This is a genomic window from Cryobacterium sp. Y82 (genome assembly GCF_002929495.1).
In the GTDB taxonomy this organism is placed as follows: domain Bacteria; phylum Actinomycetota; class Actinomycetes; order Actinomycetales; family Microbacteriaceae; genus Cryobacterium; species Cryobacterium serini.
Window position 1 is genome coordinate 228,183 of the sequence record NZ_PJJJ01000037.1, and the last position, 225,771, is coordinate 453,953.

211 protein-coding genes, 4 tRNA genes and 1 pseudogene (1 of these 216 cut by a window edge) are annotated in these 225,771 nt (G+C 63.7%); 61 read left to right on the plus strand and 155 right to left on the minus strand.

Annotated features, from left to right (window positions below; genetic code table 11):
- From ptsP to CXY70_RS16355, 3 genes are all read right to left on the minus strand, one after another.
- Positions 1-22, minus strand: the start of a protein-coding gene (gene ptsP, locus CXY70_RS16345; protein ID WP_104193389.1) for a phosphoenolpyruvate--protein phosphotransferase. 1,694 nt of this gene lie to the left of the window's left edge; the window shows 22 of its 1,716 coding nt (coding positions 1-22); the start codon lies at positions 20-22; the stop codon falls past the left edge of the window.
- A gap of 9 nt (positions 23-31) precedes the next feature.
- Positions 32-298 (minus strand): HPr family phosphocarrier protein, encoded by a 267-nt coding sequence (locus tag CXY70_RS16350; RefSeq protein WP_104193390.1) that lies wholly within the window; start codon positions 296-298, stop codon positions 32-34.
- A gap of 62 nt (positions 299-360) precedes the next feature.
- Positions 361-672 carry a PTS sugar transporter subunit IIB gene (locus CXY70_RS16355; protein ID WP_104193391.1) on the minus strand — a complete coding sequence of 104 codons (312 nt, stop codon included), beginning with the start codon at positions 670-672 and terminating at the stop codon, positions 361-363.
- 159 nt (positions 673-831) lie between these two features.
- On the opposite strand from CXY70_RS16355, the gene CXY70_RS16360 reads away from it, so the two are divergent.
- Entirely contained in the window at positions 832-2,745 is a 1,914-nt protein-coding gene (locus CXY70_RS16360) for a transcription antiterminator (RefSeq protein ID WP_104193392.1), read from the plus strand.
- Positions 2,746-2,748: 3 nt separating this feature from the next.
- Here the strand turns inward: CXY70_RS16360 and map are convergent, their stop codons facing one another.
- The 51 genes from map to CXY70_RS16615 all read right to left on the minus strand — a co-directional run bounded on the left by map (position 2,749) and on the right by CXY70_RS16615 (position 44,961).
- Positions 2,749-3,531, minus strand: coding sequence for a type I methionyl aminopeptidase (gene map / locus CXY70_RS16365; protein ID WP_104193578.1), 783 nt, complete (start codon positions 3,529-3,531; stop codon positions 2,749-2,751).
- Positions 3,532-3,702: 171 nt separating this feature from the next.
- Positions 3,703-4,299 (minus strand): adenylate kinase, encoded by a 597-nt coding sequence (locus tag CXY70_RS16370; protein WP_104193393.1) that lies wholly within the window; start codon positions 4,297-4,299, stop codon positions 3,703-3,705.
- Entirely contained in the window at positions 4,296-5,618 is a 1,323-nt protein-coding gene (gene secY, locus CXY70_RS16375; RefSeq protein ID WP_104193394.1) for a preprotein translocase subunit SecY, read from the minus strand. The genes CXY70_RS16370 and secY overlap by 4 nt, the downstream gene beginning before the upstream one ends.
- A gap of 144 nt (positions 5,619-5,762) precedes the next feature.
- Entirely contained in the window at positions 5,763-6,323 is a 561-nt protein-coding gene (gene rplO, locus CXY70_RS16380; RefSeq protein ID WP_104193395.1) for a 50S ribosomal protein L15, read from the minus strand.
- Positions 6,323-6,505 (minus strand): 50S ribosomal protein L30, encoded by a 183-nt coding sequence (gene rpmD / locus CXY70_RS16385; RefSeq protein WP_066597599.1) that lies wholly within the window; start codon positions 6,503-6,505, stop codon positions 6,323-6,325. The genes rplO and rpmD overlap by 1 nt, the downstream gene beginning before the upstream one ends.
- Positions 6,505-7,212, minus strand: coding sequence for a 30S ribosomal protein S5 (rpsE, locus tag CXY70_RS16390; protein ID WP_369827303.1), 708 nt, complete (start codon positions 7,210-7,212; stop codon positions 6,505-6,507). Before rpsE ends, rpmD begins: the two co-directional genes overlap by 1 nt.
- The gene (gene rplR / locus CXY70_RS16395) at positions 7,209-7,580 is read right to left on the minus strand and encodes a 50S ribosomal protein L18 (RefSeq protein WP_092107252.1); all 372 of its coding nucleotides are present in this window, start codon (positions 7,578-7,580) and stop codon (positions 7,209-7,211) included. The genes rpsE and rplR overlap by 4 nt, the downstream gene beginning before the upstream one ends.
- Before the next feature lie 2 nt (positions 7,581-7,582).
- Positions 7,583-8,119 (minus strand): 50S ribosomal protein L6, encoded by a 537-nt coding sequence (gene rplF / locus CXY70_RS16400; RefSeq protein ID WP_092339429.1) that lies wholly within the window; start codon positions 8,117-8,119, stop codon positions 7,583-7,585.
- Positions 8,120-8,125: 6 nt separating this feature from the next.
- On the minus strand, positions 8,126-8,524 hold the full coding sequence (gene rpsH, locus CXY70_RS16405; RefSeq protein ID WP_104083772.1) for a 30S ribosomal protein S8: 399 nt from the start codon (positions 8,522-8,524) through the stop codon (positions 8,126-8,128).
- A 209-nt stretch (positions 8,525-8,733) separates the two neighbouring features.
- Positions 8,734-9,342, minus strand: coding sequence for a 50S ribosomal protein L5 (gene rplE / locus CXY70_RS16410; RefSeq protein WP_104193396.1), 609 nt, complete (start codon positions 9,340-9,342; stop codon positions 8,734-8,736).
- Entirely contained in the window at positions 9,342-9,701 is a 360-nt protein-coding gene (rplX, locus tag CXY70_RS16415; RefSeq protein WP_092107244.1) for a 50S ribosomal protein L24, read from the minus strand. Before rplX ends, rplE begins: the two co-directional genes overlap by 1 nt.
- 2 nt (positions 9,702-9,703) lie before the next feature.
- Positions 9,704-10,072 carry a 50S ribosomal protein L14 gene (rplN, locus tag CXY70_RS16420; protein WP_092451145.1) on the minus strand — a complete coding sequence of 123 codons (369 nt, stop codon included), beginning with the start codon at positions 10,070-10,072 and terminating at the stop codon, positions 9,704-9,706.
- Positions 10,073-10,106: 34 nt separating this feature from the next.
- Positions 10,107-10,406, minus strand: a complete 300-nt coding sequence (gene rpsQ / locus CXY70_RS16425) for a 30S ribosomal protein S17 (protein WP_035834619.1) — start codon at positions 10,404-10,406, stop codon at positions 10,107-10,109.
- 2 nt (positions 10,407-10,408) lie between these two features.
- Positions 10,409-10,753, minus strand: coding sequence for a 50S ribosomal protein L29 (gene rpmC, locus CXY70_RS16430; protein ID WP_104193397.1), 345 nt, complete (start codon positions 10,751-10,753; stop codon positions 10,409-10,411).
- Entirely contained in the window at positions 10,753-11,172 is a 420-nt protein-coding gene (gene rplP / locus CXY70_RS16435) for a 50S ribosomal protein L16 (RefSeq protein WP_035880247.1), read from the minus strand. The genes rpmC and rplP overlap by 1 nt, the downstream gene beginning before the upstream one ends.
- Positions 11,172-11,942 carry a 30S ribosomal protein S3 gene (gene rpsC / locus CXY70_RS16440; protein ID WP_104127853.1) on the minus strand — a complete coding sequence of 257 codons (771 nt, stop codon included), beginning with the start codon at positions 11,940-11,942 and terminating at the stop codon, positions 11,172-11,174. The genes rplP and rpsC overlap by 1 nt, the downstream gene beginning before the upstream one ends.
- Complete coding sequence (rplV, locus tag CXY70_RS16445) at positions 11,942-12,307, minus strand: 50S ribosomal protein L22 (protein ID WP_035880249.1); 366 nt, start codon at positions 12,305-12,307, stop codon at positions 11,942-11,944. The genes rpsC and rplV overlap by 1 nt, the downstream gene beginning before the upstream one ends.
- 26 nt (positions 12,308-12,333) lie before the next feature.
- A complete protein-coding gene (gene rpsS, locus CXY70_RS16450) occupies positions 12,334-12,615 on the minus strand; it encodes a 30S ribosomal protein S19 (protein WP_092107237.1) in 282 nt (93 codons plus the stop codon).
- A 9-nt stretch (positions 12,616-12,624) separates the two neighbouring features.
- Positions 12,625-13,464, minus strand: coding sequence for a 50S ribosomal protein L2 (gene rplB / locus CXY70_RS16455; RefSeq protein ID WP_092339441.1), 840 nt, complete (start codon positions 13,462-13,464; stop codon positions 12,625-12,627).
- Positions 13,465-13,486: 22 nt separating this feature from the next.
- Positions 13,487-13,789: a 50S ribosomal protein L23 gene (gene rplW / locus CXY70_RS16460; protein WP_092107233.1), complete on the minus strand. Its 303-nt coding sequence runs from the start codon at positions 13,787-13,789 to the stop codon at positions 13,487-13,489.
- Entirely contained in the window at positions 13,789-14,439 is a 651-nt protein-coding gene (rplD, locus tag CXY70_RS16465) for a 50S ribosomal protein L4 (RefSeq protein WP_104193398.1), read from the minus strand. The genes rplW and rplD overlap by 1 nt, the downstream gene beginning before the upstream one ends.
- Positions 14,440-14,444: 5 nt before the next feature.
- Entirely contained in the window at positions 14,445-15,104 is a 660-nt protein-coding gene (gene rplC / locus CXY70_RS16470) for a 50S ribosomal protein L3 (protein WP_092107229.1), read from the minus strand.
- Positions 15,105-15,112: 8 nt separating this feature from the next.
- Positions 15,113-15,421 carry a 30S ribosomal protein S10 gene (gene rpsJ, locus CXY70_RS16475; protein WP_035834607.1) on the minus strand — a complete coding sequence of 103 codons (309 nt, stop codon included), beginning with the start codon at positions 15,419-15,421 and terminating at the stop codon, positions 15,113-15,115.
- Between the two features lie 483 nt (positions 15,422-15,904).
- The gene (locus CXY70_RS16480; RefSeq protein ID WP_104193399.1) at positions 15,905-16,342 is read right to left on the minus strand and encodes a hypothetical protein; all 438 of its coding nucleotides are present in this window, start codon (positions 16,340-16,342) and stop codon (positions 15,905-15,907) included.
- A gap of 160 nt (positions 16,343-16,502) precedes the next feature.
- Entirely contained in the window at positions 16,503-17,696 is a 1,194-nt protein-coding gene (gene tuf, locus CXY70_RS16485) for an elongation factor Tu (protein WP_104127849.1), read from the minus strand.
- Positions 17,697-17,830: 134 nt separating this feature from the next.
- Positions 17,831-19,945 carry an elongation factor G gene (fusA, locus tag CXY70_RS16490; protein WP_104193400.1) on the minus strand — a complete coding sequence of 705 codons (2,115 nt, stop codon included), beginning with the start codon at positions 19,943-19,945 and terminating at the stop codon, positions 17,831-17,833.
- Positions 19,946-20,080: 135 nt separating this feature from the next.
- Positions 20,081-20,551, minus strand: coding sequence for a 30S ribosomal protein S7 (rpsG, locus tag CXY70_RS16495; RefSeq protein ID WP_092107221.1), 471 nt, complete (start codon positions 20,549-20,551; stop codon positions 20,081-20,083).
- Positions 20,551-20,925: a 30S ribosomal protein S12 gene (gene rpsL, locus CXY70_RS16500; protein ID WP_035834602.1), complete on the minus strand. Its 375-nt coding sequence runs from the start codon at positions 20,923-20,925 to the stop codon at positions 20,551-20,553. The genes rpsG and rpsL overlap by 1 nt, the downstream gene beginning before the upstream one ends.
- Before the next feature lie 429 nt (positions 20,926-21,354).
- Complete coding sequence (locus tag CXY70_RS16505) at positions 21,355-22,071, minus strand: spermidine/putrescine ABC transporter substrate-binding protein (RefSeq protein WP_104193401.1); 717 nt, start codon at positions 22,069-22,071, stop codon at positions 21,355-21,357.
- Positions 22,072-22,134: 63 nt separating this feature from the next.
- Complete coding sequence (locus tag CXY70_RS16510; RefSeq protein ID WP_104193402.1) at positions 22,135-22,626, minus strand: hypothetical protein; 492 nt, start codon at positions 22,624-22,626, stop codon at positions 22,135-22,137.
- 134 nt (positions 22,627-22,760) lie between these two features.
- Positions 22,761-23,867: a hypothetical protein gene (locus CXY70_RS16515; RefSeq protein WP_104193403.1), complete on the minus strand. Its 1,107-nt coding sequence runs from the start codon at positions 23,865-23,867 to the stop codon at positions 22,761-22,763.
- Between the two features lie 88 nt (positions 23,868-23,955).
- Positions 23,956-24,612 (minus strand): hypothetical protein, encoded by a 657-nt coding sequence (locus CXY70_RS18060; protein ID WP_199183465.1) that lies wholly within the window; start codon positions 24,610-24,612, stop codon positions 23,956-23,958.
- 2 nt (positions 24,613-24,614) lie between these two features.
- On the minus strand, positions 24,615-25,283 hold the full coding sequence (locus tag CXY70_RS16525) for a hypothetical protein (protein ID WP_104193404.1): 669 nt from the start codon (positions 25,281-25,283) through the stop codon (positions 24,615-24,617).
- Positions 25,280-26,395, minus strand: coding sequence for a type IV pilus assembly protein PilM (gene pilM, locus CXY70_RS16530; RefSeq protein WP_104193405.1), 1,116 nt, complete (start codon positions 26,393-26,395; stop codon positions 25,280-25,282). Before pilM (CXY70_RS16530) ends, CXY70_RS16525 begins: the two co-directional genes overlap by 4 nt.
- A gap of 37 nt (positions 26,396-26,432) precedes the next feature.
- A complete protein-coding gene (locus CXY70_RS16535; protein ID WP_104193406.1) occupies positions 26,433-28,223 on the minus strand; it encodes a hypothetical protein in 1,791 nt (596 codons plus the stop codon).
- Complete coding sequence (locus CXY70_RS16540) at positions 28,223-28,897, minus strand: prepilin-type N-terminal cleavage/methylation domain-containing protein (protein ID WP_104193407.1); 675 nt, start codon at positions 28,895-28,897, stop codon at positions 28,223-28,225. The genes CXY70_RS16535 and CXY70_RS16540 overlap by 1 nt, the downstream gene beginning before the upstream one ends.
- Complete coding sequence (locus CXY70_RS16545; protein WP_104193408.1) at positions 28,897-30,294, minus strand: prepilin-type N-terminal cleavage/methylation domain-containing protein; 1,398 nt, start codon at positions 30,292-30,294, stop codon at positions 28,897-28,899. Before CXY70_RS16545 ends, CXY70_RS16540 begins: the two co-directional genes overlap by 1 nt.
- A 152-nt stretch (positions 30,295-30,446) precedes the next feature.
- Entirely contained in the window at positions 30,447-30,911 is a 465-nt protein-coding gene (locus CXY70_RS18720; RefSeq protein WP_104193409.1) for a prepilin-type N-terminal cleavage/methylation domain-containing protein, read from the minus strand.
- A 272-nt stretch (positions 30,912-31,183) separates the two neighbouring features.
- On the minus strand, positions 31,184-32,413 hold the full coding sequence (locus tag CXY70_RS16555; RefSeq protein ID WP_104193410.1) for a type II secretion system F family protein: 1,230 nt from the start codon (positions 32,411-32,413) through the stop codon (positions 31,184-31,186).
- Positions 32,413-33,822, minus strand: a complete 1,410-nt coding sequence (locus CXY70_RS16560; RefSeq protein ID WP_104193411.1) for a type IV pilus twitching motility protein PilT — start codon at positions 33,820-33,822, stop codon at positions 32,413-32,415. The genes CXY70_RS16555 and CXY70_RS16560 overlap by 1 nt, the downstream gene beginning before the upstream one ends.
- A 219-nt stretch (positions 33,823-34,041) precedes the next feature.
- Positions 34,042-34,707 (minus strand): hypothetical protein, encoded by a 666-nt coding sequence (locus CXY70_RS16565; protein WP_104193412.1) that lies wholly within the window; start codon positions 34,705-34,707, stop codon positions 34,042-34,044.
- A gap of 4 nt (positions 34,708-34,711) precedes the next feature.
- Positions 34,712-35,368: a hypothetical protein gene (locus CXY70_RS16570; RefSeq protein ID WP_104193413.1), complete on the minus strand. Its 657-nt coding sequence runs from the start codon at positions 35,366-35,368 to the stop codon at positions 34,712-34,714.
- Positions 35,365-36,417 carry a type IV pilus assembly protein PilM gene (gene pilM / locus CXY70_RS16575; RefSeq protein WP_104193414.1) on the minus strand — a complete coding sequence of 351 codons (1,053 nt, stop codon included), beginning with the start codon at positions 36,415-36,417 and terminating at the stop codon, positions 35,365-35,367. The genes CXY70_RS16570 and pilM (CXY70_RS16575) overlap by 4 nt, the downstream gene beginning before the upstream one ends.
- Positions 36,418-36,488: 71 nt before the next feature.
- Positions 36,489-37,331, minus strand: coding sequence for an A24 family peptidase (locus CXY70_RS16580; RefSeq protein ID WP_104193415.1), 843 nt, complete (start codon positions 37,329-37,331; stop codon positions 36,489-36,491).
- Complete coding sequence (locus CXY70_RS16585) at positions 37,324-38,898, minus strand: hypothetical protein (protein WP_146066167.1); 1,575 nt, start codon at positions 38,896-38,898, stop codon at positions 37,324-37,326. Before CXY70_RS16585 ends, CXY70_RS16580 begins: the two co-directional genes overlap by 8 nt.
- Positions 38,889-39,425, minus strand: coding sequence for a hypothetical protein (locus CXY70_RS16590; protein ID WP_146066168.1), 537 nt, complete (start codon positions 39,423-39,425; stop codon positions 38,889-38,891). The genes CXY70_RS16585 and CXY70_RS16590 overlap by 10 nt, the downstream gene beginning before the upstream one ends.
- 128 nt (positions 39,426-39,553) lie before the next feature.
- Positions 39,554-39,976: a prepilin-type N-terminal cleavage/methylation domain-containing protein gene (locus CXY70_RS16595; protein ID WP_146066169.1), complete on the minus strand. Its 423-nt coding sequence runs from the start codon at positions 39,974-39,976 to the stop codon at positions 39,554-39,556.
- An 80-nt stretch (positions 39,977-40,056) separates the two neighbouring features.
- A complete protein-coding gene (locus tag CXY70_RS16600) occupies positions 40,057-40,515 on the minus strand; it encodes a prepilin-type N-terminal cleavage/methylation domain-containing protein (protein ID WP_104193419.1) in 459 nt (152 codons plus the stop codon).
- A 156-nt stretch (positions 40,516-40,671) separates the two neighbouring features.
- A complete protein-coding gene (locus CXY70_RS16605) occupies positions 40,672-41,901 on the minus strand; it encodes a type II secretion system F family protein (RefSeq protein ID WP_104193420.1) in 1,230 nt (409 codons plus the stop codon).
- Positions 41,902-43,080 carry a type IV pilus twitching motility protein PilT gene (locus CXY70_RS16610; protein WP_104193421.1) on the minus strand — a complete coding sequence of 393 codons (1,179 nt, stop codon included), beginning with the start codon at positions 43,078-43,080 and terminating at the stop codon, positions 41,902-41,904.
- A 159-nt stretch (positions 43,081-43,239) separates the two neighbouring features.
- Complete coding sequence (locus CXY70_RS16615; RefSeq protein WP_104193579.1) at positions 43,240-44,961, minus strand: GspE/PulE family protein; 1,722 nt, start codon at positions 44,959-44,961, stop codon at positions 43,240-43,242.
- A 382-nt stretch (positions 44,962-45,343) separates the two neighbouring features.
- Between CXY70_RS16615 and CXY70_RS16620 the strand changes: the two genes are divergently transcribed.
- Positions 45,344-46,912 (plus strand): HNH endonuclease signature motif containing protein, encoded by a 1,569-nt coding sequence (locus CXY70_RS16620; RefSeq protein ID WP_104193422.1) that lies wholly within the window; start codon positions 45,344-45,346, stop codon positions 46,910-46,912.
- Between the two features lie 102 nt (positions 46,913-47,014).
- Here CXY70_RS16620 and CXY70_RS16625 read toward each other — a convergent pair whose 3' ends face one another.
- The 12 genes from CXY70_RS16625 to CXY70_RS16685 form a co-directional block, all read right to left on the minus strand.
- Complete coding sequence (locus CXY70_RS16625; RefSeq protein WP_104193423.1) at positions 47,015-52,342, minus strand: VWA domain-containing protein; 5,328 nt, start codon at positions 52,340-52,342, stop codon at positions 47,015-47,017.
- Positions 52,343-53,581, minus strand: coding sequence for an NPCBM/NEW2 domain-containing protein (locus tag CXY70_RS16630; RefSeq protein WP_104193424.1), 1,239 nt, complete (start codon positions 53,579-53,581; stop codon positions 52,343-52,345).
- Positions 53,582-53,682: 101 nt separating this feature from the next.
- Positions 53,683-55,563 (minus strand): hypothetical protein, encoded by a 1,881-nt coding sequence (locus CXY70_RS16635; RefSeq protein WP_104193425.1) that lies wholly within the window; start codon positions 55,561-55,563, stop codon positions 53,683-53,685.
- Between the two features lie 69 nt (positions 55,564-55,632).
- Positions 55,633-57,195, minus strand: coding sequence for a hypothetical protein (locus tag CXY70_RS16640; RefSeq protein ID WP_104193426.1), 1,563 nt, complete (start codon positions 57,193-57,195; stop codon positions 55,633-55,635).
- Between the two features lie 75 nt (positions 57,196-57,270).
- Entirely contained in the window at positions 57,271-57,870 is a 600-nt protein-coding gene (locus tag CXY70_RS16645; RefSeq protein WP_104193427.1) for a hypothetical protein, read from the minus strand.
- The gene (locus CXY70_RS16650) at positions 57,857-58,711 is read right to left on the minus strand and encodes a PP2C family serine/threonine-protein phosphatase (protein WP_104193428.1); all 855 of its coding nucleotides are present in this window, start codon (positions 58,709-58,711) and stop codon (positions 57,857-57,859) included. Before CXY70_RS16650 ends, CXY70_RS16645 begins: the two co-directional genes overlap by 14 nt.
- 3 nt (positions 58,712-58,714) lie before the next feature.
- Positions 58,715-60,253 (minus strand): DUF5684 domain-containing protein, encoded by a 1,539-nt coding sequence (locus CXY70_RS17640; RefSeq protein ID WP_146066170.1) that lies wholly within the window; start codon positions 60,251-60,253, stop codon positions 58,715-58,717.
- The gene (locus CXY70_RS16665) at positions 60,254-62,803 is read right to left on the minus strand and encodes a transglutaminase domain-containing protein (RefSeq protein WP_104193430.1); all 2,550 of its coding nucleotides are present in this window, start codon (positions 62,801-62,803) and stop codon (positions 60,254-60,256) included.
- Positions 62,800-64,059 (minus strand): DUF58 domain-containing protein, encoded by a 1,260-nt coding sequence (locus CXY70_RS16670; RefSeq protein ID WP_233206013.1) that lies wholly within the window; start codon positions 64,057-64,059, stop codon positions 62,800-62,802. The genes CXY70_RS16665 and CXY70_RS16670 overlap by 4 nt, the downstream gene beginning before the upstream one ends.
- 125 nt (positions 64,060-64,184) lie before the next feature.
- Entirely contained in the window at positions 64,185-65,150 is a 966-nt protein-coding gene (locus tag CXY70_RS16675; RefSeq protein WP_104193432.1) for a MoxR family ATPase, read from the minus strand.
- Between the two features lie 30 nt (positions 65,151-65,180).
- Positions 65,181-71,180 carry an Ig-like domain-containing protein gene (locus CXY70_RS16680; RefSeq protein WP_104193433.1) on the minus strand — a complete coding sequence of 2,000 codons (6,000 nt, stop codon included), beginning with the start codon at positions 71,178-71,180 and terminating at the stop codon, positions 65,181-65,183.
- Positions 71,181-71,196: 16 nt separating this feature from the next.
- Complete coding sequence (locus CXY70_RS16685; RefSeq protein ID WP_233205992.1) at positions 71,197-72,360, minus strand: serine/threonine-protein kinase; 1,164 nt, start codon at positions 72,358-72,360, stop codon at positions 71,197-71,199.
- Positions 72,361-72,638: 278 nt separating this feature from the next.
- Here CXY70_RS16685 and CXY70_RS16690 point away from each other — a divergent pair, with 278 nt between their 5' ends.
- Positions 72,639-73,049, plus strand: coding sequence for a hypothetical protein (locus tag CXY70_RS16690; protein WP_146066171.1), 411 nt, complete (start codon positions 72,639-72,641; stop codon positions 73,047-73,049).
- A complete protein-coding gene (locus tag CXY70_RS16695) occupies positions 73,034-73,399 on the plus strand; it encodes an EAL domain-containing protein (protein ID WP_233205993.1) in 366 nt (121 codons plus the stop codon). Before CXY70_RS16690 ends, CXY70_RS16695 begins: the two co-directional genes overlap by 16 nt.
- Here the strand turns inward: CXY70_RS16695 and pilO are convergent.
- The 12 genes from pilO to rpoB all read right to left on the minus strand — a co-directional run bounded on the left by pilO (position 73,386) and on the right by rpoB (position 90,760).
- The gene (gene pilO / locus CXY70_RS16700; protein ID WP_104193436.1) at positions 73,386-74,066 is read right to left on the minus strand and encodes a type 4a pilus biogenesis protein PilO; all 681 of its coding nucleotides are present in this window, start codon (positions 74,064-74,066) and stop codon (positions 73,386-73,388) included. The two genes, CXY70_RS16695 and pilO, sit on opposite strands and share 14 nt — an antisense overlap.
- Positions 74,063-74,731: a hypothetical protein gene (locus tag CXY70_RS16705; protein ID WP_104193437.1), complete on the minus strand. Its 669-nt coding sequence runs from the start codon at positions 74,729-74,731 to the stop codon at positions 74,063-74,065. The genes pilO and CXY70_RS16705 overlap by 4 nt, the downstream gene beginning before the upstream one ends.
- Entirely contained in the window at positions 74,728-75,816 is a 1,089-nt protein-coding gene (pilM, locus tag CXY70_RS16710; protein ID WP_104193438.1) for a type IV pilus assembly protein PilM, read from the minus strand. The genes CXY70_RS16705 and pilM (CXY70_RS16710) overlap by 4 nt, the downstream gene beginning before the upstream one ends.
- A 6-nt stretch (positions 75,817-75,822) precedes the next feature.
- A complete protein-coding gene (locus tag CXY70_RS16715) occupies positions 75,823-77,229 on the minus strand; it encodes a polymer-forming cytoskeletal protein (RefSeq protein ID WP_104193439.1) in 1,407 nt (468 codons plus the stop codon).
- Positions 77,220-77,747, minus strand: coding sequence for a hypothetical protein (locus CXY70_RS16720; protein ID WP_146066172.1), 528 nt, complete (start codon positions 77,745-77,747; stop codon positions 77,220-77,222). Before CXY70_RS16720 ends, CXY70_RS16715 begins: the two co-directional genes overlap by 10 nt.
- Positions 77,748-77,794: 47 nt before the next feature.
- Positions 77,795-78,226 (minus strand): type II secretion system protein, encoded by a 432-nt coding sequence (locus CXY70_RS16725; RefSeq protein ID WP_104193441.1) that lies wholly within the window; start codon positions 78,224-78,226, stop codon positions 77,795-77,797.
- 111 nt (positions 78,227-78,337) lie between these two features.
- Complete coding sequence (locus CXY70_RS18560; protein ID WP_104193442.1) at positions 78,338-78,778, minus strand: type IV pilin protein; 441 nt, start codon at positions 78,776-78,778, stop codon at positions 78,338-78,340.
- Positions 78,779-78,927: 149 nt separating this feature from the next.
- A complete protein-coding gene (locus tag CXY70_RS16735; protein ID WP_104193443.1) occupies positions 78,928-80,157 on the minus strand; it encodes a type II secretion system F family protein in 1,230 nt (409 codons plus the stop codon).
- Positions 80,157-81,386: a type IV pilus twitching motility protein PilT gene (locus tag CXY70_RS16740; RefSeq protein WP_104193444.1), complete on the minus strand. Its 1,230-nt coding sequence runs from the start codon at positions 81,384-81,386 to the stop codon at positions 80,157-80,159. The genes CXY70_RS16735 and CXY70_RS16740 overlap by 1 nt, the downstream gene beginning before the upstream one ends.
- Before the next feature lie 18 nt (positions 81,387-81,404).
- Complete coding sequence (locus tag CXY70_RS16745; RefSeq protein WP_104193445.1) at positions 81,405-83,075, minus strand: GspE/PulE family protein; 1,671 nt, start codon at positions 83,073-83,075, stop codon at positions 81,405-81,407.
- A gap of 227 nt (positions 83,076-83,302) precedes the next feature.
- Complete coding sequence (locus tag CXY70_RS16750) at positions 83,303-87,226, minus strand: DNA-directed RNA polymerase subunit beta' (protein ID WP_104193446.1); 3,924 nt, start codon at positions 87,224-87,226, stop codon at positions 83,303-83,305.
- A 42-nt stretch (positions 87,227-87,268) separates the two neighbouring features.
- Positions 87,269-90,760 (minus strand): DNA-directed RNA polymerase subunit beta, encoded by a 3,492-nt coding sequence (gene rpoB, locus CXY70_RS16755; protein WP_104193447.1) that lies wholly within the window; start codon positions 90,758-90,760, stop codon positions 87,269-87,271.
- A gap of 341 nt (positions 90,761-91,101) precedes the next feature.
- On the opposite strand from rpoB, the gene CXY70_RS16760 reads away from it, so the two are divergent.
- Positions 91,102-91,986 (plus strand): spermidine synthase, encoded by an 885-nt coding sequence (locus CXY70_RS16760; protein WP_104193448.1) that lies wholly within the window; start codon positions 91,102-91,104, stop codon positions 91,984-91,986.
- A gap of 78 nt (positions 91,987-92,064) precedes the next feature.
- Here the strand turns inward: CXY70_RS16760 and CXY70_RS18435 are convergent, their stop codons facing one another.
- Complete coding sequence (locus CXY70_RS18435) at positions 92,065-92,340, minus strand: hypothetical protein (RefSeq protein WP_233205994.1); 276 nt, start codon at positions 92,338-92,340, stop codon at positions 92,065-92,067.
- Between CXY70_RS18435 and CXY70_RS18440 the strand changes: the two genes are divergently transcribed.
- From CXY70_RS18440 to CXY70_RS16775, 3 genes are all read left to right on the plus strand, one after another.
- Complete coding sequence (locus tag CXY70_RS18440) at positions 92,329-92,616, plus strand: hypothetical protein (RefSeq protein WP_233205995.1); 288 nt, start codon at positions 92,329-92,331, stop codon at positions 92,614-92,616. The two genes, CXY70_RS18435 and CXY70_RS18440, sit on opposite strands and share 12 nt — an antisense overlap.
- 160 nt (positions 92,617-92,776) lie before the next feature.
- Complete coding sequence (locus CXY70_RS16770; RefSeq protein WP_233205996.1) at positions 92,777-93,943, plus strand: sorbosone dehydrogenase family protein; 1,167 nt, start codon at positions 92,777-92,779, stop codon at positions 93,941-93,943.
- Positions 93,944-93,980: 37 nt separating this feature from the next.
- Entirely contained in the window at positions 93,981-94,493 is a 513-nt protein-coding gene (locus CXY70_RS16775; protein WP_104193450.1) for a SprT-like domain-containing protein, read from the plus strand.
- A 73-nt stretch (positions 94,494-94,566) separates the two neighbouring features.
- Here the strand turns inward: CXY70_RS16775 and CXY70_RS16780 are convergent, their stop codons facing one another.
- Both CXY70_RS16780 and CXY70_RS16785 read right to left on the minus strand, forming a co-directional pair.
- A complete protein-coding gene (locus CXY70_RS16780) occupies positions 94,567-95,832 on the minus strand; it encodes a hypothetical protein (RefSeq protein ID WP_104193451.1) in 1,266 nt (421 codons plus the stop codon).
- A 37-nt stretch (positions 95,833-95,869) separates the two neighbouring features.
- Positions 95,870-96,310, minus strand: a complete 441-nt coding sequence (locus CXY70_RS16785; protein WP_233205997.1) for an EVE domain-containing protein — start codon at positions 96,308-96,310, stop codon at positions 95,870-95,872.
- 58 nt (positions 96,311-96,368) lie between these two features.
- Between CXY70_RS16785 and CXY70_RS16790 the strand changes: the two genes are divergently transcribed.
- The 5 genes from CXY70_RS16790 (at position 96,369) to CXY70_RS16810 (ending at position 101,176) form a co-directional block, all read left to right on the plus strand.
- Positions 96,369-96,920, plus strand: a complete 552-nt coding sequence (locus tag CXY70_RS16790; protein WP_199183467.1) for a hypothetical protein — start codon at positions 96,369-96,371, stop codon at positions 96,918-96,920.
- A 46-nt stretch (positions 96,921-96,966) separates the two neighbouring features.
- Positions 96,967-97,605, plus strand: coding sequence for a DUF1684 domain-containing protein (locus CXY70_RS16795; protein ID WP_104193583.1), 639 nt, complete (start codon positions 96,967-96,969; stop codon positions 97,603-97,605).
- Between the two features lie 272 nt (positions 97,606-97,877).
- Positions 97,878-99,482, plus strand: coding sequence for a DEAD/DEAH box helicase (locus tag CXY70_RS16800; protein ID WP_233205998.1), 1,605 nt, complete (start codon positions 97,878-97,880; stop codon positions 99,480-99,482).
- 105 nt (positions 99,483-99,587) lie between these two features.
- The gene (locus tag CXY70_RS16805) at positions 99,588-100,079 is read left to right on the plus strand and encodes a GNAT family N-acetyltransferase (protein WP_104193453.1); all 492 of its coding nucleotides are present in this window, start codon (positions 99,588-99,590) and stop codon (positions 100,077-100,079) included.
- 101 nt (positions 100,080-100,180) lie between these two features.
- Positions 100,181-101,176, plus strand: a complete 996-nt coding sequence (locus CXY70_RS16810; protein ID WP_104193454.1) for a nucleoside hydrolase — start codon at positions 100,181-100,183, stop codon at positions 101,174-101,176.
- A gap of 131 nt (positions 101,177-101,307) precedes the next feature.
- Here the strand turns inward: CXY70_RS16810 and CXY70_RS16815 are convergent, their stop codons facing one another.
- Positions 101,308-101,892 carry an NUDIX hydrolase family protein gene (locus CXY70_RS16815; RefSeq protein ID WP_104193455.1) on the minus strand — a complete coding sequence of 195 codons (585 nt, stop codon included), beginning with the start codon at positions 101,890-101,892 and terminating at the stop codon, positions 101,308-101,310.
- 295 nt (positions 101,893-102,187) lie between these two features.
- Here CXY70_RS16815 and CXY70_RS16820 point away from each other — a divergent pair, with 295 nt between their 5' ends.
- Positions 102,188-102,850 carry an alpha/beta hydrolase gene (locus CXY70_RS16820; protein ID WP_104193456.1) on the plus strand — a complete coding sequence of 221 codons (663 nt, stop codon included), beginning with the start codon at positions 102,188-102,190 and terminating at the stop codon, positions 102,848-102,850.
- A gap of 48 nt (positions 102,851-102,898) precedes the next feature.
- On the opposite strand, the gene CXY70_RS16825 is transcribed toward CXY70_RS16820, so the two are convergent.
- Positions 102,899-103,336, minus strand: coding sequence for a DUF5997 family protein (locus CXY70_RS16825; RefSeq protein WP_104193457.1), 438 nt, complete (start codon positions 103,334-103,336; stop codon positions 102,899-102,901).
- Between the two features lie 83 nt (positions 103,337-103,419).
- On the opposite strand from CXY70_RS16825, the gene CXY70_RS16830 reads away from it, so the two are divergent.
- Complete coding sequence (locus tag CXY70_RS16830; RefSeq protein WP_158251011.1) at positions 103,420-104,271, plus strand: LysR family substrate-binding domain-containing protein; 852 nt, start codon at positions 103,420-103,422, stop codon at positions 104,269-104,271.
- A 4-nt stretch (positions 104,272-104,275) separates the two neighbouring features.
- Here CXY70_RS16830 and CXY70_RS16835 read toward each other — a convergent pair whose 3' ends face one another.
- From CXY70_RS16835 to CXY70_RS16845, 3 genes are read right to left on the minus strand one after another with little or no spacing between them, the layout of a single operon-like run.
- Positions 104,276-104,674, minus strand: coding sequence for a VOC family protein (locus CXY70_RS16835; protein WP_104193459.1), 399 nt, complete (start codon positions 104,672-104,674; stop codon positions 104,276-104,278).
- Between the two features lie 31 nt (positions 104,675-104,705).
- Positions 104,706-105,638 (minus strand): ABC transporter permease, encoded by a 933-nt coding sequence (locus CXY70_RS16840; RefSeq protein WP_104193460.1) that lies wholly within the window; start codon positions 105,636-105,638, stop codon positions 104,706-104,708.
- A complete protein-coding gene (locus CXY70_RS16845) occupies positions 105,635-106,699 on the minus strand; it encodes an ATP-binding cassette domain-containing protein (RefSeq protein ID WP_233205999.1) in 1,065 nt (354 codons plus the stop codon). Before CXY70_RS16845 ends, CXY70_RS16840 begins: the two co-directional genes overlap by 4 nt.
- A gap of 259 nt (positions 106,700-106,958) precedes the next feature.
- On the opposite strand from CXY70_RS16845, the gene CXY70_RS16850 reads away from it, so the two are divergent.
- Entirely contained in the window at positions 106,959-107,420 is a 462-nt protein-coding gene (locus tag CXY70_RS16850) for a hypothetical protein (RefSeq protein ID WP_104193462.1), read from the plus strand.
- Between the two features lie 36 nt (positions 107,421-107,456).
- Here the strand turns inward: CXY70_RS16850 and CXY70_RS16855 are convergent, their stop codons facing one another.
- Entirely contained in the window at positions 107,457-108,743 is a 1,287-nt protein-coding gene (locus CXY70_RS16855) for an ATP-binding protein (RefSeq protein ID WP_104193463.1), read from the minus strand.
- A gap of 231 nt (positions 108,744-108,974) precedes the next feature.
- Positions 108,975-110,753 carry an aldehyde dehydrogenase family protein gene (locus CXY70_RS16860; RefSeq protein ID WP_104193464.1) on the minus strand — a complete coding sequence of 593 codons (1,779 nt, stop codon included), beginning with the start codon at positions 110,751-110,753 and terminating at the stop codon, positions 108,975-108,977.
- Between the two features lie 432 nt (positions 110,754-111,185).
- Here CXY70_RS16860 and CXY70_RS16865 point away from each other — a divergent pair, with 432 nt between their 5' ends.
- A complete protein-coding gene (locus CXY70_RS16865) occupies positions 111,186-111,626 on the plus strand; it encodes a MarR family winged helix-turn-helix transcriptional regulator (protein ID WP_104193465.1) in 441 nt (146 codons plus the stop codon).
- Positions 111,627-111,673: 47 nt separating this feature from the next.
- Here the strand turns inward: CXY70_RS16865 and ald are convergent, their stop codons facing one another.
- The gene (gene ald / locus CXY70_RS16870) at positions 111,674-112,789 is read right to left on the minus strand and encodes an alanine dehydrogenase (RefSeq protein ID WP_104193584.1); all 1,116 of its coding nucleotides are present in this window, start codon (positions 112,787-112,789) and stop codon (positions 111,674-111,676) included.
- A gap of 149 nt (positions 112,790-112,938) precedes the next feature.
- On the opposite strand from ald, the gene CXY70_RS16875 reads away from it, so the two are divergent.
- Together CXY70_RS16875 and CXY70_RS16880 are read left to right on the plus strand one after the other, a co-directional pair.
- Positions 112,939-113,424 carry an Lrp/AsnC family transcriptional regulator gene (locus CXY70_RS16875; RefSeq protein ID WP_104193466.1) on the plus strand — a complete coding sequence of 162 codons (486 nt, stop codon included), beginning with the start codon at positions 112,939-112,941 and terminating at the stop codon, positions 113,422-113,424.
- Positions 113,425-113,447: 23 nt separating this feature from the next.
- Complete coding sequence (locus CXY70_RS16880) at positions 113,448-114,074, plus strand: LysE/ArgO family amino acid transporter (RefSeq protein WP_199183468.1); 627 nt, start codon at positions 113,448-113,450, stop codon at positions 114,072-114,074.
- Positions 114,075-114,079: 5 nt separating this feature from the next.
- Here CXY70_RS16880 and CXY70_RS17900 read toward each other — a convergent pair whose 3' ends face one another.
- The 4 genes from CXY70_RS17900 to CXY70_RS16895 form a co-directional block, all read right to left on the minus strand.
- Positions 114,080-114,253, minus strand: coding sequence for a hypothetical protein (locus CXY70_RS17900; RefSeq protein ID WP_158251012.1), 174 nt, complete (start codon positions 114,251-114,253; stop codon positions 114,080-114,082).
- Positions 114,254-114,410: 157 nt separating this feature from the next.
- Positions 114,411-114,749: a hypothetical protein gene (locus CXY70_RS16885; RefSeq protein WP_104193467.1), complete on the minus strand. Its 339-nt coding sequence runs from the start codon at positions 114,747-114,749 to the stop codon at positions 114,411-114,413.
- Entirely contained in the window at positions 114,749-115,396 is a 648-nt protein-coding gene (locus CXY70_RS16890; RefSeq protein WP_104193468.1) for an Asp23/Gls24 family envelope stress response protein, read from the minus strand. Before CXY70_RS16890 ends, CXY70_RS16885 begins: the two co-directional genes overlap by 1 nt.
- Positions 115,393-115,968, minus strand: a complete 576-nt coding sequence (locus CXY70_RS16895; protein ID WP_233206000.1) for an RNA polymerase sigma factor — start codon at positions 115,966-115,968, stop codon at positions 115,393-115,395. Before CXY70_RS16895 ends, CXY70_RS16890 begins: the two co-directional genes overlap by 4 nt.
- A gap of 130 nt (positions 115,969-116,098) precedes the next feature.
- On the opposite strand from CXY70_RS16895, the gene CXY70_RS16900 reads away from it, so the two are divergent.
- The 8 genes from CXY70_RS16900 to CXY70_RS16935 all read left to right on the plus strand — a co-directional run bounded on the left by CXY70_RS16900 (position 116,099) and on the right by CXY70_RS16935 (position 120,487).
- Positions 116,099-116,578, plus strand: a complete 480-nt coding sequence (locus tag CXY70_RS16900; protein ID WP_104193470.1) for an Asp23/Gls24 family envelope stress response protein — start codon at positions 116,099-116,101, stop codon at positions 116,576-116,578.
- Entirely contained in the window at positions 116,575-116,769 is a 195-nt protein-coding gene (locus tag CXY70_RS16905; RefSeq protein ID WP_104193471.1) for a DUF2273 domain-containing protein, read from the plus strand. The genes CXY70_RS16900 and CXY70_RS16905 overlap by 4 nt, the downstream gene beginning before the upstream one ends.
- Before the next feature lie 2 nt (positions 116,770-116,771).
- Entirely contained in the window at positions 116,772-117,212 is a 441-nt protein-coding gene (locus CXY70_RS16910; protein WP_146066173.1) for a hypothetical protein, read from the plus strand.
- Complete coding sequence (locus CXY70_RS16915; RefSeq protein ID WP_104193473.1) at positions 117,209-117,817, plus strand: DUF6286 domain-containing protein; 609 nt, start codon at positions 117,209-117,211, stop codon at positions 117,815-117,817. The genes CXY70_RS16910 and CXY70_RS16915 overlap by 4 nt, the downstream gene beginning before the upstream one ends.
- On the plus strand, positions 117,814-118,419 hold the full coding sequence (locus tag CXY70_RS16920) for a hypothetical protein (protein WP_104193474.1): 606 nt from the start codon (positions 117,814-117,816) through the stop codon (positions 118,417-118,419). Before CXY70_RS16915 ends, CXY70_RS16920 begins: the two co-directional genes overlap by 4 nt.
- A 76-nt stretch (positions 118,420-118,495) precedes the next feature.
- Positions 118,496-118,669 carry a CsbD family protein gene (locus tag CXY70_RS16925; protein ID WP_104193475.1) on the plus strand — a complete coding sequence of 58 codons (174 nt, stop codon included), beginning with the start codon at positions 118,496-118,498 and terminating at the stop codon, positions 118,667-118,669.
- A gap of 77 nt (positions 118,670-118,746) precedes the next feature.
- A complete protein-coding gene (locus CXY70_RS16930) occupies positions 118,747-119,268 on the plus strand; it encodes a hypothetical protein (protein WP_104193476.1) in 522 nt (173 codons plus the stop codon).
- Positions 119,269-119,428: 160 nt separating this feature from the next.
- On the plus strand, positions 119,429-120,487 hold the full coding sequence (locus CXY70_RS16935; RefSeq protein WP_104193477.1) for a YihY/virulence factor BrkB family protein: 1,059 nt from the start codon (positions 119,429-119,431) through the stop codon (positions 120,485-120,487).
- A 75-nt stretch (positions 120,488-120,562) separates the two neighbouring features.
- Here CXY70_RS16935 and CXY70_RS16940 read toward each other — a convergent pair whose 3' ends face one another.
- The gene (locus CXY70_RS16940; protein WP_104193478.1) at positions 120,563-120,946 is read right to left on the minus strand and encodes a hypothetical protein; all 384 of its coding nucleotides are present in this window, start codon (positions 120,944-120,946) and stop codon (positions 120,563-120,565) included.
- 310 nt (positions 120,947-121,256) lie between these two features.
- Between CXY70_RS16940 and CXY70_RS17905 the strand changes: the two genes are divergently transcribed.
- A complete protein-coding gene (locus CXY70_RS17905) occupies positions 121,257-122,534 on the plus strand; it encodes a hypothetical protein (protein WP_158251013.1) in 1,278 nt (425 codons plus the stop codon).
- 179 nt (positions 122,535-122,713) lie between these two features.
- On the opposite strand, the gene CXY70_RS16955 is transcribed toward CXY70_RS17905, so the two are convergent.
- The 3 genes from CXY70_RS16955 to CXY70_RS16965 form a co-directional block, all read right to left on the minus strand.
- Complete coding sequence (locus tag CXY70_RS16955) at positions 122,714-123,232, minus strand: CarD family transcriptional regulator (protein ID WP_104193480.1); 519 nt, start codon at positions 123,230-123,232, stop codon at positions 122,714-122,716.
- Positions 123,233-123,243: 11 nt separating this feature from the next.
- Positions 123,244-123,915: a TetR/AcrR family transcriptional regulator gene (locus CXY70_RS16960; RefSeq protein WP_104193481.1), complete on the minus strand. Its 672-nt coding sequence runs from the start codon at positions 123,913-123,915 to the stop codon at positions 123,244-123,246.
- A 101-nt stretch (positions 123,916-124,016) separates the two neighbouring features.
- The gene (locus CXY70_RS16965; protein WP_104193482.1) at positions 124,017-126,374 is read right to left on the minus strand and encodes a trehalase-like domain-containing protein; all 2,358 of its coding nucleotides are present in this window, start codon (positions 126,372-126,374) and stop codon (positions 124,017-124,019) included.
- 258 nt (positions 126,375-126,632) lie between these two features.
- Between CXY70_RS16965 and CXY70_RS16970 the strand changes: the two genes are divergently transcribed.
- Complete coding sequence (locus CXY70_RS16970) at positions 126,633-127,643, plus strand: heparan-alpha-glucosaminide N-acetyltransferase domain-containing protein (protein ID WP_104193483.1); 1,011 nt, start codon at positions 126,633-126,635, stop codon at positions 127,641-127,643.
- Between the two features lie 89 nt (positions 127,644-127,732).
- On the opposite strand, the gene CXY70_RS16975 is transcribed toward CXY70_RS16970, so the two are convergent.
- Positions 127,733-128,503 (minus strand): hypothetical protein, encoded by a 771-nt coding sequence (locus CXY70_RS16975; RefSeq protein ID WP_104193484.1) that lies wholly within the window; start codon positions 128,501-128,503, stop codon positions 127,733-127,735.
- A 23-nt stretch (positions 128,504-128,526) separates the two neighbouring features.
- Here CXY70_RS16975 and CXY70_RS18530 point away from each other — a divergent pair, with 23 nt between their 5' ends.
- Positions 128,527-128,661, plus strand: a complete 135-nt coding sequence (locus CXY70_RS18530) for a hypothetical protein (protein ID WP_255412060.1) — start codon at positions 128,527-128,529, stop codon at positions 128,659-128,661.
- Positions 128,662-128,968: 307 nt separating this feature from the next.
- Here CXY70_RS18530 and CXY70_RS16980 read toward each other — a convergent pair whose 3' ends face one another.
- From CXY70_RS16980 to CXY70_RS16990, 3 genes are read right to left on the minus strand one after another with little or no spacing between them, the layout of a single operon-like run.
- On the minus strand, positions 128,969-129,691 hold the full coding sequence (locus tag CXY70_RS16980) for a GntR family transcriptional regulator (RefSeq protein ID WP_104193485.1): 723 nt from the start codon (positions 129,689-129,691) through the stop codon (positions 128,969-128,971).
- 4 nt (positions 129,692-129,695) lie between these two features.
- A complete protein-coding gene (locus CXY70_RS16985) occupies positions 129,696-130,181 on the minus strand; it encodes a PTS glucose transporter subunit IIA (protein ID WP_104193486.1) in 486 nt (161 codons plus the stop codon).
- The gene (locus CXY70_RS16990) at positions 130,178-130,516 is read right to left on the minus strand and encodes a glucose PTS transporter subunit EIIB (RefSeq protein WP_255412061.1); all 339 of its coding nucleotides are present in this window, start codon (positions 130,514-130,516) and stop codon (positions 130,178-130,180) included. Before CXY70_RS16990 ends, CXY70_RS16985 begins: the two co-directional genes overlap by 4 nt.
- An 80-nt stretch (positions 130,517-130,596) precedes the next feature.
- On the opposite strand from CXY70_RS16990, the gene CXY70_RS16995 reads away from it, so the two are divergent.
- From CXY70_RS16995 to CXY70_RS17030, 8 genes are all read left to right on the plus strand, one after another.
- Positions 130,597-131,877: a PTS transporter subunit EIIC gene (locus CXY70_RS16995; protein ID WP_104193488.1), complete on the plus strand. Its 1,281-nt coding sequence runs from the start codon at positions 130,597-130,599 to the stop codon at positions 131,875-131,877.
- Positions 131,867-133,120, plus strand: a complete 1,254-nt coding sequence (locus tag CXY70_RS17000) for an N-acetylglucosamine-6-phosphate deacetylase (protein WP_104193489.1) — start codon at positions 131,867-131,869, stop codon at positions 133,118-133,120. Before CXY70_RS16995 ends, CXY70_RS17000 begins: the two co-directional genes overlap by 11 nt.
- Positions 133,101-133,868 carry a glucosamine-6-phosphate deaminase gene (nagB, locus tag CXY70_RS17005; RefSeq protein WP_104193490.1) on the plus strand — a complete coding sequence of 256 codons (768 nt, stop codon included), beginning with the start codon at positions 133,101-133,103 and terminating at the stop codon, positions 133,866-133,868. The genes CXY70_RS17000 and nagB overlap by 20 nt, the downstream gene beginning before the upstream one ends.
- Before the next feature lie 136 nt (positions 133,869-134,004).
- On the plus strand, positions 134,005-134,736 hold the full coding sequence (locus CXY70_RS17010; RefSeq protein WP_104193491.1) for a hypothetical protein: 732 nt from the start codon (positions 134,005-134,007) through the stop codon (positions 134,734-134,736).
- Between the two features lie 22 nt (positions 134,737-134,758).
- Positions 134,759-135,262, plus strand: coding sequence for an SRPBCC family protein (locus CXY70_RS17015; RefSeq protein WP_104193492.1), 504 nt, complete (start codon positions 134,759-134,761; stop codon positions 135,260-135,262).
- Positions 135,263-135,373: 111 nt separating this feature from the next.
- Entirely contained in the window at positions 135,374-136,702 is a 1,329-nt protein-coding gene (locus tag CXY70_RS17020) for a M20 family metallopeptidase (RefSeq protein WP_104193493.1), read from the plus strand.
- A 57-nt stretch (positions 136,703-136,759) separates the two neighbouring features.
- The gene (locus tag CXY70_RS17025) at positions 136,760-138,334 is read left to right on the plus strand and encodes an AbgT family transporter (protein ID WP_104193494.1); all 1,575 of its coding nucleotides are present in this window, start codon (positions 136,760-136,762) and stop codon (positions 138,332-138,334) included.
- A gap of 72 nt (positions 138,335-138,406) precedes the next feature.
- Positions 138,407-139,369, plus strand: coding sequence for a RimK family alpha-L-glutamate ligase (locus tag CXY70_RS17030; protein ID WP_104193495.1), 963 nt, complete (start codon positions 138,407-138,409; stop codon positions 139,367-139,369).
- Positions 139,370-139,432: 63 nt separating this feature from the next.
- Here the strand turns inward: CXY70_RS17030 and CXY70_RS17035 are convergent, their stop codons facing one another.
- Positions 139,433-140,308, minus strand: a complete 876-nt coding sequence (locus tag CXY70_RS17035) for an EamA family transporter (RefSeq protein WP_104193496.1) — start codon at positions 140,306-140,308, stop codon at positions 139,433-139,435.
- Between the two features lie 44 nt (positions 140,309-140,352).
- Between CXY70_RS17035 and CXY70_RS17040 the strand changes: the two genes are divergently transcribed.
- The 3 genes and pseudogenes from CXY70_RS17040 to CXY70_RS17050 all read left to right on the plus strand — a co-directional run.
- Positions 140,353-140,844, plus strand: coding sequence for a MarR family winged helix-turn-helix transcriptional regulator (locus CXY70_RS17040; RefSeq protein ID WP_104193497.1), 492 nt, complete (start codon positions 140,353-140,355; stop codon positions 140,842-140,844).
- Positions 140,845-141,089: 245 nt separating this feature from the next.
- Complete coding sequence (locus CXY70_RS17045) at positions 141,090-141,545, plus strand: hypothetical protein (protein WP_104193498.1); 456 nt, start codon at positions 141,090-141,092, stop codon at positions 141,543-141,545.
- Between the two features lie 274 nt (positions 141,546-141,819).
- Positions 141,820-142,536: pseudogene (locus CXY70_RS17050) on the plus strand (IS256 family transposase); the annotation flags it as partial.
- Positions 142,537-142,597: 61 nt separating this feature from the next.
- Here the strand turns inward: CXY70_RS17050 and CXY70_RS17055 are convergent.
- Both CXY70_RS17055 and CXY70_RS17060 read right to left on the minus strand, forming a co-directional pair.
- A complete protein-coding gene (locus tag CXY70_RS17055) occupies positions 142,598-144,823 on the minus strand; it encodes a fibronectin type III domain-containing protein (protein WP_233206001.1) in 2,226 nt (741 codons plus the stop codon).
- Between the two features lie 762 nt (positions 144,824-145,585).
- Positions 145,586-145,675, minus strand: a tRNA-Ser gene (locus CXY70_RS17060).
- 86 nt (positions 145,676-145,761) lie between these two features.
- Between CXY70_RS17060 and CXY70_RS17065 the strand changes: the two genes are divergently transcribed.
- The gene (locus CXY70_RS17065) at positions 145,762-146,541 is read left to right on the plus strand and encodes an SGNH/GDSL hydrolase family protein (protein WP_233206002.1); all 780 of its coding nucleotides are present in this window, start codon (positions 145,762-145,764) and stop codon (positions 146,539-146,541) included.
- Between the two features lie 53 nt (positions 146,542-146,594).
- Positions 146,595-147,959, plus strand: coding sequence for a DNA repair protein RadA (radA, locus tag CXY70_RS17070; protein ID WP_104193500.1), 1,365 nt, complete (start codon positions 146,595-146,597; stop codon positions 147,957-147,959).
- A 58-nt stretch (positions 147,960-148,017) separates the two neighbouring features.
- Here the strand turns inward: radA and CXY70_RS17075 are convergent, their stop codons facing one another.
- From CXY70_RS17075 to tilS, 21 genes are all read right to left on the minus strand, one after another.
- Positions 148,018-148,425, minus strand: a complete 408-nt coding sequence (locus CXY70_RS17075) for a dehydrogenase (protein WP_104193501.1) — start codon at positions 148,423-148,425, stop codon at positions 148,018-148,020.
- A gap of 80 nt (positions 148,426-148,505) precedes the next feature.
- Positions 148,506-149,153 (minus strand): hypothetical protein, encoded by a 648-nt coding sequence (locus CXY70_RS17080; RefSeq protein ID WP_104193502.1) that lies wholly within the window; start codon positions 149,151-149,153, stop codon positions 148,506-148,508.
- Positions 149,154-149,281: 128 nt separating this feature from the next.
- Positions 149,282-154,009, minus strand: a complete 4,728-nt coding sequence (locus tag CXY70_RS17085) for an ExeM/NucH family extracellular endonuclease (RefSeq protein ID WP_104193503.1) — start codon at positions 154,007-154,009, stop codon at positions 149,282-149,284.
- Positions 154,010-154,198: 189 nt separating this feature from the next.
- Complete coding sequence (locus CXY70_RS17090) at positions 154,199-154,714, minus strand: amino-acid N-acetyltransferase (protein ID WP_104193504.1); 516 nt, start codon at positions 154,712-154,714, stop codon at positions 154,199-154,201.
- A 205-nt stretch (positions 154,715-154,919) separates the two neighbouring features.
- On the minus strand, positions 154,920-157,445 hold the full coding sequence (locus CXY70_RS17095) for an ATP-dependent Clp protease ATP-binding subunit (protein ID WP_104193505.1): 2,526 nt from the start codon (positions 157,443-157,445) through the stop codon (positions 154,920-154,922).
- A 140-nt stretch (positions 157,446-157,585) separates the two neighbouring features.
- Positions 157,586-159,049 (minus strand): cardiolipin synthase, encoded by a 1,464-nt coding sequence (gene cls, locus CXY70_RS17100; protein ID WP_104193506.1) that lies wholly within the window; start codon positions 159,047-159,049, stop codon positions 157,586-157,588.
- A 5-nt stretch (positions 159,050-159,054) separates the two neighbouring features.
- Positions 159,055-159,234, minus strand: a complete 180-nt coding sequence (locus CXY70_RS17105) for a hypothetical protein (protein ID WP_104193507.1) — start codon at positions 159,232-159,234, stop codon at positions 159,055-159,057.
- A gap of 34 nt (positions 159,235-159,268) precedes the next feature.
- Positions 159,269-159,415 carry a hypothetical protein gene (locus CXY70_RS17910; RefSeq protein ID WP_158251014.1) on the minus strand — a complete coding sequence of 49 codons (147 nt, stop codon included), beginning with the start codon at positions 159,413-159,415 and terminating at the stop codon, positions 159,269-159,271.
- On the minus strand, positions 159,415-160,938 hold the full coding sequence (lysS, locus tag CXY70_RS17110) for a lysine--tRNA ligase (protein WP_104193508.1): 1,524 nt from the start codon (positions 160,936-160,938) through the stop codon (positions 159,415-159,417). The genes CXY70_RS17910 and lysS overlap by 1 nt, the downstream gene beginning before the upstream one ends.
- Before the next feature lie 47 nt (positions 160,939-160,985).
- Complete coding sequence (gene panC / locus CXY70_RS17115; RefSeq protein ID WP_104193509.1) at positions 160,986-161,858, minus strand: pantoate--beta-alanine ligase; 873 nt, start codon at positions 161,856-161,858, stop codon at positions 160,986-160,988.
- Positions 161,855-162,616, minus strand: coding sequence for a Rossmann-like and DUF2520 domain-containing protein (locus tag CXY70_RS17120; protein WP_104193510.1), 762 nt, complete (start codon positions 162,614-162,616; stop codon positions 161,855-161,857). The genes panC and CXY70_RS17120 overlap by 4 nt, the downstream gene beginning before the upstream one ends.
- Positions 162,613-164,247 carry a PH domain-containing protein gene (locus CXY70_RS17125; protein WP_104193511.1) on the minus strand — a complete coding sequence of 545 codons (1,635 nt, stop codon included), beginning with the start codon at positions 164,245-164,247 and terminating at the stop codon, positions 162,613-162,615. Before CXY70_RS17125 ends, CXY70_RS17120 begins: the two co-directional genes overlap by 4 nt.
- Positions 164,244-164,789 carry a PH domain-containing protein gene (locus CXY70_RS17130; protein WP_104193512.1) on the minus strand — a complete coding sequence of 182 codons (546 nt, stop codon included), beginning with the start codon at positions 164,787-164,789 and terminating at the stop codon, positions 164,244-164,246. The genes CXY70_RS17125 and CXY70_RS17130 overlap by 4 nt, the downstream gene beginning before the upstream one ends.
- Positions 164,782-165,252, minus strand: coding sequence for a DUF3180 domain-containing protein (locus CXY70_RS17135; RefSeq protein WP_104193513.1), 471 nt, complete (start codon positions 165,250-165,252; stop codon positions 164,782-164,784). The genes CXY70_RS17130 and CXY70_RS17135 overlap by 8 nt, the downstream gene beginning before the upstream one ends.
- Complete coding sequence (gene folK / locus CXY70_RS17140) at positions 165,249-165,788, minus strand: 2-amino-4-hydroxy-6-hydroxymethyldihydropteridine diphosphokinase (protein WP_104193514.1); 540 nt, start codon at positions 165,786-165,788, stop codon at positions 165,249-165,251. The genes CXY70_RS17135 and folK overlap by 4 nt, the downstream gene beginning before the upstream one ends.
- Positions 165,785-166,147: a dihydroneopterin aldolase gene (folB, locus tag CXY70_RS17145; protein ID WP_104193515.1), complete on the minus strand. Its 363-nt coding sequence runs from the start codon at positions 166,145-166,147 to the stop codon at positions 165,785-165,787. The genes folK and folB overlap by 4 nt, the downstream gene beginning before the upstream one ends.
- Positions 166,140-166,997, minus strand: coding sequence for a dihydropteroate synthase (gene folP, locus CXY70_RS17150; RefSeq protein ID WP_104193516.1), 858 nt, complete (start codon positions 166,995-166,997; stop codon positions 166,140-166,142). The genes folB and folP overlap by 8 nt, the downstream gene beginning before the upstream one ends.
- Entirely contained in the window at positions 166,994-167,563 is a 570-nt protein-coding gene (folE, locus tag CXY70_RS17155; protein WP_104193517.1) for a GTP cyclohydrolase I FolE, read from the minus strand. The genes folP and folE overlap by 4 nt, the downstream gene beginning before the upstream one ends.
- Before the next feature lie 6 nt (positions 167,564-167,569).
- Positions 167,570-169,579: an ATP-dependent zinc metalloprotease FtsH gene (gene ftsH, locus CXY70_RS17160; RefSeq protein ID WP_104193518.1), complete on the minus strand. Its 2,010-nt coding sequence runs from the start codon at positions 169,577-169,579 to the stop codon at positions 167,570-167,572.
- Positions 169,580-169,663: 84 nt separating this feature from the next.
- The gene (gene hpt / locus CXY70_RS17165) at positions 169,664-170,236 is read right to left on the minus strand and encodes a hypoxanthine phosphoribosyltransferase (protein ID WP_104193519.1); all 573 of its coding nucleotides are present in this window, start codon (positions 170,234-170,236) and stop codon (positions 169,664-169,666) included.
- 22 nt (positions 170,237-170,258) lie between these two features.
- On the minus strand, positions 170,259-171,239 hold the full coding sequence (gene tilS, locus CXY70_RS17170) for a tRNA lysidine(34) synthetase TilS (protein WP_104193520.1): 981 nt from the start codon (positions 171,237-171,239) through the stop codon (positions 170,259-170,261).
- Positions 171,240-171,283: 44 nt separating this feature from the next.
- Between tilS and ppa the strand changes: the two genes are divergently transcribed.
- Positions 171,284-171,775, plus strand: coding sequence for an inorganic diphosphatase (gene ppa, locus CXY70_RS17175; RefSeq protein ID WP_104126063.1), 492 nt, complete (start codon positions 171,284-171,286; stop codon positions 171,773-171,775).
- An 81-nt stretch (positions 171,776-171,856) separates the two neighbouring features.
- Here the strand turns inward: ppa and CXY70_RS17180 are convergent, their stop codons facing one another.
- Together CXY70_RS17180 and CXY70_RS17185 are read right to left on the minus strand one after the other, a co-directional pair.
- Positions 171,857-173,278 carry an NlpC/P60 family protein gene (locus CXY70_RS17180; RefSeq protein WP_233206003.1) on the minus strand — a complete coding sequence of 474 codons (1,422 nt, stop codon included), beginning with the start codon at positions 173,276-173,278 and terminating at the stop codon, positions 171,857-171,859.
- Positions 173,271-174,611 carry a M23 family metallopeptidase gene (locus CXY70_RS17185; protein WP_233206004.1) on the minus strand — a complete coding sequence of 447 codons (1,341 nt, stop codon included), beginning with the start codon at positions 174,609-174,611 and terminating at the stop codon, positions 173,271-173,273. The genes CXY70_RS17180 and CXY70_RS17185 overlap by 8 nt, the downstream gene beginning before the upstream one ends.
- Positions 174,612-174,877: 266 nt before the next feature.
- Between CXY70_RS17185 and CXY70_RS17190 the strand changes: the two genes are divergently transcribed.
- From CXY70_RS17190 to CXY70_RS17205, 4 genes are all read left to right on the plus strand, one after another.
- Positions 174,878-174,950: transfer RNA gene (locus CXY70_RS17190), tRNA-Glu, on the plus strand.
- An 85-nt stretch (positions 174,951-175,035) separates the two neighbouring features.
- Positions 175,036-175,109, plus strand: a tRNA-Asp gene (locus tag CXY70_RS17195).
- A 68-nt stretch (positions 175,110-175,177) separates the two neighbouring features.
- Positions 175,178-175,253 (plus strand) — tRNA-Phe (locus tag CXY70_RS17200).
- A 290-nt stretch (positions 175,254-175,543) separates the two neighbouring features.
- On the plus strand, positions 175,544-176,209 hold the full coding sequence (locus CXY70_RS17205) for a hypothetical protein (RefSeq protein WP_146066174.1): 666 nt from the start codon (positions 175,544-175,546) through the stop codon (positions 176,207-176,209).
- A gap of 253 nt (positions 176,210-176,462) precedes the next feature.
- Here the strand turns inward: CXY70_RS17205 and CXY70_RS17210 are convergent, their stop codons facing one another.
- Positions 176,463-177,512: a dipeptidase gene (locus CXY70_RS17210; RefSeq protein ID WP_104193522.1), complete on the minus strand. Its 1,050-nt coding sequence runs from the start codon at positions 177,510-177,512 to the stop codon at positions 176,463-176,465.
- 485 nt (positions 177,513-177,997) lie between these two features.
- Between CXY70_RS17210 and CXY70_RS17215 the strand changes: the two genes are divergently transcribed.
- The 5 genes from CXY70_RS17215 (at position 177,998) to CXY70_RS17235 (ending at position 184,175) form a co-directional block, all read left to right on the plus strand.
- Positions 177,998-179,545, plus strand: a complete 1,548-nt coding sequence (locus CXY70_RS17215; protein ID WP_233206005.1) for a sugar transferase — start codon at positions 177,998-178,000, stop codon at positions 179,543-179,545.
- A 1-nt stretch (position 179,546) separates the two neighbouring features.
- A complete protein-coding gene (locus CXY70_RS17220; protein WP_104193524.1) occupies positions 179,547-180,800 on the plus strand; it encodes a DUF1972 domain-containing protein in 1,254 nt (417 codons plus the stop codon).
- On the plus strand, positions 180,797-181,570 hold the full coding sequence (locus CXY70_RS17225) for a CDP-alcohol phosphatidyltransferase family protein (RefSeq protein WP_104193525.1): 774 nt from the start codon (positions 180,797-180,799) through the stop codon (positions 181,568-181,570). Before CXY70_RS17220 ends, CXY70_RS17225 begins: the two co-directional genes overlap by 4 nt.
- A 128-nt stretch (positions 181,571-181,698) precedes the next feature.
- Entirely contained in the window at positions 181,699-183,165 is a 1,467-nt protein-coding gene (locus CXY70_RS17230; RefSeq protein WP_104193526.1) for a polysaccharide biosynthesis tyrosine autokinase, read from the plus strand.
- Positions 183,165-184,175 carry a glycosyl transferase gene (locus tag CXY70_RS17235; RefSeq protein ID WP_233206006.1) on the plus strand — a complete coding sequence of 337 codons (1,011 nt, stop codon included), beginning with the start codon at positions 183,165-183,167 and terminating at the stop codon, positions 184,173-184,175. The genes CXY70_RS17230 and CXY70_RS17235 overlap by 1 nt, the downstream gene beginning before the upstream one ends.
- A gap of 24 nt (positions 184,176-184,199) precedes the next feature.
- On the opposite strand, the gene CXY70_RS17240 is transcribed toward CXY70_RS17235, so the two are convergent.
- The 4 genes from CXY70_RS17240 to CXY70_RS17255 form a co-directional block, all read right to left on the minus strand.
- On the minus strand, positions 184,200-185,279 hold the full coding sequence (locus tag CXY70_RS17240; protein WP_104193528.1) for a glycosyltransferase family 4 protein: 1,080 nt from the start codon (positions 185,277-185,279) through the stop codon (positions 184,200-184,202).
- Complete coding sequence (locus tag CXY70_RS17245) at positions 185,272-186,246, minus strand: glycosyltransferase family 2 protein (protein ID WP_104193529.1); 975 nt, start codon at positions 186,244-186,246, stop codon at positions 185,272-185,274. The genes CXY70_RS17240 and CXY70_RS17245 overlap by 8 nt, the downstream gene beginning before the upstream one ends.
- 78 nt (positions 186,247-186,324) lie before the next feature.
- Positions 186,325-189,912: a PKD domain-containing protein gene (locus tag CXY70_RS17250; RefSeq protein ID WP_146066175.1), complete on the minus strand. Its 3,588-nt coding sequence runs from the start codon at positions 189,910-189,912 to the stop codon at positions 186,325-186,327.
- A gap of 119 nt (positions 189,913-190,031) precedes the next feature.
- Positions 190,032-190,766: a hypothetical protein gene (locus CXY70_RS17255; protein WP_104193531.1), complete on the minus strand. Its 735-nt coding sequence runs from the start codon at positions 190,764-190,766 to the stop codon at positions 190,032-190,034.
- A gap of 201 nt (positions 190,767-190,967) precedes the next feature.
- Here CXY70_RS17255 and CXY70_RS17260 point away from each other — a divergent pair, with 201 nt between their 5' ends.
- Positions 190,968-192,041: a glycosyltransferase gene (locus CXY70_RS17260; RefSeq protein ID WP_104193532.1), complete on the plus strand. Its 1,074-nt coding sequence runs from the start codon at positions 190,968-190,970 to the stop codon at positions 192,039-192,041.
- Between the two features lie 95 nt (positions 192,042-192,136).
- On the opposite strand, the gene CXY70_RS17265 is transcribed toward CXY70_RS17260, so the two are convergent.
- Positions 192,137-193,969 (minus strand): hypothetical protein, encoded by a 1,833-nt coding sequence (locus CXY70_RS17265; protein ID WP_146066176.1) that lies wholly within the window; start codon positions 193,967-193,969, stop codon positions 192,137-192,139.
- Positions 193,970-194,235: 266 nt separating this feature from the next.
- Between CXY70_RS17265 and CXY70_RS17270 the strand changes: the two genes are divergently transcribed.
- Positions 194,236-194,754, plus strand: a complete 519-nt coding sequence (locus CXY70_RS17270) for an adenylyltransferase/cytidyltransferase family protein (RefSeq protein WP_104193534.1) — start codon at positions 194,236-194,238, stop codon at positions 194,752-194,754.
- Between the two features lie 92 nt (positions 194,755-194,846).
- Here the strand turns inward: CXY70_RS17270 and CXY70_RS17275 are convergent, their stop codons facing one another.
- The 5 genes from CXY70_RS17275 to CXY70_RS17295 form a co-directional block, all read right to left on the minus strand.
- Positions 194,847-196,085, minus strand: a complete 1,239-nt coding sequence (locus CXY70_RS17275; protein ID WP_146066177.1) for a right-handed parallel beta-helix repeat-containing protein — start codon at positions 196,083-196,085, stop codon at positions 194,847-194,849.
- 261 nt (positions 196,086-196,346) lie between these two features.
- Positions 196,347-197,207 (minus strand): hypothetical protein, encoded by an 861-nt coding sequence (locus tag CXY70_RS17280; protein WP_104193536.1) that lies wholly within the window; start codon positions 197,205-197,207, stop codon positions 196,347-196,349.
- Positions 197,208-197,510: 303 nt separating this feature from the next.
- Positions 197,511-198,569: an acyltransferase family protein gene (locus CXY70_RS17285; RefSeq protein ID WP_104193537.1), complete on the minus strand. Its 1,059-nt coding sequence runs from the start codon at positions 198,567-198,569 to the stop codon at positions 197,511-197,513.
- Complete coding sequence (locus CXY70_RS17290; protein ID WP_104193538.1) at positions 198,566-199,636, minus strand: acyltransferase family protein; 1,071 nt, start codon at positions 199,634-199,636, stop codon at positions 198,566-198,568. Before CXY70_RS17290 ends, CXY70_RS17285 begins: the two co-directional genes overlap by 4 nt.
- Positions 199,633-200,955, minus strand: coding sequence for an O-antigen ligase family protein (locus tag CXY70_RS17295; protein ID WP_146066178.1), 1,323 nt, complete (start codon positions 200,953-200,955; stop codon positions 199,633-199,635). The genes CXY70_RS17290 and CXY70_RS17295 overlap by 4 nt, the downstream gene beginning before the upstream one ends.
- Positions 200,956-201,189: 234 nt before the next feature.
- Here CXY70_RS17295 and CXY70_RS17300 point away from each other — a divergent pair, with 234 nt between their 5' ends.
- A complete protein-coding gene (locus tag CXY70_RS17300; RefSeq protein ID WP_104193540.1) occupies positions 201,190-202,143 on the plus strand; it encodes a hypothetical protein in 954 nt (317 codons plus the stop codon).
- A gap of 109 nt (positions 202,144-202,252) precedes the next feature.
- Entirely contained in the window at positions 202,253-203,530 is a 1,278-nt protein-coding gene (locus CXY70_RS17305; protein WP_158251015.1) for an oligosaccharide flippase family protein, read from the plus strand.
- Here the strand turns inward: CXY70_RS17305 and CXY70_RS17310 are convergent.
- Positions 203,527-204,480, minus strand: a complete 954-nt coding sequence (locus CXY70_RS17310; protein ID WP_104193542.1) for a glycosyltransferase family 2 protein — start codon at positions 204,478-204,480, stop codon at positions 203,527-203,529. The genes CXY70_RS17305 and CXY70_RS17310 overlap by 4 nt on opposite strands.
- A 50-nt stretch (positions 204,481-204,530) precedes the next feature.
- Positions 204,531-205,487: a prolyl aminopeptidase gene (pip, locus tag CXY70_RS17315; protein WP_104193543.1), complete on the minus strand. Its 957-nt coding sequence runs from the start codon at positions 205,485-205,487 to the stop codon at positions 204,531-204,533.
- An 87-nt stretch (positions 205,488-205,574) separates the two neighbouring features.
- On the opposite strand from pip, the gene CXY70_RS17320 reads away from it, so the two are divergent.
- Positions 205,575-205,961, plus strand: a complete 387-nt coding sequence (locus tag CXY70_RS17320; RefSeq protein WP_104193544.1) for a TraR/DksA C4-type zinc finger protein — start codon at positions 205,575-205,577, stop codon at positions 205,959-205,961.
- 16 nt (positions 205,962-205,977) lie between these two features.
- Here CXY70_RS17320 and CXY70_RS17325 read toward each other — a convergent pair whose 3' ends face one another.
- The 15 genes from CXY70_RS17325 to paaA form a co-directional block, all read right to left on the minus strand.
- Positions 205,978-206,673 carry a response regulator transcription factor gene (locus CXY70_RS17325; RefSeq protein WP_104193545.1) on the minus strand — a complete coding sequence of 232 codons (696 nt, stop codon included), beginning with the start codon at positions 206,671-206,673 and terminating at the stop codon, positions 205,978-205,980.
- On the minus strand, positions 206,670-207,932 hold the full coding sequence (locus tag CXY70_RS17330; RefSeq protein WP_104193546.1) for a sensor histidine kinase: 1,263 nt from the start codon (positions 207,930-207,932) through the stop codon (positions 206,670-206,672). The genes CXY70_RS17325 and CXY70_RS17330 overlap by 4 nt, the downstream gene beginning before the upstream one ends.
- Before the next feature lie 16 nt (positions 207,933-207,948).
- Positions 207,949-208,797, minus strand: coding sequence for an ABC transporter permease subunit (locus CXY70_RS17335; protein ID WP_104193547.1), 849 nt, complete (start codon positions 208,795-208,797; stop codon positions 207,949-207,951).
- Positions 208,794-209,726, minus strand: coding sequence for an ABC transporter ATP-binding protein (locus tag CXY70_RS17340; protein WP_104193548.1), 933 nt, complete (start codon positions 209,724-209,726; stop codon positions 208,794-208,796). Before CXY70_RS17340 ends, CXY70_RS17335 begins: the two co-directional genes overlap by 4 nt.
- A 149-nt stretch (positions 209,727-209,875) precedes the next feature.
- Positions 209,876-211,969, minus strand: coding sequence for an acyl-CoA dehydrogenase (locus tag CXY70_RS17345; RefSeq protein ID WP_104193549.1), 2,094 nt, complete (start codon positions 211,967-211,969; stop codon positions 209,876-209,878).
- Positions 211,970-212,152: 183 nt separating this feature from the next.
- Positions 212,153-214,237 carry a DNA helicase RecQ gene (gene recQ / locus CXY70_RS17350; protein WP_369852845.1) on the minus strand — a complete coding sequence of 695 codons (2,085 nt, stop codon included), beginning with the start codon at positions 214,235-214,237 and terminating at the stop codon, positions 212,153-212,155.
- Between the two features lie 71 nt (positions 214,238-214,308).
- Entirely contained in the window at positions 214,309-215,079 is a 771-nt protein-coding gene (locus CXY70_RS17355) for a copper resistance CopC family protein (protein ID WP_104193550.1), read from the minus strand.
- Between the two features lie 103 nt (positions 215,080-215,182).
- Positions 215,183-215,809, minus strand: coding sequence for a hypothetical protein (locus CXY70_RS17360; protein WP_104193551.1), 627 nt, complete (start codon positions 215,807-215,809; stop codon positions 215,183-215,185).
- A gap of 110 nt (positions 215,810-215,919) precedes the next feature.
- Positions 215,920-218,217, minus strand: coding sequence for a 5'-nucleotidase C-terminal domain-containing protein (locus CXY70_RS17365; protein ID WP_104193552.1), 2,298 nt, complete (start codon positions 218,215-218,217; stop codon positions 215,920-215,922).
- 124 nt (positions 218,218-218,341) lie between these two features.
- Positions 218,342-219,115 carry an enoyl-CoA hydratase/isomerase family protein gene (locus tag CXY70_RS17370; RefSeq protein ID WP_104193553.1) on the minus strand — a complete coding sequence of 258 codons (774 nt, stop codon included), beginning with the start codon at positions 219,113-219,115 and terminating at the stop codon, positions 218,342-218,344.
- Positions 219,116-219,136: 21 nt separating this feature from the next.
- A complete protein-coding gene (paaE, locus tag CXY70_RS17375) occupies positions 219,137-220,297 on the minus strand; it encodes a 1,2-phenylacetyl-CoA epoxidase subunit PaaE (protein ID WP_104193554.1) in 1,161 nt (386 codons plus the stop codon).
- On the minus strand, positions 220,297-220,842 hold the full coding sequence (gene paaD, locus CXY70_RS17380) for a 1,2-phenylacetyl-CoA epoxidase subunit PaaD (RefSeq protein ID WP_104193555.1): 546 nt from the start codon (positions 220,840-220,842) through the stop codon (positions 220,297-220,299). Before paaD ends, paaE begins: the two co-directional genes overlap by 1 nt.
- On the minus strand, positions 220,836-221,690 hold the full coding sequence (gene paaC / locus CXY70_RS17385) for a 1,2-phenylacetyl-CoA epoxidase subunit PaaC (RefSeq protein ID WP_104193556.1): 855 nt from the start codon (positions 221,688-221,690) through the stop codon (positions 220,836-220,838). Before paaC ends, paaD begins: the two co-directional genes overlap by 7 nt.
- Positions 221,687-221,992 (minus strand): 1,2-phenylacetyl-CoA epoxidase subunit PaaB, encoded by a 306-nt coding sequence (gene paaB, locus CXY70_RS17390; RefSeq protein ID WP_092106867.1) that lies wholly within the window; start codon positions 221,990-221,992, stop codon positions 221,687-221,689. The genes paaC and paaB overlap by 4 nt, the downstream gene beginning before the upstream one ends.
- Entirely contained in the window at positions 221,989-222,993 is a 1,005-nt protein-coding gene (gene paaA / locus CXY70_RS17395) for a 1,2-phenylacetyl-CoA epoxidase subunit PaaA (protein ID WP_104193590.1), read from the minus strand. The genes paaB and paaA overlap by 4 nt, the downstream gene beginning before the upstream one ends.
- Before the next feature lie 193 nt (positions 222,994-223,186).
- Here paaA and paaI point away from each other — a divergent pair, with 193 nt between their 5' ends.
- The 3 genes from paaI to CXY70_RS17410 are packed head-to-tail and all read left to right on the plus strand — an operon-like array spanning position 223,187 to position 225,593.
- Positions 223,187-223,615 carry a hydroxyphenylacetyl-CoA thioesterase PaaI gene (paaI, locus tag CXY70_RS17400; RefSeq protein ID WP_104193557.1) on the plus strand — a complete coding sequence of 143 codons (429 nt, stop codon included), beginning with the start codon at positions 223,187-223,189 and terminating at the stop codon, positions 223,613-223,615.
- Between the two features lie 17 nt (positions 223,616-223,632).
- Entirely contained in the window at positions 223,633-224,952 is a 1,320-nt protein-coding gene (gene paaK, locus CXY70_RS17405) for a phenylacetate--CoA ligase PaaK (protein WP_104193558.1), read from the plus strand.
- A 41-nt stretch (positions 224,953-224,993) separates the two neighbouring features.
- Positions 224,994-225,593, plus strand: coding sequence for a TetR/AcrR family transcriptional regulator (locus CXY70_RS17410; protein WP_104193559.1), 600 nt, complete (start codon positions 224,994-224,996; stop codon positions 225,591-225,593).
- Positions 225,594-225,771 lie beyond the last annotated feature (178 nt).

The window sequence follows — 225,771 nt, forward strand, 5'->3', positions numbered from 1 at the left end:
TTCCGATTCCCTGCAGTTCCATGCGCAGCCCCTAAGCGTCGTGGTCGACGAGCAGCAGCCGGGCCAGCTCGTCGAGGATTGTCTCGGCCGTGTCCCCGTCGGCTGCAAGGGTGACCTCGTCACCGTGGCCGATGCCGAGAGAGATGATGCCGAGAATGCTCGCGGCGTTGACGGTCTTGCCGCCGGTCTTGGTGAGCGTAATGGGGACACCCGCAGCCGCGGCGGCCTGGCTGAAAAGTTTCGCCGGACGAGCGTGCAGTCCGTGGGTCGATCCGATGAGAACGGTGCGTTCGAGCATTGCGGTACCTTTCGTTGCGTGTGCGTTATGCGGCAGGTGCTGGGAGTACTGGTCTGCCACAGTCATGAACGTGTGCTGGCCGTTGCGAGGGCCAGGTCGAGGGCCTCTTCGCCATCGCGAGCGCTGAAGACCGTCGCGGGCATCAAGCTGGCCAGCACGCCGGCCACTGCGGCTTGCTGCTGGATCTGGGCGAACATCCCTTGCAGATGCGGACCCACGAGAAGCACATCGATGACCGGCAGCATGCTCGCCAGATCGGATTCGCTTCCGGCGGTCACGTGAGCGGACATCCCACGGGCCGCCGCGCTCCTGCGTAGCCGCAGCGCCACGAACGTGCTGGACGCACCGGCACCACACACAATATGAATCCTCATCGATTCACCCTTTCGTCGTCGACGCACAGCAGACTTGTTACAGTCTGCCGGGCACCCCTTCCGGGGGCCACCAGACTCATTGCCGCACCCCCGGAAACCCTCGGGTTCGGCAGATAAGATCTACTCGATGGGACCGCGCACGACACAGAACAAGGCACAATGAGCGACAACCAATCGAGGATGCTCGACTACCTCTTCCGTTCCCCCGGCTGGGTCACGGCAGGTGAATTGGCCGAACACCTCGGTGTGACTCCGCGCACCGTACGCAGTTACGTCACGATTGTGAAGACGGCGGCGGACCCGCTCGAGGTGATCGAGTCGGGACCGGCCGGCTACCGCGTCAACCGTGAGGCCTACGCGGCATTCCGCACAGCACCGCCGCGGCAGCACGCGGAGTCGGACACACCGCAGCGCCGTCTGTACCAGCTGGTTCGTCGCCTCACCGACTCGGCAGAGGGCCTCGACGTCTATGAGCTCGCGGCCGAGACCTTCGTGAGCGACTCCACCGTCGAGGCCGACCTGTCTCGGGTGCGCGCACTCCTGCCCGACACGGGACTCTCCCTGGCCCGCCACGGCAGCCGAGTGACTCTTCTCGGATCCGAAACCGACCGGCGCCGCCTGATCAGCCGGATGTTCCGCGAAGAGTCCGCCCGCGGTTTGCTCGAACTTGCGGCCATCCAGAAGGAATTCCCGTCTGACAGCCTCGGTGCGTTCAAGACCGACCTGATCGCCATGCTCGACGCCCAGGGTTATTTCGTGAATGAGTACGGCACCAACAATGTTCTGCTGCACGTGGCCATCGCCGTCGACCGGGTGAGCAAGCGCGCCGCTGCCAGAGCCGACGAAGCACCAGACGTCGGCGAGCACCTCACGGTTGCGTTGGCCAGTCTCATCGACACCCATTTCGGCGTCGTGCTTGATCTCAGCGACCTTGCCTACCTCGTGCTCCTCCTGCAGACCCGGGTCGTGACGCCCGGACACGACGAGGCCACCGACGCGATCAACGCAACCGTCGCCCGTGCCGGGGACCTCGAGGTCATGCGACGCATCGTGGCTCAGGCCAGCGAGGAATATCTTGTCGACCTGGCCGACGAGGATTTCATCACCCGACTCACGCTGCACGTGCGCAACCTCATCGACCGCGCACAGGTGCGGGATTACTCACGCAATCCGCTCACCCGGTCGATCAAGACCGCCTATCCGATGATCTACGAACTCGCCGTGTACATCGCGAGCGAACTGCAGCGCCAGGAGCAGATCCACATCAACGACGACGAGATCGCCTACATCGCGATGCACGTCGGCTCATACCTGCAACAGCATTCCCAATCCGAGCAGCTCGTCACCTGCGTGATCGTCTGCCCCAATTACTACACGATGCACGTGCAGTTGCGTCAGCGCATCGAACGGGTTCTCGGCGACGACTTGACCATCGTGGACCAGATCACGCGCAGTGACGTGCCGTGGGCAGACCTTCGTGCCGACCTCGTTCTCACCACGATCGAGCCGCCTGTCCCGGCCGACTACGTGATCGTCATCCAGCCGTTCCTCACGGAGCGCGACGTGCACCGAATCCGCGAGGCGGCCATCCGTGTGCGCCGCCTTCGTCGGCGGTCGCACATTAAAAAGGATCTGCTGCAGTTTTTCGACGAGTCCCTCTACCTGCGCAACTTCGCCGCCCCCAACGAGGAAGCGATGATCCGCGAGCTCGGCGGGCGCATGGTCGCGCGCGGACTCATCGATCCCAGCTACGTCGACGGCGCCATTGAACGCGAGCGGATGTCGTCGACCGCGTTCACCGACCACCTCGCCGTGCCACACGCCATGACCATGACCGCGCAGCAGACGTCCATTGCCATTGCCGTCAACAACTCCCCCATGCCCTGGGGTGACAGCCGCGTCAACGTCGTCGCCCTGATCGCGTTCAGCGCTGACGGGCGGGCGTCGTTCCAGTCCATCTTCGACCAGTTCGTCGAGGTCTTCACCGAACGGGCCGACGTGCAGCGTCTCATCAAACGCTCGGTGGACTTCCCGTCTTTTATCGACGAGCTCGTGCACCTCATCGACCAGTAGAGCCTAGGCGATCGGAACGGGAACGATGCCGAATTGGGCGAGACCGGCGGCCCCACCATCGTCGGCGGTGAGCACCCAGATGCCGTCCTCGTGCACGGCAACGCTGTGTTCCCAGTGTGCGGCGGCCAGGCCGTCGCTCGTGGCGACGGTCCAGTTGTCTTCGCGGGTGTAGGTGTCGATCGAGCCGAGAACGACCATCGGCTCGATGGCTACGACAAGTCCCGGCTTGACAGAAGGCCCCTTCTGGCGCACGCGGTAGTTGAACACGGGCGGGTCTTCGTGCATGGACCGGCCGATGCCGTGGCCGACATAGTCCGTCAGTATGCCGTAGCTGCCCTGCGACTCCACATAGTCCTCGATGGCTTCGCCGACCTCGTTCAGGTGACGGGCGGTGTGAAGACGGGCAATACCGTGCCACAGCGACTGCTCGGTCACGTCGGAGAGCTTCTGGCGTTCGGCCACGAGCTCGGGGCGCGTCGCGTCGGGCAGCACGAAGCTGAAGGCGGCGTCGCCGTTCCAACCCTCGATGATCGCGCCGCTGTCGATCGACACGATGTCACCGGCGCCGAGGCGGCGCGCGGACGGGATGCCGTGCACGACGTCGTCGTTCACCGACGCGCACACGGTGTGGTGGTATCCCTGTTCAAGCTTGAAGTTGGGCTTGCCACCGAGCGCGACGATCGCAGCCTCGGCCGCAGCATCGATGTCGAGGGTGGTGGCGCCGACGACTATGGCCGCGCGGGCAGCCGTGAGCGACGCCGCGGTGGCCAGGCCGGGCGCGACCATGAGGCGCAGCTGGGCCGGATTCTTGTAGATGGAACGTCGAAGACTCACTGATTTTCCTACAAACTAGCTCCGAACAAGGGAGCGATATTTTATGTATTGGTTGTTCACATGCTGATGGGCCGGGCCGAAAGGCCCGGCCCGAAACGGTCAAAGCGGCTCAGAAAAACCGGTTCAGAGCGTGGTCGTGCTGGCGCGCAGGCCGCGTTCGGCCAGTGCGGCCAGGATGCGTTCGGTGACCTCTTCCACGGCGCCGAGTCCATCAATCGTGACGACGAGGCCGCGGGCACTGTAGACATCAATCAACGGAGCGGTCTGCTCGGCGTAGACGTCAAGCCGGTGACGGATGACATCGGCCGTGTCGTCCGCGCGGCCTTGCTCGGCGGCACGCTTGAGCAGCCGGGTGACCACCTCGTCGGTGTCGGCGGTGATCAGCACGACAACGTCGAGCTGGGTCCCTTCGGCGTCCAGGAGACGGTCGAGCTCAGCGACCTGATCGGTTGTGCGCGGGTAGCCGTCGAGCAGAAAGCCGCTGGCAGCATCCGCTTCTTGCAACCGGTCAGCAACGATCGCGTTGGTGAGGGTATCTGGCACGTAGGCGCCAGCATCCAGGTACGACTTGACCTCGAGTCCGAGCGGGGTCTCGTTGGTCACGTTGTATCGAAAAATGTCCCCGGTGGAGACGGCAGGAACACCGAAAGCGAGAGCGAGACGCTCGGCCTGGGTACCCTTGCCAGCACCGGGCGGGCCGATCAACAGCAAGCGCGTCATTTGAGAAGCCCCTCATAGTGTCGCTGTTGCAGTTGCGAGTCAATCTGCTTAACCGTCTCGAGCCCCACGCCGACGATGATGAGAATGCTCGCGCCGCCGAACGGGAAGTTCTGATCGGCACCGACAACGGAGAATGCGACGAGCGGAATCAGTGCGATCAGGCCCAGATAGAGCGAGCCGGGAAGGGTGATGCGCGTCAACACGAAGTCGAGGTACTCAGCGGTCGGGCGGCCGGCGCGAATGCCGGGAATGAATCCGCCGTACTTCTTCATGTTGTCGGCGACTTCTTCGGGGTTGAACGTGATGGCCACGTAGAAGTAGGTGAAGCCGATGATCAGCAGGAAATACATTGCCATGTATAGCGGCTGATCGCCACCGGTGAGGTTCTGCGAGATCCACACCACCCAGGCCGGGGCTTCAGCGCCCGCTGCCGGCTGGTTGAACTGCGCGAGCAGGGCCGGCAAATACAACAGCGAGGAGGCGAAGATCACGGGAATCACGCCGGCCATGTTGACCTTGATCGGAATGTACGTGTTGTTGCCGCCGTAGGTTCGGCGACCGACCATGCGTTTGGCGTACTGCACGGGAATTCTTCGTTGCGATTGCTCCACGAAGACAACGCCGGCGACCACCAGAATGCCAACGATCAGCACAATGATGAGGGTATCTGGTCCCTGCTGCTGGCCGATAGCGCTGAGCGAGCCGGGAAACAGTGCCGCGATCGAGATGAAGATCATGAGCGACATGCCGTTGCCGACGCCGCGCTCGGTGACGAGCTCACCCATCCACATGATGACGCCGGTGCCGGCGGTCATCGTGATGACCATGAGCATGATGGCGTACCAGGCGTCGTTGGTGATCAGCTGCGTGCATTCGGTGCTGGCGGATGTGCCGAAAAGGGCGCCGCTACGGGCCACCGTGATGAGCGTGGTCGACTGCAAAATGCCCAGGGCGATCGTCAGGTAGCGGGTGTACTGGGTCAAGGTGCTCTGGCCCGATGCACCTTCTTTATACAGGGTGTCAAAGTGCGGGATGACCACGCGCAGCAACTGCACGATGATCGAGGCCGTGATGTACGGCATAATTCCCAGTGCGAAGACGCTCAACTGGAGCAGAGCTCCACCACTGAAGAGGTTGACGAGCTCGTAGAGGCCGCTCGTGCCCTGGTTGGCTGCGAGACACAGCTGCACGTTGGCGAAGTCCACAAATGGGGTCGGAACAAACGAGCCCAAGCGGAACAGAGCAATGATGCCCAGGGTGAAGCCGATCTTCTTGCGAAGGTCGGGTGTGCGGAAGATCCGCGCAATGGCGCTAAACAAAAAGGCCTCCAGATTTTTACGCAGATCGACAGTGCAGATCGATATAGAGCGGCAACTCGACTTAAAACGATCGAGCTTGTCGAATCACACCAAACGATTTACTCGATTGACGGATTCGACAAGCTCGACTGAGCGTCTACGGACTTACTTTACAGATCCACCCGCGGCGACAATTTTCTGCTCAGCTGAAGCAGAGACCTTGTCGACCGTCACGTTCAGCTTAACGGTAATTTCACCGGTTCCGAGAACCTTGACTTTTTCGTTGTCACGAACTGCACCCTTGGCAATCAGGCTGGCGATGGTGACATCGCCGCCGTTCGGGTAGAGCAGCTCGAGCTTTTCCAGGTTGACAACCTGGTACTCGACGCGGAACGGGTTCTTGAATCCACGCAGTTTCGGGGTGCGCATGTGCAGAGGCATCTGCCCACCCTCGAAGCCGACGCGCACGCTGTAGCGTGCCTTCGTGCCCTTGGTTCCTCGACCCGCGGTCTTACCCTTGGATCCTTCACCACGGCCAACGCGCTGGCGAGCCTTCTTCGCTCCGGGCGCCGGGCGAAGGTGGTGTACCTTCAGCACGTGCTCGCGGGGCTCAGTGGGCTCAGCTGCAACAGCGACCTTCTTCGGGGCAGCGGCCTTTTTGGGGGCAGCTGCCTTTTTCGTGGCAGGCTTGTCGGCTACTTTGGTAGCTTCCTTCTCGTCAGCCATTAGTCAATCTCCTCGACCTTTACGAGGTGAGCGACGGTGTTGACGTAGCCACGGTTCTGCGAGTTGTCCTCGCGGATCGTGACGGCGCCAATGCGTCGCAGACCCAGGCTGCGAAGAGTGTCGCGCTGGTTCTGCTTCTCACTAATTTTGGACTTGATCTGTGTGATCTTCAGCTGGGCCATCAGGCACCTGCCTTCGCGGTTGCGGCCGCTGCAGCTGCAGCAGCGTCGGCACGAAGAAAACGGGCCGGAGCCACGTCTTCGTAGGCGAGGCCGCGGCGAGCCGCAACCGCACGCGGCTCTTCGAGCTGGTGCAGTGCCTCAACCGTGGCGTGCACGATGTTGATGGTGTTCGACGAGCCGAGCGACTTGCTCAGCACGTCGTGGATGCCAGCGCATTCGAGTACGGCGCGCACCGGGCCACCGGCGATAACGCCGGTACCTGCTGCTGCCGGACGAAGCAGAACGACGCCGGCTGCGGCCTCACCCTGCACGGGGTGCGGGATGGTCAGGCCGACGCGAGGAACGCGGAAGAAGTTCTTCTTCGCCTCTTCAACGCCCTTGGAGATAGCGGTAGGGACCTCGCGGGCCTTACCGTATCCAACGCCGACCAGGCCGTTACCGTCGCCGACGACAACGAGAGCGGTGAAGCTGAAGCGCCGACCACCCTTGACGACCTTCGACACGCGGTTGATGGTGACGACGCGCTCCAGGAACTGGCTCTTGTCGGCATCGCGGCTTCCGCGGTCCTTGTTCGGGTTGCGCTCACGTCCACCACGACGAGCCTCGCGAGGCTCATTCTGAGGCGGGGTGGTGGAGGCGGCGGTTTCAACCGGCGCCTCGGCAACGGCAGCAACAGGTGCTGTGGTTTCGATCTTTTCAGTGCTCACAGGTTCAATCCACCCTCTCGAGCTCCTTCAGCGATGGCTGCGACGCGTCCTGCGTACTTGCTGCCACCACGGTCAAATACAACGGCTTCGATGCCGGCGGCTTTCGCACGCTCAGCAACAAGCTCACCGACCTTGCGGGCCTTGGCGGTCTTGTCACCATCGAAGGTGCGCAAGTCCGTTTCGAGCGTGGATGCCGACGCAAGGGTGAAACCCTTGCTGTCGTCGACGACCTGCACGAATACGTGGCGAGCGGAGCGCGTGACGACGAGGCGCGGGCGAAGCGCCGTTCCCTCGATCTTCTTGCGAAGACGTGTGTGACGACGTCCGCGGGCTGCGGCCTTGCTCTTGCCTCTAGTTCCGAGTCCCATGGTTACTTACCGCTCTTTCCGGCCTTGCGGCGAACAATCTCGCCGGCGTAACGCACACCCTTGCCCTTGTAGGGCTCTGGCTTGCGAATCTTACGGATGTTGGCGGCAACCTCGCCGACGGCCTGCTTGTCGATTCCGCTGACCGTGAGCTTGTTGACACTCTCAACGGTCAAAACGATTCCAACGGGCGGCTCAACGACGACCGGGTGCGAGAAGCCGAGGGCGAACTCAACAGAGGTGCCCTTCTGCGCCGCGCGGTAACCGGTACCGACGATTTCAAGACCCTTGGTGTAACCAACGGTTACGCCGATGATCTGGTTGTTGATCAGGGTGCGGGTCAGACCGTGCAGCGAACGCGACTGGCGCTCGTCGTTCGGACGGGTGACGAGAACGTGACCGTCCTCGATCGACACCGAGATGGGGTTGGAAACAACGAGCGCGAGCTCGCCCTTCGGGCCCTTGACGGAGACGGCCTGGCCGTCAGCCACAACCGTGACCCCAGCGGGGATCGGGATGGGGAGTCTTCCAATACGTGACATTCTCGGTTACCACACGTAGGCGAGAACTTCTCCGCCTACGCCCTTCTTCTCAGCCTGGCGGTCGGTGAGCAGACCGCTGGAGGTGGACAGGATGGCAACGCCGAGGCCGCCGAGAACCGTGGGGATCTCGGTCGACTTTGCGTACACGCGCAGGCCAGGCTTGGAAACCCGCTTGATGCCTACGATGGAACGCTCGCGGTTCGGACCGAACTTGAGGTCCAGCGTGAGGGTCTTGCCTACTGTTGCATCCGTGACGGTCCAGGCGGAAATGTAACCCTGAGCCTTGAGGATGTCAGCGATGTGCGCTTTCAATTTGCTATGCGGCATGGACACGGTGTCGTGGTACGCCGAGTTCGCGTTGCGCAGTCTGGTCAGCATGTCTGCGACCGGATCTGTCATTGTCATTTTGTGGTGCCTTTCTCGCCTGGTTTCGCCCATCCGTTACACGAATGACGACCTGTGGTGGTGAGGAAACCGATCGGTTGATCGGCTTCCGGGGTGAAAATCTGTGTGCGCCCGGTGTTTACGTGCTCAGCGGGCGTTGCCAACCGGAGTTGGGAGCCTGCAAGCGCAAGCTCCCCACTCTAGTTGAAATTGTTCCTGCGTAGTGCGAACTACTTCTGTGCGTCGTCGGTCTTGAACGGGAAGCCGAGCGCCTTGAGCAGCGCGCGACCCTCGTCGTTGGTCTTCGCGGTCGTGACGACCGTGATATCCATACCGCGAACGCGGTCGATGCGGTCCTGGTCGATCTCGTGGAACATGACCTGCTCGGTCAGACCGAAGGTGTAGTTGCCCGCACCGTCGAACTGCTTGTCGGACAGACCGCGAAAGTCACGGATACGAGGAAGGGCCAGGCTGAGCAGCCGGTCCAGGAACTCCCACATGCGGTCGCCACGAAGAGTGACGTGGGCGCCGATGGGCTGTCCTTCACGCAGTTTGAACTGCGCGATGGACTTGCGAGCCTTGGTGACCTGCGGCTTCTGGCCGGTGATCTTGGTGAGGTCAGAAACCGCACCGTCCATCACCTTGCCGTCGCGTGCTGCTTCTCCAACACCCATGTTGACGACAATCTTCATCAGGGTGGGGATGCGATGCACGTTGGTGAAGCCGAGTTCCGTCGAGAGCTTGGCACTGATCTCATCGCGGTACTTCTGCTTCAGACGCGGCAGGGCCTTGACGGGCGCGGCGCCCTCAGTGCCTTCAACAACTGCGGTGTCAGTCATTAGAGGTCCTTCCCTGACTTCTTGGCGTAACGAATGCGGACCGTCTTGGTGACGCCGTCCTTCGTTACCTCTTCCTGGCGGAACCCGACGCGGGTCGGCTTCTTGGTCTCCGGGTCGACGATGGCAACGTTGGACACGTGGATGGGGGCTTCGAAGGTCTCGATGCCGCCCGTCTTGGTGCCGCGCTGGGTCTGGCCAACACGAACGTGCTTGGTCACGAAGTTGATGCCCTCAACGAGGACACGGTTCTTCTCGACATCGACGGAGATGATCTTGCCCTGCTTGCCACGGTCTCCGCCGCGAGCCTGGCTGCGGCCGCTGATGACCTGAACCAGGTCACCCTTTTTGATTCTGGCCATGATTAAATAACCTCCGGTGCCAGCGAGATGATCTTCATGAACTTCTTGTCGCGAAGCTCGCGACCGACCGGTCCGAAGATTCGGGTGCCGCGGGGGTCACCGTCTGCCTTCAAGATCACTGCAGCGTTCTCATCGAACTTGATGTAGGAGCCGTCTGGACGACGGGTCTCCTTCTTGGTGCGAACGATGACAGCTTTGACGATGTCACCCTTCTTGACGTTGCCGCCCGGGATTGCATCCTTGACCGTCGCGACGATGACGTCGCCGAGGCCGGCGTAACGACGGCCGGAGCCACCGAGAACGCGGATGGTCAAGAGTTCCTTGGCGCCGCTGTTGTCGGCAACCCTGACTCGTGATTCTTGCTGAAGCACTTTATAACTCCTTTACGTCAAGTAAGCGCGAGGCTTACTTGGCCTTCTCAAGAATCTCGACCAGGCGCCAGCGCTTGGAAGCGCTAAGCGGACGGGTCTCACTGATCAGGACCAGGTCGCCGATTCCGGCGGAGTTCGCCTCGTCGTGCGCCTTCAGCTTGGATGTACGGCGGATAACCTTGCCGTACAACGGGTGCTTTACGCGGTCTTCGACCACGACAATGATGGTTTTGTTCATCTTGTCGCTGGTCACATAACCACGCAGCGTCTTGCGGTAACCGCGTACGAGCTCGGTGGCTTCGCCCGCGACGACCGTTTCGTCAGTCTTCGCCATGACTAGGCCTCCTTCGTCTCGACGGCCTCAGCTGCAGCGTCGTCGGTGGACTCCACTTTTGCCTTAGCCTTCTTGGTCTTCTTTTCAGCCTTCTCAGCCTTGGCCGGAGCCTCCACTGCAACCGGCGTGGCACGAATGCCCAGCTCGCGCTCACGGAGAACCGTGTAGATGCGAGCGATGTCGCGCTTGACCGCGCGGAGGCGGCCGTGGCTCTCGAGCTGACCGGTGGCCGACTGGAAGCGCAGATTGAACAGCTCTTCCTTGGCCTTCTTCAGCTCATCGAACAGCTTTTCATTGTCAAAAGTATCGAGCTCGACTGGGGCGAGCTCCTTGGTTCCGATCGCCATTATGCGTCGCCCTCCTCGCGCTTGATGATGCGTGCCTTGAGGGGCAGCTTGTGAATTGCGCGGGTCAGCGCCTCTTTCGCAACGGCGTCGGTGACACCGCTGAGCTCGAACAGAACGCGACCCGGCTTGACGTTGGCAACCCACCACTCGACTGAACCCTTACCGGAACCCATGCGGGTTTCGGCCGGCTTCTTGGTCAACGGGCGGTCGGGGTAGATGTTGATCCACACCTTTCCGCCACGCTTGATGTGACGCGTCATGGCGATACGAGCGGACTCGATCTGACGGTTGGTCACATAAGCGGGGGTCAGCGCCTGGATGCCGTACTCACCGAAGGACACCGTGGTGCCACCGGTAGCGTGGCCGGTGCGACCCGGGTGGTGCTGCTTACGGTGCTTGACTCTGCGTGGAATCAACATTATTTAGCCTCCGCGACTGCTGCGACCGGTGCCGCTGCCGGAGCATCTGCACGAGGTGCACGGCGCGGTCGATCGTCACGACGCTCGGGGCGGGACGACTTAGCGTTGGCCTGCTCGCGAGCGAGTTCCTTGTTGGTGATGTCGCCCTTGTAGATCCAGACCTTCACGCCGATACGGCCGAAGGTGGTCTTGGCTTCGTAGAAGCCGTAGTCGATGTTCGCGCGCAGGGTGTGCAGGGGCACACGACCTTCGCGGTAGAACTCGCTGCGGCTCATCTCGGCGCCACCCAGACGGCCAGACACCTGGATGCGAACACCCTTGGCGCCGGCGCGCTGTGCGCCCTGCAGGCCCTTACGCATCGCGCGGCGGAAGGCCACACGTGCGGAAAGCTGCTCGGCAATACCCTGCGCGACGAGCTGGGCATCCTGCTCGGGGTTCTTGACCTCGAGGATGTTCAGCTGGATCTGCTTGGCGGTGAGCTTCTCAAGGTCAGAGCGGATGCGCTCGGCCTCCGCGCCGCGGCGACCAATCACAATGCCCGGACGGGCAGTGTGAATGTCAACGCGAACACGGTCACGAGTGCGCTCGATCTCGATGCGGCTGACGCCGGCACGGTCAAGGCTGGTGCTCAGCAGGCGACGGATCTTGACGTCTTCTGCAACAAAGTCAGCGTAACGCTGACCAGGCTTGGTCGAGTCAGAGAACCAACGCGATACGTGATCGGTGGTGATTCCCAGACGGAAGCCATAGGGATTTACTTTCTGACCCATTACTTCGTACCCTCCTCAGGAGTGGTGAGCACAACCGTGATGTGGCTGGTGCGCTTCTTGATTTCGAATGCGCGGCCCTGGGCACGAGCCTGGAAACGCTTGAGGGTCGTACCCTCGTCAACGAATGCCCGACTGATGAACAGGTCCTGCTCGTCCAGATACGTATTGGCTGCATCTGCCTTGACCCGGGCGTTGGCGATGGCCGAGGCCACCAGCTTGTACACCGGATCGCTCGCACCCTGCGGCGCGAACTTCAGAATTCCCAGCGCTTCATGCGCCTGCTTGCCGCGGATCATGTTGACAACGCGACGAGCCTTCTGGGGGGTAACGCGGATGTGACGCACGCGTGCGATCGACTCCACCATTTCTTCTCCTCCTTCACGTCACCGCGTTAGCGGCGACGGCCCTTCTTGTCGTCCTTCACGTGTCCACGGAAGGTGCGGGTAGGTGCAAACTCACCGAGCTTGTGACCGACCATGCTCTCGGTGACGAACACCGGGATGTGCTTGCGTCCGTCGTGCACTGCGATGGTGTGTCCGAGCATGTCGGGGATGATCATCGAGCGGCGCGACCAGGTCTTGATTACGTTCTTGCTCTTGGCTTCGTTCGCCGCGAACACCTTGCGAAGCAGGTGGTCGTCAACGAAGGGGCCTTTCTTAAGACTTCTTGGCATCGTCTACTCCTACTTACGCTTCTTGCCGACGGTACGGCGACGAACAATGAGCTTGTCGCTTTCCTTATTCGGGTGGCGGGTGCGCCCTTCCTTCTGGCCCCAGGGGCTGACGGGGTGACGTCCACCGGACGTCTTACCCTCACCACCACCGTGCGGGTGATCGACCGGGTTCATGGCAACACCACGAACGGTCGGGCGAACGCCTTTCCAGCGCATACGTCCGGCCTTGCCCCAGTTGATGTTCGACTGCTCGGCGTTGCCGACCTCGCCGATTGTCGCGCGGCAGCGAGCATCCACGTTGCGGATTTCACCAGACGGCAGACGAAGCTGGGCGTAGACGCCCTCCTTCGCGACGAGACGAACCGACGAACCGGCGGAGCGGGCCATCTTGGCGCCACCACCCGGACGCAGCTCGATCGCGTGAATGATGGTACCGGTGGGGATGTTCTTCAACGGCAGGTTGTTACCGGGCTTGATGTCAGCCCCGGCTCCCGATTCGATGATGTCGCCCTGGCTGAGCTTGTTCGGCGCGATGATGTAACGCTTCGTGCCGTCGATGAAGTGCAGGAGCGCGATGCGCGCCGTACGGTTCGGGTCGTATTCAATTTCAGCGACGCGGGCGTTGACGCCGTCCTTGTCGTTGCGCTTGAAGTCGATCACGCGGTACTGGCGCTTGTGGCCACCACCGATGTGACGGGTCGTGATGCGGCCCTGGTTGTTACGTCCACCGGTCTTGGAGAGCGGACGCAGAAGCGACTTCTCCGGGGTGGAACGCGTGATTTCCGCGAAGTCGGCAACGGATGAACCGCGTCGACCCGGGGTCGTGGGCTTGTACTTACGAATAGCCATTAGTTATCCCTCTGCCTGTCGCTTAGCCGACGGCCGTGAAGATGTCGATGGAGCCAGACTTGAGCGTGACAATGGCACGCTTGGTGTCCTTGCGCTTGCCCATGCCGAACTTGGTGCGGCGAGTCTTGCCCACGCGGTTCAGGGTGTTGATCGAAGCGACCTGCACCTTGAAGATCTTTTCGATCGCGAGCTTGATCTCCGTCTTGTTCGAGCGGGGGTCAACGATGAAGGTGTACTTACCCTCGTCAATCAGGCCGTAGCTCTTCTCAGAGACAACCGGAGAGATGATGATGTCGCGGGGGTCCTTGTTGGTCGCGATAGTCATTATGCAGCCACCTCTTCCTTCTTGGTCTTGCTCTCCACGAACGCGTTGAACGCGCCGGTGGTGAAGACGATGTCGTCGCTGACGAGCACGTCATAGGCGTTGAGCTGATCCCACGAGAGGATGTGCACCGTCGGGAGGTTGCGAATGCTGCGCAACGTGGTCTCGTCGGTGCGCTCGAGAACAACCAGCACGTGCTTGCTCGTGGCGATCTGCGTGAGCAGCTCCAGGGCAACCTTGGTGTTGGGGGTCTCCGCCGTGAACAGTGCCTCGACGATGTGCAGGCGGCCACCGCGGGCGCGGTCGCTCAGTGCACCCTTGAGGGCTGCGGCGATCATCTTTTTCGGGGTGCGCTGGTCGTAGCTGCGCGGGGTCGGTCCGTGGACGATTCCACCACCGGTCATCTGAGGAGCACGGATCGAGCCCTGGCGAGCGCGACCGGTTCCTTTTTGCTTGAACGGCTTGCGGCCGGCACCGGAAACTTCTCCACGGCGCTTGACCTTGCTCGTTCCCTGGCGTGCGGCAGCGAGCTGCGCAACAACGACCTGGTGGATGAGAGGAATGTTGGCGGGAACGTCGAAGAGTTCGTCGGGAAGCTCAGCTGAGCCTGCCTTCTTGCCCTTGGCGTCAATGATGTCGAGTGCTGTAGCCATGGTGACTAGGCTCCCTTCACTGCGTTGCGAACGAATACGAGGCGGCCACGAGCACCGGGAACGGCACCCTTGACGAGCATGAGGCCCTTGTCGGCGTCAATAGCGTGCACCTTGAGGTTCAGCACGGTTACGCGCTCGCCACCCATACGACCGGCCATGCGCATGCCCTTGAAGACACGGCTCGGGGTCGAGGAAGCGCCGATGGAACCGGGCTTGCGGTGGTTGCGGTGCGAACCGTGAGAGGAGGAGACACCCTTGAAGTTGTGACGCTTCATAACACCGGCGAAACCCTTACCCTTGCTGGTGCCCATGACATCAACCTTGGTGCCGGCAGCGAAGACACCGTCAACGGTGAGCTCCTGTCCCAGGTTGTAATCAGCGGCATCCGCGGTGCGGAGCTCGGTGATGTGGCGACGCGGCGTGACGCCGGCCTTGTCGAAGTGACCGGCAAGGGGCTTGTTGACCTTGCGCGGGTCGATGGGGCCGGCGGCGATCTGAACGCCGTTATAGCCATCCACTGCCTTGGTGCGAATCTGCGTGACAACGTTCGGCGCGATCTCAATGACGGTGACGGGAACAAGCTTGTTGTTCTCGTCCCAGACCTGAGTCATGCCGAGCTTTTTGCCGAGGAGACCCTTGGTGGTCTTGGTGTCGGAGTAAGACATCGCGGGCCCTAGAGCTTGATCTCGATGTTGACGTCGGCCGGAAGGTCGAGGCGCATGAGCGAGTCAACAGCCTTCGGGGTCGGGTCAATGATGTCGATCAGACGCTTGTGGGTGCGCATTTCAAAGTGCTCCCGGCTGTCCTTGTACTTGTGAGGAGAACGGATGACACACACCACGTTCTTCTCGGTCGGAAGCGGCACCGGGCCGACGACTGTAGCGCCCGCACGGGTCACTGTGTCGACGATCTTACGCGCCGAAATGTCGATGACCTCGTGGTCATACGACTTAAGTCGAATGCGGATCTTCTGTCCCGCCATGTCGAACTCTCTCTCTGTCGAGGCGTCTTACAGACAACGGCAGGATTTGCCGAGGTTGCATTGGACGCCGTAGTAGCACTGCTGCTATTAGCACCACTGTTCATATGTCAATTTCGATTCACGTCAAATAATCGACGCTCATCGTCAACGTCGACTCCCAGAAGCAGAACCTGGGGGACGGCACGGTTTTACCCAGGCCGACCAGATCGTTGATTTGTACTTCGCTCTGCTCCCTGCGGCCTAGCCTGCAATCTGCGCTCATCCGACAATGTGTTTTTCGAATGAGCGTGACGCGACTATGCACTGCCTGGCAGTGATTCCGGCGACGCATAGCGCACGCCGAAAGTGTTGAACTAGAAGAGTCTGCCACACAGTTGCCACTTCATGCAACCCGGGCGTGTCGCATTCGGCGTGTCGCACGATTTCGAGACGCAAGGCCCAACCAAGAGGCCGTGGGCGTCGGCTTTACTGCTACTTGGACGGCTAGCCTGCGGTGATGCCGGCAGCAACGCGCGGACTCTGGTCGGGGCAGCTTTTGGCAGTGGATTCGCTGAGGACGCGCTGGGCCATAATCTGTCGTGATTGGTCAGACAAACCGGTAGTTGGGTATTCAGCAAGCACCTTGTTGATGATTTCGGGAATCGTCAGGGAGGCATACTGCGTGAGGCTGTCGCAGACCAGCACGCTGTACACACTGACGGTACTCGCCACCATGCTGTCGAGAACCTGCTGTTCAGACTGAGCGGTCGGCGTTGGCGTGGCGATCGGTGATGGAGTGATAATCGGCGTGACCTGGGCGAGCAAGGGTTCAGCGACGGGGGCAGACCCGACCAGGCGTGGCACGATCACCACGGCAAGGATGGCGATGACGACAACCGCAATCCCTAACAGGATGCGCATTTCCAGTTTCGATATCTGCATGCGCAGAACATAACCGGATATCCACTATCCCGCGTCGGACAGGTGAGTATCGTCAACCACTTAAAGTATTCGACTTCGTGTGGGGTGCAAAAAAGGGGCCGGACTCGAAGGCCCGACCCCCTTTAGGAGATCGAAGTAGAAAAGACTACGTAAGTATTTACTACTTGATGATCTTGGTCACCGTGCCGGCGCCGACGGTGCGGCCACCTTCACGGATAGCGAAGCCGAGGCCCTCTTCCATGGCGATCGGCTGAATCAGCGCGACAGTCAGGTCGGTGGTGTCGCCAGGCATGACCATCTCGGTGCCCTCTGGCAGCGTGATGACGCCGGTGACGTCCGTGGTGCGGAAGTAGAACTGCGGGCGGTAGTTCGCGTAGAACGGGTTGTGACGGCCACCCTCGTTCTTGCTGAGGATGTACGCGGTGCCCTCGAAGTCGGTGTGCGGCGTAACCGAACCCGGCTTGACGACGACCTGGCCGCGCTCAACGTCTTCGCGCTTGGTGCCACGAAGAAGAAGTCCACAGTTCTCGCCGGCCCAAGCCTCGTCGAGCTGCTTGTGGAACATCTCAATACCGGTAACCGTGGTCTTCTGCGTCGGGCGGATGCCGACGATCTCGATCTCGGAGTTGATCTTGAGGGTTCCACGCTCGGCGCGGCCCGTAACAACGGTGCCACGGCCGGTGATCGTGAAGACGTCCTCGATCGGCATCAAGAACGGCTTGTCCTTGTCGCGGATCGGGTCCGGGATGAAGTCGTCAACGGCCTGCATGAGAGTCAGGATGTTGGCGGTCCACTTCTCGTCGCCCTCGAGCGCCTTGAGTGCGGACACCGGAACGACGGGGGCGTTGTCGCCATCGAAGCCCTGGCTGGAGAGAAGTTCACGAACTTCAAGCTCAACGAGCTCCATGATCTCTTCGTCGTCAACCATGTCGGCCTTGTTCAGCGCGACGAGCAGGGTCGGAACGCCGACCTGCTTGGCGAGAAGAACGTGCTCACGGGTCTGAGCCATCGGGCCGTCAGTGGCGGCAACCACGAGGATTGCGCCGTCCATCTGAGCAGCACCGGTGATCATGTTCTTGATGTAGTCAGCGTGGCCCGGAGCATCGACGTGCGCATAGTGACGCTTGTCGGTCTCGTATTCAACATGCGAAATGTTGATCGTGATGCCGCGCTGGCGTTCTTCCGGAGCCGAGTCAATCGACGCGAAGTCGCGCTGAACGTTGATCTTGGACGGGAACTTATCGGCAAGAACCTTGGAGATCGCTGCAGTCAGCGTGGTCTTTCCGTGGTCAACGTGACCGATCGTTCCGATGTTTACGTGCGGCTTTGTCCGCTCGAACTTGGCCTTGGCCACTGTGGGTCCTCCTCAGGACTCGCGTGCAAATTCACGGCCGCCGTTATGAGCGGCCGGTATGCGCTGGATGTGTCTACTTATATTACTAGGGCCAGGTGGCCGAAGCGATTCGGCCCGAAGGCCAGAACAGTGGGCTATTCGCCCTTGTTCTTGTTGATGATCTCGTCGGCAACTGCCTTCGGGACCTCCGCATAGCTCTCGAACGTCATCGAGTACACCGCCCGGCCTGAGGTCTTCGACCGCAGGTCACCGATGTATCCGAACATCTCCGACAGTGGAACGTGGGCGCGAATTACCTTCACACCCTGCGCATCCTCCATGGTCTGGATCTGCCCACGACGCGAGTTGAGGTCTCCGATTACGTCACCCATGTATTCCTCAGGGGTACGAACTTCGACGGCCATCAGCGGCTCGAGCAGAACGGGGTTCGCCTTACGAACGGCTTCCTTGAAGCCCATCGAGCCGGCAATCTTGAAGGCCATCTCCGAGGAGTCAACGTCGTGCGCAGCGCCGTCAAGCAGGCTGGCTCGAACGCCCACCATCGGGTAGCCGGCCAGGACGCCTACGCGCAGCGCATCCTGAATTCCAGCATCCACCGAGGGGATGTACTCACGCGGGATACGGCCACCGGTGACCTTGTTGAGAAACTCGTACGACTTCTCAGCAGTGATTTCCATCGGCTCGATCGCGATCTGAATCTTCGCGAACTGGCCGGATCCACCGGTCTGCTTCTTGTGCGTGTAGTCGTGACGCTCAACGGCCTTGCGGATCGTTTCGCGGTACGCCACCTGGGGCTTGCCGACGTTCGCCTCAACGTTGAATTCACGCTTCATGCGGTCGACCAGGATGTCCAGGTGAAGTTCACCCATTCCCTTGATTACCGTCTGGCCAGTTTCCTGGTTCTGCTCGGTACGGAAGGTGGGGTCTTCTTCGGCAAGCTTCTGGATGGCAAGGCCCAGCTTTTCCTGGTCCTGCTTGGTCTTGGGCTCGATGGCGACCTCGATAACCGGGTCAGGGAAGGTCATGGACTCGAGTACGACCTGCTGGTTCGGGTCGCACAGGGTGTCGCCCGTGGTGGTGTCCTTGAGGCCGATGACCGCGTAGATGTGACCGGCGGTGACGAAACCGACCGGGTTCTCCTTGTTGGCGTGCATCTGGAAGATCTTGCCGATGCGCTCCTTCTTGCCCTTGGTCGAGTTAATGACCTGGGCTCCGGAGTCGAGACGGCCCGAGTACACGCGCACGTAGGTGAGGCGACCGAAGAACGGGTGCACCGCAACCTTGAACGCGAGAGCCGTGAACGGCTCCTCGGCGTGCGGGTGACGCATGATGACCTTCTCCTCGTCGCGAACGTCGTGCGCCTCGATGGCGGCCACGTCGAGCGGGGTGGGGAGGTAGTCAACGACAGCGTCGAGCATCGGCTGAACGCCGCGGTTCTTGAACGCAGAACCACAGAGAACCGGGTAGATCTCGCTGTTGATGGTGAGCTTGCGGATGGCGCCCTTGATCTCGGCAACCGTCAACTCTTCGCCGGCGAAGTAACGCTCCATGAGGTCGTCGTCGGTTTCGGCGACGGTCTCGAGCAAAAGCTTGCGGTACTCGGCAGCCTTCTCCACGAGGTCGGCGGGGATCTCTTCGATGGCGTACTTCGAGCCCATCTCCACGTCACCCTTGGAGTCGCCACGCCAGGTCAGCGCGCGCATCTGAACGAGGTCAACGACACCCTCGAAGTTAGATTCTGCACCGATCGGCAGCTGGATGACCAGCGGCTTCGCGCCGAGGCGCTTGATGATGGTGTCGACCGTGAAGTAGAAGTCGGCGCCGAGCTTGTCCATCTTGTTGACGAAGCAGATGCGCGGCACGTCGTACTTGTCGGCCTGACGCCACACGGTTTCGGACTGGGGCTCAACGCCCTCCTTGCCGTCGAACACGGCAACGGCACCGTCGAGAACGCGAAGCGAACGCTCCACCTCCACGGTGAAGTCCACGTGTCCGGGGGTGTCGATGATGTTGATCTGGTTGTTGTCCCAGAAGCACGTCGTCGCAGCGGAGGTGATCGTGATGCCACGTTCCTGCTCCTGCGCCATCCAGTCCATCGTCGAGGCGCCGTCGTGGGTCTCGCCGATCTTGTGGTTGACACCCGTGTAGAACAGGATGCGCTCAGTTGTGGTGGTCTTGCCAGCATCAATGTGAGCCATGATGCCGATGTTGCGGACCTTACTCAGGTCGGTGAGCACGTCAAGTGCCACGGGGGTCCTCCGGAAGGGTAGGGGTGGAATTGTTGGAACAGAGTCCTGCGACCGAAGTCTTACCTCGGTCGCAGGCTCCCTCGGCGCTGGCGTCGCGCAATCGCTGGCGCGATTGCCATAGCTCCAGCGCGCTAACTACCAGCGGTAGTGAGCGAAGGCCTTGTTCGCTTCAGCCATTTTGTGAGTGTCTTCACGACGCTTGACAGCGGCACCGAGGCCGTTGCTCGCGTCGAGGATCTCGTTGGTGAGGCGCTCGGTCATGGTCTTCTCGCGACGCGCTTTGGCGTAGCTGGTCAACCAGCGAAGGGCCAGCGTGTTGGCGCGGTGCGGCTTGACTTCGACGGGCACCTGATAGGTGGAACCACCGACGCGGCGCGAACGCACCTCGAGGGTCGGACGAACGTTGTCGAGTGCCTTCTTCAGCGTGACAACGGCATCCAGCTCGTTCTTGGCGGAGACACCGGCGAGGGCATCGTAAACGATGCGCTCGGCGAGGCCCTTTTTGCCATCGAGAAGGATCTTGTTGACGAGCTGGCTGACGATGGGTGCACCGTAAACCGGGTCGGCAATGACAGGGCGCTTGGGAGCGGGTCCTTTACGGGGCATTACTTCTTCTCCATCTTTGCGCCGTAGCGGCTGCGAGCCTGCTTACGGTTCTTGACGGCCTGGGTGTCCAGTGCGCCGCGAATGATTTTGTAACGCACACCGGGGAGGTCCTTAACACGGCCTCCGCGCACAAGCACCATGGAGTGCTCCTGCAGGTTGTGGCCCTCGCCGGGAATGTAGGCGGTGACCTCTGTACCGTTGGAAAGCTTGACGCGGGCGACCTTGCGCAGAGCCGAGTTCGGCTTCTTCGGGGTGGTCGTGTACACGCGGGTGCAAACGCCGCGCTGCTGCGGGTTGGACTTCAGGGCGGGAGCCTTGGTCTTGGTGACCTTGGGGCTACGGCCCTTCCTGACCAACTGCTGAATGGTGGGCACTAATTACTCCTTGTTATTGCTGCACGGTGACAGCTTTGTGATGGTTAGCATTCGACCACTTCTTACGATTTGGTCGAGTTCATCTGGACCCGCTTGAACCCACACGATTGCTCGCGCGTGTTTTGGTGGGTATGCCGTGGGGGCTACTCGTTGAGTAAACCCTGCATGTGTGGAATCTTGCCCCGACCTGGTGCTTCCACGATGCGAACATCGTGCGGGCATAATTCAGGCGCACGACAAAGCGCACACCGGATAATACTAGCCCGGCGCGGCCGCCACGGTCAAATGGATTGCGGACACCGCCCGGCCGCCATTTTCGTGCCGTGGATGCGGACCGGGCCCGGGCCCCGTCCGCGGGCCCAGTTAATAAACTGGGCCCGGGTTCATAGGGTGGGCCCGGTCGGCATACAAGCGGATAGTGCGGCGCGACTAGGGATTGCGCGGCCACAGCGGGGAATCAAGGGTGCTCCCGAGGTCGACGAGCAGGGCCTGCACCTGGGGCTCGACGAATTGCGCGATGGCCTCGAGCAGGCGGGGCCTCTGTTGGGTGAGCTGGGCGCAGACTCGCAGGCCTACCTGGGTCGCGAACTCGTCGGCAAGTTGCATCTCGGCTTTGAGCGCTTGCTTTTCTGCGGGACTGAGCGGCGGAAGGGGGTCGGAGGACGGCGGAAGACTGTGCTCGTGCCTGGCGCTGTCGGATTCCGCGGCGGGTAGAGACGGTGATTGCACGGCGGGGAGGTGCTGGTCGGCAAGTTCACCGAAGGTGAAGAGATAGGGGGTGTCTGCTGCCGGTTGCGGGTCGAGGTCCAGGCCGCGAAACTCCGGGTCGAGACCCTCGGCGGGACGGTAGGCCTGGGCGGATTCGCGTCGCTCGCTCAGATTGAGTTCGTGCGCGAGCCGGGGCAGGTTGAGCTCGGTGTATTCGTCGACGGAGGCATCGATGACGATCTTCATGCGCATTGATAGGGCATGCTGAACGACGTGGGGGACGTCGACCGCGAGTCCGGCGGAGGCGACGATCGGCGATCCAAAGCACTGACGGCAGAGGCGCGCCCGACCGCGGTGTGTCGCGGGGCGCCACCTTGTGATCCAACGCAGCCAGTTCTCAACCTCGTGGTTGACGCGCGACTCGATGGACCTGTCCATAGTGCATAAGGGTACTCGTAACGCTTGCTGCGCGAGATGCCAAGATTGCACCCTCGTCGCGGGCTAGTTGTCGTCGTTCTTCTCCCACGGCCACTCCGGGGCGCCGGATCCTGCCGGTTTAGCCAGCAGTACCAGAAAGAACAAAAAGGCGATGAGCCAGCCGCTCACGGCGACGGCGATCGCGAATGGGCTCGTCAATTCGGCGCCAATGAAGATGACCGAGCGAAAGAGTTCGCCGGCGCCGAGGCTGTAGACGACTCCCCCGGAGATGCAATAGCCGAGATAGGCGGCGACGCCCGCGATGAAGATCGGTAGCGGAGGAATTTGTGTCAGTCGCTCTGGGGACCGCAACACGGCATTGAGGATGACCCAGACCAGTGCAAGCACCGCGATGGTGACCATGATGGGGCCAAGGAGGGCGCCGGCATCCGTTTCGTTGATGACATCGCGATCGAGCAACAGGCTCAGTATGCCGAACGCCGCCACGATGAACGCGACATAGAGCGCGACCGAAAAGGCCGCCATGGTGATCGCGTACTTTCGGTATTCCCGCATGGCTCCAGCGTAGGCCCGCTGGGTGTATCGCGCTGCCGGGGGACGGCGCCCCGTCCCCCGGCCCAGGTTATAACATGGGCCCACGTTCCGGGCCCGGGCCCCGTCCGCGAGAGGGGGCCGCGCCGGAATTCGGGTTAGGCGCGGGTGACGTGTGGGCCGTCGGCGAGGAGGCGCTCGTACTCGGTGCGGGCCTCAAGGTTCCTGGCGGTGACACGGCGCCCGCGGCGGGCGATCCAGGCTCCGGCCCAGATCGGTACCTCGCGGGCGATCAGCCCGGCAGCGATCGCACCGGGATTTAGCCACAGGGTGCCAACGAAGCGGTTAAGTTCAGCCGAACTGATGCCGTCCAGGCTGCCATCAAGCATGAGGCCGAGCAGCGCACCGCCGATATAGGAGAAATAGACCACTACGGCCACGAGGAACCCGAACAGCACGTAGGCCCACCAGCCGCCCCGATTGACCAGGGAGATCAGCCCGATGAAGGCGAGGAAGAAGAAAATGATGGGAATGTAGAAGAGTGGAAGAAGGGCGACGGTGCTGAACCCGTCTACGGTCGCCGCCATGGTCGTGCTCGTCAGGCCGATGATAACGAAGGCCGCAATGGCATAGAGCACGGCAAACACGACTGTGGCGAGCAGGGCGATCAGAATGCCGCCGCCGCGGTTGCTGCGGTCTTTAGGTTTCGTGGGTGCCTGCACGTAGATCGGCGACTGGTCCGGAGGTGTATACGACGACGGGGTCGAGGCCGGCACGTCACGCGGGGCATCGACGATGGCGTAGTCAATAGGTGACTCCGCGGCGGTGGTTCCCACAACGAGCGCGACGGGCACAACTGGCGACGTCGGCTCGGAGTCAACGCCGGCACTTTTCGCCGGAACAGTTTCGGCGGGCGTATAGGAGTCGGCGTAGTCGTCGGCGAGGCTCGGCGCGACGGCATCCGTCGACGCGACCGGAGCGGCCGTCGACATGCGCGCCAGGTTGTGGGCTGCGGTCGAAGCGGTCACCGCGTCGGCGCGCTCGGCCGCACTCAGGTTGGCGTTGATGGCGTCATAGTCGATGACGATGGGCTCCTGCACGGCTTCCGGCGTAACCGCAGATCGCTCCGAGGTCGACTCCGCTTCGGCGTGCTCGGGGGCACCGACCTGGTCGCTGGAACCCTGCTCTGACGGGGTCAGATCGGGCGCTGCGGCAGCATCCGTTTCAGGATTCTTCTTGCCGTCGGTTGGCGTGTTGTCGCTCATGCTGAACTCCTCGTGGCCTTCGCCGTGACTGACTTATATTGTACCAAGGGCACGGCAAATGCCACGGAGACTCGGCGCGCCACCCGTATTATCCCGCGGATGCCGGCGCCGCTGCCACGAGCGAATACACCAGCCCCGAGATCGTCGCGTTCACCGTGCCCGGCAGTCCAGGCGCCGCTGCAGTGCTCAGCCCGTCGACGAGAAACAACCGGCTCCCGGATTGCAGGCGCGAGACGAAATTGAGCACCTGGTCATAGCTGCCCGTGACCGTGACCTGCAGCGGGAAGGCGGCGAAGTTGGTGTTGTTGATGTCTGTGGCACTGGCCGCCGGAGCAACGGCCGGAACGACTGCTGGAGCTTCGGCCACCACCGGTGCCACCGGCGCGATTGGCGCGACCGGCGCGTACGCCACCGCCTCGCTCACCGTCATCCCGGTCAGGGTAAGGCCGGTGGCCAGAGCCTGGGCGTCGAGCTGGTCGACCAGATCCGGCATAGCCGAGCCACTGGGCACCGATTCGGCGAGCGCCTCTGCGTTCGTGGTGAGCGCGTCGAGGTTCTTGAAGTCATGCTTGAGGCGGGCAAGCAGCGCGACGTGTTCGGCATTCGTCGCCTGCATGATGGTGCGGCTCGCCTGGGCGGAGTTCATGCTCGCAAGCTGCGGCTGAATCCCCAGCACGACGCCGAGAACGACGATGACGCTCGTCACCAACACAGAGCCGATGAGCCAGAGTTTGTTGCTGTCCATGGCTACTTCTTTTCGGTCGGGTCGAAACGATGCGCGAACGCGGAGTCGTTGATGTGCATGGTGATGGTGACCGTGTAGGTGCCCGTGGTTTGCTCGAGGGTGACCGATCCGGGCAATGCGTCGGCGAACCCGTCGAGGGTGCCGAGCGCGGTGAGCCAGGCCGGGATGTCCGGCAGTACGGTGCTGCTGGCGGTGAAGGAGACCGTCGCTACTCGTGAGCCCTGCAACGGAGCAGTCGCCTGGGTGTAGGCGACTAGCGGTGTGGCCGAATCAACCTGAACGGTGGCGATCGCTACGCTGCGCGGCAGGGTGTTCTGCACGGCATCGAGGTAGGTCTTCCAGTCGATTTCGGTGGAGGCTCCGACCCTCTGCGCCGCCTCGGCCAGCGTGACCTGATTTTGCAATGCGCGCACGGCAAAATATTGACCCTGGTCGGTCAGAAGGGTTGCAGTTCGGTCCTGCTCGCTGGCCAGATTCATCTGGGCCCTGTGCGAAAGGGCGCTCGCCGACGCGACGAGCAGCGCGACGACCGCTGCGACCCCGGCGACACCGAGGCTCAGGCGCCGTCGTTGCTGCTGGCCACGACGTTCAGCGCGTACCTCGGGCGGGAGCAGGTCCAGCCGATGGTCGCCGCCGATGACCAGAACGTCTTCTTTCGCTCTGCGCCTCATGCTGCACGCCCGAGCGCAAGTCCGAGTGCCACGGTGTAGGCGGCACCGCTGTGGCGCAGCTTTTCCGCATCGATAGCGGATGCCAGCGCCACCGTCGACAACGGTTCTCCCGCCGACACCCCCAGGCGGGTCAGTTTCGACACGGCCTCCGGCAGCCCCGGCATCTGGGCTCCCCCACCGCTGAGCACGATCGAGGTCACCGGATCGCTGGGCCGAGTGTTTGCGTAGTAGTTGAGGGTGTTGAGCACACTGCCGAGCTGATCATTCATGACCTCCGCGATGATATCGGCGCCGACCGTATTGATCGGGCCCGATTCACCAGCGATGACTGCGTGGAACGGAACCGCGCTGCGGGAGGACCCCGGTCGGGCATCGGCTGCAGCACGCGCCAGCAGGCCGACGCGACGTTTGAGGAGGTCGGCGGTGCCGACATCCGTTTTCACGCCGGTAGCGATGGCCCGGGTGACGTCGTCGCCGCCGGTGGGGATGATGCGCACGAACTGGGGCACACCCTGCCGGGTGACGACCACGCTCGTGGTCGAGGCACCGAGGTCGATCACCGCGATGACACCATCGATACCGGGCCGGGTGACCAGCAGTCGGCTGACTGCGAACGGAATCAGGTCGACGTCGATCGTGGTGAGTCCGGCCAGCCGAACCGCAGAAACGTTGGCGACGACCGCTGCCTTGACCGCCGCAATGAGAAGACCGTTCACGATGGGGCCGTGCTCTGTGGTGGATTCCGAAATGGGATAGAAGTCGAGCAGGGCATCAGCGACGGGCACCGGCAGAAGGTCCTGTACCTCGAATGGAAGCGACTGGCGGATGCGCGCGAGCGACATTTTGGGCACGCTCAGGTCGCGGGCGAGCACCCGCTGACTGCCCATGCCGAGCACGACCTGGCGAGAGCGGAACCCGCCACTTGACCACAACGTTTTCAGTGCGGCTGCGACGGTATGCGGCTCGAGTACCTCGCCGCTGACAACGGCGCCGACGGGCAGCGGAACCTCGTGATAGCGCAGCACCAGTGGCCGAGTTTTGCCGGGATTGCGCACCTCGACGGCACGCAGGTGCGCCGTGCCGATGTCAATTCCTACGATGTTTGAGGACACGCGACATGCTCCTTTATATAGGGGTCGAGAATGATGCTCATGGAACCAACGCTCCCGCGGCGGTGAACGCCGAGCTGACTTCCACCAGCAGGCTCACGCCGTAGGTCGCCGCCACCGGCGAAAGATACTTGGGCGGTGCGATGTAGCGAAAGCGTGGATCGTAGGTGTAGTTCTTGCTGTACCCGTTGACGCCGCTGCTGTTGGTCACCCGCACGATGCCGCGGTATTTCTGGGCGAGCGATCCGTTGACGGTCAGCACGCCTTGGCTGCCGCCGCGATCGTTGTTCTGCACCTGCACGGTGTGGTCGAGCGAGAGCATGGCCGCATCGATGCGGCGGTTGTCGGGTAGAAGGGCTCCGCCGCCGCCAGGGCAGCCGCTGCCGGCACAGACCGGGTTCCAGATCCACAGTGCGTTTTGCGCGACCAGACCGAGCACATCGACTGCGGTATCGGCATAAATGATGTCGCCGGTGACGTAGAGAAAATTGTCGGTGGCGACGGTCATGGTGCCGGCGAGGGTGCCCTTGATGAAGGCGTCACCGTGGCGGCAGCCGTACGAGGTGGGAATGGAAGCCACGTTCTCGTTCGACCGGGGAAAGCCGATACCGTTGCCGGCAGCGCAGGTCGCGGCGCTCTGGCCGGTCGGCCAGGTGGTATCGCTCCTGAAATTGGGGTCGGCCGTCAGCAGGGGCACGCTCTGCACGAACAACAGGTTGGCCTCCAATACCGGCACGGTGGCACCGCCAGACGATCCGAGTGCGCCAGTGCCGGTGCCGGGCATACCGCAGGCGGCGGGACTGCTGCCCGACGTAGCCGGTTCGCCGACAACCCGGGTGGCCCTACTCCACGGTGAGCGGATGGTCATGGTGCCACCGGAGTTCAGCACGATACTGGTGGGTCCGGTGTAGAGGCAGCCGGGTTCGGCGACGCCGGCGTCGGTACGGGTTTCACCGCGCAACGACGCGTTCGTGGCGGGCATCGCGATGACCGGGCTGTTGGTAGGCAGGCCGCCGTTGAACACCTGCCCGCCGCAGTTCGATCCGGCGGAGGTCCGGCGCAGGTAGTTGGCCCCGACCGCGCCAGGATTGCCCGTGGTGACTTTTCCATTGAACGTCGCGTCGCACACTCGAATGGTGTCGTTGGAGTGCACCGGGCCGTTCACCACGTCGCCACCACCGAACGCGACATCGCTGCACACGCTCCAGCCGCCGCTTGGCGCTGGCCGTCCCGCCCAAGCGTAGGTGTCGGCGCAGGAGAGGTTGGTCACGCCGCTTTGTACCGGATCCTGAATCTCATACATGGTGAAATACAGAAAATCGATGAAGCCTGCTTGTTTGAGGTTGGCGACGACGCTGCGGGTTTTGGTTCCAACCCGACCCGTCGAGCGGATGCGCAGCACCCCCGACGACGAGTAGGCCGAGTTATCGACCTCGTAGCGAAACGACGCGGTGCCATCGCTACCGGCAACGCTCGCCCAGCCGCCGGTGGCGCCCGTCCCGAAGGCTGGATTGGCCGCGGCGGGCGTGATCAGCGTGCTGCCGGAGCTGAACGCGGCAGCGGGGTTGCCGAACCGATAGTACGTGTTGTCGTTGGCGAGCCGGCTCTCGTATTCGTCGATCCCGGCGTAGGCGGCGGCCATCGCACCGTTCCAGTTCTGGTCGCCGGTGGCTTTGAGGCTGCCGCTGACCGAGAATGTCATGGCCGTCGCGACGAGGGTGAGCAGCACGAGGCCGATGCCGATCACGACGAGCAGGGCTGCTCCGCGTTCAGGTTTCTCCGCTAATCGTGCGGTGCGCGAGAGCCACGCGCGACGAACTGCGCCGCCCATCACGGCCCGCCCACGGCGAGGCGCACGTTGGGCATACCGACCGTATTGCTCAGGGTGACCGCGTTGTGGGCATCCGTTGTGCTGGGCTGCACCGTGAGGGTAACCGTGACCGTGACGATGCTGCGCAGCTGCACCGGCGTGGGCGCCACATCGACCGGCACACTAACGCCCGCCGAGTCGGCAAAGCTGAACAGCGGCAGACCACTGCCGGAAGGCGACACGGTCTGGGCCAGGATGCGGGAGGACAGCGCAGTGGTCTCAAAGGTGAAGAGGCCGCCGGAGTGCGGAATCGACGCCCAGCGCGTCTCGACCAAACGTCGCTCGGCGTCGACCGCGAGGCGAATTTTCACCGGTTGCTGGGTGGACAAACCGAGGTTGACGTAGGCATACAGGGTGAGGGATTCGTTGCTCGCCTCGGAGATGGCCGGGTCGGCGAGAGCGGGGCTCGCGACGGGGTTTGCCGTGGCGGCGCGAATCGACCGCGCTATCGCATTCATGCCGTTGGACGCTTCACGGGTGCTGGTGCCCAGCGCCGTGGCCGCACCGAGCGCCCGGGTCGCGCTCACATAGAGACCCGAAATCATGACCAGGCACACGCCGAGCAGCACCACCGACACGAGCAGTTCCACGAGAGACAGGCCGGTCTGATCGGTTCGAATTCTGCGCCAGCGCATCACGGGATCACCACGCGTGGATCGAGGGTGAGAACGGCGCCCGCACTCCCCCGGGTTTGCACGGTCACGCTCGCAGCGATGACCGGAATGATTTGGGTGCTGCTCGTCACTCCGGAGAACAGGGTGAACGAGCCAAACGGCAGTCCGAGCTGCGCCGTGGCCCCGACCGGAAGCGGCCCGAAGGTGTAGGTAGTGCCGAGCGCGCAGCCGGGGTCATCTGGCGCTGCCCCTGCGGGCTGGGACACGGCCCGGATGTACTGCCCGGCCAGGCCAGTGACGGTGAAGACACCGAGCGGCACGTTCACGGTCTTGGCACCGCCGGGCAAGGTAGCTACCTGCGCCGCAGCCGTGCCGATCGCGCCGTCAGCGGCCGGAGTGGTCCAGGCTGCAGGATCGACCGAGACACAGCCCTGGGTTGCCGGCGTGGCGGGAATGGTCGGAGTGGGCGCTACATAGGTGCCGGCGAACACCTGATAGCCGGAGCCGAACGGGTGCAGTCGAAAGGTCTGGGTGGTCGCAACGCTGGCGTTCAGCGGCGTGTACGCGGCATAGGTGCTGCGCCAGGTGGTGTGCAGGTCGCTTGGCAGCATCGTCGTTCCGGTGGTGACGTTGGTGGCGTAGTTGGCCGTGAGGGTGCCGGCAAGGTCATAGGCGAACGAAACGGATGCCGCGACTCCGGCCGCGACACCCACCGTCTTCACCGAGGTGGTCGCCTGGTTCTTGTCGACGTAGTTGGGGCGGGAAACGCTGACGTCGTAGGTGCCGGGCTTGACCTTGAGCAGGTAGCTGCAGCCCTGGGCATCCGTTGCCGGCGGAGCGACTGACAGGGTTTGGGCACCGTTTGGTATCGCGTTCGGCACGGCCGAGATGGCTACCCCGGCGGCCCCGGTACCGGCGGCGGTGAGCACCGACACGAGGATGGTACCGAGGGTGGGATCGTTGATGCGGCTGCCGGGGGCGAGCGCACTGTCGGCGCGCACGAGCGGGGTCGAAGCGCGCATGCTGTTCCAGCCCACAGTGACGTTGATGTGGCGGTAGCGCAGCTGACCACCCCCGGAACCACAGTTACCATCGGCCCCGGTGGAGGTCTCCCAGGCTGTAGCGCGGTGCACGGAAAAGATGGTGCCGTTCTGCACGACCGTGCTGTCGCGGTCGAGCACGCTGAACACGTCGCCGGCCGAGCGGGCCAGGTCAATCTCCTGGGCGGCCAAGTTGGTGGCGACTTCGCGCGACCGGGCGTCGCTGCTGAGGTAGAGCGACGTGACGATGCCGTAACCCGCGCCGACGGCGATGACGGCAAAGATCAGCATGGCCACGAGAACTTCGATGAGGCTGACGCCGGCTTCGGCGTTGGCTCGGACGTCGGAGTGCCCCAGACGTCGTAGTAGAGCACGCACGGGGCCTCCTTCGCGGGATTTAAGGTTGGGGGTTGAAACAGAACCGTGCGGCCGGGGCGACCCGAAGGCCCACCCCGGCTCAAGCCGATGGAGTAACGAAGTACTGCTGCCAGCGCATGCCGCGGCTGAGCCGGCGCATCCGCTTGCGCGGCTTAGAAAGTGCAGCCAGTGGGTGCAGTGACCGTGGCGTTGTTGGTGATGCCGAGCGAATCGGTCACGTAGTACTTGACCAAGGTCTCACTCGTCGCGCCGATGCAGAAGGTCGACGTCGTGAGGTTCTTGTACGTAATCGTCGTGGTGTTCGGGCCCTTGGTGAAGCCGAAACCGGTGATCCCAGGAATGAGAGCCTCGGACATCACCCCGCCCGTCGGGGTGGCTGGCATGACACCACTCTCGGTCTGCACGGCGATGATCGCGGTCTTGGCGTTGGCGAGGTCGCTCTTGACGTTCGCGTCTTTGGCCTTGTTCTGCACTCCCATGTACACGGGAATGGCGATGGCGGCGAGAATTCCGATGATGATCACGACGACGAGCAGCTCGATCAGCGTGAACCCTCGCTGGTTCTCGGTGAAGCGTGCGCGGCGAAGGTTGAGGGAAGCGAGCAGGCGAGTAAGCATGATGTATCCATTCGGGTTGGAAGTGGGTCGTGCGAAAGCGAGCCGGGTAAGGACTCGTCGTGATGTGATTGCGTGTTGCGGTGAAATGTGCGATCGAGGGTGCGATCGGAGCTTCAGATTAGAGGCGAGATTTTCTCGCGCACGACCCACATTTGCGGGTGATTTGGGTATTACCCACCCCCACAAGGAATGCCACCCGAAGCGGGCTTGCCGAATTATGCGCGGGCGCGCCACAAACCCCCGCCGCGGCGGGGGATCACGGCAGACAGGGCCTAGTTGATCATGCTGGCAATGCTGAAGATGGGCAGGTAGAGGGCGACGACCATGCCGCCAATGACGACGCCGAGAAAAGCGATCAGCAGCGGCTCAATCATGGCGGTGAGCTGCTCGGTGGTCGTGTGTACCTCCTGGTCGTAGAAGTCGGCGATCTTGTCGAGCATCAGCTCGAGCGTGCCGACATCCTCTCCCACTGCGATCATCTGGGTCACCATGCCCGGAAAGATCGAATGCTCCTGCAGCAGCTCCGATACCGACTGACCGCGTCGCACCCCCTCAGCTACCTGGGTGAGGGCGTTCTCGATGGCCCAGTTGCCGCTGGTCTCCCCCACGATCGCGAGGGCAGGCAGAATGGGCACGCCGGCGCCGAGCATGTTGGCGAAGTTGCGGCTGAAGCGCGCCACGGAGATCTTCGTCTGCAGCGCACCGAACACCGGCAGCCGCAGCCGCAGCGGGTCGAGCACCCGGCGCACCCGGTCGGTGTGTTTGTTACGGCGCCACCACACGGCAAACGCGATACCGGCAACGAGGCCGATCGGCACGACGTAGATCATCGATTCCGACAGGGTGACGAGCAGCTGGGTGGGTAGCGGCAACGAGCCGCCGAGACCGGCGAACATATCCTGAAAGATGGGCACGATGAAGATCAGCATGATCATCACGGCGGCCACCGACATGGACAGCACAATCACCGGGTAGGTCATCGCCGACTTGATGGTGTCGCGCAGCTTGACCTCCTTCTCAAAGTTCTCGGCGATCGAGTTCAAGGCCTGGTCGAGAAAACCGCCGGTCTCGCCGGCCCGCACCATGTTGACCATGATGGGCGGGAAGGCTAGCGGATGCTTCGCGAGCGACTCCGAGATCGACTGCCCGGCTTCGACGTCGTCCCGCACCACGGCGAGCACCGCCGTGAGCGGTTTGCTCTCGGTCTGCTCGGTGAGAATGCGCAGAGCCCGAAGCAACGACAGGCCGGCCGCGATCATGGTCGCGAACTGCCGACTCAAAATGGCAAGATCTTTCAGTCGTACCCCGCGAGAGAAGCCCGGCAGCGCAATGGACCGCGCCATACCGGTGGCGGGCGGAGCCTCCACGATCGAGAGCGGAGCGATGCCCTGGGAGTTCAGTCGCGCGGCCACCTGACCCGAGTTCTGCGCATCGACTCGTCCCTTGACGTTCCTGCCCCTCGTGTCGCGACCGGTGTAACTGAAAACCAGTGCGTCCGGCATCAGCTCACCGCGCGGGAGAACCCGACGTTGTAGTCGGCGTCGTGGCCGGAGTCGTACCCGGTGCCTGCACCTGCGAAGGCAAAGGCCCCGGCCGCCGGTTCGGTGCGGTGAATGAGCAGTTCAAGCCCGGCAATATCGTGAGCCTTGGCGTGCGCGGCCGTGCGGGTGATCTGCCCCGTGTTGACTAGTTCGGCGAGGTGCTGGTCCATGGTGTGCATGCCGCGTTCCCGACCGGTCTGCATCATCGATTCGATCTGGTGCGTTTTGCCCTCGCGAATGAGGTTGGCGATGGCCGGGGTGGTAACGAGAACCTCGGTCGCGGCGACCCGGCCGGCCCCGTTCGCCCACTTCACCAGGGTCTGACAGACCACGCCCTGCAGGGTCTGGGCGAGCTGCGCCCGCACCTGGTTCTGCTGGTGCGGCGGAAAAACGTCGATGATGCGGTCGATGGTTTGCGCCGCGCTCTGCGTGTGCAGCGTCGCGAACACGAGGTGCCCGGTCTCTGCGGCGGTCAGTGCCACCTGGATCGTCTCGAGATCGCGCAATTCACCGATGAGAATGACGTCGGGGTCCTGCCGCAGCACGTGCTTCAAAGCGGATGCGAAACTCGCCGTGTCGTGCCCCACCTCGCGCTGGGTCACCAGGGACTTCTTGTGGGCGTGCAAGAACTCGATCGGGTCTTCGACGGTGACGATATGGTCGGCCCTGGTGCTGTTCACGAGGTCGACGAGGGCCGCCAGCGTCGTGGATTTGCCCGAGCTGGTCGGCCCGGCAACGAGCACCAGCCCGCGAGGCAGCCCGGCGAATGTGGACACCGATTGCGGGATACCCAGGGCTTTAAGGTCTTTAATCTCGTGTGGAATGAGCCGAAAGACCGCGCCAACGGCGCCACGCTGCTGGTGCACGTTGACCCGAAATCGGCTGGACGCGCCGGTGACCGCGGCATCCTGCAGCGTGTAAGCGAAATCCAGTTCATGATCACGATCAAAGATGACCTGCTGGGCCCGGGTGAGAATGCTGCGGATGGCCCGGTCTGCTTTCTGGCTCGACCAGGCCGGGCCGACGCCCACCGGACCGAGATCGCCGTCGCGGCGAATGCTCGGCGGAGCGGCGACAGACACATGCAGGTCGGATGCCTGCCGCAGCACGACCTCATACAGGGCCTCAATCAGGTCGACGTCGGGGGTGCCGAGCACATCGGGCGCCGCCGGGTCGACACTGCGCAGAATGCCGTCGCCGGGAACGCTGCGGAGCGCCACCCGCGTGCGCCGACGATTCGTAGGCAGCACGTGAATTTCGTCGTAATGGGTGGCGTTCACTGCGGCGCTTGCCGAAACCGGGGCGAAGCCCGCCAGGTCGCCGGCTATGAGGGTGTCGTTTCGTGACAGAGAGATTTTCGGGTCGTCCATGAGCAATTCCTTTTCGGAGCAAGCGTGTCGGGTACTGATTGCCGCGAACAGGTACGGCCGTTCCGGAGCACGACCACTCGCCGAGGGTGCGGCGAACGGTCGTTGCAGGCCTCGCGAAAATGGAGCCAGGGTAAGTCTTATTCGCAAGGGGCCTACGTCAGGCGCAACGCTATTGAAGCTCCCTACGCGGCGGTAGCCCGCGATCTGGGGGTGTGCCGTTTACCGGCCGAGCGTCACGCCGGTTGGATCCAGCAGAACGTAGATCGTGCCGAGAACGGTCATTTTGTTCACGATCGCTCCCTCACCGGTATCGGTCGCCACCGTGGAAATCGCGATGCTCCGCTCGCCGTGCTGAAGGCCGGCCACGAAGTCGAAGAGATTGCTGTGAGCACCGGCGATTGTCAGGGTAACGGTTACCGCCAGATAGTTTTCCGGGTTGAGCACCGATGATGCCGCGGGAACAGCGGATGCGACGGCTGCGGAATCCGTGCCCGTTCCTGCCTCCGCCGCAGCGCTGTCGGCGGCGACTTCCGCGGCGGGCTGAAAAGCAACCGCGTCGCTGATGACCAGCGAATTCAGTGTCACGCTGTTCTGGCGGGCAATGATTTCGAGCTCATCCAAAAAGTCGGGAATTCCGGCATCGACTGGTACCCCGCTCTGCAGGGTGGCGAGGTAGGTGCGAAGTTCCGCGATTCCGGCAAAGTCCCGTTTGAGAACGATCAGATCGGCTGCGTGTTGAGTATTCTGCGTCAGTATGACCTCGCGCTGTGCCTTTGCGGACTGAATCTCGTCCAGTTTTGGAGCGGTCCCGAGCATGCCGCCGAGAACCACCGAAGCGCCGACGATCAAGATCAGCACGGCGCCGAATAACCTGTTGCGAGTCATAGTGTCACTGTCCCCCGATGCGATTTGATCGCGCATTTTCATTGATATTGATGACCATTTCGACGACGTATTGACCGGTTTGGGTGCGGGTCACCGAACCGGGGTGGGCATCGGCGTAGCCGGGCAGCGTGCGCAGGTTCGTCAACCACATGGGAACGGCTGGTAACGTCGGGCTGGTTAAGCTCAGCGTCAGACTGGCAACACGCGGGTTATATAAGGGAACGCTGCTTTGCTCGTATTCCGCCCACGGCGTACCGGAACCGACCGCAATGGCCTCAATGGTGACGTCGGACGGCAGACTTGCTCGTACGGCCACCATGTAAGCACGCCAATCAACCTCGGTTTCAGCAGCCAGCTGCCGCGCAGCCGTTGTCATTTCTATTTGGTTTTGAACGTTGCGAACCTCCGAGTATTTTGCGGACTCCTGCAACAATTCTGTGGTGCGCGCCTCGGCGGCGGCAAGCCGGTTTTGTGCCCGCCCGGCTTGAAGGGACACGGTCGCGACAGCGGCAATAACGACCAGCACGATGCCGGCTGCAACGATTGACATGATTCGGCGCAGCACCCGGCCCTGACGGGCGGCCTTGAGTTCGGGGGGAAGCAGGTCTGCGCGTGGCTCCCCGCCGAGGACCAGCTCATGGCCATCCGTTGTGCGTCTCATGCCTTGCTCCCTAGTGCGAGGCCAAGCGCAGCAACGAACGTGCCCTGGGAGTTGTCGAGATCTTGCTGATTGACATCGGGTCCGAGTTCGAGTGCGCCGGACGGTTTCGCTGCAACCACCGGAAAACTGGTCAGCGCGCTGAGCGCAGTACCGAAGCCTTCGAGCCGCGCGCCCCCGCCCATGAGCACGATGCGTCCGATGGGTAGTTCCGGACGGCTGTTCGTGAAGTAGGCAACGGTGTTGCGCAGGCTTTCGAGCAGTTCCGAGGTGATCTCCCGAATGATCGTGGCGGCTATTTCATCTTCTGGTGCAGCCTCATCCACTAGGCCCACCCGCCTCTTAAGCAACTCCGCCGCCTCTTCATCGAGGTCGAGACGCACGCGCAGCGCCTTGGTGAGCTGATTGCCGCCGGAAGGAATCACGCGCACGAATTGCGGCACGGCGTTCGACGAGATCAGCACGCTCGACGAGCCGCCACCGATATCAATCTGCACGATCACCTCGGGGGCGGTCACTGCACGGTGAATCGCACGACTGCGTGCGAACGACATGATGTCAACGTTGATCGTGCGCAGTCCGGCAAGCCGGGCGGCCTTGATGTGCGACTGCACGACGCCTTTCATGGCTGCGATCAGCAGCCCGGCAATTTGCGGGTCAGCCTCCCCCTCGCCGTCGACCTCGGCAATGGGGTAGAAGTCGAGCAGCGCCTCGGCGGTGGGAAACGACAGCAGGTCCTGCACCTGAAATGGCAGCGACTCGCGAATGCGGCGCAGCGACATCTTGGGCACGGTCAGGTTGCGCACGACCATGCGGTGATAGCCCATGCCGAGCACGACGTCTTTGGTCGTGAATCCGCCGCTCGACCACATCCGTTTCAGCGCCGCGGCGACGACAGTCGGTTCCAGTACCTCACCGCGGCTGACCGCGCCAAAGGGCAGCGGCTCTTCGTAGCAGCGCACGAGCACGGGATGGTCCGTTTCGGCATCCCGCATCTCTACGGCGCGCACGGCGGTGGTGCCGATGTCGAGTCCGACCACACGTGTCGTCATTTGTTTCCCCCAGTAAGAATTCGGTTCATAAGCGGTGGTCGAAGAGCGGGCCGGGTCGTGACACCCGCCGATTAGGCGAGGCCGTAAAGCGTGAGGTAGCCGATGGCTATCTGGTCGCCGAAGAAGACGCCAAGCCAGGCGGCCAGCAGCATCCACGGGCCGAACGGAATGCCACTGCGGCGTTTAGCCTTACGAGTAGCGAGCAGAAGGAGCCCGAACACGCCGCCGAGCAGAAAGGCTCCGAACGCCCCCACGATCAAGGGCCCCCACCCCAGATAGCCGAGGTAAAGGCCGAGCAGCCCGGCAAGTTTCACGTCACCGAGCCCCATGCCGCCGGGGCTGATCAGCGCCAGGGCCAGGTAGAGGCCGAACAGCGCCCCCGCTCCAATAAGGGTGGTCAGCAGGCGACCCGGTTCGCCCGCCACAAGGGCGGCCGCAGTGAGCAACACGGCAGCCACCGGGTAGGCCGGCAGCAGAATCTTGTTTGGCAGGGTGTGCGTGTCGAGGTCGATCATGGCCAGGGCAACGCTGATCGCCGCCAAATAGAGGAACGCCACGAGCACGATGAGCTGAGTGGCGAGGGTGTTGTCGTTGGCAGTGACGGCCGCCCAGCCAGAACCGGCGGTCGAGAACACCCAGAGAGCCACGATCGCGAAGAAGACTCCGGTGCCAAGTTCCACCGCGGGGTAACGGGGCGAAATCGGCGCCCGGCAATCACGACATTCGCCGCGCAGCACGAACCAACTCAATACCGGAATGTTGTCGTACGGCCGAATGCGCGCGCCGCAGCTGCTACACGAACTCGGCGGAGAGACGATGGAGCGGCCGGCCGGTATGCGGTAGATCACCACGTTGAGGAAGGAACCGATGATGGCGCCCAGGATGCCGAATAGCCCGGCAATGGTGCTAGCCATTCAGGTCTCGAACATTCACGTCTCGAATCGAAATGCGGTCGCCGAGCTTGGCTTCGGCCGCGGCACTGCCGGGAGTTTCGCCGCTGGTCAGGGCGGTACCGGGAATGCCGATCGCCGCAAAGTTGAGTTGGCTGGAACCAGTGAAGGACACCTCACCCCCATAAAACTGTCCATGCCATTGCGCAGAGTGACCATCGCCGGTTCCCACCTTTATGTGACACGGCGAGTACAGCATAGCCGTGACTGTGGTGTTCACAATGAACGATTGACTCACGCTTGAGTTATAGCTCGCGTTCTTGCATGTGGGTAGTTTGTTTGGAGTGTCGTCTGGCGTTATGAGCCACAATTTTCGATCGCTGCCGACTCCATCAACCTGCGCGTTCAGACCGATGTCAAAGCTGGAGGCAAAAATTGCCAAATCATTTGGAAGCACAAGATGGGTCGTGTTTTCTTTGATCTTGATTCCGGCGGAACATTCGATGGCGTTGATGACCACTGGCCCCACGGGCGCGGCCCCACTCGGCGGTGTCAAGACTTCTTGAATTGCCTGCATATTGCAGCCCTTAGACACTTCAATAATCGTGAATCCCTGCTTAGTCCAATCCGAAGGAACATAGTCGATATCGACCCAGTCCGGAACTTCTGTTGCCATTCGAATGGGTGGATCGATTCCATCGCCATCGATTGTCAATATCTTCTTAACTCGGGTTGACTTACCGGCAAACGCTTTTGTGGTCAAATCATTGTGAATCCACGAGTCCGCTCCGACCGTGGAAAGACCGGTCGCCCACGCGCTACCGAAAATCTGCGCCGTACCCGAAAGACTTAAGTCACCATCCGCTCGAACGTTTCCGGAGATTATGCACGAGCCACCACCAAGAAAAGAGCCCTCTTCAACAACAATGTCGGCTTCGATAATGGCTGACGAAGCAGCCGGAGATCCACAGGATGCATTTCCGGTCTTTATGTGCACGACGGGTCGAGCGGCGTTCGGGACAACACTGACGTCGGTCGCGACGTCAGTGTCCTTCCAGTGCAGTTGGCTTGACCCTCCAAAACCGCCGTTTTTGTAAGAATACATCGCTGTATCCAGACCCGTCGCGGGAGTTTCAGTGGTCGCCGCGTCGAAGTCATAGATGGCCTCGACCTTGCGCTCATTGCCACTTTTGTTTCCGGCCTGACCGAGTTGGCTGGCATGGCCGGTAGATACGATTTTGAGTCGCTTCGTGCTGTCGTCGGGACAGCTGGGTGTGTCGTCCTCGAAATCGGTACCGTTAGAGGACAGGGTAATGAACGCTTCAAACACCGGATCGGTGGTGGATGATATTTTCCCGTCCACACACGTTTTTTTGGTCAGATTGAGCAGGGCCGCATCGATGCCAGCTTCGGCCGCGGCCTGGGCCTGGACCCCGGCGCGGGCGGCACTGCTGACTCCGAGAGAATTCATGGTCGAGCCGGCAATGGCGAGGGTGGCAATCGCCGCCACTCCCATGAGACCAATGACAGCAAGCAAGCTGCTGCCACGCTCATAATTAGAGCGTGCGCGTGCAGAATATCTCAGAAACATGTTTGCGTCTCCGTTGCATCGCCCTGACGGGACTTGAACGAGGTTGAGATTAACGCTGGGCTACTGTCGCCGTCGGCGTTGATTGCAAAGTTGAGGGTAATCGCCGGGTTGTCTTCGACTGCGTTCGAGAAAATTGGCTGACCAGTCGCCGACAAGCCGGATCCGAGCAGGGTCCAGCCTTCTGTGTCGTCAGCACTTGGAGCCACGATTGCCTGCGGTGGCGCCCCACGGTGGTAGTACATCGCTCCGCCGTTGGCTTCTGTGTAGAACCACGCCTGACAGACACGGTCTGCGGCGGTGTCGGCCGGGTCGCTGCTCGTGCTCACCGTGGTGAGTATAAGCAGTTGATCATTGGGGCCGTCGGTGCTGCCTGGCAGGTCGAGCTGGGTGGCATTGCGCATCCCGGACGATATCGAAGTAGCAATGAGTTGGCTAGCGCCATTGGCTTCAGCGCTGAAGAGAACCTTTTGTTCGGACTCCATGGCGTTGAGTAAAATACCGCCGGCGAGCGTAAGAATGAGCACCATCAAGCTGGAGTAGATCAGAACCTCGACCAGGGTGTAGCCGGCCTCATGAGAGCGCCGCTCGCGTAGTCGAGTGTGTAGCCGAGAAATGCCACGTCGCTTGTTGTGTTGCATCGTTGGCATAGGTTGCTCTAACCCGTGACGAAAATGAGTGTGGTGGCTTCAGCGAGCGTAGGTACCGGGTCACCTGCAGATACGGACACTGTCACGGGCACTTTCGCTGGGTAGTCGCTGGCCAAACAGTCAATCTCAATGGTCTGCGAGAATCGACGGGCTCCCGCATCGACCTCGGACGGAAGATTATTGCCGTAGGTCTCAAGTGCAGCGCACGTCGTGCCCAGGGCACGGAGCTCAGACATCTGCGTAGACAGAAGCTGCGTCGCCGTGGTTAGGGTCGCGTTCGAGATAGATACTCTTAAAGACGTGACGAGCATGGGTAGAAACGCAATCGCCAGGAGCGAGAGCAACATCATCGAGACGACAATCTCGATCATGCCGAATCCAGCGTTGTAGGGAGGGCGAATAATGGGATGACTGCTGGCTGTCACCATCATGCCCTCCTTGCGGTGTAGATAACGAACGACGGACTCAGATGTCGATGCACAATCCGCTCGAGTCGAATCGTCAATCCTGACTATTCAGCAGCTTTCCAAGGCTTGGCAGCTCCATCTTCAGTGATTGTCTGCGCGTGGTTGCTCGCGCTGGCCGTTTCGGTAGTCGTCGTAGCGTCGCCCGCCTTTACCCAGAAACCCGTTATAACAAAGGTGTCACCCGTAACGCTCATAGATACAGCGACATCGTCACTTTCGCTATACGCCGTCACCTCGGATGGGAAGTTCGCCGCTAGCGTGGCGAGACTCTTCTTCCCGGTAACGAGTTCGGCCACAACGGCGGTCTTCGCGTTGGTGATCGATGCAGCCACGGCCTGCTCCTTCGCGCCGTCCTGCTGGCCGAGGTAGATCGGGATGGCGATCGCGGCGAGAACACCGAGGATGAGTACCACGACGAGGAGCTCGATGAGCGTGAAGCCCTTCTCCTTCTCGCCGAGGGCCTTGCGCTTGTTGACCAGGGCTGTCGTGAAGAAGCGGTTCATATGTCTGTGTCCTTTGCGTGGTTCAGCAGGGAGAAATGTGGTGGGCTTGACCGCTTTTAAGCCTAGGTTGGCCCCCGCTGCGAACCGTTGTTTTTTAGGGGGACCGCCTACCCCCAGTGGGAGTGCAGCCCAAACGGGGGCGGTGCCTCCTGACAACTAATTGACGTAGTCGAAAACGCTGAACATGGGCAGATAGAGCGCCACGACCATGCCCCCGATAATCACGCCAATCACGGCGATCATGAGTGGCTCGATGAGCGCGGTGAGCTGCTCGGTGGTCGACTGCACTTCCTGGTCGTAAAAATCGGCGATCTTGGTGAGCATCTGCTCGAGCGCACCGGCATCCTCTCCCACGGCAATCATCTGCGTGACCATGGCCGGAAAGACCGGCTCGAGTGCGAGGGGCGCCGCAATGGAGCGGCCCTGACTCACTGATTCCTGCACCTTGGCCAGTGCTGACTCGATGACCCAGTTGCCCGATGTTTCGCCGACAATCTTGAGCGAGTGCAACATGGGCACACCGGCGCCGATCATGGTCGCGAAGTTGCGGCTGAACCGTGCGATGGCAAGCTTGGTGAGCAGCAGGCCGAACACGGGCAGTTTGAGCTTGAACGGGTCGACCACGCGGCGCACGGCCAGGGTGTGCTTGTTTTTGCGCCACCACAACGAGAAAACGATGACGGCAATGAGCAGCACCGGGCCCACCCAAATCATGCCGTTGGAGAGCACAACGAGCACCTTGGTGGCCGCGGGCAGTTCGCCACCGAGACCCTGGAACATCTTCTCGAACACGGGAACGATGAAGATGAGCATACCCACCACGGCGAGAAGTGCCATGACCAGCACGATCACCGGGTAGGCGAGTGCGCTCTTGATCGTGTCGCGCAGCTTCATCTCTGACTCGAAGTTGTCGGCGATGGAGTTGAGGGCGTCTTCGAGAAAACCACCGGTCTCCCCCGCGCGCACCAGGTTGATCATAATCGGGGGAAACACCACGTCGTGCTTATCGAAGGCCTCGGAGAGCGACACGCCGGTCTCGACGTCGCTGCGAATGCCTGCGAGCACCTGCGCGAGCTGCTTATTCTCGGTCTGCTCCGACAGAATATTCAGTGTGCGCAGCAGCGACAGCCCGGCCGCGGTCATGGTCGCCATCTGGCGGCTCATCACGGCGAGGTCGGTCAGGCCGATGTGCTTCTGAAACCCGGGGATGCTCAGATCCGCGTGAAGCCCCGTGAGCTTGCGGGCCGGCGCAATCGAAATGGGCGAGAGCCCCATGGTGCGCAGTTGTAGAAGCGCTGCCCGCTCCGACGCCGCGTCCATACGACCTTTGACTACGCGGTCGCGGGAATCCCGGCTGGTGTAGCTAAACGAGGTTTCGGAAGACATCTAGCGCCTCCCGGGCGAAAATGAATCGTTGAAGTCAATTTCGCCATGGCTCAGATCGCTTGCCGGGGCGCTCGTCGGATCAACCCGGTGCACGAGTTGCTTGAGCACGTCGACGTCCATTGCCTTCTCCTCGGCGGCCTCACGGGTGATCTGGCCGGCATTGACGAGTTCGGCCAGGTGCTGGTCCATGGTGTGCATGCCGAGCGATCGACCCGACTGCATCGCCGAAGCAATCTGGTGCGTCTTGCCCTCCCGCACGAGGTTCGCGATGGCTGCCGTGGTCACCAGAATTTCGGTCGCGACCACGCGTCCGCCGCCGATCTTGCGCACGAGGGTCTGGCAGACCACCCCGCGCAGGGTCGCCGCGAGCTGCGTGCGCACTTGCGCCTGCTGATGCGGCGAAAAAACGTCGATCATACGCTCGATACTCTGCGCCGCATCCTGGGTATGCAGGGTGGAAAAAACGAGGTGACCGGTCTCAGCGGCGGTCAATGCGACCGAGATCGTCTCAAGGTCACGCAGCTCGCCGATCAGAATAACGTTGGGGTCCTGGCGCAGCACGTGCTTGAGAGCGGATGCGAAACTGTGCGTGTCCTGCCCGACTTCACGCTGGCTGATCATCGCTTTCTTGCCCTCGTGAATGAACTCGATCGGGTCCTCCACCGTCACGATGTGGTCGTCCCTGGTGCGATTCACCAGGTCAACCATTGCGGCCAGGGTGGTGGTCTTACCGGAGCCCGTCGGGCCGGTGACCAGCACGAGGCCTCGCGGCAGGTGTGCAAACCGCGCAACAGATTCCGGAATGCCCAGCTCGGCCAACGATTTGATCTCATTCGGAATGAGGCGAAAGGCGCCACCGACCGTGTTGCGCTGCTGGTAGAAGTTGACCCGAAAACGGGTGCCCTCCACTGTGTGGGCGAAGTCGAGCTCAAGCTCCTGATCAAATTCGTTCCGCTGCACGGGCGACAGGATGCTGCTGAGAGCAGCGACGACCTTCTCGGGCGACCAACGATCCCACCCGGGAATCGGCCGCAGGGAACCGTCAACGCGCATGCTCGGCGGTGCACCGCCAGAAATGTGCAGGTCGCTCGCTCCCTCGTCCAACACGAGCCGGAGTGCCTTGAGCAGGTCGGGATCGGGCGTCGGTGCGCTGAATTGTGTCGATGATTCGGAACGCATAAGCCTCCTGGAACGGATATCAACGGTAGAGGCGGGCACGTCAGCGACCGGCTTCCCATATTCGGTGTCATCGGATTCCTGGACGGCATAACCGAAGTCGGACGACGTCACTGCGATACCTGCGGGGTCTGACGGTGACGAACCGGGGCATCCCAGAAACTAGGAAACCACACGGAGCACCTCGTCGATCGAGGTCAGCCCGAGGGCGACCTTGGCCCAGCCGTCTTCACGCATGGTGACCATTCCCTGCTTGCGTGCCGCGGCTCCGATCTGCGCGCTCGAGGCGCGAGCCACGGTAAGCCGCTCGATTTCTTCGGACACCGTCATGACCTCGTGAATGCCGAGTCGGCCGCGGTAACCCGTTTGCGAGCAGCTCGCGCACCCGGCGGGCTTGTAGATGATGGTGCCCGTTGTGGTGGGGTCAACGGCCGGACCGATCTCGGGCATGATCGTGGAACGGTTCGAGACGTAGCCCACCGTGGGATTGACCACAAAACCCAGATAGGCCAGGTCGGTGCGATCATCGGGTACCTTGCAGCGGTCGCACAGGCGCCGGGCGAGCCGCTGTGCCACAACGCAGTCCAATGCCGAACCCACCAGAAACGGCTCGATGCCCATCTCGGTCAGCCGGGTCATGGCGCTTGGAGCGTCATTGGTGTGCAGGGTCGACAGTACGAGGTGACCGGTGAGCGAGGCCTCGATGGCGATCTTCGCGGTCTCCGGGTCGCGAATCTCACCGAGCAGCACTACGTCGGGGTCTGCACGCAGAATGGAACGCAGCGCCACGGCGAAGGTGAGGCCCGCCTTGCGGTTCACCTGCACCTGGTTGACACCGTGCATGCGGTATTCGACCGGGTCCTCGACCGTGATCACGTTGATCTCTGGCCGGTTGATAGCGTGCAGGGTTGTGTAGAGGGTGGTCGACTTACCCGAGCCTGTCGGCCCGGTGACCAGGATCATGCCGTAGGGCTTGGTGTACGCCATCTCGTACTCGTTGAAGTTATCGGTGAGCAGGTTGAGGCCGTCCATTCTCATCGACGAGGTCGCGTTGTCGAGAATTCGCAGAACGACCTTTTCACCCCAGACCGTGGGCAGAATGGCAACACGCAGGTCGACCGTGCGACCGTTGTGGTGCACGGACATGCGGCCGTCCTGCGGTTTACGACGCTCGGCAATATCGAGATCACTCATGATCTTGATGCGCGAGGTGACGCCGCCGGCAATGGTTGACGGCGCCTTCTGCATCTCGTGCAGCACGCCGTCGATGCGGTAACGCACGCGCACGTCGTTCTCGCCGGGTTCAATGTGAATATCCGACGCTTTGTCCTGAATCGCTTGGCTGACCAACAGGTTGACGAAGCGCACGATCGGTGCCGCGTCATCCGTTTCAGCCGGCGTCGGGGTGTCGTCGGGCTCATCACTGTCGGCAGTGAGTGTGGTGCTGAGATCGATCAGCTCGTTATCGGCACGATGGTAGCGTGCAATGGCCGCGTGCAGATCGGACGACTCGACGACGACCGGGCTGACCCGCATGCGGGCAGCCTCGCGCACGTCGTCCACGGCGAATACGTCGCCGGGGTTGACCATAGCCACCACGAGACGACCGTCTTCGAAGCCGATGGGCAGCACGTTGGCCCGACGGCAGACAGCGGCGGGAACTTTGGCCACGGCCAGCCGGTCTACTGGATAATCCAACAGCTCGACAAACGGGAGGTTTTTCTGCTCGGCGCGCGCTTTGGCGAACTGCAGCTCGGTGATCGTGCCCACCTCGACCAGGTTGCGCACCATAGCTTCGTCAGCGCGGTCGTTCAAACGTACGGTGTCGAGTTGCTCGGTCGGGAGCAGTCCGTGCACGATTAAAATTTCGGTCAGGCTGGTCACGTATGCGCGGCTCCCCCGGTTCTCAGTCATCTCAACGTGCCCTTGTGGAGGCACACCGCAGTCGCGGCACGAGACTGACTCTTTACGTTATCGCGGTGGGGAAAGGCGCGACCCGCTCCCACCGCTGGCGACCCTTCAAATAGCGGCCCCAGTTCAGGGGCAACTTTGCCCATAATGGGTCCATTGGGGAGATTGGTCGTCTACCCCCTTGCCCTACAGCTCGCTATTTCGGGTATACGGCTGCTTCAGGAGGGCCGAAGTGGCCGTTACCCGCTCTCGCGGATCAGAACAAAATTTGAATGTACGTCACCATTTTACTGAGATTGTATCGTGTTTGTGGTCGATTCAGGCTATAATTGGGGGTGAAGGAGGCACCGACGCCATGACCCTCACCGCCCCGCCCGCCGCAGCCGGCTCTGTGCCGCAACCCGAGGGTTCTCGGGTTGCGGCAGTTGCGCAGGCTGCTGCGATGCTGGCTCTGGCGTTCGACGGCGTGCGCTTTGGGTACCTCGACGACAGCGAAGCTGTCGCGGTGTTGGCAGCGCTTGAGGGTTTGGGCCGCAGGGTCGATGGTGTCAGGCTACGGGCCACCACCGACATTGGTGTGCGCGCCGAAACCGACCTCGGCAACGGCTCGCTCGCCTACAAAAACGGATGCCGCAACCGGGTCGAGTTCATCACCCAACTCGCCGGCATCTCCGGCCGCGAAGCCAAACGCCGCCTGAAACTCGGCGAGACCGTCGTGGAACGCACCCCGATGGGCCTGCCCGTGCCAGCGCGGTACCCGGTCATCGCCGACGCACTGGAGAGCGGGGAGCTCGGGATGGAGTCGGCCGAAATTATCGCCACCACCCTCACCGCACTGCACGGCAAAGTCCTGCAGGACGACCTCGACCACGTCGAACGCGCCCTCGTCGCCACCGCCACCGGTGCGATCACCCCGGAAACGGCCGGACTGCCCGGCGCGGGCATCCGCTTCGCGCCCGACCTGCTGCGGGCGCAAGCTTTGGAATGGCAAGCCCGCCTTGACCCCGACGGCACTGCCCCCACCGACGACGTGACCGAGGCCGCAAGCACGTTGACGTTCGGACTGCTGCGCAACGGCCTCTATCCGCTGCGCGCCGACGTCACTCCCGAACTACGCGGCATCATGGACACCCTTTTCGACACCTACCTGTCGGCCCGGTCTCGCACACCGCGGTTCGAACCCACCGAATCCGGCGACGACCCCAGCGAGATGGACGGCGTCGACGTTAGTGATCCGAACGCAGATGGTGAACGGTTCAGCGCCGACCCCTTCAGCGGCGACATCCGCTACGACGGCGATCGCCGCACCGCCGGCGAAAAACGCGCCGACATCCTCCGCTCGGTGTTCGAAGCGGCCGCCCGCGACCCGAAAACCCCCACCATGGGCGGCGCCGCCCCCACCGTCATGATCCACGTCAACGCCACCGACCTCGACCAGGAGCGCGGGGTTGGCTGGATCGACGGCATCGAAGCGCCCATCTCGATGCGCCGAGTCACAGAAACCATCTGCTCCGGCGGCGCCCAAAAGGTCATCATCGGCACCAACGGCGACATCCTCCGCCTCAGCGACAAAGTGCGCTGCTTCAGCCCCAAACAACGAGCCGCGATCAGTGCCCGCGACGAAGGCTGCATCATCCCCGGCTGCACCACCCCCGCCCACTGGTGCGAAACCCACCACGTCATCCCCTGGCGCAAACACGGCCCCACCACCATCGACAACGGCACCCTCCTCTGCTGGTTCCACCACCACACCATCGACNGGTACCACCACCACACCATCGACACCAACGGCTGGAACATCCGCATCATCAACGGCCGACCCCAAATACGCGGACCCCTACTCTGGGACCCCACCCAAACCTGGCGGCCCGCCCACACCCACCGCGCCAACACCCCCAGCCCCGAACCACCCTGGCGCACCTGAGCCAGTGCGCACCTGAACGACCCGGTTCTACAATCTGAATATGGCGGAGCCTTGAGGCGCCGAGATTTCTCGCACTAGATTCCGCGTGCACGCAACGGGACTCTAGCGGGCGCGGCGACGCGAGGCACCCCTGGCCAGGCTGCGGGCGAACAGCGCCAAACCGATCGCGGCCAGCAGCAACAACAGGCCGCCGAACACGGTGGCCACGATCCAAACCGGCACGAGAGCGCCGATCCGCAGATCGCGAACCAGCTCCAGTTCCAGCCCGGTCGCTGAAGCACCGTTCATGGTCAGGGTCGCTGTGCCGAGATCCGTCTGCTGCGGAACGATGGCGGTCAGCTCGGCGCGGCCGGCGGCATCCGCTGTGGCGGTGCCGAGAATGCTCGGGTCGCCGAAGAGGGTCACGACCACCGGCGAGCCGGGCAGGTAGCCGGAACCGGTGACGTGCACCTGTTGCCCTGGCGACACGTGCACAGCCGGGCCATTCACACCAAGTTCGGCCAACTTCGTGGGATTGGCGAGGCCAGCGACTGCACGGCCAATGGACTTACTGAAGCTGGGCGCAGGCACCGCGTAGCGCTCGGCGCTAGCCAAAGCGGATGCCGTGGGTTCGACACGCGCACGGTTCTGGCTCCAGAGCAGCAGGGCATCACCGATCGCGGCGAAGCCGTCGGCGTTTGGCACAAGCTGCCCCTCGCCAGTCACCGTCACGAAGCTGTCGTCATCGCACAGGGTGTGGTTGGGCTGCAGGGCATCTTCGGGCCCGGCGACGTAGTAGACCTCATAGCCGTCAGCGGCCACGCGTAGGGCCGCGGTTTCAAGGGACGCGTTCAGGTAGGCGATGACCGTGTGTCCAACACGGGCTTCGGCGCGGCCCCACTCTGAGGTGCAATCGATGCCGCGGTCACTCGAAAACAGCTGCGGGTAGGCCGTCACGATAACCGGCGCGTGGGCGCCACCGCGAGCTTCACGGGCCTGGGCCGTGTTCACCGTCGCCCAAATGCTGCGGTAAACCGGGCCCAGGTCAAGCGCCTGAGCCTTGCCGATCACGGTGCGCACGGCCTGATCGTCGAGCGCGCAGCCGGAGCTGGCACATAGGGCAAGCAGGGCATCGAGCCCCACGTCGGCGGCGCCAACCGAAACGACCACCTCACTCACGGCCGGCTCGGCTGCGAGGCGTTCAAGTTGGTTGTCCGCGCCGCTTCGCACTTGCGAACCGAGCAAGTTATTGCCCGACGTTGCTGCGCAGGCGAGCACGACCGGGTCGGTCGATGCGGCCACAGCGACGGCGTATCCGGCGGCTCCGCTATCACCGTCACCGCCACCGTCAGAACGGCAGGCGGCGCCGGGGTCTGCTGACGCCAGGCCGTCGCCGACGAGAGCTGCCGGATAGTCGCTCGTCGCGGCATCCGCCAGAATAGGCCCGGGTTTGATCGGTTCGGTGCGCTGCTGCAGGGTCACGTAGCTGCCTTCGACGATGACGGCATCGACCTCTGGACCCCAGGCAATCACCCGATAGTCGGTGGCGCCAATCGCGTTCTGCACCGTACTGTACAGTTGCACGCTTTGCGTGCTGCTGGCCCCTGGCGGCAGGTTGCCGAACAGCAGTTGCGGTGACGGGCTGACCAGCGGCACCAGATCACCGCTCGGAAAGGTGAGCGCGACGGTAATGTCTGCCGCGTCCCGACCAGAGGGGTTCGTGACCGTGACGTCAACGTTTTGGGCCTGATTGGCCAAAATAGTATCGCCGGCGGCGACCGTTAGATCGATGCTGGCTCGACCGAGTTCGGAGAGCTTGTCGGCGAGCGCATCAACGTCGTCGACGGAGGTGTAGGTGCCGTCGGTCTCATCGGCGATGCACTTGAGCTCAGTTTCGCCCAGGCCGGAGGTTTGAAAGCCAACGGTCTGCACCTGCAGGTCGAAACCCTGCGCGCGAATCTGGGCCGCGGCATCGCAGGGATCGCCACACCCGCTTTCCCCGTCGGATACCAGAGCCACGGTGGCGCCGGTATGGCCGTCTTCTTGCAACTGCGCGGTCGCAGCGAGCAGCGCTTCGGCGGTCGGGGTACCGCCACCGGCGGTGAAGCCGTGAATTTCCGACACCAGATCGCCTGTGCCCATGACGGGTTCGACCTCGATGGCGTAGTCACCAGGTTCGTCACAGCCGCCACCGTAGGTCCAGATGCCGACCTCGGCTCCCAGCGGCTGGCTCATCACCAGCTCGGTGAGGGCGTCCTGTGCCTTCTCTATACGTTCACCCATCATCGATCCAGAAATGTCTACGACGACGAGCAGTGCGCGGTTGCCGGTTCCGGTGGCAGTGTCGGGGTTCGTCACCGCGTCTACATCCGCTTGATCGCCGGTCGTTGCCGGGTCATTGAGTTGGTATTTTTTGTCCCAAAGTACTTTCTTGTAGAACTCGTAGGGTGAAGCCTCCCAACTCAATAGCGTCTTGTCGAAGACTTCAAGTTTCACGCCGAAGACAAGTTCGAGGGCGATCTCGCCGGTCGTCGTGCGCACGACGTCGTTCTTGTCATCGCCCGCCGTGCTCGACTCGATGCCCAAAGTGAATTTCGGTTTGATGTTGAGGCCGGCATAGAAACCGACCATGTCGTAGACCATGGCGTCGATTCGAACACCGAATTTGGCTCCAAGCTCAAGTTCGATGTCGCTCTTCCACACCGCGGGTGCAACCTCGGTGACACTGTCATCGAACGTTTTGAGCTTTCCATTGATCAGCTGCACGCCGAACTCGCGGGTCGTGCGCTCGACGCTGGTGTGAGTGAAGGTGCCTGTGAGCGCCAACGAAAAATTAAATTCAGTGCTCAGATCGAAGGTCAAGACCCAAGGAATTGGTACGGGCGTGGGGATCACTCCCAGGAGTTGTCCGAGCGAGATATTGGGCATCTGGTTAGGCGTCACCTGCAAAGGCGGTTTGGGTAGGCGATGCTCCTTCTTGATGCCAAAGGCCACTTCGAATTTGCCGTATGAACTTACCTCGATAGTTTGCGTCTGTTGCTGTTTGACGCTCGCCTCGAATTCAGCCAGAACGGTTCGCACATCGCTTCTCCACTCCCATACCGGGGCGATCTCGATGGTCAGGGTGGCATAGCTCACGAGTTCAAATGCAACATCGAACTCCACGCCGGCTTCACCGGTGAATTCGGCGGTCTTGGTTGTTTTTGTGGACGGTGGAGTTGAAGTCGGGGTCGGATTTGATGCAGTCGGTGTCGCGCTCGGCGTCGCGCTCGGCGTCGCGCTCGGCGTCGCGCTCGGCGTCGCGCTCGGCGTCGCGCTCGGCGTCGCGCTCGGCGTCGATGAGCTGGCGGCGTCGCTTTCAACAACCGCCGTGATGTTGCTGCTGATGTTCGCGCTCTTGCTCTCGAACTTCACGGACGCCTCGGGTTTGGTGGTCAGCTTGATATTGGCGCTCACGTCGACGACGCCGATGCGCGTCTCCTTTGCTGAATCGGTGGCGGGTGTCCGATCGGTGTCGGGTGTCCGATCGGTGGCTGTGCTGACGGCGGGGTAAGACGCGGGCACGATCACCGGATCATGGCTGCTCCCACGGGCGTTATCGGCCGCAGTGGTTGTGCCTTCGGCGCCCGGGGGCAGCACTGCCTGATCCACGATTCGATGATTGACCTGTAGCACGATGTCGCCGAACGCTGCCGGCCGGGTCGTCAGGACCACGAGCCCGTCGATGAGTTCAACCGCGGTGACCTCACGCATGATGCCGTCCGGCGTTGCCGTCGACACCCCGGCGACGATGAACTCGCCGACGACGGCCGGAGACAGCCCGGCAAAGGAAATCGATGAGGCTGTCAGGTTGGATGCTACGTTGAGGCTCGCCGCATCGAGCACGACGGTGCGGTTGTTGGCGATGGCCGCACTCTCGGCCGGTACGTCTACGCTGAACGCGACATCGTCTTGGCCGGTCTGGCCGGCCCAGTCGGTCACCGTGACGCTCACCTCGTGCTCGCCGGGGGTCGCAGAAGTCTCGATGCTCCAGCTCACCGGAGTCGTGGTCGTGTTGACGTGGGCACTTCCGATGGAACGATTGCCCAGACGCACCTCTACAAGCTGCACACCGGCATCCGCTTGCTCGATCGTGCCGCGAATGGAGAAGGTTCCACCAGCGTCGCCGAGGTTGACCGTGCCGTTGGCGGCCGGTTGGGTGATAGTGAGCGTCGGCGCGTTATCGTTGGCCGGCAGTACGGTGGGAAAGTAGCCGAGCAGGGTGAGCGACTCCGCAATTGCTCCGTCTGGCAGGCTGATGGTGCCGCCAGGGCCCGCGATGACGAGAGAGGATGCCGCTCCACGCACCGGCAGGGTCGTCTCACGTCGTTCATCGGCCCGGCTGTCACCGTCGTCAGCGCTCACAGTGCCGGGTGCGGCGCTCGTGATTTCGACGCTGTACAGCGCGGATCCGACGGCCGCGCTGTCAATCGCTGTCGGCAGGGTCGGCGCCGGGTCTGCCGGGTCCAGGGCGGTGGTAGCGACGGGAACGAGCCCGCCGACGATGGTGGCAGCGTCGAGCGACCGGATCTGGCCGGCTACCCAGCCGGTCACGCTCGCATGCACAGCGTCGACTGTGCCGCTAAAGCTCCACTGGAACAGGCCGCGATCATCGAGCGGGACCAGTATGAGTGCATTCGTCCAGGCTCCGCTGCTGTGCACAACCGCCGGGCTGTCATCGGCGCCCTCGGTGGGCAGGCTGAGCCTCGCGTCGGAACCGAGCAGGGCAACCTGCAGCCAGACTGCCGCCACGTCTTCGGTCGGCACGTCGCCGAGACCCTGGGGGCTGAGCGTGATCGGCGTGTCGATGGCGGCGAGCGTGCCGCCGAGGCCTGCCTCCGTGTCGATCACGAGGCGGGGTGCAATGGCCACGCTGCCGCCGGGGCCGACCGCCGGCTCACCCTTTTCGGCGACCTGCAGGTAGGCGAACAGGGTCAAGGTGACGGTAACCGTCTGGTCGGCGGTCAGGGTGAACGATCCCGTGTCGTCGAGCAGTACGAGTTGCGAGGTCGTGCCAGGCACGTTAGCGCTGAAGCTCACGGACGGGCTGTCGCTCGGCTCTGCACCAACCACGATTGCACCGGTCTGGTCGCCGGGTACGATCTCGAACTGCAGCAAAACGGAGGTGGTATTTTTGGGGAGCGCGGCATCCGCTCTGTCGATGGAAAACTCGGTCACGGCATTTGCGACGAGGTCTTCTGACCCGACCGCGAACGGTTCGACCGCGTGCCAGCTTCCGGCCAGGCCTGCGTCGTCGAGACCATCGAGCGTGCCGGCGGAGGCGCTGCTGCGGCCGTCGATGAGAAACCAGACGACCCCGATCGCCAGTACCAGGGTTACGACGAGCCCGGCGGCGATCATGATGAGTGCTGCGCGACGACGCGGTGTCGGAGCGGCCCCCGAGGCACTCACTTAGAACTTTCCGAGTTCGTCGATGCTGCCCAGAACTTCGGGCACAATCAGCACGACCCGCGAACCGCGATTTGATTCGGTGTTCGTGACCTGCACTGTGAGGTCGGTCACGCCGGCGACGAGCCAGCTGTACGCTACCGATGGGCCTTTGACCACCGTATAACGGGCAATTTCGGCGCCGTCGGCGAGCACGACGACCGTAACCGGATCGTCGGACGAGGAATCGTCGTCGAGGCCGAGCGCACCGGTAATCTCGGCGGCATAACCATCGAGCGACCAGTTGAATGTTTCGGTGTCGGTGCTGGAAGACAGCGCCAGCACGGTGTCGTAATCTTGGCCTCCCACGGACCGTGTACTCGTGTTTGGAGACCCCTCGCTCATCTCAACATCGTCGAGCGGAATGCGGGAGGCACTGTCGGCGATGATGATCGCGACCGATTCGGGCAGCGCCGAACCGGGCGCCGGAATGACGCTGGTGACCATCCCGATGACGGCACCGGGGACGTACTGGCGCGTCTGTTCAACGCGGGCCCCCATACCCTGCAGCTCGTCGATAATCTCAGCGGCGGAACGGTCGGCTAAGGCAGGCACGACGGCGGGCGTGGATTCCAGGATCGTGACGCTCGTAGGGTTCTCGGCACCGAAGACCGGCGTTTGCTGCACGATGACGCCGACCACGCCGGCTGCCGGACGGGTGGCGACCTCGATGAGTTCGGCCGGGACACCCGCATCGACGATAGCCTGCAGTGCCCGATCGGTAGCGAGTCCGCGCACATCGGGCATGATGGCCACGTCGCCCGGTTGATATTCGGGCAATGCCACGGTGATGACCTCTGGACTCGTGCGCGTAACCTCAGCCACGACCAAGTGATTAGCCACGGCCCAACCGGCGAAGACTCCGCCGGCACCGCTCGCCAGCATGAGGGCGAGAATGGACGCCGCAGCCACGGCCATCCACCAGCGCGCCTTGCGCTCCCGCGGCTCCGGCGCGGCCGAACCACTACTCCCGAGGCCGACTGGCAGATCGGCTGCAACCAGCTCCACGTTCGCCAACTCTGCCGCTGCCAGATCCGCCGCTGTGACCTCGGCGATCCACTGCAGGAGCCCGGGATAGCTCGCGGGGTTCTGCGCGATAGTCTCCCGCAATTCCGGATGCTGTTGGGCAAGCTCGGCGAGGCGCTCCGGGCTGCTCTGGGGGTCAGCGGCAAGGTTCTGCAAGGCGATGAGCGTGGGATTCACGGGCTGGCTCCAGTACTGAGTGTGAGAGAGGTGTGGTCGACCGTCCGGCCCAGCGACTGCTGAAGCGCTGGGCCGGTGCTCGGTGGACTAAAGCGCGTGGGCTAAAGTCCGCGGGCGCGCAGCGCCTGCTGTACGAGAGGGTCGGGCGACTGTGCCAACCAGGTGAGCAGGTCGGGGTAAGTGCTCGGATTGCCCGCCAGTTGCGGCCAGACCTCCGGGTGCTTTTGCGCAAGGTCATACAGCTCGGCGGCCGAAGTGGCCGGGTCGCCGGCCGCCAGGCTCGCCGCGCTGGGAGCTGGGGCCGGCGCTTGGACCGGCGCTGGGATGGCTTCCGTGACGGGCGTTTGAACCGCTGCAGGAGGAGCTGGCGGTGCTACCACGGGCACGGGGGGCACGGGGGGCGCGGGGGGCGCGGTGGCTGGAACGACGGGCGCCGTGGCATCCGCTTGAGTGGTCGGCGCGGCTGCCGGCGCCGCCGCATAGCCGGTGTAGGTTGCCTGGGCCTGGGCCCGAACCGGTCCGTACTGGGTGAAATAACTGCGAACGGGTGCCGGCATGGTCAGCGCGTAGAACACCAGCGCGGGCAGTCCAAAGGCCAGGGCGAGGCTCAGCGTCGCCGCTGTGCTGAGGATAACCAGGGAGAAGGAGGCGAATCCCGCGCCCTCGAACAGCCAGGAATAGAGCTCATTCAGGTTGTCGTCGGTGAGGGTTTGTCCGCGCAGCACGACGAAAACGATTCCGAGCACGGTGATGAGGCCGGTGAGGCCGAGCACGAGCCACTGGCTGCCAGCCGGATTTGACCGCAGGGTCGTGCGGGCGATAACCGCGACAACGATGATGATCGAGAGCACGATCGTGGCGCCGATGTTCAGTCCGGTAGACCCGGTACTAGCACCGCTGCCGATGAGGTTCGCAATAACCATCAGCACGCTCAGCCCGGCGGTGCCGATGATGAGCACGAGCGTGAGCGACGCGACACCGAACCATTTGGCAATCGGCTCAATCGGTACCATCGCCAGCCGCAGCGCTGGCGTCGAGGTCAGGCCGAACAGCCCGGCAAGCAGAATGAGCGGGTAGCCGCCCCAGCCCAGCGATTCGATCCCGCCAACGGACAGACCAAAATCGGTGAGCGCGTCGATCGTGATGACTCCGAGGGCGATGCCCCCGAGCGTGCGCCCGATGGTGAGCCAGATCGCGTTGCCGCGCAATATTCCGTAGATGGGCAGCAGCACAGCGGCCGCACCGGCGAGCACGGCCACGACCGCGGTGAGCAGCACCACTGCGCTGACCGGAGCGGCTGATCCTACGACTCCGAGAATGATCGCACCCAGCACGGTCAGGCTCATGACCGCGCCATAGCCGATCACTATGCGGTACCAGAGGCGGGCGACCGGGTGGTAGCCGACGATTCCGACCAGTTCTGCGGAGCGAGGCTGCGCAGCGAGGAAGGCCCCGGCCAGTCCGAAGGCTGCCGCGTAACCGAGCCCGGTCGTCTCATCCTTCGAGAAAGCGTCGACGAGCATGAACCCCAGAACGAGGAGCACGTACGGAACGTTGACCAGCAGCCGGATCAACCAGATCTGGGCCAGGCCGACGCCGGGACCGAAGACGCCCGCCCTCAGCAGGTAGGTGAGGCTGAGCGAGGACAGCGACAGCAGAGTGATCAGGATGACTTCGATGCGGCCGGTCGCTCCGATCGTTTCGCTCATGCCGAAGTCAGTGCTGAACATCCACGGTAGGGCCAGGGAGATCAGGAGCAACAGCAGCGCTCCGCCGTCGCGCGCCCAGTCTGACGCGGGGATGCCCGCGAACGGATTCGGTCGGGCCGGCGCGGGCGCGTACTGCGGCGGCGCGACGGGCGCGGCGTACTGCGGGGCGGCCGGCGGCGTGACGTACTGCGGGGCGGCCGGCGGCGCGACGTACTGCGGAGGTGCGGGCTGCGCCGCGGGCGACTGCTGGGGGGCGTTCGGGTCGTAAGTCATCTGAGTCCTTTGTGTTCGTTCTGCACTCGTGTTGCTGCCGTGCGTGGTTGTCATTGGCTTGCGTGGTTGTTACTGGTAAAGCCGGTCGAGCTCGCCGTCCTGGCTGAGTCGCACCAGGTTCTTTACGGCGATGCCGGTCACGTCGGCCGCGGAGCGCATAGGGCTGACGAACCATCCGCTCTTGTCCTGCGCGGCGAGAACCCGCCAGCTATCGGCACCGAGCTCCTTCATCCAGACAGCATCGTCGAGGCATCCGTCGAACGACGAGTAACCCGACTCCGTGGTGACACAGACCCCGGAGAATTCGGTGCGATACGGCCAGCTGTAGCCGTCACCATCGATCACGATGCTGTCGATGTCGAGATGGGCGGTGTCGCCGGCGCCCTGCGGGGTCACCCCAAAGTCGGTGATCTGAAGGTTGTCGTAGTCCCCGTCACCATCGGTGGGCATGAGCGCGTCACCGTACAGGCTGAGAAATCGACGTTCCGCTTCGGGTAAGACGGCGGCGAGGTCGTCGTAGTCGCCGTTCTCCCCGAATGCGATCACGGCCTCGGCAAATCCTTCGGCGGCGGCGTCAGCGGTGTCGAAGGTGGCCACGTCGTCGGCGGCGAGCAGGCTGCCTCGCGTGAAATTGTCCGATCCGCTCTGCAGTATGTTCTCGCCGGTAGTGAGCAGGGGGCTGACATACCAGGAGCCGCCCTCACGAACGGTGACGATGGTCGCATCGTGTCCGAGAGTGTCGGCAAGGTCGGCGGCGGTCTGCGTGAACGGCAGTAGGTCGTTCAGGTCGTCGATCGACGACTCGCGCAGGTCGGCGATCATCGAGTCGATGTCACTGTCGTCCGAGCCCCACGCCTCCTGCTGCAGGCGCAGCTGCGGCGCCAGGACCTCAAGGTAGGCGTCGGTGATCGTTTCGGCATCACCGTTCATCGTCAATTCACCCGCCGTGATGGTGACGATCGCGATACCGTCTTCAATGTCTTCTGCCTCGAGTTCAAGCCCGGTCAGGGTGATATTCAAGTTGTCGACGACCGTATTGATGAGCTCCGGTAGGTCGATCGGGTCGCCGTTCTCGTCGTCCATGGCGATGGTGCCGAGCTGATCGATTGGAGCCTTGAACGATTCAGCCTCAGCGGGAGACAACGAGCCGTACAGGCTGATCAGGTCTATCTTGGCTGTGCCGTCGAGCAGTTTCTCGACCGCGGCCGTCGGAGAGGATGCCCCGCTCAGCTTCGAATAGACGGCCCCGTAGGCCCACACGCCGCCACCGGCGACGAGCAACACGACGACGCCGATTAAGCCCCAGATCAGGAGTTTCTTGCGCGGTCGCTTGGAGGTCTGGCCTGGTTTTGCATAGGGGTTTGCCAGAGCGGATACCGCAGCGTCTGCTGCCTGGACCGGAGCGGCGGCAAATGGGGCCGCTGCGGTGGGTGTGACTTGGGCGGGGGCTGGCGTCACGGGCGCGATAGTGCCGAGCTGGAGCATCCACTCAATCAGGGCTGGGTAGCACGACGGGTTTCCGGCGATGACGGGGTGCAACTCGTGGTGGGCGGCGGCGATCTCCGCGAGCCGAGCCTGCGGGGTGGCCGGATCGGCGGCTTCCCGGTGCAGGGGGAAGGTGGAATCTGTCACGAAAGTAAAGCTCCTAGCTGGTCGGTGCGTGCGGAAGCAGGCACAGTATGGGGGTGACGGTCGGACGAGGCGCGATTACCACGTGAGAATCGTGAAAACGGTGAACGCGGCGGCTGCCAGCACGACCAGAACGGTGTTGGAGATGATCGCCATCAGGGTGAATCGGCGACGGCGGCGTTTCGTGACTTCGGCACGCTCGCGAATTACGGCGGCCGCGTCGGCGAGACGGAGACGGGCCAGGTCGGGCGGCACGTCGGGCCTTGGCACCGGGGCCTTCGGCGAAATAATCGCCGGAGTCGGCCGCGCCGCGTAGCGCACACTCGCGCCGCTCTGCACCTGCGGCGGCTGATATCGACGTTGCAGGGAATCAACGACCGGAGTATGGACGGGGGCGGCCGCCCGCCGCTCGCTCAAGAGCGTGTCGGTGGCCGTGCTGCCCCTAATGGATTGCACGGTGGCCTCGTCGGCCTGGTCGGCCTGGTCGGCAGTTGCGTCATCCTCGTGCGGCGTGGCCGCAGAAGCTCCGACTTCGGTGGGGGGCTGCCGCACCACACGGCGGGTGTGGTCATCATTCGCTCGCCGCACGATACGCGTGTGTTCGTCGGCAGTTCGCTCAACGATGATGGTGTCATCAATGTCGGGCCCAGCTACTCCTGTTGGTTCAGCGGGCTGCATTGCGGGCCACTCGTTGCACCGGTCGGGTGTCTTCGGTGCGGGTGTCGGACTGGTCTTCGCCGATCGCGACGCCGTGCCACGAGCTGACCCCGCCGGCGATCACATCGATCACAATCACGGAAACGTTGTCGCGTCCGCCGTGCTCCAGAGCGCCGGCGAGCAGCGCATCCGCCGTCTGTTGGGTGCTGCCGCCCAAGGTCAGGCCGGCCTTGATGGCCTCGTCGGAAAGCTCGCCGCTGAGCCCGTCGGAACACACCAGCAGACGTTCGCCGGTCACGACCGGGCGCAGCCAGTAGTCTGCCTTGCTGTTGTCGGCGCCCATCGCGCGAGTGATGACGTTTTTTCGCGCGAAGTTGGCGACATCCGCTTTCAGAAGCGAACCCTCATCGATGAGTTCCTGGGCGAGGGAATGGTCGACGGTGAGCTGCTGAAACTCGCCGCCGTGCAGGCGGTAGACACGCGAGTCGCCGACGTTCACGATGAGCCACTGCGGGAAATCCTCGTGGTCGATGAGCACCAGACCGGTGAGGGTGCTGCCCGCGCCCCGCCCGGTCGAATCCGACACGGCGCGAACCCGGGTGTGGGCGCGCTCAACCGCAGCTACCACGTCTCCGGCCACAACATCGATGCGGTCGACGCAGGCCCGAAATTCAGCGATTACGGCGGAGCTGGCTCGCTGGCCGGCTTCGAGCCCGCCCATGCCATCGGCGACGATGAACACCGGTTGGGACGCCAGCAGGGAATCTTCATTTTCGTGACGTTTGCGGCCGACATCTGTGCGCGAGCCGCACTGCAGCGATACCCCGGCGCTGGTCGCTCGCGGGTCAGCGAGGTCTGTCATGGCTCAAGCCTCCAGGTAGATGCGCGCCGCGAGCTCCCCCAACAGGAACCGATCGGTCAGCGGCGCACTCGCACCCGCATCGAGCTCATTTTCAAGGCCTCCGCCATCAATGAGCACGACACCGTTGGTCGAGTGCAGGTCGCTGATGCCCCACGCTCCATCGACAAAATCCAGGCGGGCGTGGGTCTTCGACACCGTCTTACCGGGGTCATGCAGGGGGACCAACTGTGCGTCTGAATGTGTTCCGCCTCGCGCGGGGTTACGGCCGAGCAGCACGACGGGCTTGGTGAGCGAGACTTTCAGCCCGTGTTCGGTTTCGAGCGTCCACGGCTTCATCCGACGCACCACGATCATGGTCTCGTCAAGGTCGTCTTCGGAGGCGTCTTCGGAGGCGTCTTCGGAGGCGTCTAAGGATGCCTCGCTGGCGTGTGCTGCGCGCGCTGCGAGGGGAACGACCGCAGAAACGTGCGCGGCAACCGCGACCGGAAGCACTGCGGGCACCGGTGTCGGGACGGCTGCGGGAAGTGCCGCGGGGACTGCCGCGGGGACTACCCTGGCAGCGATCTCCGCGGCGGCAAGGGCGAGCTCACCAGGCAAAGCAATCGGGAGTTCGGCGGCCAGTGACTCGCGGGGAGCAGCAGCGAACGGTGCAGCAACCGCCTGAACGACCGGCGCCGGCGGAGCCCATGGATTCACCAGTGCGGCGACCGGTGCACTTTCAACGGGAGGCGCGGGCGGCGCGACGATGACCGGCGGCGCCGGTAAGGCCGGCGGGGCCGGCGGCGCAGACATGACCGGCGGTGCGGGCACAGCGGCCGGGGCCGACAACACTGGCGGAGCCGGGGTTGGAGTTGGTGCCGGCGGGGCCGGGGGTGCCGGAGGTGCGCTCACGTAGAACGGCGGCGGACCGGTGGGCAGACCGTGCGGAACCTGAGGTGCGAGCGGGGCGGGTGCTGCGGTCGCTTGAAACGCTGCCGGCGGGGCCGGGGGAAGTAGCGCAACGGCCAGCTGAGCAGGCACCTCCGGTGGTGCAGGCGGTACGGGCGGTACGGGCGGCACCGGTGTCAGCACCTGTTGGCCGGCCGGTTCAGGAGCTGCCGGAGGTGCTGGCGTCATCGATAGCGGCGTTACCGGAGCAAATGGAACATACCCGGTCGCGGGGATCCCGGGCATCCAGCCGGTGTCGACGGACTTTCCAAACCCGAGCAGGCCAGCCCAGATGGGAATGGTGACCAGGTAGAGCAGGGTGAAGCCGCCGCCGTGGCCGAGGCGCCGGTTGACGTTGTTGACCGCCATTACGAGCACGACGACAGCCACCACGTTCGCGATGGGGATAAAGAGGCCAATCACCCACAGGGCCGAGTAGCGGCCGAGTTCATATAGGGTGATGCTGTTGACGATCGGCACCCAGGCCTTCCAGGCCTGTTCTCCGAGTTTCACAAAGACTTTACCGAGACCGATCGACGAGAAGACGTACACGCCGAGACTGAGCAGCACAGTGACCACGACGATTGCGATCATCGCTCCAGATGATTCATTCATTTATACTTCGCGGCCGCTGACGGGCGGCCGCTCCCCCATTCTGCTGGTGTCGCGCCGGTTCGGGCGCACGGTGGTGACGTCGTAACGAGACGTGCGTCGGCGAACAGTAAACAGTCGGCGGGCATCCGCCAGTCGAGAAAAGGAGCGCAGCGAGATGGCAGCGCGCAGGCGCTGGCGCCGGGTTCCGCTCGCCGCAAGGCCCGCTCGTTCGGCCGTGACGAGTGCCCAGAAGGCATCGCTCTCGGCGGCCAGCGGCGAGGTTTCGCCAAAGACGGCCCGGTCGGCCATGGTCGCGAGCTGTGCGCCACCGACCGACTGATAGTGCGAGGCGGTCTCGACCCGGGTCATGCTTCCCTGATCAGCCAGGCCGCGGTCGACGGCGGCGTCGATGTATTCGTCCCAGCCGCCGGCAAACCGCGCCGACACGTCGGTAGCCCGCGCTCGGTCACGGCGGCGTTTGAGTTTGGCGCCGAGAATGACCAGGAAGGGCGTACTGATGGCGAGCAGTGTGGCCAGGCTGATGCCGCCAATCTTCAGGGCCGCGAACAGCCAGGCCAGGTCGGGGCCGGTGACCGAATCCTGCTCCTGCTGATCTTCGCCGCTGGTGGGGTTGGCCTCTGGCGCGCGCTGCTCGGTGGCTCCCTCGACGATGACCTCGGTGTTGTACTGCGGATCGCGCGTCGTGTCGTCGATGGGTGAGAGTGGGTTCTGAAATTGCGGGGTCGCGTCGACGGTGACCCAGGTGCTGTCGCCGCTACCGACCTCGACCCAGGCCGCTAGATTCTGCCCCGAACAGATACCCGCGAGGCAATCGCCGGGTACGCCCGAATCAGCAGCATCGGCCCCTCCGAGGGTGAATCCCAGCACCACCCGAGACTCAAATCCGAGGTGACGGGCGAGCAGAGCGGTAGCCACGGCGAACTGTTCGTCGTCACCGATTCCGGCCACGAGCTGAGAATTCTCGGTGGCAGTCGTGCTGTTCTGCTTCTCGAGCAGCGCGGTGAAGAGCGCGTCGATGCGGGCGACCGAGTGCCCGGACAAGCTCGGTGCGAACTGGTAGTCGCCGAGGTCGGCGGTCCAGGAGGCCGCCGCCGGTACGGTCAGGGCGTGGCTGAGGTAGCCGCGCTCGCGCAGGCGGGTGACCAGTTCGGCCAAACCGGCGCCGTCTTGCGTAAGCGCCTGGGCGTCGACCCAGTCGACCAGGCTTTGCGGAATGAGCGTTTCATCGATCGTGCTGCCGGCCGGCCGGGTGAGGCCGGCCAGGTCCGTCGTATCCGCTTGCTGCTCGGAGACGATCGTGTAGCGGTCACCGCTGTCGAGGGCTTTGAGTTGAATTCCAGATGCCGTACCCGCGTTGTAGAAGAATCCGTCGCTCAAGTCAGCAGCGCGATCACCGGCAAAGCGGATGCTCGACAGCGCGCCGGCCCCCGGCATCCAAACGCCGGAGTACCCGGCAATGTCGAACTGGGTCGTGGCGCTCTCGGCGCTTACGCCGCGCGAGTGCGGCACCCGAGCAAAGGCGGTGGTCTGGTCGGTCTCGCCGTCGGCCGGGTTCACGACCCGAAAGACTTCACCGTCGTAATAGCTGAGTACGGCCAGACGCACGCGCGAGTCGGTGCCGTCGTCGACCGCGGTGCCGGTTACCGTGAACAGCTCGGCATCATACTGCTCGGCACTGAAGTAGCTGCGGTATTGGCTGAGCGGGCTGACGTACTCACGCAGTTCGACGGCCGGGTCGATGCTGCTGCGCAGCACCTCACGGGTCGGCGTGGCTGCGACGGCCGAGAGTCCGCCGAGGGTGATGCCGATGGCGAGCACGAGTACCCCGCCGGCAAGAATGGCCCGACGGACGCGACCGCCCAGACCGCCAGCGGTGCGCTGTACACCGGTCGTGCGGGCAGCCAGGTCGAGCGCCGCGCTTCGGGCCAGGTGGGTACGCCAGGCCAGAAAACCGAAGGCTAGCAGCAGAGCGGCCAGGCCGATCAGGCTTTCGCGCGGAGCCGGCACGCTCACCCCGGCCACGGTCAACGGAACGCTCACGGCACTCGACCCGAAAACCAGGCCGAACAGTTGCACGCCAAAGATCAGCGGCACAGCGAGGGCCACGAGCCGGCCGGCGCGCCAGGCCAGCGAGAGCGCGACCGTCGTGCCGCCGAGAAACAGCAGAAAGGCCGGGGCCAGCAATGACTGATACGAGCCGACCGGGAGTTGGATGGTAACAAGCTCTTTCCAGCTGAACACCGTGGCAGTCACCAGGTCGAGCAGCCCACCGAGCACGCCGTCAATACCCGTGAGGGCGGTCGGCACGGCGAGCGGAACTCCGAGCACAAGGTACGCACCGAGAACGGCGAGCAGCACGGTGAACCACGACCAGCCCCGGCGGGCACCGAGCCAGGCGAGGGCCACCCCGGTCAGAATCGCTCCGGCGGCCATGATCAGGTAGCTGGTGGCCTGGTAGATCGGCCAGGCGGCCCACGCAGCAACGAGCAGCATCGCCACGATGAACAGGGCGTTGATCACGTGGGCACGATATTGTACGGGCGCGCTCATGCGGCCCTTCGGCTCAGCAGGGAGCGAAAGTCGTCGAGCACGCCGATGGTCAGCACGCTCGTGCCGGCCAGGTCGCGAAAGCTCGGCTGTTCGTTAGGGTTGCACAGCACAGCGACGACCTGCACGTTGCCAGAAAATTTGAGGGTGAGGGCCTGTAGGCGCCGCGCGGTCATGACGGAGCCGCAGACCACGAACGCGATGGAAATATCGGGCACCACCTGCGCGGCGAGCACGCAGACGTCTTCGACGTGCATCGCGTGCGGACTGGTTTCGATCGCGGTGAGGTCATCGAGCAGGGTGCGGGTGGACACAACGCTCAGGCTGCGCACAGAACGGATGCTGCTGCGCACGATATCGGGGATCTCCTCGCTCGCCACGACGGCCAGGTCCCGCCCGTCGCGAATGGCGCGCACACCGAGCGAGCCGGCGGCACTGACCGCCATCTCGAACTCCTCCTCGGAGGCGTACTCCGCGGCGTTCCGGCTAAGCACAATGGCCAGGCGTGAGCGGCGGCTCTCTTCGAACTGGCGCACCATGAGTTTGCCGGTCTTCGCGGTGGACTTCCAGTGGATGTGCCGCTGCCCGTCGCCGGGGGCATACTCACGAATGGCGTGGAAGGAGATGTCGGAGTCGACGATATCGCTCGTGGGGTTGCCCTCGAGGTCGCGCACGAAACCGGCGCTCGTACTCGGAATCGACACGGTCACCGGGTGCACAAACAGGCGGTTGACGTCGGCCCAGGCAACTTCGCGGCCGAGCACGCCGAGCGGGTCGCTGCGCACGGTTGTGACCGGGCCCACGTCGATGACGCCGCGGCGGTAGGCGGGCACGCGAACGTGCTCTTCGTGAACCTGGCCGGCGCGTAGGAGCGGAACGTAGACATCCGCCAGCCCTTTGCCAATGGGAACGTCGACGCGCCCCGGCAGCTCGAGCCGTTTAGAGACGTTGGTCACGGTGAGGGTGCCGAGCACCTCGGAACCGGCCACGACCCGATCGACCGGCAGCACGAAATCCACGCTATAAGCGCGGCCGCCGGCCAGAAAAGGCAACGAGATGAGAATGAGCGCGACCGCCACACAGCCGGTGACGATCAGTTCGGTCCAGCCGAAGACCAGGCCGAGCGGCAGCAGCACGATCGCGGCCGCGACCACCACCCAGCCGGCCGGCGTCACCGTTTCGCCGACCCATTCGACGGATGCTTTCACACCGGTTCGCACCGTTCGCAACACGCGCATCCAGAGCACGACAGCGCCCACGAGGGTCAACGTCGTTGACTTGGCTCTGCGCGTGGTGCTGTACCGGGTATGCGTGGCAGACCGGGTCTGGGTGGAAGTGCGCGTTAGCGTCGATGTCAGTGCGCGACGCGATTCGGTGTGGAAGCTCACGCCAGGTCGGTCCGACTGGGCGGAACGACGTCAAGCAAAATCTGGCCGATGACAGCGCTCGCAGTGACGCCGTCGAACTCCGCCTCGGGGTCGAGCACCATTCGGTGCGCCAGCACCTGGTCGGCGAGGGCCTTGACATCGTCGGGCGTGACGAAGGTGCGGCCGTGGGCGACTGCCCAGGTTTTGGCAGCCTTGGTGAGGGCACGGGCGCCGCGCACGCTGACGCCCATGCGCACCTGGCGGGCGTCACGGGTGGCCTCGACCAGGCGGCCGATGTAGTCATACACGAGCGGGTTCACGAACACTGAGCGTGCAATGTCGCTCATGCTCACGAGCGCCTGCGGGGTGATGACGGGGGCGAGTTCATGGCGCACGTCAGCGGTACCCTCGAGAATGCGAATGGTCGAGGCGAGATCGGGATAGCCGAGCGACGCCTTCATCATGAACCGGTCGAGCTGAGCTTCTGGCAGCCGGTAGGTCCCGGCCTGCTCGATCGGATTCTGGGTGGCGATGACCAGGAACGGCACTCCCGTGGAACGGGTGACGCCGTCGATGGTGACGTTGCCCTCTTCCATCGCTTCGAGCAGTGCCGACTGGGTCTTCGGGCTGGCCCGGTTGATCTCGTCGGCGAGTACGACGTTGGCGAAGATGGGTCCGCTGTGAAACTCGAACTCGCCGGTCTTCTGGTCGTAGACGGTGATGCCGGTCACGTCGCCGGGCAACAGGTCGGGGGTGAACTGAATTCGGGTGGAGACGCCCTGCACGGTTTGCGACATGGCGCGGGCGAGCGAGGTTTTGCCGGTGCCCGGGTAATCCTCGAGCAGCAGATGGCCCTCACTGACCATCGCGGTGAAGGCAAGTTCGATCACGTGGCGCTTGCCGAGGACGACCTGCTCAACGTTGTCGACCATCATCGTGAAGGTCGCGGTGAACCAGTCTGCCTGTTCCGGGGTGATTGTCATGTGGGGAGCTCTTTCAGTGAGGCGGGGTCGTTAAGAAGCGGGGGCTGCGCCGCAGCCGATGGGACCGGCCAGGCTTCCGGAGACGGCCTTGAGGTTTATGGTCTGCGGGGCGGTCCAGCTGATGGTCCATTTGACCTGTCGTGTCTGCGCAGCGTTGGCGGGTACTTTCTCGTTCCCGTCTGCCCAAACGCGGGTGCTGTTCTCGCCGGGTACGTCGTATTGCGCTGCGTCAACAGTGCTCTCGGCAAGACCGCTGTCGGTAGCCGTGACGGCTACCTCCAGGGTTCCGCCGACAACGCAACCCGGCGTGGCTAAAGCGGTCACGTTGTATTCGACCTGCCAGGCTCGACCGGTATCCGCTGGCTTCACCGTCGACCAGTCGCTGCAGTGAGCGGTGTCGTCTTCGATGCAGTACCGCACGCTAATACCGGGATCGGCACCGAAAACGGTCGAGCCGGTCACAACGTCGTAGTTCTTCCAGTCGACTACGAAGTCGGCGGGAACGGTGGCCGACGACGTGGGCGCCGTGAGCAGGTACTGTCCACTCGGCAGTCCACTGGGCGGCGCCGTCATGCCGTAGGTGTACGAACCGTCGCCCGGAGCGGAGGGCTGCACCCAGGTCGTGATGGGGCCGCGGCTGTCAGCCGCCTTCCCATATCCGTTGGAATAGCAAACCGTCACGTAGTAGTCGGTGTGCTTGGTCAGGCCACCGATCGTGGAATCCTTCGAGGTGAGATTGCCAGCCGAAGTGAATCCCGCCGGAGTGAGCGTGCAGACGGCACCGGGCGTGGTTGATGCCACATAGAGAATATGTTCGGTCTCAGCGCTGAAGTTCTTGTCGGCCACGGTGCCCGACACCGTGATCGAGGTGTTCTCGGAGGCCAGGGTCCCCACCGTGACCGAGGGAGCTCCGGCCACGGTCACCGGCTGGTTGAACGACAGGTCGGTGGGTCCGCTGCCGGCCGGCTGGTCGTACTTACTCAACGGGGTGACGGTGATCGTCTGCTCGCCGACGGGCAGCACGCGGCTGAATTCCGTCGTTCCAACACCGGGAGTTGCAACGGCTTCTTCCGTGCCGTCGACGCTGTACCGGTTGGTTGATGGGTCGTCGTTTTTGATCTTCACGGTAACAACACCCTGCGCCGTGTTCGTACGTTCGGTGAAGACCGGCTCCGCAGTCAGTTCGCCCATGCCCGGAGTGGCATAGGACCAGGCCGTTACGCTGACGGCGCTGCGGGATTCACCGACCGCGTTGACGGCTTTGGCCTCGTAGAGCGCCTTGTCACCGTTGTCAGCGGTGCGAATAACCCCGCAGTCACCCGACGTATCGCAGCGGGCCACCGAGGCGCCATTGCGGTACAGGTTGAAGCCTTCCAAGGCCGGGTAGGCCGCATTCGCACCGCCCGGGCTGACCGAGAGCGTGATTGCCCGGTCGTTATAAGCGATCTGAGCCACGGCGTTCGGGGCTTTCGGGTAGCCCTGCAGGTCCACCGTGATCGACCCGTTTCGGCTTCCGGCGCTGAGTTTTCCCTGCGCGTCGCGCACGACAAAACTTGCCTCGCACACCCCGCCGGCGGTGTCGCCCGACCAGGTTGCTCGTACGTTCTTGGAGTTCTCAACCGCGAACGACACGCCGTCGCAGGTGCTCGGCTCGGTGACCGAGACCAGTTCAAGTGGGGTACCGCGGTAGAGGTTGACCTCGCCGGCAGTGCCAACGACCGCGATCGAGCAGCTCGATCCCGACGACTGGGTGCAGGTCGTCGCCACGGTGCCGCCCTTGGGCAGTTCGCTCGGAGCCGGGCCGACCTTGAGCGCGAGCGCCGCCGGAATCGCCTCGCGGTGGCTCGACAGGCTCACCGTGACCGCTACCTCGCGGCCGGCCACGGCGTTGTCCGCAACACCGATCGTGACAATGGAGCCGTCCTGCGTCATGGTGAACTGGTCAGACGAGTAGTCGATCGCAAAGGTCAGTGCCGGCACGTCGCCCTTGCCCTGCCACTCGACCATGTGGCTGAGGTCGTACCGAATCGATTCAGAGCCGGGGCTTGCGGTGAGCGCCGCCGGCCGCAGTTCCGGCTGGGGGTCGAGCGGCTCGACCACGATCGGCACAACCAGCTGCGTGTAGTCCTCCTGCCCGTCAATGCGTGCCGGCACCGTGCAGGAGTCGGTCCACGGCGCGTCGGAACCAGCCGTGTAGGTGACCGTCGTGCCGGAGTCGAACGTGCACGTCGCGTTGCCCCGCTCCCCCGACGAACGGACGCCGGTGCGCTGCAGTTCCAGCGTGGAATCAGCGGGAATCGACACGAGGCTCTTCAGATCAAAGCTGACAGAGGCGTCTTCCCGCACGTTTTGGTCGACGTTTCCTTTTCTGAGCGCGATGATGACCGCATCCTTGGCTGGAATGCGGAGGAACCCATAGGTGGTCAACTCGATACCTTGAAAGTTCAGTCCGGTTAGAGCGAACGGTGCGAGCAGGCCCTCGTCAGGAACGTCGCCGCTGATCTTCCACCCCGACACGTCGAGGCCCGGGTGGTTACCCCACAGGGTCAGGGTGAGGTCAGACACATCTCCAGAGTTCCAGGACACCTTGTCGGTGACCACGTCGATCCCCATGGGAAACGCGTCTCGTTCGTCGAGGGTCAGGGTCGTATCGATCACGACCGGATAGTCGGGCACCGAGGTGCGCACAACCTTGACCACGATGAGTCCCTGGCCGACGTCGTCGTTGGCGTTCGTCACCGAGTACACGAAGGTCAGCAGGCCCGGCTCGTCGCCGGCTGTAAACACCACTCGCTCGTCGGTAACGGAGCCGATGCGCTGCGCCAAAGCGTCATACTCCTCGGTGCCGACCGCTGCGTCAGGGATGACCGCACTCAGGGTCAGGCTGCCCCCGCCGGGTTCGACGTCGTTGGCGGCGGGAAAAACGACGACCTGGTTGCCCGTGCCTGCCTGCACCTCGACGTAGTCGCTGAAGGTGATCGGGCTCGGGTTGGAGCGCTGGTCGAGCACGCCGATGCGCACGAGAGCGACGCCGACGGAACCTTCAGTGTCGCTCACGCGGTACTGAAATTCGATGGCACCGTGATAGTCGCGGGAGCTGGAGTAAACGATGGCATCCCCGGTGGCATTGAGCGAGGCCGTGCCACGGGCCGGCTGGGTGAGCACCCGATCAAGCACAACGGTATCGCCGTCGGGGTCGGTACCGAAGCTGTCAAACGGAATCTCAATGGTCTCGCCCGACAGCACCCGACCATAGAGGGTGTGCGGCTGCGGAGCCGTGTTCTCGCCGTTGGCGAGCACCTCCACCGACACCACGGCCGAGTCGATGAGTTCGGGAGCGCCAGCGGTATACACGCTGTAGGCGAGCTCATAGCTGCCAGGTTCCTCGGGGGCGAGGTAGCGCAGTTCGGCGCCGGCCGCGAAGGCGAGGCCGCGGTCACTGCGGTTCTGCACCGATTCGGCGTTGAGCATCACGATATTGCCGTCGGGCGCCACATCGTTGTTGAGCACCGGGATGTCGATCTGGGCGCCGACCCGCACCGAGACGCTGTCGTTTCTGGCGATCGGTGTCTGCGGAACGGATGCCGGAAGCAGGTAGACGGTGGCCTCGCCGCGCACGGTGTAAAGCGGGTTTTCGGTGCCGTCCGACACGGTGTAGCGCACGGTACCGAGCTTGCCCGGCCGTTCGTCGACAGTCGAGCCGCGCACCCGCAAAATGTTCTGCCCGACGACGTCGACGCTGAGCGAGGCGCCGACTACGGTCTCGGGAATCGCTTCGCCCAGCAACAGCACTCGTCCGGCCGGGTTGGAAACGGCGGTGAAGACGTCGACACTGGTGTCGGCCTTGGGGCGCACGAAAACCGTCACCGGTGACGTGGTGAGAGCCTGGGCATCCGCTGACACCACCGAAATGCGCACGAGCGATACGACCTCGGCCACATCGTCGGCGATGGTGAGGCTGACCGTGTAGTTGCCGATCGTGGTCGCGGCGAAGTCGATGGCGGTGCCATTCGCGGTAATGCTCACGGTCGCCCCGTCGGCGCTCGACGGGGTCGTCGCCGACGTGATGCGGTACAGGCCGGCGGCTCCCGAGATGTACTCGGCCGGGTTCACCGTGAGCCGCTCGTTCACCGACGCGAGCAGCGCGAAGGGCTCGACCGTGAGCCGCGGCGTCGGCGTGACCACGATGGTGAGTACCTTCTCGGTCGAAGCGCCGTGAATGTCGGAAACGCGCACCAGAATCGTAGCCGACTGCGCGGTTTGTTCGGCCGCGTTCGGGTGCTTGTAGACCAGCACGCCGGCCGGCGTCACACTGACCGAGCCGATGTCGGTGGTGTTTACAGCGGATGCGACGAAAATGGGATCACCGTCGGGATCGACCCAGCCGGGCAGCACCGGCACGGTCACTGTTCCGCCCGGTTGCACCTCGGGGCTCGGCCAGTCCTGCAGACAACCGTCGGTACCGCACCAGACCGGCGCCGCGTTCATGTCGTCGCCGTGCACGGTAAGCGTGACCGTGGTCGACGGCGAATTGAGGCCGTCCGTACGGGAGCCGTCGGTGATGGCGTAGTTGAATGTCGCCGAGCCGCTGGCGCCGGGGGCTACCTGCACGGCGAGTGCCTGGTTTTGATCCGTGACTGTGACGGTGCCGAAATCGGGATCGAGGCCGGTGACCGAGGCTGGAACGACGCTGAGCACGTCGTCGTTGGCGTCGTGGTCGTTGAGCAACGCCGGCAGCGGAACGAGCTGGTCGACGCGCACGCCGAAGGAATCCGGCACGGCCACGGGAGCCTTCGGGTCAATGACTTCGGAGGCTTCCTCCACGTCGTCCTGACGCTGGGGCTCTTCGGCGGCGGCCAGGGTCCAGTCCTGGGAACTCGCAACCAATGCTCCGTCAGGAATGGTCCACACCCATCCGCTCTGGGTGTCATTGAGAATCAGGAGTGACTCGTTGGCGCGAAACGCGGGCGCGGCGTCGCCGTTCGGAGTGAGAGCGCCGTAGCTGAGTACGGATTCGCCGCCGCTCTCGCTAAACAGAGTGCCGCCGGCACCGGAAGCGGGCAGCCAGGCGGCGTATCGTTCCCCTTTAAAAGGGGTCGGCGCGGCGGGAGTACCGAGCACCGCTTCGGAGTTGCCGACCAGTTCGGTTCGGGCGCCGTCGGTAAGCGCAAAAGCGACGAGGCCGGTCTGGTCGGCGATGAGCACGTCGTCGTCGGTAGTGCTCGGGCGTTGCAGCACGGCCAGTTCGCTCAGATTGGTCTCGACCGGTGCGTTTTGACCTGCCAGCCACAGTTCGTCACCGGCCACGCTGAGCAACGCCCAGCTGTCACCGACGACGCTCAGCTGACTTCCGGGTTCGCCCGGGCCGTCGGTGACAGCGTCCTCACCGAGAATTTTGTCGTCGACGATGGAGTAGCGCAGCATGCTTTCTGCCTCGCTGGAGTAGCTGTAGAGCACCCCGTCAGGCGTGATCGCGATGGCGTCGGAGCGGTACGCGCGCGGCGCCTCGCCCGGGGTGGCCTCGTCGTCGGCGAAGGGGTTCACTGCGCGGGGCTCTTCCACAGCGCCGACCGCCCCGGCCAAGACCGTTCCCGCGCTCGTGAGGTACCCGACCCAGGAACCCGACGACGCGATGGTGCGGGTTCCGGCCGGCGTGCTGTCGTAATCGCCCGCGTCGTCGCCGAGGTTGATCGGTGCCGCGAGGCTCACATCGATGACTTTTTCGTTGTTCTGGGCGAAGAGCAGCACGGTGGAATCGGTTTGTACCAGTTCGCTGGGCGCTGGCACCGTCTTTACTGTGTCAAGTTCCCCCAGGTCGGTGTTGACGCGGGCGTACCGGTTGCCGTCGCCGCTTTGCAAGGCCCAGATCGAACTCGCGTTCACCGGCGTCTGCTTCACATCGAAACCATCGGCGACGATCGCCACCGTGGCCAGCAACGCGCCGATCGCGGCGACGGCGACAATGCGAATCACACCGAGGCGAGCCTTCGAGAGCACGGGCCGGCGACGGCGAGCCCGTTTGCCGGCCATTAAAAGACCCTGCCCATCAGATCACACCGGCGATCATGAGGACACCGATGGTGGCGCAGACGCCCGCGACGACGGCGCCCGACAGAACCAGACCCAACGTGAGCGGCGTAAATCGCGTGCGCCCGGTGTCGTGATCGCCGAGCAGGGTGCCCTCGCGGGTCTGGGATGCCGGGCGGCGAGGGTTGCGCCTGGCGCCAGGGCGCAGGGTGGGGATAATGACATCGGAGATGACAGCGCCGCGAGCTTCGTGGTTGTCAAAGTCCACCGGTGCACCAGCGGATGCCCAGGCTTCGTCGGCTACCTCCAGCGCGGTGAGGGGCAGCCCGAGGTCCCGCTCCACGCGCTGCAGGTCGTGGGCACATTCGAGCATGCTCGTTTGGCGGGCCGCGGGGTCACGACTCATCATGCGGGCGAGGGCACTATCGAGGGAGGCGGGAGCATCCGCTCGCCCGATGCTGGTGTATTTCGCTCGGCCAATGCGCTGTTTCAGTTGCACGCGCGACCCGTTGGAACCCGCGGGCAGTTCGAACGGCGCCCTGTCGGCCAGAAGCGAGTAGATGGTGGCGCCGAATGACCAGACCTCGGTCGCTACCGTGCCGGTGGTGCGTTCGTCGACGACCTCGGGTGCGCTCCAGGGCAGCGACATGGCGAACAACTCGTCACGAGCGCCGCCGGCCAGGGAGGCGGCGATGCCGAAGTCGCCGAGCACCGGGCCTCCGAAGGTGGTGGTGAGAATGTTGGACGGCTTGATGTCGCGGTGCAGCACCTTGGAGCGATGCGCCGTCTCAAGGGCACAGGCGATACGCACGGCGACGCTCAGCACGGTCGTTATCGGAAGCGGTTCCGCACGTTCGCGAGAGGAATAGGAGCCGGGGCAGAATTCCATGACCAGGTACGGGCGGCCATCGGCAGAGATGCTGGCGTTATACACGGTGAGAATGGACGGATGCGAGCTGAGCCGCGCCATGACATCGGCTTCGGCGTTGAATGAGCGCAACACGTCGTCGTCGACGACGTCCTGCAGCAGCACTTTGACCGCAACGGAACGGCGGGGCATGTTCTGTTCGAATAAAAAAACGTCGGCAAATCCGCCGGTACCGAGGGGGCGCACGTAGGTGTAGCCCGACAAAACGGGCGGAGCAGAGGGAAGCCGCCTACCCATCGTTCCCCCGACCTGCATTGTTTCTATGGTGCGTCTTTGTGTTGGCTCGCAAAGACTCAGCTGGTCTCGAGATCAAGCTTAACGATGCCGCCCGACCCCCTGGCCGATCGGGGCATGTGGTACACCCCCAAAATGGGGGTGTACCCGCTCTGGTTGAGACTTCGTCTCTGCGTAGTTGGCCCGCAAATGAACGGTGCTCCGTTCCCGGTGGCGCCCTGGCAACCATCATCGGTGCGCTGACACTCCTTGACGCACTGCTCGTCACGGAACGAACGGCCGAATTGGCTGAGACCGCGATGCGGCCGAATGCACTTGTGCGGCTCGCCCCAACTGGGTGCACCGCCGAGCACGAAGCATCCACCTCCCGTGCCCGGTTCGAGGCAGCTTTCGAGTCCTCTCCCCTGAAAACGGCCATCATCACCCTCGACGGTTACGTTGTCGAAGGCAATAAGCGCCTGTTTGACATTGCCGGTCCCTCCGAGCGCGTGCCCAACAAACTCATCGAAAGCATTTTCCTCCCCCTCGAAACCGACGGTGCGAGCACGACCTACCTGCCCACAGCTGGACCCGACGGACATCGGCCGAACACCGGCATCGTCATGCCCTGCGACTTCGGCGCCATCGTTCGCCTTGCGTTGCAAGTGTCCGGGCTTCCCCGCACCGGCTCTGCCTCGAGTCAACCGAAAGCGAGGTGGTCGAGGCGATAGATTCTGCCGCCGCGACTCTTCAGGAACTCAGCGAGCTAGGGGTGCGCTGGGCTATCGATGATTTCGGTACCGGGTATTCATCCTTCACTCAATTGCGCACATTTACCTTCGACTGGCTCAAGATCGGTATGACATTCATCCGCGGCATCGAAAAGTCCAGCCGTGAGCGCGGCATGGTGGAAGGAATCTTCAGGCTGGCCGAAGGTATCGAACGGAGGGTCAGCACGATCTATTGCGCGAGATGGGATGCCGGTACGGCCAGGGTTATTACTTCTCCCGGCCATCACCCGCTGCCCAGCCCACCCTCGTCTCGCACACGTGACGGCCGCTGCAACCTCAGCCCGCGTTGAGAAGCACGTAGACGATCCCCGCGATTTGGCCCGTCACCAGGTCGGGAGTATCAGCACTGGGCATACCCGAGCTGAACGAGGTAACCGTCATCAGGCGCTGTGCGTTTTGCACGCCGTCAAGAAATTCCAGCACGGCATCGAAACTGCCGGCGACGGAGATCGTGACCGGCACGGCAATGAAATTCTCGGCGGTCACCAGCTGGCTCGGCGCCGCTGAACCAGCCCCGTCGGTGCCCGGCGCGGTCGAGTCCGGTGCGGTCGAGTCCGGTGCGGTCGAGTCCGGCGCGGTAGTGTCGGGCACGGTCGTGTCGGGCACGACCGGCAGGTAAGGCATCGCGTCGGCCGACGAGAACTCAGTCACAGTGACCGACGTGCGACCGGCGATAGCATCGAGCTGGCCGATAAAAGCGGGAAGGGCCGCGCCCCCCGGGATTGCTGCCCGCAATACTGCAAGTTCGTCCTGCACTGTTTCCAGGCCGTCGAATTGACGCTGCAGGGCCGCGAGTTGCAGCTCGTAGACCTCGTTCTGGGCGAGGGCTGCGGTTCGGGTCGCGCGGGTGGCGCTCACCTCTTCCAGCTTGGGCGATATCCCGAGGGTGAACCCGGCCAGCACGACGAGCGCGATGACGAGCATCGCCCCGACCAGCCACCACTTGGTCGTCGTCACTGACTGACCTCCGCTTCTGCGAATCGGTTGGAGAACGCCTCGGCATTGACGTGCAGGGTGAGACTGACCTCATACGCACCGGAGTCGAGCATCGCCACCCGGGTCGGGGCGCTGTCGGCGTACCCGGGCAGGGTCGCCATCGCCTCGAGCCAAACGGGAACACTGGGCAAGGTCGGACTGGTCAGGGTGAGGCTGATCGTCGCCACCCGGAACGGCTGAAGCGGCACGGTCGCCTGCACGTACGGCACCCACGGCGAACCTGCGTCGAGAACCACGGCGCCGATCACGACGTCGCCGGGCAGCCGAGCGCGAATCTGCTGCAGATAATCGGCCCAGTCGATATCAACGGATGTCGCCAGCCGGCGGGCAGTGACGGTCGCGTCGGCCTCCTCCTGCGCCCGACGCACCTCGATGTATTCGCCCTGCGCCGCCAAAAGTTCGGTCGTGCGCGCCTGCACGACGGCGAGGCTGGCCTGGCTGCGCTCGGCTTCCCAGGTGGCGGCCGCGATGCCGGCGCCCGTGACGAGCACGACTGCGACGACCGCGACGGCAAGGCCTCGCCGCAGCCGGCGCTCTTTGTGTTCCGCCGTGATTTCGGGCGGCAGCAGGTCGACCCGGGGGTCACCGCCGATGACCGGGTCGTGAACTGTCTTCGGCGCACTCATGGTGTGCGTCCCAGAGCGAGGCCAAGGGCAACGAGATAGTCGCCGCCCGAATTCGCCAGCCGCTCGGCGTCGACTCCCCGACCAACGGCGAGGCCACCGGTCGGGTTCGGCGGTGCGACCGGCAATCGGGTGAGTTCGGCGAGTTGCGCGGCAAACCCGCCCAGCCGTGCTCCACCCCCGGTGAGAACGATACGGGTCACGGGCAGGTCGCTCCGGGTGTGGATGAAGTAGTTCACGGTGTTACGCAGGCTGGCGAGCAGTTCACTCACGCCCTCGTGAATGACGAGCGCGGCAGTCGCCGCGATATCGGCCGGCTCAGCGGCATCCGCTGACCTGCCCGGGAGCGACCCACTTGAGCCGATGCTGGAGGCGCGTTTAAGGGCCTCCGCTTGATCGACGGGCAGGTCGAGCCGCGCCGTGAGCGCCTGGGTGAGGTCGTCACCGCCTGCTGGAATGAGCCGCACGAACTGGGGCACTCCGCACGCGGTGATCACGATGCTGGTTGTACCGGCTCCGACGTCGATCTGCGCCACCACATCGTCGGCGGGGCGGCCCCGACGAATGGCACGGCTGAGCGCGAACGGAATCAAATCGACCGCGACCGGGTTGAGCCCGGCCAACTGCACCGCCCGAACGTTTCGCAAAACCACTTCCTTGACCGCGGCGATCAGCAGTCCGTTGAGCTGCGGCCCCGACGGGCCATCGCCGGGAACGGCCTTGATCGGGTAAAAGTCCAGCAGGGCCTCAGACACCGGAACGGAAAGCAGATCCTGCACCTGAAACGGCAACGACTCACGGATGCCGCGAATCGACTGCGCCGGAACGGTCAGATCTCGAGCAACCACCCGATGGTTTCCCATGCCGATGACGACATTCTTGCTGGTGAATTTGCCACCCGCCCACAACCGTTTCAGCTGCGAGGCGACCGTGTTGGGCTCGAGTACCTCGCCGCGTCCCACGGCGCCGTCGGGCAACGCCTCCTCATGGAATCGCACAATGGTCGGCTGCTCCCGGTCAGCATCGGCCAGTTCGACCGCCCGCAGCGAAGCCCGGCCAATGTCGATGCCGACGACGTGGCGCGTCATGGTGTTCTATCCATTGCTCAGGTCCCTCAGTGACGTCATGTTTCCCAGCCGGGGAACAGCGCCAGCCGAGCCGCCTCCGGTCACCGTGCCCGTGTCGAGGTCGATTCCCGGCAGGCCGAGCGGCGCAGATTCGAACCGGGTGTTGTTTTTGAAGTCGTTGGCCCCGTTCGCATAGAGCTGGCCGCGCCACTCGAAATTATTCATGGCGTTGAACCGGCAGGGTGTGTAGGTCATGGCGTCGAGTGTGGGCGCTACCGTGAAACTGTTCTTCATCAAGAAGTCGCCCTGCGACGCGTTGCAGGTGGGCAGACTGTCGGCCACCAGGTCGGGCGTGATGAACCAGACTTTGTGTCGAGACGTCGATGAGGACTGAAAATGCACGTTGTTGACGAAGGTGTATTTATTGGCGAATATCACGACATCGGAGGTGAGCTTGACCGTGCCGACGGCCGTGACACCGGAGGCACACGCAGCCAGAGCGTTGATAATGACGGGTTTGCCACCGTTCGCGGCCGCAGCTAGAGTGCTCGCGTCGATGGTGCAGCCAGCACCGATTGACGAAACCTGATAGGGCACTCCGCTGGCGTCGATCCAGTCGCCCGGTGTGTAATTGAGATCGACCCAGGGCGGCACCGTGGGAATCGGTGTTCCGACGGTATAGCGCGTGTAAACGCCGCCGATCCTGCTGGCCCGTTGGGCCGCCGTCAGGTTCACGCTCGCCGCGGTGAGGTTGCCCGTTACGGCGCCGAGTGTCGCGGCGCCGGTGGCCCACGCGTTACCCTCGATGGAGCATCCGCCGATATTGAGGCTGCCGGCCGAAACGACTACATCACCCTCGATCACCGTGTTATTGGAGCACGATACGTTTCCATTCTTTACCTGGATGGCCGCCCGACCCGACTCGGCCACCAGCAGGTCGGCATTGTTCATGAACACGACCCCGCCATAGAGGTACATGGCAGCGCCGCTCGGCTGCACGCCCGGGGGCACGGCTGACTCGTACTCGAAGATCGCCTCGACCCGGGCTCTATCCGACGCCGCCCCGGTCAGCGAGCTGCCGGTCGACTCAACGCGCAAGCGCACAGCCGCGACGCCGGCGGCGGGGCAGCCCGCCACCCAGACGTCGTCGGTCGAGCTCAGGGAATATGCCACCTCGGCTGTGAATTGCGGCGAGGATCGCGAGTAGCTCGGCAGGCAAGTGCCTTGGGTCAAACTAAGCTCGGCCGCGCTGACACCGCTTTCTGCGGCCGCCACCGATTGCACCGAGGCGCGGGTGCTTTCAGTGAAATCAAGCGCATTTAGAGTAGCCGCGGTCAGTGTGAGAGTGATCACGATCATCACGCCCATGACGCCGATCACCGCCATGAGTGCGCTGCCGTCCTCACCGCTGGCACCGTCGCGTCTCACAAGCATGGCTCACCAATCGTCGCGAGTGTGCGCGGCGTCACCGTTGTGTTGACGACCACGGGTTTTTGCGCGCCGGCGTCGAGGGTGAGGGCTACGGTGATGCGGTCGTTTACCCCGCCGAAGACCACCACACCGGTCGTGCTAATGCCGTCGCCCAACTTGATCCAGCTTCCCCGATCACCAGAGACGGGTGCGGTGATGAGACTCGCCGGTGAAGTGCGCTTCGTGTACAGCGAGCCGCCGTCAGCCGGAGTGTAGAACCATGCCTGGCACGACCAGACCACGGGGGTGGCGCCGCCCGCGGTTCGCGCCACCAGAAACTGGGTGTCGTCGATGCTCTGCAGCGAGACCTGCGACGCGTTACGCACCCCGACCTGCACCGAGCGGCTGATCAGCTGTCCGAGGTTGGTCGCCTCGGTCGTGCTGCGCACGTCCCGTTCTGTTCCCACCGAGCTGATCAGCATGCCGCCGATGATCGTGAGTACCACCACGGTAAAACTCATGTAGACAAGAAGTTCGATCAAGGTGTATCCCGAGTCCAGGGGGCGCGAAGCTGACGTCGCGCAGCAAGTCATGGCGCATCCAACAGAATGAGGGTTTCCGCGGCAGCCAGTTCGTCGTTCGACCCGACGGCCGACGCCCACACCCTCATCTGCACGACGCGTAGGTAAGGCTCGGCGCAGACGTCGGTGGACGGCAGGTTGAGCCTCAAGTGCGGTTGCAGGAAACCACGTTTCGTTTCCACCGCCGCCGGAACACTCGCGGTGACGGCCTTGACCGCTGAGCAGCTCGACCCGGCCGCCCCGACCCGCTCCAGTTGCTGGGCAACAACCTGGGTCGCCTCGGCGATGGTCACGTTCGTGTCGGAGACGCGCACACTCTGCACGAGAATCGGTAGAAAGGCGACGGCTAAGAGTCCGATGAGGAACATGCCCACGACAATTTCGACCACCCCGAATCCACCCTCATTGCACGAATTCGAGCGACGCGGCAAATCGGGCATGCTCGCCCCCTTCGGCGGATCGTAGCGTTGCAACGAGAATGGATGGATTGGGCGGGTTCACAAGACGAATGCAGGGTGGGGAGCCACTTCTGACACCCCACCTTGCACCGACTACGGGGTCGCGACGCCTGAGACGCAGGTCCCTTGCAGGGCAGCACCGTTGTCGTCAATGGCGAAGATACGGGCAGAGCCATCGAACTGGCCAAAGATGCAGAACGCTGTCGCTGAACCAGTGAGCTTTACGGTGACTTCGTCGCTCTTGGTATAGGCGCTCGCCGTGAAGCTGCCATCAGCGCCGGGCGTCGGGAAGGTGCTGGTGACCATCTCGGCGACCACGGCGGTCTTCGCCTGGGTGATCTGGGCCTTGACGGCGCTGTCCTTAGCGCCCTCCTGCTGGTTGAGGAAGATCGGAATCGCCACGGCGGCGAGCACGCCGATGATGAGCACGACCACGAGCAGCTCGATGAGGGTGAAGCCCTGTTGCCGTTCTCGAATCGCCGTGCGGGTGCGGGAGAGTGCGTGCAGGGTACGGTGGATCAGGGGTCGGATCATGAGCGTGGTTTCCTTATGCTGTGGAACTGCTGCGGGCTGGGAAAAGTGGGAATATGGGAAATGTGACATTCTCACTTGCTCTGATCTTACGGTTTTCCACCCTTAATTGGGGGGTATCTCGAAAACTTATGCCAGCAATCTCAGACCGGCTATTTCACGTATTCAAAGATGCTGAACATGGGCAGATAGAGGGCGACGATCATGCCGCCGATCACCACTCCGATGAACGCGATCATCAGCGGCTCGATGAGTGCCGTGAGCTGCTCGGTGGTGGCCTGCACCTCCTGGTCGTAGAAGTCAGCAACCTTGGCGAGCATCTGCTCGAGGGCGCCCGCGTCTTCGCCGACGGCGATCATCTGCACGACCATAGGGGGAAAGATCGGCGCCTGCGCCAGCGGCCCGGCGATCGACCCGCCTTGGCGCACCGACCCGGCCACCTTGCGTAGCGCGGATTCAATCACCCAGTTTCCGCTCGTCTCGCCGACAATGGCCAGCGACTGCAAGATGGGTACGCCGGCGGCGATCATGGTCGAGAAGTTTCGGCTGAACCGCGCAATGGCGAGCTTCATGAGCAAGGGCCCGAACACCGGCAACTTGAGCTTGAACGGGTCGACCCGGCGACGAACCGCTTCGGTGTTCTTGTTGGTGCGCCACCAGAACGCAAAGGCGGCGCCGAGCACGAGCAGGAGCGGCCCGAGCCACACCATCATGCTCGACAGCACCACGAGAAACTGGGTCGGCAGCGGCAACTCCCCGCCGAGGCCCACGAACATTTTCTCGAACACCGGCACGATGAAGATCAGCATGCCGATTACGGCAAGCACGGCCATGATGAGCACCACGACCGGATAGGCGAGCGCTGATTTGATCGTGTCGCGCAGCTTCACCTCCGACTCGAAGTTGGCAGCCACCGAGGTGAGGGAGCTTTCGAGAAAACCGCCGGTCTCCCCGGCCCGCACGAGGTTGATCATGATCGGAGGGAACACCGTGGCGTGTTTCATCATCGCCTCGGAAAGCGACGACCCGGTCTCCACTTCGGTGCGAATGGTCGCCAGAATGCGGGCGAGTTGGGCGTTCTCGGTCTGCTCCGACAGGATGCTCAGGGTACGCAGCAGGGACAGACCGGCACTGGTCATGGTTGCCATCTGTCGACTCATGACGGCGAGGTCCTTCAGCCCGACACCTTTGCTGAGACCGGGTATGCGCACCTCGCGTTTCAGCCCGGTACCCACGTTGACCTCGGCCACCGAGATCGGCGCGAGCCCCATACCGCGCAGGCGCTGCATGGCGGCGTTCTCCGAGGCCGCATCCAATCGGCCGGTTACAATCTTGCCCACCGCGGTGCGGCCCTTGTAGGCGAAAACGCCACTGGCAGTCATTACTGCTCCCGGTTCGAGTACGAGTCACCGAAGTCGATGCCGTCATACCCCGACGGCCCGGCGGCGACGTCAGTGCTGTCCGATTTGCGAATCAACTGGGCGAGGCTGACCTGGTCCTGCGCCTTATCCGCGGCGGCCTTGCGGGTGATCGACCCGGCGTTGACGAGATCGGCGAGGTGCTGGTCCATTGTGTGCATGCCCAGGGCTCGTCCGGCCTGCATGGCAGAAGCGATCTGGTAGGTCTTGCCCTCGCGAATGAGATTGGCGACGGCCGACGTGACGATGAGTATTTCGGTCGCGACGACCCGGCCGCCACCGACCTTCTTCACCAGGGTCTGGCACACGACGCCCTGCAGGGTCGCGGCCAGCTGCGCCCGCACCTGCCCCTGCTGGTACGGCGGGAACACGTCGATAACCCGGTCGATGGTCTGGGCGGCATCCTGGGTATGCAGGGTCGCGAACACCAGGTGACCCGTCTCGGCTGCGGTCAAGGCCACCGAAACCGTCTCGAGGTCGCGCAGCTCGCCGATAAGAATCACGTCGGGGTCCTGCCGCAGCACGTGCTTGAGAGCGGATGCGAAACTGTGCGTGTCGTGGCCGACCTCACGCTGGTTGATCAGGGATTTCTGGTGCTGGTGCAGAAACTCGATCGGGTCTTCCACCGTGACGATATGGTCGGCACGGGTGCGGTTGACCAGATCGATGAGCGAGGCCAGGGTCGTTGATTTGCCCGATCCGGTGGGACCGGTCACGAGCACCAGGCCTCGGGCCAGCTGGGCGAACTGGGCCACCGCATCGGGCACACCGAGCTCGCTGAGCTGTTTGATCTCCCCCGGAATAAGACGAAACGCGCCGCCCACGCTTCCCCGTTGCTGAAAGTAATTCACCCGAAACCGGGCTCCCGCGGTCGTGTACGCGAAGTCGAGCTCGAGTTCCTCTTCGAACTGGCGCCGCTGTTCGGTGGTCAGCAGGCTGAACAACGCCGTGGCGACCTTGTCACGCTTCCACACCGCGGCTCCCGCAATCGGCCGCAGCCCGCCGTCGAGGCGGATGCACGGCGGCGCACCCACCGTCACGTGCAGGTCGGAGGCGCTCTGAACGACGACCTCGCGCAGCGCCGCGACCAGCGCGGGGTCCGGCCCGACGTCGAGATCCGGGTCGTCGATCGGCCAGCTTTTCGCAGCGACGCCCGGCAGCGTGACCGGAATCTCGTAAATTTCCTGACTCATCGTGACTGTCCTTTCGACCTAAGCGACCACTCGCAGAATTTCGTCCACCGAGGTAAACCCGAGTCCGACTTTGGCCCAGCCATCGTCCCGGAGACTGACCATTCCCTGCTCCTGGGCGGTGTGCGCGATCTCAGCGCTCGACGCACGCGCCACGCACAGCCGTTCGATCTCCTCGGTCACCGTCATCACCTCGTGCACGGCAAGCCGCCCGCGGTAGCCGGTATTGGAGCAGCTGGCGCATCCGTTTGCTTGGTAGATGACGGGCAGCGCCAGCCCCGACTCGAGCGGAAATCGCAGGTGTGCAAGCTGCTCCCGGCTCCGAAGGTCCGGCAGTTTGCAGCGTTCGCACAGGCGGCGGGCCAGGCGCTGGGCGACGACGCAGTCGAGCGCGCTGCCCACCAGAAAGGGTTCGATTCCCATTTCGGTGAGGCGCGTGATCGCGCTCGGCGCATTGTTGGTGTGCAGGGTGGAGAGCACGAGGTGCCCGGTGAGCGCTGCCTCGATAGCGATCTGGGCGGTCTCGTGGTCGCGAATCTCGCCGAGCAGAACGACATCGGGATCGCACCGCAGAATGCTGCGCAGGGCACTCGCGAAGGTGAGTCCCGCCTTCGGATTCACCTGCACCTGATTGATGCCGACCATGCGGTACTCCACCGGATCTTCGACGGTGATCACGTTGATCTCCGGGCGAGCCACCGAATACAGGGTCGTGTACAGGGTCGTCGACTTGCCAGACCCGGTGGGCCCGGTCACCAGAATCATTCCGTACGGCTTCGAGTAGGCCGTCTTGAAGGCGTCAAAGTTGTGGTCGAGCAGGGAGAGGTCGCGCAGGTCCATGCTCGTGGTCGCATTGTCGAGGATACGCATGACGACTTTCTCGCCCCAGACCGTCGGCAGGGTAGCCACGCGCAGGTCGATCTTGCGGCCACCGTGGCTGACCGACATGCGGCCATCCTGCGGTTTGCGGCGCTCGGCGATGTCGACGTCGGCCATGATTTTCAGGCGGCTGATGACGCCGTTTTGAATGCTCTTCGGGGCGCTCGGCATCTCGTGTAGAACACCGTCGATGCGGTATCGCACTCGCAGGCTGGCTTCACCGGGTTCGATGTGGATATCGCTAGCCTTGTCCTGAATGGCCTGGCTCACCAGCAAATTAACGAAGCGCACAATGGGTGCGGCATCGTCGCTCGCCTCATCGGACGCCTCAGACGCCGACTTACTCGAATCGTTCTCCTCCTCGAGTGCGGTGGTGAGGTTACTGAGTTCATCATCGGCGCGATGAAAGCGCGCGATCGCAGAGAGCAGGTCGCTGCGTTCGGCCACCACCGGGGACACTCGCAGTCGAGAGGCTTCACCGACATCGTCGAGCGCGAACACATTGCCGGGGTCGACCATAGCGAGTACGAGCCGCCCGCCGTCAATTCCGATCGGCAGCACTTCGTGTCGTCGACAGACCAGCGGCGACACGAGGGCGAGGGCGCTCGCCTCGACCGCATACTCGAGCAGTTCGACAAAGGGGAGGTTGGCCTGGGCGGCTCGCGCCTTCGCGAACTGCAGCTCGGTGATCACTCCGCTGTCGACAAGCCGCCGAACAGCGCCTTCATCGGCTGGATCCCCCGCTAACAGGGTGTCGAGAGCTTCGATCGGAAGCAGACCGTGCAGAATAAGAATCTCGGTCAGGGTTGCCACGCGGTCCTCCCCCGAACTGGTTACATGTACTCTAAAACTCGAGTATACGTCCCCCGCGCCCTCTCCCCGACCGACCCTTTTGCGGACGGGGCCCGGGCGGCCCAGGGCGGCGCACGGGCGGGCCTGCGGCATCCGCTCACCAGCCCGCAAAGGTCACTTAAACGACGGATGGCCCCTGCCGAAGCAGGGGCCATCCGTGTAGAACTGCCGATCAGTTATTCGAGCTGCTAGTTGTACGTACCCGGACTCAGGTCGTCCGACGAGAAGCTGTCGAAGTCGACGAAGCTCAGGTCACCCTCATTGAACGTGGCATCTTCGGTGAAGATGCGGTTCGGGTAACGCTCAGCCTTGGCTTCCTCCGTTGCCTCGACGCTAACGTCGCGGTAGCGGGGAAGGCCGGTACCGGCCGGGATCAACTTACCGATGATGACGTTCTCCTTGAGGCCCATCAGCGGGTCGCTCTTGCCCTCCATGGCCGCCTGGGTCAGAACCCGGGTGGTCTCCTGGAAGGAAGCGGCCGACAGCCAGGACTCGGTCGCCAGCGATGCCTTGGTGATACCCATGACCTCCTGGCGAGCGGATGCCGTCTTCTTGCCCTCGGTGAGCGCGGTGCGGTTGAGGTCGTTGTACTTCAACCGGTCAACGAGCTCGCCCGGAAGCAGCCCGGTGTCTCCGTGTTCAACGACGGTCACCTTGCGAAGCATCTGACGAACGATGACCTCGATGTGCTTGTCGTGAATCGGTACGCCCTGCGAACGGTAGACCTCCTGCACACCGGAGACGAGGTGCTTCTGCACCGCGCGAACACCCTTGACGCGAAGAACTTCCTTCGGGTCGACGGCGCCGATGATGATCTGCTGTCCGAGGTCGACGTGCTGGCCATCCTCGACCAGGAGGGTCGAACGCTTCAGCACCGGGTAGGCGATTGCTTCGTCGCCATTGTCGGGAGTCAGGATGACCTTGCGGCCCTTGTCCGAATCCTCGATGGTAATGCGTCCGGCGGAGTCGACGATGGGTGACGCACCCTTGGGGGTACGCGCCTCGAACAGCTCCTGGACACGCGGCAGACCCTGGGTGATGTCGTCAGCGGATGCCGACCCACCCGTGTGGAAGGTACGCATGGTCAGCTGGGTTCCGGGCTCACCGATGGACTGCGCGGCGATGATACCGACGGCCTCACCGATGTCGACAAGCTGTCCCGTGGCGAGCGAACGGCCGTAGCAGACCGCACACACACCGACGGCCGACTCACAGGTGAGTACCGAGCGCACCTTGATGGTTTCGACACCACCGGCGATGAGCTTGGCGATGAGCACGTCTCCGACGTCGTCTCCGGCGTCGGCGATGACCTCACCGACAGCGTTGACCGCAGCTGCGGCCAGGCTGCGGGCGTAGACCGCGTTCTCGACGTTGAAGTCGACCAGAAGGCCGCCGTCTTCGTCGCGCAGGAGCGCACCGGTCGTTGCATCGGTTCCGGCGATGGGCAGTTCGAGACCCTTCGTCGTTCCGCAGTCGTCTTCGCGGATGATGACATCCTGCGAGACGTCCACGAGACGACGGGTGAGGTATCCCGAGTCGGCGGTACGCAGAGCCGTGTCGGCCAGTCCCTTACGAGCACCGTGAGTAGCAATGAAGTACTCGGCGACGGACAGGCCTTCGCGGTAGCTCGAGATGATCGGGCGAGGGATGATCTCACCCTTCGGGTTGTTCACGAGGCCTCGCATGCCGGCGATGTTTCGCACCTGCAGCCAGTTACCACGAGCACCAGAGGTGACCATGCGGTTGATGGTGTTGTCGGCCGGGAAGTTCGCCTGCATTGCTGCGGCGACGTCTTCCGTGGCACGAGTCCAGATCTGGATCAGCTCCTGGCGACGCTCGAGGTCGGTCGTGAGACCCTTCTCGAACTGCGCCTGAACCTTGGCAGCCTGCTTCTCGTAACCGGCGACGATCTCCTTCTTGTTCGGAGGCGTCAGGATGTCGCTGAGCGCAACGGTCACGCCGGAACGGGTTGCCCAGTAGAAACCGGCATCCTTGATCCGGTCGAGGGTTGCAGCGACCTCCACCTTGACGTACCGCTCCGCGAGGTCGTTGACAATGGTCGACATGGTGACCTTGTTGGCAACGTCTTCGAAGTACGGGTAGTCAGCCGGAAGCGCCTCGTTGAAGATGGCGCGACCAAGGCTCGTGGTGACCAGAACGGTTCCGACAGCCTGGCCGTTGACCAGTTCGACGCCCTCGGGCTGGGTGCCCTCGGTGAAGAACTTGTCGGTCAAACGGATGCGCACCTTGGCGTTCAGGTCAAGCGTCTTCTGGTCGAACGCGAGGATGGCCTCTGACACGGTGGAGAATGCGCGGCCTTCTCCGACCACACCTTCCTTCATCGTGGTGAGGTGGTGCAGACCGATGATCATGTCCTGGGTGGGCAGGGTCACCGGGCGGCCGTCGGAGGGCTTGAGGATGTTGTTCGAGGCGAGCATCAGGATGCGTGCCTCGGCCTGGGCCTCAACAGAAAGCGGAAGGTGGACGGCCATCTGGTCACCGTCGAAGTCGGCGTTGAACGCCGCGCAGACGAGCGGGTGCAGCTGGATTGCCTTACCTTCAACGAGCTGAGGCTCGAAGGCCTGGATGCCCAGGCGGTGCAGGGTGGGTGCACGGTTGAGCATGACGGGGCGCTCGCGGATGATCTCCTCGAGCACGTCCCAGACCTGCGGGCGGCTCCTCTCGACCATGCGCTTGGCGGCCTTGATGTTCTGAGCGTGGCTCAGATCGATCAGGCGCTTGATCACGAACGGCTTGAACAGCTCGAGTGCCATCTGCTTGGGCAGACCACACTGGTGCAGCTTGAGCTGCGGGCCGACCACGATGACCGAACGGCCCGAGTAGTCCACGCGCTTGCCGAGCAGGTTCTGACGGAACCGACCCTGCTTTCCCTTGAGCATGTCGCTCAGGGACTTCAAGGCACGGTTACCGGTACCGGTGACCGGGCGACCGCGACGACCGTTGTCGAACAGTGCGTCGACGGCCTCCTGCAGCATCCGCTTTTCGTTGTTCACGATGATCTCGGGAGCACCGAGGTCAAGCAGACGACGCAGGCGGTTGTTGCGGTTGATCACACGACGGTAGAGGTCGTTCAGGTCGCTTGTGGCGAAACGGCCACCGTCGAGCTGCACCATCGGGCGCAGTTCCGGCGGGAGCACAGGTACGACGTCGAGCACCATTCCGGCCGGCGAGTTGCCGGTCATGATGAACGCGTTCACCACGCGCAAGCGCTTGATGGCACGGATCTTCTTCTGACCCTTGCCCTCGGCGATCTGCAGGTGCAGGTTCTCGCTCTCGGTGACCAGGTCGAAGGCCTCGAGGCGCTTCTTGATGGCTTCGGCGCCCATGTAGGCCTCGAAGTACATGCCGAAACGGTCCTGGAGCTCATGGAAGACGGAATCTTCCGGCTTCAGGTCGCCGACCTTGAGGGTGCGGAAGTCTTCCCACACGCGCTCGAGGTGAGCGATCTGCTCATCCAGGGACTTGCGAACCTGGCCCATTTCCTTTTCAGCGGCGTCTTTCGTGCGCTTCTTCTGATCGCTCTTGGCGCCTTCGGCCTCCAGTGCTGCGAGGTCGGTTTCGAGGCGCTGCAGGCGATCAGCGATGCGCGAGTCGCGGCTGGACTCAATGGTCTTGAGTTCGAGACGCAGCTCGTTCTCGAGGCCAGGCATGTCCTGGTGGCGACCGTCTTCGTCAACCGTGATGACCATGTATGCGGCGAAGTAGATGACCTTTTCGAGGTCCTTCGGAGCCATGTCCAGCAGGTAACCGAGACGCGAGGGCACACCCTTGAAGTACCAGATGTGCGTGACCGGGGCAGCAAGTTCGATGTGGCCCATGCGCTCACGGCGCACCGACGACTTCGTGACCTCTACACCGCAACGCTCGCAGACGATGCCTTTGAAGCGAACACGCTTGTACTTGCCGCACGAGCACTCCCAGTCCCGTGAGGGTCCGAAGATCTGTTCACCGAACAAGCCGTCTTTTTCCGGCTTGAGCGTGCGGTAGTTGATGGTTTCGGGCTTCTTGACCTCACCGTGCGACCAACGACGGATGTCGTCAGCGGTAGCCAGGCCAATACGAAGCTCGTCAAATGTTGTTACGTCGAGCAATTTCTCTCCTTGGAAAGTTTTCGAAGTTTCTTTGGTCCGGGCTTAGATGTCGTCGATGGACGACGACTCAAACCGGGTGGAAATGTTGATGCCGAGCTCTTCCGCAGCACGGAACACCTCGTCATCCGTGTCGCGCAGGCTCACTGCGGTGCCATCGGCCGAGAGCACCTCGACGTTCAAGCACAGCGACTGCATTTCCTTGATAAGAACCTTGAAGCTCTCGGGAATACCGGGTTCCTGGATGTTCTCACCCTTGACGATGGCTTCGTACACCTTGACGCGGCCGAGGATATCGTCAGACTTAATGGTCAGGAGTTCCTGCAGGGCGTAAGCGGCTCCGTATGCTTCGAGCGCCCACACCTCCATCTCACCGAAACGCTGTCCACCGAACTGCGCCTTACCACCCAGCGGCTGCTGCGTGATCATGGAGTACGGGCCGGTCGAACGTGCGTGGATCTTGTCGTCGACGAGGTGGTGGAGCTTCAGGATGTACATGTATCCAACGGACACCGGCATCGGGAACGGCTCGCCGGAGCGGCCGTCGAAGAGCTGGGTCTTTCCGGTGGAACCGATGAGGCGTTCACCGTCGCGGGTCAGAGTCGTGGAGTCCAGAAGACCCTCGATCTCGATCTCGAGCGCACCGTCGAATACCGGGGTGGCGACCTTCGTGCCGGGGGCGGCGCTGAAGGCGTGCTCCGGAAGACGGGCAGCCCATTTCGGCTTACCCTCGACGTTCCAGCCCTGCTTCGCAATCCAGCCGAGGTGTGTTTCGAGCACCTGGCCGAAGTTCATGCGACCGGGGATACCGAGCGGGTTGAGGATGATGTCGACCGGGGTTCCGTCGGCGAGGAACGGCATGTCCTCGATCGGCAGAATGCGGGAGATGACACCCTTGTTGCCGTGACGGCCGGCGAGCTTGTCACCCTCAGTGATCTTGCGCTTCTGGGCGATGAACACGACCACGCGCTGGTTGACGCCCGAGCCGAGCTCGTCGTCGCCGTCCTGCGAGTCGAACACCTTGACACCGATGATGGTGCCGCGCTCACCGTGGGGAACCTTCAAGCTCGTGTCGCGAACTTCGCGACTCTTCTCGTTGAAGATGGCGCGCAGCAGACGCTCCTCGGCAGAAAGCTCGGTCTCGCCCTTGGGCGTGACCTTGCCGACGAGGATGTCACCGGGGCGAACCTCGGCTCCGATGCGAATGATGCCACGCTCGTCGAGGTCGGCGAGGAAGTCCGGAGACACGTTGGGAAGGTCGCGAGTGATCTCTTCCTTACCCAGCTTGGTGTCGCGGGCATCCACTTCGTACTCTTCGATGTGAATCGAGGAGAGGGTGTCGTCTTTCACCAGGTTCTGGCTCAGGATGATCGCGTCCTCGAAGTTGTAGCCTTCCCACGGCATGAATGCCACGAGCAGGTTTTTTCCGAGGGCAAGCTCGCCCTGGTCGGTGGCGGGTCCGTCGGCGATGACCTCGCCGGCTTCGATGCGCTCACCGGCGTTGACGATCACGCGGTGGTTGAAGCTCGTGCCCTGGTTGGAGCGCGAGAACTTGCGCAGGTAGTAGTCCTGCGTGCCGCCCTCATCGAGCTGAATGGTGACGACGTCGGCCGACACCTCGGAGACCACACCGGGCTTGGCTGCGGTGAGCACGTCGCCGGCGTCGATGGCCGTGTAGACCTCCATGCCGGTTCCGACGAGCGGGCTGTCGGAAAGTAGCAGCGGCACCGCCTGACGCTGCATGTTGGCGCCCATGAGCGCGCGGTTTGCATCGTCGTGCTCGAGGAACGGGATGAGGCTGGTCGCGACCGACACCATCTGGCGCGGCGAGACATCCATGTAGCCGATGTCTTCAGCGGGAACGAGGTCGACCTCGCCACCCTTCTTACGAGCGAGCACGCGGGCCTCGGCAAAGTGCGAGTCCTTCGTGAGCGGCGCGTTGGCCTGGGCGACGATGAAGTCGTCCTCTTCGCTCGCGGTGAGGTAGTCGATCGTCTCGGTGACCTTGTTATTGAGCACACGGCGGTACGGCGTCTCGATGAAGCCAAACGCATTAATCTGCGCGAACGAGGCGAGCGAACCGATCAGGCCGATGTTCGGGCCTTCCGGGGTCTCAATGGGGCACATGCGGCCGTAGTGCGAGGGGTGAACGTCTCGCACCTCGACGCCGGCGCGGTCACGGGACAGACCACCCGGGCCCAGCGCGCTGAGGCGACGCTTGTGCGTGAGGCCTGCGAGTGGGTTGTTCTGGTCCATGAACTGCGAGAGCTGCGACGTACCGAAGAACTCCTTGATCGCGGCGACGACGGGGCGCACGTTGATCAGGGTCTGCGGAGTGATCGCTTCGATGTCCTGCGTGGTCATCCGCTCGCGAACAACGCGCTCCATCCGGGACAGGCCGGTGCGCACCTGGTTCTGGATGAGCTCGCCAACGGCACGGATCCGACGGTTACCGAAGTGGTCGATGTCGTCGATGTCGATGTTGATGTCGGTCATCTTGCCGTCGCGCAGGCCCGGAAGGGTGGTCTGGTTGTCGTGCAGGGCGACGAGGTACTTGATGGTGGCCAGGATGTCCTGGAGCGTCAGTACGGAGTCACTCAGCGGGGCTTCGAGGCCGAGCTTGCGGTTGATCTTGTAACGACCAACCTTGGCCAGGTCGTAGCGCTTGGAGTTGAAGAAGAAGTTGTCGAGCAGCGCACGCGCAGCCTCGGCGGCAACCTGCTCGCCGGGACGAAGCTTGCGGTAGATGTCCTTGAGGGCTTCTTCCTTGGTGAGGATGTTGTCCTTCTCGAGGGTGAGCTCGATGGACGCGTAGCCCTTGAACTCCTCGAGGATCTCTTCGGAAGTGAGGCCGAGAGCTTTCAAGAACACGGTCACGGACTGCTTGCGCTTGCGGTCGATGCGCACGCCAACCTGGTCGCGCTTGTCGATCTCGAATTCAAGCCAGGCACCACGGCTCGGAATGACACGGGCGGAGTAAATGTCCTTGTCAGACGTTTTCTCCTGCTCGCGGTTGAAATACACTCCCGGGGAGCGCACCAGCTGCGACACGACGACACGCTCGGTGCCGTTGATCACGAAGGTACCCTTGGGGGTCATCAACGGGAAGTCGCCCATGAACACGGTCTGAGTCTTGATCTCACCGGTGAGGTGGTTCATGAACTCAGCGTTCACGTAGAGGGGTGCGGAGTAGGTCTTACCCTTTTCCTTGCACTCATCGATGGTGTACTTCTCCGGCTCGAGCTCCGGGTTGGTGAACGACAGCTGCATCGTTTCGCCGAGGTCTTCGATGGGAGAGATCTCCTCGAAGATCTCATCGAGCCCGGTGCGATTCGGCAGGTCCTGGCGTCCGGCTTTCTGGGCCTCGGCGACGCGAGCCTTCCAGATGTCGTTGCCGACGAGCCAGTCGAAGCTCTCGGTCTGCAAAGCAAGCAGATCCGGAACGTTCAAGTGGTCGCTGATCTTTGCGAACGACAGACGCTCAGCTGAGCGGCCGTTCTTGGGTGAATTGGTGGTTGCGTTGCGCGCAGCAGCCAAGGAAATAACCTCCGTGGACCCCGTCAGGTCTAGTTACTGTTATTGGTGATGACTCCGCAGACCCTCGTAAGAGGTGTGCCTCAAGGTGGCTTGAACACGCAAAGCCGACCGCAATATGAAGGCATAGTTTGTCTGGGAGCGCAAGGATCAACTATATGCCCCCTTTTGCGACATGTCCACCCCAATCTTGCGAATGTGCAAATTCTCAGGTATAACCCGTCGCACTACTCACCGTGACAGCGCAAGAAGTATCCGCTTGGCAACCGCAAAGCGGTACTTTGTACGCTCTCGGAACGGATGGTGGGCGCAGATCGAGCGCAGCGAGGGCGCAGACTGGAACTATGAGTACTGGGCGTAAGGGTGAGGCAACGGACGGGCATCCGTCTGTCGTCTTGAAGTTAAGCGGACACACGGCGGTGATCGAACCGGATCGGTTCACCCCCGGCAGCTTTCAGCTCGTCGTCGACGGCACGCCGCAGTCGCATGTGAACATCGACCACCCCGATGAGTTGTTCTTCGAGTACATCCAGCGCATCGGGCACGTGATCGACCTGCTCGGCGACCCGCACGAGCCAATCACCGCCGTGCACCTCGGTGCGGGTGCACTGACCCTGCCGCGCTATGTGGAGGCGACCCGGCCGGGCTCCCGCCAGCAGGTCGTCGAGATCGAGAGCGACCTGATCGACCTCGTGCGGCAGGTTTTGCCGTGGGACAAACGGGCCCAGCTGCGTGTGCGCCACGGCGATGCCCGCGAGGTGCTCGGCAAGCTGCCCGCCGGGCTGCACGGCGCGGTCGACCTCGTCGTGGTCGACATCTTCTCGGGGGCGCGCACCCCGAAACACGTCACAAGTCGCGAATTCTTTGCTCTTGCCGCTCCCCTGCTGTCGCCGCGCGGCGTGCTCGCCGTCAACGTAGCGGATGGCCCCGGCCTCGCGTTCGCGCGTGGCCAGGCCGCAACCCTCTCGGCCGTGTTTCCGCACGTGATCGGATTTGCCGAGACACAGGTGCTCAAGGGCCGCCGCTTCGGCAACATCGTCTTCGTCGCAGCGCATACCCCGATTGACCTCAACTGGATCCCTCGGCTGCTCGCGAACGGACCGCATCCGGCAAAGGTGATCGAGGGTGCGGAACTGAAAGCGTTCATGGCCGGTTCACTCGTGGCGACGGATGAGACCTCCACGCAGTCGCCCCTGCCCGGTCGCACCGTCTTTCAGATCGGGCACTAGCCTGCGACCGGTTTCGCGGTCGCGGCAGTACTCTGGGGATACCCCTCCTATCCCGCGCGGCCTCGGCCGCCTTCGTCATTACAGGAACACTCCCTGAGTTTCATCATTGGTTACGATCCCATCACGCTGCGCGAAAAAGTCGACCTGCTGGCCGCCGGCGAGCGGCTCGTCGAACTCGGTAACCTGCGCAGCCTGGCCGCCCTCAATGAAAAGGTCGCACTGCTGCGCCTGGTCGGTCGGCTCGACGAAGCCTGGGAGATCGCGAATGAGGCGCTGCGCCAGTCCCGCTTCACCGGCAACCGGGAACAGGCGGTGGCCAGCCGCATCCGTCGCGCCCAGGTTTTGCAGTTTCAAGGCAAACTCGACGAGGCCGCGAGCGAACTGACCCACTGCATCCTCGATTCTGAGGTACACGAGTGGACCCGACTAGCCGCCTATGCCCGGCAGCACCGCGGCAAGGTGTACTTCGACCAGGGCAACCTCGAAGGTGCGCTTGCGGACTTCACCGCGGCCGTGTTTCTGCGCGAGAAAGACGGCGCCGATGCCGACGAACTCGACAGCTCACTGCTCGCCGTTGCGGTAGTCGAGTCGCACATCGCGGCCCGTGGGACCAGTCCCCTTCGCGCATAACTCCTGCAATTCGATGCCGGCACGTCAACCACCCGCGCAATCTCGCGGCCCCCGTCGAACGGCGCCGCAAATTGCAGGAGTTATGGTGCGTCGTGGCCGGGTGCTGGCCGTCGGGCGCGTTCTACGGCATGCTGTGTTCACCACGAAGGCGAGGTGAACGGTGACTTTTCAGGCATTTGGGCGCGCGGCTGCCACCGCGTCGGCCGCCTTGCTGGTTCTGGCGCTGGCCGCGTGCAGCGCGGACGCTCCGCGCGCCACACCGATGACGTCGACACCGGCCCAACCCGCACCCAGCGCAACCGGGACCGTGCCGGGAGACCTGACGCCGGTGCATCCGGTCGGGGAACCTGTCGTGATCGCCTCGGGACTTCAGGCTCCGTGGTCGATTCTGCGGCTGCCAGACGGCGCCACCCTCATCAGCGAACGCGACACGACCCGCGTTCGCGAATTACTTGCCGACGGCAGCCTGCGCGAGGCGGGCACGATCGAGGCAGCAGAGCCCAATGGTGAGGGCGGGCTGCTCGGCCTGGCCTTTCTGGCCGACGAAGCAGCACCCGGCGGCGCCGGCTGGGTCTATGCCTATTTCTCGACCGCAACCGACAACCGCATCGAGCGGATGCCGCTGGCCGGCGGCCCGGGCAGCCACACCCTCGGGGCGTCCACCCTCGTGCTCGATTCGATCCCGCGGGCCGGCAATCACAACGGTGGACGCATCGCCTTCGGACCGGACGGCCTACTCTACGCGACCGCCGGGGATGCCGGAGACACCGCCAACGCCCAGAACCCCAATTCGCTCGGCGGTAAGATTCTGCGCCTAACACCGACCGGCGGCGTGCCGAACGACAACCCCTTCAACACCTTGGTGTACTCGTTCGGGCATCGGAATCCGCAGGGGCTCGCCTGGGACTCACGCGGACAGCTCTGGGCAAGCGAGTTCGGTCAGAACACCTGGGACGAGCTGAACCGCATCGTTCCCGGCGCAAATTACGGCTGGCCGCACGTTGAAGGCCAAGCCGGTGACGCGGCGTATATCGATCCCCAACAGCAGTGGCCAACCGACCAGGCCAGCCCGAGCGGTATCACCATCGTGAACGACACCATCTTCATGGCGAGTCTGCGCGGTCAACGGCTGTGGAGCATCCCCGTCACCGGCCCGTCCTCCACAGCCGCACCCACCGAGTGGTTTGTGCACGACTATGGCCGATTGCGCGACGTGGTGTCAGGCCCTGCTGGCACACTGTGGTTTGTGAGTAATAACACGGATGGCCGGGGCTTCCCGGCGGCCGGCGACGACCGGCTCTTTCAGGTAGTGATCGGTCCCTCATGATCCACACGACACATCTCGCCGGAATGCTGGCAGCCTGATGGCCGATCTCACCCAGGTGCGCCGGTGGGCCGATGCGCTCATCACGATGCACCTCGACCCCGGTTGGACCTTCGGCTTCGACAACGCCAAGAAGCGGGCCGGCCTGTGCAATTTCAGCTCGAAGCACATCACCGTCTCGCGCTACCTCGCCTCCCGCTATGCCGACGACGACGTCCACCAGATTTTGTTGCACGAGGTCGCGCATGCCTTGGCCGGGCCGCGCGCCGGGCACGGGCCACGCTGGAAGAAAATGGCGTTCGACCTCGGCTACGACGGCAAGCGCACCCACGACGGCGAGATCGCCAACGAACTCGCCCCGTGGGTGGGCACGTGCCCCGCTGGCCATACTCACTTTCGGTACCGGCAGCCCACCCGGCCCCTGGCTTGTGGCCTGTGCGCCCGCCGCTTCGACCAGGCCCACGCCATCAGCTGGTTGCGGCGCGAAATCACCCCAGCCATCCGACGTCGGGCTGCGGCTTCCGCTGGGCCACGGCTGCCGCCGCAGCGCTGAGCGACGGTCAGCGACTGCCGATCAGCGACGGTCAGCGACTGCCGGACAGCGACTGCCGGTCAGTGACCACGGTTCAGTGCACGTCGTAGCGGGCGAGGGCATCGGCATCCGTTGCATGCGTCATCGCTCGACGCGCGGTGTCGAGCGCCGTCACCGGGTCGCTCTCGGCCACGGCGAGCGCGAGCTGCCGTTCGGCTTCGGCGAGGCGGGTGCGCGCGGGGGCTTGTACCCGACCCCGATTGGCAGCCACAAAGTTGCGGGTGAGCGTGATCTGGCTGCGCGCGGTGAGCAGCGCGCCGGCCAGGGCGGTGCGGGCATTGTCGAGGCGCAGCTGGCGGTTGCGCGCCTCCGAGCGGATGCTGTCCAGCCCGTTCATCGCCGCCTCAAGGGTCACGAGATCCACAGCCGGGTCGCTGAGCCGCTTGGGCTCGCGGAGCGACGCCTGAACCGCTGCGGCATCGGTAATGACGTGATTGAGCGACGCGCTCGTGTCGGATTCCTCGTGATTATCGCGCAGGGCGCGGGCTTCGGCGAGTTCCGAGCTGGCAGCATCCAGTGCCTTTTGCAGGTTGGCGAAGCCGCGATGAAGCTGGTCTTCGCCGGTTTCGATCGCATCGAGCAGTTGCGTCGCCTGGAACAGGGCGTGCTCTGCGCTCTGCAACTGCTCCCCCACCGGTTCGGACGATGCTGCTTCGAGGCGGGTGGCCGCGGCAACGGCACTGGTCCGTGCCGCTCTGAGGGCGGCGCTGGCCCGACCGACGTTTCCGCTGATCGGCGCGAGCGCCGCCGCGGAATAACTTAAGCCCAGTCGGGCGAGGGTGTTCGCGCCGCCGGCAACCCGATCGGACACCCGGTCGAGGCGTCGATGCAGTTCATCGATCTGCTGTGGGGCATTGCGTTCAACGCCGCGTTTAGCGGTGAAATTTCGGGCCTGGTTGCCCAGTCGGGTGGTCGCCTCATCGGCGAGTTGAACAATCTGCTGGTTCCAGCGGGTGCGTTCTTGAGCGGAATCCGGCACAGCGTCGTCGAGTTTCTGCTGCAGCGCGAAGGCATCGCTGAGCTGGAGCTTCGACGTCGTGAGCGCCGCAGCGAACTCCCGCGTCGCCGATTCGCCGAACTGGGCGATCGCGAAACTGAGTTCGTCGGTGGCGTCCTGCACCAGGTCGTCGGCGCGCACCAGGCTACTGGATGCGCTCCGCTCCAGTTCGGTGGCGGCCGCGCTCACCTGCCCGAGCCTGGTTCGCGTGCGCCGGCGCGAGGCGCCCACCAGCGCCCAGACTCCGGCCGCGACGAGGCCGATAACGATGACCGAGGGTACCCACCAGAGATCGCCATTCATGCGCTTGAGTCTAATAAGGGATTACTGACCAAACGCCCTACCGGTCGTCGGCGGAGGGCCGCCGCATCTGCTGCCGGATCATCTCGAAGTCGTGCCGCGAGATTTCGAGCACTCCGCGGCGCAGTTGGAAACCCCAGTTGGCATTATCGCGGGTCAATTGCAGCACCGATAACAGCGGGCGGATGCTCGTGGGCCAGGCATCCAGGTCGTAATCGGCTCGTCGGCGCCAGGGTCGCCACTCGTTCCCTGGGTCTCCTACCCGGTAGGCGTGGGCATCCGCTATGCGGCCGATCGCGGTGAACTCCTTCAGCGGATCACCCTCGATCGCGGTCTTGGGCGAGTAGTAAACGATGCCGTCGGCCTCGCCCATCTGCGCGATCACGTCTCCGGCCCCGCGATTGGCGCGGGCGATGCCCAGATCGACCCCGCGCAGCACATGCTCGCGGTGCACAACGCCGAGCCAGAACCGAATTGCCACCTTTCATTTGTACTGCATTTAGTTGTGTCGCATGCCACGCTCAGACCAAACTAGAGCCATGCGCGTACTGCTCAAAGAGATCCTCGACTGCACACCGGATGCCGCCTGGCACGCCATCCACAGCCCGGCCGTCTTCCGTGAGGTGAGCAGCCCGTTCATGGCGGTAGAGTCGCTCGAAGCCGACGGGTTTCCCACCCGCTGGGAGCCGGGCGAACACCCGGCCGAATTCTCCATGCTCGGCCTGGTGCCGATGGGCACCCAGGTTATTCGGCTGGCCAATTCGACGCACCGTGCCGATGGGGTGCGAATTCTGCGCGATACCGGTCGTGGTGTGTCGGGCGCGCTGAGTGCGGTCACGCTTTGGGACCACCGCATGGCTATCGCGCCCGACCCGGCCGGTACCGGCAAAACGCTCTACCGCGACCAGCTCATTTTTCGCGGGCGCCCGGCCACTATCGCACTCTGGCCGACCTTCTGGGCGTTCTGGCAGTGGCGGATGCTGCGCCTGAAGCATCTCGCGCCCCACTGGCAGTACGACATCGGCATCGACGAGGCGGGCTTCGTACCTTCGTCGCAACGGGTGACACCCACCGAGAACGCCGAAAGCTAACGGATCGCCTCGTGTGGATCATGCCCTCGGCGGTAGCGTAGCCACCATGAGCTCTTCCCTCGCTGCCCTGCAGATCGCCGACTGGCGCCGCCTGGTGACCGGACTATATGCGGGGGTGCGCCAGTTGAGCGCGAGCAGCCCGGCGAGCGGGCACGAACTGTGGCATTCCGGACGCGACGAACTGTTCGCCGGGCATCCGTCGTCACCCTTGCTGCCCGACGACCGTTCGGCCTTCACCGGGCTGCCGATCGCCGCCTACGACCCGGACTGGCGGTTCGAGGTTGAGGTGCACCGGGCCGAAGAGCCGCATCGCATGAACGTGGAAACGGGAACTGACGGGACGGTGCCATTCGACCTGGTCGGCACCGTGCGACTGCCGTACCTCGGTTCGCTCGACGTATGGCGACTGGTGAGTTATGGCGGCGGACTGTTCCTGCCGCTGAAAGACGCCCTCGCCGGTAAGAGCGACGGTACCTACGGCGGTGGACGTTACCTGCTCGACACCATCAAGGGCGCCGACCTCGGCCCGGGTCTGGGCGACGACAGCCTCATCCTCGATTTTAACTTTGCCTACAACCCCTCCTGTGCGTACGACCCGATGTGGGCCTGTCCACTGCCGCAGAGCGGCAACATTATCGACGTTGAGGTGCCCGTTGGCGAGCTGTACCACGGCGATCACTCCTGACGGCCAGTAGCCGATTTGACAGCATCCGCTAGAGTAGGAGTACTTGCGAGTGCGTAGTTGCGCTCGCTGCGTCGTAGAACGCCCTCTTCTCTATCCGGCGGCCCACCAGGGCCGACCTGATTTTTCGAATGAAACATTCTTACGGCGAACGGATGTGCCCTTCGGCACCTTCGCCATGTGAATCCTCCTGGTTTGCTTATCGCTGCGCGGTAATTCGAACGGGCGAGGAGACTGATGCCCTGAAAGGCACCACTTTGTCTACAACCACGACTGTGTCCACAACTTTTGGCACACTTGGCGTACCAGCTCCCCTGGTTAAGGTTCTCTCCTCCCAGGGAATCGACACCGCCTTCCCGATTCAGGTCGATACTCTTCCTGACACTCTCAACGGCCGTGACGTGCTCGGCCGCGGCAAGACCGGCTCGGGCAAGACCCTGGCCTTCTCCATTCCGATGGTCTCGCGTCTCGGCGGCAACCTCGCCGGCGGCAAGCGTCGCCCAGGCCGCCCGCTCGGCCTGATCCTCGCTCCAACCCGCGAGCTTGCCACGCAGATCACCAACGCGATCACCCCGCTCGCTGAGGCTTACGGCCTCAACACAACCACCATCTTCGGTGGCGTCTCGCAGGGCCGCCAGGTTGCTGCACTCAAGGCCGGCGTCGATATCGTCGTAGCCTGCCCCGGGCGGCTCGAAGACCTCATGAAACAGGGCTTTGTCAACCTCGACACCATCGAGATCACCGTGCTCGACGAGGCCGACCACATGGCCGACCTCGGCTTCCTACCCGTCGTCACCCGCATTCTCGACAAGACGCCCGGCAACGGCCAGCGCATGCTGTTCTCCGCGACGCTCGACAACGGCGTGGACAAGATCGTCAAGCGTTTTCTGCACGACCCGGTGATGCACTCCGTCGACGAGGCCAACAGCCACGTTTCGGCGATGACCCACCACGTGTTCGAGGTCTCCGGCGTCGACGCCAAGAAGGATCTCGTGCAGAAGCTGGCGAGCGGCTCGGGCCGTCGCATCCTCTTCATGCGCACCAAGCACCAGGCCAAGAAGCTTGCCAAGAGCCTCACCGACGCGGGCATTCCCTCCGTCGACCTGCACGGAAACCTGTCGCAGGTGGCCCGTGACCGCAACCTCGCCGCGTTCAGCGCCGGCACCGTCAAGGTTCTCGTCGCAACGGATGTCGCCGCCCGCGGCGTGCACGTCGACGACATCGAACTGGTGATCCACGTCGACCCGCCGGCCGAGCACAAGGCCTACCTGCACCGCTCTGGCCGCACCGCCCGCGCTGGCAGCGCCGGTGACGTCGTTACCGTCGTGCTCCCTGAGCAGAAGCGCGACACCGACGCCCTGCTGCGTAAGGCCGCCATCAAGGTGACCCCGCAGCGCGTGGATTCTTCCTCCCCGGCCGTCGACGCCCTCGTCGGCGACGTCGCTGCCTACGTCAAGCCGGCTCCCCGCGTCGAGGCACCGCAGCAGCAGCGCCAGTCGCAGGGTGGTCGCTCACAGGGTGGCCGTTCACAGGGTGGCCGTGCTCAGGGTGGTCGTGCCCAGGGCGAGCGCGTTGGTCGCCCGAGCCGCGACGGTGACTCCAGCCGCGGTGGCCGCGATGCCGGCGCCAGCCGAGACGGTGCCCGCACGGATCGTAACGACGGCGGCCGCGGCCGGAGCAGCGACTCGGCTGCGAACGGTGGCGCCCGCCGCGAGCGCACCGGTCGTCCGGCCGGCGCGTCTACGAGCGCGCCCCGCTCCGGTTCGGCCGCTGGCCGTTCCGGCGGAGCCCGCGTCGGCAGCCTCCAGGTCGGCGGACTCGTTCGCGGACCGGGCTCGGGTGGGGCTGGTCGTTCGGCTCCGCGCCGCTCGCAAGGCTAAGCCGGCAGCATCCGCTCGCGGAAACGGGCCGGTCTCTTCGGGGGCCGGTCCGTTTTTTGTACCAGAGCGTAAAGGGGCACCCGCAAACACGGTTAGGGTCGAATCATGAACACCACAGTTGTCGTTCGACCCGTAAGTGAAACGGATGCCGAAAGCCTGGGCCGCGTACACGCCGCCTGCTGGCATGAAACCTACGATCACCTGCTCAGCCAGGCCGCCCTGTCCCAGTTGCGACCGCATCGTCTGGCTGCCCTGTGGGGCCGCTTCACTGCCCAGGGCACGCAATATCGCCAGAATGTCGTGCTCGTCGATGGCGAGATCGTGGGCTTCGCCGGCAGCGGACCGACGCGCGACGGTGACCAGCCCACCCCGAACGAGTTGTTCTTCATGTACCTGCTCGAGGCTAACCACGGTTCCGGCGTCGGCCAGCAGCTCTTCGATTCCGTCGTCGACCCGGGCCCGTCGTCGTTGTGGGTAGCCGCAGACAACCCTCGGGCGCACGCCTTCTACGCCCGAAATGGCTACGTCGCGGATGGTCTCGAGCGCAACGAAGAGGTGCTCGGCGAGACGCTGCACGAGGTGCGCCTGGTTCGGTAGTGGCCTGCTCACAAGTGCAAATTTTGCCGTTCGACGCTGGATTGCGGTCCCAAACGTCCCCACGGGGTTTTTGGGCAGACCTGAAGCAATAGGGTGAGCGGATGACTCATTTCGCGGCCCCCGAGGCGATCCCCGTCATCCTCGATGTTGACACCGGGGTCGACGACGCCCTGGCCCTTTTGTTCGCGTTCGCTCACCCGGGTATCAACGTGCTCGGCATTAGTTGCGTGGCCGGCAATGCCTCGCTTGAGCGCGTTGTCGAGAACACCCTGCGCATTCTCGATGTCGCGGATGCCCCGTATATTCCGGTGGCCGCCGGGGCAAGACGCCCTCTGCTCGAGCCGGCCCGATCGGCCGCGCACGTGCACGGCGAAGGCGGCCTCGGGACCCTGCAGCTTCCGCCGAGCGACCGCCACGCAGAGCCGATCAGTTCGATCGAGCTCATGCACAAGCTGATCCAGGCCAGCCCGCACCCAGTCACCCTGGTTGCACTCGCCCCGCAAACCAACCTCGCGCTGTTGCTGCGCCAGTACCCCGATGTGGTCGACAACATCGAACGCATCGTCTTCATGGGCGGATCCACCACGGTCGGAAACGCCACCGCCGTCGCCGAATTCAACGTTTGGCACGACCCGGAAGCCGCGGCCATCGTGCTCGACTCCGGCGTGCCCACCTTCATGTACGGCCTCGATGTGTTTAATCAGGTTGCGATTCCGGAGCACGTCGCCAGTGCACTCATGCACAGCGACTCCGACCTCGCCTACGTTGTCGGTCAGTTACTCGGCAACAGGATCGCGCTCGGTTCGGGCCGCAATGCCGACTACACCGGACTGATCGGCGACGCCGGTGCCCTGTGCGCCCTGGTCGACCCTGGCGCATTGCAGACGGCCATGCTGCCGCTGCGCGTGCAGCTCTCCGGCTACGGCCGGGGCCAGACACTCGTCGACAAGCGCACGCATCCCGGTGAGGACATCATGCACGGCCTGGCGGGCGAGTGGGAGGCAGCCGAGGTCGCGCTCGACGTCGACGTCGACCGCTACGTTCGCCTGTTCCTCGACACGCTTGGCCTCGGTTCGGCGCTGCCGCTGTCCAAATAACGGCCGGGCCGTCAAAGCGGATGCCGTGGTCCGGCTATTCCCCTCGCGGCACGCGTTAGAGAAGTCGGCACGGCTTCCAACCAGGACCGGCTTCTTGAAGAAGTGCCGCGAGGCCGTGACACACCGACGCGTCAGTACAGCTGGCCGACCGAGGCAAGGGCTGCACGCAGCAGGGTGCCGCGGCCTCCTTCCATTTCCGCCGATACGCCGGGGGATGCGGCCTCGGCCGGGGTCATCCAGGTAATTTCGAGCGCGTCCTGGCGGGGATCGCAGGTACCGCTGACGGGAACGACGTAGGCCAGCGAGACGGCGTGCTGACGGTCATCCGTGTAGGCGGTGATGCCGGGCATGGGAAAGTACTCAGCGACCGTGAATGGCACGGGACTGGTCGGCAGTTGCGGAAAAGCCATCGGACCGAGGTCTTTTTCGAGGTGACGAAACAGTGCGTCCCTCAGGGTTTCTCCGTACAGCACGCGGCCAGAGACCAGGGTTCGGGTCATTTCGCCGGTCGGTCGGGCGCGCAGCAGCACGCCGACCTCGACGACCTGGCCGAGACCGTCGACCCGCACGGGTACGGCCTCGATGTAGAGAATGGGCAGCCGCCGGCGAATCTCGGCGAGCTCGACGTCTTTCAGCCAGCCCGGATTCGTATTCGGGGCTCCCGCGGGGGGCTTCGGCGTCCAGTCCGGGTCTGGGTCAGGGGTTCGCACGCTCATAATGCCATTCTGTCTTACGTGGCCACCGCGCGCGCACCCGGTCCGGATCCGCCCGGTTACCCAACGTCGGTTTCCCCGATGCTGCGCGCATAACTCCTGCAATTCGTGCGGTGTCTGTTTTCCTCGGGAGTATTTTGGGCCCATCTGGCGGCTCGCACCAGTTTTCTGCAGGAGTTATGTTCCACTGCGATCGGCAGAGTTGCCGAGGATCGCCGGCCAGGCGCAAATCGCGGACACGGAGATGAAAGTATGGACAAGCGCGGCGCCAACACGTCGCGAACCCCGGGAGGACTTCATGACCGTCAGCACCCCCATCGATGCCGCCGCCGTACTCTGGTCAGCGACCGGCGCCGACCAGGCTGGCCGACCGTTGCTAATTATCATGCATGGCTACGGCTCGCACGAGGGCGACCTGTTCTCGCTGGCCCCGCACCTGCCGCTCGCGCCGGTGATCTCGGCCCTGCGTGCGCCGCTTCCAGTTGGTGACGGCTGGGCCTGGTTTCCGATCAGTGAACCGGGCAGCCCCGACCCGGCCGCCGTCACCGCCGCGGTCAGCGCCGTGCTCGCCTGGCTCGATGCCCTGCCGGAGCATCATCCGGCTGTCGGGTTGCTCGGATTCTCGCAGGGCGGCGCCATGGCGCTCGAGCTGATGCGCGCCGCGCCCGACCGGTTCCGTTTCGCGGTGAACCTTTCCGGATTCGTCGCGAACGGCCCGCAATCCAGCGACGCCGCGTTGGCGAAGCAGCCGCTTCCGGTGTTCTGGGGCCGCGGCACCGCTGACACCGTGATCCCGCCTAGCGCGATCGGACGGACCCAGGCGTGGCTGCCAGCACACAGCAGCCTGACCGAGCGCATTTACGAGGGACTTCCCCACTCGATCTCGCAGGCTGAACTCGGCGACGTCGTCAACTTTCTGCGCGCCCAGTACGGTGAAAGTGCGCCGGTGCCGAACGCCTAGGCCCGCTCCGGAACGGGCGGGGTTTTCATCGGACCCCGTGACGACGTGCTAGCGGTCGCGCTTGGCCTGCTCCTGGGCGGCCTGGCGCTCGACGTGCGCCTTCTTGGCCGCGCGCTGGGCGTCGCGGTCTTTCACCGCGATCTGGTCGGCGCGCACGCCGGCCTGGGTAGAACGTTCAAGCACGAGCCAGGCCGGCGGCTGCTGGAGCAGGGCGGCGATCTCTGCGGTGCCGAGCGGGTCGGTGATCTCGCTGCGGGCCAGGCCGGAGATCGAGACGCCGAGCTTGGCGGCGACGACCTGACGCGGGTGCGGACCGTTGGCTCGCAATTCGACCAGCCATTCCGGCGGGTTCGCCATGAGCTCGGCCAACTCGGTGCGGCTGACAAATTCGGTCTGGAACTCGGCCGGTGCCGCGTCAAGCAGAATCCCGAGTTTCTGGGCCGCCGTGGCGGGCTTCATGGTCTGGGGCTTCTTCTCGGAACTCATTGTTCAAGCGTATAGCCTGAGAGGGCCCCTGTTTGGGCAAAGCGCACGCTGTACTGCCGTCAACTACCCGAGAAAGGATGCCGGTGAGCTTTTCCATCGCCTTCGTCGCCGGTGTCACCCCCACCAAATGGACTCGCATCTGGGGCGACCGCCGCCCCGACGTTCCCCTCACCGTGTTTCGCATCGAGGCCGCTGAGCAGATTTCAGTGCTGCACGACGGTCGCGCCGAAGTCAGCCTCGTGCGCCTGCCGATCGACGACACCAACCTGAGCGTCATCAACCTGTACAACGAGATTCCGGTCGTGGTGGCGGCGAAGGATCACGTCATCGCGCAGGCCGAGACCGTGCTGCTGGCCGACCTGGCCGACGAACACCTGTTGCAAAACCCCGATGATGTGCCCGAGTGGCGCGACATTGCCACGGAGGTGCGCGACGGCAGCGGTCGGCCCCTGCCGTCGATGAGAGACCTCGACGAGACTATGGAGCAGGTCGCCGCCGGCGTCGGCATCATCATTGTGCCGCACGGGGTCGCCCGGCTGTACAGCCGCAAAGACGTCGTGTCTCGCCCGGTCACCGACGTGGCCGACACCCAGATCGCCCTCGCCTGGATCACGCGGGAGACCACCGACGACATCGAAGAGTTCATCGGAATCGTGCGTGGGCGCTCCACGGCGAGTTCGCGAACGGATGCCGGCCCGTCCGCTGCCGCCGACGCCGCCGCGACCGCAGATGGAGAGCCCGAAGTTCCACGCGATGGCCGCCCGCAAAAGCCACCGCGCAAACCGAAGAAGACTGACAAAGCGAAGGCCGCGGCAAAGGCCATTCGGGTTGCCGCCGCAAAAGCGAAACCTGCTGTACGCAAGAGAACCGAGAGCGCCCCTGGCCGCACCCGGCCGACCAAGAACCCAAATAAGGGCAAGGGCCGCGGGCGCTAAGAACTTACGGGTTTTTGAGCACCGACAGAATATTGCCGGCGGGATCGGTGAACCAGGCAATATCGGGGCCCGCTCCGCCGCCGGGCGCGATGCCTTTGTCATTCTGCTCGAAACCGTCGTAGTGCAAAAACTCCACGCCGCGCTCGGTGAGCTCGTCGACCGTCGCATCGAGATTGGTGACCGCGAAATTGAGAATCGTATAGGTGGCCGGCACGAAGTCGGGCTTCGGGTAGACGATGACAGTTGCTCCGCCGGGCAGGGCGATGCGCAGCACACCCATCTCCCCCACCGTGACGTCGAGTCCGAGGGTCTCGTCGTAGAAAGTGCGGGCAGCGTCGAGGTCGGAAACGGCGAATCCGCTGAAGCCGGCAACGATTCCAACATTGTGCTCGGTCTGGGGCATGGGTGACTCCTTCAGTCGGAATAGTGATCGGTCAGCGGGAACTGATCGAGGCGAACTTGCGAATACACAGCGGCACGAAGACCAGCAACATCACGGTGATACCAATGAGTACGGTCAGAATGGGATTTTGCATTGTCCAGATATCCGGCACCGGGGCGGTGCCAAGGTTGCCGAAGAGCTGCCGCACGGCCTGCACGAGCGACGACACCGGGTTCCACTCGGCAAAGACGCGAAGCGCTGTCGGCAGGGTCTCGCTCGGCACAAAAGCGTTCGAGACGAAGGTCAGCGGAAAAAGAATCAAAAACGACGCATTGTTGATGACCTCTGGGCTTTTTACGCTCATACCGAGTAGCGCCATCACCCAGCTGAATGCGTAACCAAACAGCAACAGCAAGCCGACTCCGGCGAGGAATTCAGCCGGCGAGGTGTTCACCCGCCAGCCAACCGCGAGGCCGGTCGCCATCATGATGATCATGGAGATTGTGTTCAGCACGAGGTCGCCATTCGTTCGACCGACGAGCACCGCGGATGCGTTCATGGGCAAGCTTCGAAAGCGGTCGATGATCCCTTCCTTGAGATCGAGCGCCATGGCCGCGCCGGAGAACGTCGCCCCGAACACGACCGTCTGCGCGAAAATACCAGCCATGAGAAACTGCGTGTAGTCGCTGCCCTGAACGGCGATCGCTCCGCCGTACACCTGGCTGAACAACAGCACGAACATGATCGGCTGGATCACAGCGAACACGAGCATGTCGGGCGAACGCTTGATCTTGATGAGGTTGCGCTTAGTGACGGTCCAGCCGTCGGAATACCAGAGCGAGAACGGATTCCACGTGGGAAGTGGGGGCAGGGTGCCCACCCGAGATTCGCCCGGGGCGGGACTCGCCTGAGTTCCAGCGGGCTTGGGCGTGGTGGACACGGGCGTGGTGGACTCGAGCGGTGCACCAGAGTGCCGGGGGCTCATTTGGCTTTCTCCAGATCTGCCGGGGAGGCATGGGCCGCGCGTGCCTGGTCTTGTTTGGCCTGTGCCCGTTTCGAGAGTGTGGGCCCGCCGGCATCGTCTTCGTTGGTCGCGTTCAGGTCGGCCTTGTGACCGGTGAGCTTGAGGAACACATCGTCGAGGGTGGGGCGACGCATGCCAGCATCGTGCAAATTGACCTGCGCCGCACGTAGGTCAGAGAGCATGTTTTGCAGCGCGGTCGGGCCGTCCGTGACGGCAACCTCGACACCGCGGCCATCGGTCGATACCGAGGGCTCACCCGAGCCGTGGCGGGCCAGGATCTCGCGGGCAGTCCCGCCATCGGCGGCATCGACGAGGGCCACCACCACGCGGTGCCCGCCGATCTGGGCCTTGAGTTGATCGGAGGTGCCCTCGGCGATGACGCGGCCGTCATCGATAACGACAATGTCATCGGCGAGCTGATCGGCTTCTTCGAGGTATTGCGTGGTCAGCAGTACAGTGGTGCCGTCGGCGACGAGATGCTTGATGACATCCCACAGGGCGATACGGCTGCGCGGGTCGAGCCCGGTCGTCGGTTCGTCAAGAAAGAGCACCTTGGGATTGATGACCAGGGCGCCGGCGAGGTCGATGCGCCGCCGCATACCGCCGGAGAAACCTTTGACCGGCCGGTTCCCGGCGGCGGTCAGCTCGAAGAGATCGATGAGCTCCTTCGCCCGCTGGCGAGCGGCCGGGCCGCCCAAATGATAAAGACGACCGACCATCTCGAGGTTTTCCAAGCCGGTGAGGTTCTCGTCGACCGCGGCGTACTGGCCGGAGACGCCGATGATCCGGCGTACCGCCTTGGGGTGGAGCACGACGTCGATTCCGTCGATGACAGCGGTGCCGGCATCCGGTCGAATCAGGGTCGTGAGCATTTTCACGACGGTGGTTTTTCCGGCCCCATTTGGGCCGAGAAGGGCTTTCACTGTGCCGCGCGGAACCTGCAGGTCGAGCCCGGCGAGCGCGTGTACCGGCCCGCTCTTTGATTGGTAGGTCTTGGTCAGGCCCTGAGCCTCAATAATCACTAAATCAGTTCCTTGCCTGGATATAGAGAAATTGGCCGGATGTAAATCGTCCTACCCTGCGATGTTAACCGGGCCTGATTCCTTTGACAACCGATTCTCCGCTCCGGCTGATCCGATTAGCGCTCCCTGTGAGAATCTCAGAAACGGGGTCTATTTCTGGCACCCACCACGGAGGACGCTATGCACTGCCAATGATTCGCCTCGGGCAGCTGAACTCCTGTCACTATGCATTCAGGGAAACACCCATGGAGAGGTACTCATGACCACGACTACTACGCAATCAACTGACGAACACATGCAGTCCACCGCGCTGCACCGGGAGAACACGGGCGAGCGCCTGATCAATCAGGGCCTACTGATGCGCCGCATCACTGTCGGGCTCTCGCTTGCCGTCGTGGGGGCAATCCACATCCTTGATCTCCCGGGTAAATTCGCCGAAACCCCGTATCTGGCGTTCGCCTATATCGGGCTCATCCTCGTCGCCGCCGTCCTCGTCGAGCGGGTACTGGTTGTCGGTTCGAGAATTGACTTCCTTGCCGCAGCTGCCCTGTCAGCAGCCGTCATCATCGGCTTCATCGTCAATCGCACCGTTGGTATGCCGATGGCAGCGGGGGACATTGGAAACTGGCTGGAGCCGCTCGGTCTGCTCTCACTCGCCGTCGAGGGCTTCGTTATCTGGCAGGCGCTGGTCGCCGTTGCGCTGCACCGCACCAAGCGCTAGCTTTACGCCCAGACTCTCGCTCCGGAAGATCCGCTCCTAGAGCCGGGCGAGCCGCTCGATGTCTTCGAGAAACTCGGCCGCGACCTCGTCGGACACGGTTCGGCGGGTTTCGGAGATCGCGACCTCATAGTCTTTGGTGCTGGGGCCGTTGATGAGCGGTCCGTCACCGGCCTTGTACAGCGCTTTCTCAAGCGCGTGTTGGGATGCTCGGTGAGCGGCGTATTCGACGTCGGCCGGCGAGAACCCGTCGCTCTGCTCGACCAGAACGCCGAGATCGACTTCGCCCGACACCGCTTCTGGAATGTAGCGCTCCCAGATGGCGTGGCGGGCGGCAACATCCGGCAGCCCGATCGGCACAACGTAGTCGAAGCGGCCGTGGCGGAGGAAGGCGGAGTCGAGCGCGCGAATGAAGTTCGTCGCACAGACGAGCAGGCGACCGGGTTGTTCGCGGAATGCCGGGATGATCTTGAGCAACTCGTTGGTGACACCCTGCATGGCCGATGGCGGTTCGCCCGAGCGCTGGGCGGCGATCTCCTCGACCTCGTCGATAAACACGACAGCGTGTTCGAGCTCGGCGATCTTCAAAAAGGTTTCCCGCAGTGCGCCGGCCAAGCCCAACGGGTCGGCGGCGAGGCGGGACGGAAAAACCTCGACGAACGACCACTCCAGGCGCGAGGCGATGGCCTTGGCAAAGGTGGTCTTTCCGGTGCCCGGAGGGCCGAACAGAACGACGGCTTTGGGCGGCGATACACCGTATTGCTCAGCGAGTTCGGGTTTAGCCAAGGGCATGACCAACCGGCGCTCAAGCAGTTCCTTCTCCCGTTCCATACCGCCGACCTTCTGCCACAGGTCGCGCGGCAGTACGCGACCGCCCAGCTCACCGAGCAATTTAAGCTCCTCCCGCTGCACGGGAATGTGCCGCTCGAAGTAGCGCAGGTTCTTCTTCACCTCGAAGCCGCGGTTGAGAAAGGGATCGACGTTCGTCTCTGATTCGGGCATAAGCGCCGACAGTTTGGTCATGCCGTGCGGGGCCATACGGGTTTCTAGGGCAGCAAGCAGGGCCGTGCCGATGCCCTGGCTCTGCCAGCTTTGCGCGGTCGCCAAAAATACGATCCAGCCTTGCGCGTGAGCCGCGCGGCCGACTGCGGCACCGACGACCTCGTCGCCGTGCACCGCAACGACGGCGTGATCCTTCTGGCAGGAGGCGAGCACCTCGGAAAGGCCGTAGACCGGCTCTGTGTCTGAGGCCTTGATCTCTTCCCACAGGCGCAGAATGCCGTCCAGATCGTCGGAGTGAAAGTCGCGCAGTCGCCAGCCAGTCATCGTAAACCTCGCATCGTTGGTGTGCAGCCAATCTATTGCACCCGCTATCCGCCCTCGACCAGACCACCACCGTTCCCTGCCCCGGTGCGGGTCATAACTCCTGCAATTTGGCGGGCCAGTTCTGGTGAGCCCCGAAAACACGCTCAACTATTCGACCCCGTAACTGATTTGCAGGAGTTATGCGGGATGAGTCAGCCGTACAAGCACCGAGACACGGCTGGCGCAGCCCGCTCAGGCCCGAAATGCGGCGGCGAGGATGCGCGGCAACTTGCGCGCCGCTGGATGCGCGGCGAAGCCGGTCAGCAGGCGGGCGGTCAGCGTGCCACTTCGAGACGATACGAACCACGGCGGCTTCGGCAACAGCGCCCATTCACCATGCATGACCGAGCGCGGAAACGGCCGAAAAGGTCCCCGCACGACGGTGCGCTCGACGTCGTCAAGCAGCAGGGCGTTGTGCACCACGCCGATTCCACTCTGCACGTTGTCGAGCGTATGCCCGGGAAACGCGCCCCACGGCGCCGCCGCTGACAGAAAGCCCACGCCGGTCCAGGCATTGATCGCGATCGTTCCGTAGCGCAGGCGCGCCACGGCCTGCTCAAACCCCGGCCCGAGCCGCCGGATGGTGGCCGGCACTCCGAGAATATTAGCGCCAAGAGTGCCCAGAAAGTCGCGGTTGACGGTCTCCACCGCCGAGTCGAGAAAGACCTGACCGAAGCCGGGTAGTTCGACCACACCCAGAACCGGCGCAAAATATTCCGTCGTGAGCATATCTTCGGTTGAAGCGGATGCCGCGCCCGTCAGGCCGTGCCCAACTCCAGCTCCAGCCGATCGGCCGAACGCGGCCGAGGTCACCAGCGCCGCAGTCATCGGCGGCGCGGAGGCCGCTACGAGCAGGCGCCCGCCGGGAATCGACTGCGCGGCCGGGTAGGCGGCGCTGGCTGCTCGCATCCGGTCGTCGCTGCCGGGGTACCAGGCCGGTCGTGTCGGCGCGGCAGCGAGGGCAGCGGCGACCGCCTCGAGAAATGCGCGCTTCTGCGGCCAGGCGGCGCTGAGCACGAGCACCTGCCCGGCGATGCAGTTATAGCCGCCGTTGTGCAGCCGCATGGTGGCGACGTGTTGGGCCTGGTAGCGCAGGTCCCTGCGGCTCCATCGGCCCGGCAACACGATGATCGGGGACACTCCGCCGAGTTCGCTGCTGATCGGTTTACCGAGGCGCAAAGTTGTGGACCCACCGAACACGATCGCGTCGTGGGTGGCCGCGCTGCCGGTGATATGCACGTGCCTGATACCAAGGTGGTGGGCAAGGTAGCCGCCCACGTCGGCGCCGCCGGTGACGATGCGCAGCAGGCCCTGCTCGATGAGCGGGGCGAGGGCCGCCCGATAGATCGGCAGCAGTTTGTCGAAGGTGGGATTGAGCTTGAGTATCGAGGCCCGATTGTGTGCCACGAGCTCGTAGAGTACATCGAGCGGGGCGATCGAGCTGATATTGCCGGCACCGAGCACGAGACCGACCCCGCCGGCCACTGTCGGAGTGAGTTGGCCCAAACCGGCCGATACCCGGGCACGCTCCATGGTGACGCCCGGCCGCAGCCAGGCCTGGGCGCTGAATCCGTGGAGAAGCAGCCCGTCCCACGCGTTGTGCGGCAAGACGGAAACCGTGACGCGACCGCCCGGCGCGCGCCCGAATCTCTGGCCGGCGAGCGGGCTGCGCCCGGAAGCGAGCGCCCGCAGGGTACGGCCGAGTGCGTTCAGCGAGGTGAGCACTGCGTACGGTCCGGTTAGCCATTCTTCGCCGATCAGCAGCGACGACGGGTCTAGACCTTTGGCGCGGGCCGCAGCAGCCACCCAGCGCTCGGCTTCCTCAGAAACGGATGCCCTGGTGCGCGCCAGCAAATCGCCGCGCGCCCCGAGCGGAGTCGCCCCCCACCGCTCGCTTCCTTCGGCCAGCTCAGCGATTGCGAGGTCGAGCTGTGAACTGTGCAGGTCGGTGCGGTCTGCCGTCGTAGACATTAATCTCCCGTGATTGGCGCCCAGACTAGCCCATCGACTAATAACTGTTGCCTGTGCGGGCGTCTGCGCCCGGTGTGCTGGGCGCAATCGTCGGAAGTTAGAACAGTCCGGGTATCCGCCCGAAGCGGCAGGCTAGGGCAGGGTCACCGGGCAATGGAGCTGGGTACGCTCGCCACTGCGATCGATGTCGTGCTGGTCCATGGGCTGGGCACAGACCGGACAGCTACGCACGGGCGCCGGCTGTGCGGGAAGCAGATCGGACCCGCTCAAGCCTACCGGAGGCGGCCCGAGAATGGGAAACAGCCGGCCGTTCAGCCAGGCCGTCAGGCCGCCGGGTCCCGTTCCAGGCGAAGAGGATTTCCTGCCGAATGTCATATTTGTTAGTGTACTAACTAAAGTGCACAATGAACAATAGGTTGGAACGGGACACCCATGACGTCGTCAACGCTTGACAACCCCCTCGCCCTCGACAACCAGGTCTGCTTCGCCCTGGCCATCGCCTCGCGCAGTGTCATCGCCCTGTATCGACCCATTCTGGAGCCACTCGGGCTAACTCATCCGCAATATCTGGTTATGCTCGCCCTGTGGGACGAGAGCCCGCGGACGCTCACGGACCTCGGCCGGACCCTCCGCCTCGAGCCGGCGACTCTCTCCCCCTTGCTCAAGCGACTCGAAGCCATCGGCTACGTGCGGCGGCAACGCCGGGAGGCCGATGAGCGCACGCTCGATATCACCCTGACCGACCGCGGACTGGACCTGCGCGCGGCGGCCGAAACCATCCCGACGCGGGTCATCGAAGCGCTCAGCCTGCCGCTGGACGACCTGCTCCGCCTGCGCGATGCGCTGCACCGGGTCATCGTCGCAACGTCCTGACCCACCGGAGCTGGCACTTAGTTGAAAAATACCGACCCGGGATCGGCTCAGGCGATCGCGTCGGCGACCGTCAGGAGCTCAGCGTGGAAGGCAGCTGCCACGTGCGCGTTGGTGATGCGGCCGTTGTGCACGTTGAGGCCCAAAGCGAGGGCGGCGTCTTCGGCGATGGCCTTCTTCCAGCCCTTCTGCGCCAGCGCGATGACGTAGGGCAGGGTGGCGTTGGTGAGGGCGCGGGTCGAGGTGGCCGGCACTGCGCCGGGCATGTTGGCGACGCAGTAGTAGACACTGTCGTGCACGGCGAAGGTGGGATTGTCGTGCGTGGTGGCGTGCGATCCCTCGAAGCAACCGCCCTGGTCGATCGCGATGTCCACGAGCACGGAGCCGGGCTTCATCGAGGCGACCATGGCGTCGGTGACGAGCTTGGGGGCCTGCGCACCCGGAATGAGCACGGAGCCGATGACAAGGTCAGCCTCCCGCACCTGCTCGGCAATCTCGTACTGGGTCGACGCGCGCGTCTGAATCTCGCCATTGAAGCGGGCCTCGAGCTGGCGCAGGCGAGCGAGCGACAGATCGATGATGGTCACGTCGGCGCCCATGCCGAGCGCGTTAGCCGCCGCGTGCTCGCCGGCCACGCCGCCGCCGATCACGACGACTTTGGCCTTGGGAGTTCCGGGAACGCCGCCGAGCAGAATTCCGCTGCCGCCGTTGGCGCTCATCAGATGGTAGGCACCAACCTGAGCCGAAAGGCGGCCAGCAACCTCGCTCATGGGCGAAAGCAGCGGCAGGCTACGGTCGGGAAGCTGCACGGTCTCATAGGCGATCGCGGTCGTACCAGATTTGATCAGAGCCCCCGTGCAGTCAGCGGATGCCGCGAGGTGCAGATAGGTGAACAGCACCTGCCCCGCGCGCATCAACGGGTATTCGCTGGCAATGGGCTCCTTGACCTTCAGGAGCAGGTCGGCCGCGGCCCAGACTTCGACGGCGGTGTCGACAATGGACGCCCCGGCGAGCCGAAAAGCATCATCGGTGATGCTGGAGCCCAGCCCGGCGCCTTTCTCAATGACGACGTCGTGGCCGCGACGAGTGAGCTCGTGAACACCGGCCGGAGTGATAGCCACACGGTTCTCATTATTTTTAATCTCGGTGGGAATGCCGACCAACATGTCTGCTCCGTTTCGGGTTGCCAGTGCCGAACGCATCGGCAGTGATAAGGGTAAGACTGCTATTGATTCGTTTCGGCTAGGTAAAATCCGTAGAATCTGCCAGACTCCAAACATATTCCACTAAATATGCGGTTGTCAGGAGATGTGAGATGGCAGAAACGAAGAGGATTCGGGTGGTCGAAACCCTTGACGAAATCGATCGCATCCTGGTCGCAGCGCTGCAGGCCGACTCCCGCACCACCAACAGCCGGCTGGCCAGCGCGGCCGGTATCGCCGAATCGACGTGCGTCTCCCGGGTGCGCTCGCTGGTCAGTCGCGGCATCGTCACGGGCTTTACGGCCATGGTCGACCCGAAAGCGATCGGCCTGGGCCTGCAGGCGCTGATCAGCGTGAGCATTCGCGCAGGCGCCCGCACGCACATCCCGGCCTTTCGCGATTCGATCCGGGTGATGCCGCGCGTCGTGCAGCTATATTTTCTCGGCGGGTCCGAGGACTTCATCATTCATCTGTCGGCCCGGGATACCGACGATGTGCGCGATTTCGTGCTGGACAATCTTTCAGCCGATCCCGCGGTCGCTTCAACCCGTACGAGCATGGTGTTCGAGCATTTCTACAACGGCGTCGCCCCCGAATAGCGCGCCCCTAAACTATCCACGAGATGAACCTCGCCGACACGATCCTGCCCGCCATGTTCGGTTTCGGCACCGGTCTCGCGCTCATCATCGCGATCGGCGCCCAGAACGCGTATCTCCTGCGGCTCGGCATTGAGGGGCGCAACCGCACCGTGCTCACTGCGGTGCTGATCTGTTCGGTCTCCGATGCCGTGCTCATTCTGGCCGGCATCGTCGGAATCGGCGCCCTCATTCGAGCCGCTCCGGTCGTTCTGATCATCGTGCAGGTGCTCGGCGTCGGCTTCCTGCTGACCTACGGTGTGTTCGCCGCCGTGCGCGCCCTCCGCCCCGGCGTGCTCATCGCGGCGGCGAGTACCGAGATCAGCACCAAGGCCGCCGTCATGACGACCATCGCGCTCACCTGGCTCAACCCGCACGTCTACCTCGACACCCTGATTTTTCTCGGATCGGTGGCTAACCAGCAGGGTGTGAACGAACGCTGGTGGTGGGGCGCGGGGGCAGTCACGGCGAGTTTCGTCTGGTTTTTCGCGCTCGGTTTCGGTGCACGGAAGCTTCGCCCCTTGTTCGCAAAACGCACCTCCTGGCGAGTGCTCGACGGCTTCATCGCCGTTGTCATGATCGCTCTCGGCGTTCGAATGGCGCTCGGCGTTTAGCGTTGTTACTCGCGCCAATATCCGGCCTTGCCAAGCAGCGCGACCTCACGATTCGCGTTTTCCGGCACCGGAACTTCGGGCGGAAACACCCCAAAGCCTCGCCACATTTCAATATCGGGCGCAATCTGCTCCCCCAGGTTTTCCACCAGGGTCTTCGGCGTGTGAGGCGAGAATGTCACGCAGGGTCGGGTCTTTTTTACGCGACCACCCGGCCGGCGCCGGCAGCGCGAGCTGCGCGGAAGTGAGCCGGTCGATGACAAAGCGTAACGCGGCATCCGCTTGAAGGAACATCTCTCTGTTTCAGAGGTGCAAGCTAGCACGGCTGCCCGCCATCGCCTAGACGCTCAGCCGCACGCTGGCCACGATCACGACGATCTGCACGACCGGCGGGTAGTCGCCCTGCTCGAGATGCGCGGCGATTGCGTCGTGTACCCGACCGCTCACGTGACCCGAGGACTCCGCCGCACCGATGCCGATCTTGGCCGTGACCCGAACGCCGTCGCCCTGCTCTCCGACATACACCAGGGGCGCGGCTGGCGCGCGATGAGCCACCGCGTCGAGCGCGGCGGTGAGCATGGCGGTCACGAGCGGCCCGGCCGGGTACAGCGACTCGACGCCGGGCACCTGGCGCACCAACGCATCAAGCTGGTCGGTCGAGGGAAGAACCGAGGTCATCAGCGCTCCATTTCTCGAACGGATACATCGGGCAGGGCGTGCAGATCGCTCACCGTGATGTCGATGGCCGCCACGACGAGTTCCGTGTACCTACTCAGTGCGGCATACATTGCCTGTCTGAGCCGCTCGGCCAGCAACGGTATGTTCTCCCCCGGAAATACGGTCACGTCGACCCGAATCAAAATTGGCGTTCCGGGCACGCTAACGTCGCCGACCAGCACACACCGGCCCACGAACATGTTCTGCATACTGTCGCCGGTCTCGCGCAGAATGCCACGAAGCGCTCCCTCCGTCACGACCAGGCGCGCTGTCGGCGACGGGTGAGTCAGCGGAATGTCCCGCCCGGCGTGGGCTTCCAGCGTGATGTTGTCGAGAATCGACGCCACCCAGTCGTCGGCGCGCAGGGATTCCCGTTCCAGGTCTCTGGCGAGCAGCGCCTGCCGGGCCCGGCGCAGGCGTTCGAGACCCCGCAAGGCGATCTCGCATTCGGGTGAATCATCAATGCGGGGGTCGGCGGGAACCCGTCCACGGTCGAGGTAGTCGCTGAGCTGTTCAACCGTATGCCCGTCCAGCTCGGCCTGTTCTCGAACGGTGTCATCCAGATCGAAAGCAACGAAGCGCTCGTCTGCCGGCGTCAATTCAGTCATCGCCAGTCCTCCATCTCTCGAAGCAGGGTCTTGCGGGCCCGTGCCAGCAATCCACGCACGGTCGATAACGGCAGGTGCAACTCAAATGCAATGTCATGGTAGCTGTACTCGGCCAGTTCGCGCAGAGTCCAGCAGCGTCGTTGGTCCTCAGGGAGATCAGCGAGCACCCGGGCGAGGGCTTCGGTCTGGGACTCAACCTCCGCGACGACGTGCGGGGCGGTACTCTCCGGCGCCGGGGCGTCCGTGTCTTCGATGTTGACGTGGGCGCGCCTGGCACGCAGCCGATCGATGCTTTTACGACTGACGATGCGCATCAGCCAGCTTTTGACAGCCCTGCCATCGTCGAGGGTGCCCAGCTGCTGCCAGGCCGTAATGAAGGACTCCTGCACGACATCATCGGTCTCGTCGTTGAAACCGAGGACCCTGGTCGCGTAGACCCGCATAAGCGGTCCATAGCGCCGCACGAGCACCTCAAAGGCACGCAGGTCGCCATCGGCGGCGCGCTCGGCCAACACCTGGTCGGCGGCCGCATCGAGCGGCGACGCAACCTGATCCCGCACTGTGCCGGACACATCCCCTCCTCCAGCGAACGCTTTGAGAGAATTTCTCAACTTCGTGTGACGAATATGGCACAGGTTTCGTCCTACAGGTAACAATCCACTTCGGCTTGACCGTCCGGCCGCACGCAAAGGAGCTATTCCCATGGACCTTATCGACACCAACGGCGCCGCATCCCCGAACAAGTCCCCGCGCAGTCGCACCCCGATCAACACACCATTGGCCGGTGAGTCGGCTACCGGAACCGGCAAGACAGTCATTAACGACAGCGTCGTCGCGAAGGTGGCCGGCATGGCCGTCCGGGAAGTCTCCGGCGTGCACGCCCTCGGGGGAGGTGCGGCCCGCGCCCTCGGAGCCATTCGTGAAGCCATGAACAACACGGATGTGAGCCAGGGCATCTCGGTTGAAGTCGGTGAAACGCAAGTGGCAGTCGATGTGACCATCGTCGCGGAGTACCCCGTTCAGCTGCAGCAGGTAGCCGATGACATCCGCTCGAGTGTTATTCGTGCCATTGAAGACCTTGTCGGTCTCGAGGTCACCGAGGTCAATGTGACAATCGTCGACATCCACCTGCCGAGCGATGACGCTCCCGAGACCGAGCCGAGCAAAGCCGCACTCCGATGACCACCGCGACCCGTACCGGAATGCTGGTCGGAGCGGTTCTCGCATTGACCTGGGTGATTTTGGGCTTTTGGGCATTCTTGTTCGTGGGCCTGGCCATGCTGGTTGGTGCCCTGGTGGGCCGTGTCGTTGATGGCCGTCTCGACCTGAGCTCACTGATCGGAGCGTTCCAAGGAAAGCGTTCATCATCGTGAGCGTGGCGGCCGATACCGCGCACGGCTGGTTTCTCGGCGGGGCAGAACAGGACGCAGCAGCCAACGGCATTTCGGCCGCGACCGTGACTTCTGCCCCGCCGCGCGGCCGTACCCGCATCGTGCCTCGAGCTCTTCGCCAGGTCGTCTCGATGGTCACGGCGGAATCGCTAGGCGTTCCCTCCGGTCAAGTCCGCGTGGAACTCGGCGACGACCACGGCCAGCTCGCGCTCACGATCAGCACCACCATCCGCGTCGTTCCCCTCTCCCGCATCACCCGCGAACCAGCCATTATCGCTCGCACTGGCGGCACGATCCTGGCCCGGTCGGCCCGGTCGCAAGTTGAGATTCGACGCCGTGTCGGAGAACTGACCGGTGCCGATGTCGGCCGGGTCATTGTGCGGCTGACCGGCATTGACGTGCAACAGGAACGGAGGGTGCGATGACATCCACGCAGATTGTTCGGTCCTCGGAGCCGATGACACCAATCTACCGGCGCATCGGGCGGCGTGAACTGCACTCGCCGCGGTCAGCGGCGGCCATCAGCGTGGCCATCGTCGTCATTACGCTCTGCGGATGGTTGGGCACCGAAATTGTGCTTCTCCTGATCGGCCAGCCGCCCCTGTTCGTGACACCAGCGGGACTGGCTGCCGCTATTGCATCCGTTTCGACCGTTCCGGCATCGCTACTTGCCGTTAGCGCTCTCGTCTGCGCCATCCTCGCCATCACGCTCTTGGTCATCGCCGTCACGCCCGGGCAGCGGGCGCGGCATTTGATCGATTCGGAACGCACGGTGACCGTCGTTGATGACGAAGTCATCGCGTCCGCTCTGGCCGGGCACGCCGCTCGTGTGGGCCGCATCGACCCCGACAGTACCCGGGTCAGCATTTCTCGTCGCCTCGCCACTGTGCATCTAGTACCGACATCGGGGCAGCCGGTGCAGCGCGACTCCGTGCAGCAGGCCGTGCGCGACCAGCTCGATGGCCTGCACCTGCGACCGACGCTGCAGGCCCATGTCGTCGTGGCCCTGGGCGGAAAGGTCGGAACGTGAATAACACCAACCGCGCGCTTAACCGCAGCGTCATTCTGTTGACCGGGCTGGTGCTGCTCGCCGCGGCCACCCTGCTGGGCCTGCTCGCAATACAGGTCACGCTGCGGGATGCCTGGACGTCGGTTACTGAAAGAGTTGGCGGCACGGTCGCCGGCTGGCTCGAAACCACGCCGCTCGGCGGCACGCAGAAGAGCTGGATCTGGATTGTCCTCCTCGCCCTGTTGCTGGCCATCGTCGTCCTTTTGCTCAGCTTCATTTTGCGGCAGGGGCGCGGCCATTCCGGCCACCTGATCAGTGAACACACCACGGATTGGGGCACCACACAGGTTGATTCCGCGGTCGCCGAGCAAGCGCTGCACAACGCACTCAGCGAGCACCCGGAATTTCTATCGACCCGCGTCTCGACCTACCGCGTGGCCAGCGACGCCGTACTCAAGGTCTCGGTCACCTGTCGACGAGGAACCTCTCCGACCGACGTCGTGCGCGTCGTCGAACAGGCCCTGCATGCCCTCGATGAACTCCTCGGCCTGCGCATCCCTGCCGTTTTGCAGATCAGCGGCGGCTTCCGGGTGCGTACCAGTCGCACCACGCGCACTACCTAAATCTTTGCCGATACTTGCGTTCAGCGCTTCCGCGCCGAACACTCCCCCAGAACCACCTCACGAAAGAGAGAACACCATGAGTGCAGCCGACAAGATCAAGAACGCCGCGCAGGACCTCAAGGGCAAAGCCACTGAGGCCGTGGGCAAGGCCACCAACGACGACTCCAAGGTTGCCGAAGGACGCGCCGACCAGACCGCGGCGAGCGCCAAGAAGGTCGGCGAAGACGTCAAAGACGTCTTCAAGAAGTAGTTCCACCTCGGACCAGGGCTGGCCCAGCGTCCGCCGCGCTCCATAACATCCCTGGCCCGGTGGCCGATTATTGCGCGATGAAAGGAAGCACGATATCCAACCTGTATGCAACTTCGCCAAGCTCAAACACCGACGACTCCGACTTCGACGCGAGTATGACCTCCCCCACCGGGGCAGCCGCGACCCACACGGTGAAAGTAGCCGCCGATGAAGCCTCGAATGCGGGTGATCCCGCTGCGCACGCCGCGGGCGAGGTCGCCGACGTCACCACGAACGAAGCGGGGAAGGTCGTCGCTGAGACCAAGAAGCAGGCGAAGGACCCGCTCACCGATGCCCGCACCCAGCTCACCGAACAGGCCGGCGAACAGCAGGCCTGCATTGCCGAGGGGCTGCGCTCGATCAGCGACGAACTGACCCAGATGGCCAGCGCGTCCGACGCCGATGGTGTCGCGACCACCGCTGCAGCGGTGAAAGACAGTGCGACGGATGCCGTGGAAGAGGTCAAGTCGGCCGCACAGGACGGGGCTGGCGATGTGAAAGACGAGGCGCAGTCGGCGAAGGACACAGTCACCGACACGGCGCGGCGCGGCGCGGGATGATGCCGCATCGGCTAAGCACAAGAGCGCGACCATCCCGTATTGATTCGCCTCCGTGCATGCCGCCGGATAGCTCCAAACGCAGTACATTCTTAGCGCCGGGGATCACGGTCGCCCTGACCGATCGTGACCCGGGCTCTCATTCCACCTGAGCAGGAGACACATGGTTGACAATGGTCAGAGCCAGGAACTCGCCAACGCGCCGGCCCCCGATGATGCCCGGAAGCCCGATTCCCCGGCTGAGGTCACGAAGGCCTCCTGGAAATATGTCTTCAAACGCACGTTCAGTGAATTCGGAACCGACCAGTGCACGGACATTGCTGCGACGCTCACGTACTACGCCGTCCTGTCGCTGTTTCCCATGCTCATCGCCTTGGTGTCACTGCTTGGCGTGTTCGGGCAGGGGAGGCAGTCCGCCGACACCCTGCTGACCATTCTCGCCTCGGTCGCCCCCGGCGACGCCCTCGACGTTATTCGGGGGCCGATCGAACAGTTCAGCACCGCACCGTCCGCCGGGTTCGCGCTGGTGGCGGGGATCGCAGTCGCGATCTGGTCGGCATCCGGTTATGTCGGAGCGTTCAGCCGCGCCATGAACCGCATCTACGAGATCGACGAGGGCCGGTCATTTCTCAAACTTAAGCCCACTCAGTTGCTCGTCACCGTCATCGGCATCGCTTTGCTGCTCGTCGTCGTGTTGATTCTGGCCGTTTCCGGTCCCATAACGGATGCCGTCGGCGCGGCCCTCGGCCTCGGCCAGACCGTTCAGCTGGCGTGGTCCATTGCCAAGTGGCCAGTGCTGGCGGCCACCGTCGTGTTGCTGATCGCGGTGCTGTACTACTTTACGCCGAACGTGCGCCAGCCGAAGTTTCGCTGGCTGAGCCTCGGGGCAATGGTCGCTCTCGTTGCGATCGTCGTCGCGTCCCTGGGGTTCGGCTTTTACGTCACGACGTTCTCGAGCTACGCCAAGACCTACGGTTCACTCGCTGGAATCGTCATCTTTTTACTCTGGTTGTGGCTGACCAACCTGGCTCTGCTGTTCGGTGCGGAGTTCGACGCCGAACTCGAACGTGCCCGCCAGCTGCAGGCGGGCATCGCCGCCGAGCAGAACATACAGCTTCCGCCCCGGGGAACCAAGAAGAGCCGGAAAGCCGCCCTGAAGGAGATGCAGACCGTCGCTGACGGCCGGCGAATCCGCAAGGCGAACGCTGGCCCGCGCGAGTAAGAGGTACGCGCGCCCGGTTCTGACCTCGATGGCTCCGGCGGAGTCGACAGTGTCCAAAGCGACAATAAAGCTCCTCTAGCGCCCCACCCGAGCCTGGACCGGAGACTTCTCGATGACCGTTCTGGACGTTGTCGTGTTTTCCTCCTCCGACTGCGTCTGAAACGCCGGTGTACCCAAGGTCGAGCCGAGCGCGAGTACGGTCACCAGCACCGTGCGGCCCATCACCGGGGCGGCCCGGCGCAGCAAGTCCGCGTAGCGCGGGCGCTGGCCGGCGGGGCGGGCGTCGGTATCCGCTTGGCCGGTCATGGTTGGAGGACTGAGCACAGCGATGGTTGCGCCGATAAAACTGATGAGCAGCGCGATGCTGCCGGGAAGGAACTGCGGGCTTCGCGCACGCGTTTTGTCGTCGGGCCGGACACGCTCATATGGAACCTTTTTCAGGGAGAGCACGTCGACCATGGTCGGATGCTGCTTGGGCTCTGTGACGGCGAATGCCGGTGCAGAGAAGGCGACAATTCAACTGTGTGCGCGACTGGCCAGGGGCGAACAGCGTCGCTGGTCTGTACATTAGCCAGCCTGTGTGCCACAGGATATACCCCTGTTATGGGTAGTATATTAAACTGCTTTCACCGTTATATTGCGGGAGGTTAGGCGGCACACGGGAGCTACGGCCTGGCCTGGGCTCCCGCGGATCATAAATAAGTGCAGACACTGGTTGGATAGGAGGACGTGTCCGACCGGACGCACGGTCGACGGTTCGGGGGTACGAGTGAGACTGCTCTATGCGCTACTCCTGAGCGGGATCATCCTCGCCGTGGGCCTGTCTGTCCTGCTGCCCGATGCGACACTCGCCGCGGGCGGGCTCACTGTCGCTGCGGCCGCGGTCGGCCTGTCGCTGGTCAACCGCACCCAGCGCATCATTGCGGGGGTGCTGATCGGTGTGGGCATTGCATCCGTTGTGGTCGGTGTGGTGCTGGGCGGGCAGATCGTGGGCCGCAACCTGTTCCTAGTCAACCAGGACCTTATCGGCATGCTGGCCGCGGTCTCGTTTCTACGACTCGTCACACCGACCCCGTCGAGCACTCGAACCCGGCTGCACGGTCGCCTCGCCATCGTGCGCACCGCGCTGGCCACGCACGCGCTCGGCGCGGTCATCAACATCGGTGCGGTCGGTATCGTCGGTGATCACCTGCGCGGCCGGTTCGCCCTACGGCTCGCCGATGCGGCCCTGATCTCCCGTGCGTATTCGACCGCCGCGTACTGGTCGCCATTCTGGGCGGCCGCTGCGGCTGCGACCTCACTGGTTCCCGGCGCCAACTCCCTCGTGGTGATGCTCGTGGGATTGGGCCTCGCGCTCGTCACCATCGGGTTGAGCGTCTGGGACATCTTTCAGCTGTGGGGTCGCGAGCTGCCGGCGTATACCGGCTACACGCTGACCTGGGCGCTCTTTCGCGTGCCACTGGCCCTGGTCGCCCTTGTCGTCATCGCGCACCAGCTCGTTCCCGCCGTTCCGGTGCCGCGCGTCGTGCTGCTCGCCGGCCTCGGCGTTACCCTGATCGGCCTGCTAATCATGAACGGTCGTGGCGCCCTGCAAGCGTTCGCCCGGCATGCCCGTCACGACCTGCCGCAGCTGCGCGGCGAGGTCACTCTCTTCGCCTCCGCCGGGGTGCTCGCGGTCGGCCTGCGGATGCTGTTTCCCCTGTTCGACCTTCAGCTGCCGGTGACCGAGTTCAGCGTTCCCGCTGCCTGGGCGATGATGTTCGCAATGATTCTGTGCGCGCTCATCGGGGTGCACCCGGTCGTGTCGATCGCGATCGTCGCCGCGATCGTGCAGCCACTATCTCCCGACCCCACCCTGTTTGTGCTTGCCGCGTGCATCGGCTGGGGAGTCTCGACTGCGGTCGGCCCGCTCACCGGCCTGACGATGCTGCTCAGTGCGCGGTATGGCATAGACAGCATCGTTTTGACCCGCCGCAACCTGATCTACCTGGCCGCTGCGCTCGTGGCCTCATGGCCGGCGCTGCTTCTCTGCGCCGCACTGGTGTAGAAGTGGGGCAGGAGCCCTCAGCCATTCACGCTGCGCGGGAGTTCGGGCCTGGCCAGAACTCCCGCGCAGCGCGATGCGCGGGAGGTGCGCCAGTACGCGGGAATTCCGCCTCCCGCGCAGCGGCGCAGGTCGCGCGCAGCAGGAAAACGTACGCGGACGAGGCCGATCGCAGAGTTGGGTTAGACGGTTACCTCGACCGGCTCGTCACTGACGACGTAGTTCTGAATTTCAATGAGCAGCAAGTCGCCGGCTTCCTGGTCGGTCAGGCCCTGGGCCAGAGCGAGTTCGGAGACGAGGATCTGGCGGGCCTTTTCGAGCATCCGCTTTTCGCCGGCGGAAACGCCCTTGTCCTGGTCGCGACGCCACAGGTCGCGCACGACCTCGCTGACCCGATAGACGCTGCCGCTGGCCATTTTCTCCTGATTGGCCTTGTAACGGCGTGACCAGTTGCCCGGTTCCTCCGTGAAGGCGTTCTGCAGAATTTCGTACACAGCGCTGACACCCGCGGCGTCGATGACGTCGCGCACGCCGACGAGCTCAACGTTGTCAACGGGAAGCTGAATGGTCAGCGCGCTCGTGTGCACGTTGAGGGTCATGAACTGCTTCTCGACGCCCTTGATGTTACGGGTCGCGAGGGCCGTGATGGTGACCGCTCCGTGGTGGGGATAGACCAGGGTTTCGCCGATTTCGATCTTCATAGAATGCGCCTTCAGTTTTGTGTGGGTGATGCAACGCGAACAGGCGTTGCGCGTGAGGTAACAGGTTCGAGCAGCCAACCCGGCAGCAGCGCCACGAGCTGGTCGACGAGTTCGTCGTCGGAGACATCGAGGTGACCGCGCATCCATGCACCGATCAGGGTGAGCGCGCCGCCGGCGACGTAAGTGGTGACCAGCTTGGCATTCACGGTGTCATCAAAGACGAGCACCGACTGCAGCATGCGGGTGGCGTAGGCCTCGATGATCTGGTCGTGCGCGCTGCGGGTCAGCGGCAGCTCAAGCACGCTCGCATACAGGGGAAAGTTCTCAACCAGATGGGCGACGAGGCGGGCATAGCCGAGCCGTGAGGCATTCTCGCCGGTGCGCGGCCGCGGCAGGTCCAGCCCGGCCGAGCCGATATCGACGAACTGCGCCCGCAGCAGTTCGGCGGCAAGCACGTCAAGGCTGGCAAAGTGCGCATAGAACGAGCTGCGGCTAATGCCGGCCAGGCGCACGATCTCGGCCACCGAAACAGATGCCGCCGGCTGGGCGATCAGCGTGCGTATCGCCGTGAGAATGAGCTGTCTGGTGCGTTCAGCCCGGGGATCGTGTGTGACCTTCGACTCAGGCTGGACGTCTGACTGCACCTGACCCGCCTGCAGGCGGGGGTCAGTCAACGAAGTCATTCATGAATAGTAACACTTTTCGGACATGTGTCCGAGATGATGCAATCTTTCACGGCTGACTCGCGGAAAGGGACGCCCTTTCGCGACTCAGCAGCACTCCCCTAGCGCCCGCGGTACTCGTCGAGCAGCTGCGCGCAGCGAATGAAACCGAGGTGCGAGTATGCCTGCGGGTGGTTGCCGAGGTGCTTCTCGGTGGCGGGGTCGAATTCCTCCGACAGCAGCCCGGTCGGACCGAAGAGACTGACCAGCTGGTTGAACAGTGCCTCGGCCTCGTCGAGGCGACCGGTGAGCACATAGGCCTCGATCAGCCACGTCGTGCAGATGTGAAAGCCACCCTCGAGCCCGGGCAGGCCGTCGTCGTAGCGGTAGCGGAACACCGTCGGGCCCACACGAAGTTCGCGCTCTACCGCGCTCACGGTCAGCTGAAAGCGCTCGTCGGTCACGTCGAGCAGGCCCGACAAACCAATGTGCAGCACGGCGGCATCCAGGTCGGGGCTGTCGTAGGCGACGGTGTACGACTGGGCTTCCTCACTCCAACCTTCGCGCAATACCTCCTCGCGAATTGTGGCGGCGAGCTGTCCCCAGCCCTCACCCACTTCGCGCCCATGCCGCTCGGCGGTGCGAATGGCCCGGTCCACGGTCACCCAGCACATCGTCTTCGTATAGGTGTGGTGCCGCGGCGAGCGCCGGGCCTCCCAGATACCGTGGTCCGGTTCCTGCCAGCGACTCGTGACGGCGTCGACCATCTCAACGAGCAGGTGCCACTGAAAATCCGAGAGCGTTCCCTGCCGGGCGCTGAGCGTGTCGATGAGTTCGGCGACCGGCCCGAACACGTCGATCTGCACCTGGTTATCGGCGGCGTTTCCGATGCGCACCGGGCGTGATCCGGCGTAGCCGGGCAGCGACTCGAGGCTCGCCTCGGTCGACAGCGACGAGCCCGTGACCGAATAGAGCGGATGCAGCCACTGCGCGCCGGGACTGTCCGCCACGACCCCGGCCAACCAGCGCAGAAACGACTCCGCCTCACCGGTGGACCCGAGATCGACGAGCGCCTTGACGGTCATCGACCCGTCGCGCAGCCAGCAGTACCGGTAGTCCCAGTTGCGGGTGCCACCGATCCCTTCGGGCAGCGAGGTCGTCGAGGCAGCGAGCACCGCTCCGGTTGGTTCGTAGCAGAGGGCACGCAAGACGAGGGCTGACCGGCCAACGAGCGACGGCTTGACGCTCGGCATCGACAGTGCGTTCACCCAGGAGCGCGAGTCATTCATGACCGCACCGCGCCTGGTAGCCTCGCCAGCAGCATCCGGAATGTACGGCTCGGTATCGCCGCAACGCAGGTTGAGCACGACCGCACCCTGGGAGAGGTCGACGACCGCGGTGGCCGTTTCGTTGCGGCCGTCGCTGGTGACGGTGAAGTCGACGCCCGCCGCCGAGAGCACGATCGGGTCGGGCGTACCGGTGATGGTGACCATGCCATCGGTCGCGTGCATATTGAAATAGGCGACGGCGTAGTCGGGCCGCGGTGCGAACACGATGCGGGCGCGCCCGGTGCCGGTAAGTTTGCGCACCAGGTTGGTAATGCCGAGCGGCGAGGGTTCGATGTAGTCGGTGACGGTGACGTCGGCCCAGCGGGTTTCAACGATCATCGTGTTGTCGACATAACGCTGGCCGAGCACGCGACTCTTCTTGACCGGTTCGATCGAGAAGTGTCCGGCTTCTTCGCTGCCGAGGATACTCGCGAACAGCGAGCCGGAATCGGGCAACGGATGCGTCATCCAACAGATGCGCGCTTCCGGCGTCACGAGAGCCGTCGAGGTGCCGTCGCCGAGCATCGAGTGGCGTTCGATGGCCACGACGTGCTGGCCAAACAGCCAGTCTTTGCGCAGCTCAAACAGCAGGGCGAGGATCTGAGCGAGCTTTTCGGGGCCGCTAATGCGATGAGCGGCGACAGATTCGTCGTCGCCGATGCGAATGCCGAGGTCGGGGCCATGCAGGGTGTTCATGGCCATTTCGTCGCTGGCGGCATCGCCGGCGAAGAACGCGGCGCTGACGCCGAGTCGGGTGCGCAGCCGGTCGAGCGCGATGCCGGAATCTTGGGACTCGTCGGAGCGCTCGTGAGCGGCAAAGAATTCCGAGTCGAATTCAGCTCCGTTCGACCCGACCAGGTGCACCTCCCGGGGCAGCCGGGAATCCGCGGCCAGATCGCGGAGCGGGCGGCCCGACATGACGGCCGTGTGGGTGTTGGGCAGGGCGGCGAGGGCCCGCAGGGCGGTCGCAGACTCGGCCAGCAACACGGACGGCACGTCCGAGGCCACGTGATGGGACAGGGTGCCGCCGTAGTTGCAGGCCACTAACAGCGATGGGGTGCGGGCTAGCTGTTGCAGATCCTGCAGGATCTCGCTGGACAGGCCCGTCAATGTGCGTGGCAGGTTCTTGGAAAGATTCATGCGATGGGGCATATGGAGGTTCCTTGCAGAAGTGCGTCGACCGTCAAACCAGTGGCTAGACCTACGCGACGTTACCATTTGCAGAAGGCCGGTCTGCAGGCCACCCGCCTTCTAGTGGGGTGTTGTCAGAATCAGCCCCCCGACCCGGTATTGGCTCGCGGCACTCATTAGCGCTCGCGGCACGCCTGCAAGGGAGTGCTGCGAACCCCAAAGCGTGCCGCGACGACCGCGAGGCGCGAACCTGCCCAGAGTAACCCGTAGCCTGTTCTCATGAAGACGAGGCCTGACCCGAGCGAGCGGGTCGTCGGCATCGACATCGCCAGAGGCCTGGCGATCGTCGGCATGTTCGTGGCGCATGCCATCCCGCGTCTGGGCGACGCCGAGCTGCTCGCCGACGGGCGTTCGTCGATTTTGTTCGCGACCCTGGCCGGGGTGTCGCTGGGAATCATGACCGGGTCACAGCATCCGCTCGTGCGCGGCCAGCGCTCCGACCGCGTAACAGGCATCGTGGTACGTGCGCTAGTCCTGTTTCTGCTCGGCGTCGTGCTGGCCAGTTTGCACAGCGGCGTTGCGGTCATTCTGCACTTCTACGCCCTCATGTTTCTGCTGCTGATTCCGATGCTGTTTTTGCGCCGCTGGCTGCTGGCCCTGATCGGCGTCGTCTTCCTGTTCGGCGCTCCGTGGCTCGGAGCCGCTCAGGGTGAGGTGGATGTCGGGGCGCCGCCGGTCAGCTACTTCGTCGACTACTTCTTTCTGAACGGCACCTACCCCGTGCTCATCTGGATGCCGTTCCTGATCGCGGGTCTCATCATCACGCGCTCCGATCTGCTCAGGGCGAAAAACCAGGTAGCCCTCGTCGGTGTCGGAACAACAGCGGCGGTCGCCGGCTACGGCGCCGCCATCGTGATCCCCGGGGTCAATGCCGTGGCCCATTCCGGATCGATCGCCGAGGTGACCGGCTCCGGCGGGATCGCGGTCGCGGTCATTGGAGCTTTGCTCTGGCTCACCGCCGTTCAGCGGCGGTCTGTGGGGCGTGCCCTGCGCGTGATCCTCTGGCCGGTCGGGGCGACCGGCTCGATGGCACTGACCGTCTACACCGTGCAGATTCTCGCCCTGACCGTCATCGGAGGCGGCGCCGAAATCGACTATCCGGGCTGGCCGCTGCTGATCGGTATGCTGCTGCTCACCTTCATCGGCGCCAGCCTGTGGCGGTATTTTCTGGGCAAGGGCCCCCTTGAACGCCTGCTCGCCACGTTGGCCCGGGCGCCGAGCTCCAGCTAGCGGCCCGGCTGCGTGTGACACGGTGCCCTCCGTTCGCCCGACGTCAGCGCGCGGGTCAGCCCGACCAGCCGCAAAATATCAAAGCCTGCTTAGCGGATGCCGCCGAGGCGTTCCAGCGCCGCTCGCATGATTTGCGCCTCGGGTGTCGGAGCCACGTGATGGTTCGTGTAGATGCCGACAAGCCACTCCAGAACCTCGTCTTCGCTCATGGCTACGGCGTTCCAGTCCACCCCCGGCTCGGCGGCCGTTCTCGGCTCGCCGGTGTCGAGGTCGAGCCAGGCGCGAGCGATCGGCGTGTCGGGGTCGTCATTGTTCATATTCCAGAGCAGGGCGATCGGATGGTTGTCCCCTTCGACATGCTCGTGGTCGACGCGCCCGGAGCCAAGCCACGGCAGTGTCAGCAGCTCGCCGATAATGCCGACTTCGATCAGTTCGAGCTGGGTCGGTTCAGTCTCGGGAACGTAAAGTGTGAGTCCCTGCTCGAACCACTCGGCGGCCTCAAAGATCGAGTCAAGCAGGTCATCGAGGGCGTCGATTTCCTGCACCAGAATGAGCGCCCACTCGAGTAATTTTTCGGTCTGATCGTCCGGCCACGGGCTCTCGAACGGGTCGCTTGTGCCGTGGTAGTGAAAACTGGGGCCGGCCTCGTCGAGCAGCACGTGCAGCTGGCCGCTGTCGAAGTCGATCGACAGGTTGAGCGCTCCGCCTTCATCGTCGCGGTCGGCGAACAGGTCCGGGTGCGCCAGTTCCGCCGGCAGGGTGACGGCCGCGGCGAGCCGGGGGCCCAGATCGAGAACGACGCGAAACTGAATGGTCGGCAGGCGCAGGGTTTCATCCTGCTCGAAGTGCTGGTCTGACATATCCAAAGTTTATCGACCGCGGAATGGTCTTCCAGCAGGTTGCGCTCTGGACGCACATCCGTCGTCATAAAACATGCGTCAAACAATACGGCGTCTACCTGTCCGACGACGACATCGACTGGATTGAGACGGTCGCCAACGAGGAAGAGCCCACCTGACCCTCAGGAGCAGACCGATCCAGCGTTCTACGTGGGGATGGCGCTCGAAGAAGCCGGACTCTCGATCACCGATGTGGAATATGCCCGTTGAAGACGGAACCGCGGTGAGCTTTGGACCACGCCAACGGGGACATCCGGTACCGGGTCCGTCTACGGCTTCATCGCCGATCACTTCTCCTGATAACGCAGGCCGCGTTGTTTTCAAGCATGAGTACGGGTGTTCCAGCAGGGTTGCCGCTGGTCTCCCAATAGATGTGATGGCCTACAAGGACGCTGGCGCATCGACGGCTGCACGGTTATTTTCGCATTACCCCGCTCGTACTGGCGCCTCTAACTGCATGGATATTTGATATCGGTCTGCGCGGTAGGTGGAAATTGAATATTCAATGGGCGTGCCGGATCCAGTAAAGGAGCGGCGACGGAAGAGGAGAACAGGGGCGCCCGCTCCGATGTCCAGTAGCGCAGCGATTGTTTCCGATGCTGGAGCAGCTTCGACTGTTTGTTCCACCCGTTGAACAGGGTGGCCGCTGACGGAAAGGATTCGGTATAACGATCCGTCGAGGTTTTCTGACAGCAAATTGGGGAGGAGCCGGATAGGCAGCCACGATTCGTCCACGCTGACCGGTGCGCCGTTGCCCAGGCGCAATCTGCAGATGTGGTGGGCTGCGCTTTCTGGAGTCAAACCCAGATGTTCGGCGGCTGCCTCTGGCGGGATAGCCGTGGTGGCGAAAATAACGCGGGTGCTGGGCTCAAAACCAGCGGCCCTCATATCTTCGTTGAACGAGGCGAGGTGCAAAGTGGAGCGCACCATTCCATGGGAAACAAACGTTCCTTTTCCTCTGACTCGCACCAGGACTCCGTCGTGCACGAGGTCGGAAATTGCGCGACGAACCGTGATGCGCGAGACTGCGAATTGTTCCTCAAGTTGCCGTTCGCCGACTAGAGCGTCTCCTGGGCGCAGGCCGGCGGCCACCAATTCCTGTAGTTGCCGGCGCACCCAGACATGTTTGAGCTCGTTGTGTGTGTCCATCGATTCAACTCTCCACCAGTTCGAAGAGAAGTTCACCTGCTTCAACCCGCGAACCGATGCTGTCAATGAGTACAGCGCCCGGTTTGGTGTCCAGGGCCACGACAGGGCAGCACGGACTGAGGTTCTTCGCGCGTATCAATGCGACATCGACGCTGATCATGCGGTCGCCGGCTTCCACCTGGTCACCCTTTTGGACGTGCACGATGAAGCCTTCGCCTTTGAGGTGGACCGTATCGATCCCGACATGGACCAGGACAGCTGGCCCGGAGACGTGCTGCACGATGTAGGCGTGCGGCATGACTTTGACCACCCGACCGGTCATCGGCGCGACAGCGGTGAGCATGTCGGCATCGCTGTCCGGCACGACAGCAACTCCATAGCCGACCAATCCGTTAGCGAAAACCGGGTCGGGAATGTCTGCTGCCGCGATCACCCGACCAGACAACGGCGAGACCACGTGGATGGCACTGTGCTGTAGCACCGAGGTCACATCAGGTCCTGAATGTCCTCAGCCAGGTTTTCAGCCTCGGGGCCGACTACTACTTGCACGATAGTACCCACCACCATCACGCCGTGGGCACCGGCGGCTTTCAGGGCGGCTTGATCAACCCGCGCGGCATCCACTACTTCGGTGCGCAAACGCGTGATACACCCTTCGATTTCTTCCACGTTACCCGCGCCGCCCAGCGCTGCCAGGATGATTTCTGCTTTGGACATGTTCTGCTCCTCACTTTCGTTTGACGTGGTGTTTCGCTGCGCCGCACTTTTTCTGTACGAGCTCGGGAAGCCTGTCTGGTTGACAACAACCCCGCTTAGCCCCCACAGTGATTACAGCCACTGGTTATAACCAGCTAGTTCGACCGTACAGAGTCCGCCCGATCCACACAAGCACTGCACCTTTCGAGATGGGAAACACCGTGTCAACGGATAACACCGCCAGGCCTCAGAATGCCGGCGCAGCAGTCGCACCCGACTCCGGCAAGGGCACCGGCAAAGCGCTGCAGAACCTGCAGCGCTTCGGGCGCAGTCTCATGCTGCCCATCGCCGCGCTTCCGGCCGCAGCCCTTTTACTTCGGCTCGGCCAAGATGACCTGCTGGGTCGGTTTGAGTCCCTGACCACGGCTGCCCAGGTCATCGGCGCAGCGGGTGGAGCGTTATTCGAGAACCTTCCATTGCTTTTCGCCATCGGCATTGCCTTCGGGTTTGCCCGCAAGGGCGACGGCTCGACCGCGCTTGCCGCCGCCGTCGGGTATTTGGTCATGATCAACGTGTTCGAGGTCATGGCACCGCTTGTCCTCGGTGCCGCTCCAGAAGGTGGCGAAGAGCCCGTCATCAACTACGGCGTCTTAGCGGGCATCATCATCGGCCTCACCACAGCGTTGTTGTGGCAGCGCTTCCACCGCACCAAACTGCCCGACTGGCTGGGCTTCTTCGCTGGCCGGCGTCTGGTCCCGATTCTGACGGCCCTCGCCGGCATCGTCATCGGCGTCGTCATGGCACTGATTTACCCGGTCTTCGATCGCGGCCTGACCAGCGTCGGAAACGCCGTTGCGGAGAACACAGTGATCGGCAGTGGTGTCTACGGTACCCTCAACCGGCTGCTCATTCCCCTGGGACTGCACCATATTCTGAACTCGATCGTCTGGTTTATCATCGGTGACTACGAAGGCACCAATGGAGACCTGAACCGGTTCTTCGCGGGAGATCCCTCCGCGGGCGTCTTCATGACCGGATTCTTCCCCATCATGATGTTCGCCCTGCCCGCAGCCGCCCTGGCGATCTGGCAGGAGGCAAGGCCCGCGCAGCGAAAGATCGTGGGTGGTGTCATGCTCTCTACCGGTCTGACGGCCTTCCTCACCGGCATCACCGAACCACTCGAGTTTTCCTTCATGTTCGTCGCCTGGCCGCTATACGTCATCCACGCCATTTTGACCGGCACGTCGTTTTTGGTGGTAAACCTCCTCGGCATCCATCACGGTTTCGGCTTTTCGGCGGGAGCGATCGATTACCTGCTGAACTTCGGAATTGCCGAGAAACCGTTGTGGCTAATACCGATCGGGCTCATCTACGCGGCTATTTATTACGTTCTCTTCCGCTTCGTCATCCGCCGCTGGAACCTCCGCACCCTCGGCCGCGAGGACGAGACCGAAGGAACCCCGTCCATGGCCACGCCTGATGCAAGCTGATTCAGCAGCGGTGTTCTCCGAATCACCCGTCCGCGCCTTGAGGGGCCGCCTCATCACCGGGCGGCTTGGGGAAGACGCTATCGAGGATGGCGCGGTCTGGCTAGAGGGCGGACGTATCCGCTGGTGCGGTCCGGCCGTTGACATACCTGCCGGAATCAGTAGTCCTATCGAGCGGGTACCCCTGATATTGCCCGGTCTGGTGGACGTACACTGCCACGGTGGAAGGGGCCACACCTTCGCCTCGGATCTTGACGGCGCATATGTTGCCGCAAATTATCATGCTGCCCACGGAACCACGTCAATACTCGCCTCACTCGTCGCGGCGCCGTCACCCGTACTACTGAAACAAATTACGGTACTGCGCGAACTGGTGCGGGACGGCACCCTGGCCGGGTTGCACCTGGAAGGACCGTTCCTCGCAGAGAGCATGTGCGGTGCGCAGGACCCAGCCGCGATCATCGACGGCAACCCAGCGCTGCTGGAGCAATGGCTTCAAGCCGGCCAAGGCACGGTGACATCCATCACCATCGCCCCGGAGACCCCCCACTTCGCGGAGTTAGTGTCCCTGTGCCGACACTACGACGTCGTTCCCTCTTTGGGGCATACTGCTGCCACAGCAGCCCAGACGCGCAACGCCCTGGCAAGCATGCCTCCTGAAGACACCCAGGCTTGGTCGGCCACGCACTTGTTCAATCGCATGCCACCGCTAGGTCATCGCGTGCCCGGGCCGGTCGCGGTCCTGCTGCAGGCCGCTCAGCGCACGCCTGACCGAATGATTCTGGAGTTGATCGCCGACGGTGTGCATCTCGATCCAGAAATCGTTCGCATGGTCTTTGCTTTGGTCGGTCCGCAATCAATCGCCCTAATTTCCGACGCGATGGCGGCCACAGGCATGAACGATGGGGCATACTCCCTCGGAAGTCTGGACGTGATCGTTCAAGGCGGCATTGCCCGGCTGGCTCCGGCGGACCCAAATACACGCGGGGCGATCGCTGGCGGGACCAGCACGCTGCTGGACAATGTGCGCCGCTGCGTCGAGTGGGGAATACCGCTGATCGACGCCGTCGCGGCTGCATCATCCACTCCCGCGCGCCTGATGGGTTTTACCGGGCGGGGCACCATCACCGCGGGCTATCGCGCCGACCTGCTGGCAACTACGGAAAACCTCGAAGTGCTGCAGGTTTACCGCGCAGGCATTCCCTTAAAGATTGAAAGGACGGATCGTGCAGATTATCTTGTGTGACTCACCCGAACAGGTCGGAGCCCGGGCCGCTGATGTTGTAGAAGCGCGACTCCGGCAAGGCCCGACAGTTCTGGGATTGGCAACCGGCAGCTCCCCCGCCGGCACCTATCGGGAACTCATCCGGCGTCACCGTGACGAGTCGTTGAGCTTCAACCAGGTCACGGCGTTCACCCTGGACGAATACGCCGGGTTGAAACCCGGCCATGAGCAGTCGTACTACTCGACCATCCGGCGTGAATTCGTGGATCACATCGACCTGCCCTTGGAGCAGTTGCTGACACCCCGCGGGGACGCAGCGGATCTAGTCGACGAAGCTAACTGGTACGACGCGGCGATCGTATCTGCCGGTGGAATCGATATTCAGATCCTCGGTATCGGAGCCAACGGGCACATCGGGTTCAACGAGCCGACCTCATCCCTGGCATCACGTACCCGGGTGAAAACCCTGTCCGGGGTGACACGGGCGGACAACGCCGGATTCTTTCCTAAAGGTGAGGTTCCTAGGCTGTGCCTGACCCAAGGGTTGGGAACAATTCGAGACGCCAAACAAGCTGTACTGGTAGCACTGGGCGAAAATAAGGCAGACGCTGTCCGCTCGATGGTCGAAGGACCCGTGAGCGCCTACTGCCCGGCATCGGTACTGCAACTGCACCGCAGGGCCGTCGTCATCCTGGATCCGGGAGCCGCTTCGAAACTAACGCTCCTAGATTATTATCGAGAAGCCCAAGAACTCAGCGATCAACTGTGACCTGCGCAGGAAAGCTGTCTCACCCATCCGCCGTCCGGATCCAACGCGAGTTCTGATCGATTGCGAGGGTGCTCGTCAAGCCCACCTCGCCAGGTCGATCTCGGTCGTGTTTATGGCACTGACCTAGGGTGGACGTATGGACGCCGACATCAACTTTTACTTCGACCCGGTCTGCCCCTTCGCCTGGATGACCAGCAAGTGGGTGCGACAGGTGCAAAAGCGGCGCGACTACACCGTGGACTGGCGGTTCATCTCCTTGCGCCTGATCAATGCCAACGTCGACTACGACGCGCACTTCCCTCCCGAGTACGAAGCGGGCCATACCGCCGGGCTTCGGCTTTTGCGGGTAGCCGCCCGGGCGCGAGCGGAGCACGGCCGCGAGGCAGTGGCGCCGCTGTACGCTGCATTCGGGACCCACATCTTCGACACCGCCCCGGACGACCATCGAACCGAGGGCGAGGTGCGTGAACTCCGCGGGACGCGCAAGTTCGTGGAGCCGATCCTCGCCGAGGCTGGCTTGCCGCTCGAGCTGGCCGAAGCTCTCGACGACGAGTCCTGGGACATCGAGATCCAGCAGGAGACAGACGAGGCGCTCTCACTGACGGGAAAAGACGTGGGCACGCCCATCATCCACTTCGAGCCGCCCGCCGGTGTGGCCTTCTTCGGGCCGGTGATCAGCCGGTTGCCACACGAAGACTCGGCGGTCGAGTTGTGGGACCACGTAGTCGCCCTGGCACGCTTCCCGGGTTTTGCCGAGCTCAAACGCAGCCTGCGCGAGCAGCCACAGCTGGCCGCGTTCGGAATCGACGTGGACGCGGTCGGAAAGCAGGAGGACTGGCATGGCGGCAGTCGACGGCAGAAGAAGTGACTACCTCCGTTAGGGTAAACGCATGAGTGAGACAGGCATCCTTAGCCACCAAGAGTCCGTTATCGTCGCGGCGTCGGCCGCGTTTCTCTACGACCTGCTCTCCGACATCACCCGCACCGGTGAGTGGAGCCCGGTCTGTACGTCATGCTGGTGGGACGACGAGGCCGAGGCCGGCCGGGTCGGTGCCTGGTTTACCGGGCACAACGAGCTCCCACACCGGACCTGGGAAACCCGGTCTGAGGTAGTGACGGCAGAGCGCGGTCGCGAGTTTGCCTGGGTGGTGGGCGGCAGCTTCGTGCGCTGGGGCTTCAGCTTCGACGCCGCAGAGACCGGGACGAGGCTCACAGAGTCTTGGGATTTCCTGCCGGACGGGATCGCCATGTTCGAGGAGAAATTCGGCGAAGACGCGCACGCTCAGATCACCGACCGTACCCAGCAAGCCCTCGACGGCATCCCGAAAACCCTCGCCGCGATCAAGCGGCTCGCCGAGGTCACCATCGACTCAGGGGCGCAGGCACACGCCTGACCTGGTCGTTCATCCCCGGTCAGGCGGGGTGTGCTGCCAGCACAGGTTCTGAAGATGACGGTGTAGGTCAGAACGGCACCACGAGGCAATCTCCCTGTCTAGGGTGGATCTATGAGCCATTCGATAGTGCCGAGCACCACGTATCTGCAGAAGCTTCAGGCCGAAACGGCCCGCAGGGTACTGACCTCTGAGTCGGTGCCGTCGCCGTTCTCCGGGGCCCCGGAGGAACTCGCAACCGCCGTTGAAGCCCAGGTGGAGGCGCTCGCCCGGGACCTGAACGACGTCGTTCACACCCTGCACGCCGACCCGGAGATCGCCTTCGCCGAGCGTCGGAGCGCCGCCTATCTGGTGGAGCTGCTCGGTCGCCATGGGATAGCCGCGCAGCTCGGCGTTCACGGACTCGACACCGCGATCCGCGCCGAGATCGGCTCGGACGACGGCCCGGCCATCGCAATTCTCAGCGAGTACGACGCCTTGCCCGACGTTGGGCATGGTTGCGGGCACAACGTGATTGCCGCCACCGGAGTCGGCGCTTTCCTCGCGCTGGCCAACACGCTCAAAGAGAACCCCGACGCATTCAGCGGCCGGGTGGTTTTGCTCGGCACTCCCGCCGAGGAAGGCTTCTCCGGCAAAGAAGTGATGGCCAGGCACGGTGCCTTCGATGGCGTCGACGCCGCGATTATGGTGCACCCCTACGGGTACGACCTCGCCGACCAGGTGTGGCTTGGCCGCCGCGTTCTCACCGTAACGTTTACGGGCGTCGCGGCGCACGCATCCGCTCAACCCTTTATGGGTCGTAACGCCCTCGATGCTGCAACCCTGGCGTACCAGGCCGTTGGACTGCTGCGCCAACAGCTACCGCCGGTTGACCGCGTGCACGCTGTCATCAGCGAGGGGGGAACGCGTCCAAGCATCATTCCCGAGCGCGCAGTACTCAAGCTTTACGCCCGTTCCAAATTCGCGGACACGCTCAAAGACCTCAGCGCGCGACTGGACGACATCGCGCGCGGCGCGGCCTTGATGACGGGAACGAGTGTTGAGATCGACTGGGACGAGCACGCCCCCTCACTGCCCGTGCGCACGAACAGCGCGCTCACCGGTCGCTGGGTCGCCGCCCAGCAGCGCCGTGGGCGCCAGCCGCTCCCGCTTGGCGTGGTGTCAGAAACCATCGCAGCGTCCACCGACTTCGGCAATGTAAGCCATCGCATCCCAGGCATCCACCCCCTGATCAAAATTGCGGCGCCCGACGTTGCCCTGCACACCCGCGAATTTGCGGCAGCCGCCGCAACGGATGCCGCAGAATCGGGCGCCCTCGACGGTGCCTGCGGTCTCGCCTTGACCGCCCTAGATTTTCTCTGCGACGCCGAATTGCGCCGCAGCGTGGCGAATGAGTTCGCGGAGCAGGGCGGCGCCATCGATGTGCCGCACTTCTTCGACTGACTTGCAAAACTTCGGTCACACCGATCGTTCTATTCCATCCGACGCAAGGTAGTCCCCATGTCTTCAGCACAGACCCTCACTCGGCGCACCGTCGTGATCGACCGTGTCCTCGGCGGAATCGAACGCGTCGGCAACAAGCTGCCTGACCCCTTCATGCTCTTCCTCCTGCTGTTCGCAATCACGGCGGTGGCGTCGACTGCTATGGCCTGGGCCAACGTCACGGTGCAGTTGCCCGGGACCGACGAGACCACCGTGATCAAGGGCTTCTTCACCGCCGAGGGACTCACCTGGTTCACCCAAAACATTGGGGTCAACTACCTGGGCTTCCCGCCGCTGGCGACGGTGCTACCCATCCTGCTCGCGGTCGGTGTGGCCGAGAAGTCCGGCCTGCTCTCCGCGCTGATTCGTAAGGCTTTCGGCTCGGCGCCGCGCTGGTCACTGCCTTACGCCGTGGCGTTCGTGGGGGTTGTGGGGTCGATCATGTCGGATGCCGCATTCGTGGTCATCCCGCCGCTTGCCGCCCTGGTATTCAAGGCCGCCGGCCGGCATCCGGTCGCCGGACTGCTCGGCGGGTTTGCCGCCGTGGGTGCCGGCTACTCGACCTCGCTTTTCGTGACAAGTCTCGACGCCCTTTTCGCCGGGATCACCACGTCGGTCACACAGAACCTACCCAACGCCGGTTCCGTTGTGACCCCGGTATCGAACTACTTCTTCAATGTGGTCTCCGCGCTCGTACTCATCGCCCTGGCCGGCTTCATCATCGACAAAATCCTGGAACCGCGTCTGGGCCGGCAGGGAATCGCGCGCGAGGAAATCATCGACGACGGCGACGTGTCGGGTGCCGCAGTGATGCACACACGGCTCACGGACACCGAGAATCGCGGCCTGTTCTGGGCGTTCGTGGCCGGCGTCGTCGTCGCCGGAGTGATCCTCGTCGGCGTGCTCCTGCCGGACTCCCCCTGGCGAAACGAAGACGACGGGTTCTTGCCGCGCTCGCCCCTGTTGAGTTCGATCGTGTTCATCGTTTTCGCCACATTCGTGATTCCGGGGCTGGTGTACGGCAAGATCACCGGAACCATCGCCACGGGCAGCGACGTACCGCGCGTCATGGGCCACGCTATCAAGGACATGAGCGGATTCCTCGTGCTCGCGTTCATCCTCGGCCAGTTCGTCGCCCTGTTCAATTTCTCCGGAATCGGAAGCTGGCTGGCCGTTGCAGGAGCCGGGGGCCTGGAGTCCATCGGCCTCACCGGATTTTCGGCCGTCATTGCCTTCGTATTGCTCGCCTCGCTGCTGAACCTTTTCATCATTTCCGGTTCGGCCATGTGGACGCTGATGGCCGCCGTGTTCGTGCCGCTATTCGTGTTGCTTGGCTATGAACCCGCGTTCATCCAGGGTGCTTTCCGGGTCGGGGATTCGGCCACCCAGGTACTCACCCCCCTCAACCCGTACATGATCGTGCTCCTCACGATGCTGCGCAAATACGAGCCACAAGCGGGGCTCGGCACCGTCATCGCCCGCATGCTTCCCTTCGCTGTCACGTTCTGGCTTGCCTGGGTAGCAGTGCTGAGCGTCTTCTTCTTTTTCGACCTGCCGATGGGCCCGGGCAACGGCATCATGATCCCGCAGTAGTAACCATGTAAGACCCAAGGAATACCCGGCGCCGGAGCCTCCTTGAGTGCAGTGCAAACCGAAAGGATTTCTATGACTTCCACCCATCCCACGATCTACGCCCTGCACGAGAACCCTGAATGGTTCCCGCCGTTCGCCCGGGCCTTTGAAGCAGAGGGTATGGAGGTGCAGGAATGGCTGCTCACCGACGGCGTTCTCGACCTGGACTCGGTACCACCGGAGGGAATTTTTTGGTCGCGCATCAGCGCATCCGCTCACACCCGTGACCATGGAAAGTCGAAGGACTACGCGCGCGCCGTATTGGCCTGGCTCGAGGCTCACGGCCGCCGCACGGTGAATGGCCGGCGCGTGCTCGAGCTCGAGATGAGCAAGGTCGAGCAGCTGGTCGCGCTCAAGGCCGCTGGCATCGACACCCCGCGCACAGTGGCTGCGGTGGGCCGCGAGCAAATCCTCGCCGCCGCACGCGATTTTCCCACCCCGTTCATGACCAAGCACAATCAGGGCGGCAAGGGTCTGGGCGTGCGCAAGTTTACGAGCCACGAAGAGCTCGCCGAGTACGTAGCCTCTGACGAGTTCGAGGAGCCGCAAGATGGCATCACCCTGATTCAGGAATACATCCAGGCTGCGGAACCGTTCATCACCCGGGCCGAGATCGTGGGGGGCGAGTTCATCTACGCCGTCAAGGCCGACACCGCGCGCGGCGGCTTCCAGCTGTGCCCAGCGGATGCCTGCGCCATCGACCCGATCACCCGCGAGCTGATCATGCCTCCCGGCGCCACCATCGCACCCGTAGCCGGTCAGCAGTTATTCAGCCTGCGCGAAGACTTCGACCACTCGATCATCGAGAAATACCTCGAGTTCGCGCGCCGCAACGGGTTGGAAGTGTGCGGCATCGAGTTCATCGAAGCCGAAGACGGCCGAGTGCTCACCTACGACGTGAACACCAACACGAATTACAACGCGGTTGTTGAGGCTGAAGCCCCCCGCTCAGCTCCACGTGCCCTGGCTCGGTACCTCAAAAAGCTCGCGGCCTGAATTACTGGGCGGCGGCTTTAGGGGGACCAGCTTACGAAACGGATATCGGGGAGAGTGGGTCACTCACCGCAGCACGTCGGCGGTTGCGGCTCTGGAAGTGATGGCGGCGCAAATTGAACCGAGAACGATGACGATCCCGGCTATCTGCATTGGAACGAGGTCCTCGCCGGCAATTATCCAGCCGAGGAGGATGGCTACGACGGGGCTGAGTAAGCCAAGGAAAGCCGTGGTGCTCGCGGCAAGCCGTGCGATTCCACGAAACCACATGACGTACGCGAACGCGGTGCCGATGACCGAGAGGTAGGTGTATCCAATGATGTTCGGCGGTGTCAGTGGAGCTACGGGAGGGCCCTCGATTACGAGCATAAGGATCAGGAGGGAGAGGCCGCCTGCGATGAGCTGCCATGCGGTGGTCGTTAGCGGGGACTCGGGCTGCCCCCATTTTTTGGTGAGCACGATCCCGGATGCCATAGAGAGTGTTCCGCCGATAGCGGCCATGAGCCCAACGGCGTCGAGGCGCGCTTGGGCCTGGAGCACAATGAGGCACACGCCGAATAAGCCGGTAGCGCCGGCGGCGACGACCCGGCCTGTCAATCGCTCGTGCAGGACACGGCTGGCAAGAAGCGCGATGATGAGCGGCTGAATCCCGCCCATGATTGCGGCCACACCACCAGGGAGCCGATAGGCCGCGATGAAGAGCAACGCAAAGAACGCTCCGATGTTGAGGATGCCCAGGACCCAGGATTTCCACCACCAGGCGCCGCGTGGCAAACTTCGGCAGAGCATGAGCAAAAGGATTCCCGCAGGAAGTGCGCGCAACGTAGCCGCCAGCAGCGGCCGATCCTCCGGCAACAGCATGGTGGTTGTCAGGTATGTCGTGCCCCAAATCGCCGGGGCCAAAGCTGTCGTCACCAACAAGAAAGTTCGATTGCTAAGCACTTAGTCATTATACCTAAGCGCTTAGTAATTGATAGTATGGCTACATGCCGGACCAAGTCGATCGAATCATCGAACAGTGGAATACAGAAAAGCCCAACCTTGATGTCTCACCCATGGCTGTCATTGGTCGATTAAGTCGCACCACCCTCGTCGTGGAATCGCGACTTGCCAAAACGTTCGCCGAGCACGGTTTGGATGCTGCCTCCTTCGACGTGCTCGCAACACTTCTGAGAAGCGGCGCCCCCTATCGGATCACTCCGCTGAAGTTGGCTCATGAGGCCATGATTTCAACGAGCGCAGTGGCTCAGCGACTGAACAAGCTGGAGAGCCGGGGGTTTGTCGTGCGCCGCGCAAACCCCGACGACGGTCGCGGCACGCTCGTCGCGCTCACCGATCGTGGAAGGGATCTTATCGAGACGGCATTGCCAGATCACCTCGAAACCGAGCGCGCCATCACCGCCGCGCTCAGCAGCGGGGAGCAGGCAGCGCTCGCGGAGCTCCTTCAACGACTCAGCACCGCCGCCAGTGAGTGCTGATGTCCCTATCCGAATATGCATTCTACGACCAGCGCGTCGAGAACTGTCGATCGAATGATTAGGGAGTCCAATCGCTGAGCGGATACCGCGCGCGGTGGTTCGGTTAGGCAAAGCTCTCTGGCGCGTTCGGCCCTTGACTTGGTGAGGGCAAGCCTGGCCCAGTGTGCCCTGCCCCTAGGCTGTGACTGGGGAGCGCGAGCATCCGTTCTTGAAGAATTTCTACGGGCCAGAATACGGAGCGAGTGATGGAATACATCGAAAGTCGCGTCATCAACGCATCGAGGGCGACGATTGCAAACATTCTCGTCGATATTCGCCGCCTGCCGGAGTGGAATCCCGCGATTCTTTCTGTCACAGCGATCGATCCCCGTGCGCTGGTTGGCAAGCCGTACTCGATTCGAGCCAAACTACCTGGTTCCCCCACGATCATCTACGAACAGGTGTCCACGGATTACGTTGTCTGGCGCCTGGACGGATTACAGGCGCATGAAACAGGCGCTTGGAAACTCGTTGCGCTTGCCGACCAAGAGACAGAGGTTACCCACACCATCACTCACAGCGGAGCCATCTTTCGCATGCTTGCCGACGCCTTTCGGACTGTGCCAGGTCTGAGGCTCGATCGTTTGCAGCGCCGAGCAGAATTCGGTCAGGAGCGCATCAGGCCGCGAGAATTGAACGATCATCCCGGAGTCGCTGGTTGATTGCTTCACCGGCCTTGATGAGAGCACGCACATTATGCATGTAAGTGAATTCGGCCCCTCAGATGGCCCTCCAGGGTCATGTCCCATTGAGTGGTGTTGTGTCCCGGATTTGAGTGTTGCTTCGTCAACGTGAGGAGCCACCGTGGGATGGTCAGTGAGTACCGTTCAAAGTTCCACAGAAGGCACATCACACGACCCTTCTATAGTTGAAGTCAAGCAGTAAGGGTCGCCAGTGAGCGATAGATGCTGCGGGCGATGAATCGTTTGAGGCAGCGGTGTCTCAACCCGCAAGGTCGACGACTTGGTCAAAGCGCTCGGCGCTGACACCGGCATCTCCAAGTCGGAGGTATTCCGGATCTGCGCCGGCCTCGATGCGGAAGTGGCCGAGTTCCGCGACCGGACCCGGGCCGCGCAGGATTTCCCGTATGTGTTCCTCGACGCCAGGTACTGCAAGGCGCGCGTTGGGCACCGTATCGTGTCCCAAGCAGTCGTCGTCGCGATCGGCGTGGCCGCCGACGGGCGCCGGGAAGTCCTCGGGTTTGACGTGGGCGACAGCGAGAATGAAGGCTTCTGGACGAGCTTCCTGCGGTCTCTGAAGACTTGAGGTCTGGACGGGGTGAAGCTTGTCATGTCTGACGCTCACACTGGGCTGAAGAAGGCCATCGGGACGGTCTTTCAGGGCGCCGGCTGGCAGAGGTGTCGGGTGCACTTCATGCGAAACGTCCTCGCGGTCGTGCCGAAGGGATCCCAGGAGATGGTGGCGTCGATCATCCGCACCATCTTCGCCCAGCCCGATCGCGAGCACATCGAGAAGCAGTTTCGTGCGGCCACCACCATGCTTGCAAGGTCCCACCCGAAGGTCGCCGCGATGCTCACCGATGCCCAACCCGACTTGCTCGCGTTCGCTGCTTTTCCGCGGCGTCACTGGCGACAGATTTGGTCGACTAACCCGTTGGAACGGGTCAACAAAGAGATCAAACGCCGTACCGACACCGAAACGGGCTCTCACCGCTGATGCAGTGAGAGCCCGTTCCGGTGTCATCTCGTGGCCGTTACCCCGCGGTCACGGTCACCGGACCCACGACGCCACCCAGAGTGGAATCGAGCCAGACCGTGCCAGGGTTGCTGACCCCAGTCCTGAGCCGGTAGGTAAACACTCCACCGGTCTGCGGCGCCGCCGCTGCGGTGATTGGCGCTCGTCCAATGACAGGACCGGTCGGTCCATCACGATGGATCGTCACGGTGCCGCCGACCGACGAACTGATACCGTCGATTCTAAAGTCGCGCGCCTTCCACCTCGCCCCGGTGACACTGATCTGGCTGGCGATCGGCGTGATTCGCACCTCATCGGTGCGCACGGCAGAACCCGAAGTAACAGTCAGTCGGAAGGTCAGCGGATTGTTCGTCATCGGTGTCGCGAAGAGCGGCAAGGCGAACGTTGGCTTGACCGTCGTTGGCCCTGAAAGGGTGACGCGGTCGGGATCCGTTGGCCCATTGAGCACCTGCTCCCACAGGTAGGTCGTTTCCGTGCTGGTCGAGCGGCTACCATCGAGCACCACCGTGGTTGCGGTGACTGCCCGAGTGATCGCCTGATCGGCTCCCGCGTTAGCGACGAGAGCGCCGAGTGCTTGGACCGGGTCGGACTTCGCCGATGCGACACTGGAGCCGTTAGCATTGCTCGCAGTGACCGTAAACTGATAGGCCGTATCTGGAGTCAGACCGTCGAAGACGAGTGTCGTCACATCTCCCGCAGTGGTGCGTGCGGGGCCCGCCGCAGCTCCATCAGCGGTGTACGCCTGCACGGAATAGCCTGTCACCGTGAGTTCCGGTGCCCCAGGGTTTGCAGCAGCCCAGTTCAGCGTCACGCTTCCCGTGCCGGCGAGCGGTGGCGAGGAGAAGGTTGGCGTGGAGGGGAGAGGATCATTCGTGACGGTCAACACCACCTGGCCCTGCGTCGAGATGTTGCCGGATGGGTCGACCGCGGCAAAGTTCACGGTCGTCGTTGCGGCAATGTTGATGGGCTGCGTGTAGAGCACAGCGACCGCGGACAAAGTGCCGCCGGATAGAAAAATATCCGACCCATCGGTCGTGTAATACAGCTCAGCTGCCGCCTCATTGGAGCTCAGGGTGAGCTGTTGGGCGGTGCGGAATGACCCGCTCTGGGGGGAGGCCGTAACCAGGGGCGCCACGATGTCGGTGACCGGGATGGCATGCACGGCGGGGAAGGTTTCGCCCGCGCTGCTTACTGAAACGAGAAAAACGTCATACGTCTCGGCTGGATTAAGCCCCGAAATCGTGGTGGCCTTCGCCGTAGGGGAGTCGATGCGCTTGCCAAATTCCGCGCGCTCTCCGTTGATGACCGTTTGCGCCACCGCGTGAACCCGGTAGCCGGTGATCGCCGGGGTGCCGGGGATCGCTTGTGCTGGCGTCCACGTGATCTTGAGGGAATCTGCCACCGTGGCGGCGATCACATCGGTCGCTCCGGCGGGTCCTGATTGCAACGGACCGTTCGGGCATCCGCCCATTCCAGGACCGCCCAATTCGCCAAACTCGGCGATGGTGAGGCCTTGGCGGTTAGCGGCGGCATCTTCGAGCTGCCAGGACATCGCGCGCACACCGCTTCCGGCGGCAGCAGCAATGCTGGCAGCATCCTGGCTGTCGAACACGTAGGTGGCCGTGAAAGTGTTAGGGCCCGCAATGCCGAACGCGAGCGATGAGCTGTAGCCCACGTTGGCTGTAAGCGGTCCAGGCACAGCGCGCACGTCCCGACGGCCGATAGCTGTGTTCTTGAACGCTGGTTCGACGATTCGTTGCTCTACCTGAGCTTGATTTGCACCGTCGCCAATGAAACCGTTGATGGTGACGGTGACGCCGTCGGCGGCAAGCACCGGCGTTGCTGTCACATATACGTCTTGGGTTGTGGTGTCACCGGCTGCAGTTGCACCGAACTTCATCGACACGAGATCTCCGGACCGGATGTCGGGGGTAACTTTCAGGGTTGTGCCGGCGCCCCAGCAGACCCCGCCCGGGTGGTTGATCTCGAACGCGACATCGCCCGCGCCCACAACCGACTCCGCTGAGCCAATCACACCTACCCCGGGACGCGTCACCTCCACGGTTGCGACCTGGCCAATGTGTTCCTGGTAACCCTCGATGGTGATGAAGTCGCGGTCAGGGAAGACGACGATGTTGTTGGGAAAGGTCGGGACAGCCGCCGAAGCGGCCGGTACAGCGATGATGAACGGTGCAATCAGCACTGCTGCTGAGACTCCAAACACGGTCGCGCGCCTTACGGAAGAAGTCCTGTTTCCAGGACCCGCCGCAGATGGGCTGGTTTTCACGGTCATCCACTCCTTCATAAAAGTGCGCGAATAATTCACGCATAATTGCACTCTCGTCCCGGGGCCTTGGAAAAACCATGTCCCTCCAGCCGCGACATTGGTGACCAGGAGTGGCGCCTTGTGTTGTCCAGCGTCGGAGTCGGTAGAGGCTTCTGACTACGTGAAAAATGGAAAGTCACCTAGAACGGTCAAACTCACCACCTCGAATCCAGCGGATAAATCGATTCTGCAACCCGATCAGTCGATATTCATCCGCGGATTGTATTCCCGTAATCCGTCCCGGACTGCTCCAACGCCTTACGTACCCCGATCGCCTTTTGGGCGGTCGTGTCCGTGAGTTTCGGCGGGCTCGCTTCGGGCGTCTCGATCGCGGTTCCAATGCCGCCGCCGGCCCCTCCGGTGCGGCACGTTTCCGGATCGCGTAAAACGTCTCCCGCGCGATGTTGTGCTCGGCCAGAACGTGCTCACCGCTCCATGCGGAGCCGCGGGAGGCCACTGGACGATGGCAAGACGGACACGGGAATCGACAGGTTCAATTCGGCTCATCCCTCAAACATCGACGGAGAACTGTCAGGACCCAACACCACAAAATGGTCAGAGATTAACTGACCCAGAACCGTCAGAGATGTCCTGACAGATAACAGGTAAAACGAAACCCCCTACTCCCCAGTGAAACACTGGGATGTAGGGGGTTTTTCGTGGCGGTACCGGTGGGATTTGAACCCACGGTGGAGTCTCCCCCACACGACTTTTCGAGAGTCGCACCTTCGGCCGCTCGGACACGGTACCGCGGACGATTCTAGTAGAGACTGGGGTCAGGCGCGAATCGGCGAACATGCAGCCGACACTCGGATGCCGCGGAGTAGCCTCAGCGGGTGACCTCACCAACTCCACGCATCCGTTCTGCCATCGCTACCGGAGCAGCCGTTGTCGCGACAGGCCTCGTGCTCGTCAGCACCTGGTGGCGGCACGACCTCGACCAGCAGAAGGCCATTCTCAACGAAACGCTTCCGGTGCACTCGGCGTGGTGGCGCGAAAACGCCAAACACCCGGGCGAACTGCTCTACGTCGCTATTGGCGACAGTGCCGCCCAGGGCATCGGGGCCTCAAGCCCAAACAAAAGCTATGTCGGCGTTCTCGCTGATCACGTACGGCTGGCGACCGGACGGACGGTTCGCGTCGTGAATCTCAGCGTGTCGGGTGCCACGGTTGCATTGGCTGTGCGCGACCAGCTTCCGCGCTTTGACAAGCTCGAGCCCGACCTCATCACGGTCGCGATCGGCGCCAACGACATCGCCCAATGGAACCCTGAGGCCTTTGAAACTGGTATCCGCTCTGTGTTCGACGCGCTGCCACCGCACGCCTTCGTCGCCGACCTCCCGTGCTTTCACCTGCCGCACAACGAAATCAAGGTGGCGGTGGCCAACGAGATCATTCGCCGGATCGCCGCCGCTAACAAGCTGACGGTGGTTCCGCTGCACGCGACGACCAAACGGGCTGGCTTCCGCAGCATCTTGACGCACGTCGCCAAGGATCTTTTTCACCCCAACGACCGTGGATACCGGTCCTGGGCGGAAGCGTTTCTGCCGGCCATGAGTGCCGATGTCGCGCACCGTTTCTCGGCGGTCAGCCATACGCCAACCGAGGCCAGCTAGAGGCTGCGCCGCGCGCACGGCCGACTGTCGGTGGCCCCGGCTAGGCTCGGGATATGGCAAAACCCGTCTCCTCTTTTCGCTGCTCCGAGTGCGGCTGGACCACCCTGAAATGGGCGGGCCGCTGCGGCGAATGCCAGCAGTGGGGCACCGTCGTCGACGCCGGCCAGGCAGCAGGCATTACCCGCAAGCTCAAGGCCGTCACACTCGTCGGGGATGGTATCGCGCGCCCCATCACCCACGTTGAAACGGACGCCGCCGCCCACTGGCCGACCGGCATCAACGAGTTCGACCGGGTGCTTGGCGGGGGCATCGTGCCCGGGTCGGTGATTCTGCTCAGCGGCGAGCCGGGCGTTGGCAAGTCCACGCTGCTGCTCGAAGTCGCGTCCAAAGCGGCGGCGGCAAAGAGCCGCGTGCTCTACGTCAGCGCAGAAGAGTCCGTGAGCCAGGTACGATTGCGCGCCGAACGCACCAACGCGCTCGAACCCGAACTGTACATCGCCGCCGAAACCGACCTCGGGGTCATTCTCGGTCAGATCGACGCGGTCAAGCCCGACCTCATTATCATCGACTCCGTGCAGACCGTGTCGAGTGCACTCTCCGACGGTTCGCCGGGCATGCCCAGCCAAGTGCGGGAGGTCGCATCCACTCTTATCCGGGTCGCCAAAGACCGCAATCTGCCGGTGCTGCTGGTCGGTCACGTCACCAAAGACGGCTCGATTGCCGGGCCGCGGGTGCTTGAGCACCTGGTCGACGTGGTCTGCCAGTTCGAAGGCGATCGCCAGACGTCGCTGCGATTCATTCGGGCGCTCAAGAATCGATTCGGACCGACCGACGAGGTTGGCTGCTTCGAGATGACCGGTGATGGCATCGTCGAGGTGCCCGACCCGAGCGGGTTGTTTCTGAGCCGAGCCACCGAGCCGGTCGATGGCACCTGTGTCACGGTCGCTCTGGAGGGTCGCCGCGCGATGCCGGTCGAGGTGCAGGCGCTCGTCACCGACACCCAGGCTCCGAACCCGCGCCGCGTCACGAGCGGCGTCGACTCAGCCCGCGTGGCCATGCTCCTCGCCGTGTTGCAGGAGCGTGCGGGCATGAATCTGTCGACCAAAGACGTCTACGTGTCAACGGTCGGCGGTATCCGTCTAAATGAACCGGCCGCCGACTTGGCAATCGCGCTCGCCATCGCCTCCGCGTTCACAGGGCTCGCAGTGGCACACAACGTGGTCGCGTTCGGTGAGATCAGCCTGGCCGGCGAGGTGCGCGGCGCGCTCATGTCCAAGCAGCGCGTGAACGAGGCGGTGCGCCTGGGCTTCACGACCCAGATTGACGCCGCCTGCGGGTCGATCCACGCGGCGGTTGCCCTGGCGCTTGGCACCACCCGTAAGCCGCGCGACGCTGAACTGGATCGAGCGTGGGGATAGGCCAGGGTGGTTCAGGGGGTCGGTGACCCGCTGAACGCGCGATACAGACGCTCGATCGTTATTCGGTGTCGCCCTCGCCGAGCTGCGGGCTCAGCGCCTTCAGCAGGTCGGCCGGAGCCGCCTGCATTACATTTGGCCCGGCAATATCGAAGAAGACCATTTCCAATGTCGAGGCGTGCACGGTGAGAAACTCCCGCAACCACTGGCCATCGCAGACCATAACCTGCGGGTTGATGTCATCGGGAACCACACGCACGTAGTTCTCCGCCGCGGAGAAGAGCAGCAGCATCCGCTTGTCGGAGCCTTCGCGGCCAAAGACACGCACCTGTGCTGCCTCGCCGTTGACAACGAGTTGAGGCACGATCATGTAATCGTTGCGCAGCGCATAGGCGACGGCGACGACGTCTTGGGCCGCCAGTGCGGCGGCGAGCGCCTCGGAACGGGTGTTGGCAGTCGTATCGGTCACTCACTCATTCAATCAGCCGCGGCCGTGCACGCCCAGCTGGCAGCACACGCCACGAGCGAACGGATACCTCAGCGCAAACCCTAGTTGAGAATCATCAGCGCCGGGTCGGCCGCTTCGATGCCGTCCACGGTCACGTGCAGGTAGTACGACGCTCCGCCAGCCGGAACCGCAGTACGGGCTTCCGCTGCGCAGGTGTCAACGGTCGAGCGCGTGCGATCCCAGGTAATCGCGGCAGCGAGGGGCATGACGACCCCGGGCTTGAGGGTTACCTGGGCGTCGATCGGGTTGGTCTGGCAGTCCGTCGAGGTCCAGTAAACGTCCGTGCCACTCATCACGGTGAACACCTGCCTGGCGTTTCCGGCGTTGATGACACAGTCGGTGGTTCCGATGTTATTCAGGCTCAGCGATAGCTGCGGCAGCGCGTCCGCCGCGTAGTTGGTCGCGTCGGTAACGGCCGCGACCTCTACGGCCGATGGGTCGCAGGCAGCGCCGGCGACGGCGGTGGCCGTCTCGGGAATCGTGGTGGCGGTATCCGTCGGTGCGGCCGAATTGGCCCCGGCGGCGGCAGGTGATTTCGGGGCGTCTGCGTCGCCCTTGCTTGCTCCCGGTTGCACGATGATGAGGAAGAGAATGACGAGCACGGCCAGAAGCCCGAGCCCCACTAGGAAACGCCGGCGCCGGTACACCTTGCTGGACTGGCGGCCGACCGATTGCTTGATCGTCGACATGCCCCAAGGTTATTGAAGACGGTGCCAGAACCCGGTAATGGTGTGCGTGTCGGCAGCAATTGATGCCGGAAGAATCCAAGGCCCGCCCGCAATCGAAGGCGTGCGGACGGACCCTGACAACCACGGGGCTAGCGAAGTCCGTTCTTCAGCGGCTTCCTGGGGTGGTCGATTTTGACGTCGGTCCAACCGATCACGTCACCGCTCGCATTCTGCACGGAAACGCTGTATCGGCCGTGCTTGACGTCGTCGGCGAGAGTGACGCTCACAGTGCCCTCGGCGTTCACGAGCAACCAGCCACCGAGGTCGTCGGCCTTCTTCTTGGAGTAGGCCCACACCGACACATATTGCCCGGCGTGCTTCATTCCGACCTCGACCACAACCCTGTCGCCGGCGCGATACGAATTCTGGTCGGTGTCGATCGCGGCCTTGAGTTTCTTCGTCAGCTCCTTCGCCGAGGCAGCCGTGGGCGCCTCGCCCGGCTCGGCAGTTACAGCCACCGCGACGGCCAGCCGCACAGTGGTACCCGAATCGACGGCTGTCATCTCCAGCAGGCTGTTCTCGACCGCGTCGGCCGGGACTGTAACGGTCACGGTGGCCGTACCCGTCGAATCAACGGATGCCGTACCCACGTCAGTCCCCGACCACTTCAGCGCGAGTTGCGTGTTCTTCGGAGCGCCGAGCGAGGTGAGGTTGAGACTTCCGACCGTGAGGGTGAGAGTGTCACCCGGATTGACCGGTGCCGTTGGGCCCCCGGTGATCGAGGCCTGGTTTGCCTTAAACGACGGCGACAGCGGGCTGTTGTGCTGAATGTAGGAAATCCAGGCGTCCCGGTCGACGAGGCCGGAGTCGCGCGTGTCCGTTCCATTCTTGAACTCGCGAAAATTGTCGCCGCCGGTGAGTAGAAAGTTGAACGAACCGATGCGATATGACTGTGCCGGATCGAGCTGCGTCCCGTCGATCCAGATGCCCGTCACACGGTCCCCCGCGGCACGAGCGGCATCGAAGGTGTAATTCACGTTGTCGCTCAGGCCGAGTTGCAGGAACGGACGGCTCGGAATCGTGCCGTCTGCGTTGGTCTGCCACTGCTGTTCGAGAACGGTCTTGAACTGTGCGCCGGTAAGACTTGTCGTCCACAGGTTGTTCAGGAACGGCAGCACAGCGTTCGCCTCGGCATACGTCACGACACCGTCGGGAGCGCGTGAGAGGTCGGCACGCATACCACCGGGGTTGACGATGCCGATCTCGGCACCACCGATAGCGGGGTCAGCCAAGGATTCGCGCAGCGAGTTTGCGACGAGGGTGCCCATAGAAGAGGGCGCCATGCGGTTTTCGGCGCACGGGGCGACTCCGCCGATGCAGGCTCGGGTGATATCGGCGGTGATCGACCCCACCGGTACGTTGCCCTGGATCGCAGCCTCCGCCAGCGCGGCGTTCGTTATTGCTTGAACTTCAGCAGCGCGCGGGTAGGCGGCCACGAGGTCGGCATCGGGCACGGTGGAGCGGGCTACGTTGCGGTTGGTCACGGTGGTCGTGTCACCCGAGGCGATGTCGTAGCTGAGCACAACCTGTCCGATGTTCTCACCGTAGTTGCCGGTCTGCAGCACGGGACGCGTCACGCCATCAGCCGCACCGGGGACCTGCGCGTCCCACGCGTACTGCTTGTGCGTGTGGCCGGTGAAGATCGCGTCGACCGCAGGCGTTGTGTCATTCACGATGCTCGCAAAGGCTCCGCCGGCGGCGAGCTCCTGCTCGAGCGTTGCGCCGTCAGGGATTCCCGCGCCCGCGCCCTCGTGGTACTCGGCGATCAGCACATCCGCTTCACCGTTAGACGGGTCGCCGTCGGTCAGTTGAGATGCCACTCGGTTGACAGCTGCGACCGGGTCGCCGAAGCTCAGGGTCGCGATTCCGTTGGGTGATACGAGTGCGGGGGTCTCTTCGGTGACCGCCCCGATTACACCCACGGTGATGCCGGCCACATCGAGCAGTGCGTATTCCTGCATCGCGGGCGTTTCCGTGCCGGAGTTGTAGACGTTCGCTCCGAGATAGTCGAAGTCGGCCGCGTCGGCCACCCGGCCGGTGAGGTCAGCGAAGCCTTGGTCGAACTCGTGGTTGCCCACGCCGGAGGCAGCGAGGTCGAGGGCGTTGAGAACGTCAATGGTGGGCCGGTCATTTTGCGACGCCGACGCGAACAACGAGGCGCCGATATTGTCGCCGTCGGAAAGGAACAGTGAGTTCGCGTCGCCGTACTCGGCCCGCAGCTGCTCAATGGTTCCGGCGAACTTGACGGTGTTCGCATCAATGCGTCCGTGGAAATCGTTGATGTTGAGCAGATTGAGCTCGATCGCGGTGGGGGCCGCGAGGTTGAGCCCGAGGATAACCGGGTCGTGGTCTGAGGACCGGAAGGCATCGGCGACGTAGAAGTCGGTCACATTGTTGTTGTAGCGGCTGTACTCGAGGGCGACCGATTCGACGGAGTTGATGTTCCAGACGTCGACGGCGTTCACCGTGGCATCCGCTTCGGGCGAAGCGAACACGTGGTCGAGTGAGCCGACCGTGCCGCCGAAGGCGTAGGTGTACTCGCCGCTCTTGTTGCCCTGGTTGATGTAGCCGGCCTTGAGCAGCACCTGCATGGGATCTTCACGGTCGTAGGCGTTGAAGTCACCGGTGAGAAAAACCCGGTCAATGCCGGAATCGGCCTTCATCTGATCGGCGAAGGCTACGAGCGCCGTGGCCTGCTCGACCCGCGTCGGGTTGGAGGCGCCCTGCCCGTCGCCCTGGTCGGCGTTGTCCCCGGTGCCGGACCCCTTCGATTTGAAGTGGTTGACGATGGCGAGGAAGCTGCTCTCCTCATCGCCGACCAACGCAAATGCCTGTGCGAGCGGTTCGCGTGCGCGACCGTTGAACGCGATGGATTCGGTCAGAATGACCGACTCCCCCACCGTTTCAACGAGGGCCGGCTTGTAGATGAACGCGGTGCGAATGACGTCTTCACTAGCTGGACGCGCCGCCGGCGAGGCCACAAACGCCCAGACGTCACTGCCCGCAGCTGTGTTGAGCGCCGCGGTCAGGTTGCCGAGGGCGTCGTCGCGGTCCTTGCCGAATGCGGCTGAGTTTTCGATCTCTTCGAGCGACACCACGTCGGCGTCGAGTGTGTTGATGGCCGAGACGATCTTGGCCTGCTGGCGTTCGAAACTGAGCTGGGTCGCGGCGCCGCGGGCGTCGCATCCGCCCCTCACCGTGGTCGGCACGCCGGCCCGGTCGTTGTAATACCGGCAGCCGTCGAGCGTGTCCCCGGTGGTGGAAAAATAGTTCAGAACGTTGAAACTCGCCAGGCGGATGTCCCCGCCCACGTCTTCCGGCGCGCTCGTGCGGGTGTCGGCAAAGGTCACCGGCTGCACGGTCGCGGCGTTGCCCGCGACGAGGGCCGTGGTCGGCTGCATTTTCCAGGCGTCGTTGCGAAAGTCGAAGACGACCGGTGACAGGAACGACACCGCGGCGCCGATGCGCACCGGAGCGGTCGTCGACAAGTACGGAACCGGGCTGCCCTGGTTGGCTGCGGCGAGGTAGTTGGTCGTGGCCCCATCGTCGAGGGTGACCGCGCGGCCGGCATTCTCGGCGAGGGCGGCCTGGTATTCGGCCGAGCCCGGCAGTGCCGTGACCGTCGGGTTCACAAGCGGTGTCGTTCCGGCGGCGAGGCCGATCTCGGCGTACTGGTTAGTCGTGTAGTTATTGGTGACGGTGTAGTCACCCCGCGGGGCGAGCAGCATGCCCTCGAGGGTTTCCCGCTGTCCCTCGCTGGTCGGCAACAGGACTGTAGCCGGTGCTACCGCGACAGCAGGGTTAGTGAGTTGGATGACGTCGCTAGCGGTCCCGAAGGTCACCTCCGTCATTCCGAAGAATTCCACGACGGTGCCCACGACCTGCACGTGGTCGCCGATTTGTACGTCGGCCTGTGCCGAGTTGGAGTATGCGAAAACGCCGTGCGAAGCAGTGTGGCTGGCGAGATCCAGTTGGCCACCGGTACCAGCGGTCTGCAGGTAGAACCCGTCGAAGCCACCCGTCGGGTAGGCGGCCGTGACCACGCCGGAGGTCTTGACGACGGTTCCGGCGAGCGGGCTCGCATCGGTCGTGCCCTGGATCGCATTGATCGCTGTCAGGGCGTCGGGCACCGGCGTCGGGTCGGGATCTGGGTCCGGACCAACCGGGGTTCCCGTGTCACCGGCTGTATTCGTTGGCGTGGGCGCCTTCGAACTGAAGTCGGCGAAGTTGACATCAGTGTCAGCAGAGGCCGTGCGATTCACCGAGGTGGTGACGGATGCAGCGGCTGCGGCCGTCCCCTCAAAAGTGTTCGACGTTCCGTAGCCGATCAGGTCGAGGATTTGGGTCTGCCCGGTGAGCGACCCGGTTGCGGGGGCGGTGAGCGCGGTGGACTGGTTGGCGAAGAAGATCGTGCCGGCTGCGGCGGCGAAAGAGGTTCCAAAGGAGGCATCTGCCGTGGGCAGGGTGGCCCCGTTGGCCGCGTTCGAGCTGCCCTGCACGAGGTAGTGTCCCCCGGCGGCAATCGTGCCGGTCAGGGCGACGACCCCGGTCGGGTTCGACGATCCGTTGGCCGAGCGATATTGAATCGAGGTGCCGTCGAGCGACACGTCGTCGGCAGTCGGATTGTAAAGCTCGACGAACTTGTTCAGGTAGGTCGCGCCCGAGCTTCCCCCGTTCAGGTACGCCTCATTGATGAGGACTCCGGTGCCGGCGGTGTTAGCGCTGGCCGGTAGGGCAATGATCGGAGCGGCCGCGAGGCTCACCCCGAGAAGTGTGGCGAAAACCAGCCTGGAGCGGCGGCGAACGGCGGATGACATGGATCTCCTCATTCCTAGGTCGTGTCACTACACCTGGGGCCGTGCTAGCGATAGATCTCCCGGCCCACGGATTGGCGGGTGCAATTGATCGCAGCCTAGCGACGGCCCATGTCCGGGGGGTAAACACCGCGTACTTTGCTCGTCTGAGCACTGTTTAATACCCGATCCGGCCGATCCGAGCGAAATTCGTTAGTTCAGGCGCTTCACCATCCGGGTGTTTCCGAGGGTGTTCGGCTTCACCCGAGCCAGGTCGAGAAACTCGGCCACACCCTCATCGGGCGAGCGCACGAGTTCGGCGTAGACGGCCGGGTCGACGGTTTCGGTGCCCATGTCGCTGAAACCGTTGCGAGCAAAGAAGCCCACCTCGAAGGTGAGGCAGAACAGTCGGCTGAGGCCGAGGTCTTGGGCATCCGTTTCGAGGCGTTGCATCATCGTGTAGCCGACGCCGCGGCCGAGCCAGTTCGCATCCACGGCAAGGGTGCGCACCTCGCCGAGGTCCTCCCACATGACGTGGAGGGCGCCGCAGCCGATCAGCTTCCCTGAAGAGTCAACGGCCACCCGAAATTCCTGCACCGCCTCGTAGAACACGACACGGTCCTTGCCGAGCAGGATGCGCTGCTGCACGAGCGGTTCGACGAGCGCTTCGATGCCGGGCACGTCACTCGTGCGGGCGCGGCGTACCGTGTATCCCGTTTCTAAATTCACTCCTCCAGTCTATTGATCCCCCTACCGCCGACTCTCCCCGCGCATAACTCCTGCAATTCGTGTTCGCTTCAACCGGCAACTCCTGGAAAGACGCGGAACTTGACCCGATGCTTCAGAATTTGCAGGAGTTGTGCGAACGCACGGCCGCCCCGGGCACAGAAAAGGCCCGACAGACGAATCTGCCGGGCCTCTTTCTTCGAAACTTCTAGTCGCTGGTGATGGCCAGGTCGGGGGTGGCCGGACCGGTTCCGATCGCGGCGGACGTGTTCACTCCCACGCCGACCGGGTCAACCCTGGTCGTTGTGGTGAAGATGTACTCGCCGTCGACGTAGTCCACGTGCACGTGGTCACCGGCGTTGAGCTCGCCCTGCAGGATCTTCTCCGACAGCCGGTCCTCTACCTCGCGCTGGATCGCACGACGCAGCGGCCGAGCACCGAGCGTTGGGTCGAAGCCGACCTCGATCAGGTGTTCCTTCGCCGGGACGGTGACCTCGACGGTCATGTCACGGTCGAGCAGACGCACACCGAGACGCTTGATGAACAGGTCGACGATCTGCAGCAACTCGGGCTTGGTCAGCTGCGGGAACACGATGATCTCGTCCACGCGGTTGAGGAACTCGGGCTTGAAGTGCTTCTTGAGCTCGTCCTTCACCTTGCCGGCCATGCGCTCGTACCCGGTGGTGCTGTCGCCTTCCAGCTGGAAGCCGACGGGTCCACCCGAGATGTCCTTGGTGCCGAGGTTGGTGGTCATGATGATGACGGTGTTCTTGAAGTCGACCACGCGACCCTGGCCATCCGTCAACCGTCCCTCTTCCAGAATCTGCAGCAGGGAGTTGAAGATGTCGGGGTGAGCCTTCTCGATCTCATCGAACAGCACCACGGAGAACGGCTTACGACGCACCTTCTCGGTGAGCTGGCCGCCCTCTTCGAAGCCGACGAACCCGGGAGGCGCACCGAACAGTCGCGACACGGTGTGCTTCTCGCCGTACTCACTCATGTCGAGCGAGATCATGGCGGCCTCGTCATCGAAGAGGAACTCGGCGAGCGCCTTGGCGAGCTCGGTCTTGCCAACGCCGGTGGGGCCGGCGAAGACGAACGAACCGGAGGGACGCTTCGGGTCCTTCAGGCCAGCACGGGTGCGACGGATGGTCTTGGCGAGCGCCGAGATGGCCTCTTCCTGACCGATGACGCGCTGGTGCAGTGCCTTCTCCATGAAGACCAGCCGCGAAGATTCTTCCTCGGTGAGCTTGAACACCGGAATACCGGTGGCCTGGGCCAGGACTTCGGCGATCAGGCCTTCGTCGACGACCGCGGTGGTCTTGACGTCGCCGGACTTCCACTTCTTCTCAAGGCGCAGACGCTCGCCGAGGAGGTTCTTCTCCTCGTCGCGCAGGCCGGCGGCCTTCTCGAAGTCCTGCTCTTCGATGGCGAGTTCCTTGGCGGCACGCACCACGGCGATTTTCTCGTCGAATTCACGCAGCTCGGGCGGGCTTGAGAGGATCGAGAGGCGCAGGCGGGCACCGGCTTCGTCGATCAGGTCGATGGCCTTGTCGGGCAGGAACCGGTCGGAGACGTAACGGTCGGCGAGGTTTGCCGCGGCCACGAGTGCACCGTCGGTGATGGACACCTTGTGGTGCGCCTCGTACCGGTCGCGCAGTCCCTTGAGAATGTTGATGGTGTGCGGCAGCGACGGCTCGTCGACCTGGATCGACTGGAAGCGGCGCTCGAGGGCGGCATCCTTCTCGAAGTGCTTGCGGTACTCGTCAAGGGTGGTCGCACCAATAGTCTGCAGCTCACCACGGGCGAGGAGCGGCTTCAAGATCGACGCGGCGTCGATTGCGCCCTCGGCGGCACCGGCACCCACGAGGGTGTGGATTTCGTCGATGAAGACGATGATGTCGCCGCGGGTGCGGATCTCCTTGGTGACCTTTTTCAGGCGCTCTTCGAAGTCACCGCGGTAGCGGCTGCCGGCGATGAGCGAGCCGAGATCGAGCGAGTAGAGCTGCTTGTCCTTGAGCGTCTCGGGCACATCGCCCTTGACGATGGCCTGGGCGAGGCCCTCGACGACGGCGGTCTTGCCAACTCCGGGCTCACCGATCAGGACGGGGTTGTTCTTGGTGCGACGCGAGAGGATCTGCATGACCCGCTCGATTTCTTTCTCACGCCCGATGACCGGGTCGAGTTTGTTGTCGCGGGCCATCTGGGTGAGGTTGCGACCGAACTGGTCGAGCACCTGGCTGCCGGCCGTGTTGGCCGCCTGCTCGTTGGCGCCGACCTGCACCTGCTCCTTGCCCTGGTAACCGGAGAGGAGCTGGATGACCTGCTGGCGCACGCGGTTGAGGTCGGCGCCGAGCTTGACGAGAACCTGCGCGGCGACGCCCTCACCCTCGCGAATGAGTCCGAGCAGAATGTGCTCGGTTCCAATGTAGTTGTGGCCGAGCTGCAGCGCTTCGCGCAGGCTCAGCTCGAGAACCTTCTTCGCACGCGGCGTGAAGGGGATGTGGCCGGTGGGCTGCTGCTGCCCCTGGCCGATGATGTCCTGAACCTGCTCGCGTACGGCGTCCAGCGAGATGCCGAGGCTCTCTAAAGCCTTCGCGGCGACGCCTTCACCCTCGTGAATCAGCCCGAGCAGAATGTGCTCGGTACCGATGTAGTTGTGGTTGAGCATCTTGGCCTCTTCCTGGGCCAAAACGACGACGCGACGAGCTCGGTCGGTAAATCTTTCAAACATGTGATCGCTCCCTTGGCGCCAGGGCAGTTGGTGCCGTTACATTGAGAGTAGCCAGCCTGCGCCGCTTCCGGGCGTTTGTTCGCCGTAGGCGTGACGGATGCTATGCCTCGCCCCCATCCGCGGCCCCCGCAAGCCGGTTGTCACTGAACCGCGGAGGTCAGCCGGGCAAGGTTGTCGAGGATCGTGGAGCGCAGCGGCTGCTTGCGCCACTCCTCAAGGGTCAGCTCGCGGCTGTTCAAGCGGTTCTCGTCTTCCATGACGCGCAGTTTGCGCACGAAGGATCGCCCGCGCACCATGAGCGAGACCTCCATGTTGAGGCTGAACGAGCGCTGGTCCATATTGCTCGACCCGACGACAGCGACCTCATCGTCGATGGTGAAGTGCTTTGCGTGCAGAATGTAGGGCGCCTTGTACATGTAGATGCGCACTCCAGCGGTCAACAACTCCTCGTAATACGAACGCTGAGCGTGATAGACGACGGCCTGGTCGCCGATCTCCGACACGAAAAGCTCCACCTGCAGCCCACGCTGCACGGCCGTCGTGATGGCGTACATGATCGATTCGTCCGGCACAAAGTACGGACTCGTAATGACGATTCGGTCCTGCGCGTAGTAGAGCAACGCGAGAAACAACCGCAGATTGTTCTCACCCTTGAACCCGGGGCCACTCGGTACCACCTGGCAGTCGAGGGCATCGGTCACCGGCCGTGGATGCACCGGCTCAATGTCACGCGTGAGCAGCTCGTTGGTTTCGCTATACCAGTCGGTGATGAAGATCGCGCCCAGCCCGGACACGATTGGCCCTTCCAGCCGGGTCATGAAGTCTTTCCACATCAGACCCCGCCGAATGTTGCGCCGCATGTTGTAGGTGCGGTCGATGATGTTCTGCGATCCCATGAAGCCGACCGAGCCGTCGATGATCAGCAGCTTGCGGTGGTTGCGCAGGTCTGGTCGTTGCCATTTACCCCGGAACGGCTGCACCGGGAGCATGAGTCGCCACGGAATGCCAGCATCCGTCAAATATTTCTTGGTCTGGTGAAAGCCGGGCTTGCGCATCGATTGAATGTGATCCATCAGCACGCGCACGTTCACGCCGCGCTGGTGTGCACGCTCCAGCGCGTCAAAAAACGGCGCGGTCGTGGGGTCGAGCGAGAGAATGTAGAACTCGACGTGCACGTATTTCTTGGCCAGATCGATGTCGGCGATCATGGTGTCGAAGGCGCCCTGATAGTCGTTGATCAGGCTCGCGGTATTGTCACCGACCAGCGGCATCGCTCCCAGGTTGCGGTTGAGTTCAACGACCGATTCGAGCCAGCCCGGCCACGGATGGTCGCGCCGCACCAGGTCCATTCCCTCGGTGCTTTCGAGAATGAACCTGTTAATTTCATCTTGCATCAGTCGGCGCTTCTTCGGAAAGGTACGGTAGCCGATCAGCAAAAAAAGCAGCACTCCGAGATACGGAATGAAAAAAATGGTCAGCAGCCAGGCCATGCCTGACATTGGACGACGGTTGCGCGGGACCACGATAATGGCCACCACGCGAATGGAAAAGTCAACAATCAAAGCCAGCAGAACGGTGATGGACAGGCCGTCGATGCCGAACATCGAACTTAGGTGACCGGTTTGTCGAGACCGAGTCGGGCTCGTTCTTCCGCTTCGATTTGGGCGTACACCTTACGTTCAGTGCGATCAGCGCGCAGGATTGAGCGCAGCATCAACCAGAACATCAGGCCAAGCGCAATGGTAGGCACAACCGAAAAAATCGCGTTACCCCAAAAGTCCTCAATCACCGTGCCAGCTTACGCGCAAAGGCTGGGAGAGCTGCTACTTGCTGAGGAGCCCAACGATGCCGCTTCCGAGGTAGTAGACGCCGACGCCGCTGATGATCACCCAAATGGCGATTCGGTTCATGGATGGCGGCTTGCGCCCACCCTTGTTTGGTTTCAACTCATCGTCGGGCAGATAGCTCATTATTTCACCAGGGGGAAGAGAATCGTCTCACGAATACCCAGGCCGGTCAGTGCCATCAACATGCGGTCAATGCCCATACCCATTCCGCCGGTCGGCGGCATACCGTATTCGAGTGCGCGCAGAAATTCTTCGTCGAGGCGCATGGCCTCCGGGTCTCCCCCAGCGGCGAGGCTCGCCTGTTCGACGAAACGTTCGCGCTGCACGACCGGGTCCACCAGCTCGGAGTAGCCGGTAGCCAGTTCGAAGCCGCGCACGTAGAGGTCCCACTTTTCGACGACGCCTGCCACCGATCGATGCCCGCGCACGAGCGGGCTGGTGTCGATGGGAAAGTCCATGACGAACGTCGGGCGCACCAGGTCGCCCTTGACGAAGTGCTCCCACAGCTCTTCGACGTACTTGCCGTGTATAGGGTGGTCGATCTCGATGCCCTCACGGGCGGCGAGCGCTACAAGGTCGGCGAGGGGCGTCTCGGCGGTGATCGTGACGCCGGCGGCGGCCGACAGGCTGTCGTACATGCCGATGCGATCCCAGTCGCCGCCAAGGTCGAACAGGGTGCCGTCGGCCCAGGTCACCACGTGTGATCCGGCGATCGCGAACGCGGCATCCTGAATCAGCTTCTGGGTGAGATCAGCGATGGAGTTGTAATCGCCGTAAGCCTCATAGGCTTCGAGCATCGCGAACTCGGGCGAGTGCGTGGAGTCGGCGCCCTCGTTGCGAAAGTTGCGGTTGATCTCGTAGACGCGGTCGATGCCGCCGACCACGGCCCGCTTCAAAAACAGTTCGGGTGCGATGCGCAGGAACAGCTCGGTGTCGAAGGCGTTGCTGTGGGTCTGGAACGGCCGGGCGGATGCCCCGCCGTGCATCGTTTGCAGCATCGGAGTCTCGATTTCGATGAAATCAAGGCTGGTGAACGTCTGGCGCAGGCTCGCCACCGCCTTGGATCGGGACAGCACGTTGGTGCGGGCCTGTTCCCGGCTGATCAGGTCGAGATAGCGGCTGCGCACCCGGGTCTCTTCGCTCAGTTCGGAGTGCAGGTTGGGCAGGGGAAGCAGGGCCTTCGCGGCGACCTTCCAGTCGGTGACCATGATCGACAGCTCACCGCGGCGGCTCGAGATCACCTCGCCGGCCACGAACATGTGGTCACCGAGGTCGACGAGGTCTTTCCATGCGGCGAGGGATTCATTGCCGACCGCGGCGAGGGAGACCATGGCCTGGATGCGGGTGCCATCGCCGCTCTGCAGGCTCGCGAAGCACAGTTTACCGGTGTTGCGCAGGTGCACGATGCGGCCGGCCAGTCCCACGGTAACGCCGCTGGTGGCATCCGCTTCGAGCTGGCCGAATTCGGCGCGCACGGCCGGAATGGTGTGCGTGACCGGAACCGATACCGGGTACGCGCCGCCGGCCGGGCTCGCAGCGGCCGCGTTCAGGCGGTCCCGCTTGCCGAGGCGCACAGCCTTCTGCTCGTTCATCTCCGCGTCGGACAAGCCTTCGTCGTTCGAGGCTGGCGTGGGGTTCTGGCTCATGGGGTTCTCCGTTGGTGCTGTCGTTTCAAAAAAGCGGATGCTGCGACTCACCCCAGGCAAAGCGACACGTTGTCGATCAGCCGGGTTTTGCCGACGCGCGCGGCCACGAGCAACCGGGCTGGCCCGCGATAATCGTCGTGCACGGTCAGCAGGGTTTCCGGGTGCACGATCACGAGATAGTCCAGTTTAACCAACGGCTGGGCGGCGATGCGCGCGTGCGCGGCGACGAGGGCGGCGGCCGGGCCGGTCTCTGCCGCTTCCACGGCCGCGGTGAGCCCCGCGAACAGGGTCTGGGCTGCCGTGTGCTGCTCATGGTCGAGGTAGCGGTTACGACTGGACAGTGCCAGCCCGCCCGGTTCCCGCACGGTCTCGACGACCTCGATGGTGCTGCGCACGTTGAGATCGTCGACCATGCGGCGCACGAGAAAAGCCTGCTGGCCGTCTTTCTGGCCGAACACTGCGACATCCGGGGTCACGATTCCCAGCAATTTCGCCACAACGGTGAGCATGCCGTCGAAGTGCCCTGGTCGCGCGGCGCCCTCGTAGAGTGAGCCGACCAGGCCGGCGGTGACCCGGGTGTCGCTCTCCCCGCCGGGAAACATCTCGCGGGCATTCGGCGCGAACACGAACGAGACGTTCTCGGCTCCGAGGGCGGCGACGTCAGCGTCGAGCGTTCGCGGGTAGTTGTCAAGGTCTTCACCGGCGCCGAACTGCAGCGGGTTGACGAAAATCGACACCACCACGATTCCGCCGAGTGTGTGCGCGCGTCGCACCAGCGCGAGATGGCCGGCGTGCAGGGCGCCCATGGTCGGCACGAGCACGATGCGCGTATCGCCACCGGTCAGCGCAGCACTGTCGCGGGCCTGCCCCAGACGGTCGTGCAGCTCGGCAATGGTGCTCACTACCTGGATGGTGCTCATTCGATCTCCCGGTCGTCGTCAAGCGGATGCTGCCGCTGCTCTATTTCGTCAAACCCGGTGAGATCCAGCCGTTCGGGGCTCGTGCGTGCGAGGGCGTTTTCCATCGCGGAACGCAGCAGCGGACCGAGAATAGCCCCCGGATGCTCCAGACCGATCCCGGCGAGCAGGCGCGTGGCCTGCTCGACGATCGAGGTGGAGAAGGCGGTAGCGATCTGGATGGCTTCGGCATAGCTGGCCCGGTCGGCTTCGGCGACGATGAGCGGTTCGCCGCCCATCTCCACGGCCAACGCCTGCCCGATCGGCAGCACCGGGCCGGGGGCGGTCACGGCGAAGTAGCTGTCGGCGAGTCGGGCCAGGTCGAGGCTGGTACCGGTGAAAGCCATGGCCGGGTGGATGGCCAATGGGATAGCGCCGGCGGCCTGCGCTGGCGCTAGCACCGTGGTGCCATAACGAGCGGAGGTGTGCAGCACGAGCTGGCCTGGCTGCCAGGTGTGTGTTGCCGCGAGCCCTTTGATGAGGTTGTCCAGCTGGGCGTCGGGCACCGCGATAATGACCAGCTCGCTGCGTTCGACGACCTCGGGCACCGTCAGAACCGGCACGAGTGGCAAAATGGCTTCCGCCCGATCAAGGCTGGCCTGCGAGATCGCGGAGATGCCGACGATCGCGTGGCCTGCACCCGCAAGCGCGGCGCCGAGGATGGGGCCGACGTGACCGGCCCCGATAATACCGACGCCGAGGCGTCCCGGTTTGGCGTTCATTGCGTTGCTTCCTGGGTTGGTGGGGTGGTGCGGCTCCACTGGTGGCTGGTGTCGGCGAGCGCCGACCGTACTGCCCCGGTGGACATCCACTCGAACAGCACGAGAGCTTCGTCGACGTCGATGACGCTGAGTGAGGCGGTGACCGGTCCAGCGACCGTGTGCAGGGCGGCCGACGCGAGGCGCAGGCGACGGCGAATCGCGCCCTGGCTGATGCGCACCCCTTGCATTCGGGCCAGGGGCACCAGAATCAGGTCACGAGAGAGTACGCCGCGCCGAATCAGGGCGACGCTGCCCGAGACCGCCCAGCCGGTGCGCCACCAGGAGAACGGGCGCAGCCAGACGGCGCGGGCGGGCGCGTTGCTGTAGAAATCGGCGATGCCGGCGTCACGCTTGCGGCCGCCGAGCATGCCGTTTTCGATCAGGGCACGATGGGTGACCGTGTCAAAGTCGGGCAGCGCCAGTTGCAATACCTTTTCCACGTCGGCGAGGGTGCCGACCGGCAGTAGTGTCGTTCCCGTCACCGGGGTCGAGCTGCGACCGGAGGTCTGCCCGGCCGTGTTGATGCTGATCTGCCACCAGCCGAACCGACGCCAGAGAATAGGCTGCGACACCTCGATAGCGTGGATCCGCCCCGGAGGCAGGGTCTGGCTGCTGGTCGAGAGCAGACCATAGCCGACCCGTACGCCATCAGGGGTGCCCGCAATGCTGAATCGCAGCGTCTTGGTGATACGGGAGAAATAGTAACCGACACTGCCGATGAGGCCGGGCAAAACGGCCACGAGCACCCAGCCGCTGCTTCCGGCGATGACGCTGATAAGGAGGCCGACGCCGGCCAACAGGAGAAAAACGGTGAAGCCGCTGAGTACGACCGACCCGATCAGGCGCCGCAAGGGAATACGCACCACCGACTGCGGCGGCGCGGCATCCGGATCAAGTTCCGGTGCCCGAAATTCGTTGAATCGCGCGGTCGCGAAGTCGCCGAGGGCGGAATGAGCAGTGGGCGCTCCGTCTACGGCGGGCGCTGAGGCGACCGGCGCATCGGGTGCTGCGGCAGGCTGCTTGGCTTGCCGCAGGCCGGAGGCCAGATGCAGGATGTCGCGGCGCAGGTCATCGGCAAGTTTCGAGCCGAGGTAGGCGAGCTCCACGTTACCGTCCTGCCCCGCGACGGTGATTTGCAGCCGGGCAGCGCCAAACAGACGCGGAATCAGCGGCCGGGTCAGGTCAACGCCCTGCACTCGGTCGAGGCGGGCTTTGCGGTTACTGCGAAAAACAAGGCCGCTGCGCACTTCAACGATCTCTCCGGTCACGCGAAAGGTGTGCATGCGCCAGGACAGGTAGAAGACCACGAGAATGACCACCAACACGCCACCGATGATGAGCAAAGCCCAGCCGGTTGCTCCGCGCTCGTAGATGGCGTCGATCGGATCGCCGCCGTAATTCTCTTCGCCGATGAACAGGTCGATGAGGCGTTCACGCAGGTTGGCGATGATGAAACCGATGATGGCCACCATGAAAATACCGCCGCGCAGCAGCGGTGTCGCCGGGTGCAGTCGGTGCCATTCACCGTCGGTGAGGTCGGTGCGCGATGCGGTGAGGGGCGGCCGTGCGCGAGCAACCGGCTCCTCGTTCACAGCCCCGCCCGGCGGCTCTCGGCCAGCTCCACCAACCGGTCGCGCAGGCTCTCGGCATCGGCCTCGGCCAGCCCGGGAATAGAGACGACGGCACTCGCAGCGGCAGTCACAAACTTGAGATCAGCCAAACCGAGCCAGCGGGCGACCGGGCCGCGAGTGATATCGATGAGTTGCATGCGCCCGTAGGGCACCGCCACGAAGCGTTGAAAAAGGATGCCCCGGCGAAAGAGCAGGTCATCCGTGCGCAGCACGTAGCCGATGGCGCGCACCCGGCGCGGCTCAAACACGAGGTTGATGATTGACAGGGCGAGGACCACGATTCCGACCCACAACGCCCAGGTCTGGTCGAGCAGGAGCCACAGCAGGGCTGCTCCGCCGCAGACCACGACGGCGTTGACGATGGTGCCGACGATCTCGACCACCACGTACTTCGGGGAAACGCGCTTCCATTCGCCGGTCTCGACCAGTTCGAGCCGATTGGACGGTTCAGGTGCCGGTTTAGGCTGCTGCCCGGCGGAGGGATTGGGTTCGCGATCAGGCACGGGTACCTCCCGAGTCGTCGGTTTCGTCGTCGGGAGGGAGGGTGCAGAAGTGTTCGGCGACCAGGCCGGCCGTGAGCATCAGGGCCGCCCCAATGGCCGTGCCGATCGTGAGCCACAGGGACGTGACCGCGGGAACCACCGATCGGGTGAGGATGTACAGCACGATGCCGAGAGCAGCGCCAAAAAGCAGCGACGCCGACAGTGAGGTCGCCTTCGATAGCACAGCGACCCGCATGGCCCAGAACGGGTCGATGCGGCGCAGCGCCTTACGATGACTGCCCTGGCGCACCTGCCACGCCAGGCTGACGATCACGATGCCCAGCAGGATCAGAGTGACCGGCAGGGTCACCGGCGGGACAACGATCGGTGCCCCGGAGGCCGCGAAGGCGATCTCGACGAGAAAGCCGACGACGAGACCGCTGAGCAGAACGGCGAGCAGCCCGGTCGCCTGTGAGCGCTTCATTGCCGTGGTTCCAGCGTCGGTGCGCCGAATGCGGTATCCGCTGCTCGGCGCACCGCGTTGCCGGTTGCGGCCAGAAGGTCACGCACTAGCCCGCGGCCGGGGATGGCCGCCGCTGGGTCGAGATCGAGCCAGGGTGCCAGTACGAAGTCGCGTTCCGCTGCCCGCGGATGCGGCAGGGTCAGGCGGTCATCGTCGATGCTCCGCTGTCCGAACACGATGAGGTCGATGTCGAGGGTGCGGTCGCCCCAGCGTTCGGCGCGCACCCGGCCGTGCCCCGCCTCGATGGCGTTGACGGCGTCGAGGAGGTCGTACGGGTCGCCACTGTAGTCGATGGTGAGCACCGCGTTGAGGTACTGCGGAGCGTTCTCGTCGGCGCCGTCGAGTTTCACGGCGGTAGATTCATAGACGGGCGAAACGGCAACCAGCGTGAGACCGGCCAGGTCGGCGAGATCGTGCACGGCGCCGGCCAGCGTGGCCGTCCGGTCACCGAGATTGCTGCCGAGGGCGAGTACGACGCGTTCGCTGCGATCGGTCATGGCCGCGACCGGGTGATCTGCACGGCGACGTCGGTGAATGGAACTGAAATGGGAGCCTGTGGTTTGTGCACCGTGACCTGCACGCGCAGCGCCGGCGGGTGGGCCAATACGACCTTCGCGATGCGTTCGGCAACGGTTTCGATGAGATCGACCGGGTTGTGCGCAGCCGCTCGAGTGACCTCCTCGGCGAGGACGCCATAGTGGATGGTCTGGGTGACGTCATCGCTCGCGGTCGCCTGGAGCAGATCGAGCCAGACGGTCACGTCGATGACGAAGTCCTGACCGTTTTCTTTCTCGAAGTCGTAAACGCCGTGGTGGGCGTTCACCCGCAGGCCGGTGAGGGTGATCGAATCAGTCATGGGTCCATTGTGACGGACGCGAAGCGGCGCCCGGCACCTGCCCGGTACTCGGGGGCGTCGATTGGCGCACGCTGGCGAGCACGTTGAGGGCGGTGCGCGTCGCGGCCACGTCGTGCACGCGTACTGCCCAGGCTCCGGCCTGGGCTGCCAGCACGCTGACCACCGCCGTTGGCAGGTCACGATCCAGCACGGGCGCGTCGACCGGCAGCACGCCGGCGAGGAAGCGTTTGCGTGATGCCCCGACCATGACCGGGAGGCCGAGTTCGGCGAAGGCGTCCAGCCGGTTGATGAGCTGCCAGTTGTGTTCGGCCCTCTTGGAAAACCCGAGACCGGGGTCGAGCACGATGTGCTCCCAAGCCACGCCAGCGGCGGTCAGGGCGTCGACGCGGGCGCGCAGTTCGGCGATGACGTCGGTGACGACGTCGCCGTAGTCGGAACGAGCGTCCATCTGCTGGGCATGAGCGCGCCAGTGCATGGCCACATAGGTCAGGCCGGTATCGGCGGCGACGGCGGCCATGCCGGGGTCCGCGAGCCCGCCTGACACATCGTTGATGATGCTCGCGCCCGCTTTCGCGGCGGCGAGGGCCGTCGCGGCATTGAGCGTGTCGATACTCAGGCGCAGCCCGTGACTGGCGAGCTCGGTGACCACCGGAAGGATTCGGCGCTGCTCGTGTTCCGGCGCGACGCGCGTGGCACCAGGCCGCGTGGACTCGCCGCCCACATCGATCAGGTCGGCGCCCTGGGCGTGCAGCAGCAGTCCATGCTCGATGGCGGCATCCGTCGACGCCCACTGGCCGCCATCGCTGAAGGAGTCGGGGGTGACATTGAGCACACCCATGATGAGCGTCACCCGCCAGCCGAAATCAGCGCAATGATTTCGGCACGGGTCGTCGGTTCCGTCAGGGCACCGCGGGACGCCATGGTCACGGTAGAACTCGCGGTCTGGCGCGGGCCGCGGGTGCCGACGCAGCCGTGCACGGCGTCGAGCACGACGAGCACACCGAGCGGGTCGAGCCCCTCCTGCAGTGCGTCAGCGATCTCCTCGGTGAGACGTTCCTGCAGCTGTGGCCGGGCGGCGATGGTCTCCACCACGGCGGGCAGCCGTCCGAGGCCGACGACGCGATCCCGTGGCAGGTACGCGACGTGGGCGGTGCCAAGAAACGGCAGCAGGTGGTGTTCACAGATCGAGCGAAAGGCGATATCGCGCAGCAGCACAAGTTCGCCGGTACGGCCTTCGACCGGGACGAAATCCTGGAGCAGGTCTTGCGGGTCTTGGTCGAGCCCCGCGAAAAACTCGCCGTAGGCATCCGCTACCCGTCGTGGGGTGCTTTGCAGGCCGGCGCGATCGGGGTCCTCACCGATTGCGGCGAGAATCTCCGAAACGGCCGCCCGGATTCGCGCCCTGTCCACTGCCACGAGCGCCTAGGCGGTCGCGGGACGTGGATTGCGGGCCGGCGCGCGTTTTGGTTTGGTGTGGATTGCGTCGCCGCTGGAGATGCCACCGTCAACGGCGTCGCCATCGATGGGGGCTTTCGGGGCGGGCATTGCAATAGGCGGCACGTCCGAGACGGGGCGTTTGTCGCTGGAAAGCCACTGCGGGCGCGCCGGCAGCTGCTCGACGTTGGCGAAGATCGCGGCGAGGGCGGTCTGGTCGAGTGTTTCGTGCTCGAGCAGGGCCGTGGCGAGCTCGTCAAGAATCACGCGGTTCTTGATGAGTACCTCGTAAGCCTCGTCGTGGGCGTCTTCGAGCAGTTGGCGCACCTCGCGGTCGACGCTCTCGGCGACCCGCTCGGAGTAGTCGCGTTGGTGACCCATGTCGCGGCCGAGAAAGACCTCGCCAGAGCCTTGGCCGAGCTTGAGTGGACCGACGACACTGCTCATGCCGAACTCGGTCACCATCTTGCGGGCGGTGGCCGTGGCTTTTTCGATGTCGTTGGAGGCACCACTGGTCGGGTCATGAAAGATGATCTCTTCGGCGACACGGCCGCCCATGGCATAGGCGAGCTGGTCGAGCAGCTCGTTACGCGTGACCGAATAACGGTCTTCGAGCGGCATGACCATCGTGTAACCAAGGGCCCGGCCGCGCGGAAGAATGGTGATCTTGGTGACCGGGTCGGTGAAGTTCATCGCGGTGGCCACGAGTGCGTGACCGCCCTCGTGGTACGCGGTGATGAGCTTTTCCTTGTCGCGCATGACCCGCGTGCGGCGCTGCGGTCCAGCCATAACCCGATCAACGGCCTCGTCGAGAGCACGGTTGTCGATGAGCTGGGCGTTGGACCGAGCAGTGAGCAGCGCGGCTTCGTTGAGTACGTTGGCGAGGTCGGCTCCGGTGAAGCCGGGCGTCTTGCGGGCGAGCACTTCGAGGTCGACGCCCTCGGCCATGGGCTTGCCCTTGGAGTGCACTTCGAGGATGCGCTTGCGGCCGAGCATGTCGGGTGCGTCGACACCGATCTGGCGGTCGAACCGGCCCGGGCGCAGCAGCGCAGGGTCGAGGATATCGGGGCGGTTGGTGGCGGCGATGAGAATGACGTTGGCCTTTACGTCGAAGCCGTCCATCTCGACCAACAGCTGATTGAGGGTCTGCTCGCGTTCGTCGTGTCCGCCGCCCATGCCGGCGCCACGGTGCCGGCCAACGGCGTCAATCTCATCGATGAAGATAATGGCGGGCGCGTTTTCCTTGGCCTGGCTGAACAGGTCGCGCACCCGGCTGGCGCCGACACCGACGAACATTTCGACGAAGTCCGAGCCGCTGATGGCGTAGAACGGCACGTTGGCCTCGCCGGCCACCGCGCGGGCAAGCAAGGTTTTACCGGTTCCGGGAGGGCCGTAGAGCAGCACACCCTTCGGAATGCGCGCGCCGACCGCCTGAAACTTGGCGGGCTCCTTGAGAAAGTCTTTGATCTCTTCGAGCTCTTCGATGGCTTCGTCGGCACCGGCGACATCGGCGAAGGTGACCTGCGGGCTTTCCTTGGAGACGAGCTTGGCCTTGGACTTGCCGAACTTCATTACCTTGCTGCCACCACCCTGCATCGAGATCATGAGCCAGAAGAAGGCACCGATCAGCAGTACGGGCAGCAGAAAGCTGAGCACTCCCAGAACCCAGTTGGGCTGCGGCACCTCGTCGGTGAAGCCGTCCTTCGGGTTCGCCGCAGTGACGGCGGTGATGATCTCTTCGCCGCGCGGGGCGACGTAATAGAACTGAACCTGTGTTCCGAGGTCGCCGCTGGCCTTGGTCAGCGTGAGGTCGACGCGCTGTTCGCCGTCGACGATCGTGGCCTCGGCGACGTTGCCCGACTTGAGGTAACCGAGGCCTTCCTGCGTACTAACCTCACGGAATCCGCTCATGGTGATGAGGCTTGACCCCACCCAGACGGCGATGACGGCGAGCACGATGTAGAGAATCGGGCCGCGGAGTAGCTTCTTGACGTTCATGGTGACCTCAGGCTAGCGCTCGATTACAGGGGAAAGCCGTGTGTTCGCTTAAAGGGAAACTCCGACGTGGTGCGCCGGCCGTGATTAGAGCGCGGGCGCGGCGACGGTGGAGTAAACGTGCGGGGCGAGAATACCCACCGAACGCAGGTTGCGGTACTTCTCGCCGTAGTCGAGACCGTACCCGACCACAAACTTGTTCGGAATGTTAAAACCGACGTATTTCACGTCGATATCGACGCGCGCGGCATCCGGCTTGCGCAGCAGCGCGCAGATCTCAATGGATGCCGGACCGCGAGTTTTCAGGTTCGCCAACAGCCACGACAGGGTCAGACCACTGTCGATGATGTCCTCGACGATGAGCACGTTACGACCGGAGAGGTCGGTGTCGAGGTCCTTCAGAATGCGCACGACGCCGCTGGACTGCGTGCCGGAGCCGTAGGAACTGACCGCCATCCAGTCCATGGTCACCGGGTGATGAAGCTCACGGGCCAGATCGGCCATGACCATGACCGCACCCTTGAGCACTCCGACCAGCAGCAGGTCGGTGCCGGCGTAGTCGACTTCGATCTGGCGTGACATTTCGGCCAGGCGAGCCCGAATCTGCTCCTCGCTGATCAGGATCTCGGTGAGGTCGCCGTCAATGTCGCGAGGTTCCATGTGGAAAAAACATTCCTTTGTGTTAGATGAGTCCAGTGGCGGAAAAAACTAAAATTCCACCCTGCCGTACAACTCTAATACCTGGCAGGCTGAGCGCCCCCTGTCCGTGCCACTGCGTCACGAGCGCCGCCACGGCCAGGGTCTGCACTCGATTCAGCCACACCCCGCACATTGCCTCGACTCCGAACCGAATCACTCTCTGCCGTACCGCCGCCGGCACCGACGCCAGCACGGTTGTCGCAATCCTGCCGTTGGCAAAATGTTCCTGCAGCATCGTGCGCGCCAGTTCGTCGAGGGCGTCTGAGTCTTCCCGCAGCGCATCAGCAGTTCGGGCAAGCGCCACCCCGACGCCAGGGCCGAGCTCCTTCTCGAGCAACGGCAGCACCGTCTCGCGCGCCCGCACCCGCGCGTAGCGCGGGTCGAAATTCTGCGGATCGCTCCACGGCTCGAGGCCCGCATCGACGCAGAATTGGCGGGTTTGGGCCCGACGAATGCCGAGCAACGGTCGCAGAAGCGGTCCGGTATGCGTAGCCATGCCCCGCAGGCTGGTCGGTCCGGAACCACGGGCGAGCCCGAGCAGCACGGTTTCGGCCTGATCGTCGAGGGTGTGGCCGAGCAGCACACTGCTCGCCCCGGTGAGTTCGAGAGCCATATCGAAAGCCGCGTAGCGAGCGGTGCGGGCGGCCGCCTCCGGGCCCGTGCCGTCGCTGTCGACCGTGACGCTCAATACCAGCACCGGGTCGAGGCCCAGCTGTCGGGCGGCCGCGGCGGCCCGCGCCGCGACATTCGCTGACCCGGTTTGCAGATTGTGATCCACGATGACCGCTCCGGCACGGATGCCCGCCCGCCCGGCTTCAAAAGCGGTCGCAGCGGCCAGCGCGAGCGAATCGGCGCCGCCGCTCAGGCCGACCAGAACGAGCCCCTCCGACGGCAGCAGCTCGCGCACGGCCCGGCGAATATCGGCCAGGGCCGGGGTCAGGCGCAGGCGGTGGACAGATTCCATCCAGTAACGTTAGCGGCAGACTTTGATCAAGGGAGAAACCAGCCATGGCCGAATACGACGCAGTCATCGAAATCCCTCGCGGGAGCCGCAATAAGTACGAGGTAGACCACGAAACCGGTCGCGTCTACCTCGACCGCGTGCTTTACACGAGCTTCATGTACCCCACCGACTACGGCTACTTCGAAAACACGCTCGGCCTCGACGGCGACCCCGTTGACGTTCTCGTACTGCTCGATTACCCGCTGTTCCCGGGCGTAGGTGTCTCCGTGCGTCCGGTGGGCGTCTTCAACATGACCGATGACGGCGGTTCCGACGCCAAGGTCATCGCCGTTCCGGCAGGTGACCCCCGCTGGGATCACATTCAAGATGTCCTCGACATTCCGGAGTATACCCGCAAGGAAATCGAGCACTTCTTCGAGCACTACAAGGACCTCGAACCCAATAAGTGGGTCAAGACGGAAGGCTGGGGCGACGCCGCCGAAGCCAACCAGATCGTGGTCGACGGCATTGCAAAGCTGGCCGACGAGGGACACTAACCCTCACCTTCAACGAAGGCCCCCGTGTTGCTCGGGGGCCTTCGTCGTACCTACGGCCAGACCGGCGGTACGAAACCGGAGCTAGGCTGCGGGGCGGCCGACGTACGGTGCAACGGCCCACGACGACCAAATACTGTGCACACGCACGCGCGCCGAGGGGTTGGGGGCTTCGAGGACCTGGCCGTTACCGACATAGATCGCCACGTGGTAGTAGTTGCCCGGGCTGCCCCAGAACACCAGGTCGCCCACCTGAACCTGGGCGAAAGAGACGAGATTGCCCTGCCTGGCCATGGTGTTGTACTGGTTCGTGGCTGAATGGGTGCCGATGTACACGCCGGCGGCTGCATAGGCGGCCTTGGTCAGGCCGGAGCAGTCCCACGAGTCGGGGCCAGAACCCCCGAAGACGTAGCGGTCGCCGAGCTGGCCGCGGGCGAACGCGAGGGCTGCGTCGACGATGCTCGCGTTGGGTACCGCAGCTGGCGCGGCCGATGCAGCGGGCTTCACTGGCGTGGCGGGCGTGGCGGGCGTGGACGGCGTGGACGGCGTGGACGGTACAGCGGGCGTCACCGGCCTGGCCGACCCGGAACCAGATCCTGATCCCGAACCGGCCGTTGCCCCGGCATCGCGAGCGGGTTGCGCGGGTGCGGCATCCGCTATTGCAGCAGCGGATGCTTGCGCTTGTGCGAACGCTTGAGCCGCAGCGGCCTCGTCCTCGCCGACGTGAAAGCTGCGCTCGGCCTCGGCCGTGGTGTCTTTGAGCAGGGCGAGTTGTTCGAAGAGTTCAGTCGACTTGCGCTGCTGGGAGTCGTAGGCGACCTCGGCAGCGTTCGAACTCGCCGTGGCCGCATCGAACGTGGTCTTGGACTCTTCGGTGAGCCGTTCGCGTTGCTCGGTCGCTGATGCCGCCTGCTCGCCGAGAGACTCCGCCGCATTCTTGTCCTGCACGGCCTCGGTGTAGATCTGCTCCGACTGTTCGCTCAGCTTGCTGGCCGTTCCCAGCTGGCCGAGCAGGTCATCCGCGGTGCTGCCGTTTAAGAACAGGTTGAGTGACAGACCGCTGGCGCCTGACTTGGCGAGGTGAGCGGCGATGAGGCCGGCACGCATCTTCGATGTTGCAGCGGTGGCTTCGGCGGTTGCAGCCTGCTCGCTGAGGCTGGTTTCGCGCAGGGTGGCGGCGTTCAGGGCGTCCTGCGTCACACGGTAAGCCTCGGCCGCAATCTGCGCGGTCGTGACGGCCTTCGCGGCCTGGCTCGCCAGACCGTCGAGCAGCTCGCCGAGAGTCGCAATCTCGGCTTGCTTGGTCGACTCGTTCTGTTTAGCCTTCTCGACGTCGTTCCAGCTCGGATAATCCGGGGCGGCGAAGGCGGCCCCGCCGGCTGCGGCAACGGATGCTGTGACAGCCGAGACCGCGCCGATCGCCATGGCGGAAAGTAGCCGCTTCGACTTGGTGCGAACCTGTGCGCGTGCAGCGTTGGTGGTCTGTGCGGTGGTGCTCTTAGCCAAGTGATGCTCCCCGGTCGGCCATGAATGGAACGGGATTGATGCGGTTTCCACCAATCCACACTTCGAAGTGCAGGTGGCAGCCGTTGGCTGCGCCAGTGTCGCCGGAACTGGCGATGACCTGCCCAGCCGACACTGACTGTCCGACGCTCACGTTGTACCCACCATCACGAATGTGGGCGTAGCCGGTTGAGACGTTGTCGCCGTGGCTGATCTTCACAAAGTTTCCGTACGTGCCGAGGCGGCCAGCCCAGGTGACGACGCCATCATGGGCGGCGTAGAGAGGCGCACCGCAGCCGGTGCCGAGGTCGGTGGCGTAATGAAAGCTTCCGCTGCAGTCACCACCCTTACAGATGACCGATCGAGGGCCGTAGCCACCGGTGATGCGGCCGCTGGCCGGAACCCCCCACCCGGTCATGCTCACCGAGCCACCAGAACCACCGCTACCGGCACGCGCCGCTGCCGCTGCCCGTGTCGCAGCCTCAACCTCAGCCGCAACACGAGCCGCTTCAATCCGGGCGCGTTCGGCGACTCCAGCTTCATACCCCGCTGTTGTGGTGGCCTGGGCGTCGCGCATGAACTGCAGTTGCTGTTCGAGTTCCACGCTTTTGACTTCGGACTCGGCGAGCGCGTTCGCCGCTGCTTCGGCCGCAGCCTGGGCCACGGCGAGCGCAGCCTCGGCGGCGACGCGCAGCGTCTCACGTTCGGCTTGCGCGACTTTGGCCTGGTCACCGAGCGATTGCGCGTTATTCGTGGCCGATTGCGCTGATTCATAGACGTCGGAGCTGCGCTCGACGAGCTTGCTCATGTTGCCGAGTTTCGCCAGCAGCAGGTCGGCATCGGCGCCATTCCCTTCGCCCTCTAGGAATAGGTTCACGCTGAGATCGGTGCCGCCGGTGCGGTAGAGCTGGGCGGCGAGCTGACCGGCCTGTCTGGTGGCGGCATCCGCTGCGGATTTGCTCGCATCAGCCTGGGTCTGGATATCTTCGGCACGGCGGGTGGCGTCGTCAAACTCCTGCTGCGCGACCTCGAGCTCGCTGGCGCTTTTTTCGGCAGCGGCTTGGGTTTCTTGCACCTGCACCTGTAGACCGGCAATGAGATTCTCGATGGCGGTCACCTGCGCCGCGGCCGAAGCCGTGTTCGCCTTGGCATTTTGCAGGTCCTGCCAGGACGGATATTCAACGGCGCTCGCTGGAGCTACGGGGCTTATCAGGGTGACCAAGAGGGTCATGGCGGCCATGATGTTGGTCAACGCCAGGGTGTGCCTGGGCCACGGATTGGTCGCACGCAAGCGACGGGTGGGCAGGTCAGTCTTGCGGCCGGCCACGGTTCTCATGCGAATCATTGTTTCCCAACAGGCTTATAGCAGTCGCCACGTGCGCCGAGGCAGACTCTTGAGCGTAACAAGGCGAACAGGATTCACCCAGTCTTACCGGCGAATCTAACCCGCGAAGTAGCAGCTGGCCCGCCCATTCGCGGGCGCGCTGCAAATTAGCATCGAAAAATACTTGCCATTCACCCAAATGCTGCGCGTGCCGATTTGGCCTTCGCCCCACAAGACCGTATGCTTACTCTTCGGCAGCCATGAACATTGTGGCTCACGGCCCCATCGTTTAGCGGCCTAGGACGGCGCCCTTTCACGGCGTTAACACGGGTTCGAATCCCGTTGGGGCTACGCAAACTGCACGTGCACGAAGTAGCAAAATAAATAGAATAGTCTTACCAAGTGCCTCGCACACAGATTCACATTTTCACATCGAGGCCCTGTAGCGCAGTTGGTTAGCGCGCCGCCCTGTCACGGCGGAGGTCGCCGGTTCAAGTCCGGTCAGGGTCGCAAAGAAAATAGCCCTTTCGAAAGGAAGGGCTTTTTTCTTAGAAGAGGCGTTTATTGCGCAGCTTCGGGGCCCTGTAGCTCAGTTGGTAGAGCGTTCGACTGAAAATTGAAAGGTCACCGGATCGACGCCGGTCGGGGCCACCACCGCCACTCCCTAGGAAACACTGGGGAGTGGCTTTTTTTATGCCTATTTTTGGCTCCGATTCGGCCTCATTTTCGTCCAGTGAACACATGTTGAACACAAAATGGAACACTCCTATTGAGGGCACCCGCAACGGCGTCTAAGTCGTCGTCAAAGAAGTCGGCGTAGACGTCATAGGCCAGCAGAATGATGACGACTGGACCACGGATTGCCCCGTCACTCTCGGTCATGTCGGGGTGGCCTGAACCTACCTGTCAATAAGACCAACGGTGCTCTGAGTAGACTCGGGCGCATGGCAAGCTCACAGCTTCGTGATCGCGCAATGTTCCCGGCTTCCCTCGCGCTGTTGATCGGAGGTGGGCTACTGCTGACCTCGGTCGTCATCACGGTAATTGCGCAGCCCACGCTCTTTCCATACGCCGAGATAGTGGGCCCTGCTCTGTTTTCCGCCGCTCTGTTAGTGTTCGCCTTCGGCGTGCGTGGGGTCGGCAGTGTCACGGCGCGCCGCCCTGTCGGCACTATCGCTCTCGCTGTCTTGGCTGCCTGGCTTCTTCTTGGGTCCGTCCTGTACCGCCTTATTGGTGACGTCTTCTCTAACGACCCTGCTCCGACCGCGCTCATGGCCTTTGCCTACGCGGATTCGTTCGTGCAATTCGCTCTCGCAGTGGTCGCAGTCATGCAGATCGCCCGGCTCGGCGCCGTGCCTGCTCCGTGGAACTGGGTGCCAATCGGGATCGTCGCGGCGGTGACCGTGACCTGGCTGCTACTGCAGGTGCTGGGCGGAGGCTCGGCCACCATATACGGGCCCAATCTTCTGACCTGGCTCCTGACGGGGCTGGACGGCCTTGCCCGGATCGGCGGCACAGTACTGCTCGGTGTAATCGCCATCGTTCTCGCCGACCGCGTCAATCGTCGGGCGACCGCTGATGTACCTTCGGTGTCCGAAACGCAGATCTGAATTCGTCCCGTTCCGAGCCCCGCAGGCGTCAATCTTTTCACGAGCGCGCGTCCATGTCCGTGGCCCGTCAGTGACGGCCCGCCTGACAGCTGCTCGAGATGATCGCCGCCAGGTATTCCGAGGAGGTGGGCGAACCCGAGCGGAGCCGAACCTATTGGGGGACCAGATCGTTTCGACTGCATGTCCCGCATTGCCTAAGCCAGAGCGGCCATGGGTCGTCCGGGGCTACGTTTAGCGACCTGGTTCAACTGCCTTAAGCCACGAAGGCGCGGTAGGCGGGGTCGTTGGCGCGAAGTACGCGCAGCACGTTCTGGGAGCCCAGCTTGGCGAGATCGGCGTCGCTCCAGCCGCGGCGCTCGAGCTCGGCGAACAGGTTGGGATACTCCGCCACATTGGCCAGTCCGACCGGCATATCGGGGCAGCCGTCAAAGTCGCCGCCGAGACCGATGTGATCGACGCCTGCCACACTGCGGGCATGCTCCACGTGGTCAGCGACGTGCGCCACGGTCACCACCGGCTTCTCCCCCACCGAACCGTTGTCCTCCCATCTGCGGTAGTCGGCCGAGAGGAAGGCCGGTACAAAGGTGAGCATCTGCACACCATCGTTGGCGGCGAGCTGGGTAAGAATCGCGTCGGGCACGTTGCGCGGGTGAGGATTGAGGGCGAAGCATGAGGAGTGGCTGAATAGAACGGGAAGCGTTGTGGCATCGAGGGTGTCCTGCATAGTGGCAGCAGAGACGTGCGAGAGATCGACCATCATTCCGATGCGGTTCATCTCCGCGATAACGGCCCGGCCACGATCGTTGATGCCATCGTGTGTTGCCTCGCCGACGGCCGCATCGGCCCACTCCGTTGACGAATTCCAGGTCAGTGTCATGTAGCGCACGCCCAATCGGGCGTATTCACGCAGCACCGCGAGCGAGTTATTCATCTGATTGCCGCCCTCTACCCCGAGGAGCGACGCGATTCTTCCGCCGCGCTGGGCGCGGTCGACGTCATCAGCGGTGACGGCTCGCACAAAGTCGTTGGGGTACGCGGCAATCAAGCGGTGAATAAAATCAATCTGCTCGAGCGTGGCCTGCACCGAATCGGTGCCCGCAAGGTCGGTGTGCACCCATACTGACCAAAACTGCCCCTGCACCCCTCCGCGACGCAGTTTGGGAATATCCGTCTGCAAGCGACTGCGGGCAGAATCATGCTCAGAGTCCAGCCCGGAAACGGAATAATCGCGGTGTTCCCGGCACGACCAAGCCAGGTCGTTGTGTCCGTCGACAACGGCGAATTCCGGATTTCTTACGCTCATGTGGACTCTTCCCGGCAATCGAGGCGAAATACCAGCCTAAGACCCGCAACCTCGGTCACTTGATGCGCCCCGGCCGATCGAGTCGGCCGTGCCAGAAACCTGCTTTGTGCCCCTTACACCGGGTCGATACACGGGAGTAGCCGAGCGGCGGATGCATCCGGTTTCGCTTGCTCGCCAAGCAGGGAATTTTGACCCCTGTTGAGGTTACAGCGCCGACGACTTGAATCGGGGTAGTCTCTGCCAGTAAGTTGCTGAGAAAGAATCATTTTCATACGCCGCACTTCACCGACCGACAGGTGCCAGCATCGCCACCTCGTCACTATGACCACCTGTTCCTGTAAACCCGACTGCAGGGAATGAAACCGTGACATCCACCCCAACCCGCCGAACAGCTCCAAGAAGCCGCTCCACGAATCTCCGGTACCGCCGCACCACAACGACCATACCCGGCACCACATGCACGTTTGACCGCAGGGGGATAACGCATGAGTGAATCAGATTCGCCCGCGTCGTTTCCTCAATCTCTGCCGCCTCGCCGCACCCCGAAACTTCGGCTCGTCGATCGGGCGATGACTTCGCAGGCTGATATTGCGGTCGATACCCCCTCGTTGGGGCTGATGTGGGCTCGGCGTTACCGCACCAAGCTGCGGCTGACCGATGTTGTGGTCATTGTTCTCGCAGTTGGTGTTGCACTGGTCTTTCGGTTTGGCGTGGACGGCATTCCAGCCGCGACTGGATCGTTCAGTGCCAACTACTGGCTCGTGTCGCTTCTCATCGTGGCGACCTGGCTCACGACCCTCGAGCTTTTCCATACTCGGGACTCCCGCGTCGTAGGTGTCGGGGCGAGCGAGTATAAGCAGGTCATCAATGCCAGCGCTGTGACCTTCGGCATGCTAGCCATCGCCTTCCTAATCCTTCACATCGACATCGCCCGCCTCTATTTCGTCCTGGCGCTTCCGCTTGGAATTGTCGCGCTCGTTCTCGAGCGGTGGCTGTGGCGCAAATGGCTGCTGCACCAACGCAAGTTCGGCCACTATCTCTCTCGCGTGATCGTTGTCGGAAATCGCGACGACGTGGAATACGTGATCAGCCAGATCGATACCAAGTCCGGAGCCGCGTACTACATCGTCGGCGCGGCTTTGGAAGACGGTGTTGGTGACGAGATCTCAGCCGGCGAGCGTCTGGTGCCGATCGTGTCGGATTTCGAGCATGTCGCAGCGGCGGCGGCCTCTATGGGCGTCGACACGGTCATCGTGGCCGGGCAACCCAGCGGCGGCAGTTCTTACATTCGCAACCTGGGGTGGGACCTCGAGGGCACTTCCGCGGAGCTTGTTCTTTCCAGCCGGCTGACGGATGTCGCGGGTCCCCGCATTCATTTCCGGCCGGTTGACGGCCTTCCGCTGATCCATGTCGAAATCCCCCGGTTCGAAGGGGGCCGACATGCCCTCAAGCGCACCCTGGACATCGTCACAACAGCTTTCGCCATGCTGTTCCTACTGCCTCTGCTCGCCGTGATCGCCCTGTTCATCAAACTGGACAGTCCCGGTCCGGTGCTGTTTCGGCAGGAGCGATGCGGCCGCAATGGGCAGACGTTCCGCATAGTGAAGTTCCGCTCGATGGTTCAAACAGCGGAAGACGACCTGGCCGGCCTCCTCGACCAGAACGAAGCCTCCGGGGTGCTGTTTAAGATTCGTAACGACCCGCGAATCACCAAGATCGGTCGCGTGCTGCGCAAATATTCGCTCGACGAGCTGCCGCAGCTATGGAACATTTTTGTCGGAGAGATGAGCCTCGTGGGCCCGCGTCCGCCACTGCCCGAAGAAGTCCAGGTCTACGAAACCCACGTGCACCGCCGCCTATACATCAAGCCAGGTCTAACCGGCATGTGGCAGGTCAACGGACGGTCCAATCTCAGCTGGGAAGACAGTGTTCGTCTCGACCTGTATTACGTCGAGAACTGGTCGCTCGCGGGCGACCTGATGATCATCTGGCGCACCCTCAAGACCGTCATTCAACCAGTAGGGGCGTATTGACATGACCGCGGGCATCGAACACACTGCGCCCACCAGCCACCGGCGTCTGAGCATCGCAATGATCGGTACCCGCGGAGTTCCCGCAGCCTACGGCGGCTTTGAAACCGCCGTCGAGGAAATTGGCCGCCGGCTCGTCGATCGTGGTCACGACGTGACCGTCTATTGTCGCCGCACCGCCCAGCCGGTGCCAAAAGAGTACCTCGGCATGAAACTCGTCGAGCTGCCGGCACTGCGCCACAAAATTCTTGAGACCTTGAGTCACACGGGGCTGTCGGTCTTGCACGCCACCCTGCACCGTCCGGCCGACGTCGCATTCGTATTCAACGCTGCCAACGCCCCGTTCGTGCCGCTGTTGCGCCTACGCGGAATCCCCAGCGTCGTGCACGTCGACGGTCTGGAGTGGAAGCGCGACAAGTGGGGCGGCGCCGGTCGACGCTACTACCGCTGGGCCGAGCAAGTATCGGTGCGCGAAGCTGACGCCCTCATCGCCGACGCGCAGGGAATCGTTGACTACTACCGGGACGAGTTTTCCATCCCGACAGAACTAATCTCGTACGGCACCCGAATTTTGCACGATACCCCGGCAGATCGGCTCGCTGAACTCGGCCTTCGCCCGGGCGGCTACCACCTGGTCGTTGCCCGGTTCGAACCAGAAAACCATGTCGACATCATCGTCGAGGGATACCGAGCCAGCGAAGCGCGACTCCCGCTCGTGGTCGTCGGCTCTGCGCCCTATGCGGCCGACCACACCAACCGCATCAGTGACCTCGCCGCCTCCGATTCCCGCATTCGCATGCTCGGCAGTGTGTGGGACCAAAATCAGCTCGACCAGCTCTACAAACACGCCAGCACCTACCTGCATGGCCACTCGGTCGGCGGCACAAACCCGTCGCTGCTGCGGGCGATGGGTGCCGGCACCATGGTCATCGCCTGGGACGTCGTCTTCAATCGTGAGGTCCTCGCCCTAGATGGCGCCTACTTCTCTGGGGCGGATTCCCTCAGCGCCCTGATCGAAGACGCGGAAGTGAATCCCGATCGAGTCGCCGAGGTCGCGGCGGCACTACAACAGCGCGCTGAGCAGCTCTACAACTGGGACAGCGTCACGACCAGCTACGAAAAACTCGCTGGGCGGGTGGCCGTTGGCTACAGCACCCACCGCCAAAGCAGCGGCAGGGCCGGAGTGTCGATGTGGAGCCTTTCCGACAACCTGAGCAAGCAACCGACAACCGCGCCATCCAGGGGGATCACCTTATGACCAGCACCTCAGCCCAAATCGCTCGTTCGACCGAATCGTACTGTGACACCGTGCGCCGTCTGTCGTCCGCCCAGAAAACGGCGGGCCGCGGCGCTCCGGCCTATTCGGTCTACGTGAACCGCCGCGTGGGGCGCTACCTCGCGGCGGGCGCGTTTCGGTTAGGCCTGACCCCCAACAACGTCACGGCCGTCAGTGCGGGCTTCACGTTCTGTGCGATCGGACTCTTGGCTATCGGTGAGCCGAGCTGGTGGCTCGGACTTGTCGTGTGGCTGCTGCTCGCCATCGGGTATGCCTTCGACTCGGCCGACGGCCAGGTCGCCAGGTTGCGCGGCGGTGGCTCCCCTTCGGGGGAATGGCTCGACCACGTCGTTGACTCCATCAAGATTTCAACCCTGCATCTAGCGGTGCTCATCACGATGTTTACACACTTTCCACTTTCCAATTCGATCTGGCTGCTCGTACCCATCGGGTTTGCGGTCGTGGCCGCCGTGTCGTTCTTCGCAATGATTCTGAACGACCTACTTAAGGCCAAGCACGCGCCGACGGCGCCGCTCTCCACCGCTCCCCGCTCCGCGCTGCGGTCATTTCTTGGTCTGCCGACCGACTACGGCATACTCTGTCTCGCCTTCGTGCTGCTGGGCGCTCCGTTAGCTTTTTTTGGCCTGTACAGCCTGCTTTTTGTGGCCAATGCGCTTTATCTCGCCTTGGCGCTCGGCAAATGGTTTCGCGATATGACCGCGCTGGGACGCGCGGAAGTCGCCCGACCGTAGTTCGACATCCGCTGTAACAACGAAGCGACTCTGCCGTGTGCCCCGTTCTGGGGCTGCTTCATCCCACGTTCCGACGTGAGTTTTGATCACCTTGATTGTAGTGTGGGCGCAACCGGACGGAGAAAGCTGTGGAACCAATCGACTATCTGAGAACCATCACGAGACGGTGGCTGCTCATCGCTATTGTGGGCCTTCTCGGAGGCGCGGTGGCGTGGGGCTATGCGACCACCCAGCCGGCGCAGTACCAGGCAACCAACAGCGTCTTCGTGACGAGCGACCGCGGTGAGACCACAGGCGAGCTGTTGCAATCGTCAACCTTCACTCAAAACCTTGTGCAGTCCTACGCTCAACTCGCCACAACACCAACCGTTCTGGCCCCGGTGATCAGCAAGCTCGGATTGAATACTTCCACGCAGGCCCTGGCCTCCCGGGTCACCGCGGAGATTCCCATCAACACTGTTTTCATTAACATCACCGTTACCAGCCGGTCGTCGACGCAGGCCGTGGCTCTCGCTGATGCTGTCTCCGATTCCCTCGCCACCGCGGTCGAAAACTTGGCGCCGAAAGGGCCCGACAATTTGCCATCGATCACGGTGGAGACGGTTTCTCCTGCTCAGCTGCCGGGCAGCCCGTTTGCACCGAATACGCAGCTGATCGTCGTCACCGGATTGCTGCTCGGGCTCGTTCTCGGTGTGCTCTACGCCCTGGCCCGCGAGGTGTTCGATACCCGGGTGAGCACGGAGAAGGACCTCGACCGGGTCTCCTCTGATCCCCTGCTCGGAATGATCGGTCGCAAGAAGCGCACCGACCCAGCAGGTCTGGTCATGCGAGTGATGCCACACAGTGCCCTGGCTGAGGCGTACCGGCGAGTGCGGGCCAACCTGGAATTCATCGACGTGGACAGCCCGCCACGCAGCGCCGTGGTTACGTCCGCAGTGACCCGCGATGGCAAGTCCACGACCGCGATCAACCTTGCCCTCGCCATGGCGGAACGGTCGTCGCGAGTACTCCTAATTGATGCCGACCTACGCCGCCCGTCGATCGCCGAGCTGTGCGACCTCGAAGGCGACGTGGGACTGACGACTGTTCTGCTCGGCGATGTCGGACCCGACGACGCCATCGTGCGCTGGTCGAACGGTATCGACGTGTTGCCCTCCGGCGCTGTGCCGCCCAACCCCGGACAGTTGCTCGGTTCGGCCGCAATGAAAACCCTGATGCAACGCCTACTGCTTGATTACGACTTTATCGTCGTCGATTCCCCGCCGCTGCTGCCGGCCACCGATGCCCTCGGTCTGTCACATCTCACCGATGGCGCCATTGTTGTCGCCCGCTACAGGGCGACCACCCGCCAACAGCTGGCCACTACGCTGGAGTCGCTCGAAGCCGTCAACGCGCGCATTCTCGGCATCGTGCTCAACCAAGTGCGGGAACGTCGCGCTGAGGTGTACTACGGGCCGCTCACCCCAACGGCTGGTGCTGCCGCGCCGACCCCAGGAACGAGCAACCGGGTCACGGCCACCCGAGCACCTCGCACCACCTTTGATGAGACGGGCCGTCGCAGCGCCCGCACGTCGGAACCTACTCGGTCGTCATAGTGCGGGTCCTCCAGTCATTTCCGGAGGGTCGCACGACGACGAATCCCTACCTGCTGCAACTGAGCCGGTCGCTCAGCCCACACGTCGAGGTGCTTGGCTTCACTTGGCGGCGGGCCCTCACCAGCCGTTACGATGTGTTCCACGTGCACTGGCCGGAATTACTATTGCAGGGTCGAACACCGGTGCGGGCGCTGGCCAGACGGATGTTGTTCCGCCTGTTCCTGCTGCGTCTGCGCCTGTGTCGTACGGCGGTGGTGCGAACGCTGCACAACCTGCGCAGCCACGACCTCTCACCGCGGCATGACCAACGCTTACTCAAGCGTTTCGACCTGCGCACAACCCTGTGGATCAGGCTCAACCCATTCACACCGGTGCCCGCTGACGCGCTCGAACACACCATCCCGCACGGCGACTACCGAGACTGGTACTTCGACGTGACGTCAGGCACGCCCGTACCTGGTCGGCTGCTCTACTTCGGACTCATTCGCCCATACAAGGGTGTGGACACCCTCGTGCACGCCTTTCAGCAGCTGGGCACCGGGCTCCTGGCCGATCCCCTGCCGACGCTGCGTATCGTCGGGGCTCCCCAATCCAGCGACCTGGCCAAGCAGCTGCGGCTGACCGCGGCTGACGACCCACGCATCGAACTTGTGCTGCGCCATGCGAGTGATGCCGAGCTGGCCGGCGCCATCCACGCAGCCGAACTGGTCGTGTTGCCGTACGCCGAGATGCATAACTCCGGCGCAGCACTGCTGGCCCTCTCTCTCGACCGGGCAGTATTGGTACCAGAAAACGCGGTAACGACCGCACTGGCCGACGAGGTCGGCACTGATTGGGTACTCACCTACACCGGGCCGCTGTGCGCTGAGGTTCTGGCCGATGCGCTCGTGCGCGTGCGGTGGCCGCGGAGCGCCCCTGCGCCCGATCTCTCGCACCGCCGATGGTCGGTCGGAGCGGCCGCTCACGTCGAAGCCTATGGCAGGGCCGTGCAGTCTGTCCGCTCGCACTAAACCGAGTGATCGGCGGTATACCGCTCAGGCGCCAACGAATAACCAGGCGTCGGCGGCGAGCCGGCCATCGATGGCCGGCAGATCCTCGACTGCAGGGCGAGGGTCCTGTACGGCGCGCACCATGGCATCCGCTAGCAGCTGCGGGGTGCATCCCGGCGCGACCACCTCGTGGCCGTGCGCGTTGAGCCAGGACGCGAGCCCGGTTTCGGTCGTGGTCACAATCGAACAGCCGTGCGCGAGACCCTCGACGATCGGCAGGCCGACCTGTTCACGCCAAGTGGCGGTCGGTTGACTGGGCAGGGCCAGCACGCTGGCGCGGCGCAACTGTCGGTGAATCTCGCTGCGTGGCGGGTCGATGACAAGCTCGATCGTTGGGTCGTTGGCGACGGCCTGCCGCGCCTGATTCTCCAGTGCGCCCTTGCCAATCACGGTGAGGCGGGCCTCGGGCAGCGCTTTGGTCACCAGCGGCCACGCCGCGAGAAGGCTGGGCAACCCTTTGCGCTGGGCGAACGCACCAAGAAAAACCACCCGGTTCATCTCAGGGTCGCCGTCAGCGATGCAGGCGCATGCGGCCGGCAAGGCCGGAATAACGACCGAAGCGGCATCCCGAGCGGGTTCGGGCAGGGCCGTGCGGTACGTGACGCGTGCCGCATCCGTTCCAAAAACGATGCGGTCGGTCTGACGCCAGACGAAGCGGGCGGCGATGCCGTTGAGACCGCGACGCAGTCGCGCCCGGATATCGAGTTGGCGTTCGAACGGGTCAGCGTTTTCCAGGGCGTAACACACGATGCTCGCTCGACTACCACCGATCAGCGCCCGCAGGCGGAGGGCGCTGATCGCTAGCGTGCTGGCCCAGACACTCGAAAGCATGAGCGGTTCGCCAATTTCCAGTGTCGTGATCGAGGAGCGAGCCAGCAACCACGCTGCGCGCACGGGGTGAGCCTGCACGAGCACGAGGCCTGTGGCCAGTTCCTCGTGAAAGTCGTACCTCTTAATACGGAACAAAATGGCAGCCGGCGGCAGCTCATGTGCCCGTTCGAGGTGGGCGCTACGCAGCGTGCGGTACAGCCGTGCCCGGTCGGTCAGAATTCGAACGTTAGCCACGCTTGTACTCGTGGTAGACCGAGCCCACCGAACCGGCCAGCATCCCGGCACCGCGGGCGGCTGTGCGCAGGCCTCGGGCGCGCAACGGGACCTGCCCGACGAGGGATCCGGCGAGGTACCGCACGATCCCGCCGCAAACCCGCGCGGCGCCGCGCGCTTGCAGGTTCATACGCACCAGCACGCGTTTGGCATGTTCAGTGTCGTCAAGGTTGATACGACTCCAGGTGTTTCCCATGCGAAACGCGCGTTGCAGCACCCACTCCCGGGTGAGACGATCCGCCGGAACGATATCGATGACGATGGCTTCATCGCACCAGATCATCTGCCCGCCGCGTTGGTGCAACTGCCGGGTAAACAAAGAGTCCGATCCGCCCGACAGCCCGAACCGTTCGTCAAAGCTGAGCCCTAATCGACGCACCTGGGCTAGATCGAGAAGCAGATTATTGGTTGCCGCGAGCGATACCGGCGTGCCCGTAGTGAACCGGCGGCGCTCGAAGAAGCCACCGGCCCGAATCCACTGGTCCGGTTCGATATCGTACTGCGACAGTACCGGGCCGACGACGGCCGCGGGCCGATAGGTCGAGTAGGTATCGAGCAGTTGCACGAGCCAGTGGCTGCTTGGTCGTTCGTCATCGTCGATGAAGATGAGCAGGTCGGCACCCTGACCTTCGTGCAGCGCTCGATTGCGCGCCGAGGCGATACCCGGGGTGGGTTCGTGCACGTATCGAATGGGAGTCGCCCCGGTCGATGCGGGCTCCCCGGCTTCTACCCACCGGGTATCGGTCACGAGGGTGCGAGCTCCGGCGTCAGGATCGTTGTCTATGACGATGATCTCCACCGGTGCCAGCACCATGCCGGCCTGGTCGAGCAGTTCCGGCAGGAGTTCCTCGAGATCGGCCGGGCGTCGATAGGTCAGCACCGCAATCACTACGCGCGGGTCACGTGTGGATCGATGGACGGATGACATACCCAAACCCCTCTGTAGCGATGAAAACGATGCTGGTGGTGCTGTGTGAAAACGAGAAGGTCGGGATTGGGGCGCGGTTCAATTGGCTCGCTTCACGATCAGGTCATCGAATGTCGCGGTGACGGGCGTCACGGTAGCAGTCGACCCCAGATAGAAGGCCAGACCAACGGCACCGGGTGTCTGCATCGCAGCGGTCGAATCGGTCACCGTGGTCTGCCACGCCGACGGTTCCGGTGTGCCGAGGGCCCAGACTTTGGCACGAATTGTCGTCGGGGCCGAGCCGATGACCTGAACGCGCAGTTGCACCTCGGTTCCGGTTGTGTAGGTGAGGCCGGAGATGTTCTGGGCCTTCAGGGTGGTAGCCCCGCGCATGAGCTGCAGTTGCACAACTCCGGTCGACAGATTCTTCATGCGCACCCGGTAGTCGTCCGTGCCGACCCGGCGGCCGATCAGCGAGGTGAACGCGCCGGAACCGGTCGCATCCTGCTGGAGGGTCGTGGTGACGAGCATGTCAGTGTCGAGCAGGGACACGCCAGACAGGTACGCATTGACGGTGCCTCCGGCAGCGGCCTTAAGGCGGCCGACTCCGCCACTGACCGAGTAATTCGATGCCGTACCGGTCGTCGTCCAGGCTCCTCCGGTGTCGGCGGTGCCCAGGCCGGTTGCCACGGTGCGGGAGAATGCGTCGGTGGCCAGCGGGGTGTTCGGGTCGACTGCCGGAACGACAACCGCCTGCCTGGTTTGCGCGCTGGCGGAGGAATTATCGGTCACCGTCAGGGTCACGTCGTAGGTGCCCGCAACGGCGTAGCTGTGTGAGGCGGTCACACCGCTGCCGGTGCTCCCGTCGCCGAAGTCCCAGCTGTAGCCGGTGATGGTGCCGTCGCTGTCGGCGGAAGTGGAAGCATCCGTCGCCACGGCGAGCGGCGTGGCCTGATAGCTGAAGGCTGCTGTCGGCAGCGCGTTGGCCGGCGGGTCGGTGGCATCAATCGTACGGGTGGTAACCGTGCTCGCCCCGGAGTTGTCGGAGACGGTGAGGGTGACCGGGTAGCTGCCGGACGCCGCGTAGGAATGCGTTGCAATGGCTCCGATTGCGGTGCTGCCGTCGCCGAAGTTCCAGGCATAGCTCGTGATGGCGCCGTCGGAATCGGTCGACCCGGTGGCATCAACGCTCAGGTCACGGTAGGTGATCGCACTGCTGAATGATGCCGTCGGCGCAACGTTGGCGGGCGGCCCTGACCGGCCGATCGAGTTGTGCCGGGCGATGGCACTGGCACTGAGGGCTGTGCCGTAGACGGCGACCTCGTCGATGTCGGCGGCAATGTAATCACTCGCCGGCCGGCTGGTCCACCCGCTGAGATTGTCGCCTCCGATGCGCCAGAAGCCCTGGATCGGTGCCGCCGATGTCGTGTCGGTGCGCTGTGCCACGAGAGCACCGTCTACGTACAGCGACATGCCTGCGGCCCCAACCGACGCCACTACGTGGTGCCACTGGCCGTCGTTGTACGACGCGGTTGTGTTCACCGTTCGCAGGATTCCGGGCTTCACTCCGAACCAGAGACGTCCGGCGTTGTCCATGTAAACGTGACGGTCATAGGCCGTCGATGCACCGCTCGCCGCACTTCCGAGCCCGATGATCTTTCCACCACGGGTCGTGGTGGTCTTCATCCAGGCTTCCACGGTGAAGGCGCCTCGAGGAGTCTCGAATGCGGATGATGCTGCCGTACCTACGCTCGTACCGCTGAAGCGGGACGCTGTGCCCGAGTCTGCAGCAAGCGCGCCCGGCACGTTGCGGATGACGCCGGTGCCTGCGGTCTCGTTTGAGGCCGCAGCCCAGTCGTAGGCTGTCGTACCGCTGGATTCGCCGAGAGGCCAGTACGACGAGGGCGAATCGCTCTGCACGGTCTTGGCGTAGGCGTTGTACTCGCCGGATCCAGAGACGGTCACGCTGGTGGGGTTGCCGGTTTTCACATTACCGAAGGGGTCCTGCACCCGCACGCGGTAGACGTAGGTCTGGCCCGGCGTGAGTCCGGTGTCAGTGAAGCCCATGGCCGGTCTGGACCAGTCGGTCGAGAGACCCTTCACCGTGCCGACAGAGACACCGTCACGCAGCACCTCGTAGCTGAGCTGTTCATTGTCCCGGTCGAAGGCTGCCTTCCATCCGATGCGAGCGGTACCGGTCGAGAGCGAATCGGCGGTCGGCACGAAAGCGGATGCGGCAAACGCCGCGTTCGCGACGCGCGGTCCTTCCTTATTGGGTGCAATCGCCTTGTTCGCAAAGCGCACCAGGCCCTGCTGACCTTTATTGTTGACGTTGGTGAACTCACCACCGTAGAGCAAATATTCATTATTGGCTGTGATGGTCCACGGGCCCTGACCCTGGCCGGTGAATTTGCCGGAGTTGATCTCGGGGTAGAACGTGAGCAGGCTGGGGCTCGGTTTTGCGGTGAAGCTGGCGTAGCTGCCGACTGCATTCGGGGTGAGCGTGCTGGTGGCTGCCATGGAGAAGGTCAGGGTGCGGTGGTAGGAGCGGGGGCTGGTCTCAACCGGGCCGCCGAGATTACCGAGATTGCCGCAGTAGTGGGGGTGGCCCGTCGTGTAGACGGCACCGGCGATTGGAACGACGGAGTAGGTGTCTCCGTGACAGTCCTCCAGCCAGACGAGCGAACCATCACTCCAGTTTGCCCGGAAGGTGCCTTCGAAGTTCGCTCCAATGCCGTAATCGTAGCCGGTGCCAAAAGCGCCGTCGGCCGAGGAGGACAAGCTGGTGATAGCTCCATTCACACCACCGTTACGAACCACGGCGTTCACGGCCCAGGGCAGCGACGCACCGGTGACCGAGTCCGTCGCGGCCATGCCGTAGCCGGGAGCAGCGCCGCCGTTATACGCGGTGAAGGAGCCTCCGATGAGAACTTTAGTGCCGTCCGGCGAGATCGCCATGGCGTTGACCGACCCGCCAGTCGGGTCGCCGGTCCAGTCGCGGATGGCACCGTTGGAGGCGGCGAACGCCGCCATCTGGTTGCGCGAGACCCCGCTCGCCGAGGTGAACACGCCGCCCACGTAGACGGTGTCGCCAAAGATTGCCAAGGCCTTTACCGAGGCGTTGGCGGTCGGCGCCCAAGATGAGACGAGCGACCCAGTGGCGGTGTCGAACGCCGCTAGGCGGTATCGGGCCACACCGCCGACGGCGGTGAAGAATCCGCCAGCATAGAGCCGGGTGCCGTCGGCGGAAGCAGCGAGCGATCGGACCGCACCGTTGAGGTCGGGATTGAAGCTCGCTACCAGGACGCCGGTCGTGAGGTTGTAGGCGAGCAGGTTGTTACGCACCACCTCGTTTACACCGGCGGCCGAACCGGCCGGTCTGGCCCTGGTGAACTCGCCGCCGGCGTAGACGGTGTTGCCCACGATGACCTGGGACCAGACGACGCCGTTGATCTGGGCCGTGGGCAGCGCGTCGGCCGCGAAAGTCGCGGGAGTGCCGGAATCCACTGGAGCAGTGTCGGCCTGAGCGGCGAACGGCGCGGTCAGGATTCCGGCGAGCACGGCAAGGATGGTGACCAGGCTGAGCCAGCCGGCGCGCAGCGTGTGAGCAACCCGCGATCGGGGCTCGTCGCGCATCGCGACCGTGGACGGGTTTACGTGCAGGCGAGACGCAGGGAGAAGTCGCACGATGATTCCTTACTCGGGACGAGGTGCCGGGCCGTCGGGTAGCCACCGCATTATTTGGAGTATAGTGAGAATCTTTCATGGATGGCTGCCCCCTATCCGGGGCACAGTCGCAGGGATACTCAGCGCGGGGCGGCACCCTCAAACAGCACGATCGGCACGCCTGCGGAGTAATCCACGGCGATGCGCACCTGGTCGCGCTGGTCATTCGGCACCGCGAAAACGAAGACCCCTTGCTGGGTCGCCCCCGCTGCGACCGATTCCGGGAACGGCGCCCCACCCGACGCCGTCAATTCAGTCGCCGGACTCTGCTCCGCACCGAAAAACAGGTTGACCACCGTTGAGGTCAATGACACGGCATCGGCCGTGTCATTGCGCACGGTCACGGCGAAACGCAGGGAAGGCCCACCCACCTCGCCCGGTCCGCGCGCGACCCCGTCGACGGCTTCGAGGGCGCCGATGCTGAACACCACACCCGGAACGGCCGCAGCGGAGTCGGTCAGCGGTACCGGCGCCTGCTCGGCGGGCGGAGCAGGAACGGCCGCGGCAGCCTCGGTCGGCTCGGGCGGTGCGGGCGGTGCGGGCGTTGTGGCAGTCGGAACCGCTGTAGGTGATGGGTCGGGCGATGGCACCGCTGTCGGCGTTGCCATCGTCCCCGAGCTCGGCGCAGGGCCGTTGTCACTTGCGACTGTATTCGGGCCGCCGCTGTTCGATGCGGCGACACTAGCGACCACGAGTACGACGATGAGTACTGCCAGCGCAGCGGCTGCAACGATCCACCAGAAGCGCCGCCGAGGAATCGAATTCCCACCCACGGTGGGACCTGTGTTGTTATCAACGGGGTGGCGCACTGCCATGGTAAAACTCCAGGTTGCTGGTCACACGATCGGGTCAAGTTCTTGGTGTAGCTATTAATACGGTGCAGTCATTAATACACGGGACGCGCCCGCATTCCTAGGGGGCAGCTGGACCCCATACGGGGGCACCCGCTCAGGCTGTACAGTGTGGAACTCCGGCATCCCCGGCAACACACCAAACACTCGACCGAGGCGACAGACATGAAATTTGCCATTTTGCACGGCAGCAATGATGCCTACGGTGCCAGCAAGGTGCTCTGCCAGGAAGTCGAGTGCTTGGTCCGCCTGGGGCATGAGGTGCTCATCGTTGTTCCGCACACCGGTCCGTTGTCCACGGACCTTGCCCGGTTCGGCGCATCAGTTTCGGTCGTAATTGATTCGTCACTGGTAGTGCTTCGTCGAAGCAAATTGACCGACCTACTGCACCCGCTCACCTTACGACACGACGTGGCACTCGCAGACGTCGTTGTTTTGTGGACCCTGGCCCTGAGCGCCTACATCCCACTGCTACGTCTGCGTCGCCGACGCTTCTATGTCTCGGTGCATGAACTCCTCTTAGGGCGAGTCGGCGGCCTGCTCGTGCGCACAGTGCTGGCACCCGGCACCTTTCCGGTGTGCGCGTGCAGTGGGGCCACTGCCGAGTGGTTGCACACTCAAGGCGTTGGGTGGGACCGTCTGACTGTCACATCTCCGGTCTTCAGCGCCGTCGAAACCGTACCGATGCGTGCCGTGCACGACCCGCTGACGTTCGCTGTCGTCGGACGCGTTAACGGGCACAAGGGACATCTGGAGGTGGCCACGGCATTTCAATCGACGACGTTGTCCGGCCGGGACTGGCGGCTCCTGCTCTTCGGCGCGCCGTATCCCGGACAGGATGAGGCTCTTCAGGACGTGATGACGCTGGTCAATCGTGACCCGCGCATCGAGTACCGCGGAGAAGCTGCCTCGGTGGCGGCCATCGCGGATGAGATCGATGCCGTGGCCTGTTTTCCGTCTACACCCGAACCGTTCGGGTTGGTACCGATCGAAGCCTGGCGCGTCGGCCTGAGATCGGTTGGCTTCGCGGACGGCGGCGCTGGAGAAGTCCTTCCGGTAGTCGGCGGCATTGGGGTACCGCGCACAGATTCCCCGAACCGGGACATCACCGGCGCACTCCTTGATTTGGCCGTGACGTTGAAAGAGCACCCCGCTTTGCCAGAACCTGCCGCGGTCAACGCACTTTTTTCGCAGGAGCGTCGCCGTGACCTTATTGCCCAGGTCGTCACCAGAAGCTAGAAACAACACGGCACGGTCTTCCACAGCGCAAACCGGAAGGGACCGCCCTGTTAGCGGGCGGCCCCTTCAGGTTTGATGCACGACTAACCACCGCGCTAGGCGGCTGGCACCTCGGGCAGCGGCGCGGGCGCGTCATCCGGCACCGGTTTGGTTCCTGGTTCCTGCTGCACCCCCGGTTCCGGCACGACATCCGGCACGACATCCGGCAGGGGAGCTACGTCGGGCACCGGAGCGACATCCGGCGTCAGCGTTGCGTCGGGGGCCTGCGCCGGCGCATCCGGTGTGATGGTCTGGTCGGGAGCCGTCTTGATTGCCGCGCCGGTCGCCCTGATGCTTGCCGACGATCCGGTCACAGTATTACCGAACGGATCGGTCGCCCGCACTTGGTAGGTGTAGGTGGTGCCACCCGATCGCCCGGTGTCGGTCCAACTTAGGGTCGGCCGCCTCCAGTCCACGGAGAGGCCCGTCTGCGTGCGCACGACGACTCCGTTTCGCAACACCTGATAGGTGAGCTGCTCGTTGTCACGGTCATAGTTGGACTTCCAGGTGACCTTCACAGAGTTGGCACTCGGGATGCTGAGCGTGGGCCGAAAACTCGTGCCCGTGGCCTTGGGGCCTTCCTTGTCGGGCGCGATGGACGACACGGCAAAACGCGTGAGACCCTGTTGACGTTTGTTGTTCACGATGGTGAATTCGCCACCATAGAGAACGTACTGGGAGTTCGCCGCGAGGTTCCACGGGCCCTGGCCCTGCCCGGTATACGTACCGGTGTTGATGTCGGGGTAGAACGCCAGCAGGGTGGGGCACGGCCGGCCCCCGAAGTTAAAGTAACTGCCCGTTACATTTCGAGTGATAGTGCAGGTGGCTGCTTTGCTGAAGGTCAGTGTGCGGTGATAGCTACGCGGCTTCGTCTCCGGAAACCCTCCGATATTTCCACAGAAGTGGGCGTGGGCGGTGGTGTACACGACGTCGCCGACTGGTACAGCCGAATAAGTATCGCCGTGGCAGTCTTCGATCCAGACGATATTCCCGCTGCTCCAACTGGCCCGGAACGTTCCCTCGAACATTGCTCCCGCCCCAAAATCGTAGCCGGTGCCATAGACACCGTCGGCATCGGAGGTGAGGGAGAGGATAGCCCCGTTGGGGCCGGCATTCTTGATCAGCTTGCCAATATTCCACGCGACGGCGGCTCCGGTGCTCGAGTTCGTGGCGGCCATACCGTAGCCGGGTGCCCTAGCTCCGTTGTAGGAGGTGAATGAACCGCCGATGACGACGCGGTCGCCGTTCGGTGAGATTGTCAGCGCATTGACGGCACCATCGGGAATGGTTCCCTTCCAGGTTCCCAATGCACCCGTGGAAGCACTGAAGGATGCTGCCTTCTGACGACTCTGCCCGCTGGCCGACGTGAAACTCCCGCCGGCATACACCGTACTGCCGAAGGCACCGAGGGCACGGACGGTGCCGTTCGCCGTCGGCGTCCAGTCGGACAGGAGCGCCCCGCTCGCCGTGCTGAATGCCGCGAGCCGCGAGCGGGAGACTCCGCCGACGGTACTGAAGCCACCACCAACGTAGATGCGGGATCCGTCGGGGGAGGCGGTAATCGCCCGCACGACACCATTCACGCTGGGATTAAAGGATGTCATCACTCCGGTCGACAAGTTGTAGGCCATGAGATTATTGCGGGACACCTCGCTCGTTCCGGCTGCGGCTCCGGCGGGACGCGCCCGGGTGAATTCACCGCCGACGTAGACCGTATTTCCCACAATTACCTGCGACCACACGACGCCGTTGATTTGCGCTGTGGGCAGGGCATCCGCTGCGACGGTCTTAGGGGTGGAGGCACTGGGGGGCGCGGTGTCGGCCTGGGCCACTCCCGCTCCGGTAAATATCGCACTGGCCATTACGGCGAAGGCGACAACGGCTGTCACGGGGGAACGGAAACGCCACGACATAAAGGAGCCTCATCTTCTCGTTTTAGGGGGCTCGGGTCGACCCCAGCAATTTTCGAAGTATACTCAGTTTTCCGCTTTCTCCTACCGCAAAATAGCAGTTGCATCCCCAAGATGAACGAGCCGCACAGCACCCTAGTCAGGCCAGCCAATAAACGTTAGGATTTCTCATTGCCTCCCCTGACCCTCCTCTACTCGACTGCTGCCGCCCTCGCTGGGTGGCCTGAAAGAAATCTGAGTACTTTATGGCTGCAGGACAGTCCTTTTCCCCGGATTCAGACATCAATTCAACGAGACCTCTCCGCATCGGCTATGCCGCAGGCGCTTTCGATCTTTTTCACGTGGGCCACCTCAATATTCTTAAGCACGCCAAAAGCCAGTGCGACTACCTGATCGCTGGCGTCGTGTCCGACGAAATGCTGGAGCTGACCAAGGGCGTCACCCCGGTCGTTCCACTGTTCGAGCGCCTTGAGATTGTGCGGCATATTTCATTCGTCGATGAGGCCGTCGCCGAAGTCGTGCAAGACAAGATGGAGACGTGGCGTCAGCTGCGTTTCGATGTCTTCTTTAAAGGCGACGACTGGCGAGGAACCCCACGTGGCATGCACCTCGAGCGCCAGTTCGCCGCTGTCGGCGTTGATGTGGTCTATTTTCCATACACAGTGAACACCTCGAGCACGATGTTGCGTCGAGCCCTGGACGCGCTGACGCGACCGGATGCCGCTTCCCGCTGGCAGGCCCGAGCGATTGAAGGCACTTCCTAGCATCGAACAAGCTCCCCGGAATGGCGGGAGGGCGGGTTCCTCGTGCAGCGCACAAGGAACCCGCCCTTTTTAGTGATTCCTGGTCGCCCCGGTCACCCGGCGTGAACCACGACCAGGGTGTCATCGGGCGTGTAATAGTTGCGCGCCATCTTCACCTTCGTGGACGAACGCGCAATCACCGCACAATCGTCGACCCGAGTATTGCGACCAAAAGTATTATCCGTGATGACCACGCCACGCAGGGGGCCGTGACTTTTCTCAGCGAGGTTGATCGAGCATCCGCCACCGTCGACGACATTGTCCGTGATGGTGAGGTTCTCTACGTCACCGCGGTCCTGGGTGACCTGCACGGACGCGTTCCAGGCGTCGGTCAACCGATTGCCTTCGATGAGGATGTTGGACCCTTCCTGGATTTGGATGGCATCGTCATGACTCGGCGTGCCGCCCTGGTTCGGGTCCCTCTCGTAGTGCAGGTTGTCATGAAGCCATGAGTCCGTGATGGCAACGTTTCCGCCCGTGATGTGAATACCGTCAATGACACCGTGAATGTTGAGGCGCGTTGCCTCAAAGTTGTAGCCGTAGATTCCCTGAACATCGGGTGATGGCGTGGATGGGAACAGCTCGGTGTCGATGATGCGCAGATTTTCGTAGCCGCCGAGATTGCCGATGAGGGCCATCGGCCCGTTCAGATCTCGTCCGCGCACGATCGAGTTCCTGATCGTGACATTGGGCGCTTCGACTTTAACCATGCCGCGAATGTCGAGGCCATCAATGACGGTTCCGGCCCGCGTGATGGTCAGGTCGCCGTTGTGCACCGTCAAATCGGTGCCGGCCGGTACACCGGTGTTGCGCTCGTTGGGTGTGCCGCCGGTTGACGGCGGCGAGGGTGCCGGAACGGGTGCCGGCACCGGCGCGGGCCGCGGGACAGGCACCGGTGCGGGGGTAGGGGACGGAACCGGAACGGGAGCCGGGGCCGGCACCGGCACCGGCGCGGGCACGGGCACGGGCACGGGAGCGGGAGCGGGCTGGGGGTCCGGGCCCACAATCGGATCCGGAGCCGGCGAGACCGGCGGAAACAACTTCGCCATGAGCCAGCGCAATTGGGCCGGGGTCAGGCCCAATCCCGGAGTGGTTTCGGCCACGGGGGGGGCCGCGGGCTCGGCACCCCACGGCGTGATCGCATACTCCTCTCCTGGCTGTTGTGCGGCCTGGGCCGGACCGATGCCAACGAGGGCGTAGATCAGCCCCAGCGCAACAGCGGCGACAGCCGTCGCGCGCGCGCGACGGAAGGGAGAACGAGCTTCCTTGAGGGCGGGCAAGCCAGTAAACATATTCGGGTTGAGTTTCATAGAGGCAATTTCGTGTCCTGCACACGTTTCGGGGCGTGTTGGGCGGGGCAGCTGAAGGGAGCCGCCGGTCGTGGGTACAGCATTCCGTATCGACAAGAGCGGGTCAAACGGAAGGTTATGAATACCTTGAGGCGCGCGTGGACGCTTGGAGTGCCAGCCCGGCTGGGGTTCACCGAGGGCCGCGCCGCGACGACGCGCCATAGCGGCGCGCCATCGCGAATCGTGGGGCAGGCGAAGGGCGGTTTAGCCGCCGTGCACCGTTACGGTCTGGCTGTCGGGCGTGTAATAGTTGCGCGCCGTGCTGATCTTGGTCGTACTGGGCGAGATGATGGCGCAGTTGGCCACCCTGGTATTGCGCCCGAATTTGTTGTCGGTAACGACGGTGCCGTAGATCGGACCATACGACTTCTGGGCCACGTTAATGGTGCAGGCGCCACCGTCTGCGAAATTGTTCGTAAAAGAGAAGTTCGAGACATCACCGGTGTCCTGCGTGATCTGCACCCCAGCGTTATGGGAACCACTCAGGGTGCTTCCGTACACCTTGATATTGCTGCCCTTTTGAATCTGGATAGAGTCATCGTGGCTGGGCTTTCCGCCCTGATTCGGGTCACTGGAGTAGTGCAGGTTGCCGTGCAGCCATGAATTTGCGATCGTGACATTACTGCCGGTCACGTGAACACCATCAATGACGCCGTGGATATCAACGCGGGTCAGCGTAAAGTTGTAGCCGTAGATTCCATTGATGTCGGGCGACGGCTTCGACGGATACAACTCCGAATCGATGATCTTCAGGCCCGAGCGCCCGCCGAGGTTATTGACCAGCGCAGCGGGAGCGCTGACGCTTCGTCCGCGAATGATGGAGTTTTTGATCGTCACGTTGATCGCGTTGATCTTGACCAGGCCACGAATATCCAGCCCGCTGATGACCGTGCCGGCCTTGGTGATATTGAGATCGCCGTTGTGCACCCTCAAGGTCGTACCGGAAGGGACTCCGGTCGTACCGGCACTCGCGGCGGCCATCCGAATGACGCCTCCGGTTGCGGCCTGGGCCGGAGCCGCCAAGCCCGCCAGCGGAATGAGAACGGCAAGGGTCGCTGCGGCCACAAAAGCTGGGGTTCGTGCGCTGGAATTGCGTCGCGTCCGAGTGCGTTCCAGACGAACTGCATTCGGTAGATCGGCACGGGTGAGGTCTGGACGAGGTGGGTCATAACGATGCACGGCGGGGTGGTGCTGGTGTACGCCGCGAGAATGCTGCGGGGTCAGGGTAAGCGGTCGGCGATGAGAGCGGGAGATATGGTCGGTCATGAATTCATTTCGGGTGGTGCACGTTCGGGTATGCGGGTGAGACAACTGCAGGGAGTCGCCGATAGATACTAGAGTGTTACCGAAAAATGAAATTACGTCAAATTAGCGTCGCGTATTTGTTGAGATCACTGCCCGCTGTGAAACGATGACCCAGCCTTTGACCGGCACAGTGAAGATGCCTGGAACGGTATGAAACCGCCAGTTGAGCGCCAGGGCGACCGCGATCGAACCAGCGCACAGCAGCGGCGGGAACAACGTCGCGACCAACACCGGATCGTGGACGTCGAAGGCAACCAGAATGGCAGCGAGCGCCGTCATGGGAAAAGTGTGCACGAGGTAGATCGGCAGGGTGCGAGAGCCCAGGGCGCGCACGAAATCGAAGGCGGGCAGCTTGGCAAGCAATACGGCGACGGTGACGCCGACAACGACGGCGAGCGTGCTTACGACCAGCAACACGAATGGAATCTTGTTGAGCGTCAATTTCGTGGTGATCACGACCAGCGCAGCGTACCCGAGGCACAAGAAAGCAACATGCCACCAGCGCACGAGGGGAACGAGGCGACGCACCAGCGGCCCAAGATAAATGGCGGCGATGAAAAACACGACGTACTTGCCCATTTTGTCCCACGGTGAGCCGGTGTGCAGCACCCCCGCACCGAACAGCACCGCTATGACCGCGGTCAGAGCGATCTGCAGCACCGGAGCCCATCGCCGCATCAGCCAGGCCAGCGTGAAAAACAACGGCAAGGCGTAGATAAACCACAGGTTGGAACTGGGCCGAACGAATAGGGTGACGAGGCTGGCCCAGGAGGCGTTAGGCGCTCCCGACGGGCTGATCGGCGGCAGAGCGAGCAAGAACAGCGTCTGTAGGGTTACCCAGGCTACGTAGAGATACAGGAGCAACGACATCCGCTTGCGAAACAACTGCCAGTAGGGCAAGCGGATGGCCGACGCGGCCAGAATTCCCGACATGAAAAAGAACAGGGGCATGCGAAACGTGTCGAACAGCGGGTTGAGCGGAGCGAGCGCGCCGGCCAGCCCGACCTCATCGAGGTACATGATCGCGTGGTAGAGCACGACCAGGGTGATCGCGATCCCCTTCGCGACGTCGATCCAGGCTTCCCTGGGTGCCACGGGCGCGGGTGCCGGCGCCCCGGTCATGTCGACTCCTCGGTCGATCGGGACGGGCGAATCGAGCGATAGAGACGCTGGTCGAACTCGGTGACAATCGGCGGCGGCTCATAGGCGTAGCGCAGGGCACTTCGGGATGCGAAGCGGTTGAGGGAGAGGGCGAGGAGTACGGCCGTGACCGCGAGAATGGGCGGCAGGATGGGCGCGATGACGGCGACAGCAGGGAAGGAGAGCGGCAGGGAGAGCACGAAGGAGATCAGGATGACGATGGGTGTGTGCGCCAGGTAAATAGGCAGGGTGATGCGCCCGATCGTGCCGAACCAGCGCACGCCGCGGAGGGTGCGACTGAACGCAATCCCGCCGACGACACCGACCAGACAATTCAGAAAGTACAAACCGAAGACATCGCGCAGCCCGAGCAGCGCGACGGTGGCGGTGACGGCTACCCAGACGAACATGGCTGTACCCACGAGCAGCCGGTTATCGACCGTGCCGATGCGCATGATCCAGTTGCGCAGGTAGATGCCGGCCAGAAAGAAGAAGTAGTACTTGAGCGACCCGGACCAGCCCACGTTGGCCGTCTCCAGCCCGCTCAGGGCCACGATTGATACGGCGCCGGCGATGACGAGTTGCAGTCGGGGATTTACTTTTCGACTGAGCTTGGCCACGACGAAGAAGATCGACAAAGCCCAGATGAACCAGAGTTCGAACCGGGGCAGCACCGGGGACACGACAAGGCCCAGCACGGCTTCGCGGAGGCCGAAGCCCTCGCCCTTCATGGTCTGACCGAGCAAGAAGACAATCGAACCGACCACCTCCCAGAGCAGGAAGACCCAGAGGTATAGGCGCACCTTGACCGTCCACAGATCGCGCCACGGTTTGAGGAGCCATTTGGGCGCGAACAGGCCCGACAGAACAAAGAACAAGGGCATGCGCATCGACGACAGTGAGTCGTTGATCTCCCGCCAATACGGAATATCAAAACCGGCGCCGAGCAGCCAGTTCGCCGAGTGGAACAGGGCGACGAGCAGGATCGCGATGCCCCGGCCGGTATCTACCCAGCCAACGCGTTCGGCCGCGGGGTTGGTGGCGCTCATCGCCGGCGTCGAACCATCGTAGGTCGAAGGGGCGCGGGGCTCTGCAGCGCGGCATCCTTTTCGGTCGGCACCCTGCGGGTGATGAGGAGTCCGAGAACAAGCACGAGCAGCACGGATGAGCTGAAAAACGGGCCGAAGAACATGAACCAGACGGCTTTGATACCGAGGTACAGCAGCACGGCACTGGCGGTGTTGGCTGCCACGTGTATGCCAATACTGCGCACGATGAGCACGAGAATGAAGAGGGCGAGCACAAGCCCGGGAATGCCGAAGGCCGCCCAGAAGTCTCCGATGACCGAGTGCAGTTCGATATGGCCACCGAACATGTAGTTGTCGACATAGCCGTTGTTCGGCGCGTAGTTGATCGCAGCCATACCGGTTTTGGCGGCCAGTATGTCTTCTGGATTGGGCACGGTGCCAACGCCGAACCCCCACGGCTGATGCTGCATGAGCGCGATCGTCGCCGCGAGTTCGGGGCGCCCGCCGAGGATGAGCGAACCGGCCTCGTTGAGCTGGGCGACGGTACGCTGCTGGGTGGCTTCACCGAGCGCGCCGTCGAGGATGAGCGCCTGAATCACGTTGAAGACGATGAGACCCAGAACGCCGAGTCCGAGGAGGGCGCGCAGCGCCGACTTGCCGCGCGTGGTTCGGGTCGGGCGCATTTGCCAGGCGACCAACAGCACAGTCAGCAGCATGAATGCGAACGCGGAACGGGCATCCGTCACGGTAGCCACGACGGTGAGTGCGAGCGCGACGGCCAGCTCCAGCCAGCGGCGGCGCAGCTGCATTGTGATCCCGAGCAGCAGAATCGTCAGGGCCACCGAATAGCCGAAGCGCCATGGATTTTCCGCGTACAGTTCACTCGACGGCGAAACACCGAGCAGGATTCCGGCACCGTACCAGATGGCGATTTGGGAGGCGGGCAGAACGGTGCGCGCCCAGAGCACGAATCCGACGCCGGCGATCAACCCGATGAGACCGGCGATCGACCCGAACGCCTGGCCGAGACTCGTATCGTGCGTGGGCGCGGATAGGACGGTGAGCCAGACACCCGAGCCGATCGCCACCAGGCCGCCGATCAAGAACAGCCGAGCGCCCCAAAATTGGCGCAGAATCGGGAACCAGACGGGGAACAGGGCCACACAGACCACGGCGCCCACAGTGACGCCTCGGTCGATGTCGATTCGCAACGCGACTACGACCAGAACAACAACGGCAATGAACTTATTGGCGAGGGACGTGGCCTGGTGCACGGAACGGCCCGCGCGGGTGCGACGGAGTGCCGCAGCAGGTCGCACCGCGATGATATTGGAGCGCACCTGAGAGAACAATAGCTACCACCACCCGGGCCACACAGGGATGATTCGGGTACCAGCCCCTGTTGCACAGCCGCATCGTGCATAACAATAGACGGCCCAGTAGAGAAGGGACAAGGGCGATCCCTCTCAAACTGAGAGAAAATCATCCCCCGAGAAGGGGGTCGGGGATGGGTGGCACGGCCTGTATAGTGGCGATTTCGTGAGAGATATTCATCGTGCAACCGGAAGTAGCGTGTGGTCATCAATAACGTGGTCATCAACACCGTCCATCGGCTTGTCACCGATCTGCGTCGAGACCCGGCCGCCCTAGCCCAGCGGGCCAGTATCAAGTTGCGCCTCGCGGGCCTGCGCTTGACCAACCGGCTCAGCCGTCGTTCAGTGACGGGATCGGGCACCGTGGTGGTCAACCTCACCTCGTTCGGCCATCGGATCAACCTTGTGCACTATGCCCTCGAGACCATCGCCGCCGGCCGAATTCGCCCACGGCGCCTCATTCTCTGGCTCGATGACGTCGCGGTGCTCGCGCACCCACCGGCCACACTACTTCGATTGCAGCGGCGCGGCCTGGAAATCCTCTTTTGCCCCGACTTCGGGCCGCACAAAAAACAGTTCCCGTATGCCTCTTCTACGCCGATCCTCCCCCTGGTCGCCGCCGACGACGATGTGCTGTACCCGCGCACCTGGCTGGCCGAACTTCTCGAGGCGGCCGCCCGGCATCCACTGGAGATCATTGGGCAGCGCGCCCACACCATCACCTTCGACGGCGATCGGGTCGCGCTCTACTCCCACTGGGTCGCCGCCCGCGGCACCGCCGCGAGTTACCGGACACTCTGCACCGGTGTCTCCGGGATCTACTACCCGCTCGAACTGCTTGCTGCCCTGCGGGCCGAAGGCGAGGCCTTTCTGCGGGTCGCTCCGCGGGCGGATGACCTGTGGGTCTATTCGGTCGCCGTGCGGCACGGTATTCGCGCCCAGCAGGTGGGTGAGCGGCAGGCCGAGTATCCGGCCATCCCGGGTTCGCAGCGTGGCACCCTGTATCGGCAGAATGTGACGGAGGGCGGCAATGATGCCCAGTTCGCGGCGTGCGTGGGTGAGCAGGAACGAGCGCGGATACTGCGCGATGACACTCTCGATTCGGGTGTGTTGCCAGCCATTCCGCTGCGGGTAGTGATCAGCGATGGCACCTAGGCGACCCCGGGGACAGCTACCCGCCCAGCCGGGCATCGACCGTACAATCACGTCTCCAGTCGGTCCGACCAGGCGCCGGGCAGCCGCTGCGAATTCAGTGTCACGCAACATGACGATTGCGCTGATCGGAAACGCTTTTCCTCCCCTCGTCGCGCTGTTTTCCGGTCCAATCCTGGCCCAGGCACTCGGGGTCGACGGTCGTGGCGCTGTGGCCGCCGCGACCGCGCCGCTCGCGCTCGTGGTCACCGTGGCAACCTTTGGTGTACCCGAAGCCGTCACCTGGGCTATCGCCCGCAACCCCACCCTGGCCCGCAACGCTTCCAACCGGGGCATGCTTATTCTGGTTGTCGCCGGATTGCTCGCCATGGGCGCCGTCGCGTTGTCAGCGGCCTGGCTCAGCGGTGGCGACCCGACGGTGCAGCAGCTCATTCTCGTGGCCTGCCTGGCCATAGTGCCCAACTTGCTGGTCGGCGTGTTTCGGGGGGTGGCATCCGCTACCCAAAGCTGGCGGCTGGTCGCCATAGAACGCATCGTAACCTCGTCGCTGCGGCTCGGCGTGCTCATTCCGTTCTGGCTCACCGGCACCCTGACGCCTCTCGTGGCGACCATCGCCGTTGCAGCGATGCCGGTGACCGGGTTGTTCGTCTATATCGGGCGTATGCGCAGCCTCGACCCGCGAGCCTTCGACGTTCCGCGTGAGGCGCGCACGGCCGGGCTGCTGAACTATGGACTGCGCATCTGGGTCGGCTCGCTGTCGGGAATTTTGTTGTCGCGGCTCGACCAGGTGCTCATGACGCCGTTCGCCGGCACCTATCAGCTCGGTTTGTATGTGGTGGCGGTGAGCGTGAGTGAACTGCCGCTGATCATCAACCAGGCGGTGCGGGACGTGACTTTTGTGACGGATGCTGCTGATTCCGTCGACGCCCGTCTTGCCTCCTCGGCTCGTATCAGCACCATGCTGTGCGGCCTGGCCGCCGTGTTTCTCGGTATCAGTATGTTGTGGTGGCTGCCTTTTCTGTTCGGCGAGGATTTTCGCCCCGCACTCCCGGTGGCCGGTGTGCTGCTCGCCGCAGTGGTGCTCGGTACTCCTGGGTCGATCGCCGGCTCTGGCCTGAGCGCCCGCGGACGCCCCGGCCTGCGCAGCGTGTCGCTGCTGATTGCCTGCCTGGTGAACGTCGGCATGCTGATCGTCCTGGCGCCGCCGCTCGGCGCGATGGGGGCCGCGCTGGCGACCCTGGCCGGCAACGTCATCTCGAGCAACCTGAATTTGTTGTTCATGTATCGCAAATTCGGCATCAACCCGCTGCAGTTCTACGGCGTGCGGCGCACAGACTTCGTGACCCTGCGCGAGTACGCCAAGCGGTTCACCCGGCGGCGCAACCGCTAGATCGTGCTGGTGCCGACAGTCGTGGGCAGTGCAGCGGACGCCGGCCGATAGGCGAGGCCGTCGCGCAACCCCCTCGCCGCGGCGACGAGTGGCTGCCGCGAGGTCAACAGCTGGCGCCGGCCCCCGCGGGAGATGACCTCCCAGGCCGCGGGCACGCTGCGTCGACGCCATCTCCGGCGGTCATCGTCGGCGAGGTTGCGCGCCGCGTAGACCAGGCGGTTGCGCACGTTGTAGTAATAGTAGGAGTAAGACTTGGCCTGGCCGGCGCTGTGCTGGCCGACGCCCTGGGTGCCGCCCTGCGCGTGAGTGGCGTACGCGTCGACGCAGACCGTGACCTCTCCCCCGGCCAAGAGCACCCGGTGCGAGAGTTCGACGTCTTCCCAGTACAGAAAATAGTCGTCGCTGAACCCGCCGACCCGGCACCACAGATCATCACTGATCATCAGACACGCGCCGCTCAACCACGGCGTGGTGCGTTCGCCCGGGCGGTCCCCGCGCTTGCGGGTTGCGCGCACCCGACCGTCCTCGAGGTACAGATCGCTACCGTCAAACCACACCGTACCGTCCGGCCGCAGGATGCGGGGCGAGACCAGGGTGAGCGGATGCAGGGCGACCGCCTCGAGCAGGCGGGTGACCTGGTCGGCGGGGATGGCGGCATCCGGATTCAAGAGGAGAAAATGGGTGCGCCCATTCTGCTGCGCCCGCGCAACGCCGAGGTTCATGCCGCCGCCGAAACCGAGGTTGGTCGGCGACAGCACGAGCTGCCAGCCCTCACACTCGGCGAGCGCGCTCACCCTGGCCTGCTCCGCGGCGTCGGTGAAATTGTCGACGACGACGATGTGCAGGCCCGGTGCCGATCGGGACAGCGGTTGGAGGTTCTCTTCGAGCAGTGCTGTCGACCCGAAGTTCACCACCACCACGGCGAGGGAAGCGAAGTTCGAGTCGGTCATGCGGTCAGTATTGCAGATCCGAGAAGATCGCTTGACAAATTCTCAGTGGTTCAGGTTGCAAAGCGGTCAGTCGCCACAATAATGGCGTCGAGAATGCCGGGCTGGTCGAACGCATGGCCAGCATCGGGAATGAGGCGGAATTCGGCTTCCGGCCAGTTCTTGTGCAGGTCCCACGCGGTAAACGCTGGGGTGCACATGTCATAGCGACCCTGCACGATGACGCCGGGGATATCAGCGAGACGGGAGGCATTGTCGATGAGCTGGTTGGGTGTGAACCAGCCTTTGTTGGCGAAGAAATGGTTCTCGATGCGGGCGAAGGCCACCGCGAAGGAAGGATCGGAAAAGTGGGCGATCTTGTCCGGTTCCTGCAACAGGGTGATTGTCGATGATTCCCAGGTAGCCCACGCCACGCCAGCACGTTCGCGCACGAACTGGTCGGGGTCGTGCAGCAGCCGGCCGTAGGCCTCGATCAGGTGGCCGCGTTCGTTTTCGGGAACGGGCGCGAGGAAGGATTCCCATAGGTCGGGGTAGATTGCGGCAGCACCGCCCTCGTAGAACCAATCGAGCTCAACCGGGCGCAGGGTGAAGATGCCGCGTACGACGAGTTCGGTGACCTTCTCCGGGTGCGTCTCGGCGTAGGCCAGCGCGAGAGTACTCCCCCACGATCCGCCGCACACCAGCCACCGGTCAATGCCAAGGTGCTCGCGCAGTTTCTCCAGGTCGGCCACGAGGGTCCACGTGGTGTTGACGTCGAGATCAACGTCGGGCTCGCTCGCGTGCGGTGTGCTGAGACCGCAACCGCGCTGGTCGAACAGGATGATGCGGTACTTTGCCGGGTCAAAAACCCGCCGCTGGTCCGGGCTGGACGCGCCGCCGGGGCCCCCGTGCAGATAGACCGCCGGCTTGCCGTCTGGGTTACCAGAGGCTTCCCAGTAGATGGTCTGGTTCTCACCGACATCGAGCATGCCGGTGTCGTATGGTTCGAGCTCGGGGTAGAAGGTACGCATGCGTCGAGCCTATTCCTCGGATCGGAGGTTGATGAATTTCACCTCTCCAGCGTTGGCCGAAGCGATCGCGGAGTGCGAGCATAGATCATGGCGAGTACCTCTCTTACGGATGCCGAGCTCCGGCGCTTCGACAAGGCCCTCAGGGATCAGCGCGCCATAATAGCGACCGAGCTGAACCGGCTGGCGGAATCGCTTACGAGTGTGCGTGAGGCGCGGAGCGACGGATCGGCCGACGACGAGCACGATCCGGAAGGTCCAACCCTCTCCGGTGAGTGGTCACGAATTGTTGGTGTCCACGGCGAGTTCAACGAGAAAGTCGCCGCAATCGATCGTTCGCTGGCCCGAATTTCTGACGGGAGTTATGGCACCTGTCTCCGATGCGGTAAACCCATCGGGGCCGCCCGATTGTCCGCCTTGATGACGGCCGAGCTGTGCATCGACTGCGCCCGAAAAGTCGAAGGCCGCAGCCGATGACGGGCCGGGTCGACGGTCACTGTCCGACGAGGCCCTGTTCATAGGCCAGAATGACCGCTTGCACCCGGTCACGAAGGCCGAGTTTGTGCAGGATTCGGCCCACGTGGGTCTTCACGGTCGAATCGGTGAGAAAGAAACGCTCGGCCAGTTCGGGGTTGGACAGCCCTTCGGCGATGGCGAGGAAGACTTCGGTTTCCCGCTCGGTGAGGGCTGCGAGAGCCTTGGCCGCGCATCCGTTCTTGGCGTCGGCCTGTGGCAGCTGGGTGCCGAACAGGTCGAGCAGGCGCCGGGTCACCCGCGGTGAAACGGATGCCTCCCCCGAGACGACCGTGCGAATGGCACTGATCAGCTCCCCCGGTTGGGAGTTTTTCAGCAGGAAGCCGCTCGCGCCGGCACGCAGGCCGCCGAAAGCGTACTCATCGAGGTCGAAGGTGGTGAGAATGATGATGCGAGTGTTCGGGAGGGCGGCCATGATCTGCCGAGTCGCTTCGATGCCGTCGAGCCCCGGCATGCGCACATCCATCAGAATGACCTGCGGGAGCACACTCGCGGCGAGCGCAATCGCCTGGGCACCAGTGCCGGCTTCGGCGACGACGGTGAAGTCGTCTTCGGCCTCAAGCACCATGCGAAAACCCACGCGCAGGAGTGCCTGGTCGTCGACGAGCATGATGCGGATGGGACCGGGCGTCGGGGTTGGTTCCGGCACGGTCATCTGTGCTCCTCGACTCGTGGTGATTCGTCCTCAAAAGCCATCGCGGCGTGCACGCGCCATCCGTCGTGGATTCCTGCGCCGGCTTCAAAGTCGCCGCCATAAATGGACACCCGTTCCTGCATGCCAATTAGGCCTCGGCCGAACGCACGCGCTCCAGACTCCCTGCGCTTCCGACCGTTGTCACTGATGGTGACCTCGGCAGTTCCGGGGGCCGAGTGCAGCTGGACCACGACGTGGGTGGGCGTATCGGCGTATCGCAGCACGTTGGTCAGCGACTCTTGCACCAGTCGAAAAATTGTCAGCTGCACGCTTGGATTGGCCGGTTCGCGGCCGCTGCGTTCCAGCACGACGGGCAGTCCGGTCGACCGGAAGGATTCGACGAGGTCGGCCAGTTGGTCGATTCCCGGCTGCGGCGAGCGCGGGGCCGGCTCGGTACCGATATCGAGCACGCCGAGCAGGCGTCGCATCTCGGTCATCGATCGGCGCCCGGTGCCCGCAACGTCGAGCATCGCGGCACGGGATCGCTCGATATCTTTGGGAGCGATGGCATAGGCACCATCGGCGAGGGCTACCATGACAGATAGGCTGTGGGCGACGACATCGTGCATTTCTCCGGCGATCCGCGCCCGCTCAGAAATGCGTGAGAGCTGCGCCTGTTGGTCACGTTCCCTGGTTAGTTGCGCGGCCAGGTCGAGCAACGAAGCAACGTACCGCTTGCTGTTGCCCATGTTGACGCCGACCAGGGTCGCGGCGAGCAGCATGATTGCCACCTGGCTAGCCACCGGAATCCAGGGCACCTCGGCCGGATTATCGGTCAGCCACGCGGCCAGACTCGCCAGAAGCGTCGATGTACCGAACCCGATCCAGGCGCTGCGCACGTCGGAGTAGGCCGCGACTGCGTAGAGCGCGAGCAGCTGGGCGATCAGGTGCACCTCGCCGTAGTCGGCAAAGGTCAGGAGGCCGATCCAGGTCACGACCAGGACCAGCCGCGGTATCCGTCGGCGAAAGAACAGCGCCGTGGCCAGGAGCAGGACGATAGCCGCGTTGAGGACAACATCGCGCAGCGAAGCCTGGTCGGTATCGAGCAGGTTGGTGACGAAGGTCAGCGTTACAGGCACGACATAGATCGCCGCGACGAGCGCGTCGGCCAGGTGCGGATGCCTGGTCCAGAATCGCCGCACGACGCCGGGAGGAGTCGGCAGACGCACGTCTCCCCCCGGCGACAGCGCACGCCTGGGGGGAGAAATGTTACGGCTCATTCTTCGATGGTACGGGTCAGGCGTCGCGTCGTTTGAGCAGCAGCGCGGCCGCACCGAGGCTCACAACGACCCAGGCCATGACGACCAGGAACGCCTGCCAGGACTCCATCGTGTTCGGGTAGACCATTTCCGAGCCTGCCACGGTGAACAGGTACGGCACGATGTCATTGACCCATTCCACCGCCAGCGAAAACAGACCGACAACGGTCGGTAGCAGCAGAACGATGCCGAGCACCGTGGCAATGCCGCCGGCGCTGCTGCGGACGATTGCGCCGATTCCGACGGCGAACACCGCGATCAGGGCGAGAAACAACACGTTGCCGAGTAGAGGTAGAAGCACATCAACGTCAAACAGGCTCGCGGTAATGTCTTCGACGGCCAGTCTGGGAACCGCCACCAAAAAAGATCCCACGACGCTGACCAATCCGATCAGCACAGTGAACGCGAACAAGACGATGACTTTGGCCCACAGAGCGGGCAGCCGATTAGGAACCGCCGTGAGCGTGGACTTGATCATGCCACTTGAATACTCGCCACTGATCGAGAGAACGCCCAGAACGGCGACGATGAGTTGGCCGAGAACCAAGCCAGAGGTGGAAGCGATCACGAAGATCTGAGCGTTGTCGATCGGCATGGGGGCGCCGGTCGCCGGATCGAATCCGGCCGTAGCCGACAGCGCAAATGACATGAGAACGCCAATGCCGAGCGCGGCGACGACGACGAGGGAATAGGTCCAGTAAGTGGAGCGCAGGCTCCACAACTTGATGGATTCAGATTTCAACAGGCCGGTGAAGCTGAGGCCGGAGCCCGCCGACATGAACGTCGCGCGGGCCGCGGACGGCTGGGTGAGGTTTATAGTGCTCATCGAGCGACCTCCGCTTCGGCGTGGGTATCGCCGGTGCGATACTCCACTTCGTTCTGGGTGAGTTTCATGTAGGCGTCCTCGAGGGAGGCGCTCACCGCCGAGAGTTCGTGCAGTGAAATCTGGGCAGCCGCGGCGCGATCGCCGATCTCGTTCACGGTTAGTCCGCTGATCTCGAGCACGTCCTGCTCGGCGTTGGTGATGGTGACATCTTCCTGCGCCAGCAGGGCGGCGAGGGCCGCCGTGTGCGGGGTGCGCACGCGCACCGTGTTCTGCGCGGCCGAGGCGATGAGGTCGGCGACCGAGGCATCCGCTATCACTCGACCGCGGCCGAGCACGATGATGTGGTCGGCCGTGAGTGCCATCTCACTCATGAGGTGCGAGGAAAGCAACACAGTGCGGCCCTGGGCCGCGAGCTGCTTGGTGAGCTTGCGTACCCACTGCACACCCTCTGGGTCGAGGCCGTTCACAGGCTCGTCGAGAATGAGGGTGGCCGGGTCGCCGAGCAACGCCGCGGCAATGCCGAGACGCTGGCCCATGCCGAGCGAGAAACCGCCGACGCGCTTGCGGGCGACGGACTCCAGGCCGGTGAGGTTGATGACCTCGTGCACCCGGCTGGTGGGGATGTTGTGGGTGGCAGCCATGGCGCGCAGGTGGTTGTAGGCGCTGCGGCCGGTGTGCACGGCCTTGGCATCGAGCAGAACGCCGACCTCACGCAGCGGTGCCTTGTGCTCGTGGTACGGCTTGCCGTTGACGATCACCGATCCGGCGCTGGGCTGGTCAAGGCCCACGATCATGCGCATGGTGGTGGACTTGCCGGCGCCGTTCGGACCGAGAAAACCGGTAACCTTGCCCGGCTGCACCGTGAAGTCGACCGCGTCGACCGCGGTCTTGCTTCCGTAGTGTTTGGTCAGGGACTGTGCCTGGATCACGACTGCCTCATTCCGTTGGTGGGTGAGGCCCCGTTTCACTGCACTGAAGCCCCCATACCAAACGGTATGGTTTGACCCCTATGTGGCGCATCAACCGTAAGGATGGTTGTGCGCCACTGCTGTCGTACCTGAGTACGACGCGTATTGCCTTACCGCTTGACCGGTTTTTCGGGTGAAGGAGCGGTTCCGGATGCCCGCTGGTCGGCATAGTAGTCACGCGCCTCGATCTGGCGTTCGCGTTCGATGCCGCTCGCGATCGTGGCGCGCAGGTGGTCGGGCGAGTAGCCGAACGCGTCGACGAGATCGAGGGCATGCGGGCGGATGCGCGCAATCAGCCGGTCGATGTAGGCCGTGACCGCCTGGGCCCGCTGGGCGGACAGCCGACCGTGGATGAGGTACCAGGCAAGATTCTTCTCCACCAGGCCGAGGCCGAACAGGTCACGCAGCCAGGTGAGCACCTGTTTGGTGCCGGCATCCGTCGTAGCGTCCAGCGCCCGGGTGAACGATTCCCACTGCAGGAGTTCGCCGTGGGCGCGTGCTGCTTCAATGAGCTCGTTCTGGTGCGCATTGAACAGGTCGGCGGCCTGCTTCTTAGGCAACTTGGTGGCGCCGCGCAGTTTGCCGGCGACCTCGCCGATCATGCTCTCGACCCGATCGGTGAGCAGTTCGCGCTGCACATCGGCTTCGCGGAGGGCACCGACCGAGCGGGCCGTGGATCCACGGTCGGCAACGGACTGGCCCAGGGTGCGGAGGCCTGTGCCGTGGTAGGCGCGACCAGCGGCGTGCTGAACCACGTAGCGGGCGAGGGCGCCGGCATCCGCTGTGGCGAATTTGCGGCTGTAATCGGTGAGCAGGCGTTTGGCGACGAGCTGCAGCAGCACGTTGTTGTCGCCCTCGAAGGTCACAAAGACGTCGAGGTCGGCGCGCAGCCCCACGAGGCGGTTCTCGGCCATGAAGCCGGCGCCGCCGCAGGCTTCACGCGCCTCCTGCAGGGTATCGAGTGCGTGCCAGGTGGAAAGCGGCTTGAGCGCGGCAGCGAGGGTCTCGAGGTCCTGCCGGTCATCGTCGGTGTCGGCTTTGCCGCTAAACACGTCGTCGAACTTCACCAGAAACTCGTCGTGCGCGAAGGTCTGCGCGTAGGTCGTGGCAAGGCGCGGAAGCAACCGGCGCTGGTGCCTCTGATAGTCGAGGATGACCTCCTCGTCACTGTCGCTTCCTGCGGTGAACTGACGACGCTGGCTGCCATAGGTGATTGCGATGGTCAGGGCGAGAGCGGATGCCGCGGTGGCTGCCCCGTCGAGCGACACGCGACCCTGCACCAGCGTGCCGAGCATCGTGAAGAAGCGCCGGCCCGGGCTTGATATGGGGCTGGAGTACGTGCCGTCCTCGGCGACGTCACCATAGCGGTTAAGCAGGTTCTCGCGCGGGATGCGCACGTCGGTGAAGTGTAGTCGGCCGTTGTCGATGCCGTTGAGGCCGCCCTTCAAGCCGTCGTCCTCGCCGCCGACACCGGGGAGGAATGCGCCATCGGCGCTCCGAATGGGCAGGTAGAAGGCGTGCACACCGTGGTTGGTTCCCCGGGTGATGAGCTGGGCGAACAGCACGGCGGCGATGCCGTCTTTCGCGGCGTTGCCAAGGTAGTCCTTCCAGGCAGCGCGAAACGGGGTATTGATGATGAACTCGCCGGTCGCGGCGTCGAAGGTGGCAGTGGTCGCGATGCTCGCCACGTCTGAGCCATGACCGATTTCGGTCATGGCGAACGCGCCGGGAACGGAGAGGTTCATAATGCCGGGAAGGTACTTGTCGTGGTGCGGCTGGGTACCGAGGTGAAGCACAGCGGCGCCGAAGAGGCCCCACTGCACGCCACCCTTGATCTGCAGGCTCGGGTCGGCGATGACGAGTTCTTCGAAGCCGGCAATGTTTCCGCCGTGGTCATCCTGACCGCCAAGATGCTTGGGGAAGGCACGGAGTACGTGTCCCTTGGCTGCGAGCACCTTGAGCTGCTCGAATACGCGCAGCCGATGGTCAGCCATGGAGAGGCCCTCAATGCGCTGCATATCGGGGCGCGCGGTGACTTCTCGGGCGGCAAGGCGCACGTCGGCCCAGGTGCCGAGCAACTGGCGCCCAAGTTGTTCGACGTTGACCGTGGGGGCAGTCGGATCACCGATGGACTTAATGGGTCCAGTGTCGACGCTGGGGTCGATCGTCGATCGGGTGCTGGAGCGCTGGGCTGTGTCAACCATCGGTGGTCCTAACTGTTCGCGCGAAGTTGTGATCGCAACGTTAGGGCCGCGTAGTCGCGGTCGTGAAACGCGCGGTGCGGGGGCGACAATGATAGATGCCGCACCCGGCATCCGTTTTGTAGGTTCACCACAACTTCGGGTCGTTCGCACCTGCGCTGTTGCACAAATAGCGCGCTGTTGCGATCAGGCGGAGGCCGCGACAACCTCGAGCAAGGCTGCGCCGTAGGCCTCGAGCTTCTTAGCACCGATACCGGTGATGCCGTCGAGCGCGGCGAGCGTGGCGGGGCCGGCCGCGGCCACAGCAATGAGGGTCGCGTCGCCGAAGACGATGTAGGCGGGAACGCCCTGCTCCTTTGACTCGGCCGAACGCCACACCCGCAGCGCCTCGAACAGGGTCTCCTGAGATGTGCTGAGGTCGGCGGCCGCGACTTTCGCTGCGCTCGGGCGGCGGGCGGCGCTGGAACGTGCGGGGCGGTCGGGTTCGCGCCGCAGTTGCACGTCGCGACTGCCGCCAAGAACCCCGGCGGCGGCATCCGTCAGCACGAGGGTTCCGTATTCTCCGGAGGTAGCCAGCAGGCCCTGGGCCAGCATTTGGCGCACGACGCCACGCCAGGCCTGATCGCTGAGGTCGGCGCCAAGGCCCCAGGTACTCAGTTCGGTATGCCGGTATTGGGTGGCACGGGGGGTTTCTTTGCCGCGGAGGATGTCGATGAGGTGGCCGGCGCCGAACTTCTGGTTGCGTTCGCGGTGCAGGCGCACGATAGTGGAAAGCAGTTTCTGGGCGGGAATGGTGCCGTCCCAGGCTTCGGGGGGTTCGAGGCAGGTGTCGCAGTTGCCGCAGGGTTCGCTGGTCTGGCCGAAGTAGCGCAGCAGGTTGACCCGGCGGCAGTGCACGGTTTCGCAGAGGGCGAGCATGGCGTCGAGGTGGGCGGAGAGTTTGCGCCGATGGCCGAGGTCGCCGGGCGACTCGTCGATCATGCGCCGCTGTTGCACCACGTCTTGCAGGCCATAAGCCAGCCAGGCCGTGGCCGGGGCCCCGTCGCGGCCGGCTCGACCGGTTTCCTGGTAGTAGCCCTCGACCGATTTGGGCAGGTCGATGTGGGCGACGAAGCGCACGTCGGGCTTGTCGATTCCCATGCCGAAGGCGATCGTGGCGACGATGACGACGCCCTCCTCGCGCAGGAAGCGAGACTGGGTGCGAGCGCGCAGGCCCGCGTCGAGCCCGGCGTGATACGGCAGTGCATTGACGCCGTTCTGACGCAGAAAATCAGCCGTCTGGTCGACCGTCTTACGGCTGAGGGCGTAGACGATTCCGGCGTCGCCCGGGTGCTCCGTCTTCAAGAAGGACAGCAGCTGCTTGCGTACCTCGGACTTGCCGACAATGCGGTACTGGATGTTGGGTCGGTCGAAACTCGCCACGAAGTGTTTGGCGTCGCCCATCTGCAGGCGGGTCGTGATCTCCTGGTGCGTGGCATCCGTCGCGGTGGCAGTGAGGGCGATGCGCGGCACATCGGGCCATCGGTCGGCGAGTTCGCTGAGCGCGAGGTAGTCGGGCCGAAAATCGTGTCCCCACTGCGACACGCAGTGGGCCTCGTCGATGGCGAACAGCGCGATCGTTCCGCGCTCGAGCAGCCGCTTGGTGGCCTCATTGGAGAGGCGCTCCGGGGCGACGTAGAGCAGGTCGAGGTCACCGTTCAGGTAGTCGCGTTCGACCTGGCTGCGGGTCTGCGAATCCTGGCTGGAGTTGAGAAACTCAGCTCGCACACCGACGGCGGTGAGCGCATCCACCTGGTCTTGCATCAGTGCAATGAGGGGTGAGACGACGATGCCGGTGCCGGCTCGCACGAGCGCGGGAATTTGGTAGCACAGGCTCTTGCCGCCGCCGGTGGGCATAAGCACGACGGCGTCCTTGCCATCGACGACCTGTGCGATGATCTCGGCCTGGTCGCCGCGGAACGAGTCGTAACCGAACACGGTGTGCAGGGCTTCGGCGGCGGTGTCGAATTTGCGGGTCGCCGCACGAATCGGCGTAGCGGGCCGGGCGACTGCCGCCTCGCTGCGGTGGCTCGAAGCGAATGCCGCGGCCGGGTCGGCGGGCTGCCGCCCGAACTGGCGGTCGGCAAACTCCCGGTCCGACTCGGGTGGTGGAGCGTCGTAGTCGTCGGGGGCATCGAAGTCGTCGGGGGCATCGAAGTCGCTCGGGCCATCGAAGGCACTGGATGGTTCAACGTTGTCGGGGTTCCCGGGCAGCTCAGCGTTCCAACTCACGTGGACAACTTTACCCGGGCCCCCTGACACGTTCCCCGCAGCTGGTCAGCGTCGGGAGGCAAGAACGGCGGTTAGGCTCGGGACTTACGGCGGAGGGCGAACAGGGTGGCACCCACAGCGAGGAGCACGGCGCCGAGGCTGCCACCGATCCAGGCGACCGTGGAGAGCGTGCCGTTGGAGCCGGAATCTGCGGAGGGCGAGGTGCCGGAATCCGTTGTTGCTGCATCCGTTTCGGTAGCGCAGGCGGGAGCCGTGGCAGCCCCGTCGGCGAGTACCTGATCGGCGTTTGGCTGCCAGTCGAAGGTGAATTCGTCGGAAATGGCGTGGCCGTCGGTGGAGATCGTCTGCCAGATCACCGTGTACTCGCCGGCCGCGCCGAGCTGCGCCGAGGTCTCGACCGTAGCGCCGGAGACACTCCCGCAGCCATCGCCGTAAAACAACGGAGCGCTGGTTGGCCCCGTGACGATCATCGCCCCGCCCGAGCCTGTTCCACCGAGGTCGAGCAACAGGTCGCTGGTCGTGACCGAAAATACACCGGGTTGCTCGGTCACGACGGAATCAGCTGCCGGTGAAGACCCGACGACGTTGTTGTGAGCGAATGCCGGGGCCGCGCCCCAGCCCAGGGCCGCTGCAGCGACGACGACCGCGAACAGGGCTCGGGCCGTGCGGCGAGTGGCCGAAGCCGTCAGCTGGCAGGTCGGTCGCTGGCGCGCAGTTCTAACGAGGGGGGCTATCGCTCCGTGGGTCGCTGTGTTGGCGCGCACGGTGCTCGACCGACGGCTTGCGACGGGCGCATTGGCAGCCAGTGCTGTAGCGGTACCGATGGGGGTCGTGAACTTCATGACTGTCCTTAGATGTGGGTGCCCGGCGCAAACCGAACGAGGCCGGCGAAGCCTCTGCTACTCGTTCGGTGCGATGGGAAAATTAGTCTGGTTGGTCTATTCGTCAGGCGGCGAGGGCGAAGGCGGGCGGCCCGCGATGGCGCAGGGCCGAGAGCACCAGGATCAGATCGCGCGGGGTAAACACCGGTGCCACGTGTCCGATACGGTGAGGCGCCGCAATCGGCACGACTCGCTGGGCCCGCGCGAAAAGGGTGCGGATGCCCAGGCGAACGTTCTCAACCAGGCTCCAGAATGCGCGTTCCGCGTACCGTAGCGCAAGAATCGTGACGATTGCGGCGCCGAAATGGGCGAGCCACATTGCCGCGCCATCATGTGGGACATGCGTGGTCGAGCCCAGAACGGCCGGGTCGATCAAATTGGGCAGCGTCGCGTGCTGGTGGGTGGCCGAGGCGGCGAGAGCGTCGGCCCCGAGCGCACCGCCCGGCGCTCCGAGTGAAAAAAGTCCGTGAAAGATGACCTGGCTGATCAAAACGGATGCGGCACCGCGCCAGAACGAGAGCGTGCGGCCGGCGAGCGCGACGCAGACCATGCCGGCGAAGGCAAGCGAAACGACGACGGCCAAAAGGCCAGGTGCGGAACCGCCACTCAGGGTGTGCGACAGTGCGGCAACAAAAGTCGAGAACACGGCGACGATCCAGCCGCGGGCAAAGCGGGCCCAGCGTGTGTGCATCTCGGCCCCTCTCCGGTTTCCTCCAGAGTAGCTGACCGACCCTGTAAAAAAGGTTGGCGTGGTCGGTGTGAGCGTCGCCAGCTGGGGCGACGCCCACAGGTGGGACGGAGCTAGTACACCACCACGCGAATCGGGCGGGAGACAGACTCCTGAAAATGATCGCTTCCGCTGTACTGCACGGTGAGCTTGTGCACACCACGGCTCAGCCCGGTGATGCCCGTGGTCACGACGCCATCCTTCTGCGACGTGAGCAGCCGGGTCTTGATGAGCTCACCCCGGTCAAACACCCGAATCGTTCCGATCGGCGTAGCTTTGTCAGCCGCAGCCACCTCGACCCGCAGCTGCACGGCCCTCTTCTGGCTCACGAAGTGGCGCTGTACTGCGGCCGTCGTCGTCGTGTGCACGGCGACGGGTCCGACGTCTTTAATGACGATCGGGATGGTGATCGCGGTCCCCGTCCCCACCACCTCGAAGGTCAGCTGGTGCAGGCCTCTGGATGCGTCAGACGGAATCGGGAACAGCACGTCAGCGCGACCGACCTCGTCGGTGTTATCGACAATGGCGGGGTCGATCAGATACGTGGCACCGGCACCGTCGAATTGCACGAAAACGATGTCGGATCCGCCCTCGCCTGCACTCATCAGCAGCGAGGACAGACCGATCTCGAGGTTCTGGCCGGGCAGGTACCCGTCCTCGGCCGGAGGCGTCAGAGTGACACCGATCGCGCGCTGCGACTGGTCGGGGTTGGCGACGCGGGTGTCGACGAAGTAGTCGATCATGGCCTGTAAATCGGTTTGACCGGAGTCGGCCTGGTTCGTGCCGGAGGCGAGCGTGAGAAAATTGTCGCCGCCGGCAGCGAGGAACGAATTGACGGTGATGCGATGCACCGCACTGTCCGCAATCTCGACACCATTGAAGAACATGTGGGTGATGTGCCCGCCGGCTGCTGCGGTGGGGTCGTAGGTATAGGCGAGGCTCTTCGAGAGGCCGAGTTTGAGGAAGGGCCGGCTGGACCCGGTGGGCTGCCACTGCTCCTCGAGCACTTGGCGCAGCTGGGTGCCGGTCAGGTCCATGGTCACGAGCGTGTTGGCGAAGGGTTGAACGGATGCTGCCTCGCGATAGCTAACATCGCCGACGAGGTCATCCGGCCCACTGCTGGCCATGACGAGATCTGCACGGAGCCCACCCGGATTCATCAGCGCAATCTGGGCACCCGACTCGATTGTCGCGCTCAGCTGTACGTCGGCGACGAAGTTGCCGAGAATCGACTCTCCCCCACGATTCTCGGTTCCGTCGCTCTGCCTGGCTCGATTGAAGTCATTGGTGATCACACCGATGATGACAGCTCCCAGGGGAGCGGCAGCCTCGGTCGCGGCAGTGACGACCGACGCAACTGCCGGGTCGGCCGGGTACAAAGCGACCCCGTCAGCATCGACGGTAGGCAGGGTCTCGCCAGCGATACTCACCAGCTCATGACTCTCTGGGTCGACGGCGAGGGACAAGTGGCCCAGATCCTGGCCATAACTCGCGGCCTGAATCACGGGTCGTGGCAGGGAATTGCCGGCCACCGAAATTGAATGGCTGTAGAGCTGGTGAGTGTGCGCCGACACGATCGCGGCGACCGAGGGATCGGTGTCCGTGACGATGCGCCCAAACGCGGAGTCGTCGGTGGAGTCGGCCAGGTCGGGCCCGGCGGCGCCCTCGTGCACGAGCAGGATGGTGACATCCGCTTCGCCGTTGGCGGCGTCGCCGTCGTCCAGGTTGGCTGCGACCCGGTTGACCTCGGTCACCACGTCACGCACCTCAAGGGTGCTGATGCCGGCTGGACTCACCAGGCTCGGCAGCTGATTGGTGACGGCACCGATAAAACCGACGGAAATTCCATCGACCTCCGTCACGACGTACTGCTCGAATGCTGGTTGCCCGGTGCCCAGGTCATAAACATTGGCGGACAGGTAGGGAAAGTCTGCTGCGGGAATCACGCGGTCGTCGAGGTCGGCTCGACCCTGGTCGAACTCGTGGTTGCCGAGCGCAGAGGCGTCGAGGCCGATCGCGTTGAGAGCGTCGATCGTGGGGGTGTCCTGCTGGATGAAGGAGGTGAAGGTGGAGGCGCCGATGTTGTCGCCGGCCGACACGACCAGCGTGTTGCCAGCGTCGCGGAATTGGTTGACGGCACCGGCGAGCACGGCGGCACCCGCCGCAGCACCGGCTGCCTCGATCCGACCGTGAAAGTCGTTGATCGTGAGCACGTCGATGATGACCGGCGGCTCGGCGGCGCTGACGGGTGCGGTGGCGGGCGTCGAGAAGCCGAATGCCAGCACGATGACCGCCGCGAGCGTTGACCGTGCCCGCCGCCGGGTTCGATGTGTCGAAGAATCAGGGCTGAGAACGGCACCTGCGGTGATCACAATCGCGCTCCTTGTTTAGAATGACTCTGCTACGGCCATCGACAACATAGGGGCAAGCGCAGACCTTGCCTAGGGCTCAGGACAATCTCACGCGGAGGCGTCGAGAGATCAGCGCGGGCGCGACTCAGGCGCGACCGGTGAAGGAGGGCTTGCGCTTCTCCTGGAATGCGGCGAAACCCTCACGGTAGTCGCCCGTGGCGCATAGCGCGGCCTGGGCGGCGGTCTCGTCGCTCATGCTCTGCCAAAGTCCAAGCCGCTCGTCACGCAGAGATTGGACGAGCACCTTGCTCGCGAGAAAAGCCTGGGTGGCACCGGATGCCGCGCGCGCGGCTGCCTGCGCGGTCGCCTCGGACAGCTCCGCAGCCGGAAACACCTGGCTGAACAGTCCACCAGCGACGGCTTCGGCCCCCGACATGAGCCGCCCGCTGTAGATCAGGTCGAGGGTACGGTGCGCACCGAGGCGTTCCACGAACAGGGCATGCCCGCCAGAGTCGAGGGTGGCGCCGAGGTTCGCAAACGGTGAACCGATCTTGGCGGTATCGGCGACGTAGACAACGTCGGTGGCGATGAGCAGGCCGAGGCCCACGCCCAGGCACGCGCCGTGGGCGGCCGCGAAGGTCGGTGCCGGAAACCGGCTCATGCGCTCCAGCAGCGGCGTCACCAGATTGCCGAGGTAACCGATCACGTCGTCGGTACGCGGGTCGACCGCCGAAATGTCGCGGCCGGCGCAGAAGGCCCGGCCCGCCCCGCTTAGCACGAGCGCGCGCACGCCGGTCCGCTCGGCAGTCTGATACGCCGCGTCGAGTTCGACGATCGCGGCCTCATCGAGGGCGTTGAGTTTGTCGGGCGCGTTCAGCATCACGTGGGCGACGTCGTTGTCTATCGAGAGCTCAATCACGGCATCCGCTTTTCTCATGGGTTAGACGTCGTAGTCGACGACGACGGTGTCGGTGGTCGGGTGTGACTGGCAGGTCAGCACGTAACCGCGAGCGAGTTCTTCCGGCTCGAGCGCGTAGTTCTCGGTCATGGTGACGTCGCCGCTGACCAGCTTGGCGCGGCAGGTTCCGCAGACACCGCCGGCGCAGGCGAAGGGAACGTCGGGGCGCACCCGCAGGGCAGCATTCAGAATGCTCTCGTTCGCGTTGACCGGGGTGGTGACCGTGTTGCTCTGGCCGTCGAGGGTGAACTCGATCTGGAAGGTCTTGTCGCCGGTGCCGATGATGACCGGCCGACCGCGGTCACCACGGGCGGCCGAGGGCTCGCCGGCGGTGAACAGCTCGAAGCGTACGTGCGACCGGTCAACGCCGGTACTCTCGAGCGTGTCGCGGCAAAGCTGCACCAATTCGAACGGACCACACAGAAACCATTCATCGACCGTAGCCGGGCGCAGGATCGTGTCGAGCATGCGCCGAAACTTCTCTTCGTCGATGCGGCCGGAGAGTAACGAGGATGAGCGCTGCTCGCGAGAGAGCACGTGGTAGAGCGCGAGGCGGGCCGGGTAACGGTCCTTGAGCTCGGCGAGTTCGTCGAGGAACATCACGTCGAGCGCGGTGCGGTTCGTGTAGACGAGGGTGAACATCGACGTCGGCGAGGCAGCGAGCACGGTGTGCGCGAGCGCCATGAGCGGGGTGATTCCCGAACCGGCAGCCACTCCAACGACGTGCTTCTGGTCGAGGTCCTGCAGAGTCGAGGTGAAGCTGCCCTGCGGGCTCATCACGTCGATTTCATCGCCCGGGTGAAGCTCGCTGTTGGCCCAGGTGGAGAAGACGCCACCGAGGTCGCGTTTGATGGCGACACTGATCGAACCGCCTGCACTGGTTTTAGCACCGGCCGGACGGCAGATCGAGTAGCTGCGACGCAGCTCCTTGCCGTCGATCATGGCGCGCAGGGCGAGGTGCTGGCCGGGCAGGTAGTCGAAAGCGCCTTGCAGTTTGGGCGGAACGATGAAGGTGACCTCGACGCTGTCGGCCGTGAGCGGGCGCACTTCGGCCACCGTGAGGGTGTGGAAGCGTGCGCGGTGCTTGACCGGCGCCAGCGTGGTGGCGCCCTGGTTGGTGGATTCAAGACGTGTTGCAGCCATTAGAGCACCTTGAAGTAGTCGAACGGCTCGAGGCAGTCTCGGCATTCGTAGAGGGACTTACAGGAGGTGGAGCCGAAGTGCGCGAGCTCGCGGGTATTAAGCGAGGAGCAGCGCGGGCATTTCACTGCCATTTTCAGGCGGATCGGGCCGGCCGGGCCGGAGCTCCGCACGGTGGCATGGCCGGTGGGAGCGGCAATACCGTACTCACGCAGCTTGGCCTTGCCGATCTCGCTCATCCAGTCGGTGGTCCAGGCCGGGCTGAGTACCAGCCGCACCGACACATTTTCGTAGCCAGCGCTCGCGAGTACCGCCAGAACGTCGTCGCGCATGGCGTCCATGGCGGGGCATCCGCTATAGGTCGGCGTCAGGGTCACCGCGACAGCATCGCTGGTGACCCTGACGGACCGCAGCACACCGAGGTCTTCGATGGTGAGCACCGGAATCTCGGGGTCGACGACCTGCGCGGCGATTATCCAGGCCGCGAGCGACGCGGCGTCAGCGGGACGCGGGCGCGAGATTGCCTCGTGCGCTGCGGTGGTCACCATGATGCGCCGGGGTGAGCGCGGGTGAGCACCTGCATTTCGGCGAGGAGAAAAGCGAGGTGCTCGGAGTGCTTGCCGGTGCGGCCGCCACCGGAAGCGACAAATCCGCGGGGGACCTCGAGTTCGGCTTCGGCGAGCACCGGTGCGATGGCGGCGTCGAACGCCGGGAGCAGGCTCGACGGGCGAACCGCGATCCCTTCGAGACGGTCGATGAGCGGGTCGTCGCGAAAGATCTCTTCGACGTAGGGCCACAGGTCACTCAGCGCGGTGATCATCCGGTGACGCGACTCGTCGGTTCCCTGCGCGAGGCGCAGCACCCACTGGGTGGAGTGGTCGCGGTGATAGTCGACCTCTTTCACCGCTTTGGCGGCGATCGCGGCGATCGTTTCATCAGCGGATGCCCGCAGCCGGCTGTACAGCTCGAACAGGTAATGGGACACGATGAACTGGCGTGCGATGGTGTGCGCGAAGTCACCATTGGGCTGTTCGACGATGTGCAGCGAGCGAAAATCTGGCTCGGTGCGCCAGTACGCGAGGTCATCCTCGGTGCGGTTCGTGGCGGTTCCGGCGTAGTGCAGCAGCGACCGGGCGTGGCCGATCAGGTCGAGGGCGACGTTGCCCAGGGCGACGTCTTCCTCGAGCTCGGGAGCGCGGGAAATCCAGGCACCGAGCTGCTGGGCCAGGATAAGTGAGTCGTCGCCGAGCCACAGCGCGTACTCCGCCACGTCGGGTGTGGCGAGGGACGGGCCTTCGATGAGTTCGGCGTCGAGCGTGGTGACATCGACGGCGACGTGGCCGTGCTCGTCTTCGTGACCGGAGGCAGGGACATCCGCTTCGAAGTGGTTGCTCATAGGTGCTTAACGCCTTCGCTTTTGGAGTAGTAGCTCGCGTGGCGGTAGTTCTTTCCGGCGGGCGATTCGAAGAAGGCGCCCTTGGCGTCGGGGTCACTCGTGGTGATGGCGGCGGCGGGAACGACCCAGACCGAGACGCCCTCACTGCGGCGGGTGTACAGGTCGCGGGCATTGCGTACGGCGAGGGTCTCGTCGGGAGCGTGCAGGGAGCCGACGTGCACGTGACTCAGGCCGCGGTTGGAGCGCACGAACACTTCCCAGAGGGGCCAGATTTCAGCTGCGGAATCGCCGGGAGTGGTCATGAGGCTGCCATTTCTTTAGTTCCTGCGGACTGTTTGAGTGCAATCTGCTTGACGGCATAGGCCGCGGCGGCTTCGCGCACCCACGCGCCGTCCTCGTGCGCGTCCCGCCGACGCTGCAGGCGCTGAGCGTTGTTCGGGCCACGGCCGGCGAGCACCTCGTGGAACTCGGTCCAGTCGATCGTGCCGAGGTCCCACTGCTGGGTTTCTTCGTTGAAGTGCAGGTCAGGGTCTGGCAGGGTAACGCCGAGCACGGCCGCCTGGGGCACGAGCATGTTCACGAAGCGCTGGCGCAGTTCGTCATTGGAGTGACGCTTAATCTTCCACGCCATGGACTGCGCCGAGTTGGGCGAGTCGTCATCGGGCGGACCGAACATCATGAGCGCGGGCCAGTACCAACGGTTGACCGAGTCCTGGGCCATCTGGCGCTGTTCGTCGGTGCCCTGCATAAGCTCGAGCAGAATCTCGAAACCCTGGCGCTGGTGGAAGGATTCTTCCTTGCAGATGCGCACCATCGCACGGCCGTAGGGGCCATAGGAGGCACGGCAGAGGGGCACCTGGTTGCAGATAGCGGCGCCGTCGACGAGCCAGCCGATCGAGCCCATGTCCGCCCAGCTCGGGGTCGGGTAGTTGAAGATCGACGAGTAACGGGCCTTGCCGGCGATGAGGGCATCCGTCATGTCGTCGCGGGTAGCGCCGAGGGTCTGCGCGGCGGAGTAGAGGTAGAGACCGTGGCCGGCTTCGTCCTGCACCTTGGCCATGAGAATCGCCTTGCGCTTCAGGCTCGGGGCGCGCGTGATCCAGTTCGATTCGGGCTGCATGCCGATGATTTCCGAGTGCGCGTGCTGTGAAATCTGGCGCACGAGCGACTTGCGGTAGGCCTCTGGCATCCAGTCACGCGGCTCGATGCGCGAGTCGGCCTCGATCAAGTCGTTGAACTGCTGTTCCTCGACGCTGATAACGGCGGTTGCGCTCGTATCGGGCGTGATGGTGCGTGTCATCATCGGCTCCTGGTCTGCGTTGACTGCGGTGGTCGTGGTTGGTTTTGTGCACAAGCGGGCGGCGCTAGGGTGATGTTCGTCGGCAATTGCGCTCATGAATTTGCGATCTATTACCGACCGATCGTTCAGTTAGTATATAGTCACATTATCGGACGGGCAACCCCGACCGGTACGGCAACTCAATGAGGAGAACCGAATGACCGAAGCTCTGCATGTCGGCAGCCAGGCCATGATGCAGCGCGACCGGGCATCCGCTTCTCTCGGTATGGTCGTCCATCGCAACGAGCCAGGCCACTCCGTGGTTTCCATGGTCGTGCGCGACGATATGCTCAATGGTTTTGATGTGACCCACGGCGGTTTTATCTTCGCCCTCGCCGACACGGCTTTCGCCATTGCCTGCAATGATTCGCACCATGTCACGCTCGCGGCCGGCGCCGACATCAGCTTTCTGAAGCCGACCACCAGCGGCCAGAATCTCACCGCCACCGCTCTGCTGCGTGTGAAGAGCGGCAGAAGTGGCCTCTATGACGTACGGATCACCGTCGACAACGACGTGACCGTTGCTGAATTTCGCGGTCGCAGCCGCACCACCAATTTGCCTGTTCCCGACCGCACCCACCCTTAACCCTTCCGGAAGGCACCATGTCAACGCTGACCAAGACCCGTCTGCACGCACCGGCACTCGACGAGCTCGACGCGGCCGAGCGCCTGGACCAGGGCGAAATCCGCGCGCTGCAACTGATTCGACTACAGCACACCGTGCGACACGCCTACGAGAATGTACCCCTCTACACGCGCAAATTTGATGCGGTTGGAGTGCACCCCGATGACATTCGCACCCTCGAAGACATCAGGCTGCTGCCGTTCACGACGAAGGATGACCTGCGAGTTTCGTATCCCTTCGGCATGTTCGCCGTTCCGATGGATCAGATCGCTCGCATTCACACGTCATCGGGCACTACCGGCCTGCCGACCGTGGTCGGGTACACCAAGAACGACCTCGCTATGTGGTCTGGTCTCGTTGCCCGCAGCCTGCGCGCCTCTGGCGTGCGCCCCGGCATGAAGGTACACAACGCCTACGGTTATGGCCTGTTCACTGGCGGGCTCGGTGCCCATGCGGGCATCGAAGCGCTCGGGGCTTGCGCTATCCCCATGTCGGGTGGCCAGACCAACAAACAGGTCCAAATGATCACCGACTTCGAGCCCGACGTCATTCTGTCAACGCCCAGCTACCTGCTCACGATCACCGATGCCATGGTTGCTGCCGGCCTTGATCCGCGCCGCTCAAGCCTGAAGGCCGGCGTGCTCGGTGCCGAGCCGTGGACCAATCAAATGCGCCTCGAGCTTGAAGACCGCCTCGACTTCGATGCGCTCGACATCTACGGCCTGAGCGAGGTCATGGGTCCTGGTGTCGGCAATGAGTGCATCGAGTCCAAGGACGGCCCACACCTGTGGGAAGATCATTTTCTGCCTGAGATCATCAATGGGGACACGGGACACAGCCTGCCCGACGGCGAAACCGGAGAGCTCGTCTTCACGTCGCTGACCAAGGAGGCGTTCCCGGTCATCCGCTATCGCACCCGCGACCTGACCCGATTGCTGCCAGGCACCGCGCGGCCGGGAATGCGACGAATGGAGAAGATCACCGGGCGCAATGACGACATGATCATTCTGCGCGGGGTCAACCTGTTCCCGACCCAGATCGAAGAGATCGTGCTCGGAATCGACCACCTCTCCCCACATTTCGTGATCGAGCTGACCCGACCGTCGCGCATGGACGAGCTCACCGTGCGCATCGAGCGACACGAGCACGCCAATGATGAGGCCTCTGCCATTGCCCGTGCGTTGCTCATCACCCTGATCAAGGATCGGATCGGATCAAGCGTGAACGTGCTCGTAGTCGAACCGGGCACCCTGGAGCGCAGTACGGGAAAGCACAAACGCGTCTACGACCTGCGCTAACCGGTCTCGGCCGGCACGTCTGCGTGAGAGACTCAAGTCCTATGCCTGACGTACACCCACCCAAACGCGGCCGTCCCGGCTACGACCAGCGCGCCATTCTTGAGATCGCCGTCACCGCGTTCAACGAATTCGGCTACGACGCGACCTCGATGGGAGTACTCGCGACACGTTTGGCCTTGTCGAAGGCTGCTATTTACCATCACTTCACCTCCAAGGATGAAGTGCTCCAGCTCGCCCTCGATGAAGCTCTCAACGGCCTCGAGGGCGTGCTGCTCGAATCTGGTGCGCTGACCGGAAATGCGATCGACCGCCTGGCCTACGTGCTGCGCGGCGCCGTACATATATTGACGTCTCGGCTTCCGTATGTGACCTTGCTGCTGCGTGTACGCGGCAATACGGAGGTCGAGCGCCTGGCGCTCACCCGTCGCAGGGCTTTCGACCGAGCGGTTTCTGCTCTGGTCGTTGAAGCCCGTGATGAGGGATCATTGCGCAGCGACATCGACCCGCGCGTCGTCACACGACTGCTCTTCGGCATGGTTAATTCGATCGCCGAGTGGTACCGCCCCGAGGGCCCGGAGGACGCCAGCCACCTCGCGGACGACGTGCTCGCCGTAGCTTTGGATGGCCTCCGCCGCCATTAGCGCGTTAACGACGAAGGGCCACGCACAGTGTGCGTGGCCCTTCGTCGTGTTTGATCGGGTTAACGCAGAAAGGCCACCCGAAGGTGGCCTTTCTGTTTGTTTCTAAGTTAAGTCCGGCGGTGTCCTACTCTCCCACAGGGTCCCCCCTGCAGTACCATCGGCGCTGAGAGTCTTAGCT

What these genes read in the sequence shown, in the direction of transcription:
- CXY70_RS16970 (WP_104193483.1), top strand. Translation starts at nt 126,633, where the DNA reads ATGAAGACGAGGCCTGACCCGAGCGAGCGGGTCGTCGGCATCGACATC.
- CXY70_RS16555 (WP_104193410.1), bottom strand. Translation starts at nt 32,413, where the DNA reads ATGCCGGACGCACTGGTTTTCAGTTACACCGGTCGCGACACGAGGGGC.
- CXY70_RS16955 (WP_104193480.1), bottom strand. Translation starts at nt 123,232, where the DNA reads ATGAAGATCGAAATCGGCGAAACCCTGGTCTATCCCCACCACGGAGCG.
- pilM (WP_104193414.1), bottom strand. Translation starts at nt 36,417, where the DNA reads ATGACGACACGTGTGGTCGGACTCGACATCGGCACCACCGCCGTGCGC.
- CXY70_RS16635 (WP_104193425.1), bottom strand. Translation starts at nt 55,563, where the DNA reads ATGACTTACGACCCGAACGCCCCCCAGCAGTCGCCCGCGGCGCAGCCC.
- CXY70_RS16900 (WP_104193470.1), top strand. Translation starts at nt 116,099, where the DNA reads ATGGACCTTATCGACACCAACGGCGCCGCATCCCCGAACAAGTCCCCG.
- CXY70_RS16645 (WP_104193427.1), bottom strand. Translation starts at nt 57,870, where the DNA reads ATGCAGCCCGCTGAACCAACAGGAGTAGCTGGGCCCGACATTGATGAC.
- CXY70_RS16510 (WP_104193402.1), bottom strand. Translation starts at nt 22,626, where the DNA reads ATGCGGGAATACCGAAAGTACGCGATCACCATGGCGGCCTTTTCGGTC.
- CXY70_RS17355 (WP_104193550.1), bottom strand. Translation starts at nt 215,079, where the DNA reads ATGAAGTTCACGACCCCCATCGGTACCGCTACAGCACTGGCTGCCAAT.
- CXY70_RS16560 (WP_104193411.1), bottom strand. Translation starts at nt 33,822, where the DNA reads ATGGACGACCCGAAAATCTCTCTGTCACGAAACGACACCCTCATAGCC.
- CXY70_RS17260 (WP_104193532.1), top strand. Translation starts at nt 190,968, where the DNA reads ATGAAATTTGCCATTTTGCACGGCAGCAATGATGCCTACGGTGCCAGC.
- CXY70_RS16515 (WP_104193403.1), bottom strand. Translation starts at nt 23,867, where the DNA reads ATGAGCGACAACACGCCAACCGACGGCAAGAAGAATCCTGAAACGGAT.
- CXY70_RS16965 (WP_104193482.1), bottom strand. Translation starts at nt 126,374, where the DNA reads ATGCCCCATCGCATGAATCTTTCCAAGAACCTGCCACGCACATTGACG.
- CXY70_RS18060 (WP_199183465.1), bottom strand. Translation starts at nt 24,612, where the DNA reads ATGGACAGCAACAAACTCTGGCTCATCGGCTCTGTGTTGGTGACGAGC.
- CXY70_RS16725 (WP_104193441.1), bottom strand. Translation starts at nt 78,226, where the DNA reads ATGCCCGATTTGCCGCGTCGCTCGAATTCGTGCAATGAGGGTGGATTC.
- CXY70_RS16880 (WP_199183468.1), top strand. Translation starts at nt 113,448, where the DNA reads ATGAACCTCGCCGACACGATCCTGCCCGCCATGTTCGGTTTCGGCACC.
- ppa (WP_104126063.1), top strand. Translation starts at nt 171,284, where the DNA reads ATGGCCGAATACGACGCAGTCATCGAAATCCCTCGCGGGAGCCGCAAT.
- CXY70_RS17255 (WP_104193531.1), bottom strand. Translation starts at nt 190,766, where the DNA reads ATGGCAGTGCGCCACCCCGTTGATAACAACACAGGTCCCACCGTGGGT.
- CXY70_RS16885 (WP_104193467.1), bottom strand. Translation starts at nt 114,749, where the DNA reads ATGACCTCGGTTCTTCCCTCGACCGACCAGCTTGATGCGTTGGTGCGC.
- CXY70_RS17020 (WP_104193493.1), top strand. Translation starts at nt 135,374, where the DNA reads ATGAGCCATTCGATAGTGCCGAGCACCACGTATCTGCAGAAGCTTCAG.
- CXY70_RS16705 (WP_104193437.1), bottom strand. Translation starts at nt 74,731, where the DNA reads ATGAGTGCGCCGAAGACAGTTCACGACCCGGTCATCGGCGGTGACCCC.
- CXY70_RS16350 (WP_104193390.1), bottom strand. Translation starts at nt 298, where the DNA reads ATGCTCGAACGCACCGTTCTCATCGGATCGACCCACGGACTGCACGCT.
- CXY70_RS17220 (WP_104193524.1), top strand. Translation starts at nt 179,547, where the DNA reads ATGACCGCGGGCATCGAACACACTGCGCCCACCAGCCACCGGCGTCTG.
- CXY70_RS16905 (WP_104193471.1), top strand. Translation starts at nt 116,575, where the DNA reads ATGACCACCGCGACCCGTACCGGAATGCTGGTCGGAGCGGTTCTCGCA.
- CXY70_RS17330 (WP_104193546.1), bottom strand. Translation starts at nt 207,932, where the DNA reads ATGAGCCGTAACATTTCTCCCCCCAGGCGTGCGCTGTCGCCGGGGGGA.
- map (WP_104193578.1), bottom strand. Translation starts at nt 3,531, where the DNA reads ATGGTCGCGCCCGGCCTGGCCACCGCGGCGTCGCTCACGGCTGCCCGC.
- CXY70_RS16980 (WP_104193485.1), bottom strand. Translation starts at nt 129,691, where the DNA reads ATGGACACACACAACGAGCTCAAACATGTCTGGGTGCGCCGGCAACTA.
- CXY70_RS18560 (WP_104193442.1), bottom strand. Translation starts at nt 78,778, where the DNA reads ATGATCCGACCCCTGATCCACCGTACCCTGCACGCACTCTCCCGCACC.
- CXY70_RS17015 (WP_104193492.1), top strand. Translation starts at nt 134,759, where the DNA reads ATGAGTGAGACAGGCATCCTTAGCCACCAAGAGTCCGTTATCGTCGCG.
- rplF (WP_092339429.1), bottom strand. Translation starts at nt 8,119, where the DNA reads ATGTCACGTATTGGAAGACTCCCCATCCCGATCCCCGCTGGGGTCACG.
- CXY70_RS16565 (WP_104193412.1), bottom strand. Translation starts at nt 34,707, where the DNA reads ATGACTCGCAACAGGTTATTCGGCGCCGTGCTGATCTTGATCGTCGGC.
- rpsJ (WP_035834607.1), bottom strand. Translation starts at nt 15,421, where the DNA reads ATGGCGGGACAGAAGATCCGCATTCGACTTAAGTCGTATGACCACGAG.
- CXY70_RS16995 (WP_104193488.1), top strand. Translation starts at nt 130,597, where the DNA reads ATGGGAAACACCGTGTCAACGGATAACACCGCCAGGCCTCAGAATGCC.
- CXY70_RS17085 (WP_104193503.1), bottom strand. Translation starts at nt 154,009, where the DNA reads ATGTCATCCGCCGTTCGCCGCCGCTCCAGGCTGGTTTTCGCCACACTT.
- CXY70_RS17325 (WP_104193545.1), bottom strand. Translation starts at nt 206,673, where the DNA reads ATGACCGTGCCGGAACCAACCCCGACGCCCGGTCCCATCCGCATCATG.
- CXY70_RS16960 (WP_104193481.1), bottom strand. Translation starts at nt 123,915, where the DNA reads ATGACTTCGTTGACTGACCCCCGCCTGCAGGCGGGTCAGGTGCAGTCA.
- CXY70_RS16650 (WP_104193428.1), bottom strand. Translation starts at nt 58,711, where the DNA reads ATGACAGACCTCGCTGACCCGCGAGCGACCAGCGCCGGGGTATCGCTG.
- CXY70_RS16580 (WP_104193415.1), bottom strand. Translation starts at nt 37,331, where the DNA reads ATGGCTAGCACCATTGCCGGGCTATTCGGCATCCTGGGCGCCATCATC.
- CXY70_RS17285 (WP_104193537.1), bottom strand. Translation starts at nt 198,569, where the DNA reads ATGACCGGGGCGCCGGCACCCGCGCCCGTGGCACCCAGGGAAGCCTGG.
- CXY70_RS17040 (WP_104193497.1), top strand. Translation starts at nt 140,353, where the DNA reads ATGCCGGACCAAGTCGATCGAATCATCGAACAGTGGAATACAGAAAAG.
- CXY70_RS16815 (WP_104193455.1), bottom strand. Translation starts at nt 101,892, where the DNA reads ATGAGCGTGCGAACCCCTGACCCAGACCCGGACTGGACGCCGAAGCCC.
- panC (WP_104193509.1), bottom strand. Translation starts at nt 161,858, where the DNA reads ATGAGCACCATCCAGGTAGTGAGCACCATTGCCGAGCTGCACGACCGT.
- CXY70_RS16610 (WP_104193421.1), bottom strand. Translation starts at nt 43,080, where the DNA reads ATGCGTTCCGAATCATCGACACAATTCAGCGCACCGACGCCCGATCCC.
- CXY70_RS16875 (WP_104193466.1), top strand. Translation starts at nt 112,939, where the DNA reads ATGGCAGAAACGAAGAGGATTCGGGTGGTCGAAACCCTTGACGAAATC.
- CXY70_RS16840 (WP_104193460.1), bottom strand. Translation starts at nt 105,638, where the DNA reads ATGAGCCCCCGGCACTCTGGTGCACCGCTCGAGTCCACCACGCCCGTG.
- CXY70_RS16975 (WP_104193484.1), bottom strand. Translation starts at nt 128,503, where the DNA reads ATGTCAGACCAGCACTTCGAGCAGGATGAAACCCTGCGCCTGCCGACC.
- CXY70_RS16690 (WP_146066171.1), top strand. Translation starts at nt 72,639, where the DNA reads ATGCGGCCGAATGCACTTGTGCGGCTCGCCCCAACTGGGTGCACCGCC.
- CXY70_RS17360 (WP_104193551.1), bottom strand. Translation starts at nt 215,809, where the DNA reads ATGCACACACGCTGGGCCCGCTTTGCCCGCGGCTGGATCGTCGCCGTG.
- CXY70_RS17910 (WP_158251014.1), bottom strand. Translation starts at nt 159,415, where the DNA reads ATGAGCTATCTGCCCGACGATGAGTTGAAACCAAACAAGGGTGGGCGC.
- ald (WP_104193584.1), bottom strand. Translation starts at nt 112,789, where the DNA reads ATGTTGGTCGGCATTCCCACCGAGATTAAAAATAATGAGAACCGTGTG.
- rpsH (WP_104083772.1), bottom strand. Translation starts at nt 8,524, where the DNA reads ATGACAATGACAGATCCGGTCGCAGACATGCTGACCAGACTGCGCAAC.
- CXY70_RS16820 (WP_104193456.1), top strand. Translation starts at nt 102,188, where the DNA reads ATGACCGTCAGCACCCCCATCGATGCCGCCGCCGTACTCTGGTCAGCG.
- CXY70_RS16735 (WP_104193443.1), bottom strand. Translation starts at nt 80,157, where the DNA reads ATGACTGCCAGTGGCGTTTTCGCCTACAAGGGCCGCACCGCGGTGGGC.
- CXY70_RS17045 (WP_104193498.1), top strand. Translation starts at nt 141,090, where the DNA reads ATGGAATACATCGAAAGTCGCGTCATCAACGCATCGAGGGCGACGATT.
- CXY70_RS17095 (WP_104193505.1), bottom strand. Translation starts at nt 157,445, where the DNA reads ATGTTTGAAAGATTTACCGACCGAGCTCGTCGCGTCGTCGTTTTGGCC.
- CXY70_RS17080 (WP_104193502.1), bottom strand. Translation starts at nt 149,153, where the DNA reads ATGTCGACGATCAAGCAATCGGTCGGCCGCCAGTCCAGCAAGGTGTAC.
- radA (WP_104193500.1), top strand. Translation starts at nt 146,595, where the DNA reads ATGGCAAAACCCGTCTCCTCTTTTCGCTGCTCCGAGTGCGGCTGGACC.
- CXY70_RS16595 (WP_146066169.1), bottom strand. Translation starts at nt 39,976, where the DNA reads ATGATGGTGACAGCCAGCAGTCATCCCATTATTCGCCCTCCCTACAAC.
- rplX (WP_092107244.1), bottom strand. Translation starts at nt 9,701, where the DNA reads ATGGCCAGAATCAAAAAGGGTGACCTGGTTCAGGTCATCAGCGGCCGC.
- CXY70_RS17120 (WP_104193510.1), bottom strand. Translation starts at nt 162,616, where the DNA reads ATGAACGCCAAACCGGGACGCCTCGGCGTCGGTATTATCGGGGCCGGT.
- CXY70_RS16370 (WP_104193393.1), bottom strand. Translation starts at nt 4,299, where the DNA reads ATGACGCGCTTGCTGTTGATCGGCCCGCCCGGTGCTGGCAAGGGTACC.
- CXY70_RS16600 (WP_104193419.1), bottom strand. Translation starts at nt 40,515, where the DNA reads ATGAACCGCTTCTTCACGACAGCCCTGGTCAACAAGCGCAAGGCCCTC.
- CXY70_RS16915 (WP_104193473.1), top strand. Translation starts at nt 117,209, where the DNA reads ATGACATCCACGCAGATTGTTCGGTCCTCGGAGCCGATGACACCAATC.
- CXY70_RS17290 (WP_104193538.1), bottom strand. Translation starts at nt 199,636, where the DNA reads ATGAGCGCCACCAACCCCGCGGCCGAACGCGTTGGCTGGGTAGATACC.
- CXY70_RS16795 (WP_104193583.1), top strand. Translation starts at nt 96,967, where the DNA reads ATGAGCTCTTCCCTCGCTGCCCTGCAGATCGCCGACTGGCGCCGCCTG.
- CXY70_RS16805 (WP_104193453.1), top strand. Translation starts at nt 99,588, where the DNA reads ATGAACACCACAGTTGTCGTTCGACCCGTAAGTGAAACGGATGCCGAA.
- paaD (WP_104193555.1), bottom strand. Translation starts at nt 220,842, where the DNA reads ATGGTGACCACCGCAGCGCACGAGGCAATCTCGCGCCCGCGTCCCGCT.
- CXY70_RS16860 (WP_104193464.1), bottom strand. Translation starts at nt 110,753, where the DNA reads ATGTCTACGACGGCAGACCGCACCGACCTGCACAGTTCACAGCTCGAC.
- CXY70_RS16535 (WP_104193406.1), bottom strand. Translation starts at nt 28,223, where the DNA reads ATGGGCGGCGCAGTTCGTCGCGCGTGGCTCTCGCGCACCGCACGATTA.
- CXY70_RS16865 (WP_104193465.1), top strand. Translation starts at nt 111,186, where the DNA reads ATGACGTCGTCAACGCTTGACAACCCCCTCGCCCTCGACAACCAGGTC.
- CXY70_RS18530 (WP_255412060.1), top strand. Translation starts at nt 128,527, where the DNA reads ATGGTCTTCCAGCAGGTTGCGCTCTGGACGCACATCCGTCGTCATAAA.
- CXY70_RS16355 (WP_104193391.1), bottom strand. Translation starts at nt 672, where the DNA reads ATGAGGATTCATATTGTGTGTGGTGCCGGTGCGTCCAGCACGTTCGTG.
- lysS (WP_104193508.1), bottom strand. Translation starts at nt 160,938, where the DNA reads ATGAGCCAGAACCCCACGCCAGCCTCGAACGACGAAGGCTTGTCCGAC.
- CXY70_RS17225 (WP_104193525.1), top strand. Translation starts at nt 180,797, where the DNA reads ATGACCAGCACCTCAGCCCAAATCGCTCGTTCGACCGAATCGTACTGT.
- CXY70_RS16605 (WP_104193420.1), bottom strand. Translation starts at nt 41,901, where the DNA reads ATGTCTTCCGAAACCTCGTTTAGCTACACCAGCCGGGATTCCCGCGAC.
- CXY70_RS17320 (WP_104193544.1), top strand. Translation starts at nt 205,575, where the DNA reads ATGGCGAGTACCTCTCTTACGGATGCCGAGCTCCGGCGCTTCGACAAG.
- CXY70_RS16590 (WP_146066168.1), bottom strand. Translation starts at nt 39,425, where the DNA reads ATGGTGCTCATTCTTACGCTCGCCGGCGGTATTTTACTCAACGCCATG.
- rplD (WP_104193398.1), bottom strand. Translation starts at nt 14,439, where the DNA reads ATGGCTACAGCACTCGACATCATTGACGCCAAGGGCAAGAAGGCAGGC.
- CXY70_RS17275 (WP_146066177.1), bottom strand. Translation starts at nt 196,085, where the DNA reads ATGTTTACTGGCTTGCCCGCCCTCAAGGAAGCTCGTTCTCCCTTCCGT.
- CXY70_RS16480 (WP_104193399.1), bottom strand. Translation starts at nt 16,342, where the DNA reads ATGCAGATATCGAAACTGGAAATGCGCATCCTGTTAGGGATTGCGGTT.
- paaK (WP_104193558.1), top strand. Translation starts at nt 223,633, where the DNA reads ATGTCAACGCTGACCAAGACCCGTCTGCACGCACCGGCACTCGACGAG.
- rplB (WP_092339441.1), bottom strand. Translation starts at nt 13,464, where the DNA reads ATGGCTATTCGTAAGTACAAGCCCACGACCCCGGGTCGACGCGGTTCA.
- CXY70_RS17270 (WP_104193534.1), top strand. Translation starts at nt 194,236, where the DNA reads ATGGCTGCAGGACAGTCCTTTTCCCCGGATTCAGACATCAATTCAACG.
- CXY70_RS16665 (WP_104193430.1), bottom strand. Translation starts at nt 62,803, where the DNA reads ATGAGCGCGCCCGTACAATATCGTGCCCACGTGATCAACGCCCTGTTC.
- pilM (WP_104193438.1), bottom strand. Translation starts at nt 75,816, where the DNA reads ATGACGCGCCACGTCGTCGGCATCGACATTGGCCGGGCTTCGCTGCGG.
- CXY70_RS16525 (WP_104193404.1), bottom strand. Translation starts at nt 25,283, where the DNA reads ATGAGGCGCAGAGCGAAAGAAGACGTTCTGGTCATCGGCGGCGACCAT.
- CXY70_RS17030 (WP_104193495.1), top strand. Translation starts at nt 138,407, where the DNA reads ATGACTTCCACCCATCCCACGATCTACGCCCTGCACGAGAACCCTGAA.
- CXY70_RS18720 (WP_104193409.1), bottom strand. Translation starts at nt 30,911, where the DNA reads ATGCTTACTCGCCTGCTCGCTTCCCTCAACCTTCGCCGCGCACGCTTC.
- CXY70_RS16540 (WP_104193407.1), bottom strand. Translation starts at nt 28,897, where the DNA reads ATGCGCTGGCGCAGAATTCGAACCGATCAGACCGGCCTGTCTCTCGTG.
- rplE (WP_104193396.1), bottom strand. Translation starts at nt 9,342, where the DNA reads ATGACTGACACCGCAGTTGTTGAAGGCACTGAGGGCGCCGCGCCCGTC.
- folK (WP_104193514.1), bottom strand. Translation starts at nt 165,788, where the DNA reads ATGACCGATCGCAGCGAACGCGTCGTACTCGCCCTCGGCAGCAATCTC.
- CXY70_RS17640 (WP_146066170.1), bottom strand. Translation starts at nt 60,253, where the DNA reads ATGAATGAATCATCTGGAGCGATGATCGCAATCGTCGTGGTCACTGTG.
- CXY70_RS17345 (WP_104193549.1), bottom strand. Translation starts at nt 211,969, where the DNA reads ATGGTTGACACAGCCCAGCGCTCCAGCACCCGATCGACGATCGACCCC.
- CXY70_RS16810 (WP_104193454.1), top strand. Translation starts at nt 100,181, where the DNA reads ATGACTCATTTCGCGGCCCCCGAGGCGATCCCCGTCATCCTCGATGTT.
- CXY70_RS17210 (WP_104193522.1), bottom strand. Translation starts at nt 177,512, where the DNA reads ATGAGCGTAAGAAATCCGGAATTCGCCGTTGTCGACGGACACAACGAC.
- rpmC (WP_104193397.1), bottom strand. Translation starts at nt 10,753, where the DNA reads ATGGCGATCGGAACCAAGGAGCTCGCCCCAGTCGAGCTCGATACTTTT.
- ftsH (WP_104193518.1), bottom strand. Translation starts at nt 169,579, where the DNA reads ATGAACGTCAAGAAGCTACTCCGCGGCCCGATTCTCTACATCGTGCTC.
- rplO (WP_104193395.1), bottom strand. Translation starts at nt 6,323, where the DNA reads ATGGCTGACGAGAAGGAAGCTACCAAAGTAGCCGACAAGCCTGCCACG.
- CXY70_RS16855 (WP_104193463.1), bottom strand. Translation starts at nt 108,743, where the DNA reads ATGACTGGCTGGCGACTGCGCGACTTTCACTCCGACGATCTGGACGGC.
- CXY70_RS17010 (WP_104193491.1), top strand. Translation starts at nt 134,005, where the DNA reads ATGGACGCCGACATCAACTTTTACTTCGACCCGGTCTGCCCCTTCGCC.
- CXY70_RS16835 (WP_104193459.1), bottom strand. Translation starts at nt 104,674, where the DNA reads ATGCCCCAGACCGAGCACAATGTTGGAATCGTTGCCGGCTTCAGCGGA.
- CXY70_RS16715 (WP_104193439.1), bottom strand. Translation starts at nt 77,229, where the DNA reads ATGCTTGTGAGACGCGACGGTGCCAGCGGTGAGGACGGCAGCGCACTC.
- CXY70_RS16790 (WP_199183467.1), top strand. Translation starts at nt 96,369, where the DNA reads ATGCGCGTACTGCTCAAAGAGATCCTCGACTGCACACCGGATGCCGCC.
- CXY70_RS16675 (WP_104193432.1), bottom strand. Translation starts at nt 65,150, where the DNA reads ATGACAATCACCCCGGAACAGGCAGACTGGTTCACCGCGACCTTCACG.
- CXY70_RS17310 (WP_104193542.1), bottom strand. Translation starts at nt 204,480, where the DNA reads ATGACCGACTCGAACTTCGCTTCCCTCGCCGTGGTGGTGGTGAACTTC.
- rpsQ (WP_035834619.1), bottom strand. Translation starts at nt 10,406, where the DNA reads ATGGCGAAGACTGACGAAACGGTCGTCGCGGGCGAAGCCACCGAGCTC.
- CXY70_RS17410 (WP_104193559.1), top strand. Translation starts at nt 224,994, where the DNA reads ATGCCTGACGTACACCCACCCAAACGCGGCCGTCCCGGCTACGACCAG.
- CXY70_RS16740 (WP_104193444.1), bottom strand. Translation starts at nt 81,386, where the DNA reads ATGAGTCAGGAAATTTACGAGATTCCGGTCACGCTGCCGGGCGTCGCT.
- paaA (WP_104193590.1), bottom strand. Translation starts at nt 222,993, where the DNA reads ATGATGACACGCACCATCACGCCCGATACGAGCGCAACCGCCGTTATC.
- paaI (WP_104193557.1), top strand. Translation starts at nt 223,187, where the DNA reads ATGACCGAAGCTCTGCATGTCGGCAGCCAGGCCATGATGCAGCGCGAC.
- CXY70_RS16570 (WP_104193413.1), bottom strand. Translation starts at nt 35,368, where the DNA reads ATGAGACGCACAACGGATGGCCATGAGCTGGTCCTCGGCGGGGAGCCA.
- pip (WP_104193543.1), bottom strand. Translation starts at nt 205,487, where the DNA reads ATGCGTACCTTCTACCCCGAGCTCGAACCATACGACACCGGCATGCTC.
- CXY70_RS17205 (WP_146066174.1), top strand. Translation starts at nt 175,544, where the DNA reads ATGGCAAGCTCACAGCTTCGTGATCGCGCAATGTTCCCGGCTTCCCTC.
- CXY70_RS17135 (WP_104193513.1), bottom strand. Translation starts at nt 165,252, where the DNA reads ATGAAGCGCTCACAGGCGACCGGGCTGCTCGCCGTTCTGCTCAGCGGT.
- hpt (WP_104193519.1), bottom strand. Translation starts at nt 170,236, where the DNA reads ATGGAACCTCGCGACATTGACGGCGACCTCACCGAGATCCTGATCAGC.
- rpmD (WP_066597599.1), bottom strand. Translation starts at nt 6,505, where the DNA reads ATGGCCCAGCTGAAGATCACACAGATCAAGTCCAAAATTAGTGAGAAG.
- CXY70_RS17000 (WP_104193489.1), top strand. Translation starts at nt 131,867, where the DNA reads ATGCAAGCTGATTCAGCAGCGGTGTTCTCCGAATCACCCGTCCGCGCC.
- rpsG (WP_092107221.1), bottom strand. Translation starts at nt 20,551, where the DNA reads ATGCCCCGTAAAGGACCCGCTCCCAAGCGCCCTGTCATTGCCGACCCG.
- CXY70_RS16685 (WP_233205992.1), bottom strand. Translation starts at nt 72,360, where the DNA reads ATGCAGGTCGGGGGAACGATGGGTAGGCGGCTTCCCTCTGCTCCGCCC.
- rplR (WP_092107252.1), bottom strand. Translation starts at nt 7,580, where the DNA reads ATGGGACTCGGAACTAGAGGCAAGAGCAAGGCCGCAGCCCGCGGACGT.
- CXY70_RS16850 (WP_104193462.1), top strand. Translation starts at nt 106,959, where the DNA reads ATGACCACGACTACTACGCAATCAACTGACGAACACATGCAGTCCACC.
- CXY70_RS16780 (WP_104193451.1), bottom strand. Translation starts at nt 95,832, where the DNA reads ATGAATGGCGATCTCTGGTGGGTACCCTCGGTCATCGTTATCGGCCTC.
- CXY70_RS17185 (WP_233206004.1), bottom strand. Translation starts at nt 174,611, where the DNA reads ATGAGAACCGTGGCCGGCCGCAAGACTGACCTGCCCACCCGTCGCTTG.
- CXY70_RS17245 (WP_104193529.1), bottom strand. Translation starts at nt 186,246, where the DNA reads ATGTCATCCGTCCATCGATCCACACGTGACCCGCGCGTAGTGATTGCG.
- CXY70_RS16890 (WP_104193468.1), bottom strand. Translation starts at nt 115,396, where the DNA reads ATGACTGAATTGACGCCGGCAGACGAGCGCTTCGTTGCTTTCGATCTG.
- tilS (WP_104193520.1), bottom strand. Translation starts at nt 171,239, where the DNA reads ATGGAATCTGTCCACCGCCTGCGCCTGACCCCGGCCCTGGCCGATATT.
- rplC (WP_092107229.1), bottom strand. Translation starts at nt 15,104, where the DNA reads ATGTCTTACTCCGACACCAAGACCACCAAGGGTCTCCTCGGCAAAAAG.
- paaC (WP_104193556.1), bottom strand. Translation starts at nt 221,690, where the DNA reads ATGAGCAACCACTTCGAAGCGGATGTCCCTGCCTCCGGTCACGAAGAC.
- CXY70_RS16940 (WP_104193478.1), bottom strand. Translation starts at nt 120,946, where the DNA reads ATGGTCGACGTGCTCTCCCTGAAAAAGGTTCCATATGAGCGTGTCCGG.
- CXY70_RS16360 (WP_104193392.1), top strand. Translation starts at nt 832, where the DNA reads ATGAGCGACAACCAATCGAGGATGCTCGACTACCTCTTCCGTTCCCCC.
- CXY70_RS16585 (WP_146066167.1), bottom strand. Translation starts at nt 38,898, where the DNA reads ATGTTTCTGAGATATTCTGCACGCGCACGCTCTAATTATGAGCGTGGC.
- cls (WP_104193506.1), bottom strand. Translation starts at nt 159,049, where the DNA reads ATGTTCGGCATCGACGGCCTGTCCATCACCGTTCTGCTGGCTTTGATT.
- rplP (WP_035880247.1), bottom strand. Translation starts at nt 11,172, where the DNA reads ATGTTGATTCCACGCAGAGTCAAGCACCGTAAGCAGCACCACCCGGGT.
- rpsC (WP_104127853.1), bottom strand. Translation starts at nt 11,942, where the DNA reads ATGGGTCAGAAAGTAAATCCCTATGGCTTCCGTCTGGGAATCACCACC.
- CXY70_RS16925 (WP_104193475.1), top strand. Translation starts at nt 118,496, where the DNA reads ATGAGTGCAGCCGACAAGATCAAGAACGCCGCGCAGGACCTCAAGGGC.
- CXY70_RS17335 (WP_104193547.1), bottom strand. Translation starts at nt 208,797, where the DNA reads ATGAGCACTATAAACCTCACCCAGCCGTCCGCGGCCCGCGCGACGTTC.
- CXY70_RS16760 (WP_104193448.1), top strand. Translation starts at nt 91,102, where the DNA reads ATGAGTACTGGGCGTAAGGGTGAGGCAACGGACGGGCATCCGTCTGTC.
- folB (WP_104193515.1), bottom strand. Translation starts at nt 166,147, where the DNA reads ATGACTGATTCGATCACCCTCACCGGCCTGCGGGTGAACGCCCACCAC.
- CXY70_RS16505 (WP_104193401.1), bottom strand. Translation starts at nt 22,071, where the DNA reads ATGGACAGGTCCATCGAGTCGCGCGTCAACCACGAGGTTGAGAACTGG.
- CXY70_RS16825 (WP_104193457.1), bottom strand. Translation starts at nt 103,336, where the DNA reads ATGAGTTCCGAGAAGAAGCCCCAGACCATGAAGCCCGCCACGGCGGCC.
- CXY70_RS16930 (WP_104193476.1), top strand. Translation starts at nt 118,747, where the DNA reads ATGAAAGGAAGCACGATATCCAACCTGTATGCAACTTCGCCAAGCTCA.
- paaE (WP_104193554.1), bottom strand. Translation starts at nt 220,297, where the DNA reads ATGGCTGCAACACGTCTTGAATCCACCAACCAGGGCGCCACCACGCTG.
- CXY70_RS17025 (WP_104193494.1), top strand. Translation starts at nt 136,760, where the DNA reads ATGTCTTCAGCACAGACCCTCACTCGGCGCACCGTCGTGATCGACCGT.
- CXY70_RS17215 (WP_233206005.1), top strand. Translation starts at nt 177,998, where the DNA reads ATGAGTGAATCAGATTCGCCCGCGTCGTTTCCTCAATCTCTGCCGCCT.
- CXY70_RS16775 (WP_104193450.1), top strand. Translation starts at nt 93,981, where the DNA reads ATGGCCGATCTCACCCAGGTGCGCCGGTGGGCCGATGCGCTCATCACG.
- paaB (WP_092106867.1), bottom strand. Translation starts at nt 221,992, where the DNA reads ATGACCACTCCCGGCGATTCCGCAGCTGAAATCTGGCCCCTCTGGGAA.
- CXY70_RS16935 (WP_104193477.1), top strand. Translation starts at nt 119,429, where the DNA reads ATGGTTGACAATGGTCAGAGCCAGGAACTCGCCAACGCGCCGGCCCCC.
- rpsS (WP_092107237.1), bottom strand. Translation starts at nt 12,615, where the DNA reads ATGCCAAGAAGTCTTAAGAAAGGCCCCTTCGTTGACGACCACCTGCTT.
- CXY70_RS16680 (WP_104193433.1), bottom strand. Translation starts at nt 71,180, where the DNA reads ATGGCCGGCAAACGGGCTCGCCGTCGCCGGCCCGTGCTCTCGAAGGCT.
- CXY70_RS17305 (WP_158251015.1), top strand. Translation starts at nt 202,253, where the DNA reads ATGACGATTGCGCTGATCGGAAACGCTTTTCCTCCCCTCGTCGCGCTG.
- rplW (WP_092107233.1), bottom strand. Translation starts at nt 13,789, where the DNA reads ATGACTATCGCGACCAACAAGGACCCCCGCGACATCATCATCTCTCCG.
- rplV (WP_035880249.1), bottom strand. Translation starts at nt 12,307, where the DNA reads ATGGTGGAGTCGATCGCACGCGTGCGTCACATCCGCGTTACCCCCCAG.